The following is a 230686-nucleotide window of genomic DNA, read 5'->3' as shown; positions in this document are numbered from 1 at the left end:
GGATTCACGAATATAGAAACGCGCTTTTTCGGCTTTTGTGGTGCAGCCTTCAAAGGCTTCGAATTGTTGCTGGGTTTTCGCCCCGGTCAGTAACGACAAGGCTTTGGAATAACTGACAGTCCCTGCAAAACCTTCCGCCTTGGCCAGATCCAGCTCATGCCAGGCAGCGTCCAGCTGGGTAGCGCAACTGTCTCGATAAGCCGCTTTATTGCCCGCACAACCCGCCAGAGCCAATGCAATCAACGGTACACAAAGCCAAGCTTTCATAATGTTTCCCTCAAAAATTAATGTTCAGTGCAAACTCAGACGGGCAAGCGCCGTAAAAGTGCCTTGACCGGTGTGTGACTGTTGCTGCGACAGGCTTTTCAATCGGCCCACGCCGACTGAAAAGCGCGTCCGTGTAACGGCGAGCGATTGCCCTTACATCCTAGCTGGCCGGCGCCGATTTATGCCACAGCTGTCACTACAGGGCACAAAAAGGCATTGTGGACACCTGTCAGACGAAGGTTCGGTTCATGAAAAAACGTATTGCACTGGTATTAGGCTCCGGGGGTGCCCGGGGTTATGCCCATATCGGCGTCATTGAAGAACTTGAGCGTCGCGGTTACGACATTGCCTGCGTTGCAGGCTGCTCCATGGGCGCGGTCGTGGGCGGCATCTACGCCGCCGGCAAACTTGACCAGTATCGCGACTGGATTCAAAGCCTGGACTACCTGGATGTATTGCGCCTGGTCGATGTCAGCTTCCGGCTGGGAGCCATCCGCGGCGAAAAAGTCTTCGGCCAGATCCGCAATATCGTTGGCGAGATCAACATCGAAGACTTGCGCATCCCTTACACCGCAGTCGCTACCGACCTCACCCACCAGCAGGAAATCTGGTTTCAGGAGGGCTGCCTGCACCAGGCAATGCGGGCTTCGGCGGCAATTCCCAGCCTGTTCACCCCGGTGATGCAGGGCAACCGCATGCTGGTCGACGGTGGCCTGCTCAACCCTTTACCCATAGTCCCGGTGGTCTCCAGCCATTGCGACCTGATCATCGCCGTCAACCTGAACTCCACCCACCACAATAACTATCAACTTCCCGTCATCGAGCGCCCTGCAGCATTCAAGGGCCGCTTCGACAGTTTGATGAGCTCACTGGGGTCACACATTCCGTTTCGCACCAAACAGGCCGAGCACCTGTTGAACCTGGAACAGGAAATGCTCAACCCCCTGACCGAACAGCTGCCCGATCCCTGGCTCGAATCGGCCGCACCAAAAGCCCGGCATACTGGCGACCAGGGCGCCCCCAAGTCAGCCACCGGCTCGTTTATCATCGACAACGTCGGCCCCGCTTCGCTGCTGGACTTGATCAACCAGAGCTTCGAGGTGATGCAGACATCCCTGGCCCAATACAAGATTGCCGGTTACCCGCCGGATATCCTGATCAATGTGCCCAAACGCGTGTGCCGCTTCTTTGAGTTCTACAAAGCCCCGGAACTCATCGCTCTGGGCCGGCAAATCGCCAAAGACACGCTGGACCGCTACGAAAGTGAAGAGCACTAGTCAAACCCGGGTCAGCAGCCGATAACCGACGCCCGCTTCAGTGGCAATAAATCGCGGATGCGTCGGATCATCCGCCAGCTTTTGCCGCAGATGGCCGATCACGATGCGCAGGTAATGACTGTTTTCGATATGGGTCGGGCCCCAAATGTCCTTGAGCAATTGCTGCTGGGTGATCACCCGTCCCGGATGCCGTGCCAGTTGCGCCAGCACCGCGTACTCCTTGCGGGTCAGGGCCACTTCGACCCCATCAAGCAACACCCGGCGATAGGCCAGGTCAACCACCAGAGGGCCAAGCTCAATCGCCGCTTCTTGCGTCTCGCCTGCGGGGGCCTGGCGCAACAGAGCCCGGACCCGGGCCAGAAATTCCTGGATACCGAAAGGCTTGGTCACATAGTCATTGGCCCCGGCGTCCAGCGCCTGGACCTTTTGCACTTCACTGGCGCGCACCGAAAGCACCAGCACCGGCACGTTCGACCATTCGCGAAATTCGCGCAGCACCTGCTGGCCATCCATGTCGGGCAGGCCCAGATCCAGTACCAGCATGTCCGGCTGCTTTAACGCCGCCTGGCTCAAGCCATCAGCCCCAGTGGCAGCTTCCAGCACGTTGTAGCCCTGGGAGACCAGACTGATGCGCAAAAACTTGCGAATCTGCGGTTCATCGTCGATGACCAAAATAGTCGCGCCCTGGCTCATGGCATCACATCGCAGTAAAGGAATGGCCGAAGAATATCAGTGTTCAAGGCCGGACTCTTCCTGATCGAAGGCGGGCTGCTCGGGCAAGGGCAGGTACAGCGTGATACAGGTACCGCTGCCATCAATTCCGTCACCGACGGTAATTCGCCCCCCGTGGGCACCGACCATGCCCTGACAGATAGCCAGCCCGAGCCCGGTCCCCTGCCCGCCCCGATCGCCACGGGCGGCGGTGTAGAACATGTCGAAAATCTTCGCCCGCTCGTCCTCCGGGATGCCCGGGCCCTGATCGCTGACCGCAAACCACAGCTCCTGCTCATCGGCACCCGCTTGCAGCACCAATTGCCCGGCAGGCGGTGAGAAGCGTGCAGCGTTCTCCAGCACATTGATCAGTGCCTGCTCGATCAACGCCGCGTGGATGTGCAGCAACGGCAGTTGCGCCGGCACCTCTACCTTTACCTGCAGCGGTGCCAGCACCGCCCGCAGCCGATTCAGGGCACTGCCCACAATATCGGCCGGAGACACCCAGTCACGGGCCAGCTTCAACGCGCCGTGCCCCAGCCGGGTCATGTCCAGCAGGTTCTGAATGTAGCGGTCCAGACGCTCGGCTTCATCGCGGGTGGCTTCCAGCAGTTCGCGTCGATCCTGTACCGGTATCGACTCGCCCAGTGCCAGCAAGGTATCGATACTGCCCTGCATCGTGGTCAGGGGCGTGCGCAGATCATGGGACACTGAGGCCAGCAAGGCACTGCGCAGCTGCTCGGTCTCGCCGTGCAAACGCGCCGCTTCCAGATCCTGGGCCAAACGGGCCCGGGCCAGTGCCTGGGCCAGAGGTTGGCTCAGCGCCATCAACAGGCGACGATGTTGACCGCTGAGCGCCAGATTTCCCTTGGGGCACACCCCAAGCAAGGCCAGCGGCCCCTCTTCAGCGCTTAACGGCCACCACCACCAACGCCCCATGGGCAGCGTGCCGGTGCCCTTGCCGGAGGGCTGGTCGTGGGCCCAGGCCCAATCCGCAGCCGCGCGCTCGGCCTCGCTGAGCTGCAGGGGGCCGCCAGTCTCGACCTGCCAGCCAGCGTCGGGGTCCCGCTTGAGCAAACACACATCGAGCTCCTTCCAGCTGCTCAAATGCTGGGCCGCGGCATTGATCACCGCCTGGCGATCGGTAGCCGCAGTCAGCTTGCGCGACAGGTCGAGCAATTGCGTGGTTTCCTCCTGAGTCTCACGCAGCGCCTGCAACTGCCGTCGTTGCCGGGCCGCCAGATTGCCGGTAAGGGCTGCCATGAGCAAAAAGAACAACAAGGTCAGCACGTCTTCTTCGCGCTGGATGCTGAACGAGAAGTTGGGCGGGATGAACAGAAAGTCATAGGCCAGAAACGACAGCGCAGCGCAGGCCAGCGAGGGCCCCAGACTGCTGCGCACGGCCACCAGCAACACCGCCGCCAGAAACACCAGCGAAATATTGGGCAGCGCCAGCACACTGGAAACGCCCCAGGCCAGGGCACTGGCCAGGATGGTCGCCACCAGCGCCAGGCCATAATCGAACCACACCAGGGTGGGCACTCCACGGCTTGAAGCCGCAGTGGGCGACTGCTCATTGTCGAGCACGTTGATTTCCAGACCGTGGGCATCGCGCAGCAGCCGCGAAGCCAGCCCGCCGCCAAAGACCCGGCGGCGCCAGGTCAGGCGCGACTGGCCCACCAGCAACAGGCTGGCACGCCGCTCGCTGGCGTGCTGGATCAGCGTCCTGGCCACTTCACCGGCGCGCAGCAGCACCACTTCGCCCCCCAGGCGCTCAGCCAGCTGTTGCGCGTTTTGCAGACGCAGCCGTGACTGCTCGTCACGCACCGTGCCGTTGTCCACATGCACCAGACTCCAGGGCAGATGCCTGCGCTCTGCGACGCGGCTGGCGTGACGTACCAGGCGTTCGGCATGCACGTCGCCATCAATTCCCACCAGCAGGCGACCACGCAGCGCCGGAGCCGATTGCCCCTGCTGGCGATAGCCTTTGTCCAGCTCATCGTCGACGTAGACCGCTGCCGTCTGCATCGCCAGTTCACGCAGGGCGTTGAGGTTGGTCTGGGAGAAAAAGGCGTCGATCGCTGCCCGTGCCTGCTCGGGCACGTACACCTTGCCCTCGCGCAGACGCTCCAGCAGCTCCCGCGGCGGCAGGTCGATCAACAGCAGTTCGTAGGCTTCCTGGATGATCCAGTCGGGCAGGGTTTCACGCACCTGTACCCCGGTAATGCCGCGCACCCGATCATTGAGGCTTTCCAAATGCTGGACGTTGACCGTGGTATACACATCGATGCCCGCTGCCAGCAGCTCCTGGACATCCTGCCAGCGCTTGGCATGACGGCTGCCCGGGGCGTTGCTGTGGGCCAGTTCGTCCACCAGCACCAGCCCGGGTCTGGCCGCCAGCAAACCGTCGAGGTCCATTTCTTCGAGCTGCACGCCGCGATACTCCGAACGCAGCATCGGTTGCTGAGGCAGCCCGTTGAGCAATGCCTGGGTTTCGGCCCGGCCATGGGTCTCGACCACCCCCGCCAGCACCGTTACGCCCTGACGGACCTGGGTATGAGCCGCTTGCAGCATGGCGTAGGTCTTGCCCACGCCGGGGGCTGCGCCAAGGAACACCTTGAGCCGGCCACGGCCTGCCCGTGGCAAATCAGCTAACAGCGCATCGGCGCGACCGGAATCTGTCATGGAATTACCTATTGAATACATAAACCCCGCAGGAGCGAGCTTGCTCGCGAGCAAACTCGCTCCTGCGGGGTGCAGTCAGTTTTTAAGCTGAGCCAACGCCTGGTTCAGCAGCAATACGTTCACCACCGGCGGCCCCACCAGCGGCTGCTCGATATGTTGTTCCAGCAGCTGCTCTACCGTCTGCACCGGCAAATTACGCGCCGCAGCCACACGCACCAGTTGATAGCGTATTGCCTCAGGAGGCAAGTGCGGGTCCAGGCCACTGCCCGAGGTGGTCAGCAGCGCCAGGGGCACCGGGCCCTGATCGGCTACCACCAGCTGCGCAGCACTGTCCTTGACCCGCGTGGCCAGCGCCGGGTTGCTCGGCGCCAGGTTGCTCGCGGCACTGGACACCGTGGCAAACGCCCCCGCTGACGGGCGCGGGTGGAACCAGCCAGCCCCTGTGAAGTCCTGCGCGATCAGCGCCGAACCCAGGACCTGGCCCGCACTGTCGCGCACCAGGCTGCCATTGGCCTGTTGTGGGAACGCCAGCTGCGCGATCCCGGTAACGGTCAGCGGGTAGATCACCCCGGTGATCGCCGTCATCAACACCATCAGGCTCAGGGCCGGACGTAAAAGAGTCGCCATGATTGAGTCCTCTAAAAGTTCTTAAACCAGGTGCAGCGCCGTGAGCAGCATGTCGATCAGCTTGATGCCTGCAAAGGGCACCACCAGCCCGCCCACGCCATAGATCAGCAAGTTGCGGCGCAGCAAATGCGCGGCACTTGCCGCCTGGACCCGCACGCCACGCAAGGCCAGCGGGATCAGCACCACAATGATCAGTGCGTTAAACACGATGGCCGAAAGAATGGCGCTCTGCGGGCTGCTCAGACCCATGATGTTGAGCACACCCAGCTGCGGGTAGATGGTGGCAAACAGCGCCGGCAGGATCGCGAAGTACTTGGCCACATCGTTGGCAATCGAGAACGTCGTCAGGGCGCCACGGGTCACCAGCAGTTCCTTGCCGATTTGCACCACATCCAGCAACTTGGTCGGGTCGCTGTCCAGATCGACCATGTTCGCGGCTTCCCGCGCAGCCTGTGTGCCATCGTTCATCGCCATGCCGACGTCAGCCTGGGCCAGCGCCGGTGCATCGTTGGCCCCGTCGCCACACATGGCCACCAGCCGCCCGTCATTTTGCTCGTGGCGAATGCGCGCCAGCTTCTTCTCCGGCGTGGCTTCGGCCAGCACGTCATCCACACCGGCTTCGGCCGCTATCGCCGCAGCTGTCAGCGGGTTGTCACCGGTGACCATCACGGTGCGAATCCCCAGCTTGCGCAATTCGGCAAAGCGTTCGCGGATCCCGGGCTTGACCACGTCCTTGAGGTGAATTGCACCCAGCAACCGGCCCTGGGCGCACACCAGCAACGGGGTGCCGCCGCTCTGGGCGATCTTGTCGATCTCCCGCGACAACGCCGGCAGTACTTCGCTGCGTTTGAGGCCGACAAAGGCCAGTACCGAATCCACTGCACCCTTGCGATAAATCCGCCCGTTGCAGTCGATACCCGACAAGCGAGTTTCAGCGGTAAAGGGCACGGCGGTGAAATCAGAGGCCGCAGGCTCTGGCAAGCTATGCAGGCCGCGAATGAACTCGACGATGGACTTGCCCTCCGCCGTTTCGTCCGCCAGGGAGGCCAGCAATGCACCTTCAGCCAGCTCTTTGGCAGTCACGCCGGGGGATACATACAACGCCGTGCAGCGACGGTTACCGAAAGTGATGGTGCCGGTTTTATCCAGCATCAACACATGCACGTCGCCCGCAGCTTCCACCGCACGCCCGGATTTGGCGATGACATTGAGCCGCACCAGCCGGTCCATGCCGGCAATCCCGATGGCCGACAGCAAGCCGCCAATGGTGGTGGGAATCAGGGTCACCAGCAGTGCCACCAGAAACACCAGCGGCAAGCTGCCACCGGCGTAATAGGCGAACGGCTGCAAGGTCACGACGACAATCAGGAAAATCAGGGTCAGCCCGATCAGCAGGATATCCAGCGCCACTTCGTTAGGGGTTTTCTGGCGTTTGGCGCCTTCCACCAGTGCGATCATGCGGTCCAGGGTCGACTCGCCGGGGTTGGCGCTGATTTGCACCAGCAGCCAGTCCGACACCAGCCGGGTGTTGCCGGTCACCGCCGAGCGGTCACCACCAGACTCACGAATCACCGGTGCCGATTCGCCGGTGATGGCCGCTTCGTTGACTGCGGCAATCCCTTCAATCACCTCACCGTCACCGGGGATCATCTCCCCGGCTTCGACGCGCACCACATCGCCCTTGCGCAGGCGGGTCGCAGGTACCACTTCAAAACCGCCCGTGGCCGTACGCCGCCGCGCGCTCAAACCGACGCTGCCGGCCTTGAGGCTATCGGCGCGGGCTTTACCGCGCCCCTCGGCCAGGGCTTCGGCAAAGTTGGCAAACAGCACGGTAAACCACAGCCACAGGGCGATCTGCACCGCCACCCCGGTGGGCACCGCAGGCTCGGGCATAAAGCACAGCACGGTGGTGAAAATGGCAGTCAGTTCCACCACCAGCATCACCGGTGAGCGCTTGAGCTGACGCGGATCGAGTTTGACGAAGGCTTGCAGCAAGGCCGGACGCCATATATCGGCAAAGGATGTTTTGGGTGATTCGAGCGCCCTGGTTTCAGGCGCAGGAGTCAACTTGGAAACAGGAGCAGGCATAGTCATCATCGTCTCCTTAAAAGCCCAGGGTCAGTTGTTCAGCGATTGGGCCAAGGGCCAGGGTCGGCAAGAATGTCAGGCCGCCCACCAGTAAAATGGTCACAGTCAACAGCGCCACAAACAGCGGGCCGTGGGTGGGGAAACTGTCCTGGCCAATGGGCGCGGTTTTCTTCATCGCCAGGCTGCCGGCCAGGGCCAGTACCGGGAGGATGTAACCGAAGCGCCCGATCAACATGCCCAGGCCCAGCATCAGGTTGTAGAACGGCGTGTTGGCGCTGAGCCCGGCAAATGCCGAACCGTTGTTGGCACTGGCCGAGGTGAAGGCATAGAGGATCTGGCTGAAACCATGGGGCCCGGGGTTGCTCACCGAAGCCACGGCGCTTGGCAATACGGCAGCGATAGCCCCCAGCACCAGCACCCCCACCGGCATCACCAGCAAGGTCACCACCAGCAACTGGACCTCTTTGGCCTGCAGTTTTTTACCGAGGTATTCCGGGGTGCGGCCAATCATCAGGCCGGCCAGGAACACGGCGATCAACACGTTGAGCAACATGCCGTAGAGCCCGGCACCGACGCCGCCGAAGATCACTTCGCCGACCATCATGTTGACCAGCGCCACCATTCCGCCAAGCGGGTTGAGGCTGTCGTGCATACCGTTCACCGAACCGTTGGAGGCGGCGGTGGTGGTTTCGGTCCAGAGCACGGTGCCCGTGGTGCCGAAGCGCACTTCCTTGCCTTCCAGCGGCGCGGTTTGCTCCACCAGCGGGCTGTTCAAGGTCGGGTTGGGCTGGTATTCGGCGTACAGCGCCGTACCGCCGCCGATCAGGAACAATGCCAGCATGCAGGCGATGATGGCCCGGCTCTGACGCAGATCCTTGACGTAATGGCCAAAGGTGAACACCAGCGCCACCGGAATCAGGATGATCGAAGCCATCTCGAACAGGTTGCTCCAGGCGCTCGGGTTCTCGAACGGGTGCGCCGAGTTGACGCCGAAAAAGCCGCCGCCGTTGGTACCCAGTTGCTTGATCGCAATCTGGCTGGCCGCCGGGCCCAGAGGAATGACCTGATCCGCGCCTTGCAGGGTCAGCGCATTGACGTAGTGGGCGAAGGTTTGTGGCACCCCCTGCCAGACCAGAAACAGCGCCAGCACCAGACACAGCGGCAACAGGCCGTAGAGCGTGGCGCGGGTCATGTCGACCCAGAAGTTGCCCAGAGTTTGCGCCGAGCGGCGGCTGATACCCCGGCACAGCGCAACCAGCACCGCCAGACCGGTGGCCGCGCTGACGAAGTTCTGCACGGTCAGACCGGCCATCTGGCTGAAGTAACTGAGGGTCGCTTCACCGCTGTAGCTCTGCCAGTTGGTGTTGGTGACAAAACTCACAGCGGTATTGAATGCCTGGGTCCACTCTTGCCCCGGCAACTGCTGCGGGTTGAGGGGTAAATACTGTTGCAGCAGCAAAATGGCGAACAACAGCACAAAACCCGCCAGGTTGAATGCCAGCAGGGCCAGGGTGTATTTCTGCCAGCTTTGCTCGGTGCCCGGGTCAACCCCGGCGACGCGGTAGCAGACCTTCTCCACCGGCCCCAATACCGGAGTCAGCCAGGTGCGCTGGCCTTCCATCACCCGATAATAAAAACGCCCGAGAAAGGGCGCCGGCAGCAGCACCAACGCGAAGAATGCAAGAATCAGCGCATAGTCATAACTGTGCATACCCGCTCCTAGTTCCGATCTGCGCGCAACAGCGCAACCAGCAGATAAACGAACAGCCCCACTGCCAACAGCAGCGACACTCCATCCAGAACGCCCATGACAAATCTCCCCGTAACGGCAATTGCCGCGTGTAGGAAGAGTGTGCGCAACATGGGCGTAAAGGATCGAGATCGAGGGGGATGCGGGGGCGTAAAGAAGGCGTAAAAAACCGAGCTTACCTGTAGGAGCGAGCTTGCCTCGCGAGCTCTTCGCAGCCAGATTCAAGAGCCCGCGAGGCATGCCCCGTAATGGTTTAATGCAGCAGCGGTGTGTCCAGCACCTCGGACTGCCCGCCCAGCACGCTTTCGCTCAGCTGGACAAAAACCTGGGTATTGACCTTGTCCAGACGCATCAAGGCCTGGCTGACGTCATCCAGTGAACGCTTGTTGCGGGTTTGCAAACGGATCTCGCGGTCCAGCGCCTGCAGCAGCGTGACAGCCCGCGCCACCATCGCCGGGCTGGCCGGGCCACGCAGGCGGGTCACGCCCTTGCCGGCAGCATTGAGCCGGTGCTGCAGGGCCTGGTAACGCTCGTCACTCATGCCACCGGCACGGCGCATCAACTCAATGGCGTAATACTCACTCAGCCCTTCGCCAATCCAGGCATGCTCCGGCTCGACATTGATCGCGCTGAACAGCTGCACCAGTTCGCGCAACAACGGACTGCTCCCTGCTTCATTGACCAGAGGCAGGCTACTGGAGAGGTAAATCGAGTTGCGCGCCGCGGCACTGCCTTTCCACATCGGACTGCCCGCACCGACGATCAGCAGTTTGGCCGGGTTACGCGGGAATACGGCTTGCACCTGGGGCCAGACGAACGTCAGCAGGGTCAGCACATCCATACGCCGCATGCCCTGGCCCTTGGGCGCGGAGACAGTCACTTCGGTTTCCCCCAGCATGGTGCGGCGACTGCCCAGCGTACCGGCGAGCATCCAGCCGGTCGGCCGGTCAAACACACGGGAGACATCGTCGATGCGAAAACGGTTTTTGCCGATCCGCGGCCATGGGGTTTCGATGCTTTTCCACCCCGGTGGCAACTCGAACGCCAGACGCGACACCAGCTCGCTGCCGTCCTGCTGATCGAGACTGGCCGCAGGGACCAGGTCTTCGCCGCGAAACAACGCCCACTGCGGGGTGATCCGCGTGTCGAAGCTGCCGTTCTTGCGCTGATGGTTCAAGTGCACGCGGTAGCTCAGGTTGGCCTTGCCCGGCGCCGGGTGCCACAGGCCACGGCTGTGATGTGCATCGGGGGTCAGCTGCCACTGGCCGTCAGCCTTGAAATCGCTGTAACTGCCCGGTGGCCCAAGGTCGAAATCCAGGCTGCGCACTGCCGTTCCTTCGGCCAGGGTCAAGCGCACCTCGGCCTGATCGCTTTGCGGCAACAGGCGGACATGGTAGTCAAAGTCGACTTTCTTGGCGGCCCACAGCGGGCTGCTGACTATCAGTAGCAGCAGCCCCAGAGGCCATTGGTATCGCAGCGGCATACACACTCCATGGCACCGCTCCGGCACTTAACCGGCGCGAAAAATCAGATGATCTTCCCAGTCGTCTTCCGGCACGCTGCCCTCGGCGAGCATGCGTCCGGATTGCGAAATGCGTTCGTGGTGCACCGCGTCAGGGTCGCCACACACCAGATGGTGCCAGAGCGGCAGGTCCTTGCGTTCACTGACAAGGCGGTAGCCACAGGTCGGCGGCAACCACTTGAACTCTTCGGCCTTGCCCGGCGACAACTGAATGCAGTCCGGAACACTGTCGCGACGCTTGGCGTAATCGGTGCATTGACAGGTTTTCAGGTCGAGCAATTTGCAGGCAATGCGCGTGTAGTAGACGCTGTTATCGTCTTCATCCTCGAGCTTCTGCAAGCAGCACAGGCCGCATCCGTCGCACAGCGACTCCCATTCCTCTTGATCGAGTTGATCGAGGGTTTTGCGGATCCAGAACGGTTCAACTATTGCGGCCATGGCTCAAACATCAACATCAGGGAGTGGAAAAGGCCGCCAGTCTAGTGCCCCGCGCTCCCCGGGCCAAGCGCTGGTGACTGACGGTGTCACTGGACTTGTCACGTTCAAGGCGTAACAGTAGCTTTGTACCCGCCAAATCAACTCAGGAAAATCGAATGCCTGCTTCCAATCGCATTGCCGAACACCAGATCCATGAGCAGTTCACCCAACGCTGGTCGCCCCGAGCCTTCACTGACGAAAGCATCGACAAGGCCACCCTGCTGAGCTTTTTCGAAGCCGCCCGCTGGGCACCTTCGGCCTACAACTCGCAGCCCTGGCGCTTTCTGTTCGCCCTGCGTGGCACCCCGGATTTCGAGCGTTACCTGAGCCTGCTGGTGGAGTTCAACCAGGGCTGGGCCAAACACGCTGCGGCGCTGGTGGTGATTGTGTCGAAAACCACATTCGCCGCGCCGGGTACTACAGAAGAAAAGCCGGCTCCGACCAACGCCTTCGATACCGGCGCTGCCTGGGGCCATCTGGCGCTGCAAGCGCACTTGAGCGGCTGGCACACCCACGGCATGAGCGGCCTGGATTACGAGCGCGCACGTCAGGAACTGAAAATCCCTGAGGGCTATGCCATTCAGGCGATGGTGGCCATCGGCAAACTGGGCGACAAGGCCAGCCTGGTGGATTACCTGCAGGCCAAGGAAGTCCCTAGCCAGCGTGAGCCGCTGAGCAAGCTGGTAGCCGAGGGTGACTTCAGCCTGTAACGCCCCAACCCTGTGGGAGCCAGCTTGCTGGCGATAGTCGCGGTGCGCTGTATCAGCCGAGTCCCTTCACCAGCATCGCTGGCAAGCCAGCTCCCACAATGGTGAATGGGCCCTGTGGGAGCCAGCTTGCTGGCGATAGTCGCGGGGCGCTGTATCAGACGAGCCCCGTCGCCGGCATCGCTGGCAAGCCAGCTCCCACAATGGTGTATGGGCCCTGTGGGAGCCAGCTTGCTGGCGATGGTAGCGGTGCGCTGTATCAGCCGAGCCCCGTCACCGGCATCGCTGGCAAGCCAGCTCCCACAATGGTGTATGGGCCCTGTGGGAGCCAGCTTGCTGGCGATGGTAACGGTGCGCTGTATCAGGCCAGCCCCGTCGCCGGCATCGCTGGCAAGCCAGCTCCCACAAGTGCCTCACCCTCCTGGAACACCCCAACCCTGTGGGAGCCAGCTCCCACAAAGCTGACCATTTCTTTAATACCCGCGTGCGAAATCCACTTCGCCGCGCAGTGCCTCACCCGCCTGGAACGCCCGCAGGTTGTCGACAAACAGCTGCACCATCAACGATGGCGATGTCGGCGCCGAGCTATGACCGGTCAGCAGCAAACCCCAGGCCGTCCAGAATGGATGCTTGGCCGGTAACGGCTCCTGACGGCAGACATCAATGATCGCGCCCGCCAGATGCCCCACACGCAAAGCTTCAACCAGGTCTGCATCCACCACGGCCACACCGCGCCCGGCATTGATGAACACAGCCTCGGGGTTGAACAGTGCAAAGAGTTCGGCGTCGTACAGGTCGTGGGTTTGCGGCGTGTTGGGCAACAGGTTGACCACGTAATCCATCTGCCCCACCAGCCGCGGCAAATCGCTCAATGTGGCAACTTCCCGGAACGGCGCCTGTTCCCGGGCAGTGCTGGCAATGGCGTACAGCTCAACCCCGAAGGGTACAAGAAACTGTGCCACGCTCTGGCCAATGTCCCCTGCCCCGACAATCAACACCTTGCGCCCTACCAGGCTGCGGCCGGTGCGGTTGTCCCACTTGCGTTCAACCTGGCTCAGCAGGCGCGCTATGACTTCACGCTCATGGCCGAGCATATAGGTCAGCACATACTCGGCCATCACCTGGCCAAAGATGCCGACTGCCCGGCTTAGCCGGTAATCGCGTTGCAGGCCGTCGGCCAGCAAGGGGGTGATGCCGGCCCAGGTTGATTGCACCCACTGTGGTTTGTGCCCTTGACGCAACAGGGTCGCCATCAGGTCCGGCTGCCCCAGCCACACCGGGCAATCTGCAGCCATCTTCGCCAATTGCGCCGAATCGCCGCTGGTCTGCACTTCAAGTTCGGGTGCAGCCTGCTGCAAGAGTTGGGCGTAAAGCGGGTAATCGTGCTCGGCAATCAGGACGCGCATGCTTGTAACCTTCCTAAAACACTGCAGCGCCCGCCGCCGGGATCGCCCCCGTTGCGTTCGGCCACCGCCAATCAAAATGAGCCTTTTGCGACAGGCGCCCGGAACCGGGCGCCGGGCATTTACATCGGGTCGTTACGACGCAACAGCTCTTCGGGCAAGTGCTCGATATATTCGTCCTCGGCCGGCGGCATCTGCAGGTGATAGCCCTGGGTATCCAGGTTTTCCAGCACCTTGTGGATGTCTTCACGGGACAGGGCGCGCTCGGGGCTCAGCACCAGATCGAACGCGTGGTGCGGCTTGCCAAAGGCACTCATCAGGGACTCGGGCACACGCTCCAGAGCATCGGCCTTAAGCACGTACAGGTACATTTCGTTGCGTTTAAGGCTGCGGTAGATAGAGCAAATACGTTTCAAGACGGTTCTCCAGCGGTGGCCAGGCTATCGAGCAAAGCCTGGCCCATCAGCTCACGGCGCCATCCGCGCAGTGAGTCCGGCAAGTGATAAGGGCCATTGGGAAAGCCGCTTTTAAGCAGGGCTTCCAGGGTTTTCTTGCGCAGCATCAGTTCCGGCGCAATGTTCAGACGTTCAGCTTCTGCCTGACCGATGGCACGCAGGCGCTTGATCAACGCGGCGGCTTCGACCGGCAACGGCTCAGGAACAGCCGGCGGCCATTGCTCTGGCGGCAGACTGGCAGCGCGCTTGATCATGTCCAGCAAAAACTCGCCATCCTGACGCACGGTGCGCGGGTGCATATCTTCAATACGCGCCAGGGCCACCAGATTGTCGGGCTGGGTTTTCGCCAATGGCCACAACGCATGCTCACGCACTACACGATTGCGCGGCAGATCACGGGCCCGTGCCTGCTGTTCGCGCCAGGCGCAAATTTCACGCAGTACTGCCAGTTGCGCAGGTGACAGCTTCCAGGCCAGCTTGGCCTCACGGTACACCTCGTAAGGGTCCACTTCACGGCGCAGATTGGCCACCAGTTCGGCGCCGTCCTCCAGCACCCAGGCGTACTTTTCATCCGACAGGCGCGGACGCAGCAACACGTACACCTCGGCCAGATGCAGGGCATCTTCGGCGGCATAGCTGATCTGGGTTTCCGACAGCGGACGCTGCAACCAGTCAGAACGGGTTTCACCTTTGGGCAGGTCGAGGTCAAGGACTTCCTTGACCAGGCGCGAGTAGCCCATGGAGAAGCCCAGGTTCAGGTAAGCCGCGGCCAGTTGCGTGTCAAACAGAGGCGCCGGCAGGCTGCCGGTCAGGCGTAACAAAACCTCGAGGTCTTCGCTGCAGGCGTGCAGCACTTTGACCACTGCCGGGTTTTCCAGCAGGTCGGACAAAGGCTGCCAGTTGTCGATGGTCAGGGGGTCGATCAGGTAAGCGCGCTCACCGTCGCCAATCTGGATCAGACCGGCAATCGGGTAAAAGGTGTCGACCCGCATGAATTCGGTGTCGAGGGCTACGAATGGCAGGCTCTGCCATTCGGCGCAATGCTGGCCGAGGCTATCGTTGTCGCGAATCCAGTGAATATCGATGGCCACACGGCTCTCCCTTGAAGAATGGCGCGCAGTATATATCGCCGCCAGGGAGTTCCGGGCATTGACTGACACTCTAAGCGACGAAAAACCTACACAATTTCAGGCAACTACCGTCACAATTTTTATTCCTGAGCCGGGTGATTTCCCAAACCTGCAGGGTACGGTGCTTTGAAACCGCAAGAACACCCGTCAGTGTCCACGCAAACAAGAGTCGAGGATTAACCCCATGCCTGTCCCCCACAAGCTGTCCGGTATTACTTTGGTGCTGGTGGGCCTTTGCGCCTTCAGCACTGCAGCACTGGCGCAAGACCTTGTTCCCGGACTCGATGCCGCCGTGACCGAAGGTGCCACACAGTTGATGCAGACCTATGGTGTTCCGGGTCTGAGCATTGCCGTCAGCGTCAATGGCAAGCAGCACTTCTACAACTTCGGCGTAGCCTCCAGGGACACCCGGGTGCACATCAGTTCCGACACCCTGTTTGAGGTCGGTTCGATCAGTAAAACCCTGACCGCCACCCTGGCCACCTATGCTCAGATCAATGGTCAGCTGTCACTCGACGCCCCGGTTTCCCGATACGTTCCCGAACTTCAAGGCACGGCTTTTGGCAAGGTGCAACTGACCCATCTGGCCACCCACACCGCTGGCGGTTTCCCGTTGCAGGTGCCAGACGCCGTACAGAATGAACAACAGTTAATGGACTACTTGAAGGCCTGGAAACCGGTCTACCCAGCAGGTACCCAAAGAAGCTACGCCAACCCGAGCATCGGCATGCTGGGCCTGATTACCGCCAGGAGCATGAACCAGCCTTTTGTCCAAGCCATGGAAAACACCTTGTTCCCCGCACTGGGCCTGCACAGCACCTATATCGATGTGCCGAAGAGCAAGATGGCCCTCTATGCCCAAGGCTATGACAAGCAGGATCAACCGGTCAGGCTCAATTCCGGCATGCTGGGCAACGAAGCCTACGGAGTCAAAACCAGTAGCCGTGACCTGATTCACTTTGCACAATTGAATGCCTTGCCGGGCAAGCCGTCGACAAAAATCCAGCAGGCCATTGGCGACACTCACACCGGCTACTTCCGGATCGGGCCCATGACCCAGGATTTGATCTGGGAGCAATACGCCTACCCGGTCACGCTGAAGAATCTGCTGCTCGGCAATTCGGACAAAATGGCCTACGAGAACAATGACGCCATCGCCCTGCACCCGCCATTGGCACCACAGGAGGCGGTGTGGATCAACAAGACAGGCTCCACCGGTGGCTTTGGCGGCTATGTGGCACTGATACCCGTGAAAAAACAGGCGGTGGTCATACTGGCCAACAAGAACTACCCCAACAGTGCCCGCATCGAACTGGCGTATAAAATCCTCAACGCCCTCGACTAAGCCTCTTTGCGCACGATGTAGATGCTGCCCAGTGCATAACCGGGCAGCACATCGTAATGCTTGAGGATGCTGAAACCTGCCAGGGCAAACTGGGATTCAATTTCTTCCTTGCGCACGACAATCCGTTGCGAGTCCCTGCACTGATCCACAGAGCGCCCCACACATACCGACAGGATCAGGCTGTCGCGGCTCACGCGATGCAGTTCGCGCAGGATGGCCAGGCGATGTTCGCTGTCGCGAACATGGTGAAACAGCTGCATGCAGAAGATGCTGTCCACCGCGTTTTCGGACATGTCGATGGAAAACACCGAGCTCTTGAACAGTTTGATGCGCGCCAGCAAGCTGAGCGGATGGTGGGTCTGGGCATGATCGAGCATGCCCTGGGAAGAATCGGCGGCGAGGATTACCCGGTTACCGTGCTCTGCCAGCACGGGCCAGAAACGCCCGGCACCGCACGCCAGATCCAGCACCAGCCCCGGCTCGCCCGCCACCTTGAGCGCCCGGCGAACCAGCCGTTTTTCACGCCATAACGCCAGCCGCCGGACAATGCCCTGCGGCCGCACTTCGCGGCACACTTGCGCATGCTCGCGGTCGTAGCGTTCGGCGAATTCAAGCTCAACGGTGGAAGGTAGCTGCGATGACATGGCCCGCGAACTCTAGTGTTTGGTTATGTTCGACACAGAGACTAGCGGGGCACCAGTGAAAAAATTGTCAGAAAACCATAAAACCCGGATAGAAAATTGATCAATTCTGCGGGAGCGAGCTTGCTCGATCCCGCAACGCCGAATCACGCCTGCTGCAGATACCAGCGCCAGTCCTGCTCGCCGACTTCGCCCATGAACTGGCGGTACTCGGCGTTTTTGACTGCCAGATAGACCTTCAAAAACTCCGGCCCGAACGCCTCTTTGGCCCATGATGAGCCTTCAAGCGCACGCAATGTGGTCAGCCAGTCGGTCGGCAGCATCTCAGTGGCCTGGGCATAACCGTTGCCCTCAACCGGAGCCCCCGGATCGCGCTGTTCACGAATCCCGCGATGAATACCGGCCAGAATCGCGGCGGCAGCCAGATAGGGGTTGGCATCAGCGCCACAGATACGGTGTTCGATATGGCGCGAATACGCGGGCCCGCCCGGCACGCGCAAGCTGACGGTGCGGTTATCCACGCCCCAGGTCGCGGCCAGGGGGGCATAGCTGTTGCTCTGAAACCGACGATAGGAATTGGCGTTCGGGCAAAACATCAACAACGAATCGAGCAAGGTGTCGAGCATCCCGCCCACGGCGTGCCTGAGCAGCGGCGTGCCGTCCGGCGCTTCACTGGCGAACAGGTTGTTGCCCTCCTGATCGGCCAGGCTCACGTGCATATGCATGCCGGTACCGGCCAGGTCATCAAACGGCTTGGCCATAAAACAGGCGACCATCCCGTGTTTGTGCGCCACACCTTTGACCAAGCGCTTGTAGCGCACGGCCTCATCCATCGCCTGCAACGCGTCGTTGCGATGCTCCAGGGTGATTTCAACCTGCCCCGGTGCGTATTCGGAAATCGCCGTGCGCGCCGGAATCCCCTGCAGCTTGCAGGCGCTATACAGGTCAGCCAGAAACGGCTCGATCTGTTCCAGTTCCCGCAGCCCGTAGACCTGGGTTGCACGCGGACGCTGACCGTCGGCATCCCGTGCCGGTTGCGGGCGACCGTTGCTGTCCCGTTGCTGATCGAGCAAATAAAACTCCAACTCCGCCGCCATCACCGGGTAGTAGCCATCGGCTTTCAAGCCATCGATCACTTTGGACAACAAGTGCCGGGGGTCAGCCACCGTCGCCGGCATCCCCGATTGCGGGTGCATGCTCACTTGCACCGCCGCCATGGGAATCAGGCGCCACGGCATGCGCTGCAGGCTGCCACTGATCGGGAAGGCACGGCAGTCGATATCGCCCACATCCCACACCAGACCGGTATTTTCAACGTCATCGCCATTGATGCTCAGGCCCAGAATCGTGCTCGGCAGCGGGCGGCCGTTTTTGTAGACCTCCAGCAACTCATCGCGGTGCAACAACTTGCCCCGGGGCACGCCGTTATTGTCGAGGATGAACAACTCGAACATCTCGACATCCGGGTTCAGTTCCAGAAAATCCAGGGCTTCTTGCAGCGGGGCAAACGCAGGGGTGGCACTCATGGCAATTCTCGTAAATTCGTATAAGACAGGCGTACAGGCACGCCATTTCGGGCGTAAACCCACAGACTCAACGTTAGATACGAGCATCCGGCGGGCGGGCATGCCGGCAGTGGAACAAGGCCCAAAAGGCCAGTTTTGAAGGGAGGCCGCAGGCAGAGGCCGTTGCACAGGCAAAAAAATCAGGGCAAGGCACAGCGCTTGACGTTAAAACGTCCGACAGCCAGTGATCGCCAATCCTGATCGGGCCAAGCCTCATCGCCAAAACCATTGCCTACAAAGAACACCCAGCCTCACACGCCAGCCCGGGCAGGTCAAATACAGACATTTATACCTTTGGTTGCACTGCGACTAAACATTGGGCATCGGACCGCGACCCAAGGACACCGCCTCCCACCCCGCGACGATGAGCAGGATCAGGGTGGTCAGCGCCCCCAGGATCAGTCCTGAAAATACCTGTTCCAGGGCAGCCGGCAGCAGAATCAACAGCAGCAACATGCCCCCCATATGGGAAAACGGCGGCAGCGGGCGGTCCGACATCACCCATTTGAACAATGCACACCCCAGCAAAAACAGGAATGGTCCGGCAATCATGGTGATCACCGCCCCAGTCGTTGCGTGCCCGGGGTGCATCAACACCAACTCGTCGGCCACCGCGCTGACGATTACCCCGGCAATCATCAGCACATGAATGTAGGTGTAGGCCAGACGCGCATGACGCCCCGGGTCACGGGCGTGGGCAATGCGTTCATGGGCCCGCTCGGCGCCGCTGTCAAAATAGATCCACCACATGGCGATGCTGCCCAGCACCGCCACCACAAAGGCCGCAAAGCCAGCAAGGCTCCAGCTCAACCGGGCAAAAGTGGCCCCCGTCACCAGCAAGGACTCGCCAAGGGCAATGATCACGAACAGCCCGCAGCGCTCAGCCATGTGATTAGCTTCAACGTTCCAGTCGTCCAGGGTCGAAGCCCCCAGCCCCGGCACCCAAAAGAACAACGACGGCGACACCAGTTCGATGGCCAGCGCCACGGCCCAGCAGGCCAGTCGCTGATTGCCTTCGAGCAAACCACCGCTGATCCAGAACACCCCTGACAACAGCATCCAGATCAAAATGCGCTGAAAGTTTCGCGCCAGCCCGGGCGACTCGGCGCGCACCACCCACATGGCAAACGCCGAGCGTGCCACCTGCATAAATACGAAGGCCCCGGCGAACAGCAGTCCGCGATCCGTGAAGGCGTGGGGGATAGACACCGACAGCAGCAACCCGGCCACCATCAGCACAAACAAGCCAATACGGATCGGGATGCGCTCGGGGTCGAGCCAGTTGGTCACCCACGAAGTAAAGATCCACACCCACCACACGGCAACCAGCAGCAAGCCCACATGCACCGCACCCAAGGCCGTTAAATTGGCCAGCAGAGAATGGGACAGCTGGGTCACGGCAAACACAAACACCAGGTCGAAAAACAGCTCGACCATGCCGACCTTGCCACTGTCATGACTGCCTCGGCCACGCAGCACAGAAAGAGTGCGGGTCATATTTGATCCTCCGGGAAGCAATGGCTGTGGCAGCTGATCAACCCCGCTGCCCGGATCGCAGGCAAGCCTGCAGCCACAACAGCAGCGCGCGTTATGCAGATGAACACTTGTTCATCGAACGTTTTAAAAACCTGCAGGGTCGGATGCTGCGTCTACTCTGTTTTCCTCCGCATTCTTACTTCAAGGAACCTCCCATGACCAGAACGGTTGCCGACTTCATCACTGAAACCCTGCAGCAAGCAGGTGTCAAACGTGTATTCGGAGTAGTGGGAGACTCCTTGAATGCGTTCACCGATTCGCTGCGGCGCCAGGAACAAATCCAGTGGGTTCACATGCGCAACGAAGAGTCCGCAGCCTTTGCCGCCGGGGCCCAGGCGCATTTGACTGGCGAACTGGCAGTCTGCGCCGGCAGTTGCGGCCCGGGCAATCTGCATTTGATCAATGGCCTGTTCGACGCCCATCGCAGCGGTGTACCTGTGCTGGCGCTGGCCGCGCATATTCCCGGCAGCGAAATCGGCATTGATTACTTCCAGGCCACCCATCCGGAAAGCCTGTTCCAGGAATGCAGCCATTACGTCGAGCTGGTGTCGCGGGCCGAGCAGCTGCCCCAAGTGCTGGAGCGCGCCATGCGCATGGCCATCGCCAAGCGCGGGGTGGCGGTAGTGGTGATTCCGGGGGACGTGGCGCTGCAGGCCTGCGACGCCAAAGTGCCCAACTGGCTCAAGCCGAGCCTGCCGATGATTCGTCCGCACGATACCGACATCGACCGGCTGGCCTCATTTCTCAATGCCGGCAAAAAAGTCACCTTGCTCTGCGGCGCAGGCTGCGCCGGTGCCCACAGCGAAATCCTGGCCCTGGCCGAACGCTTGAATGCACCGATCGTGCATGCGCTGCGCGGCAAGGAGCATGTCGAATACGACAACCCCTATGACGTCGGCATGACCGGGTTGATCGGTTTTGCATCGGGTTACAAGGCGATGGCCAACTGTGACACCTTGCTGATGCTGGGCACCAATTTTCCGTACCGCCAGTTTTACCCGGAGCATGGCTATATCGCGCAAATCGACCTGCGCTCCGAAGCCCTGGGCAATCGCTGCCCGCTGGAGCTGGGTCTGATCGGCGATGTTCAGCTGACCTTGCAGGCGGTGCTGCCAAAAGTGCTGCAAAACCCTGAGCGCGAGCATCTGGATACCGCCCTCAAGGACTACAAAAAAGCCCGCGAAGACCTCGACGCCCTGGCTGAAAGCGGCCCTGGCAGCTCAATCATCCATCCGCAGTACCTCAATCGTCTGGTCAACGAGCTGGCGGATGAAGACGCGATCTTCACCTGCGATGTGGGCACGCCCACTGCATGGGCTGCGCGCTACCTGAAAATGAACGGCAAGCGTCGTCTGATCGGCTCGTTCAACCACGGTTCCATGGCCAATGCGATGTTGCAGGCCATCGGCGCACAAGCGACCTTCCCCGACCGCCAGGTAATTTCCATGTCTGGCGATGGCGGTTTCACCATGATGATGGGAGATTTTCTGACCCTGAATCAGGTCGGCTTGCCGGTAAAAGTCATAGTGCTGAACAACGGCACCCTGGGCTTTGTAGAAATGGAAATGAAAGCGGCGGGTTTCCCGGATGTGGGCTGCGAACTGAACAACCCGAACTTCGCCGCCATGGCCGAAGCGATGGGGGTCAAGGGAATTCGTGTCGAGCATCCAGGCGAGCTGGAAGCGGCCCTGCGTGAAGCCCTGAGCCATGACGGCCCGGTACTGGTCGACGTGGTCAGTGCCCGTCAGGAGCTGGTGATGCCACCGAGCAAAACCTTCGAACAAGCCAAGGGGTTTAGCCTGTTCATGCTCAAGACCGTAATGGACGGTCGTGCCCGGGAGCTGATCGACCTGGCCAAGGTCAATTTATTCCGCTGAAAACAACCCCGACACCTGTAGGAGCGAGCTTGCTCGCGAGCTTTTCAACCACACAACCAAAAGCTCGCGAGACAAGCTCGCTCCTACAGGATTACAACGTGGCGGTATAACCGCGATGGACGGATCGACCTGGCCAAGGTCGATTTATTCCGCTGAAAACTACCCCGATACCCGTAGGAGCGAGCTTGCCTCGCGAGCTTTTCAGCCAATCAACCAAAAGCTCGCGAGCAAGCTCGCTCCTACAGGATTACAACGTGGCGGTATGACCGCGATGGACGGATCGACCTGGCCAAGGTCAATTTATTCCGCTGAAAACAACCCCGACACCTGAAGGAGCGAGCTTGCCTCGCGAGCTTTTCAGCCAATCAGCCAAATGCTCGCGAGACAAGCTCGCTCCTACAGGATTACAACGTGGCGGTATGACCGCGATGGACGGATCGACCTGGCCAAGGTCAATTTGTTGCGCTGAAAACAACCCCGACACCTGTAGGAGCGAGCTTGCCTCGCGAGCTTTTCAGCCAATCAGCCAAAAGCTCGCGAGACAAGCTCGCTCCTACAGAATTACAACGTGGCGGTATGACCGCGATGGACGGATCGACCTGGCCAAGGTCAATTTGTTGCGCTGAAAACAACCCGACACCTGTAGGAGCGAGCTTGCCTCGCGAGCTTTTCAGCCAATCAACCAAATGCTCGCGAGACAAGCTCGCTCCTACAGAATTACAACGTGGCGGTATGACCGCGATGGACGGATCGACCTGGCCAAGGTCAACTCATTGCGCTGAAAACAACCCCAGATACCTGTAGGAGCGAGCTTGCCTCGCGAGCTTTTCAACCACACAACCAAAAGCTCGCGAGACAAGCTCGCTCCTACAGAATTACAACGTGGCGGTATAACCGCGATGGACGGATCGACTTGCCCAAGGTCAATTTATTGCGCTGAAAACAACCCCGACACCTGTAGGAGCGAGCTTGCCTCGCGAGCTTTTCAACCAAACAACCAAATGCTCGCGAGCAAGCTCGCTCCTACAGGATTACGTCGTTGCGGTATTAGCGCGAATGAAAGCGCCGGTTAAGCGCCATTCTTTTGGCCAGAATCTCGCGCTCCCGCTTGCGCTGGCTGCGTACCACCAGGCCCCAGACAATCAGGCACAGCAACAATCCGCCGCCACCCCAGATCACGTAAGGCATTGCCACCACCAACAGCGGCGCATCACCACCACGACGCAGGCTGGCCACGGTCTGTTGATCAACACTGAGCAACGGGTTGCCGAAACGTTGCAGGCTGTAGTTGGCAATCGCCGCCACTTGCTGATCATTCAGGTCACCACCCAATGCCGGCATGCTGACTTGCAGGTCGGCCCCTTTACGCTCCACCCCTTCAATTATCGCCATCACCAGATTATTCGGATGCAACCCGGTCAAGGCGCTGTTCTGGCTCAAGGAAGGATAGAACCCGTCGCCGGTGCCCTGCCCGTCACGCCCGTGGCAACTGGCGCACGCCGAGTTGTAGAGCCGGGCGCCATCGGTTTCGCTGGCATCGGCCAGGGTTGCCTGATCGAGCTGACCGGTTTCGAGGGTGGTCATGTCGATCGGCGTCACCACCCGCGGGGTGCTGGCGACATGGTTTCCGGTGGCAATCGCCGGGACGGTTTTCAGGTAGCCGGCCATGGCGTACAGGTCATCATCGGTCAAAAACCGCAGGCTGTTTTCCACCGCTTCAGCCATGCCGCCCGCCGCTTGTGCCTTGTTGGTGACGTGGCCGTTTTTCAAGAACGCCACCACCTCGTCATTGCTCCAGCCGCCCAGGCCGGTGGCTTTGTCCGGGGTGATGTTAGGCGCGATCCAGCCGCCCAGTGCAGCGCCCGACAAATAGCGCTCGGAGTCTTCCGCCATCAGAGCATTACGCGGGGTATGGCAGGCACCGCAGTGGGCCAGGCTATCGACTAGGTATTGCCCGCGGGTCAACTGTGCATCGTCCGGTTTTTTGGCAACAAAACCCTGGTTGTCGAGAAACAGCAGGTTCCAGCCAAACATCAACGGCCGGATATTGAACGGGAATGCCAGTCGGGTCGGCGCCACGGCTGCGTCTACCGGTTTAACCCCCTGTTGCAGGTACACATACAGCGCGTGAATGTCTTCATCGCTCATGCCCTGATAGGAGGTATAGGGCATGGCCGGATACAACTGCTGGCCCTTGGCGTTGACCCCTTTGCGCAAGGAATCGGCCAGTTGCTGCTCGGTGTAATCACCAATGCCGTGGGTCTTGGACGGTGTGATGTTGCTGGCAATGATCTTGCCCATGGGCGAGTCGATGGCATAACCACCGGCCAGCGCCGGGCCGTCTTTTTCCACCGTACGGTGACAGGCCCCGCAGTCGGCAGCCCGGGCCACGTATTCGCCTTGCTTGATCAGCGCGGCAGTATCTTCGACCGCCCACACGGACAGCGAAGCAAACAGGCTGCACAGGGCAACCAGGGGGCGTAGCGCGCAGAGATAGGGATTCATGGCTCAGACCTCCCGCGCAATGATGTCGGCCACACGAATGCTCAAGGCAACCCCGGTCAGCGTCGGATTGATGGTGCCCGATGCCGGAATCACCCCGGTGGTGGCCAAAAACAGGTTCGGATGATCGAAGGTGCGGCACTCGTGGTTGACCACCGAGTCCTTGGCATCAGTACCCATGATTACGGTGCCCATCAGGTGGTCGCGGTTCTGCCAGCCGGTGTTGTCCTCAACCACGGTACCGCCCATGACTTTCACGAAGTCGGCATAGTCGGCGTCCACCCCGGGCTTGGCGGCTTTGACGTAATCACCTACTTCGTAATTGATCACCATCATCGGGATGCCCAGGGCATCGGTGCGGGTGGTGCTCGGGCGAATGGTGTTGCTCGCCAGCGGCAAGGTTTCGTACACCGTCGACACATCCACCCAGCGTGCCGAATCGTGACGAATTCGCTCGTCCAGTTCCTTGCCGAAAATGCCCTGCTCGATCAGACGATTGGCCACAGCCATGTTCGGCACGTTGTTGGCAAAGGCATGTTTGACCGACGCCCGTTCCTTGCGGAACGCGCCATCGCGACGGTTGAAAATCCCGCCTTGCTGCACCGCTCCGCGCCCCGGCCATACCGGCTCGTCGGCCAGAAACTGCAGCCCCTGACCAGTGTGGTCCATCAGGTTGCGCCCCACCTGGTCCGATGAGTTGGCCACCTCGGAAATCAACAGCAGCTTGGGGGTTTCCAGGCCATTGGCGGCCACCACAAAGTACTTGGCGGTGAGCCGCACGTTATCGCCCTTGGAGCTGCGGTAATGCACGGCAACGATCTTGCCGCCTTCGCCTTTCTCCAGCTTGTATGCCGTGGCGTCGGTCAGCAGTCTGGCCCCCGCCTGCTGCGCGTGCCGGGCATGCACATCACCGCTGTACATGGCGCCAATCGGGCATACCGGCATGCAGTTGTTGTTGCCGCTGCACGCCGGGCGATCGTCATAGGGCGTGGTGGCACGACCGTTGGGCTCATGCAGGAACACATAGCCGGCCGGGGCCAGACGCGCGCGAAGGCGCTGGAACAGGTAGGTATCGCCTTCGGGCGGCATGGGGTACGGCGTCGAACGCGGCGGAAAGGCCTCGCCGTCATGCCCGCTTTGATCCTGGGTATCACTGCCGCATACGCCCAGCGCCACTTCGGCCCGTGCGTAATAGGGTTCCAGCTCGCTGTACTCCATTGGCCAGTCGCGGCCAACCCCGTACAGGGTGTTGAGCTTCATGTCGTTGGGCAGGTAACGCCAGCAGGCTGCCGCCCAATGCCAGGTGGTGCCGCCGACCAGTTTCAACATGCCCGGACGAAACTCGAACGAGCCGATATTTTCTATGTACTGCTCATCGTAGGAATGACGCGCCCATGGCTCATTCGGATACGGCGAGTTGTAGTTACTCTTGTTCGAAGAGTTGCGAAAGTTTTCAACGATTTTCCAGCGGGGAATGGACTCACCTGCTTCCAGAATAATCACTGACTTGCCTTGTTTGGCCAATTCAAAAGCTGCGTTGCTGCCCAAGGCTCCGGACCCAACAACAATGACATCAGCATCAAAGACCTGACTCATGGGTACCCCTTGTTTTAATCGTTAGCGACGGTAGACGGCGGATCAACCCAATAGTTGGTATGCCCCCGGGAGTAGGTGGGGATCACGGTGGCATCCAGGGTCGGCGTGTACGCCAGCGCACCGGTGAAGGTCACCAGCCGGGTGTCGTCCACGGCCCGCATGCTGACCGGAGTGCCGGTATAGCCCAGGTACCAGGCGCGGACGATTTTTTGCACCGTGTCCTTGTACTGCGGGTGCTGATAAACCGGGCTGGCGCTCAACATCGAGACCCGGCTCAAACCATGCTGGCGGATGCTGCCCCACAGCCCCCTGACCTTTTCCGGGAACAATGGATCGGCCTCGGTACAGCGTGCCAGCACGCGCAGCGTGAGGCTCGGGTCCAGCGCATCGCGCTCGGTGAGGAACAGTGAAAGCTGGTGCAAAAGTTCGACATCATCAGTGGCGGCATTATTGATGCCTTGCGCCAGAACCGAACCCGCCCAGGATGAAGAAAGAAGTCCGGCACCGGTTATGGCAGCGCCAGAAGACAGTAACTTTCTGCGGGATATCACATAAATCTCCTTGATCATCAAAAATAAAGGCTGACACCTAGACCTTCGATAAATCAGGTTGTTACAAAGAATGATCAAACATCCTACAGAGATTAGTGATGGAGCTTCATGAATACCGGCTGATACCCCCTACCCGTTGCAGGAGCTGGGCGCTTGACCCGGCAAGGTTGCGATGTGGCCCCGCCATCGCCTAATATACGTTTCATATACATTTCATATTGAGCATTTAGATGGGCATTGTAAAAATCTCGGACGCCATGCACGAGAACCTGCGGCTGGCCAGCAACGCTCTGAGCCGCTCGATCAACGCACAAGCGGAGCACTGGATGCGTATCGGCATGCTGACCGAACTGCATCCAGGCCTGGATCACAACCAGATCTGCCGCCTGCTGATTGCCGCCGAACTGGACGGAGGCCTCGATTTGAAACAGTTGTGCGCCGCCACCCAAGCCACCGCAGGAGTCGATCAATGAGAGCCGGTGTCGTGATCAACAGCCCGGCGCAGATCGCCCAGTCAAAGATTGCCGGCAAGCTGGCCGCCGAAGTGCTGGCCATGATCGGCGCCCACGTCAAAGCGGGCGTCACTACCGACCAGCTGGACCAGATCTGCCACGACTACATCGTCAATGTGCAGAAGGCCATTCCCGGTAACGTGGGCTATCACGGTTTCCCGAAAACGGTCTGTACCTCGGTCAATCAAGTCGTCTGCCACGGCATCCCGAACGCAGTGCCGCTCAAGGACGGGGATATCGTCAATATCGACATCGCCGTGGTCAAGGATGGCTGGTACGGCGATACCAGCCGCATGTACCTGGTCGGCGATGTCGATCCGCAAACCCGTCACCTGGTGAAAACCACCTACGACGCCATGTGTGCCGGGATTCGTGTGGTTCGCCCGGGCGCAACCCTGGGCGACATTGGCCATGCCATCCAGTCGCTGGCCGAAAAGGAAGGGTTCAGTGTGGTCCGCGAGTACTGCGGTCATGGCATCGGCAAGGTCTACCATGATGAGCCGCAGGTCCTGCACTACGGCTACCCGGGCCAGGGCATGAAGCTTAAAACCGGCATGATCTTCACCATTGAGCCCATGCTCAATGCGGGCAAACGCCATGTCAAAACCCTGGCGGACCAGTGGACCGTAGTGACCAAGGATCAGTCGCTGTCGGCCCAGTGGGAACACATGGTTGCCGTGACGGATGACGGTTTCGAAGTGCTCAGCCCCTGGCCCGACGCCAGTGACGAATACCCCGCCATCTAATGTGTGTGGGAGCCGGGCTCCCACAACCATCAGTGACTGCCATCAGCCGTTCTCGAACTGCGAGCGGATCTTGAACAATTCATTGTCGCTGGTCACACCCAGCTTTTTGTAGGCCGATTGCTTCTGGGTGCTGATGGTCTTGATGCTGCGGGAAAACTTCCCGGCGATTTTCGTCACCGACATGCCCTCAAGACAGCAGCGCAGCACTTCGCGCTCACGAATGGAAAGGGTACTCAAACCGGTCAGTTCCCCCTGGTCTGACCCGCTGTCGGCAGAGGTTTCCAGGCTGCTGCGGGTCGAAATTTCGTTATGTTTGAGCTCCAGCGCCATCGCAGAATGCAAATAAATCTGGCCGGCGGCGACTTTTCTGATGGCGAGTACGACTTCATCAGAGCTTGTATCCTTGCCCAGAAATCCACTCGCACCGCAGCGCATCGCCAGGGCTACCGTTGCCGGCGTATGCAGGGCCGAAACCACCAGCAGGCGCGCCCCCGGATACCGCAGCCGCAGACCGCGAATCAGATTCAGGCCGTCAACTTCGCCGGGGCTCAGGGAGTAGTCCATCACCACCACGTCCACACTTTGCGTTCTCAACGCGTCCATCAACTGCCGGCTGCGGGTGAAACAGCCGACAATCTGCATATCTTTATGGGGGGTGAGTAACCGAGAAAACCCTTGCAGAATCAGCGCATGATCATCAAGCAACATCAAGCGAATCGGGTTCAACATGGATGCCATGGCAACTTCCTCTTTACCTCTCAGCGTTGCTGAACCAGGTATTACTCCATATGACCCTTTATCAGGGGCGTTCGTACCAGCACTTCAACCAGAGTCAAAGCCAAAACCCGCACCAACACTAAGGGCAAAGAATCGCGCGTTATGATATGCCCGCTTTCCGCCACAAAAATAAGAATCGTCTCAAAAAGCAAAAGTGTCTTACCCCCACCAGCCTCAGCCAACATGAAGTCGGCCGCGCCAGAAAGCAGCCCAATCTCTAAAAACCCGCCTTGATCCATTTTAGAGGCATCCACTGCACAGGCTGTGCAGAGCGAAATGGGGGCTGATTCAGGTCAGGATGAACCACGGGCTACTATTGATTCCGGGTAGCGACTTCAGCCTCTGCACATGTTGTTCATAATCTATTACTCTGAAGCTCTGGCCTGCGGCCCCTGGAGCCGTACAGATCACACTCAACACTTATTTGTCGACCTCGCGACTACTGTGGCGCGAGATGAGGACAAAGTTCTTCGAGGCTGGTCATGTCCATTCGCAAAATGATTCGGGTCATGCTTCTGGATGATCATCTATTCATGCTCCAAGGCCTGGAACTGAGCCTGAAAACCCAGGCCGACATTCAGATTGCCGGCAGTTTCAGCAGCAGTCAGGCACTGCTTGAGGCACTGCAACGACAGAGCGTCGACCTGGTGCTGCTGGACTATTCACTGGGGCCGGACGAAATCGACGGCCTGAACCTGGTGCGCGGCCTGAAAAAACGCTTTCCGGGCATGCGTTTGCTGGTGCTGTCGGCACTGCATAACCCCGCCACCGTGGCCATGGTCATGCGCAGCGGCGCCGACGGATTTATCGGCAAAGAAGTGGACCCGTCCCAACTGCCTATTGCCATTCGCCGCGTGGTATCCGGCAAGACCTACCTGGCCGAAACCATGAGCGAGCAGTTTCGTGAACAGGAGATCTCTTCCGGCGATCCATCGACCGCAGCCACCAACGATGACACTGACAGCCTGGCCATCCTTGCCACGAATGCGGCGCTGACCGGGCGCGAGCACGAAGTGATGCGCTGCCTCCTGGACGGCATGTCGGTGACGCAAATTGCCAATAAGTTTTCCCGCAGCATCAAGACCATCAGTACCCAGAAACAAGCCGCCTACAAAAAGCTCGGGTTGAACAATGACAACGAGCTGAACAAGGTCCGCTACCTGCTGGAAGGCCAGTGATATGCGCAGGCTGATGCTGCTGGGGATTGCGCTGTTGATCAGTTGCCAGGTGTACGCCGATTCCCCTTACGCCTTCACCCCGGCAGAGAAGCAATGGATCTAGGAGCACCCGGTGGTGCGCTATGCCATCGACTCCTACTGGCCGCTGGAATACATCGAAAATGGCGAACACAAAGGCCTGACCCGCGATTATCTGCAGCAAATCTCGCGCATCAGCGGACTGCAATTCGAACTGGTTCCGACAAAAAACTGGAGTGAAACCCTCGCCCTCATCGACGCTGGCAAAATCGACCTGACCACTGCGGTCTCCAAAGCCTTGATCGACAAGGATCAGGCCGGAAAACTACTGCTGTCCGACGTTTTTTTCGTCGGTTCCACCGTCGTCGTCACCCGCAGTGGTGAACCGGTACTGTTTTCGACCCACAAACTCAACGGCAAAGTGGTAGCGGTCAAAGGCGGCGGCGGCTATGAGCAGTACCTGCGAAAAGAGTTCCCCGACGTCGAACTGCTACTGATCAATGACCCGGAGGACGCCCTGATGGCTTTGGCCGAGGGCAAAGCCGACGCTGTGATTGGCATGGACAGCGTTTTGCAGTTGATCATATCCCGCAAGTTTTTCGGCACCCTGCACCTGGCCGGCGTGCTGTCAGACATGCCGATCGTCAGCAGCATGGGTATCAGCCCCAAGTACCCTGAACTGTTGTCCATCATCAACAAATCACTGGCACAGCTACCGCCATCAACCATCGATGCCATCTTTGAACGCTGGCTGGAACGGACCGACTACGGCGCCCCCTCCTGGGCGACGGTTTTCCGCTACTACCAGATCGAGCTGATTTGTTTTGCCCTGCTGCTGTCGGCACTGGCCTTCATGACCCGACGTGCCATGCTGGCGAAAAAGGCCGCGCAGAAAAGCGAAGCGGCCAAATCGAGTTTCCTGGCAATGATGAGCCATGAAATCCGCACCCCGATGAATGGCGTGCTGTCGTCCATCGAACTGCTCAAGGGTTCACCGCTGACCCCGGCGCAACAGGAACTGGCCACCCTGGCCAACGTTTCGGCGCGCAACCTTCTGGAATTGCTCGACGACGTGCTGGATATTTCCAAGCTGGAAGCCGACAAGATCCAACTGGAATCCGTCCCCACCGATCTGCAGCAACTGGCCCGGGGCCTGGCCGACATCCACCAACTGGCTGCCCGCCAGCGCCATACCGAGATATCCCTGGCGGTTACCGGCCTGGATGAGGTGTTACTGATCCTCGACCCGGTCCGTATCCGTCAGGTCATCGCCAACCTGCTGTCCAATGCGGTGAAATTTACCGAGCACGGCGAGGTGCTGCTGAGCCTGCACTTTGAAGCCACTTCCTCCGACTCCGGACACCTGGAGATACTGGTCAGCGATACGGGGATCGGAGTCGACGCGCAACAACAACGGCATTTATTCCAGGCGTTCGTCCAGGCCGACAACTCGATCACCCGGCGTTACGGCGGCAGCGGACTGGGGCTGTCCATCTGCAAACAGCTGGTGGAGTTAATGGGCGGCCAGATCGACCTCGAAAGCGAATCCGGCCAGGGCACCCGTGTACGCGTCAGCTTGCCGGTGAGTTTCAGGCACAAATACCCTGCCCTGCCTGCCCGGGCTGCCGAAGAGCCGCTGCCGGACGCACCAGCGAAAACCTGGCAGCAGGTGCTGGTGGTCGAAGATCATCCGATCAACCGCCAGACCATCCAGCTACAACTCACTGAGCTGGGGTATCACGCGCTGATTGTCGAGGACGGCATAGCGGCCATGGCGACCATGGAGCAGCACCGCGAGGGCATTTGCCTGATCCTGCTGGACTGTCACTTGCCCGGCATCGACGGTTACGAAGTGGCCCGCAGGATTCGCCAGCAGGAACAAGAGCAAGGCCTGGCCCACATGCCGATCATTGCGATCTCCGCCTCCACCGACGAGCAACATCAGCTCAAATGCATCGACAGCGAGATTGACGGCAATCTGTCAAAACCCCTGACTTTGTCGGCCTTGCGGCAGATCCTGGGCCTGTGGCTGCCCGGCCCCGACACCCCGCCCCAGCCTGTGGCCAGCTCACTGAGCAGCGCCTCCATCGAGGATCTGTTCAATACCTCCTGTGGCGAAGATTTCGCATGCCTGCATGATGCGTTCGACAAGCACAACCTGGTGCTGGCCCTGCACTACAGCCATCGTCTTCACGGTGCAGCGCTGGCGATGCAGGCGAACGAACTGGCGAAACGGGCCAGGGACATGGAGCAGGCCCTGCGTGATACTGCCGGTCAGGAGTACGACTGGAGCGCCATGCTGGCCGGCATGGAAGAAGCGTTGAAGAGCTTTTACCTGAGCAGAAAAACGGGCCCGTAGTCGCTGACCGGGCACGCGGCTGCGAGCCCCCGTCGCAGCCGCGTTGCGCGTCAGCGACAAGCGGATTCCAGGGCATGTTGCAAATGCTCGATGGCCATGTGAACAGTCGCAATTTCAACTGGCTCCTGGCAAAGCGCCTCAAGTCTGCGGGCAGCCTCGACGACCCGGGGCTGATCCAGCATCATGGCGGCACCTGCAATGCGATGCGCCCGATGCGCCACCTGGGGCCAGTCACAGGCTTGCGCAAAGCCAGGCAGAGGCTCGAAGTCCAGGTGACAAGTTGCAAAAAAAGCACTTAGCAGATCGCCGTCGGCCGGCTCCGGGGATGGCGTGCATCTGTCACACCACAGATCGATTATTTCCCGCAACTGGTCAACCCGTAACGGCTTGGTCAGCAAGCCATCGATACCGGCGTCAAAACACGACTCGGCATGCTCCGCCCCAACCATTGCCGAAATGGCAATGATCGGTGTACGGATCTGGCGCCCGGCCTCCATGACACGTATACGGCGGGCGACGCTATAGCCATCTATATCCGGCAAATTGCAGTCCAGCAGCACCACATCGAAGCGTTCCCCGGCAAAGCAATCCAGACCCGCCTGCCCCGTCAGCGCCTGGACGTTTTCATGGCCCATGGTCTGTAACTGGCGCCTGATCACAAACTGGTTTTGCGGATGATCCTCAACCACCAGTACTTTCAGCGCCGGCATCCCGCTACCCGCCGCCGCGGTTGAAGCTGAGGAATTTGTCTGCTGGAGGTGCACCTGCGGCTCTGCCAGCAGCGCGGGCACCCGGACCACGAAGGTTGTGCCCTTGCCGAGCTCGCTGTGCAACACAATAGTGCCGCCCATCAACCCCAAAAGACGGCGGCAGATGGTCAGCCCCAGACCGGTGCCGCCAAACTTTCGGGTAATCGAGTCGTCGGCCTGGGTAAACGCCTGAAACAGGCGCCGCTGATCACGCCAGGAAATGCCGATGCCGGTGTCAATAATGCTCAGGTGCAACAGCCCCCTGGCTGAATCCTCAGGGTCGATCTCAAAACCGGCTACCACCTTGACCTCACCGGCCTCGGTAAACTTGATTGCATTGCAGAGCAGGTTGATCAGTACTTGCCGCAGGCGCAGGGCATCAACACTCAACCACAGCGGCGAGTCCCACTGCAGGCTCATCTTCATCGGCAGGCCTTTCTCCTGCGCCCGCAACTCCGAGATGCTGAGCGCCTCCTCGATCAACCCGTCGATATTGGTGGGCCTGAACTCGAGCACCATGCGCTCGGCCTCCAGCTTGGAAAAATCCAGCGCACAATCGAGCAGCCCCAACAGCGTATTGGCACTGGTCACTGCAATTTTCGCCAACTCGGCATCTTCCGGCGCGAGCCGGGCTCGCCCCAGCAGCTCGACACTGGAAAGTATCGCATTCATGGGCGTACGAATTTCATGACTCATGACCGCCAGCAACATGGCCTTGTCCCGCTCGCTACGCCGGGCCTGGCGTTGCGCCAGATGGGCGTTGCACAACAGATACATGAAGATGGCAAGAAACAGGACCACCACGAGCATTTCGCGGCAATAGTATTTCAGCAGTTCGGACCACGACGGCGGCCCGTAACTGGCGGCATCAACCCAGCGCGCCAGCATGTGGTCGGTCTCGCGGGCGGTCAGCGTGGCCAGGGATTTGTTGATGATCGAGACCAGTAACGGCTGGTCCATTCGTATGCCGATGCTGACCACTGCGGGCAATTCGGCAATCGAACCCGCGACGTGCAGCGTATCGAAATAGCGGTGTTGCAAAATCGGGATCAACACCGCATCAACATCGATGGCGGCATACAGCTCGCCGCTCGCGACACGCTCCAATGCCTCTGTTGCAGTTTCGACCGCGACCAGCAGGATTGCGGGGTAACGTAAACGCAAACTGCGCTCATACCCGCCTCCGGCCTTGACAGCGACCTTCTTGCCCTCCAGTTGACGAGGATCGAACATCACCGGCGAACTGGCCCGGGTCACAATAAGCGTGGAACCTACAAAGTAAGGTTTGCTGTAGGCGATATGCTCACGGGATTGCGGCGCAGCCATCTGCTGTGAAGTGGCCGCAAGCAAGTCGATACTGCGCTCCGCCAGTGCAGCCCTGGCGGAGGGCCAGCCCAGGCCTTGCTTCCAGCGAAACTCCAGGCCGGAAACCCTGGCAATGGCTTTCAGGTACTCAGCGCTGAGCCCTTTATAAACACCATCTTCAACGTATTCCAATGGGCGCCAGTCGGGATCCACAGCCACATGGACCACAGGATTGGCGCTAATCCAGGCTCTTTCCTGTGCAGTGAAAAGCTGTTCAGCCTGCCCTTGGGCCATGCTCCGAAAACAGGCAGAGGCCAGCAGCAGGCCCCAGACAAACCTGCGGCCGCTGCGATCGCGCCTGAAAACTTTCTTGGCGTACCCCATTGCCCGGCCGGCTGCCGAGGCAATCACCCGGCACCCGATGGGCGCGCAGGACTACGGGATACCGGATTATGGGTGGGTATCACTGCTCGCAGAGTGCATGCGGGTGCATAGCGGGCGCCGACCCTGAGCAAACAACCGACCCGACACTGGCAGATCCTCGGGGCCCGAGCCCGTACCATCGCCCGGCATCGTTGCCAGACAAATTTTGAGTTCACCATCAGGCCAGCCATTTGCAACCCGCTAAAGTACTTCCTGGGAGTTGAGCTGACATAAAGCGTCCAACAGCAACAAATGGTTTTTATCCAGCATGTCGACATAACAGGCCAGGAGTTGCGCATTCACGCAATTTACCGGTAAATCGACACCATCCGTAAGTTCACGAATCATGATACTCAGCACCGTCTGATTTTCACTGATCCGGAGAATTGCCTGTGATAAAGCCACAACACTGTCCATCGAATATCCTTATAAGTAAGTAGACTCTACGGGGAATCCATCCCCTCCAACGCAGTACTGCTTGAGCAACAGACATACTTCTGAATCAGCAGACGGCATTTAAAAAAATATAGCAGCACTCTAAAAATCAAAAATAAGAACATTCTTATAATAACCCGGCAAAAATCAGGCCATTATTAGAACCCAATAGTGTCCGACCCACTAACAGCGGCCATCACTTAATCACCTTCAAACTGCGAGCGAATCTTAAACAATTCATTATCACTGCGCAGCCCGAGCTTTTTAAAGGCGGCCTGCTTTTGAGTACTGATGGTTTTGACACTGCGCTCGAATTTCAACGCGATTTGCGTGACCGACATGCCATCCAGACAACAACGCAATACTTCACGTTCACGAAATGACAACTCACTGGTTCTGACCAGCATGTCCACCCCGGTGGGTTTGGCCAGGCCATTGCGCTGCCCCTGAGCAATGGAAACCCCGTTGTATTGCAGATTCGACTCCATCTGCGGATGCAGGTAACCGCGCCCGCCCACCAGTCTGCGTACGGCAACCGCCAGTTGACTGGAGCACATGTCTTTACCGATAAACCCCTTGGCTCCGCAACGCAGGGCCAGCGCCACAGTTGCAGGAGTGTGGGATGCCGAAATAATCAGTAAATGAATATCCGGAAAGCGAAGCCGCAAACCGCGAATCAAATTCAAGCCGTCAATTTCCCCCGGACTCAGGGTGTAATCCATGATGATTATGTCAACTTCCATGCCGGGCTGGCTCAATGCATCAATCAATTCCCGGCTGCGGGTGAAGTGCCCGACGACTTCCATATCCTGCTCTTGCCTCAACAGTTGCAACATACCCTGCAAGACCAGGTCGTGATCATCCAGCAGCATCAGCCGGGCCGGCCGTAATAATGAAGCCATCAGAAACTCCTTTATAAGCATTGACTGTTGCAAATACCTTTTGCAGGCCGGGTGCTTTTAGTTAAAAAGCAGAAATACTCTTACCGATCAAATCCCCCCTCGGCATCATTCGACGACACCTTGCTCGGCCAGCACCTTGAACCAACTCAAAGCAGTATTGGCACCGCACAAGCCTGCGCAATTCGGCTGTTTCTGCGTAAAAGCCGAGTTGGCGATGTTGTGCACAGCTTAACGTCCACTCACGGCTGTTGATCCGGGTTTCAAGACGCACATCGCGGGAGACGGGTTACAGGCGCGCCCCGTTTAAAGGAGTGGCAGCAATCGCAACGGAATGATTATTTCACCCGCCTCAAGGTTTGAAACCGTCCAGATGACGGTCAGGTCCGATGACGCAGAGAAAGCTATATGAACAACGGGTTACTGTATTTAGGAAAGCTCTGAAAGCTGAAGCGGTTCAGCTGAAGTGCCAATCGACGGGCAGCGGAAGCCATTCAGCGCTTCACGACCCAAAGCCATGCCCTGGCGCCCTGCCCGCAGCTGCAAGCGCACTTCCTCCCCTTCGAAGTCCAGAACCAGTTGCCGGACTTGGGGATTGTCGGTCGGTATCTGCCGGGCCTGATCAAGCAAACGAAACCAGGCCCATGCCCCTTCGGTGCGCCGGGTAAGGGTGCGGCCATCGAGCAAGGTGGCCGAGAGGCGAATCTGCGTCCCCAGGGCCTTGCCCGGAAAACCGAAAGTCACCCCGCGCAACGGTCCGTGCCGATAGTCCAGGCGCTTGTCATCGATGTGCAGGGTGAAGCTGGCGATGCGCTCGCTCATGGTCAGCGGGCTGAGCTCAAATTCGAAGCCTGCCTGGGTCCCGCCTGCCGGAAAAAAACCCGCACGTACCTGCCCGGCCTGTTCCAGGGCGAGCAGTAACGCCCCCCCGAGGGACTCGCCCCCAAGGCTGTCACCCAGGCGCCACGGACGCGAACGGGTATCCAGCAAGCCCGCCAGATGTTGCTGGACAAAGCCTTGCAGTGCCCCGTCAGCGGCAAACATCCGGTTGAAGTCTTCGAGGCTGACGTCACTGGCCGAGTCACCCGCAAACGGGTAACGCCCGCTCAGTCCGCGCTCGCACAATGGCGCCACTTCAGCGGCCCAGGCAGTGGCCAGCGAGCGTCGGCCCTGCTGCTGTACTTGCTGCTGGCCAATCTCGGCAACGTCGAGGAAAACCGGCTGCAGCAGACCGGGCAACTGCTCGATTTCCTCATTCAAACGCTGCAACACCTCATTGGGCGGCACCGTGACTTTCAGGGAAGGCGCTTTCTGATTGGCCTGCATCAATAAAGCGGCACCTTTGACTGCTGCGCGCACTGCCAGGGCCGGCGGCTCGGGTGCCGAAGCAGCGAGCCAGCGATGCAAAGGCTGGAAGTGCCGGGTCACCGGATGCTCCGGGGGCGCGGCAGCGGTCTCGCCCGGTTCGGCCACAGGCTGAAGACGCTGCGCCTGCTTTTGCGCCATATCCAGCCAGCCCTCTGGGGATGCTGCGGGGGTCAGTTGGGTATGCCCGGCGACGGCCTGCAGTAATACCAGCAGCGGCGAATCGGTCCGGGCCAATTGCATCAACCGCCGCGGCAGGTGTTCATGCTGGTCCAGGCCGGCGATTTGCAGATCGTCGAAAAAACCCTCCCAATGGGCAATGTAGTCCTGATGATAGAGCGCCAGAATCTCGCGTTTGACAGGCTCCAGAGCCAGCACTTCGGAGCGCCCCAGCAGTCGACGTTCTTGCAGCAACCCAACCGTCAGCAAGGGCTCGAGCAATGTCTCGAAACGCCGATAACCCTCCCGGGTATACAACCCCGGCACCCCCTCCACCAGGCTTTCGCCGCTGCGCCGGGCGAACAGCAGCATGCCCTCGGCCCCCAGCACCGAGGCAATGCTGAACTCGGCCAGGGCCTGACCCCGCATCCCCTCAAGCAGTTGTTCGTATAAACGCTGGGCCAGCGGTTGCGCCGCCAGCCGGTTGCGCACCTGCTCGATCAGGCCGCGATCCAGCGGCACCGGGCCGGACTGCGCCAACCCCTTGAGCAGGCCTTGCAGATGCTGATCCAGCCGCAGGCGGTAGGCTTCACCGGGGCCGCCCGCAGCCCGGGCATACCAGTCACGCAATGAGCGGGCATCCATGGGCGCCTCGCCACCGAGCATTAAATACAGCCCCAGGCTCTCGCGCAGCCCCTCGTCAGTAGTGCCATGCAAACTGCCATGCAAGCGCTGCAACAGATCCACCAGCAAAACCTGCTGCAGATCCCGGGCATACAACTGCCCGGACAACTGACGTAACTGGCGATCGGTGGCCCAGACCCTCCAGCGCCGATCGAGAAGCCGGGCTATGCCGGCGAGCCGGTCCAGCCGCAGCAGTGCCCCGGCCCCCAGCGCGACGGGTGCTCCATGGGGCAGCGCCTGCTGCAATGCCGCGATGTGTTGATCAACCTGCTCCAGGCGCCGGTCCTGATCACGGTACAGATTGAGTAACAACAACCCGGCGAGCAGGCTGGCGACCAGCATCAGATAGTGCGCCCGCGGTCGCCACCAGGCGCCGGCCTGACGCAACGGGGTGCGTATCCGGCCCGGCCGGCGGCAGGTCTGCAAGGCCCGCAGCAGGGCCGGCGCCGGCGACTCCGGGGTGGCTGCCCGGGCGCTGAAACGTATGGATTGCAAGGCGACCTGAGCAATGCCCGGCTCCTGGGCCAGCGCTGTGTTCAGCAGCCCGTTCAATGTCAGTGCAAACCCTCGCCACATCGGTATGAAGCCATACAGCCGGGCGCGCACCTGAACATCCGGCTCGCGCTGCAGGCGCTCGAACTCACTGCTGTCGAGGCCCTCGATCAGGGCAGCCATGCGCTGTTCGAGGGTGGCGAGCAAGTGCCGGTTGCGGGTGGCCGGGGCGAATTCCACGCTCAACTCGCGGCGGTCCGCCGGTAGCCAGGCCAGTGATTCGCCATAGCCGGGCAACTGCTCGCATTCACTGATGATCAACTGCAGCGTCAGCCCTTTGCCGAAGCGGCTGGCCAGCTCTTCCAGACGCGCGCGCAGGCTCAATGCAATCTGGTCCCGCTCCACCTCTGTCGCGCCCTGCAGCCGGGCGGCCGATAGCACCAGGATCACTCCACGCGGATGCTGACCCGAGGCGCCCGACTGCCCCAGGTCATCCAGCAAGCGACGCCACAGCCGCACTTCCTGCGGGTGGCGCTGGCTCACCAGGTGGCCGCCGATTTCAAACAGCCCATAGCCGTCAACGGCACTGCAGCGCAAGTCTTCATCGGCATTGGCCGGCAACCCGAGCAAGGGCCCCTTCTCGACCCCGGCCGGCCCGATCACCAGCAACCCCGGCAATTTGCCCCCGGTGCGCTGGCGCCATGCACACAGCCGTTCGTGCAATGCCAGTTCGCGCTCCGTCAACTCGTCGAGCACCGCTGCCGTGGCGACCGCTTGCGGCTCGGCCTGCTGCTTGCCACGCCGCCCGAGCCAGACCAGCAGGACGGCCACCAGCAGCAGCGCGCCACACAGCAGCAGGCGCACCACCAGAGCGGCCAGCGGTACATGACCGTCAACCGCCAGGCGCGGGCCATGGATCAGGATCAGATACATCGTAAATAGCAGCCCCAGCAGCCAGGGCGAGGCCCGCAGCAGGGTTTTCAAAACACGCAGGAGCATGGCAGCAACATCCGCAAGGTAGAAGGTTGAGGGAAGGCGCCCGGCTTACAGCTCGGCGGGGTACACAAAGATTTCGACCCGACGGTTACGGGCCCGGTTGTCCGGGCTGTCATTGGCGAACAAAGGTTCGAATTCGCCACGTCCTTCAGCGCTAAACCGCGCCGGGTCGATCTGATTGCCCTGCAACCTGTGCAATACCGCCTCGGCACGGGCCAGCGACAAGGCCTGATTGGAGCCCAGGCCTCTGGCCACCGGCGTGTCATCGCTATGCCCGATCACCTTGATCTGCACCGGCCACTGCTCCAGGGCCGCCGCAATGCGCGACAACACTGGCTCATAGGGCGCCGCCACTTCACTGCCGCCGGTGGCGAACAGGCCCGAGGAACTGATGATGATGCGCACCCCCTGCCCGTCTTCGAGCAGGTTCAGACGCCCCGCACGCAAATCGGCCGACAGCGTCTCGGCCAGGGACTGGGTCAAGCTGATCAGCGGGGCCTGCTCCAGTGCCTGCAAACGTAAAAGGGTCTGATAGGCGCGATTTTCCAGGTGCCAGGTCAGGCCCGCCGCCAGCACCAGCAACAGGGCGCCACAGCCCCACCAGACATAGCGCTGGCGTCGGCTGAAGTAGCCGCGACTCCACGAACGCAAATGCTCGTCCAGGCGGGCCTTGGGCAGGTAGCCGCGTTGCAGGCGGATGGTTTCGAACAGCTGGTTGCGGCGCAGCGCCAGTGCCGCGCGCCCCTCGCTCTGGATGCGATAGCGGCCTTCCAGCCCCAGGGCCAGGCACAGGTACATCACTTCCAGCAGGGCAAGGTTTTCCTGGGGCTTGAGTTCCGCGGCGTCGAGGTAGGCGAAAAAACCGTCACCACCGGAGGTCTGGCCATGAAAGATCATCAACAGACTGTGTCTGGACCAACCGCCGCGCCCCCATTCGGAGCCCGAAATAATTTCATCGAGCAAGGTACAGATGGCGTACTGGGCCCGTTCCACCGTATCCAGCGAAGCCCCGTCAGCCATGGCCTGACGATGAAAGGTGCGCACCTTGGTGACCAGTCGGGCCCGCAGCTCATCCAGATCCGGCGCACGTTCCAGACCGCGCAGCAGTACCACTTCATACAACAGGTCACTGGCGCGCTGGCCAAGCCCGTCGCTGCTCAGCGGGGGCAATGCTTCAGCCGGGCCGGCGGGTTGTGCAGAGGCACGCAAACGCGCCCTGATACGGGCTAACGGAGAGACAAAACGACGAATCATTGAGGGTCCTTGATCGCCCAGAAGGCCAGTTGCAAGCCGGGGAAGTCACCGGCCAGATGGAGTCCGAAACCGGCACCGGTGTTGAGTTCCTGCCACAGCGGATGATCGCTTTGCAGCTCGAAATAGCTGAAGCCCGCGTAATAGGGCAGTTCCCGCGGAGCGGCCGGCAAGACACTTACGCCAAGCCCGGGCAACTGCAGGTCCACCAGGTCGGCGACCCGCTCTGCAGGGCCAATTTTCAGGCGGGTCGGGAACACCTTGCGCAGTTCATCGTCCGGCACCTGGGCGCGCACCGCGAGCACAAAGCGGGCGCTGGCGTACAGGCTTGAGTCGAGCACGGCGGCAAAGCGGATACCATGTTCGCGCTCGTGCAAAACCAGAGGAATGACATCGGTACCGGCCTGGGCGCTGAGGGTATAGGCCAGATCGTCCATGATCGGGGCGAAGCATTCGCCAAGCCGGTCGTGGCGATAGACAGGATAGGATTTGGGCCGTTTACTGCTTTCAGAAAATATCGCCAGCTCCCCGGCCAGCCCCAGCAACTCGCGGTAGAGCACCTCAGGGTGCAAGCCCGGATAGCTCGCCAGATGACCCAGCATGGACTCGGCCCGGTTGATGGTTTGCAGCATCAGAAAATGCTGGACCTCCGCCACGCCGCCCAGCCCCGGCACCCCCATATTGGTCGCCAGCATGTAGCCACGCTGCTTGACCCGGCTCAGAAAGTCGTCAACAAAGCTGACCAGGGGCCGGGCCAGACGCCAGTTCAACACCGGCGCGATAAAGCCCTCATCCAGACTGACCTGGCCACCGGGGCTGCGCTCGGCGATGCGCAGCACGTCCAGATAGACATGGGACCGTGCAACGTCGCGCTTGCCCGCCAGCATCAGGTTCAGCCGCGCCAGTTGCAGGGTCGCCTCGCCCGTGTCGGGGGCCGAACTATCCAGGGCCGGCTCTTCCACCAGACGGTAGCGCGCCAGGCTGTCGGGGCCGCTGTCACGGCTTACTTCGACAGTCGAGATGCCCGGCGCGGGCAAGGCCAGGACCACCTCCAGTTCCCGTGCGCCCTCGGGCACCACAAAGCGGGTGCGGGCCAGCTGCTCGGTGTCCAGATTGAAGAGTGTGCCGTCGGGCAAGATGCCGGCGCACTCCAGTAACTGCACGTAGCCCAGGGCCAGTTGGGCCGCATCGACCTTCAGCGCGGTAAAGCCCCAGGCATGGCTTTGCAAAGCCTGCAGGCCCTGCACCAATTGCGCCTGCTGGTGGCGTTGTTGCTGTTGAAAATGCTGCGGCTGGAGGAACATCCCTTCCGACCACAGCACCCGGTCATTGCTGAACACTGGATGCTTCTCCTTGTAATGGAATCAGGCGGATCGAAACCCGGGTCCGTTGCAGATTGATCTGCAGCGACTCGGGGGTTTGCCCATGAAACACCTCCACGGTGCGCCACTGGGCATTTTCCAGGTCGCGGTATTCCGCCACTGCGCCGAACAACTGCACAGCAGGTTCGGGCACAAAACGCCGGTTGAGCTCCTCCCCCGGTCTTAACTGGAACGTCTCGCGCTTCAACCAGGCGGGGCTGGCCGGCTCTGCGCCCGGTTCCAGCAGACTGGCCGGGTCAGCCGCGAGAAATGCCTTGGCATCACTCAGTTGGTAGATCGTCAGAATCACGGGCGATGGCCGCCCATGGATATCCGGATTCACATCGAGGGCAGCCTCGACCTGCAGGCTTCGGTACGGATCGGGTGGCGGGTCCTGGAACCAGCCGAACATCTGGCAGCCCTGCATCCCGCCAAGTACCAGCACCGATGCGCCGCAGAGCGTCAGCCGGCGCACCTGCCTAAGGACGTCAGTCACGACCATGGTCGGCTTCCTCGGGTTGCTTGGGCATTTGTGGTTTCTGGGTGGGGATGGGCTGCGGTGCCTCGGCCGGATCGGCGCTGCTGTCGCCCCCGCCGTTGATGTCCACCTTGCCCTTGGCGTCGATGGTCACCAGTGCGCCGTTGATCGCCACCCCCTTGGGCCCCAGGACCAGGGTGCTGGAGCCGGCTTTGAGGGTCAGGGTCTGCCCCGCCTCGAGGGTCAGGGTCTGCGAGCCCTTGAGGTCGACGCTGGTGGCGCCGAGCCGGAACTTGCCGCCGACCTTGGTATCGCTGTCGCCAGCAACCTCCAGCGAATGGCCGCCTGCTACTTTGAACCGATGATCGGCACCGGTTTCCATCGAGTAACCGGCACCGACTTTGATGCTGCGGTCACCCACCACCTCCAGCGAATGGCCGCCCGCAACGTACACATTGAATTCGCCACCCAGATGCTGATGGGCATCCTTGAGCACCTGCTGGAAGGAATTGCCCCCCACCTTCACGTGGCGGTCGTTGCCCACATGCTCCAGGGCATCATTGCGCACCGTGACGTCCTGATTGCGCCCGGCATGGAACAACAGTTGTTCGGCGCCGTCCCTGTCTTCAAAACGCAGTTCGTTGTAAACATCCCGGGCCCCCAGCGACTGGCTTTTAATCCCGCTGCGCGCCACCTGTGCCGGCAATTCATGGGGCGGGCGCATGCCACCGTTGTACAGGCTGCCGGTGATCAGAGGGCGGTCCGGGTTGCCGTCAAGAAACTCGACAATCACTTCCTGACCGATGCGCGGCAGAAAAATCGCGCCCCAGCGTTGCCCTGCCAGCGGTTGGGCGACACGCACCCAGCAGGAACAGTTTTCGTCGGTCTGTTCGCCACGGTCCCAATGGAACTGCACCTTGACCCGGCCGAATTCATCAACCCATAGCTGCTCGCCGGCCTTGCCCACCACAAAGGCGGTCTGCGGGCCGGGCATTCTGGGGCGCGGGGTCTGGACCGGGGCGCGATAGCGGGCATTGCTGCCTATGGCCTCGATATCACAACTGAAGCTCGGCGCGCTGACCCCGGTAGACGAAACCCTGCAAGTGGCGGTCAGCGTGGCCCGGGTAATCAAGTATTCGGCGTTCTGCCCAGGGTCGGCATGCCCGGACAACTTGAACGTGCCACCGGGCAACAGATAAGGCGCACAACCCGTGGCCCCGACCCGTTGCCGCAGCGCGTGCAAAGCCTGCACCCGGACCTTGGTCGCGGCCTCACCGCTGGCGCTGTTGTTAAAATGACCGGGGTAGCGGTAGTGCTCAAACCCGGCCTGATCATGGCCAGCGGCGATCGAGGCCGCCGCCGCAAGCACGCTGGCCTCACGGGTATTGGCTTTGCTGAAATCAAAATCAGCGGCACTCACCCGACCGCTGCACAGGGCCTGTTGCGGCACCCAGTCCCAAAGGCTGTGGAAGTTGTCGTCGCTGCCCACCCGCCAGTACAGGGTGTCACCGGCCTCCAGACTCCGGTGTTCGCTCATCGAGTCGGTCACCACCAGACTGTGCCCTTCGTCGCTATGGCGGAAGAAGTAATAGAGACCGGCCTCCTCCATCAGGCGACTGACAAAGGCGGCATCGGTCTCGGCAAATTGCACGCAATATTCCAGTGCCGCATAGCTTTCCGTCGCCGCCCACTCCACCTCGCCGGGGTAAGGCGCCAGCACAGCCTTGAGCACCTCCAGCACGCTCTGGTTCTGAAAAATCCGGCAGTTGCTGGCACAGCTTGCAAACCACAGCCAGGGCCGCAGCAAAAACTCATAACAGGGGAATCGCCCCTCATCGCCAAGACGCCGAAAGCCACAGACATGGCCATGCACCTTGCGCGATGAGGGGCTGTTTTGTGCCGAATGATGAAGTTCAAGCCCAAGGGCCTTGCCCAGCCAGTCGTCCGCGTTCAGTTCCCCTTCCGGGCTCAACACCTTCACCCGGTACTCAAACAGCTCGCTCAGGCCTTCATGACCGTGCAGCCCGGCAAACAACAAGGCACTTGAGCCCGGTGGCCCGGTAAAACCACAACGTGGCAGCAAAGAATCACTCATTGCACAACAGCTCCTCAACTGACCAGGGTTTTACCGGTGCCGGGGTGATCGATCTTGATCACCCCGGCCCAGTTGCACATACAGGTACATTTGCCGTGTAACGCCGGTTGCCCGGCGATAAAGGTTTTTATCGCCCCGGGGGTCCAGGGCGAGCTGGTAGCCGGTATGCAAGGCATGGGCGTCAATACCCCCATCGCCGCAGACGTGGCAGCAGACACCGCCGGGTTGGCCATCGACTTGCAGACACCGAACGGCGCGATATTGACCATCGGTTTGTGATCCATGATCGTGGCCGCGGGCTGGCCTTCAGCGGTGACCCGGTTGACCGGCAACACCGCCAACTTGGCGGGCGCTGCGCCAAATGAGCAACTTAACAGCGCGCCCATTACAACTTGTTGTGGCACAGGTAGCCCTCCGCGTAATGATTCATGGCTTTAGGTAACAACCGGTAGCTAATAACTGATGGGCGCAGCCTAAAGAAAAGCAGGCACCATCACATAGGAATAGTCCTAAACTTGATAAGTTTTTTCAGACGATACCCGCAAACAGAAAATCCGCTTAAGCGCTTATCTGCCACGTAAACTTTCTTATCAAGTTCAGCGAGAGCAACCTTAAGCCCTGGCGCTTTCAAATTAAATCCATGGCACTTTGAAAACAGCAAGGACTTAAGGTTTATACAGTCGCCCCCCTCAAGACGCTGTTAGCAGCTCGTTGGTATAGGCTAATATTCCACAGCGTCACAAGATGATTTTTGGCGAGCCGGCTATTTTATTGATGGCCATTATCTGTTGCGCCTTCGACACCAGAAACGCTTTTCTGTTGAGGTCCTGAGTCTTGGACAACACCCACACCTCACGAACCTTGATCGGGCTCGTCACCCTCAAGCCCTGATATATATTGATGTGCGGACGCCCCACAAGCAGCACCTCATTATGATTGCTCATAACTCTGGCGGTACGCCCAAGCAATTCCATCGGCGTACAAAGTTGATTAAACCCGCCCGCCACTTTCTTGCCCGGTTTTTTCGTTACCCCGGAATAAATAGCATCCACCAAGGCATAAGAATTGGTGATCTGAGTGCTGCCGTTTCTTCCAGGCTGTGTCCCGATATGATTAGGAAAACTTACATCATAGGCATGGGTGCCCAAGATGTTTTGAATCGGCACATCCAGCACCAGGGCCAACTCTCCAAAGGCCATGGTTTCTGCGTCTGAATCCGCACTGGCTCCTTGTATACGACCCAAATCAACCAGCGATGCGCTGATCACATCCCAGGTTTTAAACACCTCCTCAGCCGGCCTGGATAATAACGGGCTCAGGTCCGTACCCACGCCCATTAAATATTTGTAACGCAACGTATGAACCAATGCCCGAGACGCGCCCAACTTCTCCGGGCTCCACTCTTTCAGAATACTGACCTTATTCACAACATCCACCTTTTACATCCAGACTTAAAAAAACAACAATCCTTATCGTTCAGCCAATCAACACACTGAGGGGCGACTAAACACCACCCAGAGCGCCAAACCGCTAACGTTGAGTGACGTAGCGCTGGCGCACGCCTGGAGTTACTCAGGAAACACGTCAAGCCATTGCGGACGCAGCCAGCGCTAAATGGCGAAAAAAGTTTTATCGTCTTGAAGCGCACTTCTGAACTTACGCTGACGCCCAACCACGTCCTGTCGACACTACACAATGACATGCTCAAAGTTTAGCGGTATATCACTATTGGTGGACAGCATCAGGGCACCTCGCATAGCCGCTACAGGCCTATGGTACTTTTGAAGCACATACCTCTTGACATCTGTTTTTAATTTAACGCCCGGCTCCCGCACCCACTCAAAGACTCCGAAATTAGCATCAAACAGATAGATTTTTCCATCACTCTTCAACTTGAGCAATGCCATTGCATGAAAACTATCATATTTACGCATTACTTTGAGCAACGGACTTTTGTCAGCACCTATCTTCCAGGACATATAAACAACCGCATTCTCACCCGACGGCAGCGAAAATCCATTCACCAATGCAACCGAGGAATCATAATCATTGACACTGCGTCGCACCAAGCACTTATCCGGCACTTTCAACTGCAATTCAGACACTTTGTTATTCATAAAAGCCAATGAGCTGCCACCCGCATCATCATAAGCTTCGTACTCAGCCTGTATCTTTCCCCCCATAAAAAAATTGGGTGGCGACAAGGTGCCTGACACCCCCGTTATAATTTCAGACATCCACAACCATGTCTGACCCAAACAAAGCCCTGCACTATTAGTTGCTTCCAAGTGCTCGTGATAATTAATCGCTTTGTGTAGCCGCTTAAAACTCATACTCTGAACTTACCTTAGTATTTAAAACCATCAACCCAGCCGCTCCGAGAGGCATCCCCCAAAGCACTTCAACATCAAAAGATGTAGTGTTTAACCTGCACGAGACTCAACAAACCTGCCTGAAAACATAGTGGAGCGGCTATTAACCAGCTCCAAAACATTGCGGCTATCTTTACATCTCAACTTCCAGCCCCACCCCGCCCTCTGCGATTTTCAAACTCAGACTCTTAGGAGTTTTCTGATCCTTGGTCCATTGCAAAAACACCCGGCTCATCTGTGGCAACAACTCGCGGGTGAGGATGGTGTCGACCATACGGCCGCCGCTCTGGCGGTCGGTGCACTGGCCGACGATATGCGCCACCAGGCCCGCGTCGTAGTGCAAGGGCACCTGATAACGGCTCTGCACCCGTTGCACCACGCGCTGCAACTGCATTTCAACAATGCTGCCCAGCATCTCGTCATTCAGGGGGAAGTACGGGATGGCCACCAGCCGCCCCAGCAGTGCCGGGGGGAATACGTTGAGCAGTTGCGGGCGCAGCAACTGCTCAAGGTCCTGGGCTGTTTCGCCGCCGCGCAGGTTGAACAGCGCCTCGGTGCCGACGTTGGTGGTCATCAGGATCAGGGTGTTGCGAAAATCGATGACCTGCCCTTCGCCGTCTTCCATCCAGCCCTTGTCAAAAACCTGGAAGAACACTTCATGTACGTCGCGGTGCGCCTTTTCCATTTCGTCCAGCAGGATCACGCAGTGCGGGCGGCGGCGAACCGCTTCGGTCAACACGCCGCCTTCGCCGTAACCGACATAGCCGGGCGGCGCGCCCTTGAGCGAGGCCACGCTGTGGGGCTCCTGGTACTCGCTCATGTTGATGGTGACCAGGTTGTGTTCACCGCCATATAACAGCTCGGCCAGGGCCAGCGCGGTCTCGGTCTTGCCGACCCCGGAGGGACCGGCCAGCATGAACACACCCACAGGCTTGCCGGGGTGATCGAGGCCGGCGCGGGAGGTCTGGATGCGGCTGGCAATCGCCTGCAGGGCATGGGGCTGGCCGATGATGCGGTGCTCAAGGCTGGCGGCCAGATCGAGGATGGTGTCCAGTTCATCGCGCTGCAACGTGCCCAGCGGAATCCCGGTCCAGCCCTGCAACACATCCGCCACGGCCTGGGCGTCGACATCGGGCAGTACCAGGGCCGCGGTCCTGGCGTGAGCGGCCTGCAGGCGCTGCTGCAAAGCATCGGCACGCTCCAGCAGGGCTGCCCGCTCGGGAAACTCGCCTTCATCCTCGGCCTGCAGGCGTTCGCGCAGCTGCTGGATTTCCTCGACCCATGCCGCTTCGATCTGCCAGCGCGCTTCCAGCCCTCGCCCGTCATGCAGCTCTTCGCGCAGCTGTTGCTCAAGGTTGAGCAAACGCTGGGGATCCCCCAGGCCGATGGCCTGTTCGCGCTGCACCATGGATTTTTCTGCGTGCAGGTAGGCCAGGCGCTCGCGATGGTCTGCCAGCTCCCCCGGCAATGCCTGCTGACTGATGCGCACCCGGGCACAGGCGGTGTCCAGCAGGCTGATGGCCTTGTCCGGTAGCTGACGCTCAGGCAAGTAACGGTGGGACAGGTTCACCGCCGCATGCAGCGCTTCGTCGAGAATTTGCACCTGATGGTGTGCCTGCAAGGTGGGCAGTACGCTGCGCAACATATTGATCGCCACTTCGGGGCTGGGCTCATCCACCCGCAGCACCTGGAAACGTCTTTTCAGGGCCGGATCTTTTTCGATGTGCTTTTTGTATTCGTCCCAGGTGGTGGCACCAATGGTGCGCAGCTGACCCCGGGCCAGCATCGGCTTGAGCAAATTGGCCGCATCACCGGTACCCGCCTGCCCCCCGGCCCCCACCAGGGTATGAACTTCATCGATAAACAACAGGGTCGGCACTGCCGCGGCCTGAACCTCATCGACCACCTGGCGCAAGCGCTGCTCAAACTCGCCCTTGACCCCGGCGCCCGCTTGCAACAGGCCGATATCCAGCGCCAGCACCCGTGCCTGGCGAAACGCCTGGGGCACGTCACCGGCAACGATACGCTGGGCAAACCCTTCGACCACGGCGGTCTTGCCCACTCCCGCCTCGCCTGCCAGCAAGGGGTTGTTCTGGCGCCGGCGCATGAGGATATCGATCAACTGGCGCACTTCATCATTACGCCCCACCACCGGGTCCAGTTCGCCGCGCCGGGCTTGCTCGGTCAGATCGCTGGTGTAGCGCTGCAAGGCACTGCAAGACTGACCCGGGACATTGGTTATTTCGCTCTCGACAAAGGTCGCCGGTTGTTCCGGTGAACGCTGCACGATCTCGCTGAACTGCTCCATCAGCAGTTCGCGGTTGATCTTTTCGAACTCCCGCGACATGGCGAACAAGGTATGGCGCAAATTACTGGTGCCCAGCACCCCGAGCAATATATGGCCGCTGCGAATCTTCACCGCATCGAGCTGCAACGCACCGTATATCCAGCTGCGCTCCATGGCTTCGTCCAGTTGCCCAGACAGGTCAATCACCGACCCGGAGCGGGCAGGCAAACGCTCGAGGGCGTTGATCAGGTCGGTCACCAGCCGGGCGTTGTTCAGCCCGAACCGTTCGTTGATCCGGCGCAGATCGGAGTCGGGCTCCTGCAACATTTGTTGAAACCAGTGCACCAGCTCAACGTAGGGGTTACCGCGCAGACGGCACAGGCTGGTGGCAGACTCCATGGCCTGGAACGCCAGGTGGTCAAGTTTGCCAAATAGCTTGGCGCGGCTGATATCAGTCATGGCTCAATTCCTGTTGAAGTCGGTGAAGACGGGCCCTGCTCAAGACGCAAGCCCGTGAATGAAGCGAACGCGATGTGCCGGGCAACCATGAAGCCAGGCCCAATGCCTGGTTGGCTCCCAGGCGCACTGCCGGCTCAGCCTCATCGGCGATCAGCAGTTGCACATCCCACTCAAAACAGCTGCCCAGGTAGTCATCGACCAAACGGGTCAGGCTTTGTAACAGCGCAGCGGCGGACAAAAATTGCTCCAGCCGGGCAATCGTCAGGGGCCCCAGCACCAGGCGAACGCTGTGCTGGGCATTCCATACCCGGCGCCCCAGCAACGCGCTGTGCCCCAGTTGTGCGGCACCGGCGCCGCCAAGCCGGGGTTGCTGCAGGGCGGTTTGTTCGCTCCAGCGGCCGAACCATTGCTGCAACCGCACCGGCATTTGCAGATGGTCGCGCAACACCGCCAGCAGCCCTTCGGCGCTACGCCGCTGGTCGACATACTGAGCGGCGTAATAGCGCTCACCACGGGGCGCGAAGGCCTGTACATAATCCGCAAAACGGTCCTGCCCGGGACGGTCGGCCGACACCGCCGGCCGGGTCACCGCCCAGCTGCGATACAGCAGGCACAACAGGCGGTGATGGAAGATGTCGAGAAAGTCCGCCAGCAGGAAATCGTTGTGATTGATTTGCCGGGACAAAACGTCCTCGCTGAACGCCAGCGGCATCGGGCCGTTGACCCCGGTCAGGCCAAAAAACGTAACCGCCAGCCGGGCCGCCCGCCCCTCGCGCAGTTGCAGGTTGCGCAGCATCCCCGGCTCGAAGCCCAGCGACACTGCCTGCCCGAGACGCAGCGGGTCCTGCTGCAAGTGTTCGCTGGTGCCCAACCTTGGCGTGCGCGGGTCCAGGGCATCGACGCAGCGCAAGGCACTGAAAAAATCGAAGCGCCAGGCAGCGCTCTGCAGTTGCGCCCAGAAATCTACAGGACCATGCATTGGCCACCCCTGACCGGCCACCGGTGAATCAGCCCCCGGCCCCGGGTGTACAACACCGTGCAGGTAAAGGAATTGATGGCCGCGTAACGGGCGAAAAACCCTTCCAGCACGCCCCCAAAAACAAAGGCACCGATGCCTTCGCACGCCGCATCGTCGAGGGTCAGTTCAAACTGCAGCCCGCGCCCGAACACCACCGGCCCCGGCCCGGGCAGACGCCGGGTGAGGACACTGGCGCGTAACGAGAGGATGCTTTGGAGCAGACGTTGCAGCACGGCATCATCGGACGCGATGTAGAGCGACAACATCTCGCGCAGGGCAGCGGCTCCCGCCTGACCGTCCGCATCTGCCAGCGGCAGAAAGTTACGCGACAAATGCTGGATCGCGCTCCACGGACCTGCGCCCGAGACCGGCAGGGACAGCGGCGCCGACGGCCCGGCCAGGCGCCGAATGGAGATCACCGGCGCACTGACTTCAAGGACGAAATCGGTGTTGCCCTTGCCAAAACGGATGTGCTGCACCAGGTGCCGGTTGGAACAGATGACATCGGCCGCCAATTGATGCAGGTCCGGGCGGTACGGCGGGTGCTCGGGGTCCACCAGGGTGATGGACAGGTCACAGCCCGCGTAGGGCGGCTGGCCATTGAACCCCGTCGCCATGGGCCGTGAAGGCCTGCGCTGGGACTGGAAAAAGCCCGTGCCCCGGGCCTCGGCCTGGCCGGCCAGGGGCGAATACAGAGGGACGAAACGCTGGTGCTCGCGACCGCCGCGAAAGTAACCCTGCACCTGCAGCACCTGATGTATTTCATGATGCAAAGGGTTGGCCTGATCGACCACCACATCGATATCGGTGCGGTGCTGCTGCAGATTGATCCGGTCGGTGCGCTTTTTGAACAGGTTCTGCACCGGCACACAGAACAGGCTGAAAAACGAAGGGTCAAGATCCGCCGGGAGCGGATTTGACAAGGGTGCCAACAAGAACACCAGTTCCAGCGAGTCGGTGCCACAGCGGCGAACCGCAGGTCCCAGGCCGCACAGGCGGATGAAACGCTGGCTTTCGGGAAACGCCAGAAAGCGCCTCAACAGGGCAAAAGCGTCGGCCCCGTCGCCAGCGCGCGGCTTGAACTGCGCATCCTGCCCGGGCTCCATGTCAACCTGGCTGATGTGCCAGGGTTCGATCACCTCGCACCCGTCATCATCACTGCCCGACGGCCTGGCGATAATGCCTAGGGTGCGCGACAGCAACGCTTCATGCACCGCCAGCGTCGGCGCTCCGGGGCGCCCCAGGTACAGGCATAAATGTTCCAGGGCCAATTGATTGAACAGGGTGCCTGCAGTGGTTTTCAAACGCAGCCTGATGGCCGAATGAGCCTCCACGGCGAGCCCGGCGGGCACACCCGAAAGCAGGTTGGCACTGGGCAGGTACTCTGCCGACTCGATCTGCAATGGCCATAGGGTCACGGGCTGCAGGCTGCGCCATTCGCAACGGGCACTCTGGCCCTCAACATCAGCGAAGGCACTCAAAGCGCTGTCGGCCGCCAGAGAGAAACCCTTGACCAGGCTGCCCTGATGCAGATCCGGGGTTAACTGCACCACCGCCATGGACGGCAGTGGCGCCAAAGAGTGGGGTTGAACCCGTTCCAGCAAATTCCTGGTGAAGTGTGGAAACTCGGATTCCATTTGCAATTGAATACGCGCCGTCAGAAACCCCAGGCCCTCCAGCAGGCGCTCGACGCCGGGATCGGGGTCGTGCCGGGAGTCCAGGTTGAGGTGACTGGCGACCTTGGGGTAGATCCGGGCGAACTCACCCGCCCCCTCGCGCAAAAACTCCAGTTCGCGCTCATACAGGCGCAACAGGCGCTCATCCATGGTGTTGCACGCCGTCAGGGGTGTCGATATGCACCGCACCGCTTTGGGTATTCCACAAAGAACGAAACTTGAAGGGGTACACCTGCATCGCGCAACGCAGCTGACCTTGAATCAGAAATTGCATGTCGGCCATGGGCTCACTGCCATTGGCAACCCACGACACCTGCAGACTATGGCGAATGATTCTCGGCTCGTAAGTAAAGATGGCCTGCCGAATACGTCGCTCCAGGAGGTGCGGGGCAAGACCGGACAGGGTTTGCCCCGCCACATTGCCAATACCGTAATTAATCACCGAGGTCGCCGCATAAGGGCTGGCACTCAGGTCCTGGCCACCCGCCAGCCCGCTGGTATTGAGCAGCGTGCTCAGGTCCGAGCGCAGCCGCGACAAAAGCGTTTCTCTATTGAAAGAGTGGATTGACGGAACTTGGGGATGAAGACCAAGACTCAAGCGTTCCAGTAATGTACAGGCCCTGCTGTTCATACCAATACCCTGATCGCGTGTCGCACATAAACTGACTGACATGGCACAACTTTAAATTCAGGGTGCCCTGTTGCAACTTGGGCGGGCACCCTGAAGCCCAGGCTTTAAGCCTTGGCAATCACGTCATAGCATTTTTCAACGGAGCCTTTACTCACATCACCGTCAAAGTGGTTGTATTTATATTTGATGTTAATGAAGTTCAATGACAGGTGTTCGGTAGGACGATTGTTCGCGGTACATTGCGTAGAAAAAGAGCTGACAATGGGTTGGGTCAGTTCAATTTCCAGCAACACCTGGGACGTTTTCGACGCACCGGCCGCATGCATCACAACGATAGTCGCAGATTTAAATGCAGTGCCCACCAACGACTGGATAAAGAATTCCGGCGAGGTTTTATCGGCGCCTTTGGTCAACATGAATTCAGAGATAAACGCCTGCCCCACATCACGGTCTGCGCCTTGCACCTGAACATGGCGCGATACATTCAACGAGTAGGATTCAAATTCAATCCACTCCTTATACTTTTCAACGGTCGAGGTGCCTTTGATTTCTTTATCAAACTTTACCAATATCATTATGTACTCCCAGGAATAATCACCACAGGGTGAAGAACCACATCAGGGAAAGCCCTGTTGTGCTAACAATGCTGTTAAACGTTATGCTTTAACCGAAGGCAACTTGGAAACCAGTCGCAATGAAACAGTCAAACCTTCCAGTTGGTAGTGGGGCCGCAAGAAGAATTTGGCCCGGTAAAACCCTGGATTGCCTTCATCTTCTTCCACCACCACCTCGGCTGCCGCCAGGGGTTTACGCGCCTTGTCGGCATCGGTGGCAGTGGCCGGATTAAGGTCAACGTATTGATTGATCCAGCCGTTGAGCCAGTTTTCAATTTCCGCGCGCTCTTTAAACGAGCCGATCTTGTCGCGCACGATGCATTTCAGATAGTGGGCAAAACGGCACGTGGCGAACAGATAAGGCAGGCGCGCGGCCAGTCGGGCGTTGGCCGTGGCATCCGGGTCGTCGTATTGCTGCGGGCTATGCAGTGACTGGGCACCGATAAAGGCGGCCACAGAGCTGTTCTTGCAGTGCACCAGCGGCATGAAACCGTTATTGGCCAGCTCCAGTTCACGGCGGTCGCTGATGGCGATTTCGGTCGGGCAGGTCATGTCCACCCCGCCGTCTTCGCTGGGGTAAGTATGCACCGGCAGGCCGCTGATGGCGCCGCCGGACTCGATACCACGGATCTGTGAACACCAGCCAAACTGCTTGAAGGACTGGTTGATGTTAAGGCCCATGGCATAGGCGGAGTTAACCCACAGGTAGTTGGCCGAGTCGCCCCGGGTCACTTCTTCAAAGTTGAAATCTTCCACCGGTGCGGTTTTGGCGCCGTAGGGAATTCGCCCCAGGAAACGCGGCAGGGTCAGGCCCACATAGCGCGAGTCTTCCGAGCTGCGGAAGTTGCGCCAGGCGGCATGCTCCGGGGTCTGGAAGATTTTGCCCAGGTCCCGCGGGTTGGCCAGCTCTTGCCAGGAGTCCATCAACAGGGCGCCAGGGTCGGCCGCACTGATCAACGGCGCATGGGCCGCCGCGGCAATTTTGGCCATGGAGGCCAGCAGCTCGACATCGGGCGGGCTGTTATCGAAGTAGTAGTCTGCGATCAAGGCACCGAAGGGCTCGCCGCCAAACTGCCCGTATTCATGCTCATAAATCTTCTTGAACAGCGGGCTCTGATCCCAGGCCGCGCCTTTGAACTTCTTCAGTTCACGGGCCACCTCGGCCTTGGAGATGTTGATAAAACGGATCTTGAGCTTTTCATCGGTCTCGGTATTGCTCACCAGGTGATGCAGGCCGCGCCACGCCGACTCCAGCTTTTGAAAGGCTTCATGGTGCAGGATCGCATTGACCTGGCTTGAAAGTTTGCTGTCGATGGCGGCGATGAGCGCTTCAATGGTGCTCAGGGTGTCATCGGCAATCAGGTGCACAGAACCCAGTGCCTGCTCGGCCAGGGTTTGCACCGCGGTGTGCAGGGCGTCACTGGCCTGTTCGCTGCGGGGTTTGAACTCCCGTTGCAGCAAGCTGCTAAAACTGTCGGCCTCCAGGGTGGTGGCCTGGCTATCTTGACTTTGAAGCTGTTCAGTTGCAGGCATGATTGGAACCTTATTCAGCGGGGACGGCGGGTTTGGCCTGTTGCAGCAATGAGTTCATCAATGCCGGATCGTCGAGCAGTTGGGCGACCAGTTGCTCGGCACCACTTTTGCCGTCCATATAGGTCAGCAAGTTGGAAAGTTGATTACGGGCCTCCAGCAACTTGCGCAACGGCTCGATATTGCGGGCGATGGACCCCGGGCTGAAATCATCCATGCGCTGAATATCCAGCTGGACCGGCAGTTGCCCTTCACCGGTCAGTTCATTGGTCACGCTGAACTTCAACGCCGGCGCAATGGCACTCATGCGCTCATCAAAGTTGTCGACATCAATGTCCAGAAACTTGCGATCGGCCACCGAGGGCAACCCCTGGGTATTGGAACCGGAAAGATCGGCAAATACGCCATTGACAAAAGGGATTTCAACTTTCTTTTCGGCGCCATAGAGTTCGACGTCGTATTCAATCTGGACCCGCGGAGCACGATTGCGATTTATAAATTTTTGACTGCTTGCAGTGCTGGACATACTTGACCCTCAATCACGATTAACAACATTTATTCTTCTTGAATACCGGCCAGCGCCCGCATGTCACTGACGCTGGACGGTGCCAGTTCAGCCATGATTTCGAGAAAATCCATACCGGCGAGGCGACGCACTCTTTGCACCAGCATGGGGATGGGACTGCTCGGTTCATGGCGCTGGTAATAGCCGGCAATGGCATCCAGGGCCAGCAGCACCTCTTCCCGCGAGCGGCACTCCCGCACGCCCCCGACAGAGACAACAGCGGCGGGCGTAGACGCAGACACGGCCACTTCAGGCTCCGGGGCAACGCTGCGCAAGGTACGGCGCAAACGGCTGTCCACCACCTGGATCCATTGCCCCAGCAACCGCGAAACCGGCTGCAGCGGCGAGCTTTCACAGAGCCCGGTTTTCTCATCCAGCCCCTGACCGATGCTGTCCAGCAAGCCCTTGACCCGATTCAGCGCGCCCAGCCCGCGCATCAGCTCAGTGGAGCATTGCGGCTCGATCTGGCTCTCCAGCCGCAGCAGACAGGCGTCGCGCTCGGGCGACTCTTGACCGCTGGCGATCAACGCCAGATCGGCACAGCACAGGGACTCGCCACCGGGCAGCCTGGCCAGCACTTCTTTGCGAAGTGTCGCCACCACCACCGAGGGCACCGCCAGTTCCGCGAGAATATTGATCCGCACCAGAGGGTCGAATTGATCTTCATCACTCAAGCGCGGGTAGGTCTGCTCCCAACGCTCTCGCACCAGATAATCGAGCACCGTCAAGCCCTTGGCCAAACCCGCCAGCCCTTCTCGCTCAAGCCAGGCCAGGGTTAGATATACGGCGACCCGCAGATCAAGCGTACGACCGAACAAACCCATGCAGCGTGTTTCAACAGAGGCCCAGTCTATGGGCTCCGGAATATGTAGATAATCGCCGTACTGCGACTCTTCCTTGCTGGACACTTCATCCATAAGTGCCAGAAACTCGGAATCATATTCCAGGTTTTCACCCACCTCCTGACTGGAAAGAACGACGATAAAGTCATCGATATTCATCGCCCCGCTGCGCCACATAAATTTTCTACTCCAAAATTATTCCACTCAGGCCGAGCGCTTTAATTGTGTGGGGCAGTATGACAAAAACACACCTGCACACATTAAGAATAGTCTTAAAGAAATGGCTATTCCTAAGAGTCATGGGCCAAAACAGAAGTAAAAACCGCCAACAACCTATCAACTTAGGACTCATCCTAAGTTATTTATCCGGCATAGTTTTGAGCGCGGCATAGAGAATTAATGAATGACGGGTAAATGATGCGTGGGTAGTAACAGACGCAAGCCTGCCAGGACAAGAATCCGGGGGCCTGGTATTGAGGGATAGACACGGGATCAACCTTGGCCCATGCACTTGCGAGCCGGCTTATACAGGCAGGTAAAGTATCAAGGCTGTGTATTGAAAGGCGGCATCAGGAGGATAAGCGCGGCACGAAAGCCAGACACTGGCGCGAGGATGGGAGGTATTCGAGAAGGCCGCATGGCGGCAGAGAGCGGATATGCGACTGACTGGCCAGCGCCACAGGGTTCAGAGGATGAACCCCGCAGCCACTGTGGCCGGCCAGTCAGATGACAACAGGCAAGGCTATATATTGGCGTCGAATATCACGGTTACCCGGCCTTTGTACTCGGTAGACGGATGAGTGACCATTTCCTTGATCGGATCGCCATTGACCTCAAAGCGCAGATAGGATGGTCGCTGGAACACGGCGCCTTCCCTCATAGGGCTAAATCTCGGTACAAACACGTCTTTCTGCAACGGATAATTCAGCGCCTCGGCAATCATGCCGCCTTTATGCCCCACCAACCCCGGCATAGTGATGGCAATGTCCAGGGGGACGGTTGAGGGGCCATTGGAGATACCACAGCGGCCATCGGGCATCGTGTACTCACAATTGATATCCACCGCAAAGTCGGTGGAGCCACTGACCCGGAACGGTACATCCCTGCGCAATGTCGCAGGCACCTTGCCAAACTCCTGCCACTGGTTCCAGCCACCCAGGGGTTGCAGATTGACCGTTTCGTAACCGGGCGCGAAGTCGATCGCGAACAGGTGGTTTACGGTAAGTTGGAAGCCAATATAAACAAAGGGATCAGCGAAAGTCGCACCATCCCCCATATCAAAATCAGCGCCCGCCCCCCCCCTGGTATAATGGGCAATCCCTTTGTAGACACCGTTTTTCATATTCAAGGGCTCGGGAGTCTCAATTTCATAAACGATATCCCACGCGTAATTTCCAAACTCTCTATCAGCCAGCATCTTAAAAGCACAACTACTGCGCCCACCCGCGCCATTATCGTCTCGCATGATAATCCGCATCAAAGAGTTAGTATGATTATTATTGCTGAATGCTATCCGACACCCCCTAATCTCTGTCAAATCGCTTCTCCAGCCATCCTCAGGCATGTCACCGTGGACGTACCTGAATGCCATTCCTGTAATTCGAAAAATCACATCCGCCGTTTCGCCGGTATCGGACACAACCGTAATTACCCTCTGTTCCGGCAGACCAAAAAATATCGAACTGCGACCAAAATCCGCGACACCATTCCCTCTTTTTGTGCCCGTCGACGGAATCCCGATACTGAACACATTGTTAGCTTTGCACCAATCCTTGTGGGCATTAGAACAAACACCGCTTAAAGGCGAAGTATTGGTAAACGTCTTATTATTAGGATTATTCAGACTGGGGGTGAACTCCGCATATACACCAACAGTTACCGCCCGCGCCGGTGCCAGCCACACCAGCTGCCCAAGCACCAACAACACCAATAACAGCAAGGCGCTACGGCTATGTTTGATCAAAACTATAATATTCATGTTTATCCTTGCTACTCGGCGTTAGCACTAAGCAACGGTTTGCTGGTGTTCAGATCGTCGCACTTGAGTTTACCCACCATCACCACATCGCCTTCGCGCGGGTAGCGCTTGTCGTCGAGATGGAAAGTGCAGCCCTTGATACTGGGGTGGGACACTTCCAGCATCGGCTGGCGGGCACTCATTTCCAGGGTGAAAAAGCCATCCGCTTCGGCAACGCTGCGCCCGGCGTGGTTGCGCACCTGGGCTCCACGCAGCGGCTTGCCGGCGGCATCCTGTACCTGACCCATTACGGTCAGGGTCTGCATGACCTTGACCTGACGGTAGGCCACGCCTCCTTTGTTCAGGTGGTAACTGGTCATTGACGGGTGAATCGAGGCTGCCGGTGCTTCGCGGCCGGAAAAGTCCAGCTGCAGGTTGCCGGGCTTGTAGGCGGTCACCGGCACAAAGTTGCGCCCGGGCTTGAGCTCAGTGGTGGCACCATTGGTGTCTTGCGCCATCAACCCCAGGTCCGGCAAGTCGGACTCGACATCAATAATCATCCCGGTATGGGCGCCACTGCTGACGCCATTGCCGGCAGTCACCAGTTTGCCGCCACCCATGGCCACGGTGCTTTGCAGGTTGACCCCGCCGCTCAGCCCGCCCTCGAGGGAGGAACGCTGGGCAAACACATCGCCGCGCACCAGGTCGGTGTCAAAGGAAGCCGCACCGTTCAGGCCCACGCCATAGCGGTCGCTCGACACATTGCCGTTGACATTGCTGAACAAGCCGCCTTGCAGGTCCTGGGACACTCCGGCATTGACATACTGGTCACGCCCGCCCGTACTCCCGGTGCGGGTACCGGCACCGACGTTGTAGCGACGGCCGTCACTGCCCAGGGCCATGGTCAGGGTTACGTCGACCCCGCGATTGCGCTGACTGCCACTGCTGGCGGTGGCCGGTCGGTCAAACACCGAGGTGCGCCAGGTGGCATCGCTGCCCAGCAACCTGGAGCGCCGATTGAACGACAGGTCCAGCCCCACACCATTGGTCACACCATTGCTGTATGACGCACGGGCCGTCAGGCTGTTGATGTCGTCCAGCCGGTGATTGAGGGCGATGGCCGAGTTCTGCTGGGGGCCGGCCTGGGTCTTGAGGTACTTGTCGGCGTTCTGCCAGTTCAGGCTGTGGTTGAACATTATGCTACCGGTGGCATAGTTGCGGATCGCCTGCACATCCAGCCCCATCCCGTACTCACTGGAGTGAAAAACATTGGCGTAGAGATTGGCGCTATCGCTGGCGTGCCAGTTCAGCGAGCCACCCACGGACCGCTCTTTGCCCACCTGCTGCACCATGGCGCCCAATACTGCGCGCGGGTGAGCCAGATAGTTGACCACCCCGCCCACCGCCAGCTCATTGGCATCGTCGGTGCTGTAGCTGTTCAGCAGGTTACGCTGCTGGCCGACAAACGAACTGTAGCGCCAGCGCTCCTGGGCATTGCTCCAGTGCGCAGGTTTATTGATCAGCTCGGTCTCGCTGGACGTGACATTGCCGTCTTCCACCAGACGCACCTCAACCTCGTAAATACCGCCGGGCAGGCGCCGGGTATCGATCAGTTGCAAACCGGGCTCTACCGGCTGGGTGTAGATAAGGCTGCCATTGCGATAGATTTCAACCGTGCCCTGGCGATTGGCCGTGACATAGACCGGATAAATGCTCGGGCTGGCGCTATCGATGGCCAGGATGTCGGAGGTACCGAGCATAAGCCCGACTATGGTATTGGGCACCGCCCCCGGGGCGCTGGGCTGACGCGCCACGCCCTGGAAGTTGGGCTGGAAAAAACCGGCGCGCACAAATTGATTCTCGTGCTCGCGCTGGCCGTACAGGCTCTGGATCGACTGCCGGGTTTCGGCGCCTTCATAAGTACTGCGGTCCACCTGGTAATTACCGACCGTGGTCCAGTTACCGATACTGCCCTGGGCATCCACCGAGTAACGGCCATTGGTATCCGTGCCGCTGCCACCAAACACATTGAGCTGGTTACGCAGCACCAGGCCGTGACTGCCGCCCTCGGGCAGCTGGTGATAGCGCACTTCTTCAGGGTTGACCTCGGCACCGCGGGTTACCAGCGACAGCTGCGAGCTTTCCAGACTGTAATGCATGGCCACCAGGCCATTGTCACAGCTGGCAGTGCACTCGCCGAGCGGGCGCGGCTGGCTGAGGTAATCCGTCCAGCGCTGGCGATCCGCAGCACTGAGCTTGCTGTCATGAAACTCGCTCATCTCCAGCAGTTGAAGGGTGTTATTACGGGACAAGACCACGCGACCATCGCCGAGGAACTTGCCGTCTTGCTCAATCCGCACCACCAGGGGCAGATCGAAAAAATGTTCAAGGAAATCTTTTGGAAGACCCTGAGTCTGCTCAAGCAAACTCAGGGAGGACTTCATTTTTACTGCTGCGGTTTCAGGGGCTGTTGCCGACGCCTGAACAGAGGCGCAACACAACGCAACTGCAACACTGAGGGCATGCAATTTAAACAACACAACAGCTCCTAAAAACAGGGCAAGGGGAATAAAGCCCCGCTTCAGGAGCTTTATTCAATAACCTTTACAGCCTTTATCTATTACGGAGCAGCAGGAGCAGACTCAAACATCATGTGCACAGCACCTGCGTAGCTACCCTCTTTATAACCAGTAGCCGGTTCGATGGCGCTGATTTGAACTTCCTTGATTGCACCCCCGGTAGCTTCTGCAGCGGTAGCCACGTCAACAGCAGCGGCTGGCCCCACCTTCAAAGCCACACCACCCACCTTGACTTCCATATCAATAACTTCGCTTGCGTCCAACAGTTTTGGTTCAAAAACCAGATAGGACTTAACCGCAGTAGTACCACCTTTAATGTTCAGCGGACCGCCCACAGTTTTGAAGTCTTTTACGTTATGGTCGTAGGCCATATTCAAATCAGACGTGGACCACCCGGTATTATCCCAGACAGCAAGGCCCGTTGCCGAAGGCACAATAGCCTTGACATTCAGATCAAAGGGAACAGGTGCAGCAAAGGCAGCAGTGGAAGAAGCCAACAAGGTGGCAGCAAACAACGAACGGATCTTCATCATTACATCTCTCTCGGTAGTAAAGTCCCTGCACGGAACAAAAGGTTATTGCATTTACTTAAAACCCAAGCGAACCGGTTTTTCCTGGTTCCCTTCGATAAGTTTGAATTCGTATGTGTGCTGCTCGGACTTGCTAAAGGTTTGACTGCTCTGTGGCAATAAATGAATTTGCCGACCGGGCTGACAATTTTTGCCTTTGGCGCCGCACGCCTTGAAGCCGTCCAGCACAATGGTGCTATTACCGTTATTACTCACGGTATAGCCGTCCGCCCCTTCCTTAATATCCGTTGCAAAATGTGCCTTGGACGGATGCACTACAACGATAGTGCCGTAACCGGTCATGATACTGACGCCGGCAGACATTTCTTTCTTATACTGATCACGCTCTTCTGTGGACAGCGAAAAGTCATCGGACTTATCCGGCATGGCCGGAACAAAGCGCACCCGGTAATACTTCTCATGGGTGCGATCACCGGAATAAAGCAGGCGCGCCGACTGTTGACTGTTCGCCGGAATGATCAACCGCGCCGGACTGGCTACCAGGCCATCTTTATCTTCACCCAGACGGGTATTCTCAACAGGCTGCTCAACCGGCTTTCTATCAGCATCGTAGACAATCTCACTGATCTCTACTCTGACAAATGCCGTGGCATCACCACTGTTACGAACACGTTTGAGAAAGGTACCTTTATCGGAATTAATAAAATCAAACAATGAACCTACATTAATATTTGGGGCCGCCGCCTGTACCGACGACAACGAAAACCCCGCACAACATACTAAAGCCAGCATTACCTTTTTCATCGATTTCTCACTAATTAACTCACCAACTAAACAACCCGGGTTTATGCCCGACTCAAATAATCAACATCGTTATACGACAGCAACTCTTGGCCGAAAAAAAACTCAGGCCGCCCCAGGTTGTCGTTTTTTTATTATTAGTTTGAGAATCACTAAAACTGACAAGTCGCGTTAAACATTCAATCAGCAGTCCGTGAGTGTTACCTGTTGTAACTGCGCTGTTGACGAGGGCGAATCTTATAGACGTCCATCACTCCGAAAAATCGGAAAACTCCTAAAAACTGAAAAAACCCAATAAAATAGGATGCTGAAACAATTCATCCTGCCAACACCTCTAGACCAACCTGCAGCGCCGTAGTAGACGCCTCATTGCCCGGGCTACGCAGGACAAGACACACATCGCCAGCAAGCTGGCTCCTACAGAGAGCGGGGTTCATTTAGGACTTTGCCTGCTTGACTGCAGCCGCCACGGGGTTGCATGGCGGATAGCAGTGTTGCCATCGCCAGCGAGCTGGCTCCTACAGATAAGGGGGCGAGCTCAGGTCGGGCTTTGTCTGATTGACCGCAGGGGTCACGGGGTTGCTTGGCGAACCGCAGTGTTGCCATCGCCAGCAAGCTGGCTCCTACAGGTACGGGGGGGGCGGGTTCAGGTCGGGCTTTGCCTGCTGACCGCAGGGACCATGGGGTTGCTTGGCGGATCGCAGTGTTGCCATCGCCAGCAAGCTGGCTCCTACAGGTACGGGGGGGGCGAGTTCAGGTCGGGCTTTGTCTGATTGACCGCAAGGGCCACGGGGTTGCAGCGCTGCCATCGCCAGCAAGCTGGCTCCTACAGATAAGGGCCAGGGGCTGGGTTCAGGCATCGCCAGCACGCTTGCCCCTACTGTGGGAGCCGGCTTGCCGGCGATTCCCGGGCACAACGAAAAAGCCCCTGAAATGTTTGACCATTTCAGGGGCTTCGTCTTGTTCAATAATGGCGGAGAGATAGGGATTCGAACCCTAGGTACTGTCGCCAGTACAACGGATTTCGAATCCGTCCCATTCGGCCACTCTGGCATCTCTCCAACGGCGCGCATCATAACAGCGGTTTATCTTTCTGGCAAAGCCTTATTTCAAAAAAATGCCTGCTATCAATTACTTGCACGCCTTTGGAGCTCAAAACCCTGCGCCACGCAATTTCTTCACGGGCCTGGATAAAGTCGCCCAGCCCCTGATGGAAGCGCGCCTTGTTGATTTTACTGGCAGCAGCCTTGCCAGAACCTAAGGGATGTCACCATCCCAGATCACTGTTACATCGCCTTTGTACCGGCTCCCGGCATGTACGATCATCTTCTCCACCCCGTCGCGATCAATTGCAAAATCAAGACTGCCCCTGGCGTTATCCATGTACTGGGTGACATCAATGACAGTCGGTGTGCTGCTGCTCAGTGGAAGGTCTTTAACAGGCCCCCCGGCCATATAGGTGGAAAAACCCGGGGGCAACGTAACCCGAGTGTCTACCGCCACTTGATGACCCACTTCATTTTCCAGTGCGCACTGATTACCAGCGGAATATTGGCACTGGAGCAGCATTTTGAATGGCATGGATGACCAGAGTGAAAAATTTTGCACTGCCGACAATTTCTCCGGGCGCCGACCACGCTCCAACCATTGCTGCCAACCACCTTGGGGTACCAATGCTAAATGTTGCGCGCCCGCAGGAAATGCCACCTGCAGTACATGAGAAACTTCAAGTATAAAATTCAAGGTCAGGCGGTCATCATCAGGCAACATGACGTCACCGAAGTCCAAATCACCTCCGGGACCTACCGAAAGATCAAGTTGCCCCCGATATACCCCTGACTTCATTGAAAGAGGGTTTGGGGTGATGAGCTGATATATGAAGGTGAAATTTTCGTAGCGGAAATCCTCCAGATCAAACCTAGATATTCTCCCGCAGTTGGCTGGCGGGCCAACGCCCCAGAAAAAGCTATAGAAGGTAGTCGACAGCCTGGAATAGCCAGTACCCGAGCATCCTCCAGCACCCGCATACAACCACGAGCCGCCCACCCAAATGTCAGCGTGCCCGCCCCCGCTTATGGCACCAACACTTTTATTGAACTGGAGGCGCGCTCCAGCCCCGACTATCTGGAATCCCAGCTGCTGGGTTTGGCCATCCGTAGATACAATGGTTACATTCTTGATCTCTGTTGGCATTTTAAACAAGGCTGATTGGCGCAAATCCGCGGCATTGGCCTTTATGTCAGCGGGCAGGGTTTTAATTTTCGGGGCAAGACTATGACGCCCGGCAGCACATGCAATATTTAAACAATGCCCCGTGTCCGGTGTTGTATTAATGAATTTAGTGTTACCCGGATTCCTTGGGTCCGGGGTGAAGACTGCCGTAATATCGATCGATTCTGCCCAACTGAAAGTGGAATTCAGCACCAGCGCCAGCGCGCAGGAAAACCTGGCTATCGCGAGCATGTTCATGGCTTCACATCCACTTTTTTCGAGGCACCACCCTCTATCAAGTTATACGAATATGTTCGCCCGGGCTCTTTGTTGAACGCAAAGTATTTCCCGGGCCGCAGATGAATCTTGCGGGTGGCCTTGCAGTCAGTGGCCTGGCTCATCGAGCAGTCTTTGAACCCATCCAGTTCTATGGTGCTGTTTCCCGCATTCTCAACGCGGTATTCAATAGCGCTGTTGTGGACCCGGGTAGTGAACCGGGTATTTTCCGGCCTTACGAAAAACACAGAGCCGTAACCGGTCAGTATATTAACGCCGGCCGACATCGAGTCTTTATAGGCTTTGCGCTCCTCCTCGGGCACCGCAAACTGGTCTTCCTTTTCAGGAACGACCGGAACAAATCGCACACGATAGTAACGCTCGACATCCCGATTCCCCAGATAGAGCAGCCGGGTACCTTGCATCCCCTTGCCAGGGATAATCAGTCGCGCCGGGCTCGCCACCAAACCTTTGCGCTCTGCGCTCAAGGGCCCCTGGTTGTCCAGCGCGGTTTCAGTCGCCTTGCCGTCGGCATCAAAGGTCATTTCGTAAATATTGACTCGCACAAAGGCCGTGCTGTCACCGACGTTATTGATGCGCTTGAGATACGAGCTCTTGTCGGAGGCCATATAGTCATAGATGGTGCCGATGTTGATACTGGGCCCTGCCTGGACCGTCGACGCAAACAGGCCCAGGCCCAGCAGGTATAAAAATTTATGCACGAAGGAGATCCTCGGTAAAAAGCCGGCGACCATCAGCGCTTTGATAAACAAAATGTCACCGCCGGCGTTCAACATTTGAATGTGAAGCCGCTTCAAACTGTGGCAGCGGCCTTGGATTTATGAGGTCTGGTCCAGTGGTTTTGGCGTCAGTTGTGCGCCAATTGTCCGGCCATCGAGCCCTCGACACAGCGCAGGTCGCCGGCCATCAAAACATCGCCTTCGAGCTTCAGAACCTTGGGGTCAAGATCAAACCGGCACAGCACACGCTCGCCACGAACGATTTCAAGGGTCGGGGTGTCAGCACTGAGCTCCATGGAGAAGAACCCGTCTACCTCGGTTACGCCACGGCTGGCGTGGTTGATTACGTGATGTCCTTTCAATGGCAGGCCATCAGCATCCACCACACGGCCTAACAGGGTCAGGGTATTGATGACGCTGACGCGCTGGTAAGCCACGCCGCCTTTGTTCAAGTGATAGCGGGCGCGGGCAGGCCGAATGGTTGCCGCTGGCGCGTCGACGCCAAGGAAGTCGAGCTGGACTACGCCGTCGCGATAAGCACTGACAGGAATCACGTTGCGGCCCGGGCGCAGAATCGTACCGCTGCCACTCAGGTCGTCAGCCCGCAGCTCCAGGTCGTCAATATCCGACTCCACATCGATAATCATGCTGGCCTGATTGCCCGCCTGCTGGCCGCTCAAGGCAATGTTGCCGCCCCCCACTACCAGGCTGCTCGTCAGGTTCAGGCTGCCCGACACTCCCCGGCTGTAAGACGAGCGCTGCACTTGCACATCGCCAGAGGCATAGCGACCTTCAAACTGCGCACTGCCGGCCAGCCCGACACCATAAGTGTCGGTCTGCACGGAGCCGCGGACACTGCGCACCGTGCCCGTTTCAAAGTTTTGCTGATAGCCGAGGGAGGCATTGCGATCTGTATCACCGCTACGCGAAGCGCGGGAGCCGACACTGGCGGTCATACGCTTGCTGGCTTCTCCAAGCGCCATGTTGAAGCTCAGATCGAAACCGCGATTACGCTGATTGCCGCTACTGACAGCAGCAGCCCGGTCAAATACAGAGAACCGCCAGTTAATGTCATTGGCGAACAATTGAGTCGTACGCATCCATCCCAGGTCCAGGCTAATGCCGCTTATCTGGCCTTCGCTATGGGATATTCGGGCGTTAACACTGTTATGCCCTTGCAGGCGGTGGCTGATACTCAGCGCCGAATTGCTGACGTTGCCGTTATAGGGGGAGCGTTGACGCACCCGGCTGCCGTCAAGGAGGGTTTCCCACGTGTTGCGCGTGTCCAGCCAGCTACGATTGTGGCTGGCAACGACACTGCCTGAACTGTAACTGTGCAGCGCTTGCACCTCCATTCCCGTGCCGTGGTCCTGGCTGCGATACACACTGGTGTACAGACTCGTGCGGCTTGCCAGGCCGAGATCCAGAGAAGTGCCGAGTTGATTCTGCCCTTTGGTCTGGCGTGCCGAAACACCGACCACTGCCCGAGGGTGTAAAAGATAGTTGACCGCAGTACCGACGGTGGTGTCGCCATCTTCCTGCTTGTCCCAGTTGCTCAGCAGCCTGGTCTCTCGACCAAAAAACACGTTATAGCGCCAGCGCTGGTTGGTATTGCTCCAATTGCTGGGCTTGTACACCAACTCATCGCTCGTGGAGGTGACTATGCCGTCTTCGATAAGTCTGACTTCAATATCGTAGATGCCACCTGGCAGAGGGCGCGTATCAAGGGCCTGCAGACCTGGCGCAACTTGCTGACTGTTGATCAGAACGCCATTACGGTAAATTTCTACGGTTGCTTCACGATTGGCAGTCACAAAAACCGGGTAGACAGAAGGTTGCAGTCCACCTTTGGCCAGACTGTCGGAACTGCCCAGCATGACGCCCAGGGTTGTGTCGGGGCTGTTACCAAATGTACGCGGCTGACGGCTGAGACCCACCGACTCCGGGGTGAAGTACCCCAGGCGCAGAAAGTTGTCGCGCCACTCCCTTTGGCTATGCAGTTCGTACACTGAGTGCATCAGCTGGTTTTCGTCCCCCCCCATCTTGCTAAGCTGGCCTCTGACAGTCTGGGTCCAGTTGCCCAGGCTTGAGACGGCCCCTAGTCCCAGGTGCGCAGCGAGATCCTGGCCCTGCCCGCCAGACAGGTTCAACTGATTACTCAGCATCAACCCCCTGCTACCGCCCTGGGGTTGGGCGTAGTGTTCGGATTCGATGGTTTTGCGCTCGGTTTTGCCGGTAAGTATCGAGACTTCTGAGTTGTTGAGGCTGTAATGCACTGCCAACAGATCTTCTGCACACTGACTTGCACAGGGACCCAGTACGACACCTTGCTGTAACAGCAGTTGCCAGACTTCACGTTCGGCCGGACTAATGTCGCTGTCACGGGTATCCGTAAACTCGATAAGCGTCATGCGCTCGTCCCGGCTTAGAACCACCATGGCCTCACCCAGAACTTGATTATCAAGCATTACCCGTACGGCCAATGGCACGTCAAAGAAATGCTCGTGAAACTCTTTAGGCAACCCGTCTGCCTGAACCAGCAAAGTGGTATAACTAGGTGTTGCTGCGATGGAAGCCTGGCAAAAACTTGCAGCACTTGCAAAGGCAATAGCCAATGACAAATCAGTATACCGACTCACTCCGTAACACCTTGCTTATAGCGGCAAAAAAAACTCCGACATGCGCTGCACACGATGTCGGAGAGAGTCAATCAGTCGCTTACTGCCCGCACCGGTACTGACCGATTACGTGATCGCGCAACAAGCCATACAACCGATGCTCAACAACTTGAACTTAGATGACGGCATCAAAAGACAATTGGACATTGCCCAGATAGCTACCCGACTCATAGCCGGTTGCCGGCCTGGTCGGTATAATTTCCAGATTCACTACTTTTACAGTAGCTGCTTCGGCTGCGGTGAGTACCGTCTGGGCGGTAGTGGTCAACGACTTGCCGTTGAACTTGACATCCAGAACAACACTATTGGCACCCGCAGCCAAGTAAGCCGGGGCCAACAGTTGTGCACTGATTGAGCCTGCAGAATGAACAGCGTCAAATGTTTTAACCAATGAAGCCATTTCTTGAGTGTTTATATTGTAAGAGAGCGCCTGAGTCTCGCCGATCCAGCTGCTGTCACTTGGCAATACATAAAAATCTGCTGTCGGAACGAAGGAAGACAACTGAACCGTATGATTGATCGGTGCAGCATGGGCCTGAACACTCAATACCCCGACAGCAAGTACAAAGGGCGTCAGAATAGTTTTTTTGAAAAGGGACATAGAGACTTCCGAGCCGAGACGTATTACGCCTTAGATTACTTAAAAATACTTAATATTCGTGCCCCGACCGGCCCAACCAAGCATGTCGCGCAACGAGCGGTAACCTTAGCGAAACATTCCCAATCGTTATATCGGAATACTCCTAATACCCCTGATATTCCTAATGCCTTTAGTCCACCTAAAAGTATTGATACTTCTTTTGGTGTAAAAATAAACCTGCGTTTTGATAAATCGCGGGAAGCTAGGAGTTATTGCAGGATATACCTGCGCGCAGCAGATCGCTGATGGGGCAGCACGTCTCGGCGTATCGACAGACAGCCTTTATGCGAACGCAGGAAGACACAGCAAGGGGAGGACTTCGACGCCTGAGAGCAGAGCTCGGCGAGTCACTGAAGAGAGATATCGGGTCGTCAGATTGATGCGCATTGAAGGTTTGCGCTCCACGACAGGAAGTACGGAGGCAAACCAGCCTGTGCCTGGCGCGGATGATTCGCCTGTAGCCTGCACTGCCTTTTGGCTTGTGATTGCGGTTGCGATTTGTGTCCGGAACAGCGGTTGGATTGCATTGCCAGGCGACGGCGTACCTGGCGTACGCCGCGCCTCTAACCGACAGCTTGCACTGTCGGCGTGAGGCTCTGGCAGAGGCGGTTGCGCGAACCCGCCTCCAGGCGCTTCATGACCGCTTAAAGCGGGACGCCGAGGCGCTGTGCAACTTCTTCGTAGGCTTCGATCACGTCGCCCAGACCCTGACGGAAGCGGTCCTTGTCCATCTTCTTGCCGGTGGCCTTGTCCCACAGACGGCAGCCGTCCGGGCTGAATTCGTCACCCAGCACGATGCTGCCGTCGTGGAATACGCCGAACTCGAGCTTGAAGTCCACCAGCAGCAGGCCGGCGTCATCGAACAGCTTGTTCAGCACTTCGTTGACCTTGAGCGACAGTTCTTTCATGCGCACCAGTTGCTCGGCAGTGCCCCAACCGAACGCCACGACGTGGGATTCGTTGATGAACGGGTCGCCCTTGGCGTCGTCCTTGAGGAACAGCTCAAAGGTGTAAGGGTTGAGCTTCATGCCCTCTTCCACACCCAGACGCTTGACCAGACTGCCGGCCGCGTAGTTACGCACAACGCACTCGACCGGAATCATGTCGAGTTTTTTCACCAGGCATTCGTTATCGCCCAGCAGTTTGTCGAATTGGGTCGGCACGCCGGCTTCTTCGAGTTTCTGCATGATGAAGGCGTTGAACTTGTTGTTCACCATGCCTTTGCGGTCCAGCTGTTCGATGCGCTTGCCGTCGAACGCTGAGGTGTCGTTGCGAAACAACAGGATCAAGCGGTTGGCGTCGTCAGTTGTGTAAACCGATTTCGCTTTACCGCGATAGAGTTCTTCACGTTTTTCCATGATGGGCTCCGCATGCTAAGTAGGTGGGCTAGGCGATTGTGCGCCAGTCGAGCCCTGAATCTTGATCGGCCAGTTGCAGCCAGTCCGGGTCGCACCCGAGGGTGTCGACAAAACATTGCCGGGCCAGCTGCGGCAGGTTGTTCTTGCTGCTGAGGTGGGCCAGTACCAGGTGTTGCAGGTGTTTCCAGCCCAACTCGGCCACCAGGCTTGCGGCCTGGTGGTTGTTCAAATGTCCTTCCTGACCACCTACCCGTTGTTTGAGAAACCAGGGGTAGTGACCACGGGCGAGCAGGTCGCGGCAATGGTTGGCCTCGATCATCAACGCGTCCAGGCCGCGATAGCTGTCCAGTACGCCATCGCAGTACGAACCCAGGTCGGTCAGCAGGCCGAAACGCCGCTTGCCGTCACTGAATACGTATTGGGTGGGTTCCTGGGCATCATGGGCAACCAGGGTCACGCTGATGGTCAAGGCACCGATCTGCAACGTTTCGCCACCTGCCACGAAGCCGGCAGGTTCAAGCGGCTTGCGCATCCCGCGCTGGGTACCACGACTCATGTACACCGGCACATTGTAGCGCCGGGACAGCATCCCCACGCCATGCACATGATCAGCATGTTCGTGGGTGACCAGAATCGCGCTCAGCTGGTGCGGGCTGATACCCAGACGCACCAGGCGGCGTTCGGTTTCCCGCAACGAGAAACCGCAATCCACCAGTACACAGGTGCTGTCGCTGGCTACCAGCGTGCCATTCCCTTGGCTACCACTACCGAGAACGGCAAAACGCACAGGATCAGCCCAGGTTGTCTTGAATAACGCCCAACACTTTGCGCGCCACTTCTGGCGGTGCAACCTTGTTGATGTTTTCTTCGACAGTCACCTGCACGCTGTCCCCGACCTTGCTCAGGCGAACCTGATAGCGCTGGGCGCGGGCTTCCACTTCTTCCTTGGCCGGTTTGCTGCCGAAAAGGCTGGAGAAGAAACCGGGTTTCTCGTCCTTCTTCTCGGCTTTTTCGGCCAGGTTGATGTAGTACAGGCCCAAGGTGCGGTTGATATCTTCAACCCGCCACTCGCCCTGTTCAAGTGCGCGACCTACGCCGGACCAGGCACGATCGAGGTCTTCGGTCAGGCTCAATACCGGGTTGCCACTGCCGTCTTCGCTCAGGCTGACGCGGGTCGGGGTGTCAAAATCACGTGCTGCGAGCAACGAAACCGAACCGCCCTTCTCGGCGCTGCGGCTCATGCTGATGAGCATTTCGTCCACCAGTGCCGCGTCCAGGCCGGTATTGACCGAACGCTGGCCGAAATCGACGTTGGCGGTGCTGCCGGCTGGACGATTGGCGCTCACCACATAAATTTCGCTGGTGTTGCGCTGTACGCCCGGCTCGATACGGACCCGCACGCGGGTTTCGCTGTCAGCTGCCAGGCCACTGGTGCCGAGGTGGCGAGCCATTGGCGCGGACAGTTCGTCAGCGCGCTGCCAGGTGGTGGTGAACTCGCCGGTTTGCGGGCGCTGCTCATCGATACGGAAGCCGTTGTCCTGGAAGAACTGCATCGCTACCGGCCAGACTTCTGACGGTACGTGCTGCGCCATCACCCAACGGCTGTCGCCGCTTCTTTGCAGGGTGTAGTCGCTGGCACCGGCAACTGTCGCCAGCGGCAATGGCCGCGGAACCTCGAACTCGCCCTTGACGGTGTCATCGGGCACGTTGCTCGGGATCGGCAACAGCGGCACAAGGCGCTTGTCAGTCACTACACCTGGCGGCAGTTTCATTGGAGCGGTTTGTTGCGCCTCCAGATAGTCGCTGCCACGGTCCCGGAAGTACCCGTCTGGACCCCACAGCCAACCGCAGCCGCTGGTGCTCGAAATAATCACGGCTAGTGCGGAAAGTCCGGCCAATCGCTTCATGCGTAATGCTTCCTCAATTAAACCAAAACACCGGACTGGCGCAGGGCCTGACGCAGCGGTTCGTGGCAGGGTGCGCTGAGCCAGGTGAGCGGCAGACGGATACCGTCCGGCATCAAGCCCATTTCATGCAGCGCCCATTTCACGGGGATAGGGTTGGATTCGATAAACAGGGTTTTATTGAGCGGCATCAGCTTTTCGTGAATCGCGCGGGCGGTGACGGCGTCACCACGCATCGCAGCGGCGCACAGTTCGCTCATGGCACGCGGGGCGACGTTGGCGGTCACCGAGATATTGCCCTTGCCGCCGAGCAGGATCAGCTCGACTGCGGTGGCGTCATCACCGGAGTACACCAGGAAGTCATCGCTGACACCGGCCAGGATGGCAGTGACGCGCGACAGGTCGCCGGTGGCTTCCTTGATGCCGATGATGTTCGGCACGCTCGACAGGCGCACAACCGTGGCCGGCAGCATGTCGCAGGCGGTACGGCCCGGCACGTTGTAGAGGATCTGCGGGATGTCGACCGCTTCGGCGATGGCCTTGAAGTGCTGGTACAGCCCTTCCTGGGTCGGCTTGTTGTAATACGGTGTGACCAGCAGGCACGCATCGGCGCCGGCAGCCTTGGCATTGGTGGTCAGCTCGATCGCTTCACGCGTCGAGTTGGCGCCCGTGCCGGCAATGACCGGGATACGTCCTGCCACCTGTTTGACCACGTGACGAATCACTTCAATGTGTTCGTTCACATCGAGCGTTGCCGATTCACCTGTAGTGCCAACGGCAACAATGGCGTTGGTGCCCTCTTGCAGGTGAAAGTCCACCAGTTTGCGCAGTGCGTCCCAGTCCAGACGGCCTTGTGCATCCATAGGTGTGACCAGTGCCACCATACTGCCCGCAATCATGCAACCGCTCCTGCCGGAAAAAGAGAGCCGTAATGGTACTGGCGCCATGACCCTTGCACAAGCAACAGCGCGCCCGATGAGCATTCCCCTTGGCGCTGCTTTTCGCTACCCTTCAGCCTTTGATTGGTACTGATGAGTGCGCAAGGCTGTTTCACAGGTCTTTATCCAGCGCCAAAAGCCCGCCCCAAACACCGCCAGGAGCGGTTTGCAGAGCCTGCAGACTGTCTACGACGGCGTATTGGCAGGGTTCAGGCATTTGTTGAGAGCCTGCTAGTCGCGACGCATTCATCCACCGTACTGACCGCTCATCGCTTTAGGAAGGTTGCATGTCCACCCCCACAGTCCGCGAACAATTCCTTGTCATCAGTGCCCTTGGCGCCAACCCAATGGAGCTGACTAACGTCCTGTGCCGCGCCAGCCATGAAAATCGCTGCGCCGTCGTGACCTCCCGCCTCACTCGCCACGGCGAATGCAGCGCACTGGTTCTGGAAATCACTGGCAGCTGGGATGCCCTGGCCCGCCTTGAAGCCGGCTTGCCCGCACTGGCCAAAAAACACGCGTTCAGCGTCAATGTGGTGCGCAGTGCCGCTCTTGAGACCCGCCCGCAGGCGCTGCCGTACGTGGCCTATGTCAGCTCGGCCTACCGCTCGGACATCATCAACGAGCTGTGCCAGTTCTTCATGGACCACAACGTCGAACTTGAAAACCTGACCTGCGACACCTATCAGGCGCCGCAAACCGGCGGCACCATGCTCAACGCCACTTTCACCGTGACCTTGCCGGCCGGTATCCAGATCAGCTGGTTGCGCGATCAGTTCCTGGACTTCGCCGACGCGCTGAACCTCGATGCGCTGATCGAACCCTGGCGCCCACAAAACCCAATGTAAGGAAGCTCCCCCCATGGCCGTTGCAATTGACCAACCCGTAGGCGACTTCCAGATCCCGGCTACCAGTGAGCAAACCGTCAGTCTGGCGGCACTCAAGGGCAAGCAGGTGGTGATTTACTTTTACCCCAAGGACAGCACGCCGGGCTGCACCACTGAAGGCCAGGGCTTTCGTGACCACTACGCCGAATTCCAGGCGGCCAACACCGAAGTGTTTGGCGTGTCGCGCGACAGCCTCAAGTCCCATGAGAACTTCAAGGCCAAGCAGGGTTTTCCGTTCGAATTGCTGAGCGACAAGGACGAAGCCCTGTGCCAGCTGTTTGACGTGATCAAGCTGAAGAAGCTGTACGGCAAGGAATACCTGGGCGTGGACCGCAGCACGTTCCTGATCGACAAGAACGGCGTGTTGCGTCACGAATGGCGCGGCGTGAAAGTGCCCGGCCATGTTGAAGCGGTGCTGGAACAGGCCAGGGCGCTGAACCAGGCCTGATACTCCCGCAGCAGGAGCGAGCTTGCCTCGCGATCTTTTAAAAGATCAAAAGCTCGCCCCTGCAGGGTCACAGGACTTTACTGACGTACCAGCCGCAGGTTCTGGAATTCGACAGCTTCGGTACTGCGGTACGGGTTGATATCCAGCCCGCCACGACGCACATAACGCGCATACACGGTCAATTTTTCCGGCTTGAGCAAACGCTGCAGGTCGAGAAAAATCCGCTCTACGCATTGCTCATGGAAATCCGAGTGCTGACGGAAGCTCACCAGATACGCCAGCAAACTGGCGTGATCCAGTGCCGCTCCACGGTACTCCACCACCACTGTGCCCCAGTCAGGCTGACTGGTGACCGGGCAGTTGGATTTGAGCAGGTGGCTGTAGACGCTTTCTTCGATCACCCGCGTCTCATCGCACTTGAGCAATTCAGGTCGCGGCTGCTGGTAATCGCTGACACTGATGTCCAGATCATCGATACACAGACCGGGCAAAACCCCTGTGCCATCTGCCTGAACCTCATCCAGGCTACGCACGCGCACGCCGACGGGCTTGCCGGATGCGGCTGACAAATCTGCCTGCAACGTCTGCACCAGGCTTGGTGTATCGGCGAAAACGCTCTGATTGAGCGAGTTCAGGTACAGCTTGAAAGACTTGGACTCGACGATGTTCGGCGAATCGGCGGCAAAGCAGAACTCGCCAATGGCCACCACCGGCTTGCCTGACGGCAACAACCATGAGAGCTCGAAGCAATTCCAGAAGTCCACCCCGACATACGGCAGGGTCTCGGCGCTGAGCCCCAGCTCGGCCCATTTCGCCGCACGCGGGATAGGGAACAGCAAGGACGGGGTGTAGGTACTGATGTATTCACTGGACTTGCCCAGCGGCGAATGTTCGGCTGCGGGATGCATGACAATAACCTGGCTAGAAAAACCCGGCAATTCTATCGGGTTTACGCCAGGCTTTCAGCGCCAGCAGACGATCAGGGCTGATTAAGGCTCAACTTTGACCTTGCCGACCATTCCGGCCTGGTAGTGACCGGGCACATTGCAGGCAAACTCTAGGTTGTCGGCGCGACTGAAGGTCCAGGTCAGCTCGGCAGTTTTACCCGGCCCGACCAACACACTGTTGGGGTCGTCGTGCTGCATGCCCATGGCGCCGTGGTCCATGCCGGCGTGACTCATCCCGGTCGGCGTGAGCATGCCGCTTTGCTGCATTGCGAGCATTTCTTTCTGGTGCGCCCCGTGCATGGCTGCATTGCCCAGGTTGAATTCGTGCAACAACTGCCCTTTATTGACCAGTACAAAACGCACGGTCTCCCCTGCTTTCACGTCCAGTGTTGTGGGAGTGAAGGCAATATCGGTCATATCCACTTGCACGGTGCGCGTGGCACTGGCGGCCGGGGCCGGCTGACCAAAATCAAAATGGCCGGCAGGCGCTGCCAGCACCGGCACGCTCAACATCAATAAACAACCCGCGAGGGCCAAACGGTTACGCACAGTCATACTGACTCCCGGGAATGTACAAATTTTCAACGACTTTAGAACTGCGCCGCTGGCATTCAACTGACCGTAAGATTACAACTTTGTCAGCTTGCCCCTGCCCGCCCAAGGCCAATGTATAAGGCTGAGGATATTTTTGTGATGAGCCACCGATGAAATTGCTGATAGTCGAAGACCAGGCCAAAACCGGCCAGTACCTGCGCCAGGGCTTGAGCGAAGCCGGGTTTACCACCGAACTGGCCGCTGACGGCATCACCGGCCAGCACCTGGCCCTGACCGGCGATTACTCATTGCTGATTCTCGATGTAATGCTCCCGGGCCGTGACGGCTGGCAAATACTGCAAGCCGTGCGCAGTGCGGGGCTGGACATGCCGGCGCTGTTCCTGACCGCCCGCGACGCCGTCGAAGACCGCGTGCACGGCCTGGAACTGGGGGCAGACGATTATCTGGTCAAGCCCTTCGCCTTTTCCGAGTTGCTGGCCCGGGTGCGCAGCTTGCTGCGCCGCGGCAGCAGCACCACGCAAGAGACCCACCTGCAACTGGCCGACCTGCGCCTGGACCTGATCCGGCGCCGGGTTGAGCGCAATGGCCAGCGCATCGACCTCACCGCCAAAGAGTTCGCCCTGCTGGAATTGCTGATGCGACGCCAGGGAGAAGTACTGCCCAAGTCCCTGATCGCCTCACAAGTGTGGGACATGAATTTCGACAGCGACACCAACGTTATCGAAGTCGCGATACGCCGCTTGCGCCTGAAAATCGATGACAGCCATGAACACAAACTGATCCACACCGTGCGCGGCATGGGTTACGTGCTGGAAGAGCGTGCTCCGTGATCCGTCGCCTGTCCCTGAGCAGCCGCCTGGCCCTGCTGTTTGCCGGCTGCACGGCGGTGGTTTCACTGTTTGCCGGGGTGCTGTTCGGGCGCGCCAGCGAGGTACATTTCGTCGAACTCGACCAACAGCTGATGGAAAGCCGCCTCACCGTGCTGCGCGACACCCTGCAAGGCGCCGACACCCTGGAAAGTTTCACCCGGCGCCTGCCCGCCCTGCTCCTGCACCTCAACCAGCAACCAGACCTGACGGTGCGGGTGCGCGGCCCGGACGGGCACCTGTGGTTTGACAGCGCGCCAAGTTTGCCGGAACAGCTTGCTGTGCGCCCCGGCCTTGGCAGCCTGCAAATCAACGGCATTGATTACCGGGTTCTGAACCCCATTCCTGACACACAAAACGCACCGCGCCTGACACTGCTGCTGGACATCACCCACCATCAACACTTCCTGCAGCGCATGCAGCACCTGATCTGGATGACGGTCGGCCTCTCGGCGCTGGCTACCGCCATTCTGGGGGCCTGGGCTGCCCGTAGCGGCCTGCGCCCGTTGCGGCGCATGAGCGCGATTGCAGCCAGCGTCTCGGCCGACTCCCTCAACGCACGGCTGCCCCAGCAGCAGATGCCCGCCGAGCTGGCAGAACTGGCCAGCGCCTTCAACGCCATGCTGGAACGGCTGGATGATTCATTTCAGCGACTGTCTGCGTTCTCTGCCGATATTGCCCATGAACTGCGGACCCCGCTGTCGAACCTGCTAACCCATACCCAGGTCACCCTGACCCGGCCCCGGGGCATCGATGAGTACCGCGAGGCCCTGCACAGCAACCTCGAAGAACTGCAGTGGATGGCACAACTGGTCAACGACATGCTGTATCTGGCCAAGGCTGACCATGGCCTGCTCACTCCGCGCCGCGAGCCGCTGGATCTGGGCCGCGAGGTGGACGCTTTACTGGAGTTTTACGCACTGCTGGCCGAGGACTCGCAAATAGCCTTGACCCGCGAAGGAAACGGACAGATTGCAGGCGATCGCAGCATGTTGCGCCGCGCGCTGTCCAACCTGCTGGATAACGCCTTGCGTTACACGCCGGGGGGTGGAGCCATCAAGGTGCTCATCGAAGAAACGGCGAGCCACGTGCGCATCAGCATCGAAAACACCGGAGCTGGGATCGCTGCCGAGTTGCTGCCACGCCTGTTTGATCGCTTCTACCGGGCCGATCCGGCACGGCGCGAAGGCAGCAGCGAGCATGCGGGGCTGGGACTGGCCATCACCCAGTCAATCATTCGCGCCCATGGCGGGCAGATCAGGTGTGAAGCCCAGGAAGGCGTGACACGGTTCGTGCTTGAACTGCCCACTATCAAGGCCGGGAGCACCTGACGCCTCCTGTAGGAGCGAGCTTTTCAACACGCAGGAAGAGCTCGCGAGCAAGCTCGCTCCTACAGGTCAGGGTAAGGGCGGTCAGGAGTAGCGCAGCCCGTAGGCCGGCTGGATTTCCGTCGCGCGATACGGCTGGAAATTGAGCGCCCGTACGTACTGTAGGAGCGAGCTTGTCTCGCGAGCTTTTCAGCACTCAGGAAGAGCTCGCGAGACAAGCTCGCTCCTACAGGTCAGGTCAAGGGCGGTCAGGAGCAGCGCAGCGCGTGGGCCGGCTGGATTTCCGTCGCGCGATACGGCTGGAAATTGAACGCTCGTACGTACTGTAGGAGCGAGCTTGCTCGCGAGCTTTTCAGCACTCAGAAAAAGCTCGCTCCTACAGGTCAGGCTAAGGGCGGTCAGGAGTAGCGCAGCGCGTGGGCCGGCTGGATTTTCGCCGCGCGATACGGCTGGAAATTGAGCGGCCGTATGTACTGTAGGAGCGAGCTTGTCTCGCGAGCTTTTCAGCACTCAGGAAGAGCTCGCGAGACAAGCTCGCTCCTACAGGTCAGGTCAAGGGCGGTCAGGAGTAGCGCAGCGCGTGGGCCGGCTGGATTTTCGCCGCGCGATACGCAGGGTACAGCGTCGCCAGAAAACTCAGCAAAAAGCCTGCACCGCAGATCAACGCCACATCGCCACCTTGCAGCTCTGATGGCAGGTTGCTGACGAAGTACACGTCGGAGCTGAATATGTGCTGCCCGGAAACCCGTTCCATCCAGCCCACCAGCTCGCTGACATTCAGCGCCGCAATCACACCCAATACGCCGCCAATCAAGGTACCGACAATACCGATCACCGTGCCCTGGACCATGAAAATGGCCATGATCTGACGCGGGGTGGCGCCGATGGTGCGCAAGATGGCGATGTCGGCCCCCTTGTCGTTCACCACCATGATCAAGGTGGCGATGATGTTGAACGCAGCCACGGCCACGATCATCAGCAACAACAGGCCGATCATGGTTTTTTCCATCTTCATGGCGCTGAACAGGCTGCCCTGGGTGTGGGTCCAGTCATCCGCCCGGTAGCCGTCGCCCAGGCTGCCCGCCACCTGCTTCGACACCTGGGGCGCTGCGTACAGATCCTTCACCGCCAGGCGCACGCTTTGCACCTGATTCGGCTGCCAGTGCTGCATGGCAGCGGCATCGGCAACGTGGATCAGGCCCATGGAGCCATCCAGCTCGGCCCCGACCTTGAAGATACCGACCACATTCAAGCGCTGCAGGCGCGGGGTAATTCCCCCCGGTGCGGTGCTGGCCTCGGGGACGATCAAGGTGATTCTGTCACCGATACCCAGGCGAAACCGTCGTGCGGTAATGTCACCCAGCACCACGCCAAACTCGCCGGGCTTCAGGTCTTCTAGCCGGCCCTGCACGATGTGCTGGGCAACGATCGAAACCTGGCCTTCCAGCGCCGGATCAACCCCGCTGACCTGAATCGGCTGCATCGAGCCCTTGTAGGACAACATGCCATCCATCTCGGTAAACGGCACAGCGGCCGTGACCTCGGGATTCTTCATCGCCGCTTCGGCCACCGGGCGCCAGTCATCAATGGGCTTTACGCCGACGATGGTCGCGTGGGGCACCATACCGAGAATGCGGTTGCTCATTTCACGCTGAAAACCGTTCATCACCGACAACACCACAATCATCGCCAGTACGCCCAGGGCGAGACCGATCATCGAAGTCATGGAGATAAACGAAACAAATCGGTTGCGGCGCTTGGCACGGGTATAGCGCGTGCCGATAAAAATCGATAACGGTCTGAACATTCGCGGGCACCGTATAAAAATAAAAGACCCGGCGCCGGAATACGGCGCCGGGCTTGGCGATTACATCGCGCTCAGACGACCTTCCTGAAGGTGCAATACGCGATCCATCTGGCGGGCCAGGTTCATGTCATGGGTCACCACCAGGAACGCTGTGCGCATCGAGGTGCTGAGCTCCAGCATCAAGTCCTGAATGCCCTGGGCGGTGTGCGAATCGAGGTTGCCGGTGGGCTCGTCGAGCATCACCAGCCCCGGGTTGTTCACCAGTGCGCGGGCAATCGCTACGCGCTGGCGCTCGCCACCCGACAGTTCTGCCGGCTTGTGCTCCAGGCGATGGCCCAGGCCAACCCGGGTCAGCAACGCAGTTGCACGCTCACGTGCCTCGGGGATCGGGGTTTTACCGATCAGCAATGGCATGCAGACGTTTTCCAGCGCGGTGAATTCGGCCAGCAGGTGGTGAAACTGGTAAACGAAGCCCAGCGAGCGGTTACGCAACAGGCCGCGGGCCTTTTCGCCCAGTGCCGACAGCTCTTCGCCTGCCAGCCACACGCTGCCCGAAGACGGGGTATCGAGGCCGCCGAGCAAATTGAGCAAGGTACTTTTGCCCGAGCCCGAGGTCCCGACAATCGCCACGCGCTCGCCCGGGTGCAGCTCCAGCTGCAGGCCGGACAACACCACCACCGACTCCGGGCCTTCCTCGTAGCTCTTGCCCAGGTCGCGGCAACTCAACACTGCTTGTTCTTTCATGCCCAACTCACTCATAACGAAGCGCCTGCGCAGGCTGGGTGCGCGCAGCACGCCAGGCCGGGTACAAGGTCGCGAGGAAACTCAGAACCAATGCCGCGCCACACACCATCAACACATCCTGCGCCTGCAATTGCGACGGCAGGTAGTCGATAAAGTACACGTCGGCGTTGAGAAACTTGTGCCCGATCAAGCCTTCAAGGGCCGAGATCGCAGCACTCACATTGAGTGCCGCCAACATGCCGAGCACGGCGCCGATGGCGGTCCCGACCACACCGATAACGGTGCCCTGGACCATAAAGATGGCCATGATGGTGCCGGGCGTGGCGCCCAGGGTGCGCAAAATAGCGATGTCGCCTTTCTTGTCATTGACCACCATCACCAGGGTGGAAATGATGTTGAAGGCGGCCACGGCGACAATCAGCAACAACAGCAAACCGATCATGGCTTTTTCCATGCGGATTGCCTGATACAGATTGCCATGGGTGCGGGTCCAGTCGCGGGCGTAATACTGGCTCTCGCCCAGCTGCTGGGCGATTTCCCATGCCGTACGCGGCGCCTGGAACAGATCGTCAAACTTGAGACGCAACCCCTGTACCTGATCAGGCTTCCAGCGTTGCAAACGGGCCAGATCCTGCAGGTTGGTCACGCCCAGGTAGCCGTCAATTTCACCCGCGCCGACATGGAAAATGCCCTGCACGGTGAAACGTTTCATGCGTGGAAACATCCCGGCCGGGGTTACGGTGACTTCCGGCGCAACAAAGGTCAGCTTGTCACCGATGGCAACCCCGAGCTTCCTGGCCGCCTTGTCACCAATGATGATGCCGAAGCTGCCCGGGGTCAGCGAATCGAGCTGTCCTTCGAGCATGAACTTGTCAATGATCGATACCTTGCGTTCCTGCACCGGGTCGATGGCATTGAGCATTACTTTCTGCACATTGCCGTCATGGGTCAGCAGCCCCTGCATCTGGGTGAACGGTGCTACCGCCTCCACCTTGGGGTTCTGCCGGACCTTGGCGGCCAGGCTTTGCCAGTCGCTGATCGGTTGATCACCAACGATGGTCGCGTGGGGCACCATGCCCAGCACGCGGGTGCGCATCTCATGATCGAAGCCGTTCATCACCGAGAGCACCACAATCATTACGACCACGCCGAGGGCGAGTCCGATCATTGAAGTCAGAGAAATGAACGACACAAAATGATTGCGGCGCTTTGCACGGGTATAACGCGTGCCGATAAATACGAAGAGAGGTCTGAACATGTCGGGGCTTGTTCGAGGGAAAAGAAGACGTCCTTGTGGCGGGGCCTGATAAGCAGCTTTACACTCAGACCACAGCCGCCATCACGGGTTCGCCATGTCGACATTAAATGACGCAGATCGCCGCGAATACTACCGTATCGAAGATCTGATCGCACTGGAAATAACCCCGCTAAGGGCCTCCGAAGCCGCTACCAGCGAAGTGTTGCAAGATGCGTCTCCACTGTTCAATTTACTCAGTGAGCTGCACCTTAGCGAATTCGAGTCCCAGCACCTGCTGCGCCAGATCAGCGAGCGCGACCGCACTGTTTCCAGCTACCTGAAAACCCTTAACAAACGCGTCGATCTGCTGAGCCAGATCGTGGCGCAAACCGTGCTGGGCCAAATCGGCGAGCTACAGCCGGTGACGCTGTCCGAAGGCGGAATCGAGTTTCATCACCCGCACCCCTACCCGACCGACAGCCACCTTGCAGTCAAACTGGTACTGATGCCACAAGCCCTGGGGCTGCTGCTGCGGGCCCGCGTCGTGCGATGCCTGGCGCAGGACGGCGGCTACAGCATCGACACCGAATTTGAATCCCTTAACGACACCCAACGTCAGTTGTTAGCGCGCCACATTTTGCAAAAACAGGCACAGGCACGCCGCCTGGCCCGCGAACAACACGAATCCGCGCCCGAATGAATACTCAGGCGCTACCTACCAAGGAGCAATTGTGACTCTGATTTACGGCCATCGCGGCGCCAAAGGCGAAGCACCTGAAAACACTCTTGCCAGCTTTGAGCAATGTCTCAAACACGGCGTACGTCGCTGCGAACTTGATCTGCACCTGTCCAAAGACGGCGAGCTGATGGTGATCCACGACTCGACCCTCAAGCGCACCACCGACCGCCGCGGCAAGGTCAGTGAACATACCGCAGCGGATCTGGCGACCTATGACGCGCGCAAAGGCGGCCCCGGCTGGATGCAGCCATGCCCGATCCCGCGTCTTGAAGAGCTGTTCGAGAAATGCAACTTCGAGCACTGGCAGCTCGAAGTCAAAAGCGCATCCCGCACCCGGGCTGCAAGCACGGTACTGGCCATTCGTGAAATGGCGGTGCGCCACGGCATCATGGACAAGGTCACCGTCACCTCAAGCTCCCGTGAAGTGCTCAAGGCCGCGCTGGAGCTGACCCCGGACCTGTCCCGCGGACTGGTAGCCGAATACGCCTGGCTCGACCCGATCAAGGTCGCGCAAGGTTATGGCTGTGACATGCTGGCGCTGAACTGGACGCTATGCACCCCCGAGCGCCTTGAGAAAGCACAACAGCAGGGTTTGCATGTATCGGTGTGGACGGTCAACGAGCCTGCACTAATGCGCAGGCTCGCCGACTTCGGCGTAGATAGCCTGATTACAGACTTTCCCGGTTTGGCCACTGCCACCCTCGGGAAAAGCTGAAATCGGTCTCCCCGGCCGGCTCAGGCCACCGGCCGGAGCCGCTCAAAAAAGCCGGTTAAGGCCATCGTAAGCGGCTACCCGATAGGCTTCGGCCATGGTCGGGTAGTTGAACGTGGTATTGACGAAATACTTCAGGGTATTGAGCTCGCCCGGCTGGTTCATGATCGCCTGACCGATGTGCACGATCTCTGATGCCTGGTAGCCAAAGCAGTGAACGCCCAGCACTTGCAGGGTTTCACGGTGGAACAGGATTTTCAGCATGCCCTGGGGCTCGCCGGCAATCTGTGCCCGCGCCATGCTCTTGAAGAACGCCTTGCCCACTTCATACGGCACTTTGGCCTGGGTCAGCTCCTGCTCGTTCTTGCCGATCGAGCTGATCTCCGGAATCGTGTAAATACCGGTTGGCACGTCGTTCACGAAACGCCAGCTGCCGTTATCCACAATACTGCCAGCGGCGGAGCGGCCCTGGTCATGGGCAGCACTGGCCAGGCTTGGCCAGCCAATCACGTCACCGGCACCATAGATATTGGGCACTGTGGTGCGATAGTTTTCATCGACACTGATCTGGCCGCGGCCATTGACCTTGATCCCGATGTTTTCCAGACCCAGCTGATCGGTGTTGCCGGTACGCCCGTTGCACCAGAGCAAGGCATCTGCCTTGATCTTTTTGCCGGACTTGAGGTGCAGAATCACGCCGTTTTCGACGCCTTCAACCCGCTCGTATTCTTCGTTGTGGCGAACCGTGATGTTGTTGTTGCTGAAGTGGTAGCTCAGCGCCTGCGAGATCTCGGAGTCGAGGAAACTGAGCAATTGCTCACGGTTGTCCACCAGCTCGATCAATACCCCCAGACCGCTGAAGATCGACGCGTATTCGCAGCCGATCACCCCGGCGCCGTAAACAATCAGCTTACGCGGGGTATGTCCCAGGCTGAGGATGGTGTCGCTATCGTAGATACGCGAGTGAGAGAAATCGATATCGGCCGGGCGATACGGACGCGAGCCGGTGGCGATAATGATTTGCTTGGCCATCAGGGTTTCGACGACACCGTTGCTGCACACCACTTCAATGGTTTGCTCATCGGTGAAGCTGCCGGTACCGAAGAACAGGTCTACGCGATTGCGCGCATAGAAGCCGGTACGCGATGCCACTTGTTTGGAGATAACTTTTTCGGCGCTTTTCAGTACGTCCGGAAACGAGAACCAGCGCGGCTCACCAATGGCCCGGAACATCGGGTTGGTGTTGAACTGCATGATCTGGCGAACCGAGTGACGCAAGGCTTTGGAAGGGATAGTGCCCAAGTGCGTGCAGTTGCCGCCCACCTGGCGCCGGCTATCGACCATCGCCACTTTGCGTCCCGCTTTTGCGGCGTTCATTGCCGCACCTTCTCCCGCCGGGCCGGAACCCAGTACCACTACGTCGTAGTTGTAGACAGCCATGCGTACTCCTCAGAACAGGCCGCGGCCCCCATTTGGGCACCTGCGGCTAAATCATGTCGCGGCCAGCGGCATGAAGGATCAAAACGTGGGGCACAGTCTATAGAAGCCTGAAGGCCACGAACATTAACCCTTGGTCTGGTCGAAAACTATTTTTGTCCGCGGCGCATCGTTCAGACGCGTGCCCCCCTGCAAGAGCTAGCCTGCTCGCGGGCTCTTCAAGATCAAATGCTGGCGAGCAAGCTCGCTCCTGCACAGATCTTCGTCATGCTTTCACAAAACTGGCATAACCTTTAACCACCCATCGATCAGGATTGCGTCCATGCGCCAGCTGTTGATCGTCCTGGTGCTGACTTTTAGCGCCGCAGCCCTCGCCGATGAATCCGCGCAGCTCAAACAAGCCGGCTTTGCCGCACAGTGGCAGGGAGGCTCGCAGCCCATGGAGCGCAGGGGCCAGATCGTACTGACGTATCTGTGGGCCGACATCTATGCCGCAGCACTGTTCACCCGGCCCGGCCTCACCCCGCAACAAGCGTTCGATGAACAGCGCGCCATGCGCCTGGAACTGTTCTATCTGCGCGACCTCGATCACAGCGATGTAACCCGGGCTTCTGCAGCCATTCTCAAACGCCAGCAGCCGGCAGCCACCCTCGCCCGCCTGGAACAACCGCTGAAACAACTGCAGGCCAGCTTTGGCCATATCAAACGGGGCGATCGCTACGCCCTGGACTATGACCCGCAACGCGGCCTGAACCTTGAACGCAATGGCAAAGTCATCTTCAACAGCTCCGATCCGGAGCTGGCCAAGATCTATCTCGGCATCTGGCTCGGCCCGGACGGACTTCCTGAAAAGCTGCGCCAGACCCTGCTGGCGCATACCCCCTGAGCCATCCTGTAGTTGCAACTGCAGTTGCCTACAGCAACGGATACACATATTGTTACAAAACTGTTTTGCACAACGGCACAAGCCTTGATCTTGCAGTGTGGACGAGTAAAAAACATGGATTACGCATAAAACAGATAACAGCGGGTGATTTCTGATGGGCTCCAGTACGGGCAAAGGCAAGGCGATTTTTCGCGTTGTCAGCGGTAACTTTCTCGAGATGTTCGACTTCATGGTCTTTGGCTTCTACGCCACGGCCATTGCCAAAACCTTCTTTCCGTCCGACAGCGCCTTCGCTTCATTAATGCTTGCCCTGGCTACTTTTGGCGCAGGCTTCCTGATGCGTCCGCTGGGTGCAATCTTTCTCGGCGCCTACATCGACCGTCACGGTCGGCGCAAAGGCCTGATCATTACCCTCGCCCTGATGGCCATGGGCACAGTGCTGATTGCCTGTGTGCCGGGTTATGCCACCCTGGGTGTCGCAGCCCCGTTACTGGTGTTGCTGGGGCGCTTGCTGCAAGGTTTTTCAGCGGGCGTGGAACTGGGCGGCGTTTCGGTGTACCTGGCGGAAATCGCTACCCCGGGTCGCAAAGGCTTCTTCGTTAGTTGGCAATCGGCTAGCCAGCAAGCGGCAGTGGTGTTCGCCGGCCTGCTCGGGGTTGGCCTCAACCACTGGCTGAGCCCGGAAGACATGGGTGACTGGGGCTGGCGCATCCCGTTCCTGATCGGCTGCATGATCGTGCCGGTGATCTTTGTCATCCGTAAATCGATGGAAGAAACCCCTGAGTTCGAAGCCCGAACGCATCACCCAACCCTGCGTGAAATAGTTCGTTCCATCGGTCAGAACTTCGGACTGGTGCTGGGCGGCATGGCCCTGGTGGTGATGACCACCGTGTCGTTCTACCTGATCACCGCCTACACCCCGACCTTCGGCAAGTCAGAACTGCACCTGTCGGATTTCGATGCCCTGTTGGTGACGGTGTGCATTGGCCTGTCGAACTTCTTCTGGCTGCCGGTGATGGGCGCACTGTCCGACAAGGTAGGACGTAAACCGCTGCTGCTGGGCGCGACCCTCCTGGCGATCCTGACTGCTTATCCGGCGCTGTCCTGGCTGGTGGCCAACCCGAGCTTCAGCCATCTGCTGATCGTCGAGCTGTGGTTGTCGTTCCTGTATGGCTCGTACAACGGCGCCATGGTGGTGGCCCTTACCGAAATCATGCCGGTCGAGGTGCGCACCACAGGCTTCTCCCTGGCTTATAGCCTGGCCACTGCGACCTTTGGCGGCTTTACTCCGGCGGCTTGCACCTACCTGATCCACGTACTGGACAACAAGGCGGCACCGGGCCTGTGGCTGACGGGCGCAGCGGTACTGGGCCTGATTGCCACCGTAGTGCTGTTCCGTGGCAATAAACACGAACTGCGCACCGCTCAAGCCGCAATCCCGGCTAACAGCTGAAACCATGCAGGAGCGAGCTCGCCTCGCGATGTTTTGATCTTCTAAAAGATCGCGAGACAAGCTCGCTCCTACTGGCCTGGCGACTGCACCGGGCCTGATTGCCACCGTAGTGCTGTTCCGCGGCAATAAACACGAACTGCGCACCGCTCAAGCCGCAATCCCGGCTAACAGCTAAAACCATGTGGGAGCGAGCTCGCCTCGCGATGTTTTGATCTTCTAAAAGATCGCGAGACAAGCTCGCTCCTACTAGCCTGGCGACTGCACCGGGCCTGATTGCCACCGTAGTGCTGTTCCGTGGCAATAAACACGAACTGCGCACCGCTCAAGCCGCAATCCCGGCTAACAGCTAAAACCATGCAGGAGCGAGCTCGCCTCGCGATGTTTTTGACAATTTTACAGCGCACACAAAAACGCCCCGAACCAGTCGGGGCGTTTTCAGTTGCGGCGGTTGCTTAGCGCGGGAACGCTGGCGGGTTGACCCCGGCCATGTCTTCCATCACGCGAACTACCTGGCAGCTGTAACCGAATTCGTTGTCGTACCACACGTACAGAACAACGCGGTTGTCATTGCAGATAGTCGCTTCAGCATCGACCACACCGGCGTGACGCGAACCTACGAAGTCAGTGGAAACCACTTCCTGGGAGTTCACGTAGTCGATTTGCTTGTGCAGATCGGAGTGCAGCGCCATGTAGCGCAGGTACTCGTTCATTTCTTCACGGGTAGCCGGCTTCTCAAGGTTCAGGTTGAGGATGGCCATCGAAACGTTTGGCGTCGGAACGCGGATCGCGTTACCGGTCAGCTTGCCGGCCAGCTCGGGCAGAGCCTTGGCAGCAGCGGTGGCAGCGCCGGTTTCGGTGATAACCATGTTCAGCGCGGCACTACGGCCACGGCGGTCGCCCTTGTGGAAGTTGTCGATCAGGTTCTGGTCGTTGGTGTACGAGTGAACCGTTTCAACGTGACCGTTGACGATGCCGAACTTGTCGTTGACAGCCTTGAGCACCGGCACGATGGCGTTGGTGGTGCAGGATGCCGCCGAAACGATCTTGTCGTCTGCGGTGATTTCGCCGTGGTTGATACCATGAACGATGTTTTTCAGCTTGCCTTTGCCCGGCGCGGTCAACACCACACGGTCAATGCCAGGGCAAGCCAGGTGCTGGCCAAGGCCTGCGGCGTCACGCCATACACCGGTGTTGTCCACCAGCAATGCGTTCTGAATGCCGTACTGGGTGTAGTCCACTTCAGTCGGGTTCTTCGCGTAGATCACCTGGATCAGGTTGCCGTTGGCGGTGATGGTGTTGTTGACTTCATCAATAACGATGGTGCCATCGAACGGACCATGTACCGAGTCACGACGCAGCAAGCTTGCACGCTTGACCAGATCGTTTTCGGCGCCTTTGCGCACAACGATGGCACGCAGACGCAGACCGTCGCCACCACCGGTTTTTTCGATCAGGATGCGCGCCAGCAGACGGCCGATACGACCGAAGCCGTACAGCACAACGTCAGTGCCTTTGCGGGCAGAAGCATTTTGCTGACCCACTACATCGGCCAGTTCTTCGCGCACGAACTGCTCGGCAGTACGGCCATTGGCTTCGGCCTTGAATTTAACGGCCAGCTTGCCCAGGTCTACCGAAGCAGCACCGAGCTTGAGCTCGCTCATTGCTTTAAGCAGAGGGAAAGTTTCGTGTACGGACAATTCGCTGTCATCGGACTGGCGATGACGGGCAAAGCGATGAGCTTTGAGAATCGCGATGACTGAACGGTTGATCAGGCTGCGGCCATAGATCGAACTCACCACATTGTTATTGCGGTAGAGCTGACCGATTAGCGGGATCATCGCTTCTGCGAGTGCTTCACGGTCGATCCATTCACCAAGACACTGGTCGGGCTTCTGAGTCACGGGAACCTTCCACATGTAGGGGCTGAAAAAAGGGGCTACATTATGCAGTTGCGCCCCTGCCTGGGCAATGCACGCCTGTCACACGCCAGAACTGAAACGTTTAAGCCCCAGCAAATAAAGGTAAAAAAATTTATAACACCCTGGTTTTCATGGGTTTTCAGCCCTTGATCCTCCCCCGTGACAGCCCCATGTCCGGTATCACGTACAGAATTCACCCCCCCTTTAAAGACTGCAACTGACAGCCAGCCCCTTGGCCCGTTACAATTGCCGACTTTGTCGCAACGCTTGGAGCTCAACCTTCCGTGCCCGTCCTGCGTCTACCGAAACTCCCTGCCACTGCAGGTAAACAGCACTGGGGCAATCTGCCCGGTGCCGCCCTGAGCCTCGCAATCGCCGAAGCTGCCAGCGCCGCCCAGCGCTTCACCCTGCTCCTGACCGCCGACAGCCAAAGCGCCGAACGCCTGGAGCAGGAATTGAGGTTTTTCGCGCCCGAGTTGCCGGTGCTGCATTTTCCCGACTGGGAAACCCTGCCCTACGATCTGTTCTCGCCGCACCAGGACATCATTTCCCAGCGCATCGCCAGCCTTTACCGGTTGCCGGAACTGAGTCATGGCGTTTTGGTAGTGCCGATCACCACCGCCCTACATCGCCTGGCTCCGACCCGGTTTTTGCTGGGTAGCAGCCTGGTGCTGGATATCGGCCAGAAGCTGGACGTCGAGCAAATGCGCACCCGACTTGAGGCCAGCGGTTATCGCTGCGTCGACACGGTGTACGAACACGGCGAGTTCGCGGTACGTGGTGCCTTGATCGACCTGTTCCCGATGGGCAGCAAACTGCCCTACCGGATTGACCTGTTCGACGACGAAATCGAAACCCTGCGCACTTTCGACCCGGAAACCCAGCGTTCCATCGACAAGGTCGAATCGGTACGCTTGCTGCCGGCCCGGGAGTTTCCGCTGCAAAAAGATGCTGTAACCCGGTTCAAGGCGCGCTTTCGCGAACGCTTCGATGTGGATTTCCGCCGTTGCCCGATCTTTCAGGACCTGAGCAGCGGGATCACCCCGGCCGGTATCGAGTACTACCTGCCGCTGTTTTTCGATGAAACCTCGACCCTGTTCGACTACTTGCCGGGGGATACGCAAGTGTTCTCGCTGCCCGGTATTGAGCAGGCCGCGGAGAATTTCTGGTCTGACGTGCGCAACCGCTACGAAGAACGCCGCATCGACCCGTCCCGCCCGTTGCTGCCCCCTGCCGAGCTGTTCCTGCCGGTGGACGACTGCTTCGCCCGGCTGAAAAACTGGCCACGGGTAGTCGCCAGCCAGGACGACGTAGATACCGGCAGCAGCCGCGAGCGCTTCCCGGCCCGGCCGTTGCCGAATCTGGCGATAGAAGCCAAGGCCAATCAGCCACTGGCGGCATTGTCCGGCTTTCTAGAGCAGTTTGATGGCCGCGTGCTGTTTACCGCCGAATCTGCCGGTCGCCGCGAAGTACTGCTCGAACTGCTGGAACGTCTGAAACTTCGCCCGAAAACCGTCGAAAACTGGCCCGACTTCGTCGCCAGCAAACACCGCCTGGCCATTACCATTGCGCCGCTGGATGAAGGCCTGCTGCTGGACGACCCGGCCCTGGCCCTGATCGCCGAAAGCCCATTGTTCGGGCAACGGGTGATGCAGCGTCGCCGTCGCGAAAAACGCGCCGACGCCAACAACGATGCAGTGATCAAAAACCTCACCGAACTGCGCGAAGGCGCACCGGTGGTGCATATCGACCACGGGGTCGGCCGCTATCAAGGGCTGGCGACGCTGGAAGTCGACAATCAGGTGGCCGAGTTTCTGACCCTGGAATACGCCGAGGGCGCCAAGCTCTACGTGCCCGTGGCCAACCTGCACCTGATCGCCCGCTACACCGGCAGCGACGATGAACTGGCACCGCTGCATCGTCTGGGCTCGGAAACCTGGCAAAAAGCCAAGCGCAAAGCCGCCGAGCAAGTCCGTGACGTGGCTGCCGAGCTGCTGGACATCTATGCCCGCCGGGCTGCCCGTGAAGGCCATGCGTTTGCCGATCCGAAGGCCGATTACGCAACTTTCAGCGCCGGCTTCCCGTTCGAAGAAACCCCGGACCAGCAAACCACCATCGAAGCCGTGTGCGCCGACATGTTGTCGCCCAAGCCAATGGACCGGCTGGTGTGTGGCGATGTGGGCTTCGGCAAAACCGAAGTGGCCATGCGCGCCGCCTTCATTGCCGTGCATGGCGGCCGTCAGGTGGCGATTCTGGTGCCCACCACCCTGCTCGCCCAGCAGCACTACAACAGCTTCCGCGACCGCTTCGCCGACTGGCCGGTAACGGTAGAGGTAATGAGCCGCTTCAAATCGGCCAAAGAAATCAACGCCGCCGTGGCCCAGCTGGCCGAAGGCAAGATCGACATCGTGATCGGCACCCACAAGTTGCTGCAGGACGACGTCAAAATCAAAAACCTCGGCCTGGTGATCATCGACGAAGAGCACCGCTTCGGGGTACGTCAGAAAGAACAGCTCAAGGCCCTGCGCAGCGAGGTCGACATTCTGACCCTCACCGCAACGCCAATCCCGCGCACCTTGAACATGGCCGTGTCCGGCATGCGCGACCTGTCGATCATTGCCACCCCGCCTGCCCGCCGCCTGTCGGTGCGCACCTTTGTCATGGAGCAGAACAACAGCACCGTCAAAGAGGCGTTGTTGCGTGAACTGTTACGCGGTGGCCAGGTTTACTACCTGCACAACGATGTCAAAACCATCGAGAAATGCGCCGCCGAACTGGCAGAGCTGGTGCCAGAAGCACGGATCGGTATCGGACACGGGCAAATGCGCGAGCGCGAACTCGAACAGGTGATGAGCGACTTCTATCACAAACGTTTCAACGTGCTGATCGCCTCGACCATCATCGAGACCGGCATCGACGTGCCGAGCGCCAACACCATCATCATCGAGCGCGCCGACAAGTTCGGCCTGGCTCAGTTGCACCAGTTGCGCGGCCGGGTTGGACGCAGTCACCACCAGGCTTACGCCTACCTGCTGACACCCCCGCGCCAGCAAATTACCGGCGACGCGCAAAAGCGTCTGGAAGCCATCGCCAATACCCAGGACCTGGGGGCCGGCTTTGTGCTGGCCACCAATGACCTGGAAATCCGTGGTGCGGGCGAACTGCTCGGTGACGGCCAAAGCGGCCAGATCCAGGCCGTCGGCTTTACCCTGTACATGGAAATGCTCGAGCGCGCGGTGAAGTCGATCCGCAAGGGCGAACAGCCCAACCTCGACCAGCCCCTGGGCGGCGGGCCGGAAATCAACCTGCGGGTACCGGCGCTGATTCCTGAAGCCTATCTCCCGGATGTGCACACCCGCCTGATCCTCTACAAACGCATTGCCAATGCCAGCGACGAAGACGGTCTCAAGGATTTGCAGGTCGAGATGATCGACCGCTTTGGCCTGCTGCCCGAGCCAAGCAAAAATCTGGTGCGCATTACCCTGCTCAAGTTGCAGGCCGAACAACTGGGGATCAAAAAAGTCGACGCCGGCCCCCAGGGCGGACGCATCGAGTTTGCCGCGGACACCCCGGTTGACCCGCTGGTGCTGATCAAGCTGATTCAAGGCCAGCCCAACCGTTACAAATTCGAAGGCGCCACCGTGTTCAAGTTCATGGTGCCGATGGAACGTGCCGAAGAACGCTTCAACACTATTGAGGCGCTGTTTGAGCGCCTGACACCGAAGTCGCCCTGAATGAAGTACCCATGTCCGTGAGCCTGACCCCGCAACTGACCAAGCCGCTCGCACCGACCTGGGTCAGTCGCTTCAAAGAGCAAAGCCTGGAACGTGGCCGTAGCTACGCCAGGCAAAACCGCGTCAGGATTGTGCAGATCGGTGACAGCCTGATTACTGCCAGCTGTCAGGGTTCGGGCGAAAACACCTACCGCCAGACCATTGAATTGCGCGACTCGGCCAAAGGCACATTGCTGCTGGTGAGCGCCAACTGCACCTGCCCGGTGCGGGCCAATTGCAAGCACACTGCTGCCGTATTACTGAAGATTGAAGAAACCTTGAACTACCCTGCCGCCGCCCAGGACGCCGAGCTTCTGGAAAAACTCCAGGCCGTACTCGACTCGCGTCGCCCTGCCAACCTGCCCGAAGTGCTGATCGATGACGTGCAACCGGTGCCGCGCCTATGGCTGGCCAGTGCCGAGTTCAGCGCCTTTGAACCGCGCAACGGCAAGATGCAGCGTTATATCCAGCACCGCGCCGCGCTGTCGTTCAATTACCTCGAGCAATACGCCAGCGGGCAAAAAAACGCCGACATCCTGATTCGCCAGGAACACCAGACCCTGCGCATCAAACGCCAGCCGGAGGCGGAAAACGCCTTTCGCGAGCAACTGCGCACCCTGGGTTTCAAAATCGCCACCCGCCAGAGCAAGGCGCTGCCTGAAAGCGCCGGCGAGCTGTTTGAAATGGTCAACGACAGTGCCTGGCTCAACTTCACCCTCAATCAAATGCCCGGCCTGCGCGAACAGGGCTGGGAACTGCAGATCGATGAAGACTTCGGTTTTGACCTGAGCCCGGTGCAAGACTGGTACGCCAACGTCGACGAGGCCCCGGAGCACGACTGGTTCGACCTGGAACTGGGGATCATCGTCAACGGCCAGCGCCTGAGTTTGCTGCCGATCCTGTTGAACCTGATGCGCTCCCATACCGATCTGCTGAGCCCGGAAAAACTGGCCAGGCGCCGGGACGACGAACTGATTCTGGTGAACATCCCCACCACTCCCAACAGTGGCCACGGCCCGCTGCAAGTGGCTCTGCCCTATGGCCGCCTGAAACCGGTGCTGGCGACCCTGGACGAGTTTTATCTGGGAGAGCCGGGCGCCACCAGCCTGCGGATCAAAAGTGCCGACGCACCGCGGCTTAACGCCCTGGATGCATTGCCCCTGCGCTGGGAAGGCGGCGAGCACATCCGCGGCTTTGCCCAGCGCCTGCGGGATATCAAGGACTTCAGCGTCGAAGCTCCCGAGGGCCTCAACGCCAACCTGCGCCCCTACCAGCTGGAAGGCCTGAGCTGGATGCAGTCACTGCGTCAACTGGAGGTCGGGGGGATTCTTGCCGATGACATGGGGCTGGGTAAAACCCTGCAAACCCTGGCGCATATCCTCTGCGAGAAAAATGCCGGGCGCCTGGATCGCCCGGCCATGGTGGTCATGCCCACCAGCCTGATCCCCAACTGGCTCGACGAGGCAGCGCATTTCACCCCGCAGCTCAAGGTGCTGGCGCTGTATGGCGCGACGCGTAAAAAGCACTTTGAGCACCTCAACGACTATGACGTGATCCTGACCACCTATGCGCTGCTGCCCAAAGACATTGAACAGCTGGCAAAACTGCCGCTGCATGTACTGGTGCTGGATGAGGCGCAGTACATCAAGAACCCCGGCAGCAAGGCCTCACAGGCGGCCTGCGAACTGAATGCACGTCAGCGCCTGTGCCTGAGCGGCACACCGCTGGAAAACCACCTGGGCGAGCTGTGGTCACTGTTCCACTTCTTGCTGCCCGGCTGGCTGGGCGATGTCAAAACCTTCAACCGCGATTACCGGGTGCCCATCGAGCGCCAGGGCAGCGACGAGCGTTTGCAGCACCTCAATGCACGGATCAAGCCTTTTCTGTTGCGCCGCACCAAGGAGCAGGTGGCGACCGAACTGCCGCCCAAGACCGAGATCATCCACTGGGTGGATCTCAACGAAGCCCAGCGCGATGTGTACGAGACCATGCGCCTGGCCATGGACAAAAAGGTCCGCGACGAAATCACCCGCAAAGGTGTGGGTCGCAGCCAGATCATCATTCTTGAAGCCCTGCTAAAACTGCGTCAGGTGTGCTGCGACCTGCGACTGGTCAGTGACACCCCGCCGAAAAAAGGCAGCACCTCCGGCAAGCTCGACAGCCTGATGCTGATGCTTGAAGAACTGTTCGCCGAAGGCCGGCGCATCCTGCTGTTTTCGCAGTTCACTTCGATGCTCGGGCTGATCGAAGCCGAACTGCAGAAACGCAAGGTGCGCTACGCCATCCTCACCGGGCAAACCCGTGACCGTCGCGCACCGGTGAAGGACTTCCAGAGCGGCACCCTGCAAATCTTTCTGATCAGCCTGAAGGCTGGCGGCGTGGGCTTGAACCTGACCGAGGCTGACACCGTGATCCACTACGACCCGTGGTGGAACCCGGCGGCGGAAAACCAGGCGACCGACCGCGCCTACCGCATCGGCCAGGAAAAACCGGTGTTTGTGTACAAGATGATTGCCCGCGGCACCGTGGAGGAGAAAATCCAGCACTTGCAGCAAGAAAAATCGGATTTGGCCGCAGGGGTTCTGGATGGCCGCATAGCCGGAGACTGGAAACTGCAGGACGACGACATCGATGCGCTGTTTGCACCGTTGCCGCCGAAAATCGAAAAGCGCTGAAACAACGTGAATGCTGCAGGAGCAGCCGGTCGACGCTCCTGCAGTTTTATTGCATTGGCCCTTCAATCAATCAGCTGGGCATCTCTAAGCGCACCCATCGCCACCAGCCAGCGCGGGCTCTCGCGATAGTCGGTGCTGGCCCATGCCTGGCCACGCATGCGTGCAATCCGCGGTGAAGGGGTCACCTTCAGACGCTGCGCTGCACTGAGTGCCAGCTCGGCCGCTGCCCGGTCGTTGCACACCAGGCCCATGTCGCAACCGGCCGACAGCGCCGCTTCGATACGGCTGGCAGCATCGCCGACCACATGGGCGCCGGCCATCGACAGATCATCACTGAAGATCACGCCGTCAAACTCAAGCTCGCCGCGCAAAATATCCTGCAACCAGCGACGGGAAAATCCGGCTGGCTGGCTGTCCACTTGCGGATAGATCACATGGGCCGGCATGACTGCAGCCAGGTGCTTGCTCAACAGGGCAAATGGCACCAGGTCATGGCTGCGGATCTGCTCAAGACTGCGTTCGTCTACGGGAATCGCTACATGGGAATCGGCCTCGGCCCAGCCGTGACCGGGGAAATGCTTGCCGGTTGCAGCCATGCCCGCATCATTCATCCCGCGAATGAACGCCCCGGCCAACACTGCTGCACGCTGCGGGTCACCCTCGAATGAACGGCTACCGACCACAGCACTGCGCTGGTAATCCAGATCCAGTACCGGGGCGAAGCTCAGGTCCAGCCCGACAGCCAGCACTTCGGTGGCCATGATCCAGCCACACTGTTCGGCCAGGTACTCGGCATTGGGGTTATCGGCAATTGCGCGCATGGCCGGCAGACGCACGAAGCCCTGACGCAGACGCTGTACCCGCCCGCCTTCCTGGTCGACCGCCAGCAGCAAGTCAGGACGAATGGCGCGAATCGACGCACTGAGCTCACGCACCTGGCGCGGGTGCTCGATGTTACGGGCAAAAATGATCAACCCGCCCACTTCAGGCTGGCGCAACAATTGCCGATCTTCGGCCGTCAGCCAGGTACCGGCGACGTCCACCATCAAGGAGCCTTGCAGGGCAGAACTCATGGATAATCCTTTAAATAAAAAATAGCGGACACAGGGCTACGGGCCTCACCTGAATGAGACAGCAACGAGTCGGCAACAGGAAATGGATCAGGAACGAACATGGCAGCTAGCTTAGCGGAACTCAGCTGCCACGCCCACCCGCAGCAGGTCAAACCTTGACGCTGACCTGCGGGGTTTTGCTGCGGGGACGAAGCTGTGCGGCGGCCATTGCCGGATCAACCACGCCGCTTTCAGCACGCATGCCTGCGGCGAGGAAAGGCACCATCAGACGCATCACCTGTTCGATCGAGGTGTTTACCCCGAAGTCGGTTTCGGCAATGGCCCGCAATGCCTTGATTCCGGACATGCTGAAAGCCGCCGCGCCGAGCATGAAATGCACGCGCCAGAACAGTTCGATCGGGGGGATTTGCGGGGCGGCCTCGTTGACCAGCAACATGTAGCGGCGGAAAACCTTGCCATACATGTCTTCAAGGTAGCGCCGCAAATGCCCCTGGCTCTGACTGAATGCCAGCCCCAGCAAGCGCATGAAGATAGACAGGTCATTGCCGCTGCGGGGCTGGATTACCAGCGCCTGCTCCACCAGCATTTCCAGCAGTTCTTCAAGGGTGGGCCGATTCTCCGGCCTGGCCTGACGGCGCTCCAACTCTCGATCGAGGTTGGCGCAGAAAGGCCCCAGAAACCGCGAAAAAACTGCCTGGATCAGCGCTTTTTTTGAACCGAAATGGTAATTGACAGCCGCAAGATTAACCCCGGCCTTGCTGGTAATCAGCCGCAATGAGGTTTCGGCAAACCCTTTTTCCGCGAACAGCTGCTCGGCAGCATCAAGGATACGTTCAACGGTTTCCGACTGGGCCATGGCTACTCCGCCTGACAAACATTTAAACAGTTGTTTGAAACATACGTTTCAGCTTGTAAAAAGTCAAGGTGACGTATTCACATTGCGACCGGGCGGTTTCGCATTTAACCACAGCCTCGGCCCGCCGGGTCGCAGCTGATAAAGTGCGCAGCCTGACAGGCGACCGTCCGGCGGACTCCTGGAAATGGGTGATTGCCAATCAGCTATCACTGTATATAATCCCAGTCACTGTATAAAAAGACAGAGCGATCAACATGCTAAAACTGACGCCACGCCAAGCTGAGATCCTGGCCTTCATCAAGCGATGCCTGGATGACAACGGATACCCGCCCACCCGTGCCGAGATCGCACAGGAGCTGGGCTTCAAGTCGCCGAACGCCGCCGAAGAACACCTCAAGGCCCTTGCCCGCAAGGGTGCCATCGAGATGACTCCGGGAGCATCGCGGGGCATTCGCATCCCCGGTTTCGAAGCCAAGTCCGACGAATCCACCCTGCCCATCATCGGCCGGGTTGCTGCCGGCGCCCCGATCCTGGCGCAGGAGCACGTCGAAGAGTCATGCAATATCAACCCGACCTTCTTCCATCCGCGCGCTGACTATTTGCTGCGGGTACAAGGCATGAGCATGAAGGACGTCGGCATCTTTGATGGCGACCTGCTTGCCGTTCATACCTGTCGCGAAGCCCGTAACGGCCAGATTGTCGTGGCCCGCATCGACGACGAAGTGACGGTAAAGCGCTTCAAGCGTGAAGGTAACAAGGTCTGGCTAATCGCCGAGAACCCTGACTTCGCCCCGATTGAAGTCAACCTCAAGGACCAGGAACTGGTCATTGAAGGCTTGAGTGTCGGCGTCATTCGCCGCTAAAGGAGGCTTCATGCAGTTCCCACACACACCGCTGCCAGCACAACTCAATCTTTTCGAGGCGTTCATGGCAAAACCAATGACCCCCGCGATCAAAGACGTGCTCGATTCACCCTGGAGCGTCGAACCCGAAGCATTCAGTGAACTGTCGCTGCGCGGTGCTGCCGGAAACTGCCTGAACCTGCTTGCGCCCATGCTGCGCGAACTGAGCGAACAACCGGACGACCGCTGGCTGACACTGATAGCGCCACCCGCCAGCCTGACTCAAAGCTGGCTACGGGATGCCGGCCTCAACCGTGAACGTATTTTGCTGCTGCAGCCCAACGGCAATAAAAGCACGCTGCAACTCACCTGCGAAGCTCTGCGCCTGGGCCGAAGCCACACGGTTGTCAGCTGGATCAATCCACTGAATGCCGCAGCCCGCCAACAGCTGATTGGTGCAGCACGCACCGGTCACGGGCAAAGTTTGAATATTCGTCTGGGCTAAACAGCGGACGTTGTCACAGGGCTTTTGCTGAATACAAAAGCCGGTCCGTGACACGCCTGGGGCATGGATCGCGTCTTAATGAAGAATACGCGGTCCGTCATCCTTTTCGAGTTCGCCTTCGGCCAGTCGGCCCGCCATCTGCACACCTACGCTAAGCATGGCCTTGGCCACCTCTACGTGCTGACCCTGAAGAAAAGCCTTGGCATCTTCAGAGAAGTTCAGCGTCACCAAAGACCCCTCGTCTTCAGCCCGACGCAACTCGATACGGCCGTCTGGCAATTCGACAATTTCAAGAAAGGACGTTGGCATAAAAGTTTGTTCTCCACGAAAGCGCGGGATTATATCAGTCATCCACTGGGAATTTGCCAGGAACTGTGCTGGTTTCATTACAGACTGATGAATGACTGTACAGTTTTGCCTTCGACCATCAGCACTCATTGAGCCCGTCGCGAAAGCGGACAGCCAGGGATTTCAAGTTCTGGCGCCACTCTTCCAGGGTTTCCCGGCCTAACTCCCCGGGTGTCTCGTCCTCCAGATTGACCGCTACGATCAAGGGCTGGAAGACATCTGCCTTGACCTTTTTCGGAGCCTGCAACGGCTGGTACAACGCCCCATGGGCGGCGATCAATTGGGCCAGCCAGGTTTGCGGCGCACGCGCCAGCTCGACCATTTCTGCCAGTTCGGGGATGGCTATTGCCTCCAGCACCTCCTGAGTGAGCAACAGTTCAACCCTGGGCGCGCCGGCCTGAGGCAGACGGTAGAAACCCGCGATTTCATGGCACAGCCCGAGCAATGCACCATACAAATGGAACACCGCTGATTCGCGTTCGGCCTGTACCAGCGCCTGAGCATTCATGGCCCGACCTTCGCCGGCCTTGTTCATGGCATCCAGGGCCAGACCGGCGAAGTAAATTTTCTGATTGGTGCGGGTATAGAGTTCATGAGCCATGCGGGCGCGCTCCACAGCGAGTTGGATAAGTGCAGACTGAGCAGTCTCAGGGATCAGGGGCTACGGGAGCAAGCGCCAATCCTGCGCTTTTGTTGCAGTTGCCACAGGCCCGCACAGGACAATCACAAAAAAACCGCGCAAGGCATGCAGCCCTTGCGCGGTTTTTTGTTAAGCCGTCACGCTAAATCAAGCGTCTTTCTCTTTACGCTTGTCTTCAACCTTCCAGCTTTTGCCGTCGTAGAAGGCACGCCAGCCTGTCGGCTTGCCTTCAACTTCAGTCTGCACGTACTGCTCCTTGGTTTTGCGGCTGTAGCGAATCACCGCTGGACGACCATCCGGGTCCTTCTTCGGCGCTTCACACAGGAAGTGGTACTTGGGATCGATCTCGTCCTTGTGCGGCACGATTTCAATCACCAGCGGCGCACGGGTCTCGCGGTTTTTCGGGAACTGGCTGGCCGCCAGGAACAACCCCGAAGCACCATCACGCAAAATATACGTGTCGTTGACCTTCTCGCACTTGAGCTCCGGCATTTTTACCGGGTCCATTTTCGGCGGCGCAGCTTCACCACTTTTCAGCAGTTTGCGGGTGTTTTTGCATTCGGCGTTGGTGCAACCGAAGAACTTGCCGAAACGACCGGTCTTGAGCTGCATCTCGCTGCCGCACTTGTCGCACTCCAGGCTTGGCCCTTCGTAGCCCTTGATGCGGTAGCTGCCTTCTTCGATTTCGTAGCCGGTGCAATCCGGGTTGTTACCGCAGATGTGCAGCTTGTGCTTCTCATCCAGCAGGTACGCATCCATCGCGGTGCTGCAAATCGGGCAGCGGTGCTTGCCCAACAGCACCAACGATTCGGACTCACCCTCGTCGTCGGCAGCAATTTCGTCGCCAGGTACCAGGTTGACCGTGGCCTTGCAGCGCTCTTTAGGCGGCAAGCTGTAGCCCGAGCAACCCAGGAATACACCGGTCGACGCGGTACGAATCTGCATCGGACGCCCGCACTCTTTGCACGGGATGTCGGTCATTACCGGCTGGTTGGCACGCATCCCGCCTTCCGGCGCGGCCGCTACTTCAAGTTTCTTTTTGAAGTCGCCATAGAACTCGTCCAGCACGTTTTTCCAGTCGCGCTCACCGTGCGCCACATCATCGAGATTTTCTTCCATCCCGGCGGTAAAGCCGTAGTCCATCAGGTCAGAGAAGCTCTCGGACAAACGCTCGGTAACGATGTCGCCCATTTTTTCGGAGTAGAAGCGGCGGTTATGCAGCGCCACGTAACCACGATCCTGGATGGTGCCGATGATCGCGGCGTAGGTCGAAGGACGACCAATACCGCGTTTTTCCATCTCTTTTACCAGGCTGGCTTCGGAGTAACGCGCAGGCGGCTTGGTAAAGTGCTGGCTCGGATCGAGTTCGATCAGTTTCAGCACGTCGCCCTGGGCCATGTCCGGCAATACATCGTCGTCGCCAGGCTTGGCAATTTGCGGCATGACCCGGGTGTAGCCGTCGAACTTCAGGATGCGGCCCTTGGCACGCAGCTCAAAGTCACCAGCAGCGACGCTGACGGTGGTCGACAGGTATTTGGCCGGCAGCATCTGGCAAGCAACAAACTGGCGCCAGATAAGCTCGTAGAGCCGCTCAGCATCACGTTCCATGCCCGACAGCTTGCTTGGATCGGTGTTTACGTCAGAAGGACGAATGGCTTCGTGAGCCTCCTGCGCGCCTTCCTTGCTGCTATATACGTTGGGGGCCGGCGGCAGGTAGGCAGCACCGAACTCACCCTCGATGTAAGTGCGCGCCATTTCCACGGCATCAGCCGAAAGGTTGGTGGAGTCGGTACGCATATACGTGATGTAGCCGGCTTCATACAGACGCTGGGCCATCATCATGGTTTTCTTCACCCCGAAGCCCAGGCGGTTACTCGCGGCCTGTTGCAGGGTGGAAGTAATGAATGGCGCAGAAGGCTTGCTGCTGGTCGGCTTGTCTTCACGCTTGGAGATGGTGTAGCTGGAGGCTTTTAGCTTCTCCAGCGCCGCCATGGCCTGAGTTTCGTTCAGCGGCTTGAAGGCTTCGCCTTTTTCACGGGCAACGTCGAAGCGCACTTTCGCGCCCTTGGCAGTGCCCAGATCGGCGTGGATTTCCCAGTATTCTTCAGGGTTGAAGGCTCGGATCTCACGCTCACGCTCAACCACCAGCTTCACGGCAACCGACTGCACCCGACCGGCCGACAGGCCACGGGCGATTTTCGCCCACAGCAGCGGCGAAACCATGTAACCCACCACGCGGTCGAGGAAACGACGCGCCTGCTGGGCGTTGACACGGTTGATGTCCAGCTCGCCCGGCCTGGAGAAGGCTTCCTGAATCGCCTTCTTGGTGATTTCGTTGAACACCACGCGCTTGTAGCGGCTGTCATCACCACCGATGGCTTCGCGCAGGTGCCAGGCAATGGCTTCCCCCTCGCGATCCAAGTCGGTTGCGAGATAGATGGTGTCAGCATCCTTGGCGAGCCGGCGCAGCTCTTCGATGACCTTTTCCTTGCCCGGGAGGATCTCGTACTTGGCTTTCCAGCCATGTTCCGGATCGACACCCATGCGCGAGATCAGCTGCTTTTGAGCCTTCTCTTTTGGCGACAGGGCCGGCACTTCACCAGCCGCCGCCTTGCCGCGCTTGGCAGCAGGTTCTTTGCTGGCGCTAGCCGAACCGCTGGTGGGCAGGTCTCGGATATGGCCGATACTCGACTTCACCACGTACTCGTTACCCAAGTACTTGTTGATGGTCTTGGCCTTAGCCGGGGATTCCACAATGACCAGCGATTTGCCCATGGATCAGAAAATTCCTGAATTCTAGAAGTGAAAGGCGGTTCGCGCCTGACGCGGCACCGCTATATATAGTGGCTACAAGGTGAGGTCAAGCACAGGGTTCTGCGCGACCTCGCCTCATGGCTTGGGAAAAATACTCGGTTCAGCCTTTACCAGAGCGAATCGGGGGACTGTTTTGCCCTCATATTCGACCGTTTCAATAAACATTTTCAGCGGACGCACCCAATAGCCGAATTCTCCATGCAAGGCCTGGTAAAACACGACCTCCTCTTCGGTCTCGGAGTGGCGCGCCACATTGAACACCCGATATTGCGGGCCTTTATAGTGTTGGTAGAGCCCAAGTTGTACCGACATGTTGCGCTCCCTAAAAGAAAAAAATTCAAAACATCCAAAAAACAAAAACCGGGGCACATGGCCCCGGCTTCCATCAACGCAACGCTTTAGACGCGTTCGAAGACAGTGGCAATGCCCTGGCCAAGACCAATGCACATGGTGGACAACCCGAAAGTGCCGCCATTTTGCTTCATTACATTGAGCAAAGTGCCGGAGATGCGAGCACCCGAACATCCAAATGGATGGCCCAGGGCGATGGCACCGCCGTGCAGGTTAACCTTCTCATTCATCTTGTCGAGCACTTTCAAATCTTTCAGCACCGGCAGGGCCTGTGCAGCGAAAGCTTCGTTGAGCTCGATGAAGTCGATATCGGCCATATTCAAGCCTGCGCGCTTCAATGCTTTTTGCGTGGCCGGTACAGGACCATAGCCCATGATCGCCGGATCCACACCGGCAACAGCCATCGAGCGGATCACTGCCAGCGGCTCAAGACCCAGGTCTTTCGCACGCTGGGCCGACATTACGATCATGCACGAGGCACCATCGGTAATCTGCGACGAAGTGCCCGCAGTCACTGTCCCGCCCTTGGGGTTGAAGGCCGGCTTCAACGCAGCCAGGCTTTCCATGCTCGTATCCGGACGAATGGTCTCGTCGTAGTCGAACATTTTCAGGAAGCCATTTTCGTCATATCCCTGCATCGGGATGATTTCGTCTTTGAACTTGCCTTCAATGGTCGCCTTGTGGGCCAACTGGTGAGAACGCACGGCAAAGGCATCCTGCTGCTCGCGGGTGATGCCATGCATCTTGCCCAGCATTTCAGCGGTCAGACCCATCATGCCCGAGGCTTTCGCCGCGTACAGCGACATGTGCGGGTTAGGATCAACGCCGTGCATCATGCTCACGTGACCCATATGCTCGACGCCACCGACCACGAAAACGTCACCGTTACCGGTCATGATCGCCTGGGCAGCAGTGTGCAGGGCGCTCATGGACGAACCGCACAGCCGGCTCACGGTTTGCGCGGCCGAAGTATGTGGGATCTGGGTCATCAGCGACGCCATGCGTGCGATGTTCCAGCCCTGCTCCAGGGTCTGGTTTACGCAGCCCCAGATCACGTCTTCCACTTCGTTCGGGTCAACCTTGTTGTTGCGCTCCAGCACTTTGCTGATCAGGTGCGCAGACATGTCTTCAGCACGGGTGTTGCGGTGCATGCCACCCTTGGAGCGGCCCATCGGGGTGCGACCGAAGTCAACAATCACCACGTCTCTAGGATTCAAACTCATAATTTCACTCTCACTCTAATGGGGCGCTTAACCGAAGAAGCTCTGACCGTTTTTGGCCATCTCGCGCAGCTTCGCAGTCGGGTGGTACAGCGCGCCCAGTTCAGCGTACTGATCAGCCAGGGCCACGAACTGTGCAACACCGATCGAGTCGATGTAGCGCAATGCGCCGCCACGGAACAGCGGGAAGCCAATGCCGTAAACCAGACCCATATCGGCCTCGGCCGCAGTTTCAACGATGCCGTCTTCCAGGCAGCGTACGGTTTCCAGACACAGCGGGATCATCATCCAGTTGATGATGTCTTCGTCAGTCACGTCGCGCTGCTCGTAGACAATCGGCTTGAGCACTTCAAGTACGCTGGAATCAACGACTTTCTTCTGCTTGCCGCGCTTGTCTTCTTCGTAGGCGTAGAAGCCCTTGCCGTTCTTCTGGCCCAGGCGCTTGGCTTCGTACAGAGCGTCAATCGCCGAGCGGCGATCGTCTTTCATGCGATCAGGGAAGCCTTCAGCCATCACGTCACGACCGTGGTGACCGGTGTCGATGCCGACCACGTCCATCAGGTACGCCGGGCCCATCGGCCAGCCGAATTTTTCCATCACTTTGTCGATGCGCACAAAGTCGACACCGGCGCTGACCAGCCTGGCGAAACCGCCGAAGTACGGGAACAGCACACGGTTGACCAGGAAGCCCGGGCAGTCGTTGACCACGATCGGGTTTTTACCCATTTTCTTGGCGTAGGCAACGGTGGTTGCTACAGCCAGGTCGCTGGATTTCTCGCCACGAATGACTTCAACCAGCGGCATCATGTGCACCGGGTTGAAGAAGTGCATGCCGACAAAATTCTCCGGACGCTTGAGGGCCTTGGCCAGCAAACTGATGGAGATAGTCGAAGTGTTGGACGCCAGAATCGCGTCTTCGCGGACGTGGTTTTCCACTTCAGCCAGTACGGCCTGCTTGACCTTCGGGTTCTCGACTACAGCTTCGACCACCAGGTCGACGTTGCCGAAATCACCGTAAGACAGGGTCGGACGAATACCGTTGAGCACTTCGGCCATTTTCGCCGGGGTCATGCGACCTTTATCAACGCGACCTACCAGCAGCTTGGCGGCTTCTGCCAGACCTTGCTCGATGCCGTGTTCGTTGATGTCTTTCATCAGGATCGGCGTGCCTTTGGAAGCCGACTGATAGGCAATACCGCCGCCCATGATGCCAGCGCCGAGTACGGCTGCCTGCTTCACGTCTTTGGCGATCTTGTCGTAGGCCTTGGCCTTTTTCTTCAATTCCTGGTCGTTGAGGAATAACCCGATCAGGCATTGCGAAGCCGATGTTTTTGCAAGTTTGGCGAAACCTGCGGCTTCAACTTCCAGCGCCTTGTCACGACCGAAGTTCGCGGCTTTCTGGATAGTCTTGATCGCTTCAACCGGGGCCGGGTAGTTTGGTCCGGCCTGGCCGGCGACGAAACCTTTGGCGGTTTCGAAAGCCATCATTTGTTCAATTGCGTTCAGCTTGAGTTTTTCAAGCTTTGGCTGGCGCTTGGCCTTGTAGTCCAGCTCGCCACTGATGGCGCGCTTGATCACGTCCAGCGCAGCTGCACCTAGTTTGTCCAGGGTGACAACAGCATCAACGGCGCCGACTTTCAGGGCGTCTTCAGCGCGGTTTTCTTTACCTGAGGCAATCCATTCAACAGCGTTATCAACGCCGATCAGACGCGGCAAACGTACGGTGCCGCCGAAGCCCGGGTAGATGCCCAGTTTTACTTCAGGCAAGCCAATCTTGGCGCTGTCGGCCATGACGCGGAAGTCCGCTGCCAGGCACATTTCCAGACCGCCACCCAACGCGATGCCATTGATGGCCGCAACGGTAGGTACATTGAGGTCTTCGAAAGCACTGAAGATTTTGTTGGCTTCGAGGTTACCCGCGATCAGCTCAGCATCCGGCAACTTGAAATTTTCGACGAATTCGGTGATGTCTGCGCCGACGATAAACACGTCTTTGCCGCTGGAAACGATAACACCCTTGACCGAAGCATCTGCCTTGATCGCATCCACTGCCTGACGCAATTCGTTCAGGGTTAGACGGTTGAACTTGTTGACGGACTCACCCTTGAGATCGAACTTGAGTTCGACGATGCCACTTTCAAGAGCCGTAACCGTGATGGCTTTACCTTCGTAAATCATCAACTGATCTCCACGATATGGAAGCTGAACAGTACACGTCGGACGCTAGCGTCTGGCTGTCACTGACCTTTGCGTCAATGTTGATGCCAGGCCGCCAGGCACACCCGCCAACGCGATAGTCGGGGTTCTGTGAGCGCCGTCGAGGAAGACAAACGCTCAATTCATACGCCCGTTTGATTTGGGTGTCGACACCTTCAGGGAAAAGCCCGCGATTGTCAATTGTCCAAAACAACGATGACAAAACCACCCTGCAGGAGCGGGCTTGCCCCGCCATTGCATCACCGCGATGTTTCAAGCAAAACGCGGTGCCTGCATCGCGAGGCAAGCTCGCTCCACAAGCGCTACGCCAGCGCCCGGAGCACTTGATCAATGGCCTTCAAGACCGCAGGATCGCCCCGTTCGCCCCATACCAGCACGATCATTTGCGCATCGGCCTCAACTTTGTAGACGTTGGCCGGCAACTTTTCAAACTGCGCCAGCAAGCGCTCATCCACACATTCTTCCTGCCAGCGATTGAGCCATTTCCCCGGAGCCGATTGCCAATAGCACCATACATCAGGCTTAGTACTGCGGCGCGGGCGATGGTATTGCGCACAGGAACTCGGCGGCTCCGGCTCAAGCCAGTGCGGCCACTCCTGGGGCGCCAGTTGCATGGCCAGCCCCATGCGCCGCGCCTCCATGCGCAGATCCATCCGGCCACTCTGATTACGTGAAGGCCGCAACCATGCCAGGGGGCTAAGAACCAGCGCCAGGATTGACACCACTATCCATACCGTCATATCTGTACTCTCATTACCTGACTAAACGAGTTGACCCTGACTTGAACCAAGGCTCTACAAAAAGGGCCATACTCATAACAATTCACCATTTACAGGAGCGCCGCACATGTCCACGCCAAAGCCCTACACCCACATTCTAGTCGCCGTCGATCTGACCGAAGAATGCGATCCGGTGATCTATCGCGCCAGCGCCAGCGCCGAGGCCAACGGTGCCAAACTGTCGCTGATCCACATCGTCGAGCCTATGGCCATGGCCTTTGGCGGCGATGTTCCGATGGACCTGTCGCAACTGCAACAACAACAGTTTGATCAGGCCAAGGAACGCCTTGAACGCCTGATCGATATCTACCCGCAACTGTCCAAAGACAACTGCAAACTCGCCTATGGCCAGCCGCGCCAGGAAATCCATGGCTTCGCGAAAGCCGAAAACTGCGACCTGATCGTGGTCGGCAGCCATGGCCGTCACGGCCTGGCACTGCTGCTGGGTTCCACTGCCAACGATGTGCTGCATGGTGCTCCGTGCGATGTGCTGGCGGTCAGCCTGAAAAAACCTGATTAAGCCTCCCGCAACAGTAAAAAAGCCCGGCCCCCTTGTTCAAAGGGCCGGGCTTTTTCAGTTCAGCAGGCGCTCAATCAGGCATCCAGCTCGGCCCAACGCTCAACCAGCTGCTCAAGCTCGGCTTGCAACTTCTCAAGCCGGGCGATGACTTCAGCCGTTTTGGCGGCTGGCAGCTGATAGAAGCCCGCATCAGCCATTTCGGCTTCAACGGCGGCAATTGCCTGCTCTTTCGCATCGATATCGCCTGGCAAGGCTTCCAGCTCGCGCTGCAGCTTGTAGCTCAGCTTCTTTTTCGCTGCCGGTGCAGGTGCAGCGGCGGCCGGAGCCGGTGCTGCAGTGACCACTGCCGAAGTCAGGTCGGCCTTACCGGATTTGCTCTCGGTAACACCCAACAGGCGCGGCGAGCCGCCCTGACGCAACCAGTCCTGATAACCACCGACGTATTCACGGACCTTGCCTTCGCCCTGGAATACCAGGGTGCTGGTCACCACGTTGTCGAGGAATGCCCGGTCGTGACTGACCATCAGCACGGTGCCCTTGAAGGTCAGCAAGACCTCTTCAAGCAGCTCCAGGGTCTCAACGTCCAGGTCGTTGGTCGGCTCATCGAGCACCAGCAGGTTGGCTGGCTTGCTGAACAGCTTGGCCAGCAACAGACGGGCACGTTCACCACCTGACAGCGCCTTGACCGGCGTGCGGGCACGCTGAGGGCTGAACAGGAAGTCACCCAAGTAGCTGAGCACGTGGCGGCTCTGACCGTCGATATCGATAAAGTCGCGGCCTTCGGCCACGTTATCGATCACGGTTTTTTCCAGATCCAGCTGATGGCGCAACTGGTCGAAGTAAGCCACGTCGATGCGCGTACCCTCTTCAACCGTGCCTTCGGTAGGCACCAGGCCGCCCAGCATCAACTTCAGCAGGGTAGTTTTACCGGTACCGTTAGCGCCCAGCAGACCGATACGGTCGCCACGCTGCAGCACCATGGAGAAGTCCTTGAGCAGGAACGGACCACCCGGGTGAGCAAAGCTGACGTTTTCCAGCACCATCACTTGCTTGCCGGACTTGTCGGCAGTATCAAGCTGGATATTGGCCTTGCCGGTGCGTTCGCGACGCTCACTGCGCTCAACGCGCAGCTCTTTAAGGGCGCGAACACGGCCTTCGTTACGGGTGCGGCGCGCCTTGATGCCCTGGCGGATCCACACTTCTTCCTGGGCCAGACGCTTGTCGAACAGGGCGTTAGCCGTTTCTTCAGCTGCCAGGGTGGCTTCTTTGTGCACCAGGAAGCTGGCGTAGTCGCCGTTCCAGTCGATCAGGCCGCCACGGTCCAGTTCCAGAATCCGGGTGGCCAGATTCTGCAGGAAGGAACGGTCGTGGGTGATAAACAGAACCGCGCCCTGGAAGCCCATCAAGGCCTCTTCGAGCCAGGCAATAGCGCCGATGTCCAGGTGGTTGGTCGGTTCGTCGAGCAGCAGCAGATCCGGTTCGGAAACCAGAGCCTGTGCCAGCAGGACGCGACGACGCCAGCCGCCGGACAATTCGGCGAGGGTTTTGTCAGCCGGCAACTGCAGACGGCTCAGGGTGCTGTCTACCAATTGCTGCAAGCGCCAGCCGTCGCGGGCTTCGAGGTCTTGCTGGACGTGCATCAGCTTGTCCAGGTCAGCATCGGTAACGATGTTCTGGCTCAGGTGGTGGTACTGCGCGAGCAGTTCACCAACACCGTCCAGACCTTCGGCAACCACGTCGAACACGGTCCGTTCGTCGGCCGCAGGCAACTCTTGCGGCAATTCGCCAATCTTGAGGCCGGGCGCGCGCCAAACAGAGCCGTCATCGGGTTTTTGATCACCTTTTACCAGCTTCATCATGCTGGACTTTCCGGTGCCGTTGCGGCCGATGATGCACACCCGCTCTCCACGGGCGATCTGCCAGGACACCTTGTCCAACAACGGCATAGAGCCGAAAGCAAGGGACACATCGCTGAATTTGAGCAGGGTCATGAGCTTCTCCAAAAACTGGGCGCGCATTCTACCTGATTTGAGCCCCCAGGCGGCCGGGTATTTCTTGTACGGCCCCGTCTACCCTTCATTTAGTGCCAAGTAGCACCGGTTGGCCGGCAAGGCTTTCACGGGGCGCTGGCAAAAGGCTAAGCTACGGCACAATCAGCGCGGGTCGCCCTGCGCTTGTCGCGTTTTTCATTTGTACGGAAGCCACATGCGCAGTCGTCTTTTCAACTTTTTATCCTGCCTGCTTCTCACTACCTGCGCCGTGCAAACCGCCCACGCTGCAGATCTCACTCAACAACGTCAGCTCTACGATGATGCCAAGCGCGCCCTGGCCAAGGGTGATTCCGGCCCTTACTTTCAAAATGCCGCCGCGCTGCGCAGTTATCCCCTGACCCCGTATCTGGCCTACGACGAGCTGACCGCACGTCTGAAGTCGGCCAGCAACCCTGAAATCGAGCAGTTCCTGGCCCAACACGGCGACCTCCCCCAGGCCAACTGGATGAAGTTGCGCTGGCTGCGCTGGCTGGCAGAGCGCGGCGACTGGGCGACTTTTGAAAAGTATTACGACCCCAAGCTCAATTTCACCGAACTCGATTGCCTCAACGGCCAGTATCAGCTCAAGCACAACCTCAAGGCCGAAGGCTATGCCAACGCCGAAAAACTGTGGATGGTCGGCAAGGCACAGCCTGCCGCCTGCGACGCGCTGTTCAGCCAGTGGGCCGCCGAAGGCCAGTTGACCGAGCAAAAACGCTGGAAGCGGGTCAAGCTGGCAGCTGAAGCGCGCAACTACGGGCTTGCCACCTCCCTGGCCAACGGCCTCAACACGCTGGGCCCACAAGCCAGGCTGATGATTGATGTGGCCCAGAAGCCCGACATGCTCAGCCAGCCGTCGCGCTTCGCCCCCGCCAGCGAAGCCATGTCTGATGCCGTTGGCCTTGGCCTGCGCCGTCTGGCACGCCAGGACCCGGAAAAAGCCGCATCCCTGCTCGACAGCTACGCCAGCAGCATGCATTTCTCGCGGGACGAAAAAGTCGCCATAGCCCGGGAAATCGGCCTGACGTTCGCCCGTCGCTACGACAGTCGCGGCCTGGACATCATGACCAAGTACGACCCGGAACTGCGGGACAACACGGTCACCGAATGGCGTCTGCGCCTGCTGTTACGCCTGGCACGCTGGCAAGACGCCTACCAGTTGACCACCAAACTGCCCCAGGACCTGGCAACCACCAGCCGCTGGCGTTACTGGCAAGCCCGCAGCCTTGAACTGGCCGAGCCTAAAAACCCGCAAGCGCTGGCGCTGTTCAAAAAAGTCGCCGGTGAGCGGGATTTTTACGGCTTTCTGGCCGCCGACCGGGCCCAGACCCCGTATCAGCTCAATAACAAGCCGCTGATGCTCAGCCCGCAGCTGATCAATAAAGTACGCAACACGCCCGGCGTGCAGCGCGCACTGGAATTTCATGAGCGCGGACAAATCGTCGATGGCCGACGCGAGTGGTATTACGTCAGCCGCTTGTTCAGCCGCGATGAAATGGTCGCCCAGGCCAAACTGGCCTACGACCTGAAGTGGTACTTCCCCGCCATTCGTACCATGGCGCAAGCGCAGTATTGGGATGACCTGGATGTTCGCTTCCCGATGGCACACCGCGACACGCTGGTACGAGAAGCCAAAGTTCGTGGGCTGCATTCGAGCTGGGTATTTGCCATTACCCGTCAGGAAAGTGCCTTTATGGATGACGCCCGTTCGGGTGTGGGCGCCAGCGGTCTGATGCAGTTGATGCCGGCCACCGCCAAAGAAACCGCACGCAAATTCAGCATTCCGCTGGCCTCGCCACAGCAAGTACTCAACCCGGACAAGAACATCCAGCTGGGTGCTGCCTACCTGAGTCAGGTCCATGGCCAGTTCAACGGCAACCGGGTGCTGGCTTCCGCGGCCTACAACGCCGGCCCCGGCCGCGTTCGCCAATGGCTCAAGGGTGCAAACCACCTGGGCTTTGATGTCTGGATCGAAAGCATCCCGTTCGACGAAACACGCCAGTATGTGCAGAACGTACTGTCTTATTCGGTGATCTACGGCCAAAAGCTCAACGTACCGCAGCCGCTGGTGGACTGGCACGAACGTTATTTTGACGACCAGTAAACACACCGATTTGCTGTAGGAGCGAGCTTGCTCGCGAGCTTTTAACAGCTCGCGAGCAAGCTCGCTCCTACAGAGTAAGGGTTTACTCCAGAATGGTTACCGGCATGCCGACTTCGAGCACACCGTTACCGTCATTCACCAGGTTCTGACCGAACATAGTCCCTTCTGCCTGCTTGCGATAAGTCATTAAGGTGGCCAGCGGCTCGCGCTGTTCATCACGCACACCGGTGTGCGGATCAACCGTCGTGAGGATGCAACGCGAGCAGGACTTGACCACACGAAACTCGGTATCACCAATGCGGATGCGCTTCCAGCCGTCTTCGGCAAAGGCTTCGCTGCCCTCAATCACCAGGTTTGGCCGAAAACGCAGCATGTCCAGTTCGCGACCGACCCTGGCGCCAAGATCATCCAGCGACGCCTGACCTATCAGCAACAGCGGGTAGCCATCGGCAAACGCCACTTTGTCATCATCACGGCCATAGCCCGCTTCAGTGGTGCGCGCACGCTCCAGCGGAACATGCACCAGCCGTACCGGCTTTTCGACAAAGCGGCTTAGCCAGTCAGCGGCAGCGTCGCCCGCATCCGGCACCCGCAAAGTGTCACGCCAGATGGTGACCCCCCGCAGATTCGACTCGGCATCCGGCACCTTCACCTCCAGCGGGTCAAAACCCCGGGCACTCAGGGTCAAACCGCCGGCGGCGTTCCACAGTGCCGAGAGCTGGCTCATTACAGGGTCGGCACGCTGGGTCAGGAACCTGCCGCTCGCTTCATCGACCAGCATCCAGCGTCGATCACCAACCAGGCCCAGCCGGTCCAGACGGGCCTGGGGCAGGCTTTCGCCCTTGGCGGATTTCAGCGGAAAACGATAAAGCGCGCTTAGACGCAACATTGGCCTGCCTCGAGAGAGTTAAAAAGCCAAAGTATACGAGCAAAAATCAGTTTTTCCCCCGAAGTTACGCCGGCACTTGCTCCAGCATCAAGCGTTGACGCACCACATCCACCAGCTTGTCCGGCTGGAACTTGGAGAGAAAGTTGTCGCAGCCGACCTTCTTCACCATCGACTCGTTGAAGCTCCCCGACAACGAGGTGTGCAACACCACGTACAGGCTGCGCAAACGCGGGTCGTTACGAATTTCGGTGGTCAGGCGATAACCGTCCATTTCCGGCATTTCGGCATCGGTAAAGATCATCAGCAACTTGTCCGTCATGACCTGGCCTGTGTCCGCCCATCCCTTGAGCATGTTCAAGGCCTTGAGGCCATCGCTGGCAACATGCATTTTGAGCCCCAACTGCGACAGCGTTTCACGCAATTGCGCCACCGCCACACTGGAGTCATCCACCAGCAGCACTTCACGGCCACGGGCCTGCTCCAGCAGCGGATCTGCCAGTTTTTCGCGCGAGACCCGGGCGTTGTACGGGACGATCTCGGCCAACACTTTTTCCACGTCGATAATCTCCACCAGCTGTTCATCGACTTTGCTGATCGCGGTCAGGTAATGCTGGCGCCCGGCACTGCCCGGCGGCGGCAGAATGGCCTCCCAGTTCATATTGACGATACGGTCCACGCTGCCCACCAGGAACGCCTGAACTGAACGGTTGTACTCGGTGACGATGATCGTGCTGTCGGGCCCCGGCACCACCGGGCGCATGCCGATCGCCCGGGACAGATCGATCACCGGCAGGGTTTTGCCGCGCAGGTTGACCACACCGCACACATGAGGATGACGGTGCGGCATGAGGGTCAATTTGGGCAGTTGGAGGACTTCTTGCACCTTGAACACGTTGATCGCGAACAGTTGCCGGCCCGCCAGGCGAAACATGAGAAGTTCCAGCCGGTTTTCTCCCACTAACTGAGTCCGCTGGTCTACCGTGTCGAGAATGCCGGCCATGAATAACTCCTGGGCGTAAGGGCTTGATGCCCGGGGTTATCGGCCGGCCTGGCTGATTCTTTATGACTGGCAGTTGCTGCTGTCATCCCTCCTGCAGTTGCGCGGGATCAATTGGGGTCGACGTGCTGAGCAGTGGAGAGTTTTCTGGCAAATGCACCTTCAACGCGCCCTTGCGTACTTCAAAGCGCATGGCATCACCCTCCAGCGGCTCGCCATCCAGATTCATTGAAAGCCCCTCGGCCGCCTTGATTTCAACCCAGGGCACACGCGCCCGGACAAACAGGTTATCCAGGCTCCAGCCGCCGGCCATCAACTCTTTCAAGGTGCTGACCACTTCCTGGGGTGCAGGCAGAATGCTGATATCCAGCAAACCGTCATCGACCAGAGCCTGTGGGCACAGCTCCTGCCCGCCACCGGCCTGGCGACCGTTGCCGATCCCCAGCGCCAGCAAATTACCCTGCCAGTGAAAGTCCGGCCCTTGCAGCTCGGCATACGCGGCGTGCAGTTCGGTGAAACGCGTCAGCCCGGTAAACAGATAGGCCGCCCCGCCCAGCACCTTTTTCAGGTCTTCCGAGGTATTGGCCGTAACCTGGCTGCCAAAGCCGCCCGTGGCCATGTTCAAGAATATCTGGCCACCCACCTCCCCCAGATCGATGGCTTGGGCGGGGACGTCCAGCAAGGCCAGGGCTTCATCGGGTTGCAGCGGGATACCGGCAGCCCGGGCAAAGTCATTGGCAGTGCCCAACGGCAACAGCACCAGACCGGCCTCGGTATCGGCCAATGCCAGGGCCTCGCAAATATCGCGCAAGGTGCCATCGCCACCGCCCGCGATGATCTGGTCATAGCCCGCCTCCAGAGCCTCGTGCACAAGCCGCTGGGCATCCCCGGCCTCCCATGTCAGGCGTACTGTCAGCTCCCAGCCCATGGCGCGCCGTTGCTCCACCGCAGCCCGCACGTCTTCGTTGAGCGCTTGCTTACCGTGCAAAATCAAAAATGCCTTACCTGCACTCATCTCTATCTCCCTCGACAAAAGCGGTCTGATTTTTTGGACAGCAGCCGAACCGAAAAGACCCATGCTGCCACGACTTATTTGCCCGATACCGCACTATTGTCGTCAACCAGTCGATCAATCGCGCAGAACCGGTCAAACTCCACCGCCCAAAGCAGCCCATTGACGCCAGAGGCCTTCTGAATGAGCACACTCATTCCCTGCATCATCGCCGGAGGCGCTGGCACCCGGCTTTGGCCAGTGTCCCGTGAGTCCATGCCCAAACCCTTTATGCGCCTGCCCGACGGCGAGAGCCTGCTGCAAAAGACCTTCCATCGGGCAACTGGCCTGGCAGACGTCAACCGCTTGCTGACGGTGACCAGTCGCGAGGTGTTTTTCCGCACCCTTGATGACTATCGCCCACTGAACGATGGCGCCGTGGCTCTGGATTTCATTCTTGAGCCCGTGGGACGCAATACCGCCCCGGCCATTGCTGCTGCCGCATTACACGTAGCTCGACGCTACGGCGAGGACGCGCAACTGCTGGTGTTGCCGGCCGACCACCTGATCACCGATCTGGCCGCCTTTGCCGACGCCGTCGACAGCGCACGGCGATTGGCCGACCAGGGCTGGCTGGTGACTTTCGGCATCCGCCCGAGCAAGGCAGAAACCGGCTTTGGCTATATAGAAAAAGGCCCGGCGCTGAACGGTGACGGGTTCCAGGTGGCGCAATTTGTTGAGAAGCCCGATGCCATCACGGCCCGGCAATTTCTGGACGCCGGCCAGCACCTGTGGAATAGCGGCATGTTCTGCATGCGGGTCGACAGCCTGCTGCGTGAACTCCAGGAGTACGCGCCACAGGTGCTGACGGCAGTGAGCCACTGCCTTGAACACAGTCAGGCGTTTGAGGGGCAACAGGATCTGCACCTTGAGCTGGACAGTCGCACCTTCGCCCTGGCACCCGATATTTCCATCGACTACGCGCTGATGGAACGTTCAACAAAAGTGGCGGTGGTTCCCTGTCAATTGGGCTGGAGCGATATCGGCTCATGGCAGGCGGTGCGTGAGCTGAGCCCGGCGGATGCCAACGGCAACCAGTGCAATGGTGAAAGCGTTCTGCACGATGTGCACAACTGCTATATCAACTCGCCCACACGTCTGGTCGGCGGGGTCGGGCTCAACGACCTGATCATCATTGATACCCCTGACGCCTTGCTGGTCGCTGATGCCAAGCGTAGCCAGGATGTTAGATACATCGCCCAGGCGCTCAAGCTTCAGGGCCACGATGCCTATCGCCTGCACCGCACCGTCACCCGCCCCTGGGGCACCTATACGGTGCTCGAAGAAGGACCGGGGCTGAAAATCAAACGTATCGTGGTCAAACCGCAAGGTGCGCTGTCCCTGCAAATGCATCGGCTACGCAGCGAACACTGGATTGTGGTGAGCGGCATCGCTCAGGTCACCAATGGCGACCGCCAGTTTGAGCTCAACAGTAACGAATCGACCTTTATCAAACCTGGCAGAGCCCACCGCCTGGTCAACCCCGGGGCGGTTGATCTGGTGATGATTGAGGTGCAGAGCGGTGAGTACGTGGGGGAAGACGACATAGTGCGCCTGAGCGACATTTATGGCCGGGTGCCTGTGGCACGGTAAGCGTTTTGCAGGAGCGAGCTTCTGAAGAATACCGAACTCACTACTCAATATGAGCTCGATAAAAAGCTCGCGCCTGCAGGTCTTCGGGGATTTAACCCAACACTTCGCTTAACGGGATGAAGCCTGCCAGGTCACCTTCAACCAGGGTTCGCCCTTCAAGCACTTCCACCAGCCCTTCGGCCCAGGCTGCACTGCGCAAAACACCCGAACTCTGGTTTTTGTAGATCACCGCCCGCCCCTGCTCCAGCCGGCCACGCAGGTACTCACGGCGATTACCCGCCTTGGGCCAGACGAACCCGGCCGGCACCTGGAACTTTAACGGCTCGACGGCCTGTACGCTCTGGCGGCGCAGGATGTAAGGCCGCGCCAGCAGTGCAAAGGTCACCAGGGTCGATGCCGGATTGCCCGGCAGGCCAATCACCGGTACACCCCGAAAATGCCCGCAGGTCAGAGGCTTCCCCGGCTTGATTGCCAGCTTCCACAACGCCAGTTCACCTTCTTCGCGCAGCGCAATACCCAGGAAGTCAGCCTCGCCGACGGATACGCCTCCGGTGGACAGAATCAGGTCCACCGCCCCCAGCTCTGCCAGGCGCTGACGGGTTGCCGGCAAGTCGTCGGGCAAGATCCCGGCATCGACCACTTCACACCCCAGGCGCGTCAGCCAGCTGCACAGCAATACGCGATTGCTGTTGTAGATTTGCCCCGGGCCCAATGCCTGGCCCGGCTCGATCAGTTCATCGCCGGTGGACAACACCGCAACCCTGACCCGCCTGATCACATCCAGCGCGGCACACCCCAAAGACGCCGCCAGCCCCTGCTCGATCGGGCCCAAACGGGTGCCCGCGGCAAGCACGGTCTCCCCGACAGTGGTTTCCTGCCCTTGGGGGCGAATATTCTGACCCGCGTGCAAAGCTTCAGTGAACACTACCCGGCCATCAGCCTGGACCTGAGCGTTTTCCTGCATTTCGACGCAATCGGCACCTGCGGGCACGGGTGCACCGGTGAAGATCCGCGCACAGGTACCCGCCGCCAAAGGTTCGGGGGCCTGACCGGCAAAAATTCGCTGGCTGACCGGCAGCGGCATGCCGGACCAGTCGGCCAGGTTCAGCGCGTAACCGTCCATGGCACTGTTGGGCCATGGCGGCAGATCCAGGGTGGAGATCAGATCCCGGGCCAGCACCCGGCCTTCGCAGGCCGCTAGCGCGAGCGATTCAGTATCGCGAATTGGAGCTGCTTCGGCCAACGCCAGCAATCGCGCCAGGGCGATTTCGACGGGCATCAGCTCGCCGGTGCGACCCGGCTTATCCACGGGTTTCACAGGCCGGCGCCTGCTTTAAATGGGCCACGAAGTTACATGGGCGGTGACGCGAGTCCAGTTGCTCGGCCAGAATCCCGTCCCAACCGGTGCGCACTGCGTTGGTCGAGCCCGGCAGGCAGCACACCAGCGTGCCATTGGCCAGGCCGGCCAGGGCCCGGGACTGCACGGTCGAGGTGCCGATATCGGCCACCGAGATCTGCCGGAACAACTCGCCGAAACCATCGACCTGCTTGTCCAGCAAACAGCTCACCGCTTCTGGCGTGCTGTCACGGGCAGTAAAACCGGTGCCCCCGGTAATCAGCACCACTTGCACGCTGTCATCGGCAATCCAGGTCGCGACCTGGGCACGGATTTTATACAGGTCATCCTTAAGCAGCACCCGGGCCGCCAGTTGATGCCCGGCCTCGCTCAGGCGGTCGACAAAGACCTGGCCCGAGGTGTCGGTTTCGAGAGTACGGGTATCACTGACAGTCAGAACAGCGATGTTCAAAGGCACGAAAGGCACATCAACCTTGGCTTTCATAGACGAGGTCCAGTTGTAGGAGAAACAGCCCGGTGTTATATCACAGCGCTTCTTTTGCCTGGTTGCGCGGAGTCCATCCATGAGCGAGTTTCAATGCTCCATTCTGTTGCTGGCGGGGGGCCGTGGCCAGCGTATGGGCGGGCAGGACAAAGGCCTGGTCATGTGGCAGGGCCTGCCGCTGATCGCCCACGCCCAGCGCGTGGCGCGGCCGCTGACCGATGACCTGATCATTTCCTGCAACCGCAACCGCGAACTGTATGCAGACTATGCAGACGTGCTGGTCAGTGACGGCAATGAGGATTTTGCCGGGCCATTGGCGGGTATCCGCGCCGGGCTGGCTGTTGCCCGGCACTCGCACCTGCTGGTGTTGCCCTGTGACGCTCCCAGGGTCGACAGTGACTTGCTCTGCGCCCTGCTCAACGCCGCCCGCCAATATCCGGAGCAACCCTGTATGGTGCACCACGGCGAACACTGGGAGCCGCTGTTCTGTGTGATCCCGACGGCACTGGCTGAGGCTTTCGAGCAGGCATGGCTCGCGGGAGAGCGCAGCCCGCGTAAAATCATGCTCCAGCTCAATGCCCGTGCCTGGCAATGCGCAGAGAATGACCCCCGGCTTAGCAATTTCAACACCCCTGACCTACTGGATTGACCGGGCATGCTGCACTTGTGCCCCTAGCCAGGGAACTTGCGGACGTTGTATACGTCTCAGGGACAGATAGATCTATAACAGCACTTTAATTTGTTGGAGAACCACAATGACTCATCGGACTCTCGCCGCCCTCATGCTCGCTGCTGGCATGGCCGCCCTTGCCGGCTGCGCCTCGCCAACAGTGATCACGCTCAACGACGGTCGTGAAATCCAGGCAATCGACACGCCAAAGTACGATGAAGATTCAGGCTTCTACCAGTTCAAACAATTGGACGGTAAAGAAACCCGCATCAACAAAGACCAGATTCGTACCGTTAAAGAGTTGTAAGCCTCGCATCAAAACAAAACCCGCCTGGTGCGGGTTTTGTTGTTTCTGGGGCTGCCTGCGGGGGAGGTTTACCAGTCCAGATGAATCCGGCTTTCAAAGTAGCGCTCCTGCCCCGTCAACGGGTCAGCGAAACGCAGGCTGTGGGCCAGTAACTTCAACGGATTGGCATAGTCATCAAGTGCATCCTTGAGCACATCCGGATAGAACGGGTCATTGCATATCCCCGCCCCCAGCGCCGCCATATGCACCCGTAACTGATGCTTCTTGCCCGTCACCGGATACAGCGCATATCGCCACAAATCGGCGTTTTTCTCACACACCTCGACCCGGGTCTCGGTGTTGCTGGCACCCGGGCCTTCTTGCATGCGGAAAAACGGCTCGCCCGCCACCAACCGGCTTTTGTGCACCAGTGGCAACTCAAGGTCAGGCAGGGCTTTGGCAATCGCTTCGTAGCGTTTTTCGATCTTGCGCGTGGGAAATAACGATTGATAAGCAGACCGGCTTTCTGGATTGGCCGAGAACAGCACCAGGCCAGCCGTGTGCCGGTCGATGCGGTGCAGCGGGACCAGGTGCGGATTGCCCAGGGTACGAATCAAGCGTCGCAGCAAGGTTTGCTCAACGTATTCGCCCGCCGGCGTGACCGGCAGGAAATGCGGTTTGTCCGCCACCACCAAATGCTCGTCGGCATACAGGATGGTTTCCTGCACCGGGATCGGAGTCTCGTTGGGCACTTCGCGAAAGTAGTGAATGCGCAGGCCTTCCTTGTAGCGCAACTGCGCACTGATCGGCGCACCGTCAGCATCCAGCACCCGGCCGCGGGCGATGCGATCAAGCCATTGCTCGCGGCTGATGGCGCGAAAGTGCTCGCACAAACAATCGAGCACGGTCAGCCAGCTACCGGCAGGCAGGTACAAAGTGCTGGCTTGGTGCTCGGCGGCGTTGAAAGGCTGGGTCGACATAGATAACTCGGACGGTAAATGCAGCCGGTGATTATCGCGCACAGCAACCGCCCAGGGCTATTGGAGAAAATTCACCACTTGGGCCGTATCAAATGGCCAACTCAACTCTTCGCCCGTATCGACCCGACGCAGTACCGGAATGCGCAAGCCATAGGCCTCAAACAGCGCTTCACTTTCTGCGATATCCACCAGCTCCACCAGCAATCCATGTTCGACCAAAGGCATCAGTTCAGCCTCGGCCAGTTCACACAAGTGGCAGCCAAGGGTGCCGAACAGTTGACATTCGGGAGGCATAAATAATGACCTTGTTTGAATAAGCGTCCAGTTTAAGAGCCTTGCCCCAAGACGTCGAGGCGCTTGCTGGCGCGCTGGGTTTGCGGGCCGCCCCCCTCCGGGCAGAAGAATACAATCGCTCTATACCGCTGCTTGCGACTACCCTAGACCAGCAATGGCAAAGAACCTGGCCCCTTGCGGGGTTGGCAGCAAAGAATGATGTACATCAGCGCCGGCACTGCTCGTTTGCTGGATGCTCGCGACTTTTTACTCGAACTGACAAGGAAGACTTTCGTGTTCGCCAATTTGTTAATCATCCTTGCCTCATCCCTGGTGGTTATCGCGCTGTTCCGGCGCCTGCAACTACCCCCCGTGCTGGGTTATTTATCTGTCGGCCTGCTGGTGGGCCCGACGGCACTGGACTGGGTCAATGACAGCCCGGACCTGCCTGATCTGGCAGAGTTGGGGGTGGTGTTTTTATTGTTCTCGCTGGGGCTGGAGTTCTCACTGCCCAAGATGCTCAAGTTGCGCCGCGTGGTGTTTGGCCTGGGCAGCCTGCAGGTACTGGTGAGCACCGCGGCTCTGGGCGGCTTGCTGTATGCGTTCGGGATGAGCGCCAACACAGCATTCTTGCTGGGCGCAGGCCTCTCTCTGTCATCCACGGCCATCGTGAGCAAGGAACTGACCAGCCTGGGCGAAATTTTCAGTCGCCACGGGCAAAACGCCATTGGCGTGCTGCTGTTTCAGGATGTGGTCGCGGTGCTGTTGTTGACCTTGGTACCGGTATTTGCCGGCAGCAGCGATCAGGCCTGGTATTGGGCATTGCCGGTCACCTTGGGCAAAACCGTTATTTTGTTTGTTGGCCTGCTGTTTGCCAGTCGCTTCGTGCTGCCACGCCTGTTTCACGAAGTTGCTGCTTCCCGATCGGCCGAACTGTTCGTGCTGCTGGCACTGGTGATCGTATTACTGACCGCCTGGCTGACCCACCTGCTCGGTTTGTCGCCTGCGCTGGGGGCCTTCCTGGCCGGCATGTTGCTGGGGGAAAGCCACTACCGACATCAGATTGAAGCCGACATCCGGCCATTCCGCGACATCTTGCTGGGGCTGTTCTTCGTCAGTATCGGCATGCTGATCGATCTGCAACTGTTCGTTCACGACGGCTTTCTGATTCTCGGCCTGACCCTGGCCTTGATGCTGATCAAAGGCATTGTCGTCGCGACCCTGGTCAAGTTGCGCGGCAGCGATGGCGAAACGGCCTGGCGCAGTGGCCTGGCGCTGGCCCAAGGCGGTGAGTTCTGCTTTGCCCTGATGGCCCAGATGCAACTCAACTCGCTGATCCCGCCAGATATCGCCGCTTACCTGCTGGCCGCCACTTTCTGTTCGATGCTGCTGACTCCCCTGCTGCTGCGGGCCGCACCTAAAATTGCCGCGGCCCTGCACCGCAAGTCCAATGAAGAAGCCGAGCTGGAACAAATCGCCGCGCAAAGTGCCGAGCTGCATGGCCATGTGGTGATGTGCGGTTACGGTCGTGTTGGCCAGTCCATCGGGCGTTTTCTGCGCAACGAGAACAAACATTTCGTGGCTCTGGACTACGACCCGGAGCGGATTCAGGAAGCGGCCAAAGGAAACAGCAGCGTGCACTACGGCGATGCCCGTCGGGGTGATTTGCTGCGCGCTATCGGCCTGGACCGGGCACGCCTGCTGGTTATCGCGGTGGATAGCACGGACGTGGCCATGAGCGTACTCGAGGAGGCCCGGCTCATTACCCTGGACGTGCCCATTCTGGTCAGAACCCGCGACGACAGTAAGCTCGCCGAGCTCAAGGCCGCCGGGGCAACTGAAGTGGTACCTGAATTGCTGGAGTCGAGCCTGATGCTCGCCTCCCATGCCCTGATCATGCTGGGGCTCTCAGAAAAAACCGTACAGCGCCGGGTGGATGAAGTGCGGCATAACCGCTATCACTTGCTTGAAGGCTGCTTTGAAAGTACAGAGCCGCGGGAAGGGTCTGGTTTCCCCCGCGAAAATGAATAAATTGAGGTAAGGTTTTAAATCGCTCAGCGGGATATCTCTGGCATTCAGGTTGGGCAATCCCACAAGGTGTCAGAGAAATGCAGTGAACCTTCACCGAATGCCTACACTCGAACCATCAACAAGCCACTAACGGAGTTACCCATGGCCCGCATAAAAGCAAAGAATGCTCAAGAAATCCTGTTGGCCGATTTCCAGGCCCTGGTCAACGACACGGAAAGATTGCTGGAGCACTCTGCGACTCTGGCCGGCGACGGCGCTGAGGAAGTACGCGCCAAAATCCAGGACAGCCTGCTCAAGGCCCGCGAATCGCTTGCTGATACCAAGGAGTCGTTACAGGAGCGTGGCCAGGCTGCCGTAGTGGCCACCGAAGATTATGTTCAGTCCAACCCTTGGCAGTCCGTTGGCATCGCGGCGGGCGTGGGCTTTCTGATTGGCCTGCTGGCCACCCGGCGCTGATATGACAACTGAAGAATCCGGCTCCTCCCGTTCCACACCGCGGCGCCTGGGTGCCGCGGTTCTGGGTCTGTTGCATAGCCATGTCGAGTTGCTGGGCATCGAACTGCAAGAGCAGAAAGCGCGCACGGTCAGCCTGTTGTTATTTGCCGGGCTGGCACTGGTGTTCGCCCTGTTGTTGCTGATCGGTCTGTCGGCGCTGGTGTTGATATTGCTCTGGGACAGTTATCGCCTGAGCGGCATTATCGGGCTCTGCGTGTTTTATGCGCTGGCGGCGGCGTTCTGCGGCGTGCGCCTTAAAGCGGCGGTGTTCGATGAGTCTTCTCCTTTCAACGCCACGCTGGAAGAGCTGGCCAAAGACCGTGAGCGATTGATGCCATGAGCCATCCTGAAATGCCACAAAACGCCTCACGGCGCGAGATGCGCAAACTGTTGATCCGTCTGCGCATGGAAATGCACCGCCAGGAGATTCGTCACGAATCGCAACAACTGCTGCAACCACTGCAAAAAGTGCGCGGCATGGCCAGCAACTGGCAAGAAAACCTGGGGATAAAGCACGGTTCGCTGTGGGCCGTGGGGCTTGTCAGCGTACTCGGCTTTCTGACGGGCAGAAGTGCAAAAAGCAAAGGCAGCGATGGAACATCACGCTGGATCGGTCTGACCACAGGCCTGTTGCCACTGATCAAAATGGTCATCCAGGCAGCCTCGTCGCGCAAGCCTTGACGGGCCATGTGCAGGAGCGGGCTTGCCTCGTTCCTGCACATGGGGGCAACACCGATAATGCCCTGGACATGCATGGAACCATCTGCGGCTTGCACCATCCTGTCTGAAGCGAGAAGCTGGGGCCTCAGTCACTGACGGAGCACTGCGCCTTGGATTGGCAAACCCTGCTTAACCGCGAACGCCTCGGAAAACCCCACCACAGCCCCGAAGAACTCGGGCGCAGCCCTTTCCATAAAGATCATGACCGGATCATATTTTCTGGCGCATTCCGTCGTTTGGGACGCAAAACCCAGGTCCATCCGGTCAACAGTAACGATCATATCCATACCCGCCTCACCCACTCACTTGAAGTCAGTTGCGTGGGACGCTCACTGGGTATGCGGGTTGGTGAAACGATCCGTAGCGCGCTGCCCGAATGGTGCGATCCGGCCGACCTGGGCATGGTCGTTCAGTCCGCCTGTCTGGCCCATGACATTGGTAACCCGCCCTTTGGCCACTCGGGTGAAGACGCCATTCGCAACTGGTTTCAACAGGCAGCAGACCGGGGCTGGCTGAACGACATGAGCGATGCCGAGCGCAATGATTTCCTGAGTTTTGAAGGTAATGCGCAAGGCTTCAGGGTGCTTACGCAACTTGAATACCACCAGTTCGATGGCGGTACCCGCCTGACCTACGCCACCCTTGGCACCTTCCTCAAATACCCCTGGACCGCACGCCATGCGGACGCTTTGGGCTACAAGAAGCACAAGTTCGGCTGCTATCAAAGTGAACTGCACCTGCTCGAAAACATTGCCCACAAGCTCGGCCTGCCACAAATCGAAGACCAGCGCTGGGCGCGGCATCCGCTGGTGTACCTGATGGAGGCGGCCGATGACATCTGCTACGCACTGATCGACCTTGAAGATGGCCTGGAGATGGATCTTCTGCAGTATGACGAAGTTGAATCCTTGTTACTGGGGCTGGTGGGCGATGACCTGCCGCAAACCTATCGCCTGCTCGGCCCCCAGGACTCCCAACGGCGCAAGCTGGCGATCCTGCGCGGCAAAGCCATCGAGCACCTGACCAACGCTGCTGCACTGGCATTCGTTGAGCAGCAAGAGCAACTGCTGGCCGGCACCCTGCCCGGGGATCTGGTGGAGCACATGCACGGTCCGGCCAAGCGCTGTGTACTGGATGCCAAGGACATGGCGCGTAAAAAGATCTTCCAGGACAAGCGCAAAACCCTGCATGAAATCGGCGCCTACACCACGCTCGAAATTCTGCTGAACGCCTTTTGTGGCGCAGCACTGGAGCAGTATGGCGGACGGACCCCGTCGTTCAAGAATCGCCGGATCCTCGACCTGCTGGGGAATAACGCCCCCCATCCGCAATGGCCGTTGCATCGTGCGTTTATGCGGATCATCGACTTTATTGCCGGGATGACCGATAGCTATGCCACCGAGATGGCCCGGGAAATGACCGGGCGCTCCAGCCCGACCTGACCACGGCCCGCCCTTGTAAAAAGGGCGGGCCGCCGTGTTTCCGGCCTGTGCCGAGCTGAATCAAACGCGGACACTTGTCGCCACCCGGAACTCCCACCCCCTTCAACTACCCCTGTATAAAAACAGAAAAAAACTGTAGGAAAATTCACTTTACACAAAAGAAAATTCGATAAAATCCAGGCGCTATTTCAAGTAAACCTTTGACTGCCTCGCTCACCTCCTCCAACTTTCCAAGTAAACCCTGAACTCCTGCCTTATTTAATGTAGGACTATTCCCATACTACCCTTACTGGCCTACCCAATCGTATATCACTCCATATAACTAAGCTAAGGTGCGCCTATTCTATACCGTACTTTGTGGGGTTTCTTATGAACACCGTATTCATTGTTGACGACCATCCTGTGATCCGACTTGCCATCCGCATGCTGTTAGAGCATGAGGGTTATGAAATAGTCGGGGAAACCGATAATGGTGTAGATGCAATGCAGATGATCCGCGAGTCCGTGCCGGACATGGTCATTCTCGATATCAGCATTCCAAAGCTCGATGGTCTTGAAGTGCTGGCGCGCTTCAACACAATGAACACACGGGTTAAAACCCTGGTTTTGACGGCCCAACCCCCTGCACTTTTTGCCATGCGCTGTATGCATTCAGGTGCAGCCGGGTATGTATGCAAACAAGAAGACCTGAGCGAACTTGTCAGTGCCATCAAAGCTGTATTTTCCGGCTACCACTACTTCCCCGGCCAGGCATTGAGTTCAGAAAAGCACGAAAACGGTGAGTCGTCCGAAATGCAACTGTTCAAACTTGTCAACGACCGCGAACTCATGGTCCTGAAACTTTTTGCCCAGGGAAAAACAAACAAGCAAATAGCCACAGACATGTTTCTTAGTAACAAGACCGTGAGCACTTACAAAAAACGGCTCATGCAAAAACTGCAAGTCAGCTCAATGATCAACCTTATCGAACTGGCTAAACGCAACGCTTTGGTATGAAGAACTCAATGCCCTCATGGTTAAACAAATACCTGTCATTGATCGCAGGCCTGCTCCTGGATACCCTCCTGTTCAGCGCCACAGCCCGGGCAGAGAGCCATGTGCTGCTCAGCCGTTCCGGAACCTACCCCATGGTGGTTGCTCTGGATCAACAGCAGCGCTCCTGGCTCCAGGGCAAGCGCGAGTTACGGGTCGGCAGTTCGGCCCCTGACTATCCACCGTTCGACCTCACCGCCAGTGCCCGGGACTATGAAGGCCTGACCGCCGATTACCTGGGAATTCTGGCCAGTGCCCTTGACCTCCCCATCAAAGTCCAGCGATTCCACTCCAGACTCGCAGCCATCAAGGCACTTGAAGAAGGCAGCATCGACCTGCTTGGTACTTCAAACGGCTTTGAAGCCGACAACCCGCAACTGCTGCTGTCCACTCCCTATGCAATTGACCAGCCGGTCCTGGTGACCCGCGAGGGAGACAGCCGTTCTCTGCCCCGGGACCTTGCCGGTTTGCGCCTGAGCCTGGTGCACCACTACCTGCCTCTGGATGAGGTCAAGGCGCTCTACCCCAAGGCCATCATCCATTCCTATCCGTCCACTCAGAACGCCATCAACTCGGTGGCTTTCGGGCAGACAGATGTATTTCTGGGGGACACGGTCTCGGCGCATTACATGATCAGCAAGGGTCATCTGAAGAACATTAAAATGGCCAACTTCGGCAAGCCGCAACCCCATGGCTTCAGCTTTGCCGTACACCGGGACAATCGGCAACTGCTGGAGATGATCAACACTACCCTGCAAGCCGTGCCCGGCAGTGAGCGCGATAGTATTGCCAGGCGCTGGAACGCCGGCAGCAATAGTTTGCTGGCCAGTCAAAAACTGCAACTGAACGAGCGCGAAGAGCAGTGGCTGAGCCAGCACCCGGTAGTCAAAGTGGTGGTCAATGAAACCCTGGCGCCGCTGACATTTTTTGACCCGGACGGAAATTTCAGAGGCATTACTGCCGACTTGCTGGAGATCGTTCGCCTGCGTACCGGGCTGACTTTCGAGATACAGCGTGCACGCAGCTTCGGGACCATGATCCAGATGATCAACAGGCATGAAACCGACATCATTGCCGCCATCAGCCCCTCTGCTTCCCGAGAAAGCTCACTGAGTTTCAGTCGGCCCTATTTTGAGAACTCATTCGTGTTGCTCACCGCAAAGGGTTCCGGCAAACCTGCAAGTCTTGATCAACTGGCAGGCAAAAAACTGGCCCTGCCCCTGGGCAACCCCCTGACTGACTATTTGCGTACCGAGCATCCGCAAATAGTTCTGGTCAACACCGATGACATTTATCAGGCAACCGAACTCCTGGCCGCGGGAAAAGTACAGGGGGCGGTCAACTCGCTGGCCATTGCCAACTACTGGCTGTCTTCAAAATTGCTCCACAACCGGTTGCAGATCAGCGCCTCCCTGGGAACCCGGCCCGCCACGTTTTCCCTAGCCACCTCCAGGGATGCCACAGAACTGGGCTCTATCCTCAACAAGGCATTGCTCGGCATTGCGCCCGAAGAACTGGGCATTATCCACAGCCGCTGGGCTGGGCATGCCCCGGCGCCGGAGAGCTACTGGCACCCTTACCATCGCCTGATTTACCAGATCATCATTGGCGCCAGCCTTTTGCTGTTGCTGTTGCTGATCTGGAACGCCTGCATGCGCCGGCAGATCCGGCAACGGAAAATGACCGAGCAGGCACTCAGTGATCAGTTCGAGTTCCTGCGGGTTCTGGTCAATGGCACGCCACATCCGATTTATATGCAAGATCGCGACGGGGTTCTGCGAACCTGCAATGACAGCTACCTGGACGCTTTTTCAACCCGGCGCGAAGAGGCCATCGGACAGACGCTGATGCAAACCTGCAGCCTTATGCGTGATGAACACGAAGCCCATGATTATCAGGCCGACTGTCTGCGGGTCATGACGGAAGGCACCCCGCTTATCGTCGACCGGCCACTGCAGGCAGGCGATAAAACCCTCACCATCTACCACTGGATTCTTCCCTATCGCGATGCCCTGGGCGAAGTGCAGGGCATCATCGGCGGCTGGATCGACATCAGCGATCGCCGCCAGCTGCTGGAGGAACTGCGCACCGCCAAAGACCTGGCCGAAGACGCCAACCGGGCCAAAAGCACATTTCTGGCAACCATGAGCCATGAGATCCGCACCCCGATGAATGCAGTCATCGGCATGCTTGAGCTGACCTTGAAACGCGCTGATCAGGGTCATCTCGACCGCCCCTCAATAGAGGTCGCCTATCATTCTGCCAAAGACCTGCTGGAGTTGATCGGCGACATTCTCGATATCGCCCGCATCGAATCCGGTCGAATGAGCCTGACTCCAGAGCGGGTCAATCTGCGGGATCTGGCCAGCTCGGTGATCCGGGTATTTGACGGCCTGGCCAGACAGAAATCCCTGCACCTCTCACTGACTTTCAAACCCGAAGGCCGGGCGCCTGATGTCATGATCGATCCGCTGCGCTTCAAGCAAATCATGACCAATCTGATCAGCAACGCCATCAAGTTCACCGAGCGCGGCCAGGTAAACCTCGAACTGCACTTGCTGGCGAGCGACACCCCGCACCATGTTGATCTGCAGTTGCGGGTCCGGGACACCGGCATAGGTATCAGCCAACAGGATCAGGAGCGCCTGTTCGAGCCCTTCGCCCAGGGGCAAAACAGCGCAAAACTGGCGATCAACGGCACCGGCCTGGGTCTGGTGATCTGTCGTAGTTTGTGCGAAATGATGGGCGGTACCCTGAGCCTGAGCAGTCAGCCCAACGTAGGCACGCAAATTCAAATAACCCTCAGGTTGCCTGCGCTGGAGCCCTGCACGCCGCCCACCGCCGAAGAATCGCAAATCCACCCCGCTACCACCCAGCTCAATGTACTGGTGGTGGACGACCACCCTGCCAATCGCCTGTTGCTGTGCCAGCAACTGGGATTTCTGGGGCATCGCTTTACCAGTGAAAAAAACGGAGCTGACGGGTTAAAAGCCTGGAAACAATCGAGGTTTGATCTGGTTATCGCTGACTGCAACATGCCGGTCATGAACGGCTACGATTTGACCCGGGCGATTCGTCAGCATGAGCAGGCATCCCGACACAGCCGCTGTACGGTTCTGGGCTTCACCGCCAATGCCCAACCCGAAGAGCGACTGCGTTGCAAGCAGGCCGGGATGGACGATTGTTTGTTCAAACCCATCAGCCTGAGACTGTTGGGTCAACGCCTGGCCGCGATCGAACCCACAGCCCCATCCGCGAGGGCACCCAATCTCAATATTGAGAGCTTTTACGCACTGTCAGGACAGGACAACGCGCGAATCAGAATGCTGCTCGAAGAGCTGCTGCGCAGCAATCGGCAGGATCTCAAGACACTGCTTGAACTGCGCGTCGACAACGGCCTGCAACCTTTTTTCGTCATCGCACACCGGATCAAGGGCGCAGCGCGCATTGTGAGTGCCGACATCCTGATCAAACGCTGCGATGCGCTGGAGCAAGCCAGCCTTGCAACTCTGGAGTCTCGCCGTAGTGCCGTGCAGCAGGCCATGGAAGCACTGGAGGTAACATTGATCAACGAACTGGCCAAACACGCCTGAATGCACCCACCCTGCCGGCACCTGAGCCGAACGTCACCGCGGCCCCACGTGAATCACCAGTGGGCCCGCGGTTTGGGCGCGAGCATGTTGCTATACGCCCGGCCGTGCCTGGAGCCGCTACAGCCTGACCAGCCCGAGTCGAAGCACCACGGCCCCTAACAATCAGGAGCTATCAGCACTCACTCAAACGCAGGAAGATCGCAGCCAGTGCCTCAATACCTTGCTGATCCTGCTCGGAAAACCTGCCGACGCTCGGGCTGTCCAGATCCAGCACGCCGATCAGGCGCCCGTCCTTGATCAAAGGCACCACCAGTTCGCTGTTGGAAGCACTGTCACAGGCAATATGCCCCGGGAAAGCATGTACATCCTCAACCCGCTGGGTCTGCCTGCTAGCCGCAGCGGCGCCACAGACGCCCCGGCCAAAAGGAATGCGGACACACGCGATCTGCCCCTGAAAAGGCCCCAGCACCAGCTCTTCATTACGATTAAGGTAAAAACCGGCCCAGTTCAGGTCATCTAATTGATGGTACAAAAAAGCCGAAAACTGCGCGGCGTTGGCAATAAAGTCGCGCTCATCCGCCAGCAAGGACTCCAACTGGGCCCGCAGCAAACCATAGCCATCCAGACCGGCGCCTGTGGCATTCAAATCAATCATTGTTTTGCTCCAGCAATTTCAATCCAACCCAGTAACGTGCAAATTGATAAGCGCACCGGCCATTACGGTTGCCACGCCCGGTCGCCCAGCGCACGGCCAGAATATCCAGCGCTTCGTCACGCTGCCACTTCAGACCGGCCTTGCCGGCCAGTACCTCAATCCAGTGCTCGACCACGTTGAGGAAGTGCTCCTGGGTAAACGGGTAGAACGACAACCACAGGCCGAAGCGATCAGACAATGCAATCTTGTCCTCCACCGCTTCGCTGGGATGAAGCTCACCGTCGACGTTCTTCCAGTTTTCGTTGTCGCTTTCTTTTTCGGACACCAAATGCCGGCGGTTCGAGGTGGCATACAGCAAGACGTTGTCCGGGGCTTGCTCCAGCGAGCCGTCGAGCACACTTTTCAGAACCCGGAAATCGCCTTCACCGGCGTCGAAAGACAGGTCATCGCAAAACAGGATAAAACGCTGCTTTTGGCCCTGTAGCTGCTCCACCACTCGTGGCAGATCGGCCAGGTGATCACGTTCGATTTCAATCAAGCGCAACCCGGACTGCGCGTACTCGGCCAGCAAGGCCCGAATGATCGAAGACTTGCCCGTGCCGCGCGAGCCCCACAGCAACGCATGGTTGGCCGGAAAGCCATCGAGAAATTGTTTAGTATTGCGGCCCAGTTGATCGCGCTGGGTATCAACTCCGATCAGATCCGTAAGACGCATCTCAAGACTGACTTGCAGCGGCATCAGATAACCCGAACGACCTTCGCGTTGCCAGCGGGCTGCCAGGCAGTCGCCCCACTCAATCGGCTCGCGCTGCGCAGGCAGCAACGGCTCAAGACGCGCCAGGACCGCTTCAGCCCGCTCTAGAAAGGCATACAGTTTAGAATCCACAACATCTCCTCAGACTGATACACAGTGATAGCGCATTGACATGGACCGCGCGCAGCGCCCGTCCATGAGGTGATTGATACAACCTGCCTGTAAATACTGCAGCTATACCTGCCTGTTAACCGACTAATCGATTATTCTTGCCCGCCGAAGGGAAATGGAATCAGGTGCTGCACCCATGGACATAAAACTTACCCATCGCCTGTCTTATAAACAGGCCAGGCTGACAGTGCTGGTCGGCTTTGTCCTGGGGACAATGCTCAGTCTGCTGCAAATCGGTATGGATTATGCCAGTGAAAACGCAGCCATCAATCGTGAAATCGAATCCCTCCTGGATATCAGCCATAACCCGGCCTCACGTATTGCCTACAACCTGGACTCAGAACTCGCACAAGAGCTAGTGATGGGCCTGATGCGCGCGCCGGCCATTACCGGGGTGCAAATCAGCGATAACGACAAAAATATGCTGGCCAATGGCCGCGAGCAGCTCGATAACGGCCGCTACCGGGCATTGAGTGATTTCCTGTTCGGCTCCATGCGCACCTTCGACGATCGTCTGTACTTCAACCACTTGCCCGAGCAAAGCGTGGGAGTGCTTCACCTTGAGGTGGATACCTACCCGTTTGGCAGTCGATTCCTGCACCGTGCAGAGCTCACACTGCTCAGTGGTTTTGCCAGAAGCCTGCTGCTGACCTTTATTCTGCTGGGACTGTTTTATGTGATGCTGACCAAGCCGCTGGTACGGGTTATTGGCGAGCTCAGCAGAAGCAAACCCGGTAATCCCAAGCCATCGCGCATCGAGTGCCCGCGCGGACATGAAGACGACGAAATCGGTGTATTGGTCAACGCTGCCAATCAGCAATTTGACGCCGTAGCCCGGGAAATCGAGCAGCGGCGCAATGCAGAAAATCGCCTGACCGAGTATTCGTCCCAGCTTGAAGACATGGTCAAGGCCCGCACCCAGGAACTTGAAGCAATCAATTCGCGCCTCAGTCAATCCAATCAAGAACTGGAGGCAGCCCGCAGCACGGCACTGAAAATGGCTCAGGCGCGGTCGGCGTTTCTGGCCAACATGAGCCACGAAATACGCACGCCCCTCAATGGCCTGCTGGGCATGCTGGAACTGTGTCTGGACAGCCCGCTGAACGCCGAGCAACTGCAGCAGCTTTCAATAGCCCACGACTCGGGCAAGGTTCTGGTCGAACTGCTGAACGACATTCTCGACCTGTCAAAATTCGACGCCGGGAAACTGGAACTTGAACATATTGCTTTCGATCTCGGCACCCTGACCGAAGACACCGCCAACCTGCTGTCTCAGAACGCGGCGCCCAGCGTAGAGCTGACCTGCCTGATTGATCCGCACTTCCCGGCATTGGTGATGGGGGATCCAACCCGGGTGCGGCAGATTGTCAGCAACCTGCTGTCCAATGCCCTCAAGTTCACCCGGTTCGGGCGCGTTGATGTACGCCTTAGCGCGCACAACGACCAGGTACGGATCGAGGTGCGTGACACGGGCATCGGCATCGCCCACGAAGCGCAGACACGCATATTCAAACCCTTTACCCAGGCCGGGGCCGGTATTACCCGCCAGTTTGGCGGTACCGGCCTGGGCCTGGCATTGACCCGCAGCCTGTGTGAAGTCATGCACGGCCGACTGACCATCAGCTCGCAAATCGGTTTCGGCAGCCAGTTCTGTGCCGAGCTGCCTCTGCCCTGCCACACTCCCGCCATCAAGCCCATGCCCTTGTCTGGCCGGGTAATTGCCGTGAGCCCTGCGGGCAGCGGTCTGACTGAACTATTGAGCAGTTTTTTGCCTTTATGGGGCCTGGATTACCAGCGTTACTCGCTCGACGACTCACTGGCGGGCGCTAATCCGGACCTGCTGATTACGGACTGCCCAGAGTGCCTGTTCGGCCTGCGCCCCACCATCAGCACCCCGATTTTACTGGTCACCGCCTATGGCAACTTCATGCCCGGCGACCAGGTCAACGCCCTGGCCCCCCTGCAACAAAAAGCCCGGCCTTTATCACGGCACGCGCTGTATCAGACCTTGCAGCAGTTGCTGCAAAAAGAAGGCGGCAACCACCCGAGCACTCACTCCAGGAGATCCTTCGTTCTGCACCGCGCTCAAGTGCTGCTGGTTGAGGACAACCCGGTCAATCAACTGGTGGCCAAGGGTATGCTCGGCAAACTTGGCTGTGACGTGGTGATTGCGGCCCATGGTGGTGAGGCGCTGAGCCAGCTGGAGCGCAACAACTTCGATCTGGTACTGATGGACTGCAACATGCCCGTCATGGATGGTTACGAAGCCACCCGGCAAATTCGTCAAAGTGGCCGCTGGCCAGAGCTGCCAATTGTCGCCCTGACTGCCAATGCCATGCCCGAAGAGCGTGAGCGCTGCCGTGCGGCGGGGATGAACGACTACCTGGCCAAACCCTTCCGCCGCGAAGAGCTCGAAACCCTGCTCGACACCTGGGTGCCGCTGAAAACCTGAGCAATGCACAAGCAGGCGCCGCGCTGAACCGTGGCAAGAGTCGCGGGCGTGAGGCTGTGGCGGCTTATTGCAGCAGCGCTTCAATATCCGCCCTGAGTGCCTCGGGTTTGGTGGTCGGGGCGTAACGCTTGACGCTGCCGTCCGGGCCAATCAAGAACTTGGTGAAGTTCCACTTGATCCTTTCGGTCCCCAGCAGTCCTGGCGCCGTTTTTTTAAGCGCTGCAAACAATGGGTGCGCCTGACTGCCATTGACCTCGATCTTCTTGAACAGCGGGAAGGTCACCCCGAAGTTCAGCTCACAAAACTCGGCGATGGCGGCGGCGTCACCGGGTTCCTGCTTGCCGAACTGATTACAGGGGAAACCGAGAATCACCAACCCTTGATCCCTGTATTGCTGCCACAAGGCTTCAAGCCCTTTGTACTGCGGGGTGAATCCGCACTTGCTGGCGGTATTGACCACCAGCACTGCCTTGCCCGGGAAGTCCGCCAGAGTCTTTTGCTCGCCACTGAGGGTGGTGCAGGGAATATTGAGCAGGTTGCCAGTCATGACGGCGTCTCTCCAGCAAAGGTCAGGCGCGAGGAACCAGGTCCAGGCATACCGAGTTGATGCAATAACGCAGTCCGGTCGGCGGCGGACCATCCGGAAAAACATGCCCCAGGTGGGCCTCGCACTTGGAGCAGACCACTTCGGTGCGCACCATGCCGTGACTCGCATCACGGATCTCGATCATCGCGCTGTCGCCAATCGGTTGATAAAAGCTTGGCCAGCCGCAACCCGAATCGAACTTGGCGCTGGAATCGAACAGCGGCTGATTGCAGCAAACACAGTGATAGACGCCATCGGTTTTGGTGGCGTTGTATTTGCCCGAAAATGGCCGTTCGGTGCCTTTGAGACGGCACACGTTGTATTGCTCGGGGTCGAGCATGGCCTTCCATTCGTCCAGTGTTTTGTTCAACTTTTCCATGGTTCTGCCTCTGTCGCTGAAAAACCCTGCCCGGTGGCTTTTCCAGGGGTCGGGTGGCACGTATGATTGCGCCTCGTAATGCGCCAGTCTGGCACCCGCTCTATCTGCATTCAAACGGATTCTTGAAGCAATGCGGTGTTTGCAAGGCAGGATTAGCCAGGGCCGGGATTTCACACGGCCTGGATCGTTCATTTTCAGGATCACATCGCCATGCAGGTCAGCAAATCAAACAAGCTCGCCAACGTCTGCTATGACATTCGCGGCCCAGTGCTCAAGCACGCCAAACGACTGGAAGAGGAAGGCCATCGCATCCTCAAGCTGAATATCGGCAACCCGGCGCCCTTTGGTTTTGAAGCGCCGGACGAAATCCTTCAGGACGTGATCCGCAATCTGCCGACCGCGCAAGGTTATAGCGACTCCAAAGGCCTGTTCAGCGCGCGCAAGGCGGTAATGCAGTACTACCAGCAGAAACAGGTAGAAGGCGTCGGCATTGAAGACGTCTATCTGGGCAACGGCGTATCCGAGCTGATCGTGATGTCGCTGCAAGCGCTGCTCAACAACGGCGACGAAGTTCTGGTGCCGGCACCCGACTACCCGCTGTGGACCGCTGCCGTAACCCTTGCCGGCGGTCACCCGGTGCATTACCTGTGTGACGAGCAAGCCAACTGGTGGCCTGACCTGGCTGACATCAAAGCCAAGATCACCCCCAACACCAAAGCCATGGTCATCATCAACCCGAACAACCCGACGGGCGCGGTGTATTCCAAGGAAGTACTGCTGGGCATGCTGGAACTGGCCCGCCAGCACAACCTGGTGGTGTTCTCGGATGAGATTTACGACAAGATCCTGTACGACGATGCCGTGCACATTTGTACCGCTTCGCTGGCACCGGACCTGCTGTGCCTGACCTTCAACGGCTTGTCCAAGTCGTACCGGGTGGCGGGCTTCCGCTCAGGCTGGATCGCCATCTCCGGCCCCAAGCACAATGCACAAAGCTACATCGAAGGCATCGACATGCTGGCCAACATGCGCCTGTGCGCCAACGTGCCCAGCCAGCATGCGATCCAGACCGCACTGGGCGGCTACCAGAGCATCAATGATCTGGTCTTGCCCAACGGCCGCTTGCTGGAGCAACGTAACCGCACCTGGGAACTGCTCAATGACATCCCCGGCGTCAGCTGCGTGAAACCTATGGGCGCGCTGTATGCATTCCCCCGCATCGATCCAAAAGTATGCCCGATCCTGAACGACGAAAAATTCGTCCTGGATCTGCTGCTCTCGGAAAAATTGCTGGTGGTTCAAGGCACCGCATTCAACTGGCCATGGCCGGACCATTTCCGCGTCGTGACCTTGCCGCGGGTCGATGAACTGGATATGGCTATTGGTCGAATCGGTAATTTCTTGAAGACCTACCGTCAGTAACCCCTTCACATGCTGTGCGATCAAGGAAATATCGCACAGCATGTGTCGAGTAAAACTTTCTTCACCTACTCTTCCCTGCTGCCCTTCTACGCAGCCTTTTTCACTTCAAAAAAATGCTTGCACCCAAGGTTTGCTGGGCTCTGATCGAATTTGTGCGCTTGAAAAAAGTCATTCCGGATCAGGAAATGACTGGTTTGTTACTAAAATCAAGCCGTAGGACACAGTTTGAAATAGTCGCCCGGTTGAATAGCCTGTGGCAGCACCTTATATACCCGCATACGGCAATACCTTTAAGTCGAGGAGATTCTTTAAACCATGATGCGCATTCTGCTGTTTTTGGCCACTAACCTGGCGGTCGTGCTGATTGCCAGCATTACCTTGAGCCTGTTCGGCTTTGACGGGTTCATGGCGGCCAACGGGGTTGATCTGAACCTCAGTCAGCTGTTGGTATTCTGTGCGGTCTTTGGTTTTGCAGGGTCCTTGTTCTCGCTCTTCATCTCCAAATGGATGGCGAAGATGAGCACCAGCACCCAGGTGATTACCCAGCCTCGTACCCGCCATGAACAATGGCTGATGCAAACCGTTGAGCAACTGTCCCGCGAAGCAGGGATCAAGATGCCTGAAGTGGGTATTTTCCCGGCATACGAGGCCAACGCCTTTGCCACTGGCTGGAATAAAAACGACGCGCTGGTCGCGGTCAGCCAGGGTTTGCTGGAACGCTTTTCACCCGATGAAGTAAAAGCCGTACTGGCCCACGAAATCGGCCACGTCGCCAATGGAGACATGGTGACCCTGGCATTGGTGCAGGGCGTGGTGAACACCTTCGTCATGTTCTTCGCCCGTATCATCGGTAACTTTGTCGACAAAGTGGTATTCAAGAACGACGAAGGCCGCGGCATTGCCTACTACGTCGCGACCATCTTCGCTGAATTGGTACTGGGCTTCCTTGCCAGCGCCATCGTCATGTGGTTCTCGCGCAAGCGTGAATTCCGGGCAGACGAAGCCGGTGCACAACTGGCAGGCACGGCGGCCATGATCAGTGCCCTGCAGCGCCTTCGCTCCGAACAGGGACTACCGGTACACATGCCTGACACCATGGCGGCTTTTGGCATTAACGGCGGCCTCAAGCAAGGCCTGGCGCGGATGTTCATGAGCCACCCGCCACTGGAAGAACGTATCGATGCTCTGCGTCGTCGCGGCTGACAGCACGGCAATACGAAAAAGGGCGAGTTGAGTCGCCCTTTTTTGTGCCCGCCATTCAAGCGTTCTTGCGTAGCCGGTAGACCCGCTCCACCAGACGGGTAACACCGGCCTTGAGAAACTTGCCGTTCTGCTCCAGAACATCGGACTGCTCGATAACCTGCAAGTCCCAGGCAGGCACCAGCAATTGCTGAATCTCGACATCCGGCACCGAGAACGGCGGCCCCTGCATTTCTCCCTGGGGATAATCGAGGCTGATCAGCAGTCCCTCGCAGCCCCGGGGCAGGATTTGCGTCAGATGCCGGGCATAGGCCTCACGCATTTCAGCCGGCAAGGCAATGATCGCCGCACGGTCATACAACCCCGCACACTCAGCCACGTCTGCCGCACTCAAGGCAAAGAAGTCGCCACACCAGAGGCTCACCGGGCCAGCCTCGTACACCTTGAAGCCGCCTTGCCGCCTGATCTGTGGCGCGACCCTCTGCTCGCTGAAAAACTGCTCCACGGCCGTTTGCGACAGCTCTACACCCAGAACCTCGAAACCACTGGCCGCCAGCCAGTTCAAATCCAGGCTTTTACCGCACAAAGGCACCAGCACCCGGGCGCCCCGGGGCAATTCAAGCCGGGGCCACAGCCGCTGCAGGTAGGAATTGACTTGCTCCTGATGGAAACCGATCTGATTACGCTGCCAGCGGTCGTGCCAAAATTCGGGCTGCATGATTCACCTTTAAATTCGATCAATAAGCACTAAAACTTATATTGGATTTAGATCAATACCAGGTTGAAGATGGTTCATCTTAACCCTGAGGACCCCTGCCATGCTGCCCAGCCTGTTTATCTCCCACGGCTCTCCCATGCTGGCACTCGAGCCTGGTGCCAGTGGCCCGGCACTCAAACGTCTGGCAGCCGGACTCCCCCGCCCCAAAGCCATTGTTCTGGTGTCTGCACACTGGGAAACCAGCGACCTGAGGGTAGCCAGCCACCCTGCGCCAGAAACATGGCATGACTTCGGTGGTTTCCCGCCTGAACTGTATGCCGTGCAATACCCGGCCCCCGGCGACCCCGCCCTGGCCGCACGCATTGTTGAACTGCTCGCCGGGCACGGCCTGCCTGCCCTGCTGGACGCCCAGCGGCCCTTTGACCATGGCGCCTGGGTGCCGCTGTCGTTGATGTACCCGCAGGCCGATATTCCCGTGGTTCAGGTTTCATTGCCCGGTCAGCCCGGGCCTGGGGGCCTGACTGAAATCGGCCGCGCACTGGCAACCTTGCGCAGCGAAGGCATCCTGATCATTGGCTCTGGCAGCATCACCCACAACCTGCGCGAACTGGACTGGCACGCGGGCCCGGAAAGCATAAAGCCCTGGGCCAAATCCTTTCGCGACTGGATGATCGAAAAACTTGCCGCCGATGACCAACCGGCCCTGCACCAGTACCGGCAACTGGCGCCTTTTGCCGCCAAAAATCATCCCAGTGACGAACATCTTCTGCCGCTGTACTTCGCCCGCGGCGCAGGCGGCTCTTTCAGCATTGCCCACCAGGGCTGGACGCTGGGCGCACTGGGGATGGATATTTACCGGTTCGGGTGAGGCCACGCACACCCGCCCATAGAGTTTTATGTCGCCCGCGCCTCAATTTGCAGGCAAAAAAAATCCCCGAACCAGTCGGGGATTTTTTTAGCGATCAATCACAGCCAGGCAGTGATTAATCTTCGCGGTAGCGACGCAGCTTGAGCTGCTTGCCGGCAACGCGGGTGTCTTTGAGCTTGGCCAGCAAGCTTTCCAGACCAACTTCCGGCAGTTCTACCAGGCTGAAGCTGTCACGCACCTGGATGCGACCGATTGCTTCACGTGCCAGACCACCCTCGTTGAGGATAGCGCCCAGCAGGTTCTTGGCAGCGATACCGTCACGCGCACCCAGCGCAGTACGGCAACGGGCACGACCTTCGGCCAATGGAACCGGAGCACGACGCTCACGATCACCACGATCCGGACGGTCACCAGTACGCTCGGACGAACGCTCACGCGGTGCGCTGTTCGGCACCAGTGGACGGTCGCGCTCGATCGCAGCCAAAGTCAGAGCCTGACCGTTGGTAGCTTTGCGCAACAGGGCAGCGGCCAGAGCACGCGGGCTGCAACCGATATCGGCAATCAGGCGATCCAGCAGATCACCGTGGGTCGATTCAGCGTCAGCAACCAGTGGCGTCAGGCTGTTGGTCAACTTCTTGATGCGGGCATCGAGAACAGCTTGAGCATCCGGCAGGCGGACTTCAGCAACCTTTTGACCGGTTACACGCTCGATCACTTGCAGCATGCGGCGCTCACGCGGAGTTACCAGCAACAGCGCGCGACCTTCGCGACCTGCACGGCCAGTACGGCCGATACGGTGAACGTAGGACTCTGGATCGTAAGGCATGTCAACGTTGAACACGTGAGTGATACGTGGAACATCAAGACCACGAGCCGCTACGTCGGTCGCTACAACGATGTCCAGACGGCCATCCTTGAGGGATTCGATAACGCGCTCACGTTGGTTCTGAGCAATGTCACCGTTCAGCGCAGCAGCTTTATAGCCTTTGGCTTCCAGGGCACTTGCCAGATCCAGGGTCGCTTGCTTGGTACGTACGAACATGATCAGGGCGTCGAAATCTTCGACTTCCAGCAGGCTCAATACAGCCGAGGTCTTCTGGTCAGCGTGAACCAACAGGTGAGCCTGTTCGATCGCGGTAACGGTCTGAGTCTTGGTCTGGATTTTTACGTGTTGCGGATCGCGCAGATGGCGTTCGGCAATGGCACGGATCGACTGCGGCAGGGTAGCCGAGAACAATACGGTCTGACGGGTAGCAGGCAAAGCCTTGAAGATCGCTTCAAGGTCATCCATGAAGCCCAGCTTGAGCATTTCGTCAGCTTCGTCGAGAACCAGGTGGTTCACGGTTGCCAATACTTTTTCGTCACGACGCAAGTGGTCGCACAGACGGCCCGGAGTGGCGACAACAATCTGTGCGCCATTACGGATTGCTTTCAGTTGTGGACCCATAGGGGCGCCGCCGTAAACGGCCACAACGGTAACGCCAGGCATTTGCTTGGCATAAGTTTCGAAAGCGGTTGCTACTTGCAGCGCCAACTCACGGGTTGGCGCCAGGATCAGGGCTTGCGGCTCGCGCTTAGCAGGATCGATGCGATGCAGGATCGGCAGGGCGAACGCGGCGGTTTTACCCGTACCGGTTTGCGCCTGACCAATCATGTCGTGACCGGCCATAATGATCGGGATCGATTGCTGCTGAATAGCCGAAGGTTCTTCGTAGCCAGTCGCAATGACAGCTGCAAGAATGTTCGGATTAAGATTAAAAGCGGCGAAGCCGCCGGTTTCCTGGGTCATGGGTCTGCCTCTAAGTGCATCCGCAAAGACCCATGCTCCAAAGCTGCGCATGCCGTGTAAGACTCAAGAGTCGCCCTGGCTGCTTTGTCGGCGGGGATTTGCGAAAACGTTAAATGAATGGAGCGTTCAGGGTTGTCCGCGAAACGGACGAGCAGCCGAAGCGTGCTTCGGGAAATGCGACACCTAAACGTGGCCCGGCTAAAGGCCGGCGCGCACTATACCGGATTTATCAAAAAAAAGAAGTGTTTTTTTAAGACCAACTCGTCTGTATGCCTCTGCATACCGGGCTTTGGCAATATTTTCGCCTTTGTGAAATCCCCTGGCGCCTGCCCCTTCTGGGGCAAACGCTAAAACGTTTCATCGCCGGACCTCAGGTGGCCGGGCGAATCGCCTTGATCAGCGAGTCCAGCGAGTAGCCCAGACGCGGAGCCAGGGCCTGGGCCCGGGCGGTGAGCGCGTCGATATCCAGAGTCTGATCCAGATCGGACGGCACCAGCAGGATGACGTTGCCCTCCTTCACCGGCAGCTCCCAATAATGGCGGTGATACAAACCGCGCAGCAAGGCGGCCCCCAGCGGCTTGCCGTCATCGGTCGCCCATTGATTGATCACCAGCCAGCCATTGGCGGACAGTTTTTTCTGACAGTCTTCAAGAAACTTCCAGGCCAGGTGACCGGTAGCCGGCCCCAGATCGTTGTAGAGGTCGACGAAAACCAGGTCCGCAGGCTCCGCGCTGTCCAGCAGCTCCAGGGCATCTCCGATGCGGATATACAGCCGCGGGTCATCGTCCAGCCCCAGGTATTCAATGGCCAGGCGCGGTACATCCGGTCGTAGCTCGATGGCTTCAACATCTTCAAGGGGCAAAAACTTGAGACAGGCCTGGGTCAGGGTTCCGGCGCCAAGCCCCAGAAACAGCGCGCTTTCAGGCGCCTCATGACACAGCGCGCCGATCAGCATGGCGCGGGTGTAGTCGTATTCCAGCCAGCTGGGGTCAGCGGTAAAAACACAGCTTTGCTCGATCGCATCGCCAAACTCGAGGAAGCGGTAGTCGGCTACCTCCAGTACCCGAATCATGCCGAAGTCATCATGAACTTCAGCGAGCAGACGCTCAACGCGCTCCTCAGACATTTCCTCTCCTTGCCGCGTCCCGGCACAACCCGGGCATCGCTCTAAAAAACAACCACTCGGCGCCGAGCAGAAAGCGCCGATTGTCGGCCATTGCGGCGCAACAGGTCACGCACTAATTGCTGCTAACATGGGCCATCCCCTTCCAATACTAGAGTCTGCAATGAGCCAACCCTGGAGCCCTGACAGCTGGCGCGCCCTGCCGATCCAGCAACAACCCCGCTACCCTGACGCCGCTCACCTGCTGCGCGTGGAGCAAAGCCTGGCGAGTTATCCGCCACTGGTGTTTGCCGGTGAAGCCCGTGAACTGCGCCGCCAGTTTGCCGAGGTCACTGAAGGTCGGGCGTTCCTGTTACAGGGTGGCGATTGCGCAGAAAGCTTTGCCGAGTTTTCGGCGGCCAAGATTCGCGACACCTTCAAAGTGCTGCTGCAGATGGCCATCGTCATGACCTTCGCTGCTGGCTGCCCGGTGGTCAAGGTCGGGCGCATGGCAGGGCAATTCGCCAAACCGCGCTCGGCCAACGATGAAACGATCAATGGCGTGACCCTGCCGGCCTATCGCGGCGACATCGTCAACGGCATCGGCTTCGATGAAAAAAGCCGCGTACCCGACCCGGAGCGCCTGCTGCAGTCCTACCACCAGTCCACGGCCACCCTGAACCTGCTGCGCGCCTTTGCCCAGGGCGGGTTTGCCGATCTGCATCAGGTCCACAAGTGGAACCTGGACTTCATCGCCAACTCGGCACTGGCGGAGAAATACAGCCAGTTGGCCAACCGCATCGACGAAACCCTGGCCTTTATGCGCGCCTGCGGCATGGACAGCTCGCCGCAACTGCGCGAAACCAGCTTCTTTACGGCCCACGAAGCGCTGTTGCTGAACTACGAAGAGGCCTTCGTGCGGCGCGACAGCCTGACCAACGATTACTACGACTGCTCGGCGCACATGCTGTGGATCGGCGACCGCACGCGCCAGCTCGACGGTGCCCACGTCGAGTTCCTGCGCGGGGTCAACAACCCGATCGGGGTCAAGGTCGGCCCGAGCATGAATACCGAAGAACTGCTGCGCCTGATCGACATCCTCAACCCCGACAACGACCCGGGCCGCCTCAACCTGATCGTGCGCATGGGCGCCAACAAGGTTGGCGACCACCTGCCGCAGCTGATCCGTGCGGTTGAAGGCGAAGGCAAGAAAGTGCTGTGGAGTTGCGACCCGATGCACGCCAACACCATCAAGGCCAGCAGCGGCTACAAGACCCGCGACTTTGCGCAGATTCTTGGCGAAGTGAAGCAGTTCTTCCAGGTCCATGAAGCCGAAGGCAGCTATGCCGGCGGGATTCATATCGAGATGACCGGGCAAAACGTCACCGAGTGCATTGGCGGGGCCAAGCCCATCACCGAAGACGGTTTGTCGGACCGCTACCACACCCACTGCGACCCGCGCATGAACGCCGACCAGTCGCTGGAACTGGCGTTCCTGATTGCCGAGACGCTGAAACAGGTCAAACGCTGAACCGCCTGACTTGTGCACGAACTGCGGGAGCCGGCTTGCCAGCTCCCACAGGGGCTCTGCACCTGTACCGGCAAGCTTATTTGTTGAACGGGTCATCCCAAAAAGCCCGATGACTTTCGGATTCAATATCCGCCCGGCTCAGCCCCAGATCTTTAAGCGTCGCATCACTGATCCGCCGCAGATGCGCCCTTTGGCGCGACAGCTGGTACCAGCGGGCAATCACAGCCATCACCTTTTGCGCCCAGGACTTCTGACTGACTGGCCGGGCGATCCAGACAAAACCTTTTTGACCTTTCATCACTTGAGACCTCCGTAGGGATGGCTCAAGTTTCTGCCCGGGCTTAAGATCAATCCAACGAATGTTTCTTATGCGACACATCTGCGAGATTGATCAATGGCCGAATTCCCCAGTATCGATACCGACCTGTTGCGCACCTTTGCCGCCATTGCCGATCACGGTGGGTTTACTCGCGCCGCCGAAGTGGTCAATCGCACGCAGTCGGCGGTCAGCATGCAGATGAAACGGCTCGAAGACGACGTGCTCAAATGCGCGTTGTTCCAGCGCGACGGGCGCAATGTCAGCCTCACTCCCGAAGGCCATGTATTGCTCGGCTATGCACGGAGAATCCTTAAACTGCACAGCGAGGTGTTCAATACCCTGCGTCAGCCGCATATGGTGGGCACGGTCAAAATCGGTTCACCCGATGATTACGTCATGCGCTTTCTGCCCGGCGTGCTGTCTCGCTTTGCCCAGGATTACCCGCTGATCAACGTCGAGGTGCATTGCGAACCCTCAGTGCAACTGCTGCAACGCAATGATCTGGACCTGACTATCGTGACCCGCGAACCCGGCACCGAAGTGGGCCAGATCCTGCGGCAGGAGCGCTTCGTATGGATGGTGGCCCAGGGCTTCTCGCCCCACGAGCAAACGCCGCTGCCACTGGCAATGTTCAATACCGACTGCTTCTGCCGGACCTGGGCCTGCAATGCGCTGGATATCATGCAGCGTGAATACCGGGTGGCCTATACCAGCGCCAGCCTGGCAGCGATCAACGCAGTGGTCAGTACCGGACTGGCGGTGACCGCCCAGTTGCAAAGCCTGCTGACCCCCGATCTGCGGATTATTGGCGAGGCCGAAAACCTGCCGCTATTGCCCTCAGCCAGCATTGTGCTGTTGCGCAAGCCCAACAGCGTGACCTCGCCCATCATCGAGTGCTTTGCCGAATACATCGTCGAAGGCTTTAAGCTTTAATCGCCAGCAGCCCCGCGCACAGCAGCAAAAAGGCGCAGTACAAACCGCGCAGCATGCGTTCCGGCAGAGCGTGAGCCAGCCTGACTCCCCAACTGATACTCAACAGCCCGCCCACAGCCATCGGCAGACCCATGATCCAGTTGACCTCGTCATGCACCGCGTAGGTCAACAGCGTAACGGCGGTACTTGGCGCTGCCAGGGCCAGCGACAAGCCCTGGGCCACCACTTGCGATGTGCCAAAGACGCTGGTCAGAACCGGCGCAGCCACCACTGCGCCGCCAACCCCAAACAAGCCCCCGGTAGTGCCCGCCACCGCACCCAGCACTCCGAACCAGGGCCAGCCACGGCCTGAGCGGGCCACCGGCTTTACAGGCAAGCGATACAGCTTGATCAGGTTGTAGAGGGTAATTGCCAGCAAGAAGGCGATAAACCCCCAGCGAATAACCCGCGCATCCACTCCAACGGCGAGCATGGCGCCCAGCCAGGCGAAGCAAAAACTCATCAACACCAACGGCAACGCCTGGCGCAGATCGATTTTATTGCGCTGGTGATAACGGTACAGCGCGAGAAACACATTGGGCACCGACATGACCAAAGCGGTGCCTTGCGCGATTTGCTGATCCAGGCCGAACCACAAGCCCAGAACCGGAATTGCGATCAGGCCGCCGCCAATTCCGAACAACCCGCCCATCGCCCCCAGAGCAATACCCAGGGCTGTATACATTGCAAAATCGGTCAGCATTATGGTCCCTCTTCAGAAGCGCCCATGCTAACCAGTCCCCTGCACGCGGCAAAGCTCTAAACCGGGGCTTTTGACCGGCCAAAAAAAACCCGGCCATGGGGCCGGGCTTTATCATCGTACGGTTGACGCCAGGTTTAAACCTTGGCGCGGCCCTTGTAGGAGCCACCGTCACGGGTGTCGATCTCGATCCAGTCGCCGATTTCAACGAAATCTGCAACGCTCAGTTCGGTACCGTTTTTCAGTTTGGCAGGCTTCATCACCTTGCCCGAAGTGTCGCCGCGAGCGGAACCTTCGGTGTAGTCAACCTGACGCACGATAGTGGTCGGCAGCTCTACGGAAACCAGACGCTCTTCGAAGAAGATCGCTTCGCAAACGTCGGTCATGCCTTCTTCGATGAACGGCAGAACGGCTTCGATGTCTTCAGCGTTCAGCTCGTACATGGTGTAGTCAGTGGTGTCCATGAACGTGTAGGTGTCGCCGCTGATGAAGGACAGGGTCGCTTCTTTGCGATCCAGGATCACGTCTTCGAGCTTGTCGTCAGCGCTGTATACGATTTCAGTCTTGTAGCCGGTCAGCAGGTTTTTCAGCTTGGTCTTCATGATTGCGCTGTTACGACCGGACTTGGTGAATTCAGCTTTCTGAACCAACCAAGGGTCGTTTTCGAGCTTGATGACTGTACCGGGTTTAAGCTCTTTACCAGTTTTCATTGCGAGTATCCGAATTTGGAATGAGATTTACAAAAATCTAGGCCGCGTATCATATCCAATTTCTATAAAACAGTACTAGCGCTTGCGCAAGATCTGCTTGCAATGACTGTTGCAGACACCATCGTTCAGCGTGCGCAGTGATCTCGGGCCAGTGTTCAAGCAGCAAATTCCAGCTTTGCGCCATGTCTGAACCGGCATTCCAGGCGTGCCACAAGCCGGTAAAGGCTTGAGCGGCGGGCGCAGAAAGATCTTTTACATACAGGTCCAGAAAGGCATTGAGCTTGACCCAGTGTGCGTCTTCTTCCTGTTCATAGATATGCCAAAGCAGCGGCCGCCCGGCCCATTGCGCGCGGACGAACGAGTCTTCACCGCGCACCGCATTGAAATCACAACTCCATAACAGGTGGTCGTAATCCTGCTGGCGTACGAACGGCAAGCTCTGGACTTTCAGTGCTCCCCGCTGCTCGACCCTGCCCGGTGCCAGCTCATTGACCTCGAGCCAGCGCAGCAAATCCCCCATGATTCGCCCCTGGGGCACCAGCAGGTGGGTCGGCACACTGCCCGCGGCCATGGCGTCCAGCCAACTGGCCAGCCCGGCATTTTCATAGGCGAACAAAGAAACCAGCCGCGCGCTACTTTCAGGAAACACCCCCAGCCCTTGCAAAAATGCCCGTCTGGCCTGGGGGTCCTGCTCAAAGGCGCGCCGGCGGGCGAGCAAATCGGCCTCACGCAACAGACCGCCGGTACCTTCACCAAACCCGGGGAAAAAGAACATCCGTTTCAAGCCATCCGGGCGCAGGGAGGGTAAACCGTGACAGCCGCTGACCCAGTCTTCCGCGCTCAAATACTCCAGATTGATCCACAACGCCGGCTTTTTCCGCGCTTTCATGGCCTGCAAATAGTCTTCAGGCAGCTTGCAGGCAAAGGCCTCCAGCACCACATCGGCGACGTCCACCGACTGCCATTGCGCGGGCCACCGAAGCACCTCGACCCCCTGCTGCATCTGTTGCGCCGCCGTGGCGTCGGCCTCGGGGCACAGCGGCACGAATGCCGACAGATCATCGACCCACAGCCGCACCGACTGCTGATGTTCGGCCACCAATTGCCGGGCCAGACGCCAGGTCACCCCAATGTCGCCGTAGTTATCGACCACACTGCAAAAAATATCCCAGGAGGCTTTCATTCCGGGCTCCAACATTCAAAGGGCTGATTGTCCGCATTATTCGACGCGTACAGAAGGCTTAAGGCGGATTAATCTGCCGGGTACTCGTGCGACAATCGCCGATTGCCGTCATGACCCCCGTGAAAAACCGCCCCTTATGAACAAGAACGCTGTGTACCTGTTGATGCTGGAAAAGCTCGAAATCGATCTTGATGTGCTCCAGCGGGCAGCGCAAACCGCCTATGAAGCCGCCACCCACGCGGAAAATATCGCCTAGAACAAGTACGACACCCTGGGGCTTGAAGCGTCCTATCTGGCGACAGGCCAGGCGCGCCGGGTTGAAGAAATCCGCCAGGCGTTGAAAAACTGCCAGGCGATGGTGCTCGCGCCATTCAATCCCGCACAAGGGATTGAAGTGGGGGCGCTGGTCAATCTGGAGGCCGGGAACGGCAGCGGGCAATGGCTATTTCTCGCTCCGGATGCCGCGGGGCTCAAGCTTGTCCAGGACGGGCAAACCGTTACCGTCATCACCCCGCGTTCGCCGCTGGGCGCGGCGTTACTGGGCAAGCAGCCGGAGGATGAGGTGCTCATCAACATAGCCGGCGTCAGCCAGGGCTTTACTGTCTGCGAGGTCGAGTAGGCAGCGCCGCACTGTTGCCACTCGTTATCCGCAGAGACGCGGGTGCCCGTCACGGGAGGCCGGGTGGCGGTGCCGGCAGATCAAGATCAAAAGCCCGGCCGGGCGTTACTTGGCGGCCATCAGGCGATTGACTTCACTGCGCACCATGTTGGCGTATTCCGGCGGGGACATCGCGTCCAGCTCCGAACGCACCCACTCAGCCCATTTGCCCTTGCGCTTGGCGCGCTCGCCGAACAAACGCGCCGCATCCCCTTTGGCCTTGCCCAGATTGCTCTGCCAAAGGTCATACAGACGGGACTTTTCATCTTCAAGCGCAGCACGCTCAGCGAGGGGTTTGTTGGCGAGGTTGAAGCTCATGGGAATTTCCTGCGGCGTAAATTAGACGACATCTTACACCCTCCAAAGCAGTGCCTTACTCCGGTTTTTGACTACGCTCTCACCTCGGACACACAATCGGCCCCAAAACAGATGCAACTTTTTAGCATTGGGTTGACTCCATTATTCATCTCTCTTTTCACCTGCAAGGAGTACCGCAATGGCTCGAAAAAACGCCGTACAAGCCGCTGAAGATCAAATCAAGGATCAGGCATTCAGTGAGCTGCAACTGTTGATTACCGAATCTGAAAAGCTGCTCAAGGACAGTGCGTCCCTGCTCGGCGAGGAAGGCGAAACCCTGCGTGCCCAGGTAGGTCTCAAGCTCAAGCAGGCGCTCGACTCGGTGAGCAACGTGCGTGAACGCACCAAACCTGTGGTCGATGCCACCGAAAATTACATTGGCGGCCATCCGTGGCAGACCGTGGCCATCTCGGCCGGCTTCGGGCTGGTGGTCGGCCTGCTGCTGGGCCGTCGCAACTAACTACCAAGCCCCTCAGGGGGCGCCTGTCTGTTCAGGAGCGAGCTTGTCTCGCGATGATTGTTAACGGGAATGCGTGTTTAGCGATTAAACACGGCGCTTTCGAGACCATCGCGAGGCAAGCTCGCTTCTGCAGTTGAGAGAGCAGCTTTTGAAGTGAACAGCATTGCCTCACTGAGGTGCCTTGTCGTTTAAAAATCAAAATCCTGGACATATTCAGTGACATCCATGACAGGCAGTCCCGATACTTGATCGTCTTCCCATGCCAACGAGACAGTCAATGTCCGCTTCTTCTGCTGCTACCAAACCTTTAAGCACTGCCCTGATCCTGTTGATGGCAACCGCCACCGGCCTGGCTGTCGCCAGTAACTATTACGCCCAGCCCTTGCTGCACACCATCGCCCAGCAACTGGGCTTGAGCATGAGCAGCGCCGGCACCGTGGTGATCACCGCGCAACTCAGCTACGGTGCCGGCCTGTTGTTGCTGGTGCCGCTGGGCGACCTGTTCGAACAACGCCGCCTGATCGTCAGCATGACCGTGCTCAGCGCCCTGGGCCTGTTATTGAGTGCATTCGCACCTTCACTGCCCTGGCTTCTGGTCGGCACGGCGATGACCGGCCTGTTTTCGGTTTCCGCCCAGGTGCTGGTGCCAATGGCCGCCAGCCTGACAGACCCGCAGAGCCGGGGCCGGGTAGTGGGTACTTTGATGAGCGGCCTGCTGCTGGGGATATTGCTGGCCCGAACCGTAGCAGGGGCGCTGTCTTCGGCGGGTGACTGGCGGACCATTTATCTGGTGGCTGCAGCCTTGATGACCGTCAGCGCCATCGCCCTGTTTTGCGCGCTGCCCAACCATCACCAGAGCGCAGGCCTGAGCTACCCGAAACTGCTGGGGTCGGTGTTCAAGCTGTTTGTCGAAGAACCGGTGCTGCGCCTGCGCTCGATCCTGGGCCTGTTGACCTTCTCGCTGTTCGCCCTGTTCTGGACTCCGCTGGCCTTTTTGCTGGCCGTGCCGCCCTACAGCTACTCGGACGCGATCATTGGCCTGTTCGGCCTGGCAGGCGCTGTCGGGGCGGTGGCCGCCAACTGGGCCGGGCGCATGGCCGATCGCGGCAAAGGCCAACTGGCCACCACCGTCGGCTTGCTGGCCCTGCTGGCGTGCTGGTTGCCCATGGCGTTTGCCGGTCACTCATTGCTTGCACTGCTGATTGGTGTACTTGTGCTCGATTTTGCCGTGCAACTGGTGCACGTCAGCAACCAGAATGCGGTGTTTAAAGTCCGCCCGGCCGCCCGCAATCGCCTCAACGCCGGCTACATCACCTGCTATTTCATTGGTGGCGCACTGGGCTCTCTGGTAGGGGCGCAGACCTATTCGGTCTATGGCTGGAACGGCATTGTGATCGTCGGCGCGGTGGTGGCAACTCTGGCACTGGCGGTATGGGGCTATGCCTTGCAGCAGGAAAGCAGGCTGCAGCCCGTCGCCTAAGGGTGGTTGCGGCACTTTTCATCACCGGGCGAACTCGCTAGGATGCGTATCCCACCTGAAAACGGTCCGCCAACGCGGGCCGTCTTACTGCTTCGAGACGCCGCATGATCCCTAAAGAATCCCGTAACGAACTGGCCCTGGACACTTTCATCAAAGCGCACCCCGAGCTGCTCGAGGAGATGAAAGAACTCAGCGCTGAAGATCGACAGCAACAAATTCTCTGGGCATTCGAGAGCGCCGCCGACGATCTGGGTATTGAAGCCTGGGAGCTGGCACTGCAACTGATCGCCCGCTCGCCGCAGGAGCTCGAAGCCATGCGCCTTGAAGTCCATCAAGAAGTGGCCGAAGCCCTGGAGATGAGCTGGGAAGAATACTGCGGCTTGAATGACATCGCAGTCTGAGCGCCCCGCCAGCGGTGCAGGGTCAACCCGTCACCGCTCGTCGCTTGCATCGCACTAATCCCCCGCGCCAGCACACCAATATCAGGTACGACTCCCAACTGTCTGGAGACGCAACCATGATTAGCTCATCGATCAAAATCCTGTCGCTGGCCGCCGCACTCTGTGTGGTATCCGCCACCAGCCTGGCCGACTCCTCCACTGGCCCGACCGTGCCGATACAACCGACCGAGCCGCCCTCCGGCCAGGACGTCAAGCCCACCATCAATCTCGACTCCAAGATCCATAACGACGCAGACGTACCTAACCATCCATCAGTGGACCCACGGGTGCAGGGCGATGACCCCGGGCGTCAGGGCGGGATGAATACTGATGGCAATGGCCCGATTGGCAGTGACCCGGTTGCACCGCCAACCACACCAAAACCCTGAACCTCCATTGCCAGCAGCAGGTCTGTAGGAGCTGGCTTTCCCGAGACGGGTTCACCCCGCGGGCTCAGGCAAAACCTGTTGCCCGCATCGCTGCAAAGCCAGACTCCCACAGGGTTTTGCAAGATTCAGGGAGTGCGGCTCAAGATTTGTGATGGGCGTCCACCAGCTTCTTGGCCATCACCAGGTGCATCTCGAGTTTGGGCAGGTATTTTTCGGCGAAGGCCTTCAATTCGGGAGAGTCAGGGTTCTTGATCTGCTGCTCGAACAACTCAATGGCCTCTTCATGGGCCTTGACCTGATTGGCGGCATAGGCGGCATCAAATGAGTCGCCTTCCTGTATTTGCAGCATCAGCTTCTTGGCCTTACCCAGGATTTGCTCGTCGGTCGAGACTTGCAGATCGTGCTTTTGCGCGAGTTCTTTCAAGTCCCGGTTGGCATCCGTATGGTCCTTGATCATCTCCACGGCGTAGCTCTCTATATCCGTTGAAGACGTTTTGCCAATCGCCATACGGCTGGTTTCAATCTCGGCTATCCCGGCCGCAGATGCCTCATCCACGAAGTTGGCCGGACTGGCTGCTACAGCGGTACCCGCCACCACCAGGGCACATGCAAGGGCACAGCCTGCGACGAAGCGTTTAGGGCCAATCAGGTGTTTCATAACGTCCTCCAGAAAAAGGCAGGTTTATTCCCTGCACTGAATCTGAAGGCCCATGACCACAAAGGTTTAGATAAAGGCTTTTTTTCTGACCGACGGACACTACTGGCATCGAGCAGGATCAACTACGCCCCCTTTTGACCCCCATCAATGACACTGCCCAGATATTCGATACCTTCACCGACCTAGAGGTTGAATGGCCCGTGACGGGGACAAAAAATCACTACCTCCATTGCGTAACACATTGAAACAAATGCACAGTGAGACACGTCCTGCATTAGAAGCCAGCGATCACTGCCATGAAAATAATTATTAACTACATCAGAAACCGATATTGGAAGAACTGGATTCGCAAGCACAAATGCAAAGTTTCTGGCGGCCTGCATTCACTGCACAAAAGAAGCACCTTGCGTCTGGAGGAAGGCGTATCTCTGGGGCATATGATCATTGAGCCTAAAAACCTGAAGATCGGCGCCCACACCTATATCCGAAGTGATTGTGTCCTTACCGCGGTTTCCTCAATCGGCCGGTTCTGCTCTATCGGAACGGGGTGTGTCATCGGGCAAGAAAAGGGCGGGCATCCTTCCACCTGGCTCAGCTCTCATCCATTCCAGTACACCAACACTGGATTGACCTACGATCCTGAAATATCCGACGTGACCATTGGCCATGATGTCTGGATTGGTCACAGTGCGATGATCATGGAAGGCGTAACAGTTGGCACCGGAGCGATAATTGCCACCCGGTCAGTGGTTGCTCATGATGTCCCGCCCTATGCAGTAGTCGCAGGTTTACCTGCGAAAGTAGTCAAATACAGGCATACACCAGAAATGATTTCGCAATTGCTGAATAGCAAGTGGTGGGATTGTGAGATCGACTCTCTGCGAGACTTGCCGCTGAATGACCCCACTGCAGCCCTGCCAATGCTGGAGGAGCTGCGTAAAGAAAAGCCGGCTCGATATCAAGAGATTCAGGTAACGCGCAGAGGTTGCTGTGTAGTGGCCAACTAACTCCGGACACGGCGTCAAGCTTTTGGACTACCCGTCTGCCCTAGACCTCGGCCCGGGCCATATCCCGGGCTTAGTAGACCCCCTTGCCGGTGGCGGTGCTCACGCAGCCGCAAAAAACAGAAAATCCCCTACCCTTTCCATATCGCCTTTTTGCAGACGCCAGAAACCACAAACCCCCGACTTTCTCTAGGGAAATCAGGGGTTTGTGTTTACTTAATGTGGCGGTGAAGGAGAGACTTTCCACGAATCCAGTTAAAACCCAGTAAACACGTGGCTTACAGACCTTAAACTGTTGCCGCCGATTGAAAATTGACCCAGGGCGGATTGCTGATTTTTTGCATCAGCAACTGTGGATAAGCTTAGCAGCAGTTTCCTGCTGACATAGGCACTAAGCCCCACCGCATCCAGGGATGCGGCGGGGAACTCCCGGTGTTGATTAAAATGGTTCATCGTCCTCTGTACCGTCATCGTCCTTGCGCTTTCGCTCACGTGATTTGATCTTTGTCTGGTCGACCAAGCTGCTGTGTTGCAGGCGGCAGGACTCGTCGCCCGTTTCGACGATGTGGCAGTGGTGTGTCAGCCGATCTAGCAACGCTAGTGGTCATCTTGGCGTCACCGAACACACTCGACCATTCCGAGAAGCTGAGGTTGGTGGTATAGCTTGGACAGCAGGTGAAATAACAGGGCACCACCGCTCTGACTGAAGCTCATTGAGTATCACCAGGTCTGTGCGAAGCAGTCCTTGAGCGATTCGGCCTCCCTTACCCTCGAATTTTTCGCGCTCCAGCAAATTGACCAGATCCACCGTGGAGTAGAAGCGCACGCTTTTGTGATGCGTCTTGATCCCGGACACGGCCAAGGCGGTGGCCAGATGCGTTTTACCTGTTCCAGGCCCGCCGATGAACACGACATTCTGCGCGGTATCGGTGAACTCTAGGCTGGACAGATCCCTGACCAAGCGGGCGTCTGCGATGGAAGCGCTGAAGTCGAAGCCTGCCAAATCACGATGCATGGGGAGTTTGGCCATGTTCATCTGATGATTCACAGAGCGTACGGCGCGATCTGCATGTTCCTGTTGAAGCAGATGCTCGAGCAGCCATTTCGACGACGCCGTCGAAGCTTCTCCTTGGGACGCCAGCTCTTCCCATGCGCTGGCCATGCCATGCAGCCGCAGTTCTTTGAGTTCCGCCATAAGATCACGCATTGCGAGTCTCCTCATCGGTGGTACGGAGCCGGTCGTAGCGAGCCGTATTGGCGACAGGCGCGACCTTGAGTTGAAGACTGGTTTCGGCAGATGGAGGGGCTGCTGTCGATATCAGTCGAGCCAGGACATTCAGGATGTGATCAGCGCCCAAACTGCCTGATTCAAGTACCAACTCCACACCCACCAACACGGCATCGAGCCCGGCGATGGGAACCGCAGCCAGTACCTGCGTCATGACTCGATCACCATTGGTGTGACGTCTCAGACCACGCTTGAGAAGCAGCAACGGCTGGCAGATCGGCAAACGGAGCGCCATTGCGCAGCGCTCCGGGCTTGCGTTCGATGAGTGGGATGTAATGCTGCCAGTCATAGCTGACCTGGTCTCGATCAAAGAGGCGCTCGTGACTGGCAATCATCGTTTCATCGGCGATGACCACTACCCGGGAGGGATACAGGCGGCTGCTGACCCACTGACCGACCCGTTCACACGGCACCGAGTAGCGATTTCGCGTCACGCTGATCAGACAGGCGCTGGAGACCCGCACCGTGCGTTCGACATAGCCGTCAAAGGCCGTGGGCATTGGCATCATTTCCACCTGTTCCAGTTCCAGGACGTCCGCCACCGTCAGCCCGTTGTACTGTGGGTGCAGCAACTCGTTCCAGAGCGCACGACAGCGTTGTCCAAGCCAGACATTCAGTTCTTCGAAGGTGTGGAACATGCAATCTTGAGCATCGAGCCAAATACGTCGCCGGCCGTCCTGAACGTTCTTTTCGACGATGCTTTTCTCCCAGCCAGAGGCCACGTTGCAGAAATCCGGATCAAATAAATAGTGCGCGCACATCACGGCAAATCGAGCATTGACCGTGCGGCCCTTACCCTTGTTGACAGCGGTCTTCATGTTGTCGTAGATGCCGCGACGCGGCACCCCACCTAACGCGCCAAACGAGCGGGTATGGGCATCGAACAACATCTCGTGGCCTTGGCTGGGATACGCAACCAACCAAAATGTGCGCCTGGCGCACAGCTTCATGTGGGAGACCTGGATGCGTCGAAACAGGCCGCCGATCAGCAGGCCTTCTTCGCTCCAGTCGAACTGAAGGCCTCGCCGAGTGCGAACGACAAAGGTACAAAGGCCCGTAAGGATTTGCCTTGCTCACAGCGCCACGAACGTATGAAGGCGGTGAGCTGGCTGTAGCCCCCGTCGTAACCCTCGGCCTTAATCTGCTCGAAGAGCGCTTTGGCGCTCCTGCGATTGTGCTTTGCCCGAAACGAATCGGCCTTGAGCACTTGCTCCAGCGTCTGGTGAAACGGACTGAGTTTGTTGGAGGCTACACACCGCAGGTACGCCGGCTGAGTTGCTTCGGGTGCTCTGACCCATTTTCGGATGGTGTTTCTCGACAGCCCGGTACGCTTGGCTATCTGATGCAGCGACAGCTTGTCGCGAAAATACATGCGCCGAATTTTGCCCATCATTTCCATGCTGATCACCCTGTGTTCTCCTGCTCAAAAATTGAGCAGAAGCAGTTGAACACCTGGGTCAGTTTTCGGTCAGCGGCAACACTGTATATCTTGATGTGTAATTTAGTTTTATATATATGTTTAATGTTATTTATTTAACTTAACATATATATGTGAAAATTTTTGCGTTTAGTCTTGATTTTGGCTGCTTAAATGTTACGCTGATATTATTTAGTGTTGTTATTAAACGAAAGCCAATAGTTTTGCGTTGTGATAAAATGATTGCGTTATTTTTATGGAGGCCGCCAATGGCGGTTTTTTCATGTGCTTTTTTTGACGCTAAATAATCAGTCAAAAAGTTTGAGCCCACTTTCAAGCCAATCAATATAGGACTTCATTATACTAAACACCCTGTGTTGGTCAAAAAATTAGCATGGCATACTGGGTGCAATGAAACAGCTGGTGCGAAAGGCATGTTTTCCGTGTAACTATTTTATTAAAAATATAGGAGTAAACAGGGATGTATAAGAAGAGTTTTTTGTGTGTTTCCATGTTGAGCTTTAGTCTTGTGGGCTGCCAGCACACTCAGCAAAGCAATGGCCAGTATGCAGCTGATGCAAACTATCTTGGGAAAAGTTATATCGTCACAAAAGACCAAACATACATGGGCATACGGGACGCCTTGGCTGACGGTCAAAAAGTCACTATCGTGCAAACTTTTAGAAGCCCTAACGGTTTACTTCTCGTCAAAGTCGCAGACGACTCGGGAAAAGTAATGTTTGACCAGCCTTATGGTTTGGGCGATTTGGGGTTGGTTGATGAGATTAGCGACCCAGTTCAGAAATCAGTAGACGAGAACAAGGTTCGGGCAGGGATACTTGGAAAGCAACAACATGGTTATGGTAGAAAGCTATTCGACGAAGATTATAGCTACACTTCAACAGTAGAAAATACTCGACTCGATGGTCTGGTAGCACACGGAGAATATAGACGAGATGGTTTAGGTGCTATTTGCGCTAAGGGCACAGTATTTCTGACTGTAAAGCAATCCGCTATTATCGCGACCCCAGGTAGTTCCGTGTCATATCGTATCTATGTCGATAAGCAGAAAACATACGATGTACCTGCGGAAATGGCAACGTACTCTGCTCTTTTTTCTAAACCACCAGAACCTCTCATTCAAGACCTTCTAAACGGCAGGGAAGGTGTTTTGCGAGTCACCACATCGACAACTGTTCGAACCATCAATTATAGGCTTGATGGATTTGCAGAAATGTATACCAGAGTTAGAAACAACTGTTCTAAGTAAACAATCTAAATGTAGATAATGAGACAAATTAAATTATCTACATTTTACCTTTACGTCAGTGACGGTCGTTGTATCTACTTTTTCTTCCTTTAATATATCAATGAACCATTTTAATTTTTCTATCATCAAGATTGACTAAGGTGCTAATGATAATTTCATGATGCTTTCCAGTTTTTCTGTAAGTGCTCTATGAACCCCACCTTTAAAAGGTGGGGTTCATAGAGCACTTACAGATTTTTTAACGAGAATTTTTATTCTTCTTCGCCACTCATCGCTGTCGCAAGCCCCGCAAACCTGAAACCCCATGTGAGAACAAGCAGAGCAACAATGATCCCCACTCCAACCCATACGCCGTTAAATATCGTTGAGAGCAATGCGAACGGAATTATCAAACCACCAAACCCAGCCACGCCCACAAAGGCCCAAAAGCCACCCCAAAGAGACCAGGTGGTTAGAAGGCTAAACAGAAATAACAACAAGCCAAATGCGAATGATGCTAGATATATAGCGGTGCCTGTATACACCCGTAACTTTTTAAATATAGATAAAGGCAGCAGTATAAAAACAACCACGGCTAAGCAGAACCACGCAAAGGTGCTCACCCACGGCAGTATATAAGTTGAAGCCTTCGCCAACCCGATAAAAAACACCACTGGGAGCGAAAGGAAGGCCAGAAATGCGACCACCCAAAATGCAACACTTCCCATCCCCTTGACAAAACTCCCCACTTTAAGCACCTCCACTGTTTGATTTATAGCAAGTCATACGCATGATGCTACGACACATATTTTTATATACTGCTAGAAATATTGTTGTTTCGGGTTGACCGCAATAATCGTAAGTCCTGCTACGCCTAATTTGAAAAATTTTATTGAATCTTTGCTGGCAAGTTTCAAAACACTCGGGTCGTCTTGTGCTGGCACAGTGTCACTATCAAACTCAAATTCGGAGCGTTGCTTGGCTCCATCAGTAATGCACTCATAAATCACTTTATATCGCATATCTATATCCTTATTTAGTCACTAATTAAATCAAGTAGCATTGATTCTATCTACCATGTGATTTTGCATTTTCCTTCAAAAAACGAACCGTTAGCGGTGCCGCCTACAATGTTGTTGTTTGGTAGAATAACTGCATGATGAACACCTGCTCCTATGTACTCACCAATATATATAGCAATAGAATAAGTGGTATTCCCGCTATACAAGTTCAATACCTCATCTTGGTTCGTGAGTTTTGACACGAAACTGGCAAGCCCTGACTTGAATTGGTATCTGCCATTGGCGGTTTTTTCATACCGACAATATAAAAACTCTTTTCCCGATATCAACCCTTCTAAAAACCTCTCAACTAATACTAAAACCTCCTTCCGAAATCCCTACTCATTCCTTTCTCATCTGTTCAGCAAGCCAATCTCTCGTACTTTCATCTTCTTGCACTCGGTCTTTTTCTGAAAAAACATTCACTCCTATACGATTATTAGAACGAGTAATTTTTGAAAAATCTTTTTGAATCTTTTGAATATCATTAGCAATCTGATTGAGCGGGTTCTTACCTAACTCCACCATCCCTTTATATTGCGCAAAGTCAATAGAGAACTCATTTTCGTACAAAGTACCTTCTACATCTTCAAAAATAATATGAACTCGAACATACGGGCTGTATATATCGCCCTTCAACTCTTTTTGTAGATCTAAAAAACTGAATAAAAAAGTAGAAATAACCTGCCGAATCCCCAAGGACTCAACACCTACCGTAAACATTGCTAAATTTTTAAATTTCGCAACCAAAACATCTTCATTTGTACTTACAAGATCACCGTTACGATCCAAGAACTTGAATCTAATTTTTTTTGCGATACCATTTCCAAAATTATTAATTTTTACATTTATAAAATGTATTCCCACAGGGCTATGCTCAAACTCTAACCCAACGTTAGGACGAATATTTTCACGCTTTAGCTCTTTAAGCTGTTGAATTTGTGCTGCTCTTAGATACCAAGTTTCTTTGGCTAAAATAAATGTCAGAACAGCGATTGCTACCGTAGCAATCGCGGATAACCAGGAGGACATCGAATCGCTAGTGAGAGCCCCTCCTCCTAAACTATCGCCAATTACAATACCTAGAATAACAAGAAGTGGCGAAATAACTGCCATACTTGTGATTACTAAGGGCATCATACTTTTTTCATCATTATTAGATTTCATACCAGATATAACACCTCTACTGTACGCAATTTTAGGCACAAGCCAAATACCAGCCCCCTTTCTTTGGAAGCACAATTTTCAACCAGCATCAAACCCGCTTTTACTGTTATGAAGGCTCAGAACAAATCTAACCGATAGGTATAACCATCTAGTAAGACACTAGCATAACGCCATCAGGCATAGGAACAGAGAGGGGCTCTGGCAAAAAAATCTTGCCTCGCAAGGGGATGTAAAGCACTAGGCTTTTTTCAGGCAAAAAAATAGCGACTCATAGCAGGGGCAAAATTTGATGGTCCAAATTTTGCTACAAAATCCTGCTACAAATCGCTATTTTCAAAATCCTTCAAATCATTGATTTGTAAGAACTTTTAGAATGTGGCGGTGAAGGAGTCCGCCAAATCATAATCCACCAAAAACTCAATAAATCCTACAAGCCTTTATAATACGGCACTTATAAGCCTATCATCGTCTCAAGACGTCCACCAACATTCGTCACCTTCCTAGCCTTTGTGGGGGAACAAATGGGGGAACAAAACAGATATAGGATATTCCCATGGGAAAGCTGACCGCTAAGCAAATTGAAAATCTGACTACCCCAGGCACCTACGAGGACGGAGATGGTCTACGCCTCCTGATCAAGCCCAATGGGAAGAAGTATTGGGTACTGCGCTTTCAGCTCTCCGGAAAGCGGAGGGAGATGGGGCTAGGCACCTATCCCGCAATCGATCTTAAGGAAGCTCGGCAAAACAGTAGTGATAAGCGCCGCTTACTGCGCGATGGTATTGACCCCTTACAGGCTCGTGACGATGAACGAGCGGCACAAGTGACCGCTGAGCTGCAACGTAAAAACAAAGCCATCACGTTCCGGGACGTGTCAGCGGATTACATAGAGGCTCATCGTGCTGGCTGGAAAAACGTCAAACACGCCCAGCAATGGACGAACACACTGGCTACTTACGCCGCGCCCGTCATCGGCGAACTCGCCACCAACCAGATCACCACCGAGCACGTCCTCGATATTCTAAAACCCATCTGGAGCAGCAAAGCCGAAACAGCTAGCCGGGTTCGTAACAGGATCGAACTAGTCCTTGATGCCGCCAAAGCACGTGGACTGCGAGACGGTGAAAATCCAGCACGCTGGCGTGGACACCTAGACAAGCTGTTACCACCGAGCTCCAAGGCTAAACGCACCCAAAACCACCCGGCATTGCCTTACTCGGAGCTGGCTCGTTTCATACCGGCACTTGATAGTGTCGAAGGGCAATCCGCCCACGCACTCAAAATGACGATCCTCACTGCCTGCCGAACCAGCGAAGTTCTTGAAGCCGACTGGAGTGAGGTTGATTTGAAAGCCAAGCTATGGACGATTCCAGCGGTGCGAATGAAAGCGGGGAAAATTCATACCGTGCCGTTATCTGATGCGCTTATCGCACTGCTCAATGCTCTCCCACGAATCAAAGGTAGCTCGTTGCTCTTTCCAGGGGCCCGTAAAGGTCGCCCCATTAGCAATATGGCCATGTTAATGACTTTGCGTCGCATGGACCAAAAGGATCTGGAAGATGGTGGCAAGGGCTGGCGCGATAGCAATGACAAAGTCATTACTGCTCACGGGTTTCGGAGCACATTCAGGGACTGGGCTGCTGAATGTACACCCCATGCACGCGAAGTCTGCGAGATGGCTTTGGCTCACGTTGTCGCCAACGGTGCTGAGGCGGCCTACTGGCGGAGTGACTTACTGGAAAAACGCCGTGTATTGATGGCTGATTGGGCCGACTTTGTGACACGCAATGTAAATGGGTCTGCGATTCTTTAGTAACCATGGCGCTGAAGCGGATGGTTCACGAAAGGCGTCAATGCCCTCAATGGCCAGCACTATTCTCAACGAGCATGGTTGGGAGCGGGAGCCTGAGTTGATCGAGGTGGCGCTCGCCGAAGGTGACAAGGACGAAATGCGGGAGCCCCTACAACCGAGCAGATTACAAACCCTATGCAGACACATTTCGGCGGCACCAAAGCGCAGTTCCCTGACCTTCGGGGCGACATTCCTGCTCGCCTGTTCCTACCAATGGATGCTGAAGGAGTCTCGCAGCCCGAGGTTGAAGACGCAGTGCTATATTTGGCAACAAAAGGTCTAAAAAAAAGCTGCAGGTTTGTAACCGTTCCAGTAGGCCCGCGCCGTATCTGACGCAGCCATGCTCTGAAAAACAGGCCTAAATACTTTATAAATCCTCTGGATGGCTGCAGAAGTTCATCTTGCAGCTATTACCTGCTCTCATGTTTTGAAAAAATAGTGAAATTTATGTACCCATCAAATCAGGAAGATAAAATGAACGATCCGACAAACAATTTCCTCACTGTTTATTTGGATGGTACGGACACCGTTACCAAGGAAGTACGGGAAAAAAACCCTTTAGCTCTCCAGCTGTTGAATGAGTGCGTAAACAAGATTGGCGAACAGATCATAAATTGGGGAGTCCTCGGCTCAGCGGCTCAACAATTAGCACTTCAATCTCAGGCAGTTTTCCTTGCTGCTGTCCGCACTGCTATCTCTGGGCATCCTGCTGCGATACATAGCTCGCTTAGAACGGCGTTGGAATGCGCCAGTTACGCTTTACTTGTCGCTAAGAACAGGCCCGAAACGGAGATTCTCTGGGAGAACCGTCACAAGGATAAGGACGCCCTCAGACTGCACAAAAAAACCTTTGGCCCAGCGGTTGAATTAGCTGCCGTTGAGGTAGGTAAACATCAAGCAGATCTAGAGGAGTACCTCAAAGCTCTGTACAACGTATGCATAGACTTCGGGGCACATCCAAACCCTAGGGGTCTGATGCCTCATATCAAAAAAGATAGGGGCGAAGCGGAAGCTGAATATGACTTCGTCACCCTGTATCGTTGGGGGCAACAGGTAGAAATCGGCATGGTTTTCTGTATAGAGGTTGGAATTGGATTGATTTGGTTGCTCGCAACAGCTACAAAAAATAGTGATTTACTGACGCCGCCCAGCACCTACCTAAACAACCTCATGGATCGCAAGTGCGATTACGCTGACGAGATTGTGGGCCACCCAATTGAATACAAAAAAACCATGTACGAACAGGTAGACCCTGATCCTGCTGAGTAAACTCTTTAAAGATGATTAAAAGTCTTGGGCCTCGGCCCAGGCTTTGCGTATCACCTTCAACCGAAGTCGGCTATCAGAGAAAATCAAGATAGAAGTAGTTTCGATACGATGAGCATTCAAAAACGCTCTTTGAAAGTAAGCGTCCGCGGAACACACCTTGCATAGTTAAACGGTCGCCCATTTATGCGGCAGTAACTCCGTAATAGCTTAGCCAAGGTGCCTTCGGCAGGCGCTTACGGCAAAACGGCCAATGCGTGCGTTTGGCTCCAACACGTAGGCACGCAAGTCCCCATGTGGAGATGGAGTTGAATCTAGTCCTTGCCGAATTAATGCTAAGCCGCCAAGAGCGCTTGCCGAATTAATGCTAAGCCGCCAAGAGCGCTTGCCGGAGCGTCGCGACAAGCGGCTTGGGGTCGCCCTTGCGCCAGATGGCATAGACCCTGACCCGTGAAGGAAACCAGGGCAGCTCGCGAAATATGACGCTATCTGCAAGAAAATTCCGAAGACTCGCCTGGACAAAGGTAATGCCCAAACCTGAGGCCACCAGCCGCAAGGCTGCCAGCAGGTCATCCGCCTCTACCTTGATGTCAGGCAAGAAACCGCAAGCGGAGCAGTTCTCAAGAAAACGCTGGCGGGCCGCAGGATTTTTTGACCGGGCCAAGGCAACCCAACGCTCTCCGTTCAAGTCTTGAGGAGCAATGCTCGCTTGCGTGGCCATAGCATGTCTTTTTCCCAGAACAAGCAGTAGCGCTTCGCTTGAAACCTCCATGGACTCTATGTCTGCGCTCTCAGGAACTGAATAAACCAGCCCGAAATCGAGCGATCTACCGAGCAGGGCCTCGGATTGTTCTGAGGAGCCCATGGGACGGAGTTCGAAGGTTGCAGCCTGATGGCCTGATTGTAGGCCCGCAAGGGCACGCGGTAATACATTGGAGTGCATGGCCGCTTCGACATAACCCACGGCAATATGGCCGGTCTCACCAAGAGCGATACTGCGCGCCGCTGCTTCGACTTCAGATGCATGGGCGACCAAGCTGCGCGCCTCCTGATGGAAAAGACGTCCTTCGTCAGTCAGGCGCATGCGCTGACGTACGCGTTCGAACAACCTCAGACCAAGCTGCGCTTCAAGCTGAATGATTTGCCGACTCAAAGGCGACTGCGAGATATGTAGACGGCTGGCGGCTTGACCGACATTTTCAGTTTCAGCGACAGCAATAAACGCAACAAGCAATCGAAGATCTAAGGTCATGTGAATCGGGTCTCAAGTCATGCAGAACGCGTCTTAGACCAGAATAGTATTTTTTGCAATTATCCGTGAACTGTTTAAACGACGAACGCCTTGAAGGGGATATATATGCAGTTCATCACGCTTTCGCGTCGAGTCTCGGAGCGTTTTTCCGATGCGGATTTTGCGCCTCATCTCGAAGCCGAAGCTCAGCGTGCCAGGGCTCTCTATCTGGAGGGATTTATCCGCAACATCTGGCACCGTGGTGACATGGGTGGCGCCTGCCTGCTGGTTGAAGCCGAAAACGAGACTGCCGTTCGGGAAAAGCTGGCAACGCTGCCACTGGTAAATTCCGGGATGCTGGAAGTTACTTCTGTTGTACCGTTGAAACCTTATGGTGGATTTGGTCCAAGAATCCAGTAACCGCTCTTCGTCCGATAATATTTCATACAGAGCCCAAGGAGGCACTCGATGCAATTCATCAAACTAGGGTATGCGTCCGGGCCTCCCGTCTTGCGTCACTAAACCGGTTGCCACCTATGCGGCAGCAGTTGCGCAATATCACTTGCCCGTTGCGTCGGTAGGCGCGTGAGCACGTCCTTCAAATAGGCGTACGGATCATGCCCGTTGAGTCGCGCCGACTGGATCAAACTCATGATCGCCGCCGCCCGTTTTCCGCTGCGCAGGGAACCTGCAAAGAGCCAGTTTTTGCGCCCGAGTGCCCACGGCCGAATCTGGTTCTCGGCCCAATTATTGTCAATGGGTACGGCCCCGTCATCGAGGTAGCGCGATAGCGCTGCCCAGCGTTTCAGGCTGTAGTCCAGTGCTTTGCTGATAGCCGAACCTTCGGGCACAAGATCACGCTGGGCGATCATCCAGGCATGCAGCATATCCATCACCGGCACGGCTTTTTCTTGCCGTATTCGGTGCCTTAAATCCGGCTCAAAGTTGCGCACTTCACTTTCGATTTCGTAAAGCAACTGGATGTAGCGCAGCGCCTGTACGGCGAGCATGCTCTTGTTGGTGGCATGCAATTCAAAGAACTTACGCCGGGCATGGGCCATGCAGCCGATCTCGGTTACACCGAGTTCGAAGCTGGCCTTGTAACCGCCAAAATCATCACACCCCAGCTTGCCCTTCCAGTCTTGCAGGAAGTTGCGAGCATGCTCACCGGCGCGGCTGGGGCTGAAGTCGTAGACGACAGCTGCTGTTTCGCAGAATTGGCTGGTGGCGTAGGCCCAGACATAAGAACGGTGGGTTTTCTTCAAGCCTGGCGCGAGCATCTGCACCGGTGTTTCATCCGCGTGGACGACCTTCTGGCCCAGCACTACGTCGCGCAGTGCATCGAACAAAGGCTGCAACTGCACGCCAGTAACGGCAACCCATTGAGCCAACGTTGAACGTGGAATCGCCAAGCCAGCTCGACCAAAGATCGACTCCTGGCGGTAAAGCGGTAGATGATCAGCGAACCTCGCGATCATGACGTGAGCAAGTAGCCCAGCAGTCGGGATGCCCTTGTCGATGACCTGCGCCGGAACCGGCGCCTGGATCAGCGTTTCGCAGTCATCGCAGACCCACTTGCCACGAACATGACGCTCGACGGTGAATACGCCGGGCGTGTAGTCGAGTTTCTCGCTGACGTCCTCACCGATGCGCTTGAGTGCGCAGCCGCATTGGCAGTGGGTGTTGTCCGGTTCGTGATGGATCAATGTGCGTGGAAACTCTGCCGGCAACGCAGTGCGCTTAGGCTTCCGCTTTTGCTCGGTCGGCGACGGAGCGGCTTGCAAGGCTTGAAGCTCTGCTTCAATCGCCGCGATATCGGTATCGATCAGGTCATTGAGCAAGCTGGCCTGCTGCGGATTCAGCTGCTCGCTGCGCTTGGCAAACTTCAAACGCTTGAGTTGTGCGATCTCGTGGGTCAGCTTCTCGATCACCGTTTGGTCACGGTTGATCTTCTGGCCCATCGTATCAACCGTCTTACCCAGCGTGTCGACTTGATGGTCGAGAGTCTCGACACGCCGCATCAACTGTGCCGCGAACGCGCGCAGTTGTTCAGGATTCTGGTGGTCGAGATCGGGGGAAGTCATGGTGCCGATTTTGCCAGACCAGACAATTCGCGGCGATAGAGCGATAGGCTAATGGCAGCCGTTAAAGCAGTGTGATCGCGCTGCCGGAACCAGCGCGCTGCCATGGCAGGCCCAATACCAGGGCATGTAGTTGCTCGGTATCCAACTCCATTTCAGAGCCATGGCGAATGCCTGGCCAGTGGAACTTACCTTGGTTCAACCGGCGAGCAGCCAGCCAGATGCCGAAGCCGTCATGCACCAGAACTTTCATACGAGTGGCCCGGCGGTTGGCGAACAGATAAGCACAGTGCGGCTTCGCCGCACCGAACACCGCGATCACTCTGGCCAGCGCAGTCTCGGTGCCTGCGCGCATGTCCATCGGCTCGGTGGCAAGCCAAATGGAGTCAAGACGGATCATCGCAGCAGGTCTCGAAGAAAGCTTGCGCAGGCAGCAGCACTTTCGGTCGGCCAATTCACTTTGACGGCGCCGCGCGGGTGTGGAATTTCGAGACAGATCATGGCTGGGGCGACATCCGGTCGTGACGCCGACGACGGCAATGTCATCGGAATAAAGGCAGGTTGCACGACAACACTATTTTGCGATTGCAGCCGAATCCACTTATGGACGAGCTTCGCGTTGAGGCTATGGCTCAGTGCGACATTGGCAATTGAAGCGCCGGGCTGGGCACACTCTTGGATGACCTGGGCCTTGAAGGACTTGGAGTAGGAACGGCGTTGTGGCTGCATGAAATACCCGCTTAAAAGGCTGAAACTGGTGCCCACTTAAATTTAAGTGCACACCATGTCCTGGCTTCGAGGGGCTGGGTAGATGACTTGGCCGGACGCATACCTTTGAAAACTATATAAAAAGTTTTTAGATCAGATCTGAGGGTCCGAACCGGAACGAAAACCTAGCGCTTAGATAAACTTCAAGAAGATGCGGCGGATAAAAGCGATAGACACGAGCAACACATGCCGTAAGTGGCTTCCAGGAGACTGCCCCCAAAGTCCTAACATACTCATCCTTTTGAACGATAGAAAGGGGCGGTCTACACCTCTGGCCAATACTTAGCCTAGTAGCGGGTCATGGAAACGATAAGCGCGGCCACGCTCATTGATTGGGGCTAGGAGCGCCAGTGCCGCACGGTCGTTTAGGCCGTGATTGCGCAGAGCGCCATATAGCTGGTAGAACTCACCATTCAAATCCCCGGCAAAAATTCCCGGATCGTCCGATCCGAGAGAAACCATAATTTCTGGATCTCCTTCTTGAACAAAACCCGGTGCGCGCATCCAGCGTAGAGAGTGGTGTTCACTAAAACTGTTGTACTGACTGATGCGCACATTGCTTGATGGCAGTGTTTCGATGATCACATTGCGGTGAGCGACTTCACGCATTAATGCCTGCTGGAGATGCAGATAGGTGGCCTCATCGAAATAAGCCGCGTCAACACTCTGCAGTGTCTCACTTCGCTCCCACAAATCTCGATCGCTGAGCCATTCCCACAACAGCTTTAAGTGTTGAGGGCGGCTTCGTTTAGCGTCCATGACCCTTTGCGCCTCACTCTGCCAGAGATCACTTAGCGGAGTTATGCCTGGGGACCAATCTGTTTCTAGGGCAGCCTGTACAAAGCGAATGTTTAGGTGCCGGAGTTCCATAACGGCCTCTAGTGAGGTACAGCTCATTTCTCGGCGGAACACTTCGCCTGCGCATTTAGTCAAATCATCCGCCACACGCGCGGCTGCGACTGCTGCGCTTGGTATGGTACGAAGCAGACGCCACGCGGCCAGCAAGTCCAGCATCCATTCGCCTTTCTTGATCACCAACTGACCCGGCATACGCTCCAGCCACAGCTTGGGCGAGATACCCATCGCTGTTCCATGACCTATGCGGTCACCGTCACGCAGATCAAGAAGCTCCAATGCGTCATATATGGTGCGAAGCCCACTCAAAAGGTGCGCAAAGTCCTCACCAGCATGATAGGTGCGGTGAGTGAGGCCTGCCCGCTGGCACACACGATAGCAACTGGAAAATATCTCAGGAGGAGCATGTAGTTCATTTGCAGCGGCATCGATTCCGCGTATCCAGCTTCTCAGGCGGGGCCAGCGAGCTAGGCATTCCAGCAATACATTAGTTGTAAGTTCAAGCTCCAAACGTTGCTTATAAAAGCGGTACGGACCTGCCTTTCGGCCGGGCGTCCAAGATTTTTTTATGAAATGCACAACTAAAGCAAGGCGGTGGTGCGAGCGATCAAGGGGCGACGTTTTGCGAAAATGTTCTTCTAGCCTCTCCAGCAACTCACCAAGTTTACCGGGCGACGGATTTACTCCACGCCCCTGAGGATCTTGATTATTTAGGTAACACCAATAACCGCCCAAAACAGCTTTGAGCAGCTTGTGGTTCTTACGTAATGTGTTTTTAGGTGACAGTCGACCTTCGAGATAGGTAGTGCGACTTACGTTACTCGCTTTGCCATGCATGGCCCAGAAACGAGGCAGGTAGTCCTCCTCGGCGGGTTCCCGCAACTGGTTGTACGTAAACTTCTGAAACTGATCGAAACCAAATTGCTCTTCGCTTTGCACCAGAAGGCGATAATACTGGTTTTGGAGAACTAGATAAGTGTGGAACATGCGATCGAGCGCTACGCTAGAATAATTCATGCTCCTGCGTAAAAAGTGTTGTATCCAATACAACTCGTCCGCCGCGCTACTATTCGCTGAAAGCTGCAATTGTGCCGGCACTGGTTCCGGCACTTCCTTTTGTAGGCTTTCGTCGTCCATCAGCTCAGTGAGATCATGGGGAAGTTTGACTTCTGCGCTGAGCGTACCGGTCGCTGCCGCCACCAGCCACTTTCTCAAGCGGCTGGCTGCGACTAGTTGACGATGCAATTCAGCAGGCGAGAGGTTCGGGTCGATGGATCTCGCTAATTCACGAACTGCTGCAGCGTCGGACGCGCTGAGGCTGTTCCACTTCAGACTGAAGTCCTTGGTTTCCTGTTTGGGCGTACGAAGTGCCCGCAGCCAACAATTCTCCGCATGCGTGCTCCCATTAAGGTGCATATGCGTCTCATGCAGTCCCTCACGGCCTAAGTAATCTTCTACAAAAGGGTCGTATGGGCTGACGACAGGCAGATTCTTGCTAGCCCAGCTTTGCGGAGGCTCCCAGGGCCATTGGGTCCGCATCTCGATTGCAGGCAGCACTGAGGCTTTTGCAGCCGCCAGCAAAGGCAAGCCTGATATGCGACTGACAACACTTTGCTGCCAAGCACCAAACTTCTGTTGCTTAACATACAAGGCACCGTGCCGGTGCTCCAAAAACTCATTGCTCATTGCCTGCAATGCATTTATCAATAGGCAAGCTCTGTCTCTGTTAGCAGCCTGTTGTGCCAGCAATTGCCAGCTATGTTCAAAAACATGATCAGGTAAGCGAGCCGACCAAGGTAAATGCCCCAGATACGCCGCCTCACGTAGTTCTCGCAAGCTAAGTGGCTGATGAAACGGCGTCTGCCGCAACAAGGCAAGTACCTTGTTACTGGAAAGAAGCGTAGTGCCTATCTGAGCAAGAACTGAGATAGGTTGTTCACGCATGTCGTTATTCAAGGTCCTACTGACTCCTCATCAGAGCTGTCTTGAGGACGGTCCTGGGTCGGCATATTTTTCCATTTAGTACCGGAAATGTATGTTTTGTTGATTTTTTTCCAAGTGTTCGTAGAGCACATCAAATCTTTTGCTTGAAGCGCTAAATTTTCAGGCCGTGAATCGCTTGATTCTTCATGCGCATCCAATGAAGCAGGGAGACAGGACAGAAGAGAATCGACCAATTCCTTCGCTTTAGGAGTTGCCTGCAATAGCCCTAAGAGCAAGGGACAGGTTGCAATGAGGTAAGTCAGAGGGAGCTCTTTGCGAGAGTCACTGATATCCTTGAACTTATCAATAAAAGCTTTGGCTGATGTCTGCGGATTAGTACGATCCAACGCAGAACTACTGTCAGTAGAATTTGTACCGCTACTTAAATGGTGATCCTGCTCCTCGATATAGACAGCATTGATGACGCACAAAGCAAAAAGCTCCATGAGGCTGGCCGTTCCCGTTCCCGTCGACATAGAGGAGACCTTCGATCGGTTAGCCTCACACACTTTTTCAAGACTGAAATACAGGCGGGTCCAGATCTTTCCGATCAGTACAGCCGATGGGTTCAACTGTTTGCGGGTTTCTACAGTTACGGTAAGCCAATGTTTGATCGCTGTTTCGAGTGTGGTGAGCTTTCCTGCGTCCCCAGACGCATCTTGCTCGAGCTCCTCTTCATCAGCCGTGTCGGCTTCCCATTGTGGTTGGGATACGCTCAACGGAGGAAACGGCTTCGGTAACACACTAAGTACAGGGTATTGGCCACCTTTCGGTTGAAGTGAGAGCAACCGGGCTATAAGGCCAAGGATATTGTAGATCGATGCATAGGTCCGAGATGATGTTCCCGATACATCCACAAGGCTGAGCGCGAAAGCTGGTAGTTCGTTGAATTCTCTGATGACGCTAAGAGCTGACCTATAGCCAGATTCGCTCTCAATAGGGGCGTGGTCAGGCTTGCCTTTGTTAAGGCCAATGATGCCGGAGTAGACCAGTGGGTTTTTCGGGTTAGCTCCATGAGGTGCAGAGAGAATTGCTACAGCGTGGCGGGCCCAATTTAAGGCGTCCTCTTTGCGCCCGATGCCCATATATTGTTCGAACTGTATGCGTAGGGTCTGACGAGCTTCTGCAGTCTGGAGTTCTTTACCCTTCCGCCTTAACACCCGTCCGAACAGCGCCACGCTGCCAGGTGCAGCCAGCATGTAGTCGATTAGCGCCGCCGGTTTCTCCGCGCATAAACGTGTTACATCCGCGGAAAGTGCGGCGAAGCTGTTCTTGAGATCAGCGTCACTTGGCTGGGGGCGGAGGTACACAGCTGTGTCGAAATCGCCGTCACGTATTGCCAAGTCAAACACGGCCTTGGTAAGTGCAGGTAGTTCGTGGGCTGCGATGGCGTCAACATCCACACCAAACTTATACAAGCTGCCCAGAGCTAGCGCTCGTAAGCTCTCGCTCAGTGCTTCGGAAAGGTTTTGACTCCATGTGTCAGGGCCTTCTGGGTCATAGTAGGGCGCGCATCGAGACAGCACTTGAAGCACCGAGCGCAATGGCTGTTTTAGTAGGAACTCTCGATAGAGATCAAGATCACGCGGATTTTTGATTCGCAGGCCGCGCCGGATCAAAGTGCCGACTAATTCATTTGGAGTTAACTGCTTATCCCATTGAGAATGGGCCAGTCGGAACCGGTTTTCATCATATTGAAGAAGATTCCAAAGCGGTCGCAATTGCAAACGACGGTGCATGGGGAAAAGCTTGAGAAGATATTGGTCTTCTAGATGATCGACCATCTTATGACGCTGGTCTGCGCGCTCCTTCGCCTGACCATGCTTGGCATCTCCTAGGCTCTCATAAAAGTGATCCCTGACCATTAATGAATACAGTTCAATGTCGCCGGTTACAAGGACCACTAGGCGTGGAGTATCGAGGTACTTACGTATGCATTCGAGCACGCTACGCGCGTGGTGCGCATGGGTATCGGCATCATCAAAGGCGAGGAGGAGCGCATCAGTGCCTAGAACCTGGCAGGCCAAATCGAGAAGCGCGTGGAGGTTTTTGCGCAGCTCCGCACTGTGCCCTGCCCGCTCCAAGCCCCACTCAAAAAACAGTTCCGGGTCTAGATCCTGAAGTTGATCATGGTTCTGGGTAAAAAGGCTTAACCCTCCTGCTAGTTTCTTGAACTGCTCGCGGAAGTGTTTGAGTAGGTTTTCCTGGTCCAAGCTAGAGCCGTTTTTAGCACCCTTAATGCGGTCTTTAAGGGCTTTTAAGATGCTCAGTAGGATGATTTCACTGTGTTCAATGCGGCTTGGATCGATATAGGCCAATCGGCTGACGCTGGGCTCGGTCTTTTCATTTCCCAGTGCGTCAAAGGCGCTTTGCAAGAACGTAGATTTTCCTGCACCGCGGGTACCATCAATGAAGTAAACCAATCCGCTGCCATACGGATATTCATTTTCTATTCGAGAGGCGTGTTGGAGCTGACGGAGCTTCTTGGCACTATCTAAATCTGTCTTAATGCGCTTCGCAAGCGTGCTGTAGCTCTGATGCTGAACGAGCTGATTTACCTCAAGCTTTGTATTGCTATCGCTGTGATCGAGATCGATGACGATCGAAGTCGAGTTTTCGGCTGATGCGCTCATGTACGTCCTAGGAAATGTATATGGCTACGAAAAGGTCAAGTGACCACCATAAAAGTTACAGATAAGAGCATTTCCATACGGATCCTTCCTTGAGCAAAGCCGCTTGAGTAACGCTCGTGAACGGAGCGGGCAGGCGTGCCAACCATCCGAATGTCGTGCACAGAGTCAGATAATGGCCAATCGCCCCTGGCTGTTCAAGGCCTAAACGACTTTTTGCTAGCCTTCGTTGTTGGCCGAGGCCCGGATCATATCTTTCATCCAAAGCTCAGATCCGATTCGAAAATTTCTCAATCACACATCACTGCTTTGACATCCCACCATGGAGCTTCGAACCATGTCATTGCAATGCCCTCGCTGTAACTCACCCAAAATCGCGTCCTTCCACCAAGCCATGAAAATTGCAGCTGCCCTCGGTACGGTCGGCGGCGCAGCACGCGGCGTCAGTGCAGCACTGGCTGGCGGTCAGGCGGGTGCCACCGTCGGCGCAGTCGCCGGCCCGTTCGGCGTCACTCTCGGAGCCGTTTCTGGCGCCATCCTCGGTGGGCTTGTTGGCGGCGCTGGCGGCTGTGCATTAGGCGCTCAACTCGGCGACAAGCTTGACCAACATGTACTCGCCCACAACCTCTGCCTGATCTGTGGGCATCGTTTCAACCTCCCTGCTTAAACCGTTTCCCACTTCTCTCTTTTAATACGTCCGGACAGGGCCACGCGATGCGTGGCCTTTATGCCGGCTTGCACACTAAGGAATCGTAATCATGGCTCATCAAATCGAACAAATGGCTTACGTTGGTGCAACCCCGTGGCATGGCCTCGGCAGGCAGCTGACTCAAAAACAACCTATCGAGATCTGGCAGCGTGAAGCCGGTATGGACTGGCAGATCCAGGAAAGCCCCGTCCACTTCAAAGCCGACGCCATCGGCCATATGGGCAGTATTCACTCATTCCCAGAACAAAAGGTACTGTACCGTTCCGACACCAAGGCTCCGCTGTCCGTAGTATCCAACCGCTACCAAATTGTCCAGCCGCGTGAGGTTATGGAGTTTTACCGTGACCTGACTGAAGTGTCCGGCTATAAGCTGGAAACGGCAGGTGTTCTGAAGGGAGGGCGTAAGTTTTGGGCATTAGCGCGAACCGGGCAAAACGCCACCTTGAAGGGCAACGATCAGGTTAATGGCTACTTGTTGCTGGCGACCTCGTGTGACGGCACCCTCGCGACCACAGCCACGCCGACCACCGTTCGTGTGGTTTGCAACAACACGTTGAGCATTGCCTTGGATGGTATTCCCCATGCAATCAAGGTCCCACATAACACGCGATTCAATCCTCAGTCGGTGAAAAAGCAACTCGGTATTGCCGTCTCGCAATGGGACGAATTCATGTACCGGATGCGCGTGCTCTCCGAACGCAAAGTTCAGTGGCCTGAGGCGATGAGCTTTTTTATGGAGGTGCTATGTGAGACCTACGCCCATGATCCCATTCCCGATGTACTACCCAACAAACGAGCGCTGGAGAAGGTTCAAAACTTGTACGAAGGCAAAGGTCGCGGATCAGACATGGAGTCCGCTCGCGGCACCGCGTGGGGCCTGCTAAACGCAGTAACTGAGTATGTCGATCACGAGCGTCGTGCCAGGAGTTCAGAGTACCGGATGGACTCAGCTTGGTTCGGGCAAGGAGCGCAAATCAAACAACGAGCACTCGACTCGGCTCTTCGACTAGTTGCCTAAAATTGTTTTCGACCAACATGCCTGAGCGATCACCGCTCAGGCACTTTTCCGCCTGAAGGAAAATACGATGAATTTCATACGCTTTGTCGGTCTGCTTTTCATGTTTTTCGGCATTCTGGCCAGCTGCCTGTTAGCAGTAGCGCTAGCTGTTCTCATGGCTCGCTCTTGGCCAATCCTGATTGCAGTGCTGCTGGCGGGTCTGTTATTCGAGCTAGTCACGACAGAAGCGGGGATCGAATTAACTGCAAGTGCCCAATCCTGATCTTAATCAAGCTACTTCTGCTTCATGTACGCAACCAACTGCTCAACCATGCTCATGATAAGCAACCGTTCAGTGTGGTTGAGATCACTGATCAAATCAGCCATGCGACTGGCCTGATCCGTAGAGCGGGTACTGGTTTCGGTCAGCAACTCCGCTGTCTCGCAGTCAAAAATCGCGGCGAGCTGCATCAACCGTGCGATGCCAGGCATGACGATACCGCGTTCAGTACGCGACACAACGTCAAAACTAACCCCCAATTTTTCCGCGACCTCATTTTGAGTTAAGCCGCAGCGTTTGCGTTGCTTGGCAATGGCCCGCCCCACGACCACTGCCAATTGTCTTTCTTCAGTGCCCGACATACCGCCCTCCAATTGGAGCGGAATGGTTGGGCATTGCCCCCTGGACAGGAATAGCGCTACATGTCGATACTCGACATAATGCGCCTACATCAAGCTATTTATGCCGAAACAAGGAGCTCACCGTGCATGACAGCCCAGCCTCGCAGAAGAAAACCGTGTTCCACAGCCCCCACGCTGCACCGCCGAACAGCAAATCGTCGGCGCTACCACTCTGGACACTGCCCTAAAGCGTAGTTTTTGGGCGCCATGCAAACCCAACCCCCAATCAGAGAACCGAGCATTAAAATGAACATTAAAACCTCACTAATTAACGCAATGCTAATAGTAGTTTTACAGGCAGGTGTAGCCATCACAGCCACTGCGGATGTGGACGTTCGCGTGTGCGATAAGACACCGACCCCTGCTCCTATATTATCGATCAAACATATTAACTGCTCTCTTCCAAACTCCGTCTACCAATCGGTGAATCGACCTTACGTGGATCAAAATGGAAATCGCTTAATTAAAGCTGTTCCCGGATTTCGACTTACCAGTTGCGATAGCGCAGGAACATGCGCACATCAAGGCGAGTTTATGGGAAATGCACCCGCCGGACTCTACGGCGTTACTACTGGATGGTACTTGGGCACGGATACGTCAGGCGGTGTAGTGGCTTATAAAGAGGGTACTGGTCCTGGATATGGAGGACGACAGTACAAAGCGCAGTCCGAGAAGGAAACATCATCGCGCTCGGCGGATATAAGCAAAATGGACGTTGTATGCATGGCAACAGCGGTCTTTAACTGCTCGATCAATGGGCAAGACATTGAAGATCAGGATTTACCTAAATATCTTCCACTGGTGGATAAAAAGAAAGTAAAGAAAAAAGGTGGCAACTGCGATTCAGTACCACTTTGCTACGATAAGAACATGATGCTCTTGGGCCTCAACAAAGACTTATTTTAAAACTTGAGAATATCACTAGCGATTGGAAATCAACATGGACATCAGTGTTTATTCCGCCAGCGGAATATCGAATGAGGATATTTCCTCAATGGTCTCAGAAAAGAAGTCTTTCACCATAAAAGAAATCGACTCCGACTTCTTTAGCGACACAGTAGAAACTATAGAGAAGTTAATTGAGTCCCAAGGATTTACATGCAGAGTGTATACCGCTGGACGCATCACTGCCCTAGGAATCAGCGCGTTTACAATAGTGGGTGGAGTTGCAGCCGGCTTAACGATTGCAGCCCACAATCTCGCAACCTATAACCCTGACTATGAAATAGCAAAAATATACCCAAAAACGCTGATTATAAATTATAAGAAATAGCACTTAGCATACTCACGAGCCTTCCACCCTCTAAATGAGGGTGGAAGGCTCGTGCGCACAAAATATAAAACGCTCAAAAATCACTATACGACAGGCACGGCACTACAAGCTGACAAAGCAGCTTCCCTTCAACGCTACCTATCAACCAACTCAATTATTTCAATCTGATACCGATAACGGGAGGCAACATACCCCATCAGGATAGATCCAATAGACATGCCAAACAAGAACGCACCTACACCTAACAATATAGTATTGCCTACGTTACCAGCCTGAAGACCTGCACTCATAGTTCGGGAAACCCATTCGAAACCACCGAACTCAGCAGTAAATGAATACACAGTAGCCAATAGACCTATTGCGGCAGTCTTCTCGCCAAAAAAACGCCCTGTCCGCTCACTTATACGCCGAACTTTTCGGCTCAACCAAAAATGCGCATCTTTGAGAGCGGCAGCTTCATAACTAGCTAAGCGATCAGCCATCGCCTGCTCATGACGAATATCATCACACAATCCTTCGAATGCTAATTTTTTCCACCGAAAAGCAAGTAACAGAGAGGCTACCATTGGCGCAATCAAGGTTGTAATAGCCAACAGCATTGAGATAGAGCTCATCAGCAATACAAATACCTGCGCATATACAGAAGGCGGTCTAACATCATAAAAAAAGACAAACCCTCCGCTAATAACAAGAAAAACGAAAGAACAGACAAGACACCAGTTTGCTACCCATTGCGCCTTTCTCTCTAAACCCGTTCGCTGTATTTTTCGCGGTTCACAGCGGCTTAGCTCTTCCAATACCTGGATCGTTCTCTCAACTGACTGAGACATTTTTCCTCCATGACATATTAACGCCATAAACCATGTTCTGTAAGCGCCATTCTGAATAACGTCAAATAAACTGGCTTGCTTTCTCTTGCTAGAAAACAAGCCACTTAAGAAGCTGATATATTTAAATATCCAACGGGGGCAAAGCTTCTACAATTCTCATGGTTTCCAAACTCACAGTAACCACACGCAAAAACAGTTCCAATGGGTATTTAGGATTGCTCATGGTCTCGACTGCCCAGTCATTGGCGTCGTTAGTAATACCGCTGTCCTTGTGGGTATTGACGCACTGTCGCTCGACAACCCAATCAAGCGCAGGCTTGCCGTTAACGATGTAGTCGTAGGCTTGCAGCGGGATGCCGGTTACGGTGATTTTTGCATTGTAATGCAAAGTACTGAGGTCTTTGTCCTTACCTTTTTTACCGTACTTCATCTTCGTCACGCGGTAATCGCTATCGTTACTAGCACTGCTCTGTACCTTAGCTGGGTACATTGCCACTGTTTCATAATCAATGTGCAGTTCGGCCAGTGCCCGGCCAGCCTTGGAGTAGACCCAGAAATCCGTAGCAGCCTTTACCGCAGGTATGCGCGGCAATTCTTTGCTGAGGTTATCGGCGTACTTGTCCCGGTACTCCGGCGAATGCAGCAAACCGTAGACATAATAAAACAGGTCTTCTTTGCTGATGACTTCGCCTGGATAGGCGGCGCTGAAGTGCGCAAGGCCTTCATCGGTGATGGCATCGCGGCGATTGCTAGCGCTGGACGGTGCCGGCTCGTCAAACAAGCCAGCCGTCATCCTGTTGGCCTTCGCTTGATCTTCGGGGCTGTCATACAGGTAGAGCGGGAAACATTGAGAGCCATCAATGTCCACCATATGCAAGCTGGGCACTACATCCGATATTAAAGTACTAAATGCTACTTTATCCCCAACTCCAGAAACGCAAATGACACGATTTCTTGCTTCCTCACCTTTAAATATCCGCGGCATCCGATAAAGACTCCAAAGGAAAAGCCGATCATAATAAAACCACTGCTTAGTGAATGGCCGATATAGACCAACCAACAGACTCTCAGGATTAAAAGTTAGCTCAACATCATTTTTCAAATGCTTTTTTAGATCATCTGCCCAGCTTATCTGCGTCCTATCAAACGCTATAAAATCATCAATTTTTATTTTTTTGTCGCCCTTTATCTTGACGTTGTATCTGGAACGTTCCGAATTATAAAAGGCGGCCATCTTCGACAGGTTGCTTGCTAAATTACTTTTTGAACAATTATAAATCCAAGAATCCCGATTTGTTTTAACTCCATTTGAGTAATCTTCAAACAGGCTCAGCTCTGTACTTTTTTTATTGCCCAGCACAATAAACTTACTAAAGCTGTCATCACGCTGGTCAACCCAGTCGCCATGTTCGTCAGCGGTTATGGGCTGCCAAGCATTTGCGGCGGTGATCCCGGCAATGCTGGCAAAGGCGCTAATCCTCTCCAGTTTCTCGGCCTGACTTAGATAGTCGCCAATATCGTGCCAGTGAATCTGCCCGTGTTTCTGGGCGGCGGGATTCTTGACCAAAAGCGAAATGGCAATCGGGGCGCGGCTGCCGCTACCAAATATCTTACCGCCTTCCTTGCGCGACAACTCGCCCGAGGTGCGCTGATTACCGCGCAAATGGAACACATAGATACTGCTGAACTCATCCGCCAAACACTTACGTAACCCGTCTGCCGAGTTAGAGTCGGTAAAGCCTGCGTTTGTAACAAAGCCAATCACGCCGCTGTCACCAATTCGATCAGAGGCCCAGCGGATGGCGCGAATATAGGAGTCGTATAGCGATCTAACCATCGTGAGGCTTGATCTGTCTGCATAGGTGTCACGTATCCGGCTGTCGAGCAGTGGATAGGCCACATTGGCGTTGTTGTCATTAGCACTATTTTGCCCCGATGAATACGGTGGGTTGCCAATGATCACACGTATATCCAAGGCTTTTTGGCGAGTACGACGTGCGCTGTTGTCCACTAGCAACTCACTAACCAGATCGTCTTTTTCATAGAGCTGGAAGGTGTCGGTTAGGCAGATGCCTTCGAAGGGCTGATACGCACCACCGACAATGCTGTGATACACGGCCTCGATATTGATTGCGGCAATGTAATAGGCCAGCAACACGATTTCGTTGGCGTGTATTTGGCCTTGGTATTTTCTCTGTAGCTGTTCTTTGCTGATCAGGCCACTTTGCAGCAGACGGGTAACGAACGTACCAGTGCCGGTGAAGGGATCAATGATGTGCACACCGTCGCTGCCGAGGGTTTGGCCGAACTCACTTTGGAGGATATCGTTTACGCTGTGGATGATGAAATCAACCACTTCCACTGGGGTGTAAACGATACCCAACCGCTCAGTCATACGAGGGAAGGCATTACGGAAAAACTTGTCGTACAGCTCAACGATAATTTTCTGTTTGCCTTCGGCGTTTTCGATGCCATCGGCACGCATTTTCACGCTGTCGTAGAAGCGTTGGAGTGTGTCCGCCTCCTTGTCCAGACGGTGCTCTTGCAGCACGTCCAAGACGTTTTGCATGGCGCAGGACATGGGGTTGTTGCTAGCGAAACTGTAATCTTCGAATAGTGCGTCAAACACCGGCTTCGTGATCAGGTGCTGGGCGAGCATTTCGATGACTTCGTTATCACCAATGCTGTCGTTCAAATCGTCGCGTAGCTCACCGGCAAAACTAAAGAACGCTTCGCGCTCTCTTACGTTGGCTTCGTCTTCGATGATGCTGGTGATGCGCGTGATGTGGGTGCGGGCAATCTTGGCAATGTCATTGGCCCAGTCCTCCCAGTGGCTGCGATTGCCACACTTCTGTACCACCTTGGCATAGATGGCGCGCTCGATTTCTCCAATCTCAAACTCCAAGCCAAATTGTTCAGGCTTCGGCCCGTGGTCATATGTGCCACGCGCCTCGCCAATGCCATAGGTGTTTTTGCCGTTGTCTTGGCCGGAGTTACCTCGGTCTATTTTTTTGTTGATTTTTTCGGTAACGGCGATGACTTCCATTTTGGCTGGATCACTGCCAATCAAGTCGAGTTTGTTGACCATTGCGTCGAAGCGGTCGTCGTGTGAGCGCAAGGCTTGCAGCACTTGCCAGACGACCTTGTAGGTCTTGTTGTCGTTTAACGCTTCCTCAGGTGCCACGCCAGCAGGAATGACTACCGGCAGAATCACGTAACCCCGCTTCTTGCCTTCTGCTTTACGCATGACACGGCCAACCGATTGCACAACGTCCACTTGTGAATTGCGCGGCGTGAGGAACAGCACTGCGTCTAGCGCAGGCACGTCTACACCTTCGGACAGACAGCGAACATTGCTTAGGATGCGACAGGTGTTATCGGGCACCTCAGCCTTCAGCCAATTGAGCTCGTCTTCCTTCTGCCCCGCAGTCATACCTCCGTCCACATGGGAGGCTTCGCAGATAAGAGTTGCGGCGACGTCATCGTTGTCCGGGTTGCTGGCTTTGTACTCTTCAACCACCTGCTTAAACATGTTGGCGATATTTTTGGAGCTGACCTTGTGCGTCTTGGCGAATTTTTGGTACTCGATCACCTGGCAGAAGGCCACTGCACGGTGCATCGGGTCGCCATCGTCGACAAGATCTTCGCGGGTGTCTTGTTTGCTCAGAGCCTTCCAGCAGCCAACTATTTTGGCTGCGTCTTCCAGCTTGATTTGGTTGTCATCATCGGCCAGCAGTTTTTGCAGGCGGCTGCTGATGTGCTTTTCATCCATGGCCAGCACCAGCACCTTGTAATCTACCAACAGCTCCGCCTTAACCGCCTCGCTGAAGGTGATGACGAACAACTCTTTTCCGTACAGGCTCACGTCATCCATGGAGCACAGAGCTACGTTATCTTTTTCAGCGCTGGCCTTCGCCAACTCGCCATAGATACGAGGCGTGGCGGTCATGTAGAGGCGCTTGGAACTGCGTATGAAGTCGGCGTTGTGGACTTTAACGAATGCGCTCTCGTCATCATCGAAGGTGGCCCCGGTGGTCCGGTGGGCTTCGTCGCAGACGATCAGGTCGAAATCTGCCAGACCGTACTGGTGCTGTGCGTCGCTAATGACGGCAATGGAGTGATAGGTGCTGAACACAACGCTCATGTGCTGATCGTCGTGACGCTTGAGCATCTCTGCCGCTAGACGCGCTGGATTTGTAGTGGCCGGGTAGCGTAGCTCGTGAGCAAAAGTTTGTACGACGTCATCGTCTTTTTTGCGCTTCTTACCTACGTCGCTGTCAGAGCACACAGCAAAACTGTGGAGAGGTACTTCACTTTCCTGCGTCCACTCAGTCAAGGTTTGCGACAGAAGGGACAGGCTAGGTACCAGAAAAAGTACGCGCTTGCCCGCGCCAGCTAATTGCTCGGCGATTTTGAGACTGGTAAAGGTTTTACCCGTGCCGCACGCCATGATCAGCTTGCCTCGGTCTGCGTCTTGCAAGCCGATAGCAACAGATGACAGAGCGCGCTTTTGATGATCGCGAAGGGACTTCTTGGCCTTGAGGACCGCCACCTGATTGGGTTTGTATTTGGCCCAATCGATCTGGCTGTCTTCCAAGGCTTGCAGGTCAATTTTGTTAATTGTCTGATGACGATTTAACAAAGCATTGTCTGCATGCTCAGACCAATTGTTCGTGGTAGTCACGATGATGCTGTGAGTGAATGGTTTCTGGCCGGATGCGGTGAAAAAACTGTCTAGATCGCCTTTCTGCACGCGGTAGTTCGTTGCGTACAGCTTGCATTGGATGGCGTGAAACTCTTTGGTCCCCTGAGTTCTGGCAACCAAGTCGATACCTGTGTCACGACCGTCCCCACCGTGCTCCTTTGCCCAATCCGAATAAGTCCAAACCTGCTCGTACAAATCACGGTACTTGGCTTCGTTTCGCAGGTAAGTGCAGATCAACTCTTCGAAATAGGTGCCTTTCTCGCGCTCTGTTACAGAAGCATTGCGATAACTATCGAGCAGGCTGGCAAGGGCGGACATGGAAATTCCTTTTGACTGCGGCGGCGTCTTGTTCACGCCAAATTCCGGGAGTTTACCAAGCAAGGTGTGGGCAGGTAACTAAATGCTGTGGGGCGGGAGAAAAGCAGTCGATTGGCTGTTGTTAACAGCCAATCAGACAGCTCTGCGTCGGCGTCGGGAACCCAAAGCGTCACCCCCTACTGCAACCAAACCCATGCTGACTGCCTCCGTAGACCTTGGTAGCCGATTTGCAGAGGTAGCTAGCCCTTCTGAAAAGCGAACCAAGCTCATCGTCACCAAATCCTCTCGCAGATTTTCCCCTAGCTACTCGGTAGGTCGCGTTATCTGGAATTTCTACCTGTCCTACAACTAGATCGGCGGGAATCCCCAGCGCGCTCGCCCACGCCTCGTTCAGGCGGCTGAACATGTTGGCTCGGTCTGAGGCGATTTTGCCTACTGTGTAAAAGGCATCTCGGTTCAGCAAGATCAGCAGATGGTAGTGCGGCCTTCCACGCCACCCTTGCTCTCGTGCCCAGACATACCGAACTTTGCAGCTATGAGCGTGCTGGTACCTCCGTGAAGCCATTTCGCGGTGATGCTTCACCTTTGATTTGAATGAGGCAAAGAACCTGCTAATGACCTCGTTGGAATCTATGTAATCGTCCAGTTCAATATCACAGGGAAGCCGTAGGTCCACCCTGAATGCGAGCACCCTTGAGTATTGGTCAAAGGTCAAATCGATGGTTCGCTTTAAATCAGCCAGGTACTCGCGGATGAATGGGCCTTTCTCCACCATCACTGGCAGCCCTTCGAAGGTGTCGTCGTAATGGAAGTGAAGGTTTCGGTTATCGGGGTGACGAAGCATGATTACTACTCTTGGAGTGGAGGTCATAACCTCTGCACACTGAGTAGTTTTTAACCCTGTCTCCTTCCTGCCCCAGATGCACTCGCCTTCGAGGGATGCACCTAGCGAATGGGTATCTGTACGGATCTATAAAGCATATTACCCGCACCGAGAAAGCAACTTCCGAGAGCTGCGAAGGCACATTACTGAAATCCCAATGAGACGTTGATTTTTTGATAATCTCTTCACTCTGGAAAAAAAGCATCTCCCATGCATGAGCCTGCTCACACTGTTGCGGCTCACGCTGTCAGCAACAGTGATCAACTCACTGTGACGCTGGCCATTAGTCACTGAAGCGTCCACAAAGACCCGCACAGCATCCGGCATAAGCGCCATGGTCGGAGTTGATCCGACCATGGCGCTTATGCCGGTTACTCCACACCCTTCACGCGACAAATTATTCGGCCGTGTCGCGCTCTTCGATCCGAGCCAAAATCCACTCGTGTACCTCCTCCTCCACCCAACCAACGCTGCGCTCTCCCAGTGAAACCGGCTTGGGGAAGGCTCCTTCGGCGATGTACTTATAGATGGTAGAGCGACCCAGACCGGTTGAGTCGATGACGTCTTTCAGGCGAACGATCCTCATGAACGGGGCTCCTCTGTTCGTTCAGAGGATTGGCAGGACGGGTAAAAAACTACGATCCTCCCCTACTACCGCTTCGCTAGAGCCACTTATCCCTACACCTCACAACTCACCGCTAGGCAGGAGTCAGCAAGCTATACAGATACTGCTTTTCTCTGGAGAGCGCCTCCGAGTCAGCAACGCACTGTACTTTCCCCTCTTCATCATCCTGAAACCCCACAATATGTAACGCCTTCGAACATGTGCCCCCCGTCTTGGAGAGCGCTAGCATTGCCCGTGAAGGATAGAGCCCAGCCGTCTTCTGCATGGGGAGAAGTACGAAATCCAGAGTTTTGAAATCAACACCGGGGATCAGTGTTAATTTCCCATCAATCCAACCGGCACTGGCGCGGCTCGCCATGTATTCGACACGCTCAATTAAGTAGGTGACAAGCGGTTGACACGATTCTTTATCGGAAGCATCAAGCAAATCGAGTTTGATCAACTGATCAAGCTCTGCCTCACCGTCACCAAGCAAACCCCAATGATGAGAAAGCAGGTATCCCGCATACCAATCAAGACGCCCTCTCAGAAAACAGGCCAACTCTTGTTCGTGTCTATTCTTAAAAAAACTACGAACACCGATGGAACACTGCTCTCTCTCCCCCTGCGGTGACCAGAGCATGCCATCCACTACATCACGCTCGTTGGCGCTTGTCAGGTTTTGAGTAACCGACACCAACAACATCGGCAGGCTCTGCCCGCAGCTCAACTCTGGATGGTGCAGGTTGAGGTAGTAAACGCTTTTGGTCTTTTTGAAGATGACTGAACCTGTTGCCCCCGGCGTGTATGCCCGGATCAAACCACTATCGAGCAAGGTCCGAATGCGGTTCTTCAAACGCTCCTGACTTAGCCCAGTTAACCGCGAGAGCTCTGCACGACCTAAATCCCGCACCACACCAAATCGATCAGCGCGGCATAACAGCACTGCAAGCAGCAAACGATTTACGACACTCAGTCGGCCCTGCTTCCGGCTTGCTCGGACATGAGCAAGGGGGGCGCCTTCGAGCGGCCCCTTTTGCTGCATGGCAACATCTGACAACTGAAGCGCCTTGCTCTCATGCTTTAAAAGGTGATGGATTACTCTGGCATGGACCACCTTAGACACGTCATTCAGACCAACCTGCTCAACGTCGCCTGGCGCCAACTCATATTGTCTTTTGGGGCGCCCTTGCCCGCTCACCAAGTCCCGACGAATCAGGACCTTAGCAGCGGTCAACGAATTCAGTGCTGCGCCCATCTGGCTATCTGAAATTCCAAATCGCCCCGCTAGCTCTTTAACACCCGAGCAAATGGGCCCTGCAACCAAACCGCAGTCAACCAAGCGTACCAATACATATTTCGCTTCAGGGCTGATCCCTTTCGCCGTACTGAGCAGCACTGAAAGCAGCATCTCGCTCACATTAATTTCCTAATTCTGTTAAGCCACATCTTATTTTGGCACAGAAAATACACCCTGTTTTAATAAACACTGATTACTAAGTAATTATTGAGTATTACACTTAGTATCTCAGCCAAGGTACAGTGAGATAAATCTAGGTAAAAATACTATGGAGAGCACGATGGCAGGCAGTGACTGGCTCAATATGAAGGAGATGGATCAGTTGAAATGGGCTACGAAGCATCTTCGTACCAAGGGAGAGACACACGAAGGCGCGCCCATCTCAGCCACCAATTTCGATGCCTGGCTAAGTCAAGAAAGGACAAAAGACTCTGCGCTCTTACTGAGAATGAAGCTGGCCTGGACCCAGGCTCAGCGAAGAAAAGCGGACAAGAACGCAAAGAAAAAAGCCTGCAGTTTCGTGCTCTCAGAACAGGCGAAACAAAAACTGAACAAGCTGGCGAAGCAGAACAAAAGCAGCATTACCAATTTTCTTGAGAGCCTACTCTCTGATGAGTACGAGCAGGCCACCCAACAGAAAAAGGTTGCCAAAAATGCCGCCAAGAGGGCCACAGACAAGGAGCAGCAACTAAAAAAGAAGCTAGGCTCCGTGTATTCAGCACTCCAGGAATGCATCAAAGAACTCACTCAACGCACCGTCATGATGGGGGCAGCAAACCTATCAATCGACAGCCTCTCGGAGGAGCAAAAAAGCGTAAGCGCCGAGCTTTACACGGAAACATTAAAAAAGCTGACGGATAAAAGCCTGATGAGCCTCCTCGATGAACAACTCTCTCGCAGCATGGAAAGAGCTCCGACCTAGCCGAGACCTATTCAGTGGTAGCTACGCCAATGCACACCAGCACAACAAGTGCAGCGCTTTCAGTCATTGCGACGAGACACCATGGGAAAATCTAACGGGCAACGCAGTCTAGATTCACTCGACAGTGAACACTTATCGCATGTTTATTGGGCTTAAATCATTAGAGATTAGCTCAACGAGCTGGACACAGACGCCAGCGTTGATTGCTAATACGAGAAAGCGCCCCATCGAGAGTCACCTGGCGGCGAGGCTAACTTTCCAAAATCCGAATGGGGGAACAGATGGGGGAACAAAAACAGTCAGGCACAAAAAAGCCCCGTTAAACGGGGCTTTCAGGTATAAATTTGGCGGTGAAGGAGAGATTCGAAAGCACCCGATCTCGTATTTCACATACCCTCCCCCCGGTTTATAAGGGCTGCAGCCATGTAGTGGTCGAGAGTTTTGTCCCATGGCTGTCCCATGAGGTATAGCCGTACCGTGAGTGGTCTGGGTGTGAGACAGGGCTATATGGGGTAAAAATGAAAATTCAGGTTGGTGGTTGAAAGTAGGTAATAAAGGTCAGGTTTCTTATCTATATCAATAAAACCCAATAAACACATAGCTTTCAGCCTGTTTTTCACTGGTCGGTTTTTGGTCAGCTTGGGTATTTTCTGGACAATCAGGAGAGGTTGTAACCTCATCTACCAAACCATTGATTTATAGGAGGTTTTTTATCCTGACCTTTTTAAATACCTTACCTGACCGACTTACGGTCAGGTACTCAAAGCCACGGCCTGTAAGGGCTGAGGGCTACTCTCCAACCTACCTGACCTTCCTGACCATGTTTTGCACCCCTTCCTGAAAATTCACTTTTCAAAGACCTTTCTCGCAGGCCTAGAAAGCTCTCACCCGCCCTTCTTTCCTGTGTCATGCTGTGAAACCAGCCAAATACGCTACAGCCAGCGCCCGCCGTGGCCTGGAGAGAATTAAACCTCTCTTCGGACACCACCAATACCCGCCCGAAAAAGACCGTGCGCGTTTTTGAAAACACACCTAAACCCACGTTTTAAAAGTTTTCGCCCAATGAAACCGGGCACTTCACCGCTACCACCTCCGCGCCCGTCCTGAGCACCTCCGTGCAACCGCGCTGCACTTTCCTTCAAAACTTTGCATTTTGTGAAATGGCCGATCGCCTGCAGAGGCCCACGGCCCGCCTGGGCTGCAGGTTCGTTTGCACTACATCTGAATTTGCACAAAAAAAGGACACGAAGCCCGTCGGCGGGAGGGGGATAAGTGCTTTTTCCGAAGATTTTTTCTTCCCGTTGAGGTTTTTAGGGCAGGTCGTCAGTAAAAATTTGGAAAAAGGTTGATGCGCCCTTACATACATCCCCCTGGCGTCTTTGTCAGGGTTTGGATGGGAGTCATGCGGGATGAGTGATCACGAGGATTTTAAAGCCGAGATAGCCCACGCCAGAGCTGTTATGGAGCCGTGGGTGCGCGATCATTACCAACCAATGCAGCTGATATCCACGCAGGATAGTGAAACGGGCGATTGGATAGACGACGATGCTGAGATCGATCTTTATGCCGAGTTGCACGATGAATTCGGAGACCGGTTTGGTGAAAGGCTGATCAATGAGGTCGCTGGCGAACTTGAGGCCGAGGAAGGTGACTGGGGACGGCCTGAGCGGGCTGGATAGCACGCAAGAAAAAGCCCGCATTGCGGGCTCGTTTACCAGGGAATTCGCTTACACCATGATGCCGTGCCGCTTGAGCAAAAAGGCACGGTAACGTGCCACATTCAACGCAACCTCCGAAGGCGTCAACTCGACGCTGTGATGAGCCCAGAGCGCGACATCGCAGGTACCTTTATAGAGAGTATTCCCCTCATACGCCGAACCAATCCGAAACGGTAAGGTTGAAGGACGTCGACCAAATTCGTTGGTTGCCCCAACCTTCACAGTCCCTTTAGTTTCATTCCGTACGGTTGTGAATTTTGCGCCAACTATGGTCACGATCAACGCGAAGTTAGCTCTGTCAATATCAACGCCTGACACCAAAGTCGTCCCACCTGGTGTTAGCGTTGTGAGAGTTGCATCGGTGTATCGTGCCGAGTTTTGGTTGATGTTTCCCGATACGTTACCGTAGAGCATGGCTCCGATGTTACTGCCGCTGCTGTAGGTACCTTCGAAAACCGGGCAGTGATCCGCATCCACCAGAGAGTCCCGGGTACGCACAACACGAAAAGTCGTTTGCAGTACCGTATCCGGAACCTCTGTCTGGATAAAGTTGGTGAGTCCCTTTAGTGTCAAATAGTCCGGCGTCTCAATTGGGGCACCTACTAAGGATGCATCTGGCTTATCCCACGCATAGTTACGTACTGCCCTCGCCACTCCCCCACTGAGAAAATGAATTGCTTCAATCCCGCGCGAAACAGGCGGGAAAAACTTGTGCATACCACTGTCGATGCCATTTGTATTTTGAACAAAGAAAGCTGTGCCGCTCATAATAACTCCTACTTATATTAAGCCTGCTGCGACACATGCCACGTGCCCAGCCAGATATTGATAGTACTGACGCCGTGTGCTGCCTTGGGGATGGAGCCAGTCGCTGAGCTCAGTCTGGATAGAACCGGTAACGGGTTCGACCACTCCTGAGTCCAACATATAACCTGCTTCCTGTGAGTAGAACGCCCAAGAACTTGCCACGCTGATGCCAGGGTCACTTAGTTGCCTGCGTGCGTTCAAGATCGCGCGGATCAATGGAATGTAATGACTCGTCCATAAAGCATCGCGATCACGCGCAGCTGCTCCAGAATTACGAGCGGCACCAGGCATACATCTAATTATTTTTGCGTTAGGCCATGCCGCCCTAAACTGAGTATGAAACAGAATATCGTTTTCATAAATTGTATTGTAAATCGTTTGAGCAGTTTGATCTCGAATATCATTAGTACCCAAGGCATTAATAATAATATCGGGGGCCTGCAACCCGAACCGCGCTTGATAATCCGCCGGATCAAATATATAACCATTCTTAACGAACTCCGCCCTGTCGGATGAAGTTGCCACTCTAATAAATGGATTCAAAGCTGACATATTTGGTTTAGTACCTGCCAAATAAGCCGCTTCAGCACCCGGTGCAATCGGAGCACGCGTCGTGTCTTTATAAGTAAATTGATCACCCGACCAGGACTGACGAGCCTCACCAAGTAACCCAGAACGATCCCAGCCATCCGACTCCGCTTCTGAACTTGGATACGTGCCAATAAAGCTCGGGGCATAGCCCCACTCAGTTAAGAACTGATTGAGCAACATAGGGCCCTGGTGATTGCCGATGCTGTCTGCAAACAGAAGGATACGTGGGGCAGGCGCTGGACCTACTGGTGGGTTTGGAGCGGACCGAACCGTGAGGTTCAGCACCGATCGGGTGGATGCATTACCCCGGACTGGGCGCGTATACAACTTGGCTGCAGCGCCGAGTTCCGACGGCGTAAAGCGAATCGACTCAGACGACGACAGAATCACGGGGTGAATATCAGCCGCCAACGTCGCTTGGGTGTGATCGCTGTCATCGCGAACCTCAAGCAACCCATCGACGTACAGGGTCAGAGGCACACCATCAACCCCACAGATCTCCTGCGCCATGTAAGCCGTGCTGTTTGGCAGAGGTTGCTGGTTATCTTTGCTGGGAGAACTTAGATCTGCGAGCACGAACCCCATGATGTCCATGCTCCAGAGCCCCTCGTAAGGGACGCTACACCAGCTCAGGCTGCCGAAGGACGTCCGCTCAGGGGCAATCTCCCAAAGACCGAAGCCGTCGCGGTCTTGGAAGCGAGTACCAGGTGAGGTTTGCCGCGCCACCTGCAGGCCAGGCAGAGAAAAACCGTTCTCATCGATCGCCCCAAAGGCGAATCCGAACTCATCCAAGATGGCAAGAATCACACTGCTGTCTTGTTGAGCGATCAGCTTCAAAACCGCCTGTACTGCTCCAGCACTGGGGTAAGTCCCGACAAGCACAGGGTTGCCGTTGTCGTTGTGGTACAGGGTGAGATAATCACCGTCGCTGCTCTGCAGGCTGAAATATTTGTAAGCCGTGTTGGCAGTAGCTGCCAACCCCGCCTCAACGCTTGGCACGATGCCGGCTAGCAACTGCGCGGCATCGCGGGCAGTAGTAGCGTCCTGAACGGCAGCCTCAATGATGGCGAGGGTGTCAGTCACATCGTTGAACTGAACCGAAATACGATAATCGCGCTTCCCACTCGCAATACGCAGGTCATAAAGGCCATTGGGCGCTGCAAACTGCACCAGGCCGTCCGAGTCAGCTGCAAAAGGACTTTGTAGTATTACGCCGTTGGCCTTAACAACACCGACTGCGAGAGTTTCGGTGCCACGTACATACACATAGCAATTGGCCCCGGGCAGCTTGTTGCCCTGGTCATCCTGGGCAAAGAAGTTCTTGAGTTCCAATTTAGGCTCCGGTGATGGGCTTGAGCTGCCCAGAAAGTTGTGTGCCGGTACCGGCGTGGCCGGCGAAGATCGCCGCGTTGGTAGGTACGGGACTTGAGGCGTGTTGATGGCCTGCAATATCGCTATTCATCTGGATCATCAGGTCGATCACGTCGCACAGCACCTGCAGCACGTTCACGCTCTCGGAGCCAATCCAGTTGGTGGGTGCCACACTTTTACGGGCGCCCTTGATGCGCTCCAGCAGCGCGCCGCCCACGGTCAGGTTGAGTTTTTGAGCCACGACCTGGTTGAGGTCGCGGCCGCTGGCCAGGTGCAGGTCGTCCAGCGCCGCCACGCTCACAGATCCGCCCGACAGCAGCTTGAGTGCGCCCAGTGCCTCTATGGTCTTGATCCCCCCGACTGACTCAGTCGAGTGGTCATCAATCTCCAAGGTGCTGCTCTGATGACGCTCAGCATTGGTCAAGCTCTCAATCTCGCGATCGATCGACTTGTCACGGATCCGGCCTTCGGTTTGGCGCAGCCAGTTACCGTCCGCATCGACACGCTGCTGGGCGCTCTCGCTGTGCTGCCACACCTGGTCACCCTTAGGCACCTTTGGCAGGCTCAGGCCATGCGGCAGGATCGTCTGGATGTACGGCTTGTTTGGCAGGCCATAGGCGAAACACACCACGACCTGGGTCCCCTCTTCGGGGAAGGCGAAAAAGCCCATCTCATCACCGCCCATCGGCATGGGCAGCGGCACACCGGCCAGTACCGGCAACGCCGGGTCTGGCTCGCCATCCGATCCCAGCAGCTCGATGTCCACTGCAAAGCGCGGGCGGAAGTCGTCGCAGATGCCGGCCCCGGCAGGCGCATCAGCCACACCAACGACCCGGGCAAAGCGTGGCAAGTGGTAGCCACCGGTGAGTTCGGGAAATTGCCGCTCTACACTGCGGCGGATTGCGTCTTCCATCGGATCGCCATTTGGTTGCCGGTGAGCGTCACCTGGGTGATGCGCTCGCCTTTGTTGATGGATGCACCTGGTCGCAACCCGGGAAGGGCCGCGATCATCGCGCTCTGATTGTTTTGGTAGTCCTTGAACAGAGAGACAGGCAGGTGCAGGGGCGGTCGGGTACCGAAAAAACTATCGGCCCAACTGCCCACAAACACTTCGCCATTGCCTTGCTGCTGCCAGATAAAGTCGGGGATACCGAAAACCCGGGGCAAACTGTCCATGGCCTGGTAGCCGGCAGCCAGGTTGTAAAAGAACGGGGCTTTTACCTTGGCGTAGGCCTTGTCCGGAACACGAAAGCTCAGCCCGGTCTTCTGGTTGACTTCGGCCAGTACCGTGCTCAGATCCGCATGACGCAGGTTGAGCGGCAACGGGTTGGCCAGGATCGCGGCCATCTCGCGACAAAACAGTACCTGCTCGATCGCGTTGGACGAGGTGCAGCGCTCGACGTAACCAATAAAGTGACGCTGCAGCAGGCTGTCGTTGTAGCCGATGTCGAGCGTGACCAATCCCGTCACCGGCGCCGCGGCCTTAATCGTCAGTGTTGCGCGGCCAGGGGTTCGTAGTTCCAGGCGAACGTCATCGCTGACAAGCGGATACACCACACCGCCGATGCTCAGCACCTTGTGCAGATTCATGCTCACGACACACCGCCCAAGTAGTTATCCAACTTTTTCAGCGTGGCTTCGAACCCGGTCAATTCCTGACCCGCCTCGCCGTTTCCGCCTGCACCTGGTGCAGTTACGGATTGCCCCGGGGCACCTTGCTGGGTCACGCCCTTACCGGCCCGGCGCGTCTCTACCCGCTCAGGGTTTGAGAGTTTTTCCGACAATGTGAATTGCACAAGCCAAGCCCGAAGCGTGTCGTCTTCCCGGGCGCTGACGCCATCCGAAAACTGCACCTGGCGTACGCCAAACGCGGACGCGGTATCGTTTACAACCCGGTAGGTTTTGAGTTGGCCACCGGTGCCGGTCGCCTCGGCCAAACGCATCAGGGTGCGCAGAAACGTGTCATTCACGAACGGGATTTGCAGCGTGATGGCCAGTGTCTTTGGCTTAAACCCTTTGTGAGCGGAGTCGGTGTTGCTGGTCTGTCCGGACAGATCGTCACTTTCGATCCGCAGGTTGGCGGTGACCTTGATGTTTTTACCGCGCACCTGTTCGCCATCGAGCAATAAGGTCATAGGCCCACCAGCTCACGAACAAAGCCCAATCCTTTCAGGGATCCGACCAGCAGTACCCCAGCGGATAGCCCCCACTCATGACCAGGTGCATCGCCCTGCAGCAGTTGCCGGCGCAACTCGGCGGCGTTGCCCGGGCCGATCAGGCGAGCGCGCATGGTGTCGTCAGCAGCGCCGCCGGCGAATTGAGACTTCAGGTCGGCCAATTTCTGAGCCTGCGCCTGTGCCTGGCTGGCTTTGCGAGCGGCCATCTTGGCTAGGTCGGCCATGGGCGAGCTATCGGCGTAGCTTTCCAGCGCCGACAGCTGGCTGTTCAGGGCTTGGGTGGCGGCCTTGGTCACGGTGCAACGCTCAAGCGGCAAAGCGCCCCAGCGCGGCAGTGTGCCGGCTGTAGGCAGTTCCCACTTTTCAGCGTCCAGGGCGAACAGGTTTTGGGCTCTACGTTCGGCGCGCTGCAGGTCTGGCATGGGCAGCAAGGCATTGAACCGGGCCAAGGTCGCGGCGAACTTGTCGTAGCGCGTGCCCAGGAACATCACCACCAGGGCGTATTGCGAGCCTGCCGGACGGCTGTCGTCGCCGGTGTCTTCCAGCTTTTCGCCCAGTTGCTGCAGCAAGTTAGGAGCCGACAGGTAGCGCTGATAACCGCGACCCTGCCCCACACCACTTTGAAACGGCGTCACCACCAGACAGGCCGGCACCTCGCCCAAAGCATCGACCAGACCTGCACGGCCAGCGGCGACGGCAGCTTCTGCAGCAGCACCAACCGGGCCCGGCGAAGTGGTGGCTAAGTCAGCCAGGCCTTCAAGTCGCTGCCCGGCACTGGCCAACTCACTGATGGCCAGATCCTTGGCGGCATCGAGGTCGTTGAGCCACTGGGTCGACTGCTCTGGCCAACGCATGACCACCGGTGCCCAGTTCATTTCAACCAGCCAATAGCTTTCATCGCTGGCAGGTCACGCTCGGCCAGGGCCTTGGACAAGGCTTTTTTAAGGCTTTCAGCCTGTTGCAAGGCACCTTGCTTGTGGGTCACCAGGTGCTGGCCAACGACGTGCAACTGGCCGGCGTTGTGCTCGCGAAAGACCTTCTCTGCGTCGTCGCCGTAGCAAGGACAAAGGGCGTCAAACCCGCTCAATATCAGCCCGGTCAAGTTCACCTGGTCTTCCAGGACGCTGTCGTATCGATACAGCTCGCCCAGTGCGTCGGAGTTAAAACCCGACTCAATGTACCGAGTGCAGCCGCTTTTGATCTCCGCAAGCTTCTGCGGATAGAGCTTGGCCAGCATTGTGTTCAGGTCATCTACCCAGCCTCCATTTTTCCAGATTTGCCCGGGCTCGGGCTTTTGCACCGTGTAGCCGTCGGGGATCGTGCCTACACCCGTTAGGGTGAGTGGCTCAAGGGTGGCCATGTTGTAGACGATCAAACCGTTGAGGTAATCCAGCAACTGCCAGCGTTTGCCAGTCCAGCACGCGGCCTTGAGCGCCGGAATGTCCGTCGGCGGCGGCACCTGCACACAGCCACCAGGTATAAGAAAAACCCCCGGTTCCATCGGCGACTCTTCGGCTTCGACTGGCCCAACGTATAGGCCCAGGTGATTGGTTTGGTAGACGGTTCTAGTGTTCATGCCGGGCCTCAATACTTAATGCAATACAGCAACGCGATGTTGGCGGGACGGGACTCGTTACCGCCGGACGCTGCAACGGTAATGTTGTGGGCGTGCGCGGCTTGAACGCCGGTTATCGCTTCGTGTACGTGGTTGCCGGCATCCGCAACCGAGATGTTATGGGCGTGGGAACCCGCCGAGCCCGTGTTGTCAGAACGCGTGTCGCCGACGGAAAAGTGCCCCGCACCGACTGAAGTGGAAATATTGAGAGCAAGAGGCCACATACCGTGGCTGTGCTCGCCTTGCTTGTCGCTGGATGCTGCGTGGGTGTGTTCACCGTTGGCCCTCACCGTCACCGGGTGGTTGTGTTCACCCTGCGCGTCAGCGTGTGCGGTGTGGACGTGAGAGGCGTTTTGTCCCTCTTGATGAGAGCCCAGCAGGCGCCCTGGATCGATTGCACCCGAATCATCCCAAGAGCGGACAAACTTGCCCCGAAGGTCGGGAACAACGAAGGTAGTCACACCGTCACCGGCACCGAACGTGGTGCCAATTCGTGCAAACAGCCTGGGGTAATTCTCCCGCCCGAGGTGGGTTCCGTTACACGCGATCCATCCCGCTGGAGCAGATGTCATTGCAAAAGCTGCAACCATGCCCGCCAGTGAGTTATTGATCTGTTGATCAAGTTTGTTCAGCGCTTTGGTGGTCGCCAAAATATCGCTGCTGTCAGTGCCAGGATCGTCGCTTTTAGCGTTGGGCAGATTGCCCAGGTCTACGTCGTCCTTGGTCGTTGCCCGGGCGCGCAGGTTTGCGTAGTCGCCATTGCGCAACGCGTATTGCTTGACCAGGGCTCCGGTGATGGGTTCGCTGACGCGCAGATCTGTGATCTCACCTGACACGTCAACGCGGGCCAGCTCCACCACGTAATGGGCTGTACCGTTACTGTCGACGTAATCCGATTTAGTCTCACCAAAGACCACTTTCCACGTGGCCACCGAGTCACTGCCTTCCCGTGCCAGTGCGACGTCCAGCCAGGCTTTGGCGGGTAACGCTGGCAACTGCGCCCGGACAGGCTCGGCCAGCTCTATGCGGATCCCTTCAACATAGGCAACGCCCGCCTTGACCTGGTACAGCCCGAAACTGCGCTCCATCTGCAGGCTGTCGGCCAGAAAGCACACCCGGCCAAACACATCACGATTGCTCATGCGCTCGCGCAAATCGATACCGTTCAAGCGCACGGTAAAGTCGTGTTGCCACGTGCCGGCATCGACGGTGATGCCTGTCAGTGCCTGCGCGCCGTTGAACTCCACCAGGAAGTTGCGGGTGATGTTGTTGCCTATCTGCAGCGGCGGTATGTTCATGCGCTTCTGCTGCACAGGAACGGTTGCCACGGCAAGCAGCACGCCCTCTGCGGCTTCAAGACCAATCCAGTTAAAGTCCCAGTCACCCACGTCTGAGCCGATCATCAGGCTATAAATAACCTGGTTAGGGCTGACATAGCCTTTGCGGTCGTACTTCTTTGAAAAGACGATCTGGGCTGCAGGCGGCTTGCCCGCGGCGCGATCAACCGGGGCGTTCGGGTCTAGACCTGGAACAAGGGCCAGAACGAAGCGAGCAATATCAAGCTTCTCCCCAGCACCTTGCTTTTGGGCAATCAGACTTTCGCCGGCAAGGGTAATGCTAGCTCCCATGGGTGCTCCTAAAGGGGTCGTTTAAAAAGGTGAGCACGGCCAGCTCGTTGATCACCACCAAGCGGCTTGCGCTGTCGTCCAGCGTGGCAATCAGGGTTTGCTGGTCGTCGTTGAAGTCGGCCACGCCGATATTGAGTTTCACCGGGGTGATCGTGACGAAGTCGTACCGCCTGCAGGTACGCCCGTACTGCTGCATCAGCACGCGCAGCAACACCGGGTTTTCACTCAGCTGGGTGTCGGATAGAAGCAGCAACACCACATCCCAATCGAGACCCGGCAAGCGCTCTTGAATCTCCACGTAACCCACGCCCAGGCGCTCGAATACACGCACCATGCCGGCAGTGCTGCCTGCGTCCACGGCATTTACAAAGGCGTATTTAACCCGCAGGCGATAGAGCCTTTCGGGCTCACCATGAAAACGTTGAATGTCGCGCTGCCAAGCCAGCAGATCGAGCACGCTCAGGTGGCAGGTCTCGGCGTCCATCTGCAGCAGCGGCCAGTTCAGCCAGCCCTCGACCTTGCCCCACCACGATTGCGCAGCCACTTTAATCTTGGCCAGCTCGGGGCCATCGAGCCAAAAAGGCAGACTCAACTTAAGCATTCAGGACCACCTCAACCCCGGATAGGCGCGGGATGGTCAGCTCGGAAATGATGTCGGCGTTATCAAAGTGCAGCGAGTCGATGCCCGGAAACTGTTGGTGCAGCTCTTCACCCAAGCGGCTAAAAGAAAAGCGTGCCTGGGGGTGAGTCAGCGTCGGCTGGTAGTCACTGTCCGTGCTCTCGCGAAAAGCGGCACGGATGAACAATTCAATATCGGACTTCAACGCTGGCCAGCGTTCTTCGCCTACCTCAACATTTGGCCAGACCGCCAGTTTCACGGTGTGCCGCGTGGCGGGCATCTCTAACACCAGCAGGTCGTCCCCATGGCCATGGTTGCCCTGGTCACGGATGTAGTTGTTGATTTCGGCCAGAAAGGTGCCCGCCGGCGAGTTGGCTTCAAACAGCACAAAGGCGTTGGCACTGCCGGGGCCCCGGGGCGCGTTGTGCTCAAAATAAACACCATCGGGCTGCACGCCCGGGAACGCCGCGATCATGGCGCGATACACAGCGTCGGTGTGCCATTGGTTGACCGCTGAGAATTGATTTCGAGCACGCAAACGCAGTTCGTCGTCGGGCTCGGTGTCCGCACCTGGTTGACTCAGCCAGCCATCAGCGTTCACCACCTGGACCACCCCGGGCACCGGCTCCGGCAGAATGGAAAAGTAACCCGGGGCCAGATTGAAGCCACTGCCCGCGTACTTGGCCTGAGCCAATACCCTGATCTGAGATTCGCCATCGGCAAAGCTGGCCGCTGCTACTGTCACCAGTTCGTACACATTGCCGTTGATCGCTATCGACTGCACACGGGTACCGGCTGGAACTTCCAGCAAACCGGCCAGCGCGCTGCGAGTGAACAGCAACAGTCCCTCAGCCTTGGTCGCAGGCTTGCGAGTCACGTTAACTGCCCAGGCCAACATATCCAGCCACGCATCCTTGGCCGTTTTAACAAAGAAGTTCGGCAACACGGTGCCGGCAATAAATTCGATCAGCCACATAACAGGCTTGGTCACCAACGCAGTGATCACCCGCCAGAACGGTGACCAGGCACTGGTGTTGCTCAACTTGCTGCCCTGGGCGACGACTTCCCGCTCCCAGGCCGCACGCAGCTTTGCCTCGGTGGTCGGAATACCGGCGTCACTCAACGCCTTTTTAAAATCTACGTCACTCACAACACTACCTCGACAGATCCAAATTCAACGGTTTTGGCGGTAACCAGGTACTTGCCCTTTTCCTCTTCAAGAATTCGGACGGTGCCCGGTACCAGGCGCACGTCAGCTTCCACCAGAAGCTCCAGCTGCTGGATGCAGTCCGATTGACGAAAGCGATCGCGCTCGGCCACCAACGTCACCAACAACCCGCTTTCGCGGATCATGTGACCGATGTCCTGAGCGATGCTGGCCCGATCGTCAACCAGCAGCGGCTGGTTCGAGGGGTCCAGGGTCAGGTCGTTATTGGTGATCAGCAGATCGATGTAGAGGCTCATCCGCCCACCGCCATGGCCATAATGTTTTCCATCTCCAGCGGGGTCATTTGTTTGCTGGTGTAGATGTTCACGTTCTCTACAGGGCTGCTCTTGTTCTGGTTGTTGGTGTTCTGGATGCTGGTCAACAGGCCACCAGGTGGCACAGCCGAGGCGCGTGGGGGGGACAGGCTTGGAATCGCCGCATTGATGCTCTGTTGGACTTTTCGAGAACGCTCAGCCTGCTCACCGGCACCCATGGCCGCATTGGCCCCCGGGATCTCCGGCATGGCGCCGAGACTCGCTTCGATGTTCACACCGGGAATCTTGTTCAACATCTCGATCAGGCCATTGATGGCCTTTTGAAAGATCGAAACGATGCCGTCCCAAGCGGCTTTGGCCATACCTGACCAACCACCCATGGAGCCAAACCAGTCCGACAGTGCGGAGAGCTGGTCACTGACCCACTTGAACGCGACCGTGTTCATTAGTGCGCTGCTCAAGTCGTCCCAGTAATAGATTGCGGCGCCGACGATCGCGACCAGGGCGACAATGCCGGCGATGATCAGACCCACCGGGTTGGCGTACATGGCAGCGTTGACCAGCCAAATCGCGCCCTGCCAGAGCAACATGGCGCCCTTTACCAGCCCCATCCACACCACCATCAGGATCAAGCCGGCGACAAACGCGGTGACCATGACGGCGTGGTACAGGAACATGGCAATGCTTTTCCAGCCGGTCCAGGTGAGCACCTTCCAGACGACGACCAGGGACAGCCACACCATCTTGCTCAGCCCGACGATAAACGTCATAGCCGCCATCGCCGCCGTAAGCCCCAGGATCGTCAACACCGTGATGCCAATCACACGCGTGATGTTGGGAAACAATTGAGTCCAGCGGGTCAGCGTGCCGGCGATGCCGACCAGGCGGTCCATTAACGGCGCCAGAATCGGAATCAGTGCCTGACCGAACGCAATACGCAGTGCTTCCACTGCAGCACCAAACTGTTGCCATGGATCCACCATGGCCTTGGCCATGTTCGCGGCGTCCTCCAGACCACGGACTTTGCCCAGCTTATCCAGGCTGTTTTTGAATCGGTCGGTATCTTTGGACAAGGCGGTGATGACCCGCGCCCCTTCGCCGCCGAAGGCCTCGGTCAGCTTTGCCCCGGCGGCAGCGCTGTTCAGGTCGCCAAACTTGCCCTCGAGCTTGGCCAAAATGTCGGCCATCGGTATCAGTTGACCGTTCTGGTCGTTGAATTTCATGCCCAGCTTTTCGGACGCTGCGCCGATGTTCTCGAAAAACGACTTATACAGACCGCCGGCGTCGCCACCCTCCATGGTGCTGCTCAACGTGCCGATCACCGCGAACTGCTCGGCCAGATCAACACCCGCCGTATTGGCGATCTGGCCAACTTCCTTGAAGGCATCCTTGAGCTGTGCGCCGTCGGTACGGAACAACTGGGCCGCCAGTGCCGTCTGGCCTCCCATTTTCTCGACCCATTCACTTTTGCCCATGGCATCCGCCTGGGTTTTGAACAGGTTGTACATGGTGCCAACATAGGCCCCCATGGTCTCGGCGTCGGACTTGGTCGCCTTGGCCAACAGGTTGCTGGTGTTGGTGAACGTGGCCAGCTGTGAGCCGCTCAGGCCCTTAATGGCGCCTTCGATGCTGTACGCAGACGCCACAAAATCCCGGGCGTTTTCCCCGTATGCCACGGAGAACTCCAACGCCTTCTGATTCAGTGCGGTCAACGCGTCCTCAGCTACCCCCAGTGAACGGACTTCGCCCAGGGCGCGGTTCATCTCCAGCGCCGGTTCCAGGGACTGGCTAATCGCAACACCCGCGCCCACCATGCCCGCGAGCCCAAGGCCCATGGTCTTGATGTTGTTCTGACCTTGCTCTGCCAAGTCCGAAAAGCTGGTTTTAACCTTGCCCAACGGCGCGGTGATCTTGTCGGTTAGGCTCAAGATAAAGGCCAGGCGGGCGCTGCGATCTGCCATGTGTCGTTACCCGTTCAATGCAAGAGCGATGGCGTTGGCCACCGCGATTTCCATGCGTTTCCAGTGTTCGTCTTCCAGCCACTTGGCCGTGCCCATGTTCTCGATCGAGGGCTCAGCCCCGGGCAGCCAGCGGTTGGTCAGGGCCATCAGCTGACCCAGCCCGTCCTCGCTCAGTCGCTCTGCGTGTTCGAGGGCTTTTTTACGATGATTTCAACGTCTGGCCCGTACTCTTCCAGCAGCGCACCGGCCAGCTGCATGACCATCACCGGGTTGACCAGGAGGGGTTTCAGCGTGGCGCGTTCCTGTTGGTCGACGGTGTTGACCAGCAGGTTGTTGGCCGGCGACACCTTGTTGTTGGCGGTCAGGCCATTGAAGTACTTGGTCACGTCCTGCGGGGTCAGGGTGAAAGTGAATTCCTTTTCACCAATTTCCAGGGTGATTTCGCGGCGTTCGGTCATCGTATTTATCCAGTCAGGGTTGGGGTAACAGTTAACGCATGCAGATCCTGCGGACGTGGTCTTGCAGTCCCAGGATCATTTGTCGGCTGAGATCGAGTTGATCTCTGAGGGTGTAATAATCCGGTCCAGCGTCTGCTGTGAGTTCGGCGGTGGCTGCATCAGCCACGCTGCCGGCGCTGGTCTGGTCAGACTTGGGGCTACTGCAGGTGGCGTTGACACGCAGCCACTTACGGCCATCAACAACATCGCGCTGCAGGTCAGCGGTTTTAGAAAGTGCATGGTTAAGTGCCTCGGTTCGGGTACGGTCGTTTTCGTCACGATCGGCGAGCATTTCGCCGCTGATACGGGCCGCTTCGCGCAGGCCGGTGACTTCCAACTGGGCGGTGTCGCGTTGACTACGTGCGCTGTCGCGCTCATCGATGAGGAGGCCACCCGAAAACCAAAGAGCAAAAGAGATTGCAATCAAAACGGTAGTGGAAAAATTCATAGTCCTACCTCGCACAACTCACGCTCAGCGGCACGACGATTGACCAGACCGGCCAGCTGTTTGCCGCCGGCATAAATCCAGCGGGACAACTGGGCGCAAGCGCCCTGGGCGTCACCAGCGTTGAGCAGGCGCAGCAGTGTCGAGCTGGAAAACTGCCCCTCACCGACGTTGTAAACAAAGGATCCAAGGGCAGCGCGGCGAGTGTCCGGCAGCGGTACACGCACTTGGCGATCCACCGCGGTCAGTGCGATACGCAATTCACGCTGCAGCAGCTGGTCGCACTGGGCCGATGTGGCCCGATCGCCCAGCTTTACGCCCTGGATGACGCCTTCACAGATGGTCGGAATGCCCACCGGATCGAGGTAAGCAACCAGTGAACGACCTTCGAACCAGGTAACCAATGCACCGGTCATGCCCAGCGCACCCGTTAACGCACCGATGACGATCTTGTTGCGTAGGCTCATTACTTGCCCTTCCAGTCACGCAGCATCTGGCGGTACTTAGGAACCAGCAGAAAAATCTGCAGCACCATGTAGAACGCGGTCAGCATGTAGGCAACTGCCGACCAGTCGACCGCACCTGTTGCACCGGTAGCGGCTACGGTGATTGCCGGTGCCGCTTTGGCGAAGGCAATGACAGTGTCCTGGGCGGCCTGATTCGTGCTCATCGGAGAGCTCCTTTCTCAAAAATGGTCTGGCATGGCACGCAACGCAGGATCCCGCCCAGTGCCTGGCGTGCTGCAGGGATTTCGCCGTCACAGTCCAGGCATTCGTTACGGCTTGGCCCGCTCGGGCGCGACTGAGCCAACTGGACGGCAATCGCTTGGTCACGTTGGCGTTGCTCCGTTGCCTGGGCGCGATCGAACGGGCAAGACATCAGCTCAAGCCCTCGATTTCGGAAGCGTCCAGGTACGGCACGCCGTTGATGCGGATAAAGTCCGGACTGGTGACGTCATACGGCACCTTGTGCTTGGATTTTTCGCCGCCTTTGGGGTCGACACCGAGCAGGCTGGAAACCCGCAACTTGCAGCCAAATGCCTCCACGCGCAGCTCTTCATCGCCTGCCTTGGCAAAGAACACGGTGTCGAACGGATCAAGCTTTCGAAAACTGCCTACAGAACGTGCGGCCTCGATCAGCAGGTTGAAGTTGGTGGTGTCGAACTCCATCTCACCGCTGGCCGAGACATCACCGTCTACGTGGCCGTTGGGTACGCCGCGGCTCTGAGCCACAGCGGTGTTGTCCGTGATGTCGAGGGTGCAGCTTTCAACGTGAATGAGCAGATCGCCCAAGTTCACGTCAAAGTTTTTGCCGCCAATGCGTGACATAGGGGATTACTCCGAATCGTCGGTGGAAAGGTCGAGGGCGATGTTGGCCGTCAGGTCTTTCGGGCAGTTGAGCGGTCGGATCTTGATGTACATCTCGACCTTGGTTTTGCTGAGCCATACCAGAACGATGTCGCCGTCCTTGGGCGCTTCGATTTCACCCGGGAACACCAGGCCGGCGAACGTGGCGGACTTGGCCATCTGGCGCAGTGGCTTCATAAACGCACTGATGGCAGCGGCCATGCTGTTGGGGGTGTTGTTGAGTCGGCGATCACCGACGCGGCGAATCAGCAGCGGGCGCACCTGGCGCGCGGCTTTGTCAGCCAGACGCAAGTACTCCACCACCTGGAAGTCACTGTCAGGCGCATCGAGCATGTTGCCGTCGCCCCAGAACACGCCCGGGTAATCCGGGTAGGTCTGTGAAACAGAGAAACGTGCCTTGTCCAACTCGGCACGGGTCGCCGATGGCAGCGGCACTTTGTCCAGGTCGACAGGTACGGGACCCAGACCTAACAGAGCGCCGGACGCCACACGCATAGGGGTGTCGGCAATGCTCACGGCAGCATTTGCCAAGCGTCCGGCAAGTACGCCAAGGTCATTGCCGTGCAACTGGGGGACGACGAGGACACGCGGCGCGGCAAGGCCCGCGGTAATCGCTCGCTGCTGGGTCAGATATTGATCCCAGGTCTGCAGAGGGGTGATACCGGCACTGGCCGCCATCACGAAAGCCCGACGGCCGTAGATGTTGTTCAGCTCGATCGCCGCGTCATGCATAGCCGACAGTTGCGCTGCAGCCGTGACCGGTTTGGTGATCACCACCGCCTCGACCGAAAATCCCTGCTGCTGGGCATTTTCCAGCGCGTCGGACCAATCACCATCTGCCGCGATCGGCGCCGCCAGACAGGCCCAGCGATCGCCACCGTTCAATTTGGCGGCAGCGATCTGGGTTTTCAGATCACTGGCCGGAAGGCCCAGTGCGCTGTCCAGGTCGCTGTCGGTGTTCAAAGGGATCAGCGTGCCGACGCTCTTGGCGCCGGTGCCAATGAAAAGGAAATAGCGTTCGATCTCAGTCACGGCACCCTGGCCCAGATTGAGATTGTTAACGCTGACTTTGCCGAGTGCCATGCAGTGCCTCGCTAGCGGGGTGAATTAAGGATTTGGTGAAAGACCTGGTTAACCAGGTCGCTGGTTTCGTTGCCGCTGCCCACACCGAGGAACTGGCGTTTTGGCAGGGTGATGTCCCAACTTTGCGCGCCCGACGACTCGGTTCGTTCATCGTTCAAAATGCGGATCAGCAGACCGGCCTTGGCGTAATTCACATGCTCCTGAATCCACGCTACCGAAGGCCGGGTCAGTGTTTTTTTGCCCTTCTGCCGGGTGCGAAAGCCCAGACGACGCAAGCGCTTGGCTTGTTTGTCCGTGCAGGCGATACCAGGCGGGACTTTGTTCCAGCGGCGCATTTGGGCAGCGGTACGCCGCTCGCTGGCCCCGTTGTGCTGCTGTGATGCAACCCAACGAGTCAGAGCGTTTTTCCAGCCCAGTTCGGCCTCGTCGGCGCTGATACGGGTGACTTGCAGCAGCTTGGCCAAGCCCGCTTCCATCTTCTTTTTGCCCTTGGCCGAACCTTTGCGCTCAGCGAACGGAGTACCGTCCAGGTTCTTCTGCTCGCGCACGCGCTTGCGACCCATCGAGCGCACACGCTTGGTGACGTTATTCAGTAGACGACGGCGCAACTGGGGCGGGAGTTCAAGCAGGGCCAACTGGGCATCAACGCTGAGTGCTCCCCTGACATCGAGGTTGAGCGGATTAGCGGCCATTGCTGGCCACCTCGCCGTGCTCGGCAATCCAAAGGTCGAACGGTACAAACGCCCAGGTCTTACCGAAGGCCACGATCTCGCCGGCGGGATCCTCGGCCAGGTACTGCGGCTCGTTGAATTCCAGGGTGATGTCTACGTCGGCCAAATCGTTGTCGAGCATGCTGATGTCGAACTTTGGCGCCGGCAGTTCGTCGCGGTCGCGGCTCGGGTCATTGGTTTCAAGCCAGCTTCCCACCAACGCCATCAGACGCCCCGGGTGATCCGCAAAACTCTCGAGGACAATCGTCGCGCTGTAACGCATATCGCCCATGTGCAGGCCGCCAACGTCGGGTTTCCAGATCAGGTCCAGGTTCACCTGGTTGGTCCAGCTGTCGAGCAGTTCGGGCAGCACCAAGCGGTGCTCGATCAGGAACGTGGTGAGGGCTTTGAGTTTGATCACAGCAGCGCCGCCGTAATGCGCCCACGACCCTGCAGCGATCGAACGGCTTGCTGGCTGAAAGCGAGAAAGGTCTCGGAGCGCTCGGGCAATTCCTTGCCGGTGTTCTCGGCGCTTTCGCGGCGGGTGATGGTGGCGAACTGGGTCAACAGATTGGCTTTGGCGCGGCAATACACGGCGCGTTTGTACGTCGCTACGTGAAATGTGCGCTCCGGCAGCACCGTAGGGTCAGCAGATTCAACACTGGAGACACCTACCGCCTGCCATCTGGCTTTGAGTCTGGCCAGGTCAGTGTTGACCTCGGTCATCGCCGAGAGCAAACCATCGACCAGCGTCTCGACCAGGTACTCCCCTGGAAGGCGATAGGCCTTCTGAAAATCAGCCAGAGAGAGGTCGGGCCAAAAGCCGTCATTCTCGATCTGCCGCTCCACAAACTTGGAGGGGTTACCTGTAAAGCTCATCGCTGGCCGCTCGAGTAGGGGCGGGAAAACTGTTTCAGTGGGACAGGGCCATAAATGGCTGACTCACATCCACAGTTTCTCGCCGGGGGGGTAGTCGGTTATTCGGTGGCCGGTTTGGCCTGTTGTTTTTTCAAGGCGCGCAGGCAGTTTTCGATGCGTACACCCACGCCGATGCTCGGATACAAATCAGTGGCACGATTGAAGTGCAGCAGAGCCAGCCCCCAGTCCTTGGACTCCATGGCACGGATACCCACTAACTTGTGGTACTTGGCCGGGATCTGTTCCGTCAGTTCCCACTCACCGTCAACAAGTGACAACAAGTCGGACAGGTAAGGCTCCGGACTGCGCTTGGCCTTGTATTCCGCATAGGCCCAATCGCACACGGCGTCAGCAACAAAGGTCTGGATGTCGCGTTTAAAACGCTCAGGCATCTGCTGCCCCTGCCCGATCGCGAAGTGGGCCAGCTCCATGCCGTCTTCGAACTCTTCGGTATCGAACAGCCAGATCATTACCTGCACCAGGACGCGATTCGGGAAGTTCAAACCCGACTCGCAATAACGCTGCACATAGTCCTGGTATTTGGGCAAAAGTTCGTCGCGCTTGAGCGCCTGACGCATGGCCATTCCATTGATTGCACTCACGCGCTCAAGGTCTTGGTCCAAGGCTGCTTCCTGCAGCATCAGGTGCTTGCGGGCATTGGCTGGACTGCTCAGGGCATCGGCAGGCGAATACGCCACCGGTGCGCCTGCAGCAGCCGCTACTGCAGCGCGACCCAATGCCAAGGTGCTGCGCTTGTGCGCCAGTGCCAGGCTCACGCTACGAGTTCCACGTTTTCGGTCAGTGCGATCTTTTCCAACTGCTCGATCACATAACCTTCGTTGCGGCTGTTGTAGTCCTCGACGCGGGAGCGTTTCGGGTTATCAACCGTCTGCTTACGCCAGCTGGAGTCCTGGAAGTAAATCGACAGGTTGTCCCAGCTGGTGACCAGCACGGCGTTGACCGGGAAGTTCGGCACGCTGAATGCTGGGAGACCACCATAGGTCGCGATGACCTGGGCGTTCTCAATGCGCTCTTTCTCGGTCGGGGTGTCGCCCTGCTTGGTGTACAGCTTGGCCTTGTCAGCGGCCAGCAGGTCGGTACCGATGATCGCGACCAGGTCACCGTCTTCGCGCAGAATCTCGTCGACCATCTGCTTGGTGTCATGCACCAGAGCATCCAGGTTGGCGTAATCACCGTCCACGCCCAAGGTGACCTTGCCGGCAACAGCGCCCTCTTTGAGAACCTGTTGCGGTGCCTGTTCGCGCAACTGCTGCAGCCAGCCCTTGTTCACGTCCTGCAGCTTTGGATTGGCTGCCAGATCGGTCTGTATGGCCGCGCTGGTACCGTGAAAGCCGATAACGATCCGGTCTTGCGCAATACGCTTTTGCACAGCAGCGGAATAGCGATCCTTGAAGTCAGGAAACTTCGCCCAGGCGTCAATCTTGGCGTAGGGCAAACCCACGTCCGACTGGGTATCAGCCAGTTCATAGAGCGTGTTTTCTAGAGCTGAAGCGTCTTTGGCTTCACGATCCTTGGTCTTTGTGTTGGTTCGGCCAGTTACCGGCCCATTGACACCAATGAATACCTTTTCGCCCTTGATCTCACTGACAGGGACGACGTTGATGCGCTCCAGGAAGTCAGCCTTGGCGGTGATCGCGTCGTTCAGTTCTTGAGCAACGGACGGCTCAACGCTGAACATCTTACTGGCACGTTCCACCCCGTAAGTTTCGGCGATCGCTACCTGCAACTCGGCGTATTGCTTGGCGCCCTTGGCGCTAAGTGGCTGGGCCATGTCAGAACACTCGCTTTTTAGCGGTCGCTGCAGGACCAGTGGTTTTTGGCACCTGGCGTCCGGCAGGAGTGTCCTTCAGCGCGCTGAACTCTTTCTTCAGATCACTGATGCTTTTCAGCAAAGCCCGGTTGCTGTTCTTATTCCGGCGGAACTCACGCTCCTCCTCCGCAGTGGTGACGACTTCATCGACAACTGCTTGCACGTCATCGAGCAGCACAGCGTCGGGTTCAGGGGCATCGGCTGCGGCGCCTTCGATAACGACGTCAAGGCCGGCCATAATGATCATCAGTTGATCGCGCAGAGCCTTCAAGGCTGTGCCGGTGGCTTCATCCATTGGGATTTTGCTCTCTGTAGGGGTTTGCGGGGTGTCAGTGGTTTGTTCGACGCCAAAGTGCTTGAGCAAACTAGTGAACATGGCGGCCAGCTTGCTGATCTCGCCTTGAGGTTTTTCTTCGTTCAAGTTGCCCAGCTCCACAGAGGCGGCGTAGTACGCGGCTTTGTTGGTGCGGTTCGAGAAGTACAGTTCCTGCGTGCCCAGGCTTGCCGGTTCATCGGTGACGGCCAGACCGGTGAGATAGGCTTTGCCGGAGTTGGCAAAGTTCGGGAGGATCTCGACGCTTGTGAACAGCTTTTCGCCCTGATCGTTGAGCCAAAGCAGTTTTTGGTTCGGTTTGAGCTGGGCTTCCAGTGCAACTTGGCCAGGCTCAAGATCGTCTGCTTCCTCCACCAGGCGCACCGCAAATACGGTGCCGTGGGAACCGCTCCAGCGCTCGTGCTCGGCCCAGATCACAGCCGTGTATTTGGATGGTGTATACGTCTCAGCGACATCACGCAGTTCCTGGGGAAGGATCTCGCGACCATCTACGGTCGGGCCGCTGGTGGCGACACGTTTCCAGAACGAAACAAGGGAACGGGGCATGGGCGATAACTGCGCTCAATCGGTGATTTGAGCCGCCACGATATGGAGCAGTCGGGCTCCAAACAAACGATTAGATTCTGTTGCATTCTGATTTTCTGAATATCAGAAGAACGCGTATTTTAACCTCGCGTTTCCAGCGTTTTCGCCGCATAGACTGCGGCCCATGTACTACTCGAACGAAGTTAAAGAAGCCGCCAAACGCCTGTTTCTGCGCCGCTGTAAGGCAAAGGAAATTCAGGCGCAACTCAACCTGCCCAACATTCGGATCGTCTATTACTGGATTCGCCAGGGCGGCTGGGAAGACATGCTGTCGGATGAAGAACCGCTGACCGCAGTTGGCCGGCGAATCACTCTCCTGCTGGACAAGGCCGGCAGCCTGACCAAAGATGATCTGAACGAACTGGACCGCCTGACAACCGTCCGCGAGCGCCTACTTAAGCAGGCTGCCAAACCGGCAGCGATACCGGCTGCAACTGCAGACGAACCCGACGAACCCCGGGATCGCTCTCAGCGCCCGCGTGGCGAACGCCAAGGCCGCAGGGATAGCGGCGATAAGAAGCGAGAAAAGAAGGTCAAAAACGACATCAGCGGACTGACTGAAGTCGATTTTCTGGATCAGTTCATCGGCAGCATGTACGGCTACCAAAAAGAGCTGTTCGCCGCCAAGCAAAACCCGCTGACCTGCCGGATCCGGAACATCCTCAAAAGTCGTCAGGTTGGTCTGACCTACTACTTCGCCGGCGAAGCGTTCATGGACGCGGTGTTGACCGGCGACAACCAGGTGTTCTTGTCGGCCAGCCGATCGCAGTCGGAAATTTTCCGCAGCTACATCATCCAGTTTGCCCAGAAGTGGTTTGGCATCGAGCTAACCGGCAACCCGATTGTGCTCAGCAACGGCGCCGAACTGCGCTTTCTCAGCACCAACAGCAGTACCGCCCAGGGCTACCACGGGCACGTCTATGTGGACGAATACTTCTGGATCCGCGATTTCGAAAAACTCAGCACCGTGGCCAGCGCCATGGGCACCCACAAGAAGTGGCGCAAAACCTACTTCTCGACGCCCAGCGCGGTCTCACACCAGGCCTACCCGTTCTGGTCCGGGGAGGAGTTTCGCAACAGCAAGCGCGGCAAAAAGGCAGGCGGCACCTGGCCTACCGAAGCAGCGTACACCCAAGGTGCTCTGTGTCCGGACGGACAATGGCGCAAGACCATCACCATCCAGGATGCCATTGATGGTGGCTGCGATCTGTTCGACCTCGCGCAGCTGCAGATGGAGTACGACGAGGACAAGTTCCAGCAACTGTTCTATTGCAAGTTCATCGACAGTTCGCAAAGCGCGTTCGGCCTCAAAGACCTGGAACGCTGCTACTCCGACCTGACGCTGTGGGAAGACTACAAGCCCGACGACGACCGTCCCTTCGGTAACAATCCTGTCTGGATCGGCTACGACCCAAGCCGCACCCGTGACGACGCCACGTGCGTGGTCATCGCGCCACCGCTGGAACCCGGGGCGAAATTCCGCATCCTGGAGAAGCACAGTTGGCGGGGGCAGTCGTTCAAATTTCAGGCCGGCGAGGTCGAGAAACTCACCCAGCGCTTCAACGTGCAGCACATCGGCATCGATATAACCGGTATCGGTTATGGCGTATTCGAACTGGTGCGTGACTTCTACCCACGAACAACGCCGATTCACTACAGCCTGGAAACGAAAAACACCCTGGTTCTCAAGGCACAGGACACGATCCAAGGCAGCCGGATCGAGTGGGATGCCGGCTGGACGGATGTCGCCCAGTCATTCCTGACCATCAAGCGCGGCACCACCGGCAGCGGCCAAATCACCTACAGCGCCTCGCGTACCGAAGCCACCGGTCACGCCGATATTGCTTGGGCAATCATGCATGCCCTGGCAAACGAACCCCTGAATACGAACAAGCGGCGCCGTAGCCGCTACTTGACGAGCGAAAGCAATGCCCAAACCACGACGCAAAAAGCAGCAGGTCACTCAGCAACGACAGCAGCAAAAACAGGCCATGCGAGCGTTTACGTTCGGGGAACCGGAACAGGTACTCAGCGGCAACATCGGCGAGTACCTGGGGATATTCCCCAGCGACGACGGGGAGATCTACAAGCCGCCGGTGTCACGCACGGGTCTGGCCAAACTGCTGCGCGCCAACGCACACCACGGCGCCATTCCAAAGTTCAAACGCAACTTGCTGTTGCGTGAGTTCATTCCTTCGGAGGGCTGCAGCGCTCAAACCATGGGCCGCGCAGGTCTGGACTACATGGTGTTTGGCGAGGCGTACTTCTACCGGGATACAAACGTTTTTGGCGAAGTACTGGAGCTGCAGCACCTGGCAGCAATCAATATGCGGGTCAAGGTAGGCGGCGGTTTCAGAATGCTGCTGCCGGACAACAAGTTTATGGACTTTGACCAGCACGAGATCGAGCACGTCATGGACTACGACGTAGAGCAGAACATCTATGGCATCCCGGACTACTTGGGAGGCCTGCAGGCACTGCTGCTCAACGAGGCGGCCACCCTTTTCCGCCGGCGCTACTACAGCAACGGCGCGCACGCGGGCTACATCTTCTACACCAACGACCCGGATCTGACCGAGGAGGACGAAGACAACCTGCGTGCCCAGATCAGCTCCAGCAAGGGCGTGGGCAACTTCCGCTCGATGTTCGTCAACATCCCCAACGGCAAAGAAAACGCCATCCAGATCATCCCTGTGGGCGACTTCCAGGCCAAAGACGAACTTGAGAAGGTCAAAAACATCACCCGCAACGACGTGATCGCCGCCTGGCGTATGAACCCCGCACTGGCCGGCATCATCCCGGAGAACAGCGCTGGCTTTGGCGACATCGAAAAGATCGATCGGGTCTACACCAGCAACGAGATCCGGCCGATCTGTCAGCTTTTCAACCAGGTAAACGAGACACTACGTGAGGATCGAAAGATTTCTTGGCGCCAAACACCCGAGACTAAACCAGCGGCCTGATAAAAATACTCAAAACAAGTACTTGAATCACTCCGCATGGCAAAATGACTACATATGGAGAACCCTGGGGAGGGAGCTATGCGGGTTTACTGCAAAGAGTGCGGCGGCAAAGGGCGCATAACGAAACCGAATCATCTGACACTGCAGTTCGCGAGAATCTATTGCCGATGCAATTCAGTGGAGTGCGGACATACTTGGGTTGCTACCGTCGAGTTCTCGCACACGCTGAGTCCGGCAGCCAAGGCCGTGGACCAACTGCTATTTGACCGCTTGAAAGATATGCCTAGAGCCAAACAGCGGGAACTGTTCGAACAGCTTGGAGCGGTTCAATAGACAATCAGGCGTGTTTTTTTACGTCTGCAAGAGCAGCTGTAAGATCCTCTAGGCGCTGCTCAATGTCCCTAATCCGTTTCTTTTCCTCAGCAGCGCTCTGTATTTCTCGCTGGTCGGACTCACTCAACGACCTATACAAAGCCAAAATTGCTTCTTCTTGGGGGGAGGTCGTGACTTGTGAAGATACCGTCATTTCCTCAACCCCATGTCTCATAGGCCCCACGCCAGCAAGGAGCCACTCTAGCGAAATACCCGTGTCTTCGGCTATTTCAACACAGATAGCGTAGGGAACCCTGTCGTTAATTTTCCAGCTGCTCAGTGTTTGAGGGCTGATATTTAACTCAGCAGCGAGATCCGAATCACTCCGGACATCCTTGATAATTTTCAAGCGTGCCAAGACCGACTTTGTGGATTTATTACTCATTACGAGTACTCATGTTTGACATATCCGTTTTGAGTAGTTAGCATTATTCGCAATGGGTACATCTTAACCAAACAGGAACACATCAACCATGAGCCAAGCGATGGAGAAACGCCAGATCCAGGCGCGACTGATCGAACGCGGCAGCAATTTCCGCCAGTTCGCAATGAACCACGGCTATGAACCTCGAACCGTTACCCAGGCAATCCAACGCTGGGCTGGACATGACTCGCTACCTCAGGGACGACTTACATTTTGCATCTTGCGCGATCTATCGAAATTCATTGGGGAGGAAGTGTTGCCCGGAATTCTCACTGAAAGCATCGAACAACCGTCGAGAAATAGCGCGACCGCACATTAACGGCACAGAACCACAGGGAGAAGTAGAAGATGAGATGCCGAATTCTAGAAGCACGAAAAGATGTAATCAGAGCCATTGTGGTCAGTGTTGGAGGGCGGAAAAATGCAACTGCTCACCTCGGTATGAAGAACGAGAAAAAGTTCGATAACCACGCCTATCAAAACGCCGGTTCCAGTCCATTGACTGATGCCCAGATCTACCAGCTAGAGCAGGTCGCCGGCACTACGCACTACCCGTCGTACATTGCCGAGATCTACGGCGGCATGTTTGTCCCTGTAGCAGAACCTGACTCCCTGGACAATGTTGAGATGTACGCAAGATGCGTGCAAACAGCTGCCAAGCGCGGGACGGTCGACCAAATCATTGCCCAAGCACTCGAAGATGGTGAAATCGATCAAGCAGAAGCCGATGCCATCCTCAAAGCCGACAGCCTGCATATAGCTGCCAGGCATTCGGAAGTGCTTGCCGTTATCCAACTGCACGGCACACGCCTCACCCCCGCGACCTAACACCCCTTTACCGATGTCCTGAACCCCACACCCAGTGGGTTTGGGTGAGCTTTGCCTGATATCGAGGTTTGACTATGGAAGACGCCGTGATTGTCACCACCCAAATGCTGCCTAAGCAGGCAAGAGCCTTACATGCATCGATACGTGCTCAGTACCTGATAAGCCTGAATGAGCACTGGTATGCGGACGAATATCGATACGTCCCCCAGGGCGCCCGCCATGAGTCGATCCTCAAAAAATTCCCGGCGATGGCAGCTCAGGTAAGCCTTCTAGCCGCCCTCACCGCCAGCCTTAAAGCATTGAATCAATTATGAAAGCAGACCTACGCGAAGACATCCTGCGGTTTCTAGAGCAGGACTACGGCCTCAAACACCGACCTGGTACCAAGTACATGCGAGGCGGAACCTGCCCGCAATGCCATCACAAGGACCGGTTGCTGTATGCGCGCCATGACGAGCCCTGGATGATTATCTGTGGCCGGCCAACGAACTGCGGTTTCAGCATGCCGGTGCAGGAGATCTATAAGGATCTGTTCTCCAACTGGAGCAAGCGAGCCCCCTCAACGGACGACAACCCCAACGCTACAGCTCGCGCCTATTTGGAGTTCGGTCGCGGCTTTCAGATCGAGCGGATCAATGGCTGGTTCACCCAGGACTCGTTTTATTCTGACAAGCTCGGCGCCGGTACCGCCACTGTGCGCTTTGCCTTGGACAAGGGCGTTTATTGGGAACGCCTGATCGACAGGCCAGAGCGCTTCGGCAAGATGAAGGCTCGGTTCAAGAAGGGTGAGAGCCCCTCTGGTGGCTGGTGGTGCCCGCCATCAGTGGACTTGATCACGACCAAAGAGCTTTGGATTGTCGAAGGGATCTTTGATGCCATCGCCCTTGAACACAACGGCATCGATGTCGTTTCCGCCATGTCGAGCAACAACTTCCCGATCGATGCCTTAAAGGAACTGTCGCGGCAACGTGGCGGTAAGTTGCCGACACTCGTATGGGCGCTGGATAACGAGCCTCAGACGCAGCGCTACACAAAGCAATGGGTCAGCCAGGCGCGTGAACTGGGTTACTCCTGCAGGGCCGCACTGATTCCGCAAGCCGGCCGTAAAGTCGACTGGAACAACCTTCACCAACGCTGGCAGTTTGAGGACGATAAACAGAAGCGAGATCTGCGCCGCACCAATGATCTGAAAGTTGCGCGCCACCATGGCGACCTTATGCTGGCCGAGTCGCCCAGGGAGAAAGCGATACTCATCCATGAAGCAAATGAAAAATCGGAGTTCTCATTCGAATTTGCCAACCGTTTGTACTGGGCCAAAGTTGATAAGCACAAGCTGGACGAGGAACAGAAAGCGATCGTCAAAAGCGAGGACCACGACGACCAACTGCTCAACGGTAAAGCCGCCAAGCGCCAGGCATTGGATAGCATTCTTTCATTGCGCCTCCTGGCCAACTGTAATTTCGAGGCGCTGTATAAGCAGGTCAATGAGTCAACCGGCGAAGCCTGGTACTACGTGCGCATCGACCCACCCAACGACGGCCCTTCTGAAAAAATCACTTTCACGCTGAAACAGTTTTCGTCCAGCAGTGAGTTCAAGGCACGGCTTTTGTATTCGAGCGCCTCCTGGTTAGGGGCACAGAAACACCTCGATCAGATCGTCATGCAGCAAACCGAGGGCATCAAGTCCGTCGAGACCATTGATTTCGTGGGGTACAGCAAGGAACACAAAGCCTACATCTTCAATGACATCGCTTGCCACAACGGGGTGCTCTACAAAGCGAACGCCGAGGACTATTTCGAGTTCGGTAGGAGCCGTGTGAAGTGCCTGATCAAGAACGTAAAGATCACACCTAACCCAGACGAAAAGGGATACAGCAACGATTGGCTGCAGAAGCTCTGGCTGTGCTTTGGCGCGAAGGGACTGGTCACGTTGTCGTTCTGGTTTGGCTCTTTGTTCGCCGAGCAGATCCGTGCCCAGTACGAGAGTTTTCCGTTTCTGGAAGTGACAGGTGAGGCTGACGCCGGCAAGTCCACACTGCTGGTTTTCATCTGGAAGTTGTTCGGTCGTACCTACGAGGGGTTTGACCCATCAAAAGGCTCTGCGTCAGGCCGTAGCCGGTCAATGGGACAGGTGGCCGGTATGCCCATCGTATTGCTTGAGGGTGATCGCAACAACGACAAATCCTTTGACCTGGCCGAGCTCAAAGACCTGTTTGGTGGAGGCCTTCTCGGTGTCCGCGGGGTCAAGAACAACACCAATGAAACCTATGAGCCCGAGTTCCGCGCCACTATCGCATTGAGCCAGAACGCTCCGGTAACGGGGGAAGAGCCCATCTTGAGCCGGATCGTAAAGTTGCACTTCACGAAACCGAACATTACCGACGAAAGCAGTGCTGCAGCTGACGCACTCGTGCTCACAGAAATGAAGGACGTCAGTAACTTTCTAGTGCAGGCCATCAAGGCTGAACCTCAGGTGATGGCCAAGTTCGTAGAGCGCTATCCGCATCACCGTGAACAACTGCGTGCCAAGCGCACATTGTCGTCGGCACGAGTGATCAAGAACCACAGCATGATGCTCGCACTCCTGGACGGCTTGGCCCTGGTGCTGCCTCTGGACGCCCAGATGATTGAGGCAACACAGAAGGAGCTGATCAAGATGGCGCACGAACGCCAGTCTGCGATCAGCCTGGACCTGCCCGAAGTGATCGAGTTCTGGAATGTCTACGAGTACCTGGAGTCGCTGAGCAGCGAGCCTGTAGTCAACCACAGCAAAAAGTCAGACGTCATTGCAATCAACCTCAACGAGTTCGCCAAGGTTGCGTCCGAACACCGCCAGAAACTGGCCGACGTAGGCACGCTGCGCCAGCTGCTGCGCGATAGCCGTTCACGGAAGTTGATCGATCCAAACCGGACTACGGATAGCGCAATTCGCAGCATTCAGCGCAGACACAACCAAGTGAATCCACCGCCAGAGTCAGTGAAGTGCTGGCAGTTCAAGGCCTGATCTGAAACTGAAAACCGTGCGCCGCTGGATTTTCCAGAGTGTTTAAACGTTATAACCACAGGAATGAAACCATGCAAAACGAACTAAAAAACGCGATTCGCTTTGACGACTTCTATGCCGTTTATGGCTCGCAGGGAATTGTGGCCATGGCCTGGCTGCTGGGGTCCATGCATGCGGAATCCATTCGCGCGGAGCAATACAGCTTCCCATTCCTGCACATCACTGGCAGTGCGGGCAGCGGCAAAACATCCTTGATGGGTTACTTGTGGAAACTCAACGAGCAGGACTCATTGACATCCTATGAGACAAAGCGTGCACATCCTGCAGGCCTCGCCCGCATGATCTGCCTCGCTGACAATCAAGCCATTGTCTTTGAAGAAAGCTCCGAACCAGAGCCTGTATTCGATTGGGATGTCCTCGCCCCACTTTTTAACAATGGCCGCCTCTCGGTAGCTGGTCGCGTCGAACAAATTGAGACCACCTTCAAGGGCTCGGTGGTTATCTGCGCCAACCCTCCCATCGAATGTAGCGAAGCCATTGAAAGCCGCTTGGCGCACATTGCTCTATCAGCCCCCCATACGAATGAAAGCCGCCACCACGCCATGCGCCTGCAAGAACTCCAGGCGGATCAGGCTAGGGTGTTCGGTCGCATCGTACGGGAGCGTAAAGACCAGTTGCTCAGCACCTTCAACCTAATCGCTCCCATCAACACTTCCATATTGCTGGATCAGCACGGGGACCAGCTAAGCCTACGAGCCGCAAAAAATGCTGGGCAATTAATGGCCCTGGTGGATGCGCTCAGCCTCCTGCTTGACCTTAGCAGCGAGCAAAGTTTTCGAGCGTTGAACGCAGTCAAATATGCCGCTTGTCCCGAATTTGTACCGTATTGATCAACTGATACCGGCACACGTCGGAAATGAAAAAGTGTCGAGGAGTTCGCACCTCCCCGACACCAACCACCACTGAGGACAACACCATGAAAGTGACCAACCAAAGCAGCAGCGAAGCAAAGGCTACCACACCGGCAAGACATCTGGTGGCCACCGCCATTATCGGAGCCGCTGTAATCGGCTACCTGGTTCACAAATCCCCTGAGGCACGTGTGCGCTTGGAAAGCCTGAGCAGCATGGCCCAAACCTTGGGCGAGTTATCAGAGCGCGATGCAGCTGTGGTTGCCCAGTTGCTCGCTAAATCTATCATCGGAGGGACGAACTAATGCGTGACTCTCGCGAGCTAGACAAATTTGTACTCCGCCTTCCTGACGGCCTACGCCCTAGAATCGCCAATGCCGCTCAAGATAATCATCGAAGCATGAACAGTGAAATTATTTATCGTATTGAACGCTCTCTTAACTTGGAGTTGGCTCTATATGAAAATAAACAAGTTATTGCACAACTGCTAAATCGCATTACAGACCTGGAGGCCAAAGCTCATGAGTAACCCAAGTGGCTGCAACTCGCCAACAAACCAGAACCGTAGTATTCAAGCCGAAGACTACCAACTTCGTACCCTGCAGGTAGTGGACCTGGCAAGCCAGTTGGCCACAGAAGCTTTCGAGCATCAGCACCTCGACGAACCCTTACAGTCGTTTGTGGACGCTCTACTGGAGCATCCACTGCAGCATCTTTCACTTAAACCTCTGTCAGCGGTGCTCAGTGCACCTGGTTGGGAAATTGACGAATGGGAGAATCAACGGGACCACGAATACGAAGTGCTGTTGGCGAATTCCCACCAAGCCCAGAGCATGGGCTTCCACGGCAGTGGAGTGCAGTTTGGCACCCCTGTCCGGACGTATTTCAGCCCCACCTCATTCCAATCCAGCTGGGGTTACATGAGAACTGTCTGGATCTACTCCAACTCGATGGAGGATGCTTGGCAACAGGGCCTTCTTTGGGCGACGGAAATACACAACAAGGATCTGATCAAAGCTGGTTTTAGTGCTGAGGCCAAAGTCCATGAGTAATACTACAAGTTACGACACATTGGTTGTGGAAGGCATGGGTAACTCAGTACCTCGGGAAGTCGCCGGTATGCGAGTAGCAGCATGGTCGAGCGGTCATGCGTTAAGACATCAAGAAGAGCTCGAAACGTTCATTCGTAAAGTTGCTTATGGTCACTTCAAGTGGCCAGAAAAAGAAGCACACGATCTGATGGAGCGCATGAAATGGGCGTGACTAAACAGGAGTTTTAAGAAGTTACGAACGTCCACTAGAAAATCCACAGAACCTTACTAGGCCCGGAAACGGGCCTTACTTTTTTTCAACGTCACACTATCGCTATACAAATTTCAGCGTAAGGGCATATATGAGCGGCGTCGAGGCTCGGGGTAATTCAGTTCGGATCTACTTCAACTATGATGGGAGCAGATGCAGGGAGTCCCTACCAGGTGGTAACACACCTGCCAACGTCGCGCATGCCAAGCGGTTAGTGGAAATCATTAACTACGAAATACAATCTGGCACGTTCGATTACTCACGTCATTTCCCCAATTCAACCAGGTTGGTCGAGAGCACGTTCGGTCATTATCTGGATCTTTGGCTGAGCATTAAAAAAAATAGCGTCGCGGCGACGTCATATCGTGGCTATTTGAATAAGGCTGAAGTCCATGTGCGTCCTCGGTGGGGCGGCGTGCAGATCGATCAGGTGGATCACCTTGATCTGCAAGAGTGGGTTCAGGTGACTCTCTCGGCCAGGCTGAGCAACAAGACCATTCGTGACATCATCAGCAACGTTCGCCAGGTGTTTAAGCTGTACCGCACCCGCAAGAAGGTAGCGCATGATCCAACTGAGGGCCTGCATGTGCGCCTTCCTGATCCGACTCTACCGGATCCGTTCACCCGCGCTGAGATTGCGCAGATCCTGGCCACACCAACCAAACGTACCTTCGAGCTGCTGATGGTTCAGTTCATGATATGGGCTGGGCCACGCGTGTCCGAAACCATTGCATTGGCCTGGGAAGACGTTGATCTGCAATCGGGCACCGTTACGTTCAGACGGTCAAAGGTCCGCGGTGCATACCGGGTGACTAAAACACGCAGATCAAACAGGAGGGTTCGCTTACTGGCCCCGGCGCTCGATGCCCTGCAGAAGCTTCGGGTGCTGACGAAGGGTTACAAATCGCAGACGGTCGACATCGTCGAGCGAGACAACAGGACGGTCAGGCAGCACAAGCTGCATTTCGTGTTTCTCAACACGTCCAGTGGTGAGCCGCATGTCAGTGACTTCAACATCCGCGATCGCTTCTTCAAAACCCACTTGGAGCATGCAGGCGTTCGATATCGCGGGCCTGGCCAGTGCCGGCACACCTACGCCAGTCAGCTGCTCAGCAGCGGTGTTGCATCGATCGACTGGATCGCTGAACAGATGGGCCATACGGACGGAGGCATGATCCGGAAGCATTACGGCACCTGGATCAACGAGGACGGTCCGGACGTTATCGGAATGCTTGAACACGCCCTCAAAATATAGGGTCTGTCCCATATCTGTCCCATGGACCGTCCCATGGGACTTTTTTCACACGTCGAAAACCACGAAGCCCCTGAGATTCTTCAATGAATTCAGGGGCTTCGCGTGTTTTAAATTTGGCGGTGAAGGAGAGATTCGAACTCTCGATACAATTTCTTGTATACACACTTTCCAGGCGTGCTCCTTAAGCCACTCGGACACTTCACCGTATCTCTTCAAACAAGTTCTGTCTGTCGAGGCGCGCTAATGTAGTCGAAAGCTTTCGATATGACAAATGTTTTTTTCAGAATTTTCATGCGCTTACGGGATTCGCTGTTTTTCAGGTCCGGGCAGACCGGTTGCATCTGGCAAATTCCGGCCCCGGAGCTTTGCCAGGCCAAGGCTGTTCGACAGGCGCGCCGCCCTCTATATAGAAGGCGCACACCATTTGCCTGACTCACCAGTCAGTCACAAGGCTTTACCTGCGCCTTGGGGCTGGGTAACGTCTGCCAACTTCTATACAAGGAATTGCGCCATGAGTGACTTGATCTCGTATCACCTGGAAGACGGTATCGCCACCCTGACCTTGAGCAATGGCAAGGTGAATGCTATTTCCCCGGACGTGATCACTGCGTTCAATGCGGCACTGGATCAGGCCGAACTGGATCGCGCAGTGGTGATTATTACCGGGCAGCCGGGCATTCTGTCGGCCGGCTATGACTTGAAGGTCATGACCGCCAGCCCCGAGCAGGCGATTGAGCTGGTTAGACAGGGCTCGACCCTGGCTCGCCGCTTACTGGCGCATCCCTTCCCGGTCATTGCTGCCTGCCCGGGCCATGCGGTGGCCAAAGGCGCATTTGTGTTGTTGTCGGTTGATTACCGGATCGGCGTCGAAGGCCCGTTCAGCATTGGCCTGAATGAAGTGCAAATCGGCATGACCATGCATCACGCCGGCATTGAACTGGCACGCGACCGGTTGCGCAAATCGGCATTCCATCGTTCGGTGATCAACGGTGAGATGTTCAATCCCCACAGTGCGGTAGACGCAGGCTTCCTCGATCAGGTGGTCAAACCCGAAGAACTGAGGACCGCCGCCCTGGAAATGGCGCGCCAGCTGAAGAAGATCAACATGAAGGCGCACAAGAACACCAAGCTCAAAGTGCGCAAAGAACTGCTGGAGACTCTGGACAAGGCGATCGAAGAAGATCAGCTTCACCCCCTCTGACCCTGCCCCGGTAATCCGGTCCCGATTGCAGCCAGCAGTCGGGATGGCTCCCCCCGCTAAAACCCGTCAACACCTCTGGCCCGCGCTTGAGCCCTCTCGCTGAAACAAATACTTAAACATCAGCAATCTCCCAGGTGTATCGGGGTAATTGCCGAATACAGTGCACATCCGTACACTGCGCCAACTTTTGTTTTAGCGAGCCTGTAAATGCTACTTTCGATACGTATGTTGTTGATGAGCCTGCATTTTATGATCGCTGGCGTGCTCGGTGTATTGCTCGGAATCTGTCGCCCGTTCAACCCGGACAACAGTCGATTGTGCGCGCGTCTTTATGCGTGGCCTTCGAAATGGATCCTGGGCTACAGGCTCAAGGCCGAGGTTGGTCCATTGATGGACAAGCCCCAGAGCTGCGTGATAGTGGCCAACCACCAGTCCAACTATGACTTGTTCGTGTTCGGCAATGTGGTGCCGAAGCGTACTGTGTGCATCGGTAAAAAAAATCTGAAATGGGTGCCTCTGTTCGGCCAGTTGTTCTGGCTGGCGGGCAATGTATTGATTGATCGGGGCAATGCACAAAAAGCCCGTCAGTCCATGCTCACCACCACCCGCACCCTGCAAGAAAAAGACACTTCGATCTGGGTCTTTGCAGAGGGTACGCGCAACTTCGGCAAAGCCCTGCTGCCCTTCAAAAAAGGCGCGTTCCAGATGGCGATCAGTGCCGGCGTGCCAATTGTGCCGGTGTGCGTCAGCACTTATAGCCAGCACTTGAAGCTCAATCGCTGGCACAGTGCCGATATTGAGATCCGTTCATTGCCCCCGATTCCAACTGCCGGGCTGACCCTGGAAGACATGCCGGCCCTGATGGAACAGTGCCGCGAACAAATGCGCGAGTGCATTGAAGCGATGGACCGTGAACTGCTGGCACAGCAAAACCACCGCCTGCCACCCATGGCCGGGGGTAAAACACCGGCATCCAACCCGAACCTCTGAACGTTTCAGGCCTCAAAGCAGGGCATTGCACGCTAAGCTGCATCTTCGTGCCATAACCCTTTGAAGAAGAAGCGATAAGAACTATGGGGAGAGTTGTTGCTGCCGCGGTTTACAGCGCAGGCAAAAAAGTCACCGACATCACTCTGGACGAAGGCAGCGGCTGGGCTGAAAAGCCCGGTCACTTCGTCTGGATCGGCCTTGAGCAACCGGACGCGCAAGAGCTGAGTAACTTGCAACGCCAGTTTCATCTGCATGAACTGGCCATTGAAGACGCCCTGGAACAACACAGTCGGCCCAAGCTAGAGACCTTTGGCGATGCGCTGTTCATCGTCATCTACTCGCCGATTCGCCATGAAGGCAAACTGGACTTCGTCGAAACCCATATCTTTGCCGGCAATGGCTACATCATTACCTGCCGCAATGGTCACTCCGCGTCTTATCGGGCGGTACGCCAGCGCTGTGAGGCCCGCCCGCTGCTGCTGGATCATGGCGAAGATTTTGTGTTGTATGCCCTGCTCGATTTCGTTACTGAAAGCTATCAGCCCGTCAGTGAAGCCATTCACGCTGAAATCGATCAGCTCGAACGCAACATCCTGGGCAATGCACTCAACGAAGCCGATATCCTGCATTTGCATGCACTGCGCCGCGATGTTCTGCGCTTACGCCGCTATGTGGCGCCCATGGTCGAAATCAGTGAAGAGTTACAGCGCCTGACCTTTCCGTTTATCGACAAGAACATGCGTCCGTACTTTCGCGATGTGCAGATCCACGTTACCCGGCAAATGGAAGACCTGACCACCCTGCACGACATCGCCACACAAACCATTGAAATTGTCGTACTGCTGGAGTCTTCACGGCAAAGTATCGTGCAGCGCAAATTTGCCGCCTGGGCAGCCATTCTGGCCTTCCCGACAGCAGTGGCAGGTATCTACGGGATGAACTTCCAGAACATGCCGGAGCTGAGCTGGCACTACGGTTATTTCGGCGTGTTGGGGTTTATCACCCTGGGCGTTGCAGGGCTGTGGACGAGCTTCAAGCGTTCTGGCTGGCTGTAAGACGAGCTGAACTGCAGGAGCGAGAGAGGCTCGCCCCTGCAAGTCTTCACACCTGGGTCTGAGAGTTGTGCGAAACAAATCGCATCATCCACTCGGCAACCGTTCGCCCATGATGCTCTTGTTCCAGGCTGCTGATTCCGCTGCTGTAGATCTGCTCGCCCAGGCTCTCCTGGCGCAAGTTGAGCAATGCCCGCGAGTAGTCATGTATGAACTCGGGATGCCCCTGGAAGCACAACACCTGATCGTTGATGTGATAGGCGGCAAACGGGCAAAAATCGCTGGAGGCGATTACCGTGGCGTTCTCCGGCAAGGCCGTGACCTGATCCTGATGGCTGATCAGCAATGTGAGGTCTTCGACAACCGGGCTCATCCACGGTGCTTTGGCCGCCAGCTTGTACTGATGGGTGCCAACTCCCCAGCCCTGGGTGGCCCGCTCGCTCTTGCCGCCCAGCAGCAACGCCAACAGCTGGTGACCGAAACAGACGCCGAGCAATTTATCGCCACGCTCATAACGGCTCAGCAAATAGCTTTTCAGTGTCTGGATCCAGGGATCGGTGCCGAATGAATCCGCCTTGCTGCCGGTAACCAGATAGGCATCAAAGCTTTGATCGTCAGACGGATATTGGCCATTCATCACGTTAAAAATACTGAATTGCGCAGCAATGGGCTGTTGCGAGAACAGGTGTTTGAACATCTGCCCATAGCCTTGATATTGATCAACAAACTCTGGACGCAGAATGTCGGTTTCCAGAATGCAGATGCGTAGCGACATAAAAGTACCTGGCACGATAAAGGCAATAGAGGTGATGGCAACTCGATAGAGCCTGCCTTGAAAGGGTATTTCAAGGCAAGCCCTGAACGCGGGCTAACTACCGGAAAGCTGCCGCCCTGCAAACCGGAGCCGAATCTGCGCAGCGATAGGGCCACCGACAACCTCCCTGACGAACGGTAGGGCACTAATAATTAGTGGGCCTCAAAGGGCCATTGCGTCTAGCCATGGGCTGACAGAGAGGGTACGGCAAGCTTAATAGCGTTTTAGAAACCTAATGCACTTGGATGATGTGAAAGGGTTCTAAGCCATATGTTATGTGGACTCTAAGGTTAACTCAGTCGAGGGATACGGCGCCTTGTTCAGCACTTGCGCCGTGGTCTTTCAACATTGCCGCTCAGGAATAACAAAAAAAGGCAGACCGCCATGTTTAAATATACGAAAGTACGTCAGGCCGGACTTATTCTCTTTGCCACGACCTTACTCTTGATTTTACCCAATCTCACCAGGGTAATCGGCTAAGGTATCGCCTTCAGTTCGGGCCAGTGGCACCCAGGCCATCGATCACAACAGAACAGCATCCCCATTGAAATTACTGACTCTCTTCCTGGTTTACTTACTCAGCCTGCCGGCTGGCGCTGCCCAACTCACACTCGACCTGGGCAACGCCAGCCGCAGCTGGCAAACCGCCGAGCTGTTGCAGCATCCGGCGACGCAAACCCTGCATATCACTGATGATGTTGCATACAGACGCAACATGACCTACCGCGCTATTCCCCTTGCCACCCTGCTCCAGGGCATCAAGCCTGATGACCACCTGCAAGCGATCGCTCTGGACGGGTTTGCTGCGGAGCTGGCCGCCGGACCGCTGCTAAGCCGCAGCGGCGCCAGAGCCTGGCTGGCAATTGAAGATCCGGCTCAGCCCTGGCCACCGCTGGGTAAGGACAAACCGAGTGCGGGACCGTTCTATCTGGTATGGACCGACCCTCAGGCCAGCCATATCAGCCCCGAACAATGGCCTTTTCAAGTGGCCAGTTTCAAACGCCAACCGCCGGTTGCCGAACGCTTTGCGGCCCTGCTGCCAGACCCGGCACTGCCCACGGACTCTCCGATCAATCAGGGGTTTGCACTGTTTCAAAAAAACTGCCTGGCGTGCCATCGTCTAAATGGTGCGGGCGATGCCCAATTCGGCCCCGACCTGAACATTCCGTACAACCCCACCGAGTACTTCGCAGCAGACTTTCTCAAGCGCTACATCCGCGACCCGCAAAGCCTGCGGCACTGGCCACAGGCACGCATGCACGGCTTTTCGGCCAGTGTGTTACCCGACAGTGAGCTGGACATGTTGATCCGCTATTTGCAGCATATGGCTACGCGCAAGGTGAATGGCCAAACCTGACCGGGAATATACAGTCTGCAAAAACCAGAACGGCCAGCCCTGAGGCCAGCCGTTGACTCTTTCAACTTGATTCAATTGAGCAGGCCACGCACCTCCTGCTTGACGCCCCAGCCTTCAATGATCCCGCCCAGGGGGACAACCACTGCTTCGAAGTCCTGCTCAAAATCACCAATGCCACCATAGGTGGCGTACATCACTTTGCTCAATTCCAGATGCCAGGCACCGTCATCCCGCACGTTGATCTGGGCATTCAGGGATTCACCACAAAATTTGCCTGCCGCTCTGCGCGCCCGCTCCTCGTCCGGGAAAATGGCGTAGAACTCGATGGGATGGATGCGGGAAAAATCAAAACCGCCTTCTTTCATGCGGCGCAGCACATAGCTGCTGAGGTCTTCTTGATGGGCTGTGCTCATGAAACGTCCTCCTCGCAATGGATAGACATTCAGCGCTCCCTGACCGGCAACAGGTTGGCCATGACAGAGAGTGTTAAGCATGTAGCGAACAAGATCAGAGCCAGTCGATTACTTCGCTGGTCTGGATGCAGAGTAGCCCCAGCGCGCAATGACTGCCAAGAGGGAAGCCGTGAAATCGGAGATTTTTTTTGTCTGCCAAAGACTTGCGTGACCTGGCCCGGTAGCTGGACAGATGCGCTGTCCAGATGCCGGGCCAAACAGATATCAGAGTGCTGATTACTTCTCTGCACGCTCACGCAGCGCCTTGAGGGTATTGAACGGGGCATCGACCACAAACTTGTTGGCCAGCCATGAAGGCACGCTGCCGCCCGGCTCGGTGTGCACCTGATAGGTGACTTCTGTCAGATTGTCGCCTTTGGGTACCAATTTCCAGAAACCGTCGACCTGAGCGACCCGAACAAAGCCCTTTTCTTCAGGAATGTACTTCGGCAAGCCCTTCAGGGTGCGGGTCAAGGTGCCATCCGCTGCCACATTCGTGGTCACCAGCAGTACCGAGTCACGGGGGGTCACGGGCCAGGGGGTATTGAACTGGGTATAGGTCCAGCTCTGATCGCCCTCATGCTTGAGCAGCTTTTGCGTTTTGCACTCGTGAATCCAGGCACAGGCACTGGCCACGTCTTCTTGCAAAGCACTGATTTTGGCAAGTGGCGCCTTGATGGTGGTTACCCCTTGGTAGGCCTTGTATTGAGACCCGGGAACTTCACTCAGCGAGACCTTGATCCCGTCTTCATTTTTCGCCACCTTCCAGTCTTCTGCCTGGGCCACGCCCGCCAGCAAAACAGTCAAACCGCATGCCAATGCCACTCTATGCAACGAACCCATTGTCTTATTCCTTATTGTTGAAGGTCTGTTCACTGAACAAAAACACACTAAGCCGCTGTCATGCGCTCCCACCAACCGATCAGCTTGATCGCTTCTTCCCGATTGCTGCCACACACCTCGATGTCGGCCTGAAAAGCGCCACATACGGCCGGACGTTCGGGCTGGCCGAACAAACCGCACAAGTAGTCGACAGAAAGATGCAGACAGCGTTCCCCCGCAGGTTTGCCATGGGGCATGCCGGGCAGCGGAGTACTGATGGAGGGGGCGATGCAGCAAGCGCCACAGCCTTCACGGCAGTTCATGACAGTAGCTCCTGATTCGGGGCAAAGTGTGTTGATGACAAGGGATATTACTCGCTGGAACGGGCGTTTGAAATTGACCGTTCAGCAGAAATGGCTGTGACCGGGCAGTCAGTTTGCAAGCCGGCCGCAATGGAATGGAAGGTTGAGCTGCAGGCACTTATTGTTTGAATTCAAAATCCAGCGCCGCACCCTCAATCTCGCTCTGCCGCGCTTCGTTGCGCAATTGCAGACCCATTTCATTGCTGAGCAAGCGCCCGTTCAATTGAAAAGGGCTTTCCTGTTCCGGCTTTTCGCCAAACATGTTCGGCAGCAGCGGCTTGTGCGCAGGCATTGCAATGGTACCCAGAGGCCGCAGCTGGCGGACCATCTCGGGAGGCAAGCTCAAGTCAAGTTTGGCAGAGGGCAGAGGCTTTTTCGCAATCTCGTGGGCAGAGCTGGATTTGCTCGCGATGGGCGCGCGTTTCTTTGCCGGAGCTTGCCTGGCAGCCACAGGTTTTTCCCTGGAACTGGCAGTGTGCGACTTGGCAGTGACTGTTTCTGGCTGCGACTGAACGGCTGTAGCAGCGCCAGCATTGAACGCCGTCAGCACACCCATCAATATAAGCCCCACACAGAATGTCGCTTTCATAACTCCACAGCTTTAACGGTTTAGGCGCATATGCTGGCGCTTTAGCACCAGAGTGACAAGTCCAAAGTATCCCAATGGTTGTATCCGCCGTCGCTCAGCTCCTCAGTAGAGGCTTGCCGTTTCCAGGCAAAGCTGGCTGGCAAGCATGCCCAGGGTCATCAGCGCCCGCTCGGCCTCGCGGTTCCAGGGTATGGCGCAGTTCAGACGTATGCAGTGATTGAACTGCTCGGTATTACTGAATATCAGCCCCGGGGCAATACTGATGCCCTGTTGCAACGCCCGGACATGCAGCTCCTGGGTATTGACCCGGCCCGGCAAGCTGACCCACAAAATGAAGCCGCCACTGGGGCGCGACATTTGTGTTCCTTCCGGAAAGTGCTGCTGAACGGCCAGCTGGAACGCGCTGAGGTTCTTACGGTATTCCTGGCGGATAAACCGCAAATGGCGATCGTAACCGCCGTTTTCAAGATAGGCCGCTACCCCCATCTGCGTGACACTGCACGCCGAATGAGTGGTGAAGGTTTGCAGGCGCTGGATTTCCTGTTGATATTTGCCGGCGATCATCCAGCCGATTCTCACACCCGGCGACAGGGTTTTAGAGAAACTGGAGCAGTAAATCACCCGATCCAGACGGTCGTAGGCCTTCAAGGCTTTGGTGCGACCGACTTCAAACATCAGTTCGCCATAAATATCATCTTCAACAATCTGAATATCAAAATCCGAGGCCAGGCGCAGCAACTGCTTCTGCCGCTCTTCGGGCATGGTGCCACCCAGCGGGTTGCTCAGGCGCGTGGTCAGGACCAGAGCCTTGATCGACCATTGATTGGCCGCCAGCTGCAGAGCTTCGAGGCTCATGCCGGTGGCCGGATCGCTGGGTATTTCGATGACCTTCAGACCCAGAAGATCGGCAAGCTGCAGCAAGCCGTAATAGGTCGGTGACTCGGCCGCAATCAGGTCCCCCGGGCGGGTCAGCGTGCGCAGCGACATTTGCAGGGCATCGACACAACCGTGGGTGATGATCACCTCCGAGGGGTCAACCACCACCCCGGCGTCGCGCATGCGGATCGCGACCTGGCGGCGCAGCGGCTCAAAGCCCGGACTGAACATGTAGCTGAACGCCCGAGGGCTGTGGAAACGCGTGACCTTGGCCAGTTGCTGATGCAATGCCCGCACCGGCAAGTAGTCGACACTCGGTACCGCGGCCCCCAGTGGAAACACCCCTTCGCGACGTGATTCGACCAGCACTTGCTGAATGATGCTGCTGCGCGTCACCAGCCCCGGACGTTCGACCCGGGCTATATCGGGGGTAGGCGCCGTCAAGGCGGGAGTCTGGTGTACGTAATAGCCGGATTGCGGACGCGCCCTGATCAAGCCCTGATCTTCAAGGTTGGCGTAAGCCTGCAACACCGTCGCGTGACTGACATTGAGCTGCGAACTCATCTTGCGCACCGAAGGTACTCGTTCGCCCGGCTGATACACGCCGCGCCGAATATCTTCAGCCAACTGCTGAGCGATACGTTGATAGAGCAAAAGGTTGGTCATGTCGCAGCACTCGATGTTCAGGCATTATTTTTATGAAGAGCATGTTCTTGAGAGCAATAACCGAAACAGTTTAGAAGTGTACGGGCACAGTTGTCACCCACCTCAACAGTACAGTGGGCTAAAGGCTTAACTGTATGGGTACAGGTTGGCGAAGGGAAAGGAGGTGCAAGCGCATTGCTCGCCACTGCAGTGGACTGCGACAGGGCCCGCAGGCCCCTCAGGATCAGGGCTGCCACGCAGGCCGTCGCAGCCTGCGGCAACGGCTAGCGGGTATGCGGGGAATTAGCGGGCAGCGCCAAGTTGACCTTTTTCGTCAGAGAAGACGATTTCAACCCGACGATTTTGTGCACGACCACGTTCGGTGGCGTTCACGTCCACCGGATACTGATCGCCGTAGCCTTCCACCTGGATACGTTTGTCGTCGATCCCCAAGTCGATCAATACATCCGCCACCGCCTGCGCCCGTGCCAGGGACAATTTGAGATTGTCGTCCCGGCCGCCCGTGCTGTCGGTGTAGCCCTCGATACGTACGACGCGCTTGGGGTTCAGTTGCAGAAACTGCACCAGTTTGAGCACTGTACGGTTCGCCGAATTTTTCAGGTCGGCTTCGCCGGTATCGAACAACACGTCGCCCAGGGTCATCACCAACCCCCGGTCAGTCTGAGTCGTGGCCAGGCTGATGATCTGTTCTTCCAGCCACTGCCCCTGCTGCTGGACACTCAACAGCTTGGCCTCACGCAGTGCCAGTTGCAGACGCTGGCGCTCCAGTTCCAGCTTGGCAGCCCGCTCTTCGTTGAGTACTTGCTGGGTATGCTCGCGGGCGATTTCACTGTAACGCTGGCTCAGGTAGGCGTAATGCTCCACATCGTCACCACTGCCCCAGTAAGAAGACAAACGATCCGCCCGCGCCAGGGACTCGCCGGCCCGAATCACATCTTTGGGTGCAATGCGCAGCACGTTGCTGTCTTCTTTGACTGTCTGAAAATCGCTGGCGGCCTGTTGCAGGGCCTGATCACTGTTGTGATGCCCGGCGCAACCGGCCAGAGCCATGCTACCCGACAACAACACACCACTGAAAACTGCGGACTTGAGACTCATTGGGCCTCCGCCAGTTGCTTGCGTAAACGCGCGATACGGGTGTTGAGCACGTTCAACTGCTCCTGGCTTTTTTGCGTCAGAACGCGGGCTTCGGCCAATCGCGCATCAAGCTCGGCCTGTTCTGCCTGCATGCGCGCATCTTTGTAGGACCCATCGAGCATGTCTGCCCGGGCCTGAGCCAACTTGCTTTCGGCCTGTTTGAGTTCAGCTGTATCGTCGGCGCTGACCCCCACTGCCCTGGCTTGTTCAAGGGCTTGCTCGGTCAGACGCAATTGTTCATTCGGCACCGGATCGGCTGCACAACCCGCCAAAGCCATAACGGCCAGGGCGACGAAAAAAGGTCGCAATGTCACTAAGAATTCCTACTGTTTTGGGGCGCTAAGCGGTTGTTGCAGCTGGGCTTTCCACCGCTCCAGATTGCGTTGCAGTGCAGCCTCGGCCAGGCCGGAGGCGGGCAATTCTGTCATCTTTTTGGCGAGCTGTCCGCGCAACCATGGGTCATTGCAGGCAGAGTCATGGGATATCGCCAAAAACAGTCCCGGCTGATCGATCGGCTGTGGGTGCGCCATCACGTCATCGGCAATGCCCAGGGTTTGAGCCGTAGCCATACCGGCATAGCGACCGGCCAGCACATACTCGACCTGCCCGAGCAGCAGCTTCTGGAAAGCCGCCGTCAGTCCGGGCTCGGGCTTGAGGGTTAACTGGTGCAGGGCAAATGTATCAAAGGCCTCTGTGGTGCGGGCTTTTTCCGAAATGGCCCCTGCATGTCCGCTCAGGTCTGCCGGCGTTTCGTAGGCCAGCGCCGAATCTTTACGGGTCCAGACCAAATAATCGTTACGCATCAGTGGCGGGTGGATGTAGTCGAGTGAAGAGAGCCCGGCCACTGTCAGCGGCGCATCCAGCAGCATGTCCATACGCCCGGTTTTGACTTCGTCCTGAGCCTGGGAACGCTTGCCGCCATACAGCACTTCAACCTTGATCCCCAGCTCCTGGCCCGCTTGCACCATCAGGTCGGCACTGGCACCGATCAAGTGCGCCGGGTTGCCAGGATCACGCCATAGATAAGGCGGCGCATCCGGGCTGCCGGTCACGATCAGGCGTTCACACTTGCCCGCGGCCTCAGACAGCAGGGGCAACAATACCAACCCGAGCAACAACCTGCGGATCTGACGCACATCCATAACCCTGCACTCCACGCACTCAATTCTGACGCATAAAAAACCCGATCACACGGACTGCAAAGAACAGGCAAACACAGCGTGCTTGGCCCTTCCCCGCAGCCCGCGTGACCGGGCTCTTTATAAGTGAAGCAACTGGATTAAACCAGCTTCTCCAGCTCAGGTACTGCTTCGAACAAGTCCGCAACCAGACCGTAATCGGCCACCTGGAAGATCGGCGCTTCTTCGTCCTTGTTGATCGCAACGATCACTTTGGAGTCTTTCATACCGGCCAGATGCTGGATCGCGCCGGAGATACCGACCGCGATGTACAGCTGTGGCGCAACGATTTTGCCGGTCTGGCCGACCTGCATGTCGTTCGGTACGAAACCTGCGTCAACTGCCGCGCGGGAAGCGCCCACTGCAGCGCCCAGCTTGTCAGCCAGGGTGTACAGCAGTTTGAAGTTGTCGCCGTTCTGCATGCCACGACCGCCGGAAACGACGATTTTGGCAGCTGTCAGTTCCGGACGATCCGACTTGGCAAGCTCTTCACCAACGAACGACGAAATGCCTGCATCGTGCACTGCTGCAACCGCTTCAACGGCTGCCGAACCACCCTGGGCCGCAACCGGGTCGAAACCGGTGGCACGCACGGTGATCACCTTGACTGGCGCAGTGGACTGCACGGTGGCAATGGCGTTACCGGCATAGATCGGACGGGTGAAGGTGTCAGCGCTTTCAACCGAGATGATCTCGGAGATCTGGTCAACGTCCAGCTGCGCAGCAACACGCGGCAGGATGTTTTTACCGTTGGAAGTAGCGGCAGCCAGGATGTGGCTGTAGCCCTTGCCCAGCTCGGCTACCAGCGGAGCAACGTTTTCCGGCAACTGATGGGCGTAAGCCGCGTTGTCAGCCACCAGCACTTTAGCCACACCAGCGATTTGCGCAGCAGCTTCAGCCACAGCACCAATGCCCTGGCCTGCAACCAGAACGTTGATCTCGCCACCGATTTTTGCGGCAGCGGCCACGGTGTTCAGCGTGGCCGGAGCCAGCGCCTTGCCATCATGTTCTGCGATTACCAAGATAGTCATGATTAGATTACCTTCGCTTCGTTTTTCAGTTTCTCGACCAGTTCAGCCACCGACTTGACCTTGATGCCGGCGCTGCGTGCCGCCGGCGCTTCAACTTTCAGGGTCTTGTTGGTCGAAGCGGTCGAAACG

211 protein-coding genes, 2 tRNA genes and 5 pseudogenes (1 of these 218 cut by a window edge) are annotated in these 230686 nt (G+C 57.2%); 73 read left to right on the top strand and 145 right to left on the bottom strand.

The genetic code is table 11. The annotated features are described in order from the left end of the window. On the bottom strand, positions 1–267 hold the 5' portion of the coding sequence (locus WG29040_RS06425) for a hypothetical protein (protein WP_003446784.1). 15 nt of this gene lie to the left of the window's left edge; only the first 267 of its 282 coding nucleotides appear in the window; the start codon lies at positions 265–267; the stop codon falls past the left edge of the window. Between the two features lie 248 nt (positions 268–515). On the opposite strand from WG29040_RS06425, the gene WG29040_RS06420 reads away from it, so the two are divergent. Next, a complete protein-coding gene (locus WG29040_RS06420; RefSeq protein WP_127195879.1) occupies positions 516–1544 on the top strand; it encodes a patatin-like phospholipase family protein in 1029 nt (342 codons plus the stop codon). Here the strand turns inward: WG29040_RS06420 and WG29040_RS06415 are convergent, their stop codons facing one another. The 8 genes from WG29040_RS06415 to WG29040_RS06380 form a co-directional block, all read right to left on the bottom strand. Beyond that, positions 1545–2237, bottom strand: coding sequence for a response regulator (locus WG29040_RS06415; protein ID WP_003446780.1), 693 nt, complete (start codon positions 2235–2237; stop codon positions 1545–1547). 36 nt (positions 2238–2273) lie between these two features. Beyond that, positions 2274–4940, bottom strand: a complete 2667-nt coding sequence (locus WG29040_RS06410; protein ID WP_003446778.1) for a sensor histidine kinase KdpD — start codon at positions 4938–4940, stop codon at positions 2274–2276. 75 nt (positions 4941–5015) lie between these two features. Beyond that, the gene (gene kdpC, locus WG29040_RS06405) at positions 5016–5567 is read right to left on the bottom strand and encodes a potassium-transporting ATPase subunit KdpC (RefSeq protein WP_127195878.1); all 552 of its coding nucleotides are present in this window, start codon (positions 5565–5567) and stop codon (positions 5016–5018) included. 21 nt (positions 5568–5588) lie between these two features. Beyond that, positions 5589–7661, bottom strand: a complete 2073-nt coding sequence (kdpB, locus tag WG29040_RS06400) for a potassium-transporting ATPase subunit KdpB (protein WP_127195877.1) — start codon at positions 7659–7661, stop codon at positions 5589–5591. A gap of 10 nt (positions 7662–7671) precedes the next feature. Continuing rightward, positions 7672–9366, bottom strand: coding sequence for a potassium-transporting ATPase subunit KdpA (gene kdpA, locus WG29040_RS06395; RefSeq protein WP_003446772.1), 1695 nt, complete (start codon positions 9364–9366; stop codon positions 7672–7674). A gap of 8 nt (positions 9367–9374) precedes the next feature. Further along, positions 9375–9464 carry a K(+)-transporting ATPase subunit F gene (gene kdpF / locus WG29040_RS06390; RefSeq protein WP_003446770.1) on the bottom strand — a complete coding sequence of 30 codons (90 nt, stop codon included), beginning with the start codon at positions 9462–9464 and terminating at the stop codon, positions 9375–9377. Between the two features lie 194 nt (positions 9465–9658). After that, positions 9659–10888, bottom strand: coding sequence for a hypothetical protein (locus tag WG29040_RS06385; protein ID WP_003446768.1), 1230 nt, complete (start codon positions 10886–10888; stop codon positions 9659–9661). Positions 10889–10915: 27 nt separating this feature from the next. After that, positions 10916–11365: a YcgN family cysteine cluster protein gene (locus tag WG29040_RS06380; RefSeq protein ID WP_003446767.1), complete on the bottom strand. Its 450-nt coding sequence runs from the start codon at positions 11363–11365 to the stop codon at positions 10916–10918. A gap of 155 nt (positions 11366–11520) precedes the next feature. Between WG29040_RS06380 and WG29040_RS06375 the strand changes: the two genes are divergently transcribed. Continuing rightward, complete coding sequence (locus WG29040_RS06375; RefSeq protein WP_003446766.1) at positions 11521–12114, top strand: nitroreductase family protein; 594 nt, start codon at positions 11521–11523, stop codon at positions 12112–12114. Positions 12115–12584: 470 nt separating this feature from the next. Here WG29040_RS06375 and WG29040_RS06370 read toward each other — a convergent pair whose 3' ends face one another. The 3 genes from WG29040_RS06370 to rnd form a co-directional block, all read right to left on the bottom strand. Further along, on the bottom strand, positions 12585–13517 hold the full coding sequence (locus WG29040_RS06370; protein ID WP_003446764.1) for a D-2-hydroxyacid dehydrogenase: 933 nt from the start codon (positions 13515–13517) through the stop codon (positions 12585–12587). 119 nt (positions 13518–13636) lie between these two features. Further along, positions 13637–13930, bottom strand: a complete 294-nt coding sequence (locus tag WG29040_RS06365; RefSeq protein WP_003446762.1) for a YcgL domain-containing protein — start codon at positions 13928–13930, stop codon at positions 13637–13639. Next, positions 13927–15060 carry a ribonuclease D gene (gene rnd, locus WG29040_RS06360; protein ID WP_003446760.1) on the bottom strand — a complete coding sequence of 378 codons (1134 nt, stop codon included), beginning with the start codon at positions 15058–15060 and terminating at the stop codon, positions 13927–13929. The genes WG29040_RS06365 and rnd overlap by 4 nt, the downstream gene beginning before the upstream one ends. A gap of 223 nt (positions 15061–15283) precedes the next feature. Here rnd and ampC point away from each other — a divergent pair, with 223 nt between their 5' ends. After that, positions 15284–16444, top strand: coding sequence for a class C beta-lactamase (ampC, locus tag WG29040_RS06355; protein WP_127195876.1), 1161 nt, complete (start codon positions 15284–15286; stop codon positions 16442–16444). On the opposite strand, the gene WG29040_RS06350 is transcribed toward ampC, so the two are convergent. From WG29040_RS06350 to WG29040_RS06340, 3 genes are all read right to left on the bottom strand, one after another. Continuing rightward, positions 16441–17088 (bottom strand): class I SAM-dependent methyltransferase, encoded by a 648-nt coding sequence (locus tag WG29040_RS06350; protein ID WP_003446756.1) that lies wholly within the window; start codon positions 17086–17088, stop codon positions 16441–16443. The two genes, ampC and WG29040_RS06350, sit on opposite strands and share 4 nt — an antisense overlap. Positions 17089–17231: 143 nt before the next feature. After that, complete coding sequence (locus WG29040_RS06345) at positions 17232–18611, bottom strand: glutamine synthetase family protein (protein WP_010657006.1); 1380 nt, start codon at positions 18609–18611, stop codon at positions 17232–17234. Positions 18612–18959: 348 nt separating this feature from the next. Next, entirely contained in the window at positions 18960–20147 is a 1188-nt protein-coding gene (locus WG29040_RS06340; protein WP_127195875.1) for a low temperature requirement protein A, read from the bottom strand. 194 nt (positions 20148–20341) lie between these two features. Between WG29040_RS06340 and poxB the strand changes: the two genes are divergently transcribed. Beyond that, positions 20342–22063: a ubiquinone-dependent pyruvate dehydrogenase gene (gene poxB / locus WG29040_RS06335; protein WP_127195874.1), complete on the top strand. Its 1722-nt coding sequence runs from the start codon at positions 20342–20344 to the stop codon at positions 22061–22063. 1047 nt (positions 22064–23110) lie between these two features. Here poxB and WG29040_RS06330 read toward each other — a convergent pair. The 3 genes from WG29040_RS06330 to WG29040_RS06320 are packed head-to-tail and all read right to left on the bottom strand — an operon-like array spanning position 23111 to position 26712. After that, on the bottom strand, positions 23111–24568 hold the full coding sequence (locus WG29040_RS06330; RefSeq protein ID WP_127195873.1) for a cytochrome c: 1458 nt from the start codon (positions 24566–24568) through the stop codon (positions 23111–23113). A 3-nt stretch (positions 24569–24571) separates the two neighbouring features. After that, entirely contained in the window at positions 24572–26161 is a 1590-nt protein-coding gene (locus tag WG29040_RS06325) for a GMC family oxidoreductase (protein WP_003446746.1), read from the bottom strand. Positions 26162–26175: 14 nt separating this feature from the next. Beyond that, positions 26176–26712, bottom strand: a complete 537-nt coding sequence (locus WG29040_RS06320) for a sugar dehydrogenase complex small subunit (protein WP_177412933.1) — start codon at positions 26710–26712, stop codon at positions 26176–26178. A 230-nt stretch (positions 26713–26942) separates the two neighbouring features. Between WG29040_RS06320 and WG29040_RS06315 the strand changes: the two genes are divergently transcribed. Both WG29040_RS06315 and map read left to right on the top strand, forming a co-directional pair. Continuing rightward, on the top strand, positions 26943–27185 hold the full coding sequence (locus WG29040_RS06315) for a ParD-like family protein (protein WP_003446744.1): 243 nt from the start codon (positions 26943–26945) through the stop codon (positions 27183–27185). Then, the gene (map, locus tag WG29040_RS06310) at positions 27182–27970 is read left to right on the top strand and encodes a type I methionyl aminopeptidase (protein ID WP_003446743.1); all 789 of its coding nucleotides are present in this window, start codon (positions 27182–27184) and stop codon (positions 27968–27970) included. Before WG29040_RS06315 ends, map begins: the two co-directional genes overlap by 4 nt. Positions 27971–28012: 42 nt before the next feature. Here the strand turns inward: map and WG29040_RS06305 are convergent, their stop codons facing one another. Beyond that, positions 28013–28708: a response regulator transcription factor gene (locus WG29040_RS06305; RefSeq protein ID WP_003446742.1), complete on the bottom strand. Its 696-nt coding sequence runs from the start codon at positions 28706–28708 to the stop codon at positions 28013–28015. Between the two features lie 41 nt (positions 28709–28749). Further along, positions 28750–28986 (bottom strand): hypothetical protein, encoded by a 237-nt coding sequence (locus WG29040_RS06300; RefSeq protein ID WP_256681530.1) that lies wholly within the window; start codon positions 28984–28986, stop codon positions 28750–28752. A 243-nt stretch (positions 28987–29229) separates the two neighbouring features. Between WG29040_RS06300 and WG29040_RS06295 the strand changes: the two genes are divergently transcribed. After that, positions 29230–29925: a response regulator transcription factor gene (locus WG29040_RS06295; protein ID WP_127195871.1), complete on the top strand. Its 696-nt coding sequence runs from the start codon at positions 29230–29232 to the stop codon at positions 29923–29925. A 115-nt stretch (positions 29926–30040) separates the two neighbouring features. Next, complete coding sequence (locus tag WG29040_RS06290; RefSeq protein WP_256681529.1) at positions 30041–32302, top strand: ATP-binding protein; 2262 nt, start codon at positions 30041–30043, stop codon at positions 32300–32302. Between the two features lie 50 nt (positions 32303–32352). On the opposite strand, the gene WG29040_RS06285 is transcribed toward WG29040_RS06290, so the two are convergent. The 32 genes from WG29040_RS06285 to dapA all read right to left on the bottom strand — a co-directional run bounded on the left by WG29040_RS06285 (position 32353) and on the right by dapA (position 73561). Beyond that, positions 32353–34575, bottom strand: a complete 2223-nt coding sequence (locus tag WG29040_RS06285) for an ATP-binding protein (protein ID WP_256681528.1) — start codon at positions 34573–34575, stop codon at positions 32353–32355. A 405-nt stretch (positions 34576–34980) separates the two neighbouring features. Next, complete coding sequence (locus WG29040_RS06280; RefSeq protein ID WP_003446734.1) at positions 34981–35196, bottom strand: hypothetical protein; 216 nt, start codon at positions 35194–35196, stop codon at positions 34981–34983. A 218-nt stretch (positions 35197–35414) separates the two neighbouring features. Next, positions 35415–36116, bottom strand: a complete 702-nt coding sequence (locus WG29040_RS06275; protein ID WP_127195870.1) for a response regulator transcription factor — start codon at positions 36114–36116, stop codon at positions 35415–35417. A 426-nt stretch (positions 36117–36542) separates the two neighbouring features. Next, the gene (gene tssM, locus WG29040_RS06270) at positions 36543–39812 is read right to left on the bottom strand and encodes a type VI secretion system membrane subunit TssM (RefSeq protein WP_127195869.1); all 3270 of its coding nucleotides are present in this window, start codon (positions 39810–39812) and stop codon (positions 36543–36545) included. A gap of 45 nt (positions 39813–39857) precedes the next feature. After that, positions 39858–41063, bottom strand: coding sequence for a type IVB secretion system protein IcmH/DotU (icmH, locus tag WG29040_RS06265; protein ID WP_010656792.1), 1206 nt, complete (start codon positions 41061–41063; stop codon positions 39858–39860). Further along, positions 41060–42400 carry a type VI secretion system baseplate subunit TssK gene (tssK, locus tag WG29040_RS06260; protein WP_127195868.1) on the bottom strand — a complete coding sequence of 447 codons (1341 nt, stop codon included), beginning with the start codon at positions 42398–42400 and terminating at the stop codon, positions 41060–41062. The genes icmH and tssK overlap by 4 nt, the downstream gene beginning before the upstream one ends. Further along, complete coding sequence (tssJ, locus tag WG29040_RS06255) at positions 42387–42923, bottom strand: type VI secretion system lipoprotein TssJ (protein WP_127195867.1); 537 nt, start codon at positions 42921–42923, stop codon at positions 42387–42389. Before tssJ ends, tssK begins: the two co-directional genes overlap by 14 nt. After that, positions 42910–44994 (bottom strand): type VI secretion system Vgr family protein, encoded by a 2085-nt coding sequence (locus tag WG29040_RS06250; protein WP_127195866.1) that lies wholly within the window; start codon positions 44992–44994, stop codon positions 42910–42912. Before WG29040_RS06250 ends, tssJ begins: the two co-directional genes overlap by 14 nt. 14 nt (positions 44995–45008) lie before the next feature. Continuing rightward, positions 45009–45380 carry a DUF4280 domain-containing protein gene (locus WG29040_RS06245; protein WP_003446719.1) on the bottom strand — a complete coding sequence of 124 codons (372 nt, stop codon included), beginning with the start codon at positions 45378–45380 and terminating at the stop codon, positions 45009–45011. A 351-nt stretch (positions 45381–45731) separates the two neighbouring features. After that, complete coding sequence (locus WG29040_RS06240; protein WP_177412932.1) at positions 45732–46421, bottom strand: hypothetical protein; 690 nt, start codon at positions 46419–46421, stop codon at positions 45732–45734. A gap of 261 nt (positions 46422–46682) precedes the next feature. After that, positions 46683–47327, bottom strand: a complete 645-nt coding sequence (locus tag WG29040_RS06235; RefSeq protein ID WP_127195864.1) for a hypothetical protein — start codon at positions 47325–47327, stop codon at positions 46683–46685. Between the two features lie 172 nt (positions 47328–47499). Then, a complete protein-coding gene (tssH, locus tag WG29040_RS06230) occupies positions 47500–50112 on the bottom strand; it encodes a type VI secretion system ATPase TssH (RefSeq protein ID WP_127195863.1) in 2613 nt (870 codons plus the stop codon). Next, entirely contained in the window at positions 50105–51091 is a 987-nt protein-coding gene (gene tssG / locus WG29040_RS06225; RefSeq protein ID WP_127195862.1) for a type VI secretion system baseplate subunit TssG, read from the bottom strand. The genes tssH and tssG overlap by 8 nt, the downstream gene beginning before the upstream one ends. Further along, a complete protein-coding gene (tssF, locus tag WG29040_RS06220) occupies positions 51076–52956 on the bottom strand; it encodes a type VI secretion system baseplate subunit TssF (RefSeq protein WP_127195861.1) in 1881 nt (626 codons plus the stop codon). The genes tssG and tssF overlap by 16 nt, the downstream gene beginning before the upstream one ends. Next, the gene (tssE, locus tag WG29040_RS06215) at positions 52949–53437 is read right to left on the bottom strand and encodes a type VI secretion system baseplate subunit TssE (RefSeq protein ID WP_127195860.1); all 489 of its coding nucleotides are present in this window, start codon (positions 53435–53437) and stop codon (positions 52949–52951) included. The genes tssF and tssE overlap by 8 nt, the downstream gene beginning before the upstream one ends. A 104-nt stretch (positions 53438–53541) precedes the next feature. Next, the gene (locus WG29040_RS06210) at positions 53542–54012 is read right to left on the bottom strand and encodes a type VI secretion system tube protein Hcp (RefSeq protein WP_127195859.1); all 471 of its coding nucleotides are present in this window, start codon (positions 54010–54012) and stop codon (positions 53542–53544) included. Positions 54013–54093: 81 nt separating this feature from the next. Beyond that, the gene (gene tssC, locus WG29040_RS06205) at positions 54094–55584 is read right to left on the bottom strand and encodes a type VI secretion system contractile sheath large subunit (protein WP_010656799.1); all 1491 of its coding nucleotides are present in this window, start codon (positions 55582–55584) and stop codon (positions 54094–54096) included. Between the two features lie 10 nt (positions 55585–55594). Further along, on the bottom strand, positions 55595–56107 hold the full coding sequence (gene tssB, locus WG29040_RS06200) for a type VI secretion system contractile sheath small subunit (RefSeq protein WP_127195858.1): 513 nt from the start codon (positions 56105–56107) through the stop codon (positions 55595–55597). Between the two features lie 29 nt (positions 56108–56136). Continuing rightward, complete coding sequence (gene tssA, locus WG29040_RS06195; RefSeq protein WP_256681526.1) at positions 56137–57147, bottom strand: type VI secretion system protein TssA; 1011 nt, start codon at positions 57145–57147, stop codon at positions 56137–56139. A 583-nt stretch (positions 57148–57730) separates the two neighbouring features. Next, positions 57731–58966 (bottom strand): hypothetical protein, encoded by a 1236-nt coding sequence (locus WG29040_RS06190; protein WP_127195856.1) that lies wholly within the window; start codon positions 58964–58966, stop codon positions 57731–57733. An 11-nt stretch (positions 58967–58977) separates the two neighbouring features. Continuing rightward, positions 58978–61389: a TcfC E-set like domain-containing protein gene (locus WG29040_RS06185; RefSeq protein ID WP_127195855.1), complete on the bottom strand. Its 2412-nt coding sequence runs from the start codon at positions 61387–61389 to the stop codon at positions 58978–58980. A gap of 176 nt (positions 61390–61565) precedes the next feature. After that, entirely contained in the window at positions 61566–62057 is a 492-nt protein-coding gene (locus WG29040_RS06180; RefSeq protein ID WP_127195854.1) for a CS1 type fimbrial major subunit, read from the bottom strand. 51 nt (positions 62058–62108) lie between these two features. Next, entirely contained in the window at positions 62109–62858 is a 750-nt protein-coding gene (locus WG29040_RS06175) for a molecular chaperone (RefSeq protein ID WP_127195853.1), read from the bottom strand. Between the two features lie 968 nt (positions 62859–63826). Next, positions 63827–63916, bottom strand: a tRNA-Ser gene (locus WG29040_RS06170). A gap of 196 nt (positions 63917–64112) precedes the next feature. Beyond that, a complete protein-coding gene (locus WG29040_RS06165; RefSeq protein ID WP_127195852.1) occupies positions 64113–65324 on the bottom strand; it encodes a hypothetical protein in 1212 nt (403 codons plus the stop codon). Further along, entirely contained in the window at positions 65321–66064 is a 744-nt protein-coding gene (locus WG29040_RS06160) for a molecular chaperone (protein ID WP_177412938.1), read from the bottom strand. The genes WG29040_RS06165 and WG29040_RS06160 overlap by 4 nt, the downstream gene beginning before the upstream one ends. A 146-nt stretch (positions 66065–66210) precedes the next feature. Beyond that, positions 66211–68721 carry a TcfC E-set like domain-containing protein gene (locus tag WG29040_RS06155; RefSeq protein ID WP_256681525.1) on the bottom strand — a complete coding sequence of 837 codons (2511 nt, stop codon included), beginning with the start codon at positions 68719–68721 and terminating at the stop codon, positions 66211–66213. Positions 68722–68875: 154 nt separating this feature from the next. Continuing rightward, on the bottom strand, positions 68876–69361 hold the full coding sequence (locus WG29040_RS06150) for a CS1 type fimbrial major subunit (RefSeq protein ID WP_003446680.1): 486 nt from the start codon (positions 69359–69361) through the stop codon (positions 68876–68878). Positions 69362–70044: 683 nt separating this feature from the next. Then, positions 70045–70758: a phosphoribosylaminoimidazolesuccinocarboxamide synthase gene (purC, locus tag WG29040_RS06145; protein WP_003446678.1), complete on the bottom strand. Its 714-nt coding sequence runs from the start codon at positions 70756–70758 to the stop codon at positions 70045–70047. 28 nt (positions 70759–70786) lie between these two features. Next, positions 70787–71545, bottom strand: coding sequence for an MBL fold metallo-hydrolase (locus WG29040_RS06140; RefSeq protein ID WP_003446676.1), 759 nt, complete (start codon positions 71543–71545; stop codon positions 70787–70789). A gap of 4 nt (positions 71546–71549) precedes the next feature. After that, entirely contained in the window at positions 71550–72665 is a 1116-nt protein-coding gene (gene bamC, locus WG29040_RS06135; RefSeq protein ID WP_003446674.1) for an outer membrane protein assembly factor BamC, read from the bottom strand. Positions 72666–72682: 17 nt separating this feature from the next. Next, positions 72683–73561, bottom strand: a complete 879-nt coding sequence (gene dapA, locus WG29040_RS06130; protein ID WP_003446672.1) for a 4-hydroxy-tetrahydrodipicolinate synthase — start codon at positions 73559–73561, stop codon at positions 72683–72685. Positions 73562–73887: 326 nt separating this feature from the next. On the opposite strand from dapA, the gene WG29040_RS06125 reads away from it, so the two are divergent. Then, positions 73888–74448: a glycine cleavage system protein R gene (locus WG29040_RS06125; protein WP_003446670.1), complete on the top strand. Its 561-nt coding sequence runs from the start codon at positions 73888–73890 to the stop codon at positions 74446–74448. Between the two features lie 13 nt (positions 74449–74461). Then, positions 74462–74935: a peroxiredoxin gene (locus WG29040_RS06120; protein ID WP_003446668.1), complete on the top strand. Its 474-nt coding sequence runs from the start codon at positions 74462–74464 to the stop codon at positions 74933–74935. 77 nt (positions 74936–75012) lie between these two features. Here WG29040_RS06120 and queF read toward each other — a convergent pair whose 3' ends face one another. Then, positions 75013–75843, bottom strand: coding sequence for an NADPH-dependent 7-cyano-7-deazaguanine reductase QueF (gene queF, locus WG29040_RS06115; protein ID WP_003446667.1), 831 nt, complete (start codon positions 75841–75843; stop codon positions 75013–75015). Between the two features lie 81 nt (positions 75844–75924). Continuing rightward, complete coding sequence (locus WG29040_RS06110; RefSeq protein ID WP_010656809.1) at positions 75925–76437, bottom strand: plastocyanin/azurin family copper-binding protein; 513 nt, start codon at positions 76435–76437, stop codon at positions 75925–75927. A 149-nt stretch (positions 76438–76586) separates the two neighbouring features. On the opposite strand from WG29040_RS06110, the gene WG29040_RS06105 reads away from it, so the two are divergent. Together WG29040_RS06105 and WG29040_RS06100 are read left to right on the top strand one after the other, a co-directional pair. Next, complete coding sequence (locus WG29040_RS06105) at positions 76587–77267, top strand: heavy metal response regulator transcription factor (RefSeq protein ID WP_127195850.1); 681 nt, start codon at positions 76587–76589, stop codon at positions 77265–77267. Next, entirely contained in the window at positions 77267–78634 is a 1368-nt protein-coding gene (locus WG29040_RS06100) for a heavy metal sensor histidine kinase (RefSeq protein WP_165878350.1), read from the top strand. The genes WG29040_RS06105 and WG29040_RS06100 overlap by 1 nt, the downstream gene beginning before the upstream one ends. 559 nt (positions 78635–79193) lie before the next feature. On the opposite strand, the gene WG29040_RS06095 is transcribed toward WG29040_RS06100, so the two are convergent. The 3 genes from WG29040_RS06095 to WG29040_RS06085 are packed head-to-tail and all read right to left on the bottom strand — an operon-like array spanning position 79194 to position 82440. After that, positions 79194–80438 carry a lipoprotein-releasing ABC transporter permease subunit gene (locus WG29040_RS06095; protein ID WP_003446651.1) on the bottom strand — a complete coding sequence of 415 codons (1245 nt, stop codon included), beginning with the start codon at positions 80436–80438 and terminating at the stop codon, positions 79194–79196. A gap of 60 nt (positions 80439–80498) precedes the next feature. Continuing rightward, positions 80499–81182, bottom strand: a complete 684-nt coding sequence (gene lolD / locus WG29040_RS06090) for a lipoprotein-releasing ABC transporter ATP-binding protein LolD (protein ID WP_165439647.1) — start codon at positions 81180–81182, stop codon at positions 80499–80501. Between the two features lie 7 nt (positions 81183–81189). Further along, positions 81190–82440, bottom strand: a complete 1251-nt coding sequence (locus WG29040_RS06085; RefSeq protein WP_003446647.1) for a lipoprotein-releasing ABC transporter permease subunit — start codon at positions 82438–82440, stop codon at positions 81190–81192. Positions 82441–82534: 94 nt separating this feature from the next. Here WG29040_RS06085 and WG29040_RS06080 point away from each other — a divergent pair, with 94 nt between their 5' ends. Both WG29040_RS06080 and WG29040_RS06075 read left to right on the top strand, forming a co-directional pair. After that, the gene (locus WG29040_RS06080; RefSeq protein WP_003446645.1) at positions 82535–83119 is read left to right on the top strand and encodes a PilZ domain-containing protein; all 585 of its coding nucleotides are present in this window, start codon (positions 82535–82537) and stop codon (positions 83117–83119) included. 31 nt (positions 83120–83150) lie between these two features. Beyond that, positions 83151–83873, top strand: coding sequence for a glycerophosphodiester phosphodiesterase (locus WG29040_RS06075; RefSeq protein WP_003446642.1), 723 nt, complete (start codon positions 83151–83153; stop codon positions 83871–83873). A gap of 42 nt (positions 83874–83915) precedes the next feature. On the opposite strand, the gene sthA is transcribed toward WG29040_RS06075, so the two are convergent. Then, positions 83916–85310 carry a Si-specific NAD(P)(+) transhydrogenase gene (gene sthA, locus WG29040_RS06070; protein WP_003446640.1) on the bottom strand — a complete coding sequence of 465 codons (1395 nt, stop codon included), beginning with the start codon at positions 85308–85310 and terminating at the stop codon, positions 83916–83918. Between the two features lie 319 nt (positions 85311–85629). Here sthA and WG29040_RS06065 point away from each other — a divergent pair, with 319 nt between their 5' ends. After that, the gene (locus WG29040_RS06065; RefSeq protein ID WP_127195848.1) at positions 85630–86193 is read left to right on the top strand and encodes a chalcone isomerase family protein; all 564 of its coding nucleotides are present in this window, start codon (positions 85630–85632) and stop codon (positions 86191–86193) included. A gap of 154 nt (positions 86194–86347) precedes the next feature. Beyond that, a complete protein-coding gene (locus WG29040_RS06060; protein ID WP_003446635.1) occupies positions 86348–87646 on the top strand; it encodes an MFS transporter in 1299 nt (432 codons plus the stop codon). 452 nt (positions 87647–88098) lie between these two features. Here the strand turns inward: WG29040_RS06060 and WG29040_RS06055 are convergent, their stop codons facing one another. Further along, complete coding sequence (locus tag WG29040_RS06055; RefSeq protein WP_127195847.1) at positions 88099–89562, bottom strand: glyceraldehyde-3-phosphate dehydrogenase; 1464 nt, start codon at positions 89560–89562, stop codon at positions 88099–88101. Positions 89563–89849: 287 nt separating this feature from the next. Between WG29040_RS06055 and mfd the strand changes: the two genes are divergently transcribed. Both mfd and WG29040_RS06045 read left to right on the top strand, forming a co-directional pair. Beyond that, positions 89850–93299 (top strand): transcription-repair coupling factor, encoded by a 3450-nt coding sequence (mfd, locus tag WG29040_RS06050; RefSeq protein WP_127195846.1) that lies wholly within the window; start codon positions 89850–89852, stop codon positions 93297–93299. Between the two features lie 11 nt (positions 93300–93310). Beyond that, positions 93311–96013, top strand: a complete 2703-nt coding sequence (locus tag WG29040_RS06045) for a DEAD/DEAH box helicase (RefSeq protein ID WP_003446629.1) — start codon at positions 93311–93313, stop codon at positions 96011–96013. A gap of 62 nt (positions 96014–96075) precedes the next feature. On the opposite strand, the gene nagZ is transcribed toward WG29040_RS06045, so the two are convergent. Next, positions 96076–97074 carry a beta-N-acetylhexosaminidase gene (gene nagZ, locus WG29040_RS06040; RefSeq protein WP_177412936.1) on the bottom strand — a complete coding sequence of 333 codons (999 nt, stop codon included), beginning with the start codon at positions 97072–97074 and terminating at the stop codon, positions 96076–96078. A gap of 160 nt (positions 97075–97234) precedes the next feature. Then, the gene (locus WG29040_RS06035) at positions 97235–97942 is read right to left on the bottom strand and encodes a TetR/AcrR family transcriptional regulator (RefSeq protein WP_003446626.1); all 708 of its coding nucleotides are present in this window, start codon (positions 97940–97942) and stop codon (positions 97235–97237) included. Positions 97943–98196: 254 nt separating this feature from the next. On the opposite strand from WG29040_RS06035, the gene lexA reads away from it, so the two are divergent. Further along, entirely contained in the window at positions 98197–98805 is a 609-nt protein-coding gene (lexA, locus tag WG29040_RS06030; protein WP_003446624.1) for a transcriptional repressor LexA, read from the top strand. 10 nt (positions 98806–98815) lie between these two features. Beyond that, positions 98816–99289 carry an SOS-induced cell division inhibitor SulA gene (sulA, locus tag WG29040_RS06025; RefSeq protein ID WP_003446622.1) on the top strand — a complete coding sequence of 158 codons (474 nt, stop codon included), beginning with the start codon at positions 98816–98818 and terminating at the stop codon, positions 99287–99289. Between the two features lie 75 nt (positions 99290–99364). Here sulA and WG29040_RS06020 read toward each other — a convergent pair whose 3' ends face one another. From WG29040_RS06020 to WG29040_RS05985, 7 genes are all read right to left on the bottom strand, one after another. Next, on the bottom strand, positions 99365–99598 hold the full coding sequence (locus WG29040_RS06020) for a hypothetical protein (RefSeq protein WP_003446620.1): 234 nt from the start codon (positions 99596–99598) through the stop codon (positions 99365–99367). A 118-nt stretch (positions 99599–99716) separates the two neighbouring features. Next, the gene (locus tag WG29040_RS06015) at positions 99717–100238 is read right to left on the bottom strand and encodes a DUF6586 family protein (RefSeq protein ID WP_003446619.1); all 522 of its coding nucleotides are present in this window, start codon (positions 100236–100238) and stop codon (positions 99717–99719) included. Between the two features lie 186 nt (positions 100239–100424). Continuing rightward, positions 100425–103052, bottom strand: a complete 2628-nt coding sequence (gene topA, locus WG29040_RS06010; RefSeq protein ID WP_003446618.1) for a type I DNA topoisomerase — start codon at positions 103050–103052, stop codon at positions 100425–100427. 114 nt (positions 103053–103166) lie between these two features. Further along, on the bottom strand, positions 103167–103403 hold the full coding sequence (locus tag WG29040_RS06005; protein WP_003446616.1) for a DUF1653 domain-containing protein: 237 nt from the start codon (positions 103401–103403) through the stop codon (positions 103167–103169). A gap of 86 nt (positions 103404–103489) precedes the next feature. Continuing rightward, entirely contained in the window at positions 103490–104665 is a 1176-nt protein-coding gene (fadA, locus tag WG29040_RS06000) for an acetyl-CoA C-acyltransferase FadA (protein WP_003446615.1), read from the bottom strand. Between the two features lie 27 nt (positions 104666–104692). Further along, on the bottom strand, positions 104693–106840 hold the full coding sequence (gene fadB / locus WG29040_RS05995; RefSeq protein ID WP_127195845.1) for a fatty acid oxidation complex subunit alpha FadB: 2148 nt from the start codon (positions 106838–106840) through the stop codon (positions 104693–104695). A 341-nt stretch (positions 106841–107181) separates the two neighbouring features. Then, complete coding sequence (locus WG29040_RS05985) at positions 107182–107619, bottom strand: hypothetical protein (RefSeq protein WP_003446613.1); 438 nt, start codon at positions 107617–107619, stop codon at positions 107182–107184. Positions 107620–107725: 106 nt separating this feature from the next. On the opposite strand from WG29040_RS05985, the gene WG29040_RS05980 reads away from it, so the two are divergent. Continuing rightward, positions 107726–108178, top strand: a complete 453-nt coding sequence (locus WG29040_RS05980; RefSeq protein WP_003446612.1) for a universal stress protein — start codon at positions 107726–107728, stop codon at positions 108176–108178. 74 nt (positions 108179–108252) lie between these two features. Here WG29040_RS05980 and WG29040_RS05975 read toward each other — a convergent pair whose 3' ends face one another. Then, positions 108253–110169: an ATP-binding cassette domain-containing protein gene (locus WG29040_RS05975; RefSeq protein WP_003446611.1), complete on the bottom strand. Its 1917-nt coding sequence runs from the start codon at positions 110167–110169 to the stop codon at positions 108253–108255. 214 nt (positions 110170–110383) lie between these two features. Here WG29040_RS05975 and WG29040_RS05970 point away from each other — a divergent pair, with 214 nt between their 5' ends. Then, the gene (locus WG29040_RS05970; protein WP_003446610.1) at positions 110384–112312 is read left to right on the top strand and encodes a transglycosylase SLT domain-containing protein; all 1929 of its coding nucleotides are present in this window, start codon (positions 110384–110386) and stop codon (positions 112310–112312) included. A gap of 82 nt (positions 112313–112394) precedes the next feature. On the opposite strand, the gene WG29040_RS05965 is transcribed toward WG29040_RS05970, so the two are convergent. The 3 genes from WG29040_RS05965 to yegS form a co-directional block, all read right to left on the bottom strand. Further along, complete coding sequence (locus WG29040_RS05965) at positions 112395–113201, bottom strand: MOSC domain-containing protein (RefSeq protein ID WP_127195844.1); 807 nt, start codon at positions 113199–113201, stop codon at positions 112395–112397. Positions 113202–113265: 64 nt separating this feature from the next. Further along, entirely contained in the window at positions 113266–114201 is a 936-nt protein-coding gene (locus tag WG29040_RS05960) for a chemotaxis protein CheV (RefSeq protein WP_127195843.1), read from the bottom strand. A gap of 82 nt (positions 114202–114283) precedes the next feature. After that, positions 114284–115213: a lipid kinase YegS gene (yegS, locus tag WG29040_RS05955; protein ID WP_003446607.1), complete on the bottom strand. Its 930-nt coding sequence runs from the start codon at positions 115211–115213 to the stop codon at positions 114284–114286. 180 nt (positions 115214–115393) lie between these two features. Between yegS and WG29040_RS05950 the strand changes: the two genes are divergently transcribed. Further along, positions 115394–116842 (top strand): mannose-1-phosphate guanylyltransferase/mannose-6-phosphate isomerase, encoded by a 1449-nt coding sequence (locus WG29040_RS05950; RefSeq protein ID WP_127195842.1) that lies wholly within the window; start codon positions 115394–115396, stop codon positions 116840–116842. Positions 116843–116933: 91 nt separating this feature from the next. On the opposite strand, the gene glp is transcribed toward WG29040_RS05950, so the two are convergent. Both glp and moaB read right to left on the bottom strand, forming a co-directional pair. Beyond that, positions 116934–118160 (bottom strand): gephyrin-like molybdotransferase Glp, encoded by a 1227-nt coding sequence (gene glp, locus WG29040_RS05945; protein ID WP_127195841.1) that lies wholly within the window; start codon positions 118158–118160, stop codon positions 116934–116936. Continuing rightward, positions 118144–118683: a molybdenum cofactor biosynthesis protein B gene (gene moaB, locus WG29040_RS05940; protein ID WP_003446604.1), complete on the bottom strand. Its 540-nt coding sequence runs from the start codon at positions 118681–118683 to the stop codon at positions 118144–118146. The genes glp and moaB overlap by 17 nt, the downstream gene beginning before the upstream one ends. A 79-nt stretch (positions 118684–118762) precedes the next feature. Here moaB and mobA point away from each other — a divergent pair, with 79 nt between their 5' ends. Next, a complete protein-coding gene (gene mobA / locus WG29040_RS05935; RefSeq protein ID WP_003446603.1) occupies positions 118763–119332 on the top strand; it encodes a molybdenum cofactor guanylyltransferase MobA in 570 nt (189 codons plus the stop codon). A gap of 106 nt (positions 119333–119438) precedes the next feature. Further along, complete coding sequence (locus WG29040_RS05930; RefSeq protein WP_003446602.1) at positions 119439–119660, top strand: YgdI/YgdR family lipoprotein; 222 nt, start codon at positions 119439–119441, stop codon at positions 119658–119660. A 68-nt stretch (positions 119661–119728) separates the two neighbouring features. Here WG29040_RS05930 and WG29040_RS05925 read toward each other — a convergent pair whose 3' ends face one another. Together WG29040_RS05925 and WG29040_RS05920 are read right to left on the bottom strand one after the other, a co-directional pair. Beyond that, positions 119729–120619, bottom strand: a complete 891-nt coding sequence (locus WG29040_RS05925) for a pseudouridine synthase (protein ID WP_127195840.1) — start codon at positions 120617–120619, stop codon at positions 119729–119731. A gap of 57 nt (positions 120620–120676) precedes the next feature. Beyond that, on the bottom strand, positions 120677–120913 hold the full coding sequence (locus tag WG29040_RS05920; protein WP_003446600.1) for a glutaredoxin family protein: 237 nt from the start codon (positions 120911–120913) through the stop codon (positions 120677–120679). Positions 120914–121186: 273 nt separating this feature from the next. On the opposite strand from WG29040_RS05920, the gene WG29040_RS05915 reads away from it, so the two are divergent. The 7 genes from WG29040_RS05915 (at position 121187) to WG29040_RS05885 (ending at position 130205) form a co-directional block, all read left to right on the top strand. Beyond that, on the top strand, positions 121187–122923 hold the full coding sequence (locus WG29040_RS05915) for a monovalent cation:proton antiporter-2 (CPA2) family protein (RefSeq protein WP_003446598.1): 1737 nt from the start codon (positions 121187–121189) through the stop codon (positions 122921–122923). Between the two features lie 141 nt (positions 122924–123064). Further along, positions 123065–123379 carry a YqjD family protein gene (locus tag WG29040_RS05910; RefSeq protein WP_003446596.1) on the top strand — a complete coding sequence of 105 codons (315 nt, stop codon included), beginning with the start codon at positions 123065–123067 and terminating at the stop codon, positions 123377–123379. Between the two features lies 1 nt (position 123380). Further along, positions 123381–123758 carry a phage holin family protein gene (locus WG29040_RS05905; protein ID WP_003446595.1) on the top strand — a complete coding sequence of 126 codons (378 nt, stop codon included), beginning with the start codon at positions 123381–123383 and terminating at the stop codon, positions 123756–123758. After that, a complete protein-coding gene (locus WG29040_RS05900; RefSeq protein ID WP_003446593.1) occupies positions 123755–124099 on the top strand; it encodes a hypothetical protein in 345 nt (114 codons plus the stop codon). Before WG29040_RS05905 ends, WG29040_RS05900 begins: the two co-directional genes overlap by 4 nt. Positions 124100–124248: 149 nt before the next feature. Further along, positions 124249–125580, top strand: coding sequence for a deoxyguanosinetriphosphate triphosphohydrolase (locus tag WG29040_RS05895; protein ID WP_127195839.1), 1332 nt, complete (start codon positions 124249–124251; stop codon positions 125578–125580). Positions 125581–125949: 369 nt separating this feature from the next. Then, a complete protein-coding gene (locus WG29040_RS05890) occupies positions 125950–126576 on the top strand; it encodes a response regulator transcription factor (protein ID WP_127195838.1) in 627 nt (208 codons plus the stop codon). A gap of 8 nt (positions 126577–126584) precedes the next feature. Beyond that, positions 126585–130205, top strand: a complete 3621-nt coding sequence (locus WG29040_RS05885; protein ID WP_127195837.1) for a transporter substrate-binding domain-containing protein — start codon at positions 126585–126587, stop codon at positions 130203–130205. A gap of 172 nt (positions 130206–130377) precedes the next feature. On the opposite strand, the gene WG29040_RS05880 is transcribed toward WG29040_RS05885, so the two are convergent. Next, entirely contained in the window at positions 130378–130860 is a 483-nt protein-coding gene (locus WG29040_RS05880; RefSeq protein WP_010656826.1) for a GAF domain-containing protein, read from the bottom strand. Beyond that, on the bottom strand, positions 130853–131746 hold the full coding sequence (locus WG29040_RS05875) for an ATP-binding protein (protein ID WP_003446582.1): 894 nt from the start codon (positions 131744–131746) through the stop codon (positions 130853–130855). Before WG29040_RS05875 ends, WG29040_RS05880 begins: the two co-directional genes overlap by 8 nt. Positions 131747–131921: 175 nt before the next feature. Between WG29040_RS05875 and WG29040_RS05870 the strand changes: the two genes are divergently transcribed. Then, on the top strand, positions 131922–134237 hold the full coding sequence (locus WG29040_RS05870; protein ID WP_127195836.1) for a response regulator: 2316 nt from the start codon (positions 131922–131924) through the stop codon (positions 134235–134237). Positions 134238–134301: 64 nt separating this feature from the next. On the opposite strand, the gene WG29040_RS05865 is transcribed toward WG29040_RS05870, so the two are convergent. After that, entirely contained in the window at positions 134302–134784 is a 483-nt protein-coding gene (locus WG29040_RS05865; RefSeq protein WP_010656828.1) for a glutathione peroxidase, read from the bottom strand. Between the two features lie 22 nt (positions 134785–134806). Further along, positions 134807–135202 carry a peptide-methionine (R)-S-oxide reductase MsrB gene (gene msrB, locus WG29040_RS05860; protein ID WP_003446577.1) on the bottom strand — a complete coding sequence of 132 codons (396 nt, stop codon included), beginning with the start codon at positions 135200–135202 and terminating at the stop codon, positions 134807–134809. 210 nt (positions 135203–135412) lie between these two features. Here msrB and WG29040_RS05855 point away from each other — a divergent pair, with 210 nt between their 5' ends. Both WG29040_RS05855 and htpX read left to right on the top strand, forming a co-directional pair. Beyond that, positions 135413–136624, top strand: a complete 1212-nt coding sequence (locus WG29040_RS05855; RefSeq protein ID WP_003446576.1) for a pyridoxal phosphate-dependent aminotransferase — start codon at positions 135413–135415, stop codon at positions 136622–136624. Positions 136625–136939: 315 nt separating this feature from the next. Beyond that, a complete protein-coding gene (htpX, locus tag WG29040_RS05850) occupies positions 136940–137827 on the top strand; it encodes a protease HtpX (protein ID WP_003446575.1) in 888 nt (295 codons plus the stop codon). 55 nt (positions 137828–137882) lie between these two features. Here htpX and WG29040_RS05845 read toward each other — a convergent pair whose 3' ends face one another. Continuing rightward, the gene (locus WG29040_RS05845) at positions 137883–138542 is read right to left on the bottom strand and encodes a thiopurine S-methyltransferase (protein WP_127195835.1); all 660 of its coding nucleotides are present in this window, start codon (positions 138540–138542) and stop codon (positions 137883–137885) included. Positions 138543–138642: 100 nt separating this feature from the next. Between WG29040_RS05845 and WG29040_RS05840 the strand changes: the two genes are divergently transcribed. Next, positions 138643–139410, top strand: coding sequence for a class III extradiol ring-cleavage dioxygenase (locus WG29040_RS05840; RefSeq protein ID WP_127195834.1), 768 nt, complete (start codon positions 138643–138645; stop codon positions 139408–139410). A gap of 115 nt (positions 139411–139525) precedes the next feature. Here WG29040_RS05840 and WG29040_RS05835 read toward each other — a convergent pair whose 3' ends face one another. Next, on the bottom strand, positions 139526–141199 hold the full coding sequence (locus tag WG29040_RS05835) for a DEAD/DEAH box helicase (protein WP_003446572.1): 1674 nt from the start codon (positions 141197–141199) through the stop codon (positions 139526–139528). Positions 141200–141569: 370 nt separating this feature from the next. Beyond that, on the bottom strand, positions 141570–142325 hold the full coding sequence (locus WG29040_RS05830) for a spermidine synthase (protein ID WP_127195833.1): 756 nt from the start codon (positions 142323–142325) through the stop codon (positions 141570–141572). A gap of 160 nt (positions 142326–142485) precedes the next feature. Here WG29040_RS05830 and WG29040_RS05825 point away from each other — a divergent pair, with 160 nt between their 5' ends. Beyond that, positions 142486–143832 (top strand): class II 3-deoxy-7-phosphoheptulonate synthase, encoded by a 1347-nt coding sequence (locus WG29040_RS05825; protein ID WP_003446569.1) that lies wholly within the window; start codon positions 142486–142488, stop codon positions 143830–143832. A 76-nt stretch (positions 143833–143908) separates the two neighbouring features. Here WG29040_RS05825 and WG29040_RS05820 read toward each other — a convergent pair whose 3' ends face one another. After that, a complete protein-coding gene (locus WG29040_RS05820; protein WP_010656831.1) occupies positions 143909–144130 on the bottom strand; it encodes a DUF1127 domain-containing protein in 222 nt (73 codons plus the stop codon). A 96-nt stretch (positions 144131–144226) separates the two neighbouring features. Here WG29040_RS05820 and WG29040_RS05815 point away from each other — a divergent pair, with 96 nt between their 5' ends. Then, positions 144227–145084 (top strand): LysR family transcriptional regulator, encoded by an 858-nt coding sequence (locus WG29040_RS05815; protein ID WP_003446564.1) that lies wholly within the window; start codon positions 144227–144229, stop codon positions 145082–145084. On the opposite strand, the gene WG29040_RS05810 is transcribed toward WG29040_RS05815, so the two are convergent. The 3 genes from WG29040_RS05810 to earP form a co-directional block, all read right to left on the bottom strand. Next, positions 145074–145826 carry a sulfite exporter TauE/SafE family protein gene (locus WG29040_RS05810; protein WP_003446559.1) on the bottom strand — a complete coding sequence of 251 codons (753 nt, stop codon included), beginning with the start codon at positions 145824–145826 and terminating at the stop codon, positions 145074–145076. The genes WG29040_RS05815 and WG29040_RS05810 overlap by 11 nt on opposite strands. A 134-nt stretch (positions 145827–145960) precedes the next feature. Beyond that, the gene (locus WG29040_RS05805) at positions 145961–146533 is read right to left on the bottom strand and encodes an elongation factor P (protein WP_003446557.1); all 573 of its coding nucleotides are present in this window, start codon (positions 146531–146533) and stop codon (positions 145961–145963) included. A 49-nt stretch (positions 146534–146582) separates the two neighbouring features. Beyond that, positions 146583–147716: an elongation factor P maturation arginine rhamnosyltransferase EarP gene (gene earP / locus WG29040_RS05800; RefSeq protein WP_127195832.1), complete on the bottom strand. Its 1134-nt coding sequence runs from the start codon at positions 147714–147716 to the stop codon at positions 146583–146585. 136 nt (positions 147717–147852) lie between these two features. On the opposite strand from earP, the pseudogene WG29040_RS05795 reads away from it, so the two are divergent. Continuing rightward, positions 147853–148335, top strand: a pseudogene (locus WG29040_RS05795) (transcription elongation factor GreAB). Between the two features lie 105 nt (positions 148336–148440). On the opposite strand, the gene WG29040_RS05790 reads toward WG29040_RS05795, so the two are convergent. Then, a complete protein-coding gene (locus tag WG29040_RS05790) occupies positions 148441–148692 on the bottom strand; it encodes a hypothetical protein (protein ID WP_003446553.1) in 252 nt (83 codons plus the stop codon). A 178-nt stretch (positions 148693–148870) separates the two neighbouring features. Between WG29040_RS05790 and WG29040_RS05785 the strand changes: the two genes are divergently transcribed. The 4 genes from WG29040_RS05785 to WG29040_RS05770 all read left to right on the top strand — a co-directional run bounded on the left by WG29040_RS05785 (position 148871) and on the right by WG29040_RS05770 (position 151500). After that, a complete protein-coding gene (locus WG29040_RS05785; protein WP_003446552.1) occupies positions 148871–149191 on the top strand; it encodes a YqjD family protein in 321 nt (106 codons plus the stop codon). A gap of 277 nt (positions 149192–149468) precedes the next feature. Further along, complete coding sequence (locus tag WG29040_RS05780; protein ID WP_127195831.1) at positions 149469–150671, top strand: MFS transporter; 1203 nt, start codon at positions 149469–149471, stop codon at positions 150669–150671. Between the two features lie 104 nt (positions 150672–150775). Then, positions 150776–151072, top strand: coding sequence for a DUF6388 family protein (locus WG29040_RS05775; RefSeq protein WP_003446549.1), 297 nt, complete (start codon positions 150776–150778; stop codon positions 151070–151072). 116 nt (positions 151073–151188) lie between these two features. Further along, a complete protein-coding gene (locus WG29040_RS05770) occupies positions 151189–151500 on the top strand; it encodes a hypothetical protein (protein ID WP_003446546.1) in 312 nt (103 codons plus the stop codon). A gap of 139 nt (positions 151501–151639) precedes the next feature. Here the strand turns inward: WG29040_RS05770 and WG29040_RS05765 are convergent, their stop codons facing one another. Beyond that, entirely contained in the window at positions 151640–152158 is a 519-nt protein-coding gene (locus WG29040_RS05765; protein WP_003446544.1) for a DUF4142 domain-containing protein, read from the bottom strand. A 296-nt stretch (positions 152159–152454) separates the two neighbouring features. Between WG29040_RS05765 and WG29040_RS05760 the strand changes: the two genes are divergently transcribed. Next, complete coding sequence (locus tag WG29040_RS05760) at positions 152455–153165, top strand: CatB-related O-acetyltransferase (RefSeq protein WP_158525117.1); 711 nt, start codon at positions 152455–152457, stop codon at positions 153163–153165. A 436-nt stretch (positions 153166–153601) separates the two neighbouring features. Here the strand turns inward: WG29040_RS05760 and WG29040_RS05755 are convergent. Both WG29040_RS05755 and istA read right to left on the bottom strand, forming a co-directional pair. Next, positions 153602–154357: pseudogene (locus WG29040_RS05755) on the bottom strand (ATP-binding protein). Between the two features lie 4 nt (positions 154358–154361). Then, positions 154362–155849: pseudogene (gene istA / locus WG29040_RS05750) on the bottom strand (IS21 family transposase). Between the two features lie 499 nt (positions 155850–156348). Between istA and WG29040_RS05745 the strand changes: the two are divergent. Then, positions 156349–157137, top strand: a complete 789-nt coding sequence (locus tag WG29040_RS05745) for a hypothetical protein (protein WP_127195830.1) — start codon at positions 156349–156351, stop codon at positions 157135–157137. 251 nt (positions 157138–157388) lie between these two features. On the opposite strand, the gene WG29040_RS05740 is transcribed toward WG29040_RS05745, so the two are convergent. The 3 genes from WG29040_RS05740 to WG29040_RS05730 form a co-directional block, all read right to left on the bottom strand. Further along, the gene (locus tag WG29040_RS05740; protein WP_127195829.1) at positions 157389–157865 is read right to left on the bottom strand and encodes a hypothetical protein; all 477 of its coding nucleotides are present in this window, start codon (positions 157863–157865) and stop codon (positions 157389–157391) included. A gap of 72 nt (positions 157866–157937) precedes the next feature. Then, positions 157938–158138, bottom strand: coding sequence for a hypothetical protein (locus tag WG29040_RS05735; protein ID WP_127195828.1), 201 nt, complete (start codon positions 158136–158138; stop codon positions 157938–157940). Between the two features lie 381 nt (positions 158139–158519). Further along, positions 158520–159344, bottom strand: coding sequence for a hypothetical protein (locus tag WG29040_RS05730; RefSeq protein ID WP_127195827.1), 825 nt, complete (start codon positions 159342–159344; stop codon positions 158520–158522). A 553-nt stretch (positions 159345–159897) separates the two neighbouring features. Here WG29040_RS05730 and WG29040_RS05725 point away from each other — a divergent pair. The 3 genes and pseudogenes from WG29040_RS05725 to WG29040_RS05720 all read left to right on the top strand — a co-directional run bounded on the left by WG29040_RS05725 (position 159898) and on the right by WG29040_RS05720 (position 162465). Continuing rightward, complete coding sequence (locus tag WG29040_RS05725) at positions 159898–161157, top strand: integrase arm-type DNA-binding domain-containing protein (protein ID WP_127195826.1); 1260 nt, start codon at positions 159898–159900, stop codon at positions 161155–161157. Positions 161158–161197: 40 nt separating this feature from the next. After that, positions 161198–161324 (top strand): annotated as a pseudogene (locus WG29040_RS24690) (integrase); the annotation flags it as partial. 346 nt (positions 161325–161670) lie between these two features. Then, positions 161671–162465 carry a hypothetical protein gene (locus WG29040_RS05720; RefSeq protein ID WP_127195825.1) on the top strand — a complete coding sequence of 265 codons (795 nt, stop codon included), beginning with the start codon at positions 161671–161673 and terminating at the stop codon, positions 162463–162465. A 364-nt stretch (positions 162466–162829) separates the two neighbouring features. On the opposite strand, the gene WG29040_RS05715 is transcribed toward WG29040_RS05720, so the two are convergent. Beyond that, positions 162830–163714 (bottom strand): LysR family transcriptional regulator, encoded by an 885-nt coding sequence (locus WG29040_RS05715; protein WP_127195824.1) that lies wholly within the window; start codon positions 163712–163714, stop codon positions 162830–162832. 105 nt (positions 163715–163819) lie between these two features. On the opposite strand from WG29040_RS05715, the gene WG29040_RS05710 reads away from it, so the two are divergent. Next, positions 163820–164113, top strand: coding sequence for a muconolactone Delta-isomerase family protein (locus WG29040_RS05710; protein ID WP_095055732.1), 294 nt, complete (start codon positions 163820–163822; stop codon positions 164111–164113). 98 nt (positions 164114–164211) lie between these two features. On the opposite strand, the gene WG29040_RS05705 is transcribed toward WG29040_RS05710, so the two are convergent. The 5 genes from WG29040_RS05705 to WG29040_RS05680 all read right to left on the bottom strand — a co-directional run bounded on the left by WG29040_RS05705 (position 164212) and on the right by WG29040_RS05680 (position 172013). Next, positions 164212–165777, bottom strand: coding sequence for an IS66 family transposase (locus WG29040_RS05705; protein WP_127195823.1), 1566 nt, complete (start codon positions 165775–165777; stop codon positions 164212–164214). A gap of 61 nt (positions 165778–165838) precedes the next feature. Continuing rightward, positions 165839–166174, bottom strand: coding sequence for an IS66 family insertion sequence element accessory protein TnpB (gene tnpB, locus WG29040_RS24490; RefSeq protein WP_133309071.1), 336 nt, complete (start codon positions 166172–166174; stop codon positions 165839–165841). Next, the gene (locus WG29040_RS05695; protein WP_256681522.1) at positions 166171–166503 is read right to left on the bottom strand and encodes a transposase; all 333 of its coding nucleotides are present in this window, start codon (positions 166501–166503) and stop codon (positions 166171–166173) included. Before WG29040_RS05695 ends, tnpB begins: the two co-directional genes overlap by 4 nt. Before the next feature lie 321 nt (positions 166504–166824). Then, entirely contained in the window at positions 166825–169353 is a 2529-nt protein-coding gene (locus WG29040_RS05685; protein ID WP_177412931.1) for a hypothetical protein, read from the bottom strand. Beyond that, on the bottom strand, positions 169350–172013 hold the full coding sequence (locus WG29040_RS05680) for a hypothetical protein (RefSeq protein ID WP_052224618.1): 2664 nt from the start codon (positions 172011–172013) through the stop codon (positions 169350–169352). The genes WG29040_RS05685 and WG29040_RS05680 overlap by 4 nt, the downstream gene beginning before the upstream one ends. Positions 172014–172347: 334 nt before the next feature. Between WG29040_RS05680 and WG29040_RS05675 the strand changes: the two genes are divergently transcribed. The 3 genes from WG29040_RS05675 (at position 172348) to WG29040_RS05665 (ending at position 173999) form a co-directional block, all read left to right on the top strand. Next, positions 172348–172677, top strand: coding sequence for a hypothetical protein (locus WG29040_RS05675; RefSeq protein WP_127195821.1), 330 nt, complete (start codon positions 172348–172350; stop codon positions 172675–172677). A 91-nt stretch (positions 172678–172768) separates the two neighbouring features. Next, positions 172769–173737, top strand: a complete 969-nt coding sequence (locus tag WG29040_RS05670; protein WP_127195820.1) for a DUF932 domain-containing protein — start codon at positions 172769–172771, stop codon at positions 173735–173737. Between the two features lie 67 nt (positions 173738–173804). Further along, the gene (locus tag WG29040_RS05665; protein WP_127195819.1) at positions 173805–173999 is read left to right on the top strand and encodes a hypothetical protein; all 195 of its coding nucleotides are present in this window, start codon (positions 173805–173807) and stop codon (positions 173997–173999) included. An 11-nt stretch (positions 174000–174010) separates the two neighbouring features. Here the strand turns inward: WG29040_RS05665 and WG29040_RS05660 are convergent, their stop codons facing one another. Beyond that, positions 174011–174358, bottom strand: a complete 348-nt coding sequence (locus WG29040_RS05660; protein ID WP_127195818.1) for a helix-turn-helix domain-containing protein — start codon at positions 174356–174358, stop codon at positions 174011–174013. 285 nt (positions 174359–174643) lie between these two features. Between WG29040_RS05660 and WG29040_RS05655 the strand changes: the two genes are divergently transcribed. Beyond that, the gene (locus tag WG29040_RS05655; RefSeq protein ID WP_127195817.1) at positions 174644–175303 is read left to right on the top strand and encodes a hypothetical protein; all 660 of its coding nucleotides are present in this window, start codon (positions 174644–174646) and stop codon (positions 175301–175303) included. Positions 175304–175337: 34 nt separating this feature from the next. Further along, positions 175338–175670 (top strand): hypothetical protein, encoded by a 333-nt coding sequence (locus WG29040_RS05650; protein WP_127195816.1) that lies wholly within the window; start codon positions 175338–175340, stop codon positions 175668–175670. Between the two features lie 134 nt (positions 175671–175804). On the opposite strand, the gene WG29040_RS05645 is transcribed toward WG29040_RS05650, so the two are convergent. The 5 genes from WG29040_RS05645 to WG29040_RS05625 all read right to left on the bottom strand — a co-directional run bounded on the left by WG29040_RS05645 (position 175805) and on the right by WG29040_RS05625 (position 184430). Next, entirely contained in the window at positions 175805–176500 is a 696-nt protein-coding gene (locus tag WG29040_RS05645; RefSeq protein WP_127195815.1) for a hypothetical protein, read from the bottom strand. A gap of 121 nt (positions 176501–176621) precedes the next feature. Then, positions 176622–181523 carry a type ISP restriction/modification enzyme gene (locus WG29040_RS05640; protein ID WP_127195950.1) on the bottom strand — a complete coding sequence of 1634 codons (4902 nt, stop codon included), beginning with the start codon at positions 181521–181523 and terminating at the stop codon, positions 176622–176624. Positions 181524–181692: 169 nt separating this feature from the next. Next, a complete protein-coding gene (locus WG29040_RS05635; RefSeq protein ID WP_127195814.1) occupies positions 181693–182367 on the bottom strand; it encodes an inovirus Gp2 family protein in 675 nt (224 codons plus the stop codon). A 436-nt stretch (positions 182368–182803) separates the two neighbouring features. Next, positions 182804–182992 carry an AlpA family transcriptional regulator gene (locus WG29040_RS05630; protein WP_127195813.1) on the bottom strand — a complete coding sequence of 63 codons (189 nt, stop codon included), beginning with the start codon at positions 182990–182992 and terminating at the stop codon, positions 182804–182806. A 112-nt stretch (positions 182993–183104) separates the two neighbouring features. Beyond that, on the bottom strand, positions 183105–184430 hold the full coding sequence (locus tag WG29040_RS05625) for an Lrp/AsnC family transcriptional regulator (RefSeq protein WP_127195812.1): 1326 nt from the start codon (positions 184428–184430) through the stop codon (positions 183105–183107). A 160-nt stretch (positions 184431–184590) separates the two neighbouring features. Here WG29040_RS05625 and WG29040_RS05620 point away from each other — a divergent pair, with 160 nt between their 5' ends. Further along, entirely contained in the window at positions 184591–185232 is a 642-nt protein-coding gene (locus WG29040_RS05620; RefSeq protein WP_127195811.1) for a hypothetical protein, read from the top strand. 1409 nt (positions 185233–186641) lie between these two features. Beyond that, positions 186642–186911 (top strand): hypothetical protein, encoded by a 270-nt coding sequence (locus WG29040_RS05615; RefSeq protein ID WP_127195810.1) that lies wholly within the window; start codon positions 186642–186644, stop codon positions 186909–186911. 48 nt (positions 186912–186959) lie between these two features. Here WG29040_RS05615 and WG29040_RS05610 read toward each other — a convergent pair whose 3' ends face one another. The 26 genes from WG29040_RS05610 to WG29040_RS05490 all read right to left on the bottom strand — a co-directional run bounded on the left by WG29040_RS05610 (position 186960) and on the right by WG29040_RS05490 (position 206932). Further along, complete coding sequence (locus WG29040_RS05610) at positions 186960–187718, bottom strand: hypothetical protein (RefSeq protein WP_127195809.1); 759 nt, start codon at positions 187716–187718, stop codon at positions 186960–186962. A gap of 12 nt (positions 187719–187730) precedes the next feature. Further along, positions 187731–189680, bottom strand: coding sequence for an SGNH/GDSL hydrolase family protein (locus tag WG29040_RS05605; RefSeq protein ID WP_127195808.1), 1950 nt, complete (start codon positions 189678–189680; stop codon positions 187731–187733). A gap of 1 nt (position 189681) precedes the next feature. Then, complete coding sequence (locus WG29040_RS05600) at positions 189682–190632, bottom strand: phage baseplate assembly protein V (protein ID WP_127195807.1); 951 nt, start codon at positions 190630–190632, stop codon at positions 189682–189684. Then, positions 190605–191309, bottom strand: coding sequence for a hypothetical protein (locus tag WG29040_RS05595; RefSeq protein WP_127195806.1), 705 nt, complete (start codon positions 191307–191309; stop codon positions 190605–190607). The genes WG29040_RS05600 and WG29040_RS05595 overlap by 28 nt, the downstream gene beginning before the upstream one ends. A 2-nt stretch (positions 191310–191311) precedes the next feature. Next, positions 191312–191854 (bottom strand): DNA-binding protein, encoded by a 543-nt coding sequence (locus tag WG29040_RS05590; RefSeq protein ID WP_127195805.1) that lies wholly within the window; start codon positions 191852–191854, stop codon positions 191312–191314. Then, on the bottom strand, positions 191851–192771 hold the full coding sequence (locus WG29040_RS05585) for a hypothetical protein (RefSeq protein WP_127195804.1): 921 nt from the start codon (positions 192769–192771) through the stop codon (positions 191851–191853). The genes WG29040_RS05590 and WG29040_RS05585 overlap by 4 nt, the downstream gene beginning before the upstream one ends. Next, positions 192768–193472: a hypothetical protein gene (locus WG29040_RS05580; protein WP_127195803.1), complete on the bottom strand. Its 705-nt coding sequence runs from the start codon at positions 193470–193472 to the stop codon at positions 192768–192770. Before WG29040_RS05580 ends, WG29040_RS05585 begins: the two co-directional genes overlap by 4 nt. Before the next feature lie 8 nt (positions 193473–193480). After that, positions 193481–195139: a phage tail protein gene (locus tag WG29040_RS05575; protein WP_127195802.1), complete on the bottom strand. Its 1659-nt coding sequence runs from the start codon at positions 195137–195139 to the stop codon at positions 193481–193483. Continuing rightward, positions 195129–195740 (bottom strand): phage tail protein, encoded by a 612-nt coding sequence (locus WG29040_RS05570; RefSeq protein WP_127195801.1) that lies wholly within the window; start codon positions 195738–195740, stop codon positions 195129–195131. The genes WG29040_RS05575 and WG29040_RS05570 overlap by 11 nt, the downstream gene beginning before the upstream one ends. After that, positions 195733–196908: a baseplate J/gp47 family protein gene (locus WG29040_RS05565; protein ID WP_127195800.1), complete on the bottom strand. Its 1176-nt coding sequence runs from the start codon at positions 196906–196908 to the stop codon at positions 195733–195735. The genes WG29040_RS05570 and WG29040_RS05565 overlap by 8 nt, the downstream gene beginning before the upstream one ends. After that, entirely contained in the window at positions 196905–197222 is a 318-nt protein-coding gene (locus tag WG29040_RS05560) for a DUF2590 family protein (protein ID WP_127195799.1), read from the bottom strand. Before WG29040_RS05560 ends, WG29040_RS05565 begins: the two co-directional genes overlap by 4 nt. After that, positions 197219–199201, bottom strand: a complete 1983-nt coding sequence (locus WG29040_RS05555; protein WP_127195798.1) for a phage tail tape measure protein — start codon at positions 199199–199201, stop codon at positions 197219–197221. Before WG29040_RS05555 ends, WG29040_RS05560 begins: the two co-directional genes overlap by 4 nt. A 6-nt stretch (positions 199202–199207) precedes the next feature. Then, positions 199208–199348, bottom strand: a complete 141-nt coding sequence (locus WG29040_RS24310; RefSeq protein ID WP_165878347.1) for a hypothetical protein — start codon at positions 199346–199348, stop codon at positions 199208–199210. Between the two features lie 23 nt (positions 199349–199371). Further along, entirely contained in the window at positions 199372–199659 is a 288-nt protein-coding gene (locus WG29040_RS05550; RefSeq protein ID WP_127195797.1) for a putative phage tail assembly chaperone, read from the bottom strand. Between the two features lie 31 nt (positions 199660–199690). Continuing rightward, positions 199691–200146 carry a lysis system i-spanin subunit Rz gene (locus tag WG29040_RS24440; RefSeq protein WP_127195796.1) on the bottom strand — a complete coding sequence of 152 codons (456 nt, stop codon included), beginning with the start codon at positions 200144–200146 and terminating at the stop codon, positions 199691–199693. Beyond that, positions 200143–200610 carry a lysozyme gene (locus tag WG29040_RS05540; RefSeq protein WP_127195795.1) on the bottom strand — a complete coding sequence of 156 codons (468 nt, stop codon included), beginning with the start codon at positions 200608–200610 and terminating at the stop codon, positions 200143–200145. The genes WG29040_RS24440 and WG29040_RS05540 overlap by 4 nt, the downstream gene beginning before the upstream one ends. Further along, complete coding sequence (locus WG29040_RS05535) at positions 200610–200813, bottom strand: hypothetical protein (RefSeq protein WP_127195794.1); 204 nt, start codon at positions 200811–200813, stop codon at positions 200610–200612. Before WG29040_RS05535 ends, WG29040_RS05540 begins: the two co-directional genes overlap by 1 nt. Then, entirely contained in the window at positions 200810–201022 is a 213-nt protein-coding gene (locus WG29040_RS05530; protein WP_127195793.1) for a TraR/DksA C4-type zinc finger protein, read from the bottom strand. The genes WG29040_RS05535 and WG29040_RS05530 overlap by 4 nt, the downstream gene beginning before the upstream one ends. Then, complete coding sequence (locus WG29040_RS05525; protein ID WP_127195792.1) at positions 201022–201471, bottom strand: DUF2597 family protein; 450 nt, start codon at positions 201469–201471, stop codon at positions 201022–201024. The genes WG29040_RS05530 and WG29040_RS05525 overlap by 1 nt, the downstream gene beginning before the upstream one ends. Before the next feature lie 6 nt (positions 201472–201477). Further along, positions 201478–202593 (bottom strand): DUF2586 domain-containing protein, encoded by a 1116-nt coding sequence (locus WG29040_RS05520; protein ID WP_127195791.1) that lies wholly within the window; start codon positions 202591–202593, stop codon positions 201478–201480. An 11-nt stretch (positions 202594–202604) separates the two neighbouring features. Next, positions 202605–203285, bottom strand: coding sequence for a virion morphogenesis protein (locus tag WG29040_RS05515; RefSeq protein WP_127195790.1), 681 nt, complete (start codon positions 203283–203285; stop codon positions 202605–202607). Further along, positions 203275–203724, bottom strand: a complete 450-nt coding sequence (locus WG29040_RS05510; RefSeq protein ID WP_127195789.1) for a phage tail protein — start codon at positions 203722–203724, stop codon at positions 203275–203277. The genes WG29040_RS05515 and WG29040_RS05510 overlap by 11 nt, the downstream gene beginning before the upstream one ends. Next, positions 203721–204182, bottom strand: coding sequence for a head completion/stabilization protein (locus tag WG29040_RS05505; RefSeq protein ID WP_127195788.1), 462 nt, complete (start codon positions 204180–204182; stop codon positions 203721–203723). The genes WG29040_RS05510 and WG29040_RS05505 overlap by 4 nt, the downstream gene beginning before the upstream one ends. Before the next feature lie 98 nt (positions 204183–204280). Then, positions 204281–204997, bottom strand: a complete 717-nt coding sequence (gene gpM / locus WG29040_RS05500; RefSeq protein WP_127195787.1) for a phage terminase small subunit — start codon at positions 204995–204997, stop codon at positions 204281–204283. Next, entirely contained in the window at positions 204994–206013 is a 1020-nt protein-coding gene (locus WG29040_RS05495; protein WP_127195786.1) for a phage major capsid protein, P2 family, read from the bottom strand. Before WG29040_RS05495 ends, gpM begins: the two co-directional genes overlap by 4 nt. 1 nt (position 206014) lies before the next feature. Next, on the bottom strand, positions 206015–206932 hold the full coding sequence (locus WG29040_RS05490) for a GPO family capsid scaffolding protein (RefSeq protein ID WP_127195785.1): 918 nt from the start codon (positions 206930–206932) through the stop codon (positions 206015–206017). Between the two features lie 163 nt (positions 206933–207095). On the opposite strand from WG29040_RS05490, the gene WG29040_RS05485 reads away from it, so the two are divergent. From WG29040_RS05485 to WG29040_RS05475, 3 genes are all read left to right on the top strand, one after another. Further along, a complete protein-coding gene (locus WG29040_RS05485; protein WP_127195784.1) occupies positions 207096–209156 on the top strand; it encodes a terminase large subunit domain-containing protein in 2061 nt (686 codons plus the stop codon). Next, positions 209068–209934: a phage portal protein gene (locus WG29040_RS05480; protein ID WP_127195949.1), complete on the top strand. Its 867-nt coding sequence runs from the start codon at positions 209068–209070 to the stop codon at positions 209932–209934. The genes WG29040_RS05485 and WG29040_RS05480 overlap by 89 nt, the downstream gene beginning before the upstream one ends. 78 nt (positions 209935–210012) lie before the next feature. Continuing rightward, the gene (locus WG29040_RS05475) at positions 210013–210267 is read left to right on the top strand and encodes an ogr/Delta-like zinc finger family protein (protein WP_127195783.1); all 255 of its coding nucleotides are present in this window, start codon (positions 210013–210015) and stop codon (positions 210265–210267) included. A gap of 4 nt (positions 210268–210271) precedes the next feature. On the opposite strand, the gene WG29040_RS05470 is transcribed toward WG29040_RS05475, so the two are convergent. Continuing rightward, positions 210272–210691, bottom strand: coding sequence for a helix-turn-helix domain-containing protein (locus WG29040_RS05470; protein WP_127195782.1), 420 nt, complete (start codon positions 210689–210691; stop codon positions 210272–210274). Between the two features lie 100 nt (positions 210692–210791). On the opposite strand from WG29040_RS05470, the gene WG29040_RS05465 reads away from it, so the two are divergent. The 10 genes from WG29040_RS05465 to WG29040_RS05420 all read left to right on the top strand — a co-directional run bounded on the left by WG29040_RS05465 (position 210792) and on the right by WG29040_RS05420 (position 218030). Continuing rightward, complete coding sequence (locus tag WG29040_RS05465) at positions 210792–211049, top strand: hypothetical protein (RefSeq protein ID WP_127195948.1); 258 nt, start codon at positions 210792–210794, stop codon at positions 211047–211049. 29 nt (positions 211050–211078) lie between these two features. Beyond that, entirely contained in the window at positions 211079–211558 is a 480-nt protein-coding gene (locus tag WG29040_RS05460; RefSeq protein WP_127195781.1) for a YmfL family putative regulatory protein, read from the top strand. Between the two features lie 74 nt (positions 211559–211632). Next, on the top strand, positions 211633–211872 hold the full coding sequence (locus WG29040_RS05455; RefSeq protein WP_127195780.1) for a hypothetical protein: 240 nt from the start codon (positions 211633–211635) through the stop codon (positions 211870–211872). Next, the gene (locus WG29040_RS05450) at positions 211869–214562 is read left to right on the top strand and encodes a toprim domain-containing protein (RefSeq protein WP_127195779.1); all 2694 of its coding nucleotides are present in this window, start codon (positions 211869–211871) and stop codon (positions 214560–214562) included. The genes WG29040_RS05455 and WG29040_RS05450 overlap by 4 nt, the downstream gene beginning before the upstream one ends. 71 nt (positions 214563–214633) lie before the next feature. Next, on the top strand, positions 214634–215452 hold the full coding sequence (locus tag WG29040_RS05445; RefSeq protein ID WP_127195778.1) for a hypothetical protein: 819 nt from the start codon (positions 214634–214636) through the stop codon (positions 215450–215452). A gap of 86 nt (positions 215453–215538) precedes the next feature. Further along, complete coding sequence (locus WG29040_RS05440; protein WP_127195777.1) at positions 215539–215778, top strand: hypothetical protein; 240 nt, start codon at positions 215539–215541, stop codon at positions 215776–215778. Next, positions 215778–216002, top strand: coding sequence for an Arc family DNA-binding protein (locus WG29040_RS05435; protein WP_127195776.1), 225 nt, complete (start codon positions 215778–215780; stop codon positions 216000–216002). Before WG29040_RS05440 ends, WG29040_RS05435 begins: the two co-directional genes overlap by 1 nt. Continuing rightward, complete coding sequence (locus tag WG29040_RS05430) at positions 215995–216525, top strand: hypothetical protein (RefSeq protein WP_127195775.1); 531 nt, start codon at positions 215995–215997, stop codon at positions 216523–216525. The genes WG29040_RS05435 and WG29040_RS05430 overlap by 8 nt, the downstream gene beginning before the upstream one ends. Further along, positions 216518–216736, top strand: a complete 219-nt coding sequence (locus WG29040_RS05425) for a hypothetical protein (protein ID WP_127195774.1) — start codon at positions 216518–216520, stop codon at positions 216734–216736. The genes WG29040_RS05430 and WG29040_RS05425 overlap by 8 nt, the downstream gene beginning before the upstream one ends. 130 nt (positions 216737–216866) lie before the next feature. Further along, the gene (locus WG29040_RS05420) at positions 216867–218030 is read left to right on the top strand and encodes an Arm DNA-binding domain-containing protein (RefSeq protein WP_127195773.1); all 1164 of its coding nucleotides are present in this window, start codon (positions 216867–216869) and stop codon (positions 218028–218030) included. A gap of 114 nt (positions 218031–218144) precedes the next feature. Here the strand turns inward: WG29040_RS05420 and WG29040_RS05415 are convergent. Next, positions 218145–218234, bottom strand: a tRNA-Ser gene (locus WG29040_RS05415). A 307-nt stretch (positions 218235–218541) separates the two neighbouring features. Here WG29040_RS05415 and WG29040_RS05410 point away from each other — a divergent pair. The 3 genes from WG29040_RS05410 to WG29040_RS05400 all read left to right on the top strand — a co-directional run bounded on the left by WG29040_RS05410 (position 218542) and on the right by WG29040_RS05400 (position 221276). Further along, positions 218542–219231 (top strand): crotonase/enoyl-CoA hydratase family protein, encoded by a 690-nt coding sequence (locus WG29040_RS05410; RefSeq protein WP_127195772.1) that lies wholly within the window; start codon positions 218542–218544, stop codon positions 219229–219231. A 207-nt stretch (positions 219232–219438) separates the two neighbouring features. After that, a complete protein-coding gene (locus WG29040_RS05405; protein ID WP_003446523.1) occupies positions 219439–220221 on the top strand; it encodes a 1-acyl-sn-glycerol-3-phosphate acyltransferase in 783 nt (260 codons plus the stop codon). 83 nt (positions 220222–220304) lie between these two features. Continuing rightward, complete coding sequence (locus tag WG29040_RS05400; protein WP_003446522.1) at positions 220305–221276, top strand: magnesium and cobalt transport protein CorA; 972 nt, start codon at positions 220305–220307, stop codon at positions 221274–221276. Positions 221277–221322: 46 nt separating this feature from the next. On the opposite strand, the gene WG29040_RS05395 is transcribed toward WG29040_RS05400, so the two are convergent. Beyond that, positions 221323–222048 carry an amidotransferase gene (locus tag WG29040_RS05395; RefSeq protein WP_003446514.1) on the bottom strand — a complete coding sequence of 242 codons (726 nt, stop codon included), beginning with the start codon at positions 222046–222048 and terminating at the stop codon, positions 221323–221325. Positions 222049–222631: 583 nt separating this feature from the next. Between WG29040_RS05395 and WG29040_RS05390 the strand changes: the two genes are divergently transcribed. After that, positions 222632–223444, top strand: a complete 813-nt coding sequence (locus WG29040_RS05390) for a cytochrome c (protein ID WP_127195771.1) — start codon at positions 222632–222634, stop codon at positions 223442–223444. Between the two features lie 71 nt (positions 223445–223515). On the opposite strand, the gene WG29040_RS05385 is transcribed toward WG29040_RS05390, so the two are convergent. The 10 genes and pseudogenes from WG29040_RS05385 to WG29040_RS05340 form a co-directional block, all read right to left on the bottom strand. Beyond that, positions 223516–223857: a ribonuclease E inhibitor RraB gene (locus tag WG29040_RS05385; protein ID WP_003446510.1), complete on the bottom strand. Its 342-nt coding sequence runs from the start codon at positions 223855–223857 to the stop codon at positions 223516–223518. A 276-nt stretch (positions 223858–224133) separates the two neighbouring features. Then, complete coding sequence (locus WG29040_RS05380) at positions 224134–224739, bottom strand: START domain-containing protein (protein WP_003446508.1); 606 nt, start codon at positions 224737–224739, stop codon at positions 224134–224136. Between the two features lie 47 nt (positions 224740–224786). Further along, complete coding sequence (locus WG29040_RS05375; RefSeq protein WP_003446506.1) at positions 224787–225041, bottom strand: YkgJ family cysteine cluster protein; 255 nt, start codon at positions 225039–225041, stop codon at positions 224787–224789. A gap of 157 nt (positions 225042–225198) precedes the next feature. Continuing rightward, entirely contained in the window at positions 225199–225669 is a 471-nt protein-coding gene (locus WG29040_RS05370) for a translation initiation factor 2 (RefSeq protein WP_272481838.1), read from the bottom strand. Positions 225670–225771: 102 nt separating this feature from the next. After that, a complete protein-coding gene (locus tag WG29040_RS05365; protein ID WP_003446502.1) occupies positions 225772–227211 on the bottom strand; it encodes a PLP-dependent aminotransferase family protein in 1440 nt (479 codons plus the stop codon). A gap of 282 nt (positions 227212–227493) precedes the next feature. Next, positions 227494–228309 (bottom strand): OmpA family protein, encoded by an 816-nt coding sequence (locus WG29040_RS05360; RefSeq protein ID WP_003446500.1) that lies wholly within the window; start codon positions 228307–228309, stop codon positions 227494–227496. Further along, a complete protein-coding gene (locus WG29040_RS05355; RefSeq protein WP_127195770.1) occupies positions 228306–228662 on the bottom strand; it encodes a DUF4398 domain-containing protein in 357 nt (118 codons plus the stop codon). The genes WG29040_RS05360 and WG29040_RS05355 overlap by 4 nt, the downstream gene beginning before the upstream one ends. Before the next feature lie 9 nt (positions 228663–228671). Then, positions 228672–229490, bottom strand: coding sequence for an ABC transporter substrate-binding protein (locus WG29040_RS05350; RefSeq protein ID WP_003446496.1), 819 nt, complete (start codon positions 229488–229490; stop codon positions 228672–228674). 137 nt (positions 229491–229627) lie between these two features. Further along, positions 229628–230557, bottom strand: coding sequence for an electron transfer flavoprotein subunit alpha/FixB family protein (locus WG29040_RS05345; RefSeq protein WP_060781736.1), 930 nt, complete (start codon positions 230555–230557; stop codon positions 229628–229630). 2 nt (positions 230558–230559) lie between these two features. Next, a pseudogene (locus WG29040_RS05340) lies at positions 230560–230686 on the bottom strand (electron transfer flavoprotein subunit beta/FixA family protein); the annotation flags it as partial.

The organism is Pseudomonas sp. PAMC 29040, assembly GCF_003994535.1.
GTDB classification, from domain to species: domain Bacteria; phylum Pseudomonadota; class Gammaproteobacteria; order Pseudomonadales; family Pseudomonadaceae; genus Aquipseudomonas; species Aquipseudomonas paraversuta.
This window is presented reverse-complemented; position numbering and strand designations above follow the sequence as displayed.

What these genes read in the sequence shown, in the direction of transcription:
- WG29040_RS06420 (WP_127195879.1), top strand. Translation starts at nt 516, where the DNA reads ATGAAAAAACGTATTGCACTGGTATTAGGCTCCGGGGGTGCCCGGGGT.
- WG29040_RS06415 (WP_003446780.1), bottom strand. Translation starts at nt 2,237, where the DNA reads ATGAGCCAGGGCGCGACTATTTTGGTCATCGACGATGAACCGCAGATT.
- WG29040_RS06410 (WP_003446778.1), bottom strand. Translation starts at nt 4,940, where the DNA reads ATGACAGATTCCGGTCGCGCCGATGCGCTGTTAGCTGATTTGCCACGG.
- kdpC (WP_127195878.1), bottom strand. Translation starts at nt 5,567, where the DNA reads ATGGCGACTCTTTTACGTCCGGCCCTGAGCCTGATGGTGTTGATGACG.
- kdpB (WP_127195877.1), bottom strand. Translation starts at nt 7,661, where the DNA reads ATGACTATGCCTGCTCCTGTTTCCAAGTTGACTCCTGCGCCTGAAACC.
- kdpA (WP_003446772.1), bottom strand. Translation starts at nt 9,366, where the DNA reads ATGCACAGTTATGACTATGCGCTGATTCTTGCATTCTTCGCGTTGGTG.
- kdpF (WP_003446770.1), bottom strand. Translation starts at nt 9,464, where the DNA reads ATGGGCGTTCTGGATGGAGTGTCGCTGCTGTTGGCAGTGGGGCTGTTC.
- WG29040_RS06385 (WP_003446768.1), bottom strand. Translation starts at nt 10,888, where the DNA reads ATGCCGCTGCGATACCAATGGCCTCTGGGGCTGCTGCTACTGATAGTC.
- WG29040_RS06380 (WP_003446767.1), bottom strand. Translation starts at nt 11,365, where the DNA reads ATGGCCGCAATAGTTGAACCGTTCTGGATCCGCAAAACCCTCGATCAA.
- WG29040_RS06375 (WP_003446766.1), top strand. Translation starts at nt 11,521, where the DNA reads ATGCCTGCTTCCAATCGCATTGCCGAACACCAGATCCATGAGCAGTTC.
- WG29040_RS06370 (WP_003446764.1), bottom strand. Translation starts at nt 13,517, where the DNA reads ATGCGCGTCCTGATTGCCGAGCACGATTACCCGCTTTACGCCCAACTC.
- ampC (WP_127195876.1), top strand. Translation starts at nt 15,284, where the DNA reads ATGCCTGTCCCCCACAAGCTGTCCGGTATTACTTTGGTGCTGGTGGGC.
- WG29040_RS06350 (WP_003446756.1), bottom strand. Translation starts at nt 17,088, where the DNA reads ATGTCATCGCAGCTACCTTCCACCGTTGAGCTTGAATTCGCCGAACGC.
- WG29040_RS06345 (WP_010657006.1), bottom strand. Translation starts at nt 18,611, where the DNA reads ATGAGTGCCACCCCTGCGTTTGCCCCGCTGCAAGAAGCCCTGGATTTT.
- WG29040_RS06340 (WP_127195875.1), bottom strand. Translation starts at nt 20,147, where the DNA reads ATGACCCGCACTCTTTCTGTGCTGCGTGGCCGAGGCAGTCATGACAGT.
- poxB (WP_127195874.1), top strand. Translation starts at nt 20,342, where the DNA reads ATGACCAGAACGGTTGCCGACTTCATCACTGAAACCCTGCAGCAAGCA.
- WG29040_RS06330 (WP_127195873.1), bottom strand. Translation starts at nt 24,568, where the DNA reads ATGAATCCCTATCTCTGCGCGCTACGCCCCCTGGTTGCCCTGTGCAGC.
- WG29040_RS06325 (WP_003446746.1), bottom strand. Translation starts at nt 26,161, where the DNA reads ATGAGTCAGGTCTTTGATGCTGATGTCATTGTTGTTGGGTCCGGAGCC.
- WG29040_RS06315 (WP_003446744.1), top strand. Translation starts at nt 26,943, where the DNA reads ATGGGCATTGTAAAAATCTCGGACGCCATGCACGAGAACCTGCGGCTG.
- map (WP_003446743.1), top strand. Translation starts at nt 27,182, where the DNA reads ATGAGAGCCGGTGTCGTGATCAACAGCCCGGCGCAGATCGCCCAGTCA.
- WG29040_RS06305 (WP_003446742.1), bottom strand. Translation starts at nt 28,708, where the DNA reads ATGGCATCCATGTTGAACCCGATTCGCTTGATGTTGCTTGATGATCAT.
- WG29040_RS06300 (WP_256681530.1), bottom strand. Translation starts at nt 28,986, where the DNA reads ATGGATCAAGGCGGGTTTTTAGAGATTGGGCTGCTTTCTGGCGCGGCC.
- WG29040_RS06295 (WP_127195871.1), top strand. Translation starts at nt 29,230, where the DNA reads ATGTCCATTCGCAAAATGATTCGGGTCATGCTTCTGGATGATCATCTA.
- WG29040_RS06280 (WP_003446734.1), bottom strand. Translation starts at nt 35,196, where the DNA reads ATGGACAGTGTTGTGGCTTTATCACAGGCAATTCTCCGGATCAGTGAA.
- WG29040_RS06275 (WP_127195870.1), bottom strand. Translation starts at nt 36,116, where the DNA reads ATGGCTTCATTATTACGGCCGGCCCGGCTGATGCTGCTGGATGATCAC.
- tssM (WP_127195869.1), bottom strand. Translation starts at nt 39,812, where the DNA reads ATGCTCCTGCGTGTTTTGAAAACCCTGCTGCGGGCCTCGCCCTGGCTG.
- icmH (WP_010656792.1), bottom strand. Translation starts at nt 41,063, where the DNA reads ATGATTCGTCGTTTTGTCTCTCCGTTAGCCCGTATCAGGGCGCGTTTG.
- tssJ (WP_127195867.1), bottom strand. Translation starts at nt 42,923, where the DNA reads ATGGTCGTGACTGACGTCCTTAGGCAGGTGCGCCGGCTGACGCTCTGC.
- WG29040_RS06250 (WP_127195866.1), bottom strand. Translation starts at nt 44,994, where the DNA reads ATGAGTGATTCTTTGCTGCCACGTTGTGGTTTTACCGGGCCACCGGGC.
- WG29040_RS06245 (WP_003446719.1), bottom strand. Translation starts at nt 45,380, where the DNA reads ATGGGCGCGCTGTTAAGTTGCTCATTTGGCGCAGCGCCCGCCAAGTTG.
- WG29040_RS06235 (WP_127195864.1), bottom strand. Translation starts at nt 47,327, where the DNA reads ATGAGTTTTAAGCGGCTACACAAAGCGATTAATTATCACGAGCACTTG.
- tssH (WP_127195863.1), bottom strand. Translation starts at nt 50,112, where the DNA reads ATGACTGATATCAGCCGCGCCAAGCTATTTGGCAAACTTGACCACCTG.
- tssG (WP_127195862.1), bottom strand. Translation starts at nt 51,091, where the DNA reads ATGCATGGTCCTGTAGATTTCTGGGCGCAACTGCAGAGCGCTGCCTGG.
- tssF (WP_127195861.1), bottom strand. Translation starts at nt 52,956, where the DNA reads ATGGATGAGCGCCTGTTGCGCCTGTATGAGCGCGAACTGGAGTTTTTG.
- tssE (WP_127195860.1), bottom strand. Translation starts at nt 53,437, where the DNA reads ATGAACAGCAGGGCCTGTACATTACTGGAACGCTTGAGTCTTGGTCTT.
- WG29040_RS06210 (WP_127195859.1), bottom strand. Translation starts at nt 54,012, where the DNA reads ATGATATTGGTAAAGTTTGATAAAGAAATCAAAGGCACCTCGACCGTT.
- tssC (WP_010656799.1), bottom strand. Translation starts at nt 55,584, where the DNA reads ATGCCTGCAACTGAACAGCTTCAAAGTCAAGATAGCCAGGCCACCACC.
- tssB (WP_127195858.1), bottom strand. Translation starts at nt 56,107, where the DNA reads ATGTCCAGCACTGCAAGCAGTCAAAAATTTATAAATCGCAATCGTGCT.
- tssA (WP_256681526.1), bottom strand. Translation starts at nt 57,147, where the DNA reads ATGAATATCGATGACTTTATCGTCGTTCTTTCCAGTCAGGAGGTGGGT.
- WG29040_RS06190 (WP_127195856.1), bottom strand. Translation starts at nt 58,966, where the DNA reads ATGAATATTATAGTTTTGATCAAACATAGCCGTAGCGCCTTGCTGTTA.
- WG29040_RS06185 (WP_127195855.1), bottom strand. Translation starts at nt 61,389, where the DNA reads ATGAAGTCCTCCCTGAGTTTGCTTGAGCAGACTCAGGGTCTTCCAAAA.
- WG29040_RS06180 (WP_127195854.1), bottom strand. Translation starts at nt 62,057, where the DNA reads ATGATGAAGATCCGTTCGTTGTTTGCTGCCACCTTGTTGGCTTCTTCC.
- WG29040_RS06175 (WP_127195853.1), bottom strand. Translation starts at nt 62,858, where the DNA reads ATGAAAAAGGTAATGCTGGCTTTAGTATGTTGTGCGGGGTTTTCGTTG.
- WG29040_RS06165 (WP_127195852.1), bottom strand. Translation starts at nt 65,324, where the DNA reads ATGAACATGCTCGCGATAGCCAGGTTTTCCTGCGCGCTGGCGCTGGTG.
- WG29040_RS06150 (WP_003446680.1), bottom strand. Translation starts at nt 69,361, where the DNA reads ATGTCCCTTTTCAAAAAAACTATTCTGACGCCCTTTGTACTTGCTGTC.
- purC (WP_003446678.1), bottom strand. Translation starts at nt 70,758, where the DNA reads ATGGAAAAACGTGAAGAACTCTATCGCGGTAAAGCGAAATCGGTTTAC.
- bamC (WP_003446674.1), bottom strand. Translation starts at nt 72,665, where the DNA reads ATGAAGCGATTGGCCGGACTTTCCGCACTAGCCGTGATTATTTCGAGC.
- dapA (WP_003446672.1), bottom strand. Translation starts at nt 73,561, where the DNA reads ATGATTGCGGGCAGTATGGTGGCACTGGTCACACCTATGGATGCACAA.
- WG29040_RS06125 (WP_003446670.1), top strand. Translation starts at nt 73,888, where the DNA reads ATGTCCACCCCCACAGTCCGCGAACAATTCCTTGTCATCAGTGCCCTT.
- WG29040_RS06120 (WP_003446668.1), top strand. Translation starts at nt 74,462, where the DNA reads ATGGCCGTTGCAATTGACCAACCCGTAGGCGACTTCCAGATCCCGGCT.
- queF (WP_003446667.1), bottom strand. Translation starts at nt 75,843, where the DNA reads ATGCATCCCGCAGCCGAACATTCGCCGCTGGGCAAGTCCAGTGAATAC.
- WG29040_RS06110 (WP_010656809.1), bottom strand. Translation starts at nt 76,437, where the DNA reads ATGACTGTGCGTAACCGTTTGGCCCTCGCGGGTTGTTTATTGATGTTG.
- WG29040_RS06105 (WP_127195850.1), top strand. Translation starts at nt 76,587, where the DNA reads ATGAAATTGCTGATAGTCGAAGACCAGGCCAAAACCGGCCAGTACCTG.
- WG29040_RS06095 (WP_003446651.1), bottom strand. Translation starts at nt 80,438, where the DNA reads ATGTTCAGACCGTTATCGATTTTTATCGGCACGCGCTATACCCGTGCC.
- lolD (WP_165439647.1), bottom strand. Translation starts at nt 81,182, where the DNA reads ATGAAAGAACAAGCAGTGTTGAGTTGCCGCGACCTGGGCAAGAGCTAC.
- WG29040_RS06085 (WP_003446647.1), bottom strand. Translation starts at nt 82,440, where the DNA reads ATGTTCAGACCTCTCTTCGTATTTATCGGCACGCGTTATACCCGTGCA.
- WG29040_RS06080 (WP_003446645.1), top strand. Translation starts at nt 82,535, where the DNA reads ATGTCGACATTAAATGACGCAGATCGCCGCGAATACTACCGTATCGAA.
- sthA (WP_003446640.1), bottom strand. Translation starts at nt 85,310, where the DNA reads ATGGCTGTCTACAACTACGACGTAGTGGTACTGGGTTCCGGCCCGGCG.
- WG29040_RS06065 (WP_127195848.1), top strand. Translation starts at nt 85,630, where the DNA reads ATGCGCCAGCTGTTGATCGTCCTGGTGCTGACTTTTAGCGCCGCAGCC.
- WG29040_RS06060 (WP_003446635.1), top strand. Translation starts at nt 86,348, where the DNA reads ATGGGCTCCAGTACGGGCAAAGGCAAGGCGATTTTTCGCGTTGTCAGC.
- WG29040_RS06055 (WP_127195847.1), bottom strand. Translation starts at nt 89,562, where the DNA reads ATGTGGAAGGTTCCCGTGACTCAGAAGCCCGACCAGTGTCTTGGTGAA.
- WG29040_RS06045 (WP_003446629.1), top strand. Translation starts at nt 93,311, where the DNA reads ATGTCCGTGAGCCTGACCCCGCAACTGACCAAGCCGCTCGCACCGACC.
- WG29040_RS06035 (WP_003446626.1), bottom strand. Translation starts at nt 97,942, where the DNA reads ATGGCCCAGTCGGAAACCGTTGAACGTATCCTTGATGCTGCCGAGCAG.
- lexA (WP_003446624.1), top strand. Translation starts at nt 98,197, where the DNA reads ATGCTAAAACTGACGCCACGCCAAGCTGAGATCCTGGCCTTCATCAAG.
- sulA (WP_003446622.1), top strand. Translation starts at nt 98,816, where the DNA reads ATGCAGTTCCCACACACACCGCTGCCAGCACAACTCAATCTTTTCGAG.
- WG29040_RS06020 (WP_003446620.1), bottom strand. Translation starts at nt 99,598, where the DNA reads ATGCCAACGTCCTTTCTTGAAATTGTCGAATTGCCAGACGGCCGTATC.
- WG29040_RS06015 (WP_003446619.1), bottom strand. Translation starts at nt 100,238, where the DNA reads ATGGCTCATGAACTCTATACCCGCACCAATCAGAAAATTTACTTCGCC.
- topA (WP_003446618.1), bottom strand. Translation starts at nt 103,052, where the DNA reads ATGGGCAAATCGCTGGTCATTGTGGAATCCCCGGCTAAGGCCAAGACC.
- WG29040_RS06005 (WP_003446616.1), bottom strand. Translation starts at nt 103,403, where the DNA reads ATGTCGGTACAACTTGGGCTCTACCAACACTATAAAGGCCCGCAATAT.
- fadA (WP_003446615.1), bottom strand. Translation starts at nt 104,665, where the DNA reads ATGAGTTTGAATCCTAGAGACGTGGTGATTGTTGACTTCGGTCGCACC.
- fadB (WP_127195845.1), bottom strand. Translation starts at nt 106,840, where the DNA reads ATGATTTACGAAGGTAAAGCCATCACGGTTACGGCTCTTGAAAGTGGC.
- WG29040_RS05985 (WP_003446613.1), bottom strand. Translation starts at nt 107,619, where the DNA reads ATGACGGTATGGATAGTGGTGTCAATCCTGGCGCTGGTTCTTAGCCCC.
- WG29040_RS05980 (WP_003446612.1), top strand. Translation starts at nt 107,726, where the DNA reads ATGTCCACGCCAAAGCCCTACACCCACATTCTAGTCGCCGTCGATCTG.
- WG29040_RS05975 (WP_003446611.1), bottom strand. Translation starts at nt 110,169, where the DNA reads ATGACCCTGCTCAAATTCAGCGATGTGTCCCTTGCTTTCGGCTCTATG.
- WG29040_RS05970 (WP_003446610.1), top strand. Translation starts at nt 110,384, where the DNA reads ATGCGCAGTCGTCTTTTCAACTTTTTATCCTGCCTGCTTCTCACTACC.
- WG29040_RS05965 (WP_127195844.1), bottom strand. Translation starts at nt 113,201, where the DNA reads ATGTTGCGTCTAAGCGCGCTTTATCGTTTTCCGCTGAAATCCGCCAAG.
- WG29040_RS05960 (WP_127195843.1), bottom strand. Translation starts at nt 114,201, where the DNA reads ATGGCCGGCATTCTCGACACGGTAGACCAGCGGACTCAGTTAGTGGGA.
- yegS (WP_003446607.1), bottom strand. Translation starts at nt 115,213, where the DNA reads ATGAGTGCAGGTAAGGCATTTTTGATTTTGCACGGTAAGCAAGCGCTC.
- WG29040_RS05950 (WP_127195842.1), top strand. Translation starts at nt 115,394, where the DNA reads ATGAGCACACTCATTCCCTGCATCATCGCCGGAGGCGCTGGCACCCGG.
- moaB (WP_003446604.1), bottom strand. Translation starts at nt 118,683, where the DNA reads ATGAAAGCCAAGGTTGATGTGCCTTTCGTGCCTTTGAACATCGCTGTT.
- mobA (WP_003446603.1), top strand. Translation starts at nt 118,763, where the DNA reads ATGAGCGAGTTTCAATGCTCCATTCTGTTGCTGGCGGGGGGCCGTGGC.
- WG29040_RS05930 (WP_003446602.1), top strand. Translation starts at nt 119,439, where the DNA reads ATGACTCATCGGACTCTCGCCGCCCTCATGCTCGCTGCTGGCATGGCC.
- WG29040_RS05925 (WP_127195840.1), bottom strand. Translation starts at nt 120,619, where the DNA reads ATGTCGACCCAGCCTTTCAACGCCGCCGAGCACCAAGCCAGCACTTTG.
- WG29040_RS05920 (WP_003446600.1), bottom strand. Translation starts at nt 120,913, where the DNA reads ATGCCTCCCGAATGTCAACTGTTCGGCACCCTTGGCTGCCACTTGTGT.
- WG29040_RS05910 (WP_003446596.1), top strand. Translation starts at nt 123,065, where the DNA reads ATGGCCCGCATAAAAGCAAAGAATGCTCAAGAAATCCTGTTGGCCGAT.
- WG29040_RS05905 (WP_003446595.1), top strand. Translation starts at nt 123,381, where the DNA reads ATGACAACTGAAGAATCCGGCTCCTCCCGTTCCACACCGCGGCGCCTG.
- WG29040_RS05900 (WP_003446593.1), top strand. Translation starts at nt 123,755, where the DNA reads ATGAGCCATCCTGAAATGCCACAAAACGCCTCACGGCGCGAGATGCGC.
- WG29040_RS05890 (WP_127195838.1), top strand. Translation starts at nt 125,950, where the DNA reads ATGAACACCGTATTCATTGTTGACGACCATCCTGTGATCCGACTTGCC.
- WG29040_RS05885 (WP_127195837.1), top strand. Translation starts at nt 126,585, where the DNA reads ATGCCCTCATGGTTAAACAAATACCTGTCATTGATCGCAGGCCTGCTC.
- WG29040_RS05880 (WP_010656826.1), bottom strand. Translation starts at nt 130,860, where the DNA reads ATGATTGATTTGAATGCCACAGGCGCCGGTCTGGATGGCTATGGTTTG.
- WG29040_RS05870 (WP_127195836.1), top strand. Translation starts at nt 131,922, where the DNA reads ATGGACATAAAACTTACCCATCGCCTGTCTTATAAACAGGCCAGGCTG.
- WG29040_RS05865 (WP_010656828.1), bottom strand. Translation starts at nt 134,784, where the DNA reads ATGACTGGCAACCTGCTCAATATTCCCTGCACCACCCTCAGTGGCGAG.
- msrB (WP_003446577.1), bottom strand. Translation starts at nt 135,202, where the DNA reads ATGGAAAAGTTGAACAAAACACTGGACGAATGGAAGGCCATGCTCGAC.
- WG29040_RS05855 (WP_003446576.1), top strand. Translation starts at nt 135,413, where the DNA reads ATGCAGGTCAGCAAATCAAACAAGCTCGCCAACGTCTGCTATGACATT.
- htpX (WP_003446575.1), top strand. Translation starts at nt 136,940, where the DNA reads ATGATGCGCATTCTGCTGTTTTTGGCCACTAACCTGGCGGTCGTGCTG.
- WG29040_RS05845 (WP_127195835.1), bottom strand. Translation starts at nt 138,542, where the DNA reads ATGCAGCCCGAATTTTGGCACGACCGCTGGCAGCGTAATCAGATCGGT.
- WG29040_RS05840 (WP_127195834.1), top strand. Translation starts at nt 138,643, where the DNA reads ATGCTGCCCAGCCTGTTTATCTCCCACGGCTCTCCCATGCTGGCACTC.
- WG29040_RS05835 (WP_003446572.1), bottom strand. Translation starts at nt 141,199, where the DNA reads ATGACCCAGGAAACCGGCGGCTTCGCCGCTTTTAATCTTAATCCGAAC.
- WG29040_RS05830 (WP_127195833.1), bottom strand. Translation starts at nt 142,325, where the DNA reads ATGTCTGAGGAGCGCGTTGAGCGTCTGCTCGCTGAAGTTCATGATGAC.
- WG29040_RS05825 (WP_003446569.1), top strand. Translation starts at nt 142,486, where the DNA reads ATGAGCCAACCCTGGAGCCCTGACAGCTGGCGCGCCCTGCCGATCCAG.
- WG29040_RS05820 (WP_010656831.1), bottom strand. Translation starts at nt 144,130, where the DNA reads ATGAAAGGTCAAAAAGGTTTTGTCTGGATCGCCCGGCCAGTCAGTCAG.
- WG29040_RS05815 (WP_003446564.1), top strand. Translation starts at nt 144,227, where the DNA reads ATGGCCGAATTCCCCAGTATCGATACCGACCTGTTGCGCACCTTTGCC.
- WG29040_RS05810 (WP_003446559.1), bottom strand. Translation starts at nt 145,826, where the DNA reads ATGCTGACCGATTTTGCAATGTATACAGCCCTGGGTATTGCTCTGGGG.
- WG29040_RS05805 (WP_003446557.1), bottom strand. Translation starts at nt 146,533, where the DNA reads ATGAAAACTGGTAAAGAGCTTAAACCCGGTACAGTCATCAAGCTCGAA.
- earP (WP_127195832.1), bottom strand. Translation starts at nt 147,716, where the DNA reads ATGAAAGCCTCCTGGGATATTTTTTGCAGTGTGGTCGATAACTACGGC.
- WG29040_RS05790 (WP_003446553.1), bottom strand. Translation starts at nt 148,692, where the DNA reads ATGAGCTTCAACCTCGCCAACAAACCCCTCGCTGAGCGTGCTGCGCTT.
- WG29040_RS05785 (WP_003446552.1), top strand. Translation starts at nt 148,871, where the DNA reads ATGGCTCGAAAAAACGCCGTACAAGCCGCTGAAGATCAAATCAAGGAT.
- WG29040_RS05780 (WP_127195831.1), top strand. Translation starts at nt 149,469, where the DNA reads ATGTCCGCTTCTTCTGCTGCTACCAAACCTTTAAGCACTGCCCTGATC.
- WG29040_RS05775 (WP_003446549.1), top strand. Translation starts at nt 150,776, where the DNA reads ATGATCCCTAAAGAATCCCGTAACGAACTGGCCCTGGACACTTTCATC.
- WG29040_RS05770 (WP_003446546.1), top strand. Translation starts at nt 151,189, where the DNA reads ATGATTAGCTCATCGATCAAAATCCTGTCGCTGGCCGCCGCACTCTGT.
- WG29040_RS05765 (WP_003446544.1), bottom strand. Translation starts at nt 152,158, where the DNA reads ATGAAACACCTGATTGGCCCTAAACGCTTCGTCGCAGGCTGTGCCCTT.
- WG29040_RS05760 (WP_158525117.1), top strand. Translation starts at nt 152,455, where the DNA reads ATGAAAATAATTATTAACTACATCAGAAACCGATATTGGAAGAACTGG.
- WG29040_RS05745 (WP_127195830.1), top strand. Translation starts at nt 156,349, where the DNA reads ATGTATAAGAAGAGTTTTTTGTGTGTTTCCATGTTGAGCTTTAGTCTT.
- WG29040_RS05735 (WP_127195828.1), bottom strand. Translation starts at nt 158,138, where the DNA reads ATGCGATATAAAGTGATTTATGAGTGCATTACTGATGGAGCCAAGCAA.
- WG29040_RS05730 (WP_127195827.1), bottom strand. Translation starts at nt 159,344, where the DNA reads ATGAAATCTAATAATGATGAAAAAAGTATGATGCCCTTAGTAATCACA.
- WG29040_RS05725 (WP_127195826.1), top strand. Translation starts at nt 159,898, where the DNA reads ATGGGAAAGCTGACCGCTAAGCAAATTGAAAATCTGACTACCCCAGGC.
- WG29040_RS05720 (WP_127195825.1), top strand. Translation starts at nt 161,671, where the DNA reads ATGAACGATCCGACAAACAATTTCCTCACTGTTTATTTGGATGGTACG.
- WG29040_RS05715 (WP_127195824.1), bottom strand. Translation starts at nt 163,714, where the DNA reads ATGACCTTAGATCTTCGATTGCTTGTTGCGTTTATTGCTGTCGCTGAA.
- WG29040_RS05710 (WP_095055732.1), top strand. Translation starts at nt 163,820, where the DNA reads ATGCAGTTCATCACGCTTTCGCGTCGAGTCTCGGAGCGTTTTTCCGAT.
- WG29040_RS05705 (WP_127195823.1), bottom strand. Translation starts at nt 165,777, where the DNA reads ATGACTTCCCCCGATCTCGACCACCAGAATCCTGAACAACTGCGCGCG.
- tnpB (WP_133309071.1), bottom strand. Translation starts at nt 166,174, where the DNA reads ATGATCCGTCTTGACTCCATTTGGCTTGCCACCGAGCCGATGGACATG.
- WG29040_RS05695 (WP_256681522.1), bottom strand. Translation starts at nt 166,503, where the DNA reads ATGCAGCCACAACGCCGTTCCTACTCCAAGTCCTTCAAGGCCCAGGTC.
- WG29040_RS05680 (WP_052224618.1), bottom strand. Translation starts at nt 172,013, where the DNA reads ATGAGCGCATCAGCCGAAAACTCGACTTCGATCGTCATCGATCTCGAT.
- WG29040_RS05675 (WP_127195821.1), top strand. Translation starts at nt 172,348, where the DNA reads ATGTCATTGCAATGCCCTCGCTGTAACTCACCCAAAATCGCGTCCTTC.
- WG29040_RS05670 (WP_127195820.1), top strand. Translation starts at nt 172,769, where the DNA reads ATGGCTCATCAAATCGAACAAATGGCTTACGTTGGTGCAACCCCGTGG.
- WG29040_RS05665 (WP_127195819.1), top strand. Translation starts at nt 173,805, where the DNA reads ATGAATTTCATACGCTTTGTCGGTCTGCTTTTCATGTTTTTCGGCATT.
- WG29040_RS05660 (WP_127195818.1), bottom strand. Translation starts at nt 174,358, where the DNA reads ATGTCGGGCACTGAAGAAAGACAATTGGCAGTGGTCGTGGGGCGGGCC.
- WG29040_RS05655 (WP_127195817.1), top strand. Translation starts at nt 174,644, where the DNA reads ATGAACATTAAAACCTCACTAATTAACGCAATGCTAATAGTAGTTTTA.
- WG29040_RS05650 (WP_127195816.1), top strand. Translation starts at nt 175,338, where the DNA reads ATGGACATCAGTGTTTATTCCGCCAGCGGAATATCGAATGAGGATATT.
- WG29040_RS05645 (WP_127195815.1), bottom strand. Translation starts at nt 176,500, where the DNA reads ATGTCTCAGTCAGTTGAGAGAACGATCCAGGTATTGGAAGAGCTAAGC.
- WG29040_RS05640 (WP_127195950.1), bottom strand. Translation starts at nt 181,523, where the DNA reads ATGTCCGCCCTTGCCAGCCTGCTCGATAGTTATCGCAATGCTTCTGTA.
- WG29040_RS05635 (WP_127195814.1), bottom strand. Translation starts at nt 182,367, where the DNA reads ATGCTTCGTCACCCCGATAACCGAAACCTTCACTTCCATTACGACGAC.
- WG29040_RS05630 (WP_127195813.1), bottom strand. Translation starts at nt 182,992, where the DNA reads ATGAGGATCGTTCGCCTGAAAGACGTCATCGACTCAACCGGTCTGGGT.
- WG29040_RS05620 (WP_127195811.1), top strand. Translation starts at nt 184,591, where the DNA reads ATGGCAGGCAGTGACTGGCTCAATATGAAGGAGATGGATCAGTTGAAA.
- WG29040_RS05615 (WP_127195810.1), top strand. Translation starts at nt 186,642, where the DNA reads ATGAGTGATCACGAGGATTTTAAAGCCGAGATAGCCCACGCCAGAGCT.
- WG29040_RS05610 (WP_127195809.1), bottom strand. Translation starts at nt 187,718, where the DNA reads ATGAGCGGCACAGCTTTCTTTGTTCAAAATACAAATGGCATCGACAGT.
- WG29040_RS05600 (WP_127195807.1), bottom strand. Translation starts at nt 190,632, where the DNA reads ATGGAAGACGCAATCCGCCGCAGTGTAGAGCGGCAATTTCCCGAACTC.
- WG29040_RS05595 (WP_127195806.1), bottom strand. Translation starts at nt 191,309, where the DNA reads ATGAATCTGCACAAGGTGCTGAGCATCGGCGGTGTGGTGTATCCGCTT.
- WG29040_RS05590 (WP_127195805.1), bottom strand. Translation starts at nt 191,854, where the DNA reads ATGACCTTATTGCTCGATGGCGAACAGGTGCGCGGTAAAAACATCAAG.
- WG29040_RS05585 (WP_127195804.1), bottom strand. Translation starts at nt 192,771, where the DNA reads ATGAACTGGGCACCGGTGGTCATGCGTTGGCCAGAGCAGTCGACCCAG.
- WG29040_RS05580 (WP_127195803.1), bottom strand. Translation starts at nt 193,472, where the DNA reads ATGAACACTAGAACCGTCTACCAAACCAATCACCTGGGCCTATACGTT.
- WG29040_RS05575 (WP_127195802.1), bottom strand. Translation starts at nt 195,139, where the DNA reads ATGGGAGCTAGCATTACCCTTGCCGGCGAAAGTCTGATTGCCCAAAAG.
- WG29040_RS05570 (WP_127195801.1), bottom strand. Translation starts at nt 195,740, where the DNA reads ATGCTTAAGTTGAGTCTGCCTTTTTGGCTCGATGGCCCCGAGCTGGCC.
- WG29040_RS05560 (WP_127195799.1), bottom strand. Translation starts at nt 197,222, where the DNA reads ATGAGCCTCTACATCGATCTGCTGATCACCAATAACGACCTGACCCTG.
- WG29040_RS05555 (WP_127195798.1), bottom strand. Translation starts at nt 199,201, where the DNA reads ATGGCAGATCGCAGCGCCCGCCTGGCCTTTATCTTGAGCCTAACCGAC.
- WG29040_RS24310 (WP_165878347.1), bottom strand. Translation starts at nt 199,348, where the DNA reads ATGGCCCTGACCAACCGCTGGCTGCCCGGGGCTGAGCCCTCGATCGAG.
- WG29040_RS05550 (WP_127195797.1), bottom strand. Translation starts at nt 199,659, where the DNA reads ATGACCGAACGCCGCGAAATCACCCTGGAAATTGGTGAAAAGGAATTC.
- WG29040_RS24440 (WP_127195796.1), bottom strand. Translation starts at nt 200,146, where the DNA reads ATGAATTTTTCCACTACCGTTTTGATTGCAATCTCTTTTGCTCTTTGG.
- WG29040_RS05540 (WP_127195795.1), bottom strand. Translation starts at nt 200,610, where the DNA reads ATGAGCCTACGCAACAAGATCGTCATCGGTGCGTTAACGGGTGCGCTG.
- WG29040_RS05535 (WP_127195794.1), bottom strand. Translation starts at nt 200,813, where the DNA reads ATGAGCACGAATCAGGCCGCCCAGGACACTGTCATTGCCTTCGCCAAA.
- WG29040_RS05530 (WP_127195793.1), bottom strand. Translation starts at nt 201,022, where the DNA reads ATGTCTTGCCCGTTCGATCGCGCCCAGGCAACGGAGCAACGCCAACGT.
- WG29040_RS05525 (WP_127195792.1), bottom strand. Translation starts at nt 201,471, where the DNA reads ATGTCACGCATTGGCGGCAAAAACTTTGACGTGAACTTGGGCGATCTG.
- WG29040_RS05520 (WP_127195791.1), bottom strand. Translation starts at nt 202,593, where the DNA reads ATGGCACTCGGCAAAGTCAGCGTTAACAATCTCAATCTGGGCCAGGGT.
- WG29040_RS05515 (WP_127195790.1), bottom strand. Translation starts at nt 203,285, where the DNA reads ATGGCCGCTAATCCGCTCAACCTCGATGTCAGGGGAGCACTCAGCGTT.
- WG29040_RS05505 (WP_127195788.1), bottom strand. Translation starts at nt 204,182, where the DNA reads ATGAGCTTTACAGGTAACCCCTCCAAGTTTGTGGAGCGGCAGATCGAG.
- WG29040_RS05495 (WP_127195786.1), bottom strand. Translation starts at nt 206,013, where the DNA reads ATGGCCCAGCCACTTAGCGCCAAGGGCGCCAAGCAATACGCCGAGTTG.
- WG29040_RS05490 (WP_127195785.1), bottom strand. Translation starts at nt 206,932, where the DNA reads ATGCCCCGTTCCCTTGTTTCGTTCTGGAAACGTGTCGCCACCAGCGGC.
- WG29040_RS05485 (WP_127195784.1), top strand. Translation starts at nt 207,096, where the DNA reads ATGTACTACTCGAACGAAGTTAAAGAAGCCGCCAAACGCCTGTTTCTG.
- WG29040_RS05475 (WP_127195783.1), top strand. Translation starts at nt 210,013, where the DNA reads ATGCGGGTTTACTGCAAAGAGTGCGGCGGCAAAGGGCGCATAACGAAA.
- WG29040_RS05470 (WP_127195782.1), bottom strand. Translation starts at nt 210,691, where the DNA reads ATGAGTAATAAATCCACAAAGTCGGTCTTGGCACGCTTGAAAATTATC.
- WG29040_RS05465 (WP_127195948.1), top strand. Translation starts at nt 210,792, where the DNA reads ATGGAGAAACGCCAGATCCAGGCGCGACTGATCGAACGCGGCAGCAAT.
- WG29040_RS05460 (WP_127195781.1), top strand. Translation starts at nt 211,079, where the DNA reads ATGAGATGCCGAATTCTAGAAGCACGAAAAGATGTAATCAGAGCCATT.
- WG29040_RS05455 (WP_127195780.1), top strand. Translation starts at nt 211,633, where the DNA reads ATGGAAGACGCCGTGATTGTCACCACCCAAATGCTGCCTAAGCAGGCA.
- WG29040_RS05450 (WP_127195779.1), top strand. Translation starts at nt 211,869, where the DNA reads ATGAAAGCAGACCTACGCGAAGACATCCTGCGGTTTCTAGAGCAGGAC.
- WG29040_RS05445 (WP_127195778.1), top strand. Translation starts at nt 214,634, where the DNA reads ATGCAAAACGAACTAAAAAACGCGATTCGCTTTGACGACTTCTATGCC.
- WG29040_RS05440 (WP_127195777.1), top strand. Translation starts at nt 215,539, where the DNA reads ATGAAAGTGACCAACCAAAGCAGCAGCGAAGCAAAGGCTACCACACCG.
- WG29040_RS05435 (WP_127195776.1), top strand. Translation starts at nt 215,778, where the DNA reads ATGCGTGACTCTCGCGAGCTAGACAAATTTGTACTCCGCCTTCCTGAC.
- WG29040_RS05430 (WP_127195775.1), top strand. Translation starts at nt 215,995, where the DNA reads ATGAGTAACCCAAGTGGCTGCAACTCGCCAACAAACCAGAACCGTAGT.
- WG29040_RS05425 (WP_127195774.1), top strand. Translation starts at nt 216,518, where the DNA reads ATGAGTAATACTACAAGTTACGACACATTGGTTGTGGAAGGCATGGGT.
- WG29040_RS05420 (WP_127195773.1), top strand. Translation starts at nt 216,867, where the DNA reads ATGAGCGGCGTCGAGGCTCGGGGTAATTCAGTTCGGATCTACTTCAAC.
- WG29040_RS05410 (WP_127195772.1), top strand. Translation starts at nt 218,542, where the DNA reads ATGAGTGACTTGATCTCGTATCACCTGGAAGACGGTATCGCCACCCTG.
- WG29040_RS05405 (WP_003446523.1), top strand. Translation starts at nt 219,439, where the DNA reads ATGCTACTTTCGATACGTATGTTGTTGATGAGCCTGCATTTTATGATC.
- WG29040_RS05400 (WP_003446522.1), top strand. Translation starts at nt 220,305, where the DNA reads ATGGGGAGAGTTGTTGCTGCCGCGGTTTACAGCGCAGGCAAAAAAGTC.
- WG29040_RS05395 (WP_003446514.1), bottom strand. Translation starts at nt 222,048, where the DNA reads ATGTCGCTACGCATCTGCATTCTGGAAACCGACATTCTGCGTCCAGAG.
- WG29040_RS05385 (WP_003446510.1), bottom strand. Translation starts at nt 223,857, where the DNA reads ATGAGCACAGCCCATCAAGAAGACCTCAGCAGCTATGTGCTGCGCCGC.
- WG29040_RS05380 (WP_003446508.1), bottom strand. Translation starts at nt 224,739, where the DNA reads ATGGGTTCGTTGCATAGAGTGGCATTGGCATGCGGTTTGACTGTTTTG.
- WG29040_RS05375 (WP_003446506.1), bottom strand. Translation starts at nt 225,041, where the DNA reads ATGAACTGCCGTGAAGGCTGTGGCGCTTGCTGCATCGCCCCCTCCATC.
- WG29040_RS05370 (WP_272481838.1), bottom strand. Translation starts at nt 225,669, where the DNA reads ATGAAAGCGACATTCTGTGTGGGGCTTATATTGATGGGTGTGCTGACG.
- WG29040_RS05365 (WP_003446502.1), bottom strand. Translation starts at nt 227,211, where the DNA reads ATGACCAACCTTTTGCTCTATCAACGTATCGCTCAGCAGTTGGCTGAA.
- WG29040_RS05360 (WP_003446500.1), bottom strand. Translation starts at nt 228,309, where the DNA reads ATGAGTCTCAAGTCCGCAGTTTTCAGTGGTGTGTTGTTGTCGGGTAGC.
- WG29040_RS05350 (WP_003446496.1), bottom strand. Translation starts at nt 229,490, where the DNA reads ATGGATGTGCGTCAGATCCGCAGGTTGTTGCTCGGGTTGGTATTGTTG.
- WG29040_RS05345 (WP_060781736.1), bottom strand. Translation starts at nt 230,557, where the DNA reads ATGACTATCTTGGTAATCGCAGAACATGATGGCAAGGCGCTGGCTCCG.